The organism is Bifidobacterium sp. CP2, assembly GCF_018555635.1.
GTDB classification, from domain to species: Bacteria; Actinomycetota; Actinomycetes; order Actinomycetales; family Bifidobacteriaceae; genus Bifidobacterium; species Bifidobacterium saguinibicoloris.
Genome location: NZ_JAFEJX010000004.1, coordinates 57,193 through 225,786, shown reverse-complemented (window position 1 = coordinate 225,786; position 168,594 = coordinate 57,193). Strand labels below are relative to the sequence as shown.

General features: G+C 64.2%; 178 protein-coding genes, 2 tRNA genes and 2 pseudogenes (1 of these 182 only partly in view). 101 read left to right on the top strand and 81 right to left on the bottom strand.

Translation table 11 applies throughout. From position 1 onward, the window contains the following. Positions 1-174: 174 nt before the first annotated feature. Positions 175-555, bottom strand: coding sequence for a hypothetical protein (locus JS531_RS04975; protein WP_214313549.1), 381 nt, complete (start codon positions 553-555; stop codon positions 175-177). Between the two features lie 164 nt (positions 556-719). Between JS531_RS04975 and JS531_RS04970 the strand changes: the two genes are divergently transcribed. Both JS531_RS04970 and JS531_RS04965 read left to right on the top strand, forming a co-directional pair. Further along, positions 720-989 carry a DUF1778 domain-containing protein gene (locus tag JS531_RS04970; RefSeq protein ID WP_214313547.1) on the top strand — a complete coding sequence of 90 codons (270 nt, stop codon included), beginning with the start codon at positions 720-722 and terminating at the stop codon, positions 987-989. Continuing rightward, a complete protein-coding gene (locus JS531_RS04965; RefSeq protein WP_240542036.1) occupies positions 980-1,468 on the top strand; it encodes a GNAT family N-acetyltransferase in 489 nt (162 codons plus the stop codon). Before JS531_RS04970 ends, JS531_RS04965 begins: the two co-directional genes overlap by 10 nt. Before the next feature lie 159 nt (positions 1,469-1,627). Here JS531_RS04965 and JS531_RS04960 read toward each other — a convergent pair whose 3' ends face one another. From JS531_RS04960 to JS531_RS04950, 3 genes are read right to left on the bottom strand one after another with little or no spacing between them, the layout of a single operon-like run. Further along, positions 1,628-1,795: a hypothetical protein gene (locus tag JS531_RS04960; protein ID WP_214313545.1), complete on the bottom strand. Its 168-nt coding sequence runs from the start codon at positions 1,793-1,795 to the stop codon at positions 1,628-1,630. Beyond that, positions 1,782-1,928 carry a hypothetical protein gene (locus tag JS531_RS04955; RefSeq protein ID WP_214313543.1) on the bottom strand — a complete coding sequence of 49 codons (147 nt, stop codon included), beginning with the start codon at positions 1,926-1,928 and terminating at the stop codon, positions 1,782-1,784. The genes JS531_RS04960 and JS531_RS04955 overlap by 14 nt, the downstream gene beginning before the upstream one ends. A gap of 13 nt (positions 1,929-1,941) precedes the next feature. After that, on the bottom strand, positions 1,942-2,313 hold the full coding sequence (locus tag JS531_RS04950) for a hypothetical protein (protein ID WP_214313541.1): 372 nt from the start codon (positions 2,311-2,313) through the stop codon (positions 1,942-1,944). A 196-nt stretch (positions 2,314-2,509) separates the two neighbouring features. Between JS531_RS04950 and JS531_RS04945 the strand changes: the two genes are divergently transcribed. Together JS531_RS04945 and JS531_RS04940 are read left to right on the top strand one after the other, a co-directional pair. Next, positions 2,510-2,968 carry an ASCH domain-containing protein gene (locus JS531_RS04945; protein ID WP_240542035.1) on the top strand — a complete coding sequence of 153 codons (459 nt, stop codon included), beginning with the start codon at positions 2,510-2,512 and terminating at the stop codon, positions 2,966-2,968. 254 nt (positions 2,969-3,222) lie between these two features. Next, complete coding sequence (locus JS531_RS04940) at positions 3,223-3,852, top strand: Abi family protein (protein ID WP_214313537.1); 630 nt, start codon at positions 3,223-3,225, stop codon at positions 3,850-3,852. A gap of 226 nt (positions 3,853-4,078) precedes the next feature. Here JS531_RS04940 and JS531_RS04935 read toward each other — a convergent pair whose 3' ends face one another. The 3 genes from JS531_RS04935 to JS531_RS04925 all read right to left on the bottom strand — a co-directional run bounded on the left by JS531_RS04935 (position 4,079) and on the right by JS531_RS04925 (position 6,788). Continuing rightward, positions 4,079-4,657, bottom strand: coding sequence for an RNA 2'-phosphotransferase (locus JS531_RS04935; protein WP_214313535.1), 579 nt, complete (start codon positions 4,655-4,657; stop codon positions 4,079-4,081). A gap of 98 nt (positions 4,658-4,755) precedes the next feature. Further along, positions 4,756-6,114: a nucleobase:cation symporter-2 family protein gene (locus JS531_RS04930; protein ID WP_214313577.1), complete on the bottom strand. Its 1,359-nt coding sequence runs from the start codon at positions 6,112-6,114 to the stop codon at positions 4,756-4,758. A 92-nt stretch (positions 6,115-6,206) separates the two neighbouring features. Then, positions 6,207-6,788 (bottom strand): xanthine phosphoribosyltransferase, encoded by a 582-nt coding sequence (locus JS531_RS04925; protein WP_214313533.1) that lies wholly within the window; start codon positions 6,786-6,788, stop codon positions 6,207-6,209. Positions 6,789-7,005: 217 nt separating this feature from the next. Here JS531_RS04925 and JS531_RS04920 point away from each other — a divergent pair, with 217 nt between their 5' ends. The 11 genes from JS531_RS04920 (at position 7,006) to mltG (ending at position 18,965) form a co-directional block, all read left to right on the top strand. After that, complete coding sequence (locus JS531_RS04920) at positions 7,006-9,669, top strand: UvrD-helicase domain-containing protein (RefSeq protein WP_214313531.1); 2,664 nt, start codon at positions 7,006-7,008, stop codon at positions 9,667-9,669. 129 nt (positions 9,670-9,798) lie between these two features. Next, positions 9,799-10,200 (top strand): DUF4418 family protein, encoded by a 402-nt coding sequence (locus tag JS531_RS04915; RefSeq protein WP_214313529.1) that lies wholly within the window; start codon positions 9,799-9,801, stop codon positions 10,198-10,200. A gap of 20 nt (positions 10,201-10,220) precedes the next feature. Further along, positions 10,221-11,441, top strand: coding sequence for an FtsX-like permease family protein (locus tag JS531_RS04910; protein ID WP_214313522.1), 1,221 nt, complete (start codon positions 10,221-10,223; stop codon positions 11,439-11,441). A gap of 1 nt (position 11,442) precedes the next feature. After that, a complete protein-coding gene (locus JS531_RS04905) occupies positions 11,443-12,168 on the top strand; it encodes an ABC transporter ATP-binding protein (protein ID WP_214313520.1) in 726 nt (241 codons plus the stop codon). Positions 12,169-12,407: 239 nt separating this feature from the next. Then, entirely contained in the window at positions 12,408-13,034 is a 627-nt protein-coding gene (gene rpsD / locus JS531_RS04900; RefSeq protein ID WP_034528049.1) for a 30S ribosomal protein S4, read from the top strand. 117 nt (positions 13,035-13,151) lie between these two features. Then, on the top strand, positions 13,152-13,826 hold the full coding sequence (locus JS531_RS04895) for a phosphoglycerate mutase family protein (protein ID WP_214313518.1): 675 nt from the start codon (positions 13,152-13,154) through the stop codon (positions 13,824-13,826). Positions 13,827-13,865: 39 nt separating this feature from the next. Continuing rightward, a complete protein-coding gene (locus tag JS531_RS04890; protein ID WP_214313516.1) occupies positions 13,866-14,255 on the top strand; it encodes a DUF948 domain-containing protein in 390 nt (129 codons plus the stop codon). After that, a complete protein-coding gene (locus JS531_RS04885; protein WP_214313514.1) occupies positions 14,255-14,491 on the top strand; it encodes a hypothetical protein in 237 nt (78 codons plus the stop codon). Before JS531_RS04890 ends, JS531_RS04885 begins: the two co-directional genes overlap by 1 nt. Before the next feature lie 130 nt (positions 14,492-14,621). Next, the gene (alaS, locus tag JS531_RS04880) at positions 14,622-17,312 is read left to right on the top strand and encodes an alanine--tRNA ligase (RefSeq protein WP_214313512.1); all 2,691 of its coding nucleotides are present in this window, start codon (positions 14,622-14,624) and stop codon (positions 17,310-17,312) included. 5 nt (positions 17,313-17,317) lie between these two features. Continuing rightward, positions 17,318-17,770 (top strand): Holliday junction resolvase RuvX, encoded by a 453-nt coding sequence (ruvX, locus tag JS531_RS04875; RefSeq protein WP_214313510.1) that lies wholly within the window; start codon positions 17,318-17,320, stop codon positions 17,768-17,770. 13 nt (positions 17,771-17,783) lie between these two features. Further along, on the top strand, positions 17,784-18,965 hold the full coding sequence (mltG, locus tag JS531_RS04870) for an endolytic transglycosylase MltG (protein WP_214313508.1): 1,182 nt from the start codon (positions 17,784-17,786) through the stop codon (positions 18,963-18,965). Between the two features lie 122 nt (positions 18,966-19,087). Here the strand turns inward: mltG and JS531_RS04865 are convergent, their stop codons facing one another. Further along, entirely contained in the window at positions 19,088-19,546 is a 459-nt protein-coding gene (locus tag JS531_RS04865; RefSeq protein ID WP_214313499.1) for a prepilin peptidase, read from the bottom strand. An 87-nt stretch (positions 19,547-19,633) separates the two neighbouring features. On the opposite strand from JS531_RS04865, the gene aroC reads away from it, so the two are divergent. The 10 genes from aroC to JS531_RS04815 all read left to right on the top strand — a co-directional run bounded on the left by aroC (position 19,634) and on the right by JS531_RS04815 (position 31,144). Next, positions 19,634-20,827 (top strand): chorismate synthase, encoded by a 1,194-nt coding sequence (gene aroC, locus JS531_RS04860; RefSeq protein ID WP_214313497.1) that lies wholly within the window; start codon positions 19,634-19,636, stop codon positions 20,825-20,827. Positions 20,828-20,856: 29 nt separating this feature from the next. Further along, complete coding sequence (locus tag JS531_RS04855; RefSeq protein WP_214313495.1) at positions 20,857-22,482, top strand: bifunctional shikimate kinase/3-dehydroquinate synthase; 1,626 nt, start codon at positions 20,857-20,859, stop codon at positions 22,480-22,482. 93 nt (positions 22,483-22,575) lie between these two features. After that, positions 22,576-23,025 carry a type II 3-dehydroquinate dehydratase gene (aroQ, locus tag JS531_RS04850; RefSeq protein ID WP_214313493.1) on the top strand — a complete coding sequence of 150 codons (450 nt, stop codon included), beginning with the start codon at positions 22,576-22,578 and terminating at the stop codon, positions 23,023-23,025. 57 nt (positions 23,026-23,082) lie between these two features. Continuing rightward, positions 23,083-24,744 (top strand): CTP synthase, encoded by a 1,662-nt coding sequence (locus JS531_RS04845; RefSeq protein ID WP_214313491.1) that lies wholly within the window; start codon positions 23,083-23,085, stop codon positions 24,742-24,744. A gap of 221 nt (positions 24,745-24,965) precedes the next feature. Continuing rightward, positions 24,966-26,486 carry a Fe-S cluster assembly protein SufB gene (gene sufB, locus JS531_RS04840; RefSeq protein WP_276313160.1) on the top strand — a complete coding sequence of 507 codons (1,521 nt, stop codon included), beginning with the start codon at positions 24,966-24,968 and terminating at the stop codon, positions 26,484-26,486. Between the two features lie 5 nt (positions 26,487-26,491). After that, a complete protein-coding gene (gene sufD / locus JS531_RS04835; protein ID WP_214313489.1) occupies positions 26,492-27,721 on the top strand; it encodes a Fe-S cluster assembly protein SufD in 1,230 nt (409 codons plus the stop codon). A gap of 48 nt (positions 27,722-27,769) precedes the next feature. Continuing rightward, positions 27,770-28,549 (top strand): Fe-S cluster assembly ATPase SufC, encoded by a 780-nt coding sequence (gene sufC, locus JS531_RS04830; RefSeq protein ID WP_214313487.1) that lies wholly within the window; start codon positions 27,770-27,772, stop codon positions 28,547-28,549. A gap of 35 nt (positions 28,550-28,584) precedes the next feature. Further along, entirely contained in the window at positions 28,585-29,856 is a 1,272-nt protein-coding gene (locus JS531_RS04825; protein ID WP_214313485.1) for a cysteine desulfurase, read from the top strand. 65 nt (positions 29,857-29,921) lie between these two features. Continuing rightward, complete coding sequence (gene sufU, locus JS531_RS04820) at positions 29,922-30,476, top strand: Fe-S cluster assembly sulfur transfer protein SufU (protein WP_214313484.1); 555 nt, start codon at positions 29,922-29,924, stop codon at positions 30,474-30,476. Positions 30,477-30,547: 71 nt separating this feature from the next. After that, the gene (locus JS531_RS04815) at positions 30,548-31,144 is read left to right on the top strand and encodes a metal-sulfur cluster assembly factor (protein WP_214313482.1); all 597 of its coding nucleotides are present in this window, start codon (positions 30,548-30,550) and stop codon (positions 31,142-31,144) included. Positions 31,145-31,244: 100 nt separating this feature from the next. Here JS531_RS04815 and glgC read toward each other — a convergent pair whose 3' ends face one another. The 3 genes from glgC to JS531_RS04800 all read right to left on the bottom strand — a co-directional run bounded on the left by glgC (position 31,245) and on the right by JS531_RS04800 (position 33,803). Beyond that, complete coding sequence (glgC, locus tag JS531_RS04810) at positions 31,245-32,492, bottom strand: glucose-1-phosphate adenylyltransferase (protein ID WP_214313480.1); 1,248 nt, start codon at positions 32,490-32,492, stop codon at positions 31,245-31,247. Between the two features lie 273 nt (positions 32,493-32,765). After that, positions 32,766-33,638, bottom strand: a complete 873-nt coding sequence (locus tag JS531_RS04805; protein WP_214313478.1) for an RNA methyltransferase — start codon at positions 33,636-33,638, stop codon at positions 32,766-32,768. Positions 33,639-33,714: 76 nt separating this feature from the next. Then, a tRNA-Leu gene (locus JS531_RS04800) sits at positions 33,715-33,803 on the bottom strand. A gap of 95 nt (positions 33,804-33,898) precedes the next feature. Here JS531_RS04800 and JS531_RS04795 point away from each other — a divergent pair. The 6 genes from JS531_RS04795 to era all read left to right on the top strand — a co-directional run bounded on the left by JS531_RS04795 (position 33,899) and on the right by era (position 39,390). Beyond that, complete coding sequence (locus JS531_RS04795; RefSeq protein WP_214313476.1) at positions 33,899-34,696, top strand: 16S rRNA (uracil(1498)-N(3))-methyltransferase; 798 nt, start codon at positions 33,899-33,901, stop codon at positions 34,694-34,696. 78 nt (positions 34,697-34,774) lie between these two features. Beyond that, positions 34,775-35,113: a histidine triad nucleotide-binding protein gene (locus JS531_RS04790; protein ID WP_214313473.1), complete on the top strand. Its 339-nt coding sequence runs from the start codon at positions 34,775-34,777 to the stop codon at positions 35,111-35,113. Between the two features lie 30 nt (positions 35,114-35,143). Then, positions 35,144-36,355, top strand: a complete 1,212-nt coding sequence (locus JS531_RS04785) for a PhoH family protein (RefSeq protein ID WP_214313466.1) — start codon at positions 35,144-35,146, stop codon at positions 36,353-36,355. Further along, a complete protein-coding gene (gene ybeY, locus JS531_RS04780) occupies positions 36,345-36,890 on the top strand; it encodes an rRNA maturation RNase YbeY (protein ID WP_214313464.1) in 546 nt (181 codons plus the stop codon). Before JS531_RS04785 ends, ybeY begins: the two co-directional genes overlap by 11 nt. Positions 36,891-36,956: 66 nt before the next feature. Beyond that, on the top strand, positions 36,957-38,393 hold the full coding sequence (locus tag JS531_RS04775) for a hemolysin family protein (RefSeq protein WP_214313456.1): 1,437 nt from the start codon (positions 36,957-36,959) through the stop codon (positions 38,391-38,393). 1 nt (position 38,394) lies between these two features. Next, positions 38,395-39,390 carry a GTPase Era gene (era, locus tag JS531_RS04770; RefSeq protein ID WP_214313454.1) on the top strand — a complete coding sequence of 332 codons (996 nt, stop codon included), beginning with the start codon at positions 38,395-38,397 and terminating at the stop codon, positions 39,388-39,390. Positions 39,391-39,534: 144 nt separating this feature from the next. Here the strand turns inward: era and JS531_RS04765 are convergent, their stop codons facing one another. Both JS531_RS04765 and JS531_RS04760 read right to left on the bottom strand, forming a co-directional pair. Beyond that, positions 39,535-41,079 (bottom strand): hypothetical protein, encoded by a 1,545-nt coding sequence (locus JS531_RS04765; RefSeq protein WP_214313447.1) that lies wholly within the window; start codon positions 41,077-41,079, stop codon positions 39,535-39,537. A 172-nt stretch (positions 41,080-41,251) separates the two neighbouring features. Beyond that, positions 41,252-42,472, bottom strand: a complete 1,221-nt coding sequence (locus JS531_RS04760) for an NADP-dependent isocitrate dehydrogenase (protein WP_214313439.1) — start codon at positions 42,470-42,472, stop codon at positions 41,252-41,254. A gap of 139 nt (positions 42,473-42,611) precedes the next feature. Here JS531_RS04760 and JS531_RS04755 point away from each other — a divergent pair, with 139 nt between their 5' ends. The 14 genes from JS531_RS04755 to trpE all read left to right on the top strand — a co-directional run bounded on the left by JS531_RS04755 (position 42,612) and on the right by trpE (position 56,949). Next, complete coding sequence (locus JS531_RS04755; RefSeq protein WP_214313437.1) at positions 42,612-43,739, top strand: GuaB3 family IMP dehydrogenase-related protein; 1,128 nt, start codon at positions 42,612-42,614, stop codon at positions 43,737-43,739. Between the two features lie 124 nt (positions 43,740-43,863). After that, entirely contained in the window at positions 43,864-44,364 is a 501-nt protein-coding gene (locus JS531_RS04750) for a hypothetical protein (RefSeq protein ID WP_214313436.1), read from the top strand. 64 nt (positions 44,365-44,428) lie between these two features. Further along, entirely contained in the window at positions 44,429-46,528 is a 2,100-nt protein-coding gene (locus tag JS531_RS04745) for an AMP-dependent synthetase/ligase (RefSeq protein ID WP_214313434.1), read from the top strand. A 4-nt stretch (positions 46,529-46,532) separates the two neighbouring features. Beyond that, complete coding sequence (def, locus tag JS531_RS04740) at positions 46,533-47,021, top strand: peptide deformylase (protein ID WP_214313432.1); 489 nt, start codon at positions 46,533-46,535, stop codon at positions 47,019-47,021. 290 nt (positions 47,022-47,311) lie between these two features. After that, positions 47,312-48,124, top strand: coding sequence for a 30S ribosomal protein S2 (gene rpsB / locus JS531_RS04735; protein WP_214313430.1), 813 nt, complete (start codon positions 47,312-47,314; stop codon positions 48,122-48,124). 102 nt (positions 48,125-48,226) lie between these two features. Then, on the top strand, positions 48,227-49,078 hold the full coding sequence (gene tsf, locus JS531_RS04730; RefSeq protein WP_214313428.1) for a translation elongation factor Ts: 852 nt from the start codon (positions 48,227-48,229) through the stop codon (positions 49,076-49,078). Positions 49,079-49,230: 152 nt separating this feature from the next. Further along, positions 49,231-50,169 carry an aromatic amino acid DMT transporter YddG gene (gene yddG, locus JS531_RS04725; RefSeq protein WP_214313426.1) on the top strand — a complete coding sequence of 313 codons (939 nt, stop codon included), beginning with the start codon at positions 49,231-49,233 and terminating at the stop codon, positions 50,167-50,169. A gap of 109 nt (positions 50,170-50,278) precedes the next feature. Then, positions 50,279-51,028, top strand: a complete 750-nt coding sequence (gene pyrH / locus JS531_RS04720; RefSeq protein WP_214313424.1) for a UMP kinase — start codon at positions 50,279-50,281, stop codon at positions 51,026-51,028. A gap of 73 nt (positions 51,029-51,101) precedes the next feature. After that, positions 51,102-51,656, top strand: coding sequence for a ribosome recycling factor (gene frr / locus JS531_RS04715; protein WP_214313415.1), 555 nt, complete (start codon positions 51,102-51,104; stop codon positions 51,654-51,656). 20 nt (positions 51,657-51,676) lie between these two features. Then, on the top strand, positions 51,677-52,663 hold the full coding sequence (locus JS531_RS04710; RefSeq protein ID WP_214313413.1) for a phosphatidate cytidylyltransferase: 987 nt from the start codon (positions 51,677-51,679) through the stop codon (positions 52,661-52,663). 132 nt (positions 52,664-52,795) lie between these two features. Then, positions 52,796-53,983 carry a 23S rRNA (adenine(2503)-C(2))-methyltransferase RlmN gene (gene rlmN, locus JS531_RS04705; RefSeq protein WP_214313411.1) on the top strand — a complete coding sequence of 396 codons (1,188 nt, stop codon included), beginning with the start codon at positions 52,796-52,798 and terminating at the stop codon, positions 53,981-53,983. 102 nt (positions 53,984-54,085) lie between these two features. Then, positions 54,086-54,856 carry an imidazole glycerol phosphate synthase subunit HisF gene (gene hisF, locus JS531_RS04700; protein ID WP_214313409.1) on the top strand — a complete coding sequence of 257 codons (771 nt, stop codon included), beginning with the start codon at positions 54,086-54,088 and terminating at the stop codon, positions 54,854-54,856. A gap of 96 nt (positions 54,857-54,952) precedes the next feature. Beyond that, entirely contained in the window at positions 54,953-55,360 is a 408-nt protein-coding gene (gene hisI, locus JS531_RS04695) for a phosphoribosyl-AMP cyclohydrolase (RefSeq protein WP_214313399.1), read from the top strand. After that, positions 55,357-56,949: an anthranilate synthase component I gene (trpE, locus tag JS531_RS04690; RefSeq protein ID WP_214313397.1), complete on the top strand. Its 1,593-nt coding sequence runs from the start codon at positions 55,357-55,359 to the stop codon at positions 56,947-56,949. The genes hisI and trpE overlap by 4 nt, the downstream gene beginning before the upstream one ends. 129 nt (positions 56,950-57,078) lie before the next feature. On the opposite strand, the gene JS531_RS04685 is transcribed toward trpE, so the two are convergent. The 4 genes from JS531_RS04685 to JS531_RS04670 form a co-directional block, all read right to left on the bottom strand. Then, the gene (locus JS531_RS04685) at positions 57,079-58,422 is read right to left on the bottom strand and encodes a sugar ABC transporter substrate-binding protein (protein ID WP_214313395.1); all 1,344 of its coding nucleotides are present in this window, start codon (positions 58,420-58,422) and stop codon (positions 57,079-57,081) included. Between the two features lie 246 nt (positions 58,423-58,668). After that, positions 58,669-60,315, bottom strand: a complete 1,647-nt coding sequence (locus JS531_RS04680) for a helicase-related protein (protein ID WP_214313393.1) — start codon at positions 60,313-60,315, stop codon at positions 58,669-58,671. A gap of 156 nt (positions 60,316-60,471) precedes the next feature. After that, positions 60,472-61,329: a cobalt transporter gene (locus tag JS531_RS04675; protein ID WP_240542034.1), complete on the bottom strand. Its 858-nt coding sequence runs from the start codon at positions 61,327-61,329 to the stop codon at positions 60,472-60,474. A 233-nt stretch (positions 61,330-61,562) separates the two neighbouring features. Further along, positions 61,563-62,180 (bottom strand): isochorismatase family protein, encoded by a 618-nt coding sequence (locus JS531_RS04670; RefSeq protein WP_214313389.1) that lies wholly within the window; start codon positions 62,178-62,180, stop codon positions 61,563-61,565. Between the two features lie 162 nt (positions 62,181-62,342). Between JS531_RS04670 and JS531_RS04665 the strand changes: the two genes are divergently transcribed. Continuing rightward, complete coding sequence (locus JS531_RS04665) at positions 62,343-63,605, top strand: MFS transporter (RefSeq protein ID WP_214313387.1); 1,263 nt, start codon at positions 62,343-62,345, stop codon at positions 63,603-63,605. Positions 63,606-63,681: 76 nt separating this feature from the next. On the opposite strand, the gene mscL is transcribed toward JS531_RS04665, so the two are convergent. The 3 genes from mscL to JS531_RS04650 all read right to left on the bottom strand — a co-directional run bounded on the left by mscL (position 63,682) and on the right by JS531_RS04650 (position 67,021). Further along, entirely contained in the window at positions 63,682-64,155 is a 474-nt protein-coding gene (gene mscL / locus JS531_RS04660; protein WP_214313385.1) for a large conductance mechanosensitive channel protein MscL, read from the bottom strand. Between the two features lie 55 nt (positions 64,156-64,210). Further along, positions 64,211-65,809 (bottom strand): carboxypeptidase, encoded by a 1,599-nt coding sequence (locus JS531_RS04655; protein WP_214313383.1) that lies wholly within the window; start codon positions 65,807-65,809, stop codon positions 64,211-64,213. Positions 65,810-66,001: 192 nt separating this feature from the next. Beyond that, positions 66,002-67,021: a VanZ family protein gene (locus JS531_RS04650; RefSeq protein WP_214313381.1), complete on the bottom strand. Its 1,020-nt coding sequence runs from the start codon at positions 67,019-67,021 to the stop codon at positions 66,002-66,004. Positions 67,022-67,353: 332 nt separating this feature from the next. On the opposite strand from JS531_RS04650, the gene JS531_RS04645 reads away from it, so the two are divergent. The 3 genes from JS531_RS04645 (at position 67,354) to JS531_RS04635 (ending at position 69,363) form a co-directional block, all read left to right on the top strand. After that, positions 67,354-67,803, top strand: coding sequence for a hypothetical protein (locus JS531_RS04645; RefSeq protein ID WP_214313374.1), 450 nt, complete (start codon positions 67,354-67,356; stop codon positions 67,801-67,803). Between the two features lie 74 nt (positions 67,804-67,877). Continuing rightward, positions 67,878-68,543: a pyridoxamine 5'-phosphate oxidase family protein gene (locus JS531_RS04640; RefSeq protein WP_214313372.1), complete on the top strand. Its 666-nt coding sequence runs from the start codon at positions 67,878-67,880 to the stop codon at positions 68,541-68,543. A 7-nt stretch (positions 68,544-68,550) separates the two neighbouring features. Further along, positions 68,551-69,363, top strand: a complete 813-nt coding sequence (locus JS531_RS04635; RefSeq protein ID WP_240542033.1) for a DUF1287 domain-containing protein — start codon at positions 68,551-68,553, stop codon at positions 69,361-69,363. Here the strand turns inward: JS531_RS04635 and JS531_RS04630 are convergent. After that, on the bottom strand, positions 69,347-70,678 hold the full coding sequence (locus JS531_RS04630; RefSeq protein WP_346427756.1) for an MATE family efflux transporter: 1,332 nt from the start codon (positions 70,676-70,678) through the stop codon (positions 69,347-69,349). The two genes, JS531_RS04635 and JS531_RS04630, sit on opposite strands and share 17 nt — an antisense overlap. A gap of 282 nt (positions 70,679-70,960) precedes the next feature. Between JS531_RS04630 and JS531_RS04625 the strand changes: the two genes are divergently transcribed. The 3 genes from JS531_RS04625 (at position 70,961) to JS531_RS04615 (ending at position 72,609) form a co-directional block, all read left to right on the top strand. After that, positions 70,961-71,260, top strand: a complete 300-nt coding sequence (locus JS531_RS04625) for a DUF2316 family protein (RefSeq protein WP_214313368.1) — start codon at positions 70,961-70,963, stop codon at positions 71,258-71,260. Positions 71,261-71,457: 197 nt separating this feature from the next. Then, entirely contained in the window at positions 71,458-71,889 is a 432-nt protein-coding gene (locus JS531_RS04620; RefSeq protein WP_214313366.1) for a DUF3592 domain-containing protein, read from the top strand. Between the two features lie 252 nt (positions 71,890-72,141). Further along, entirely contained in the window at positions 72,142-72,609 is a 468-nt protein-coding gene (locus tag JS531_RS04615) for a hypothetical protein (RefSeq protein ID WP_214313359.1), read from the top strand. Between the two features lie 71 nt (positions 72,610-72,680). On the opposite strand, the gene JS531_RS04610 is transcribed toward JS531_RS04615, so the two are convergent. Beyond that, on the bottom strand, positions 72,681-73,115 hold the full coding sequence (locus JS531_RS04610) for a DUF3592 domain-containing protein (protein ID WP_214313350.1): 435 nt from the start codon (positions 73,113-73,115) through the stop codon (positions 72,681-72,683). 135 nt (positions 73,116-73,250) lie between these two features. Between JS531_RS04610 and JS531_RS04605 the strand changes: the two genes are divergently transcribed. Beyond that, positions 73,251-74,078 (top strand): aldo/keto reductase, encoded by an 828-nt coding sequence (locus JS531_RS04605; protein ID WP_214313348.1) that lies wholly within the window; start codon positions 73,251-73,253, stop codon positions 74,076-74,078. A gap of 65 nt (positions 74,079-74,143) precedes the next feature. Here JS531_RS04605 and JS531_RS04600 read toward each other — a convergent pair whose 3' ends face one another. The 3 genes from JS531_RS04600 to JS531_RS04590 form a co-directional block, all read right to left on the bottom strand. Next, positions 74,144-74,857, bottom strand: a complete 714-nt coding sequence (locus tag JS531_RS04600; protein WP_214313341.1) for a hypothetical protein — start codon at positions 74,855-74,857, stop codon at positions 74,144-74,146. A gap of 285 nt (positions 74,858-75,142) precedes the next feature. Further along, entirely contained in the window at positions 75,143-75,340 is a 198-nt protein-coding gene (locus tag JS531_RS11295; RefSeq protein WP_214313320.1) for a hypothetical protein, read from the bottom strand. Further along, positions 75,304-76,419: an MFS transporter gene (locus JS531_RS04590; RefSeq protein WP_214313318.1), complete on the bottom strand. Its 1,116-nt coding sequence runs from the start codon at positions 76,417-76,419 to the stop codon at positions 75,304-75,306. Before JS531_RS04590 ends, JS531_RS11295 begins: the two co-directional genes overlap by 37 nt. A 394-nt stretch (positions 76,420-76,813) precedes the next feature. Between JS531_RS04590 and JS531_RS04585 the strand changes: the two genes are divergently transcribed. Further along, positions 76,814-77,764 (top strand): deoxyribonuclease IV, encoded by a 951-nt coding sequence (locus JS531_RS04585; RefSeq protein ID WP_214313317.1) that lies wholly within the window; start codon positions 76,814-76,816, stop codon positions 77,762-77,764. A gap of 53 nt (positions 77,765-77,817) precedes the next feature. On the opposite strand, the gene JS531_RS04580 is transcribed toward JS531_RS04585, so the two are convergent. Both JS531_RS04580 and JS531_RS04575 read right to left on the bottom strand, forming a co-directional pair. Then, positions 77,818-78,183, bottom strand: a complete 366-nt coding sequence (locus JS531_RS04580) for a YccF domain-containing protein (RefSeq protein ID WP_214313315.1) — start codon at positions 78,181-78,183, stop codon at positions 77,818-77,820. A 132-nt stretch (positions 78,184-78,315) separates the two neighbouring features. After that, positions 78,316-79,014, bottom strand: a complete 699-nt coding sequence (locus JS531_RS04575; RefSeq protein WP_214313571.1) for an SOS response-associated peptidase — start codon at positions 79,012-79,014, stop codon at positions 78,316-78,318. Between the two features lie 133 nt (positions 79,015-79,147). On the opposite strand from JS531_RS04575, the gene JS531_RS04570 reads away from it, so the two are divergent. Next, on the top strand, positions 79,148-79,912 hold the full coding sequence (locus JS531_RS04570; protein ID WP_214313313.1) for a TetR/AcrR family transcriptional regulator: 765 nt from the start codon (positions 79,148-79,150) through the stop codon (positions 79,910-79,912). 322 nt (positions 79,913-80,234) lie between these two features. Here JS531_RS04570 and JS531_RS04565 read toward each other — a convergent pair whose 3' ends face one another. The 4 genes from JS531_RS04565 to JS531_RS04555 form a co-directional block, all read right to left on the bottom strand. Next, entirely contained in the window at positions 80,235-81,194 is a 960-nt protein-coding gene (locus JS531_RS04565; protein WP_214313311.1) for an aldo/keto reductase, read from the bottom strand. Positions 81,195-81,390: 196 nt separating this feature from the next. Beyond that, entirely contained in the window at positions 81,391-81,807 is a 417-nt protein-coding gene (locus tag JS531_RS04560; RefSeq protein ID WP_214313310.1) for a peptide deformylase, read from the bottom strand. A gap of 190 nt (positions 81,808-81,997) precedes the next feature. After that, a complete protein-coding gene (locus JS531_RS11005; protein WP_240542032.1) occupies positions 81,998-82,222 on the bottom strand; it encodes a hypothetical protein in 225 nt (74 codons plus the stop codon). Beyond that, a complete protein-coding gene (locus JS531_RS04555; RefSeq protein WP_240542031.1) occupies positions 82,223-82,861 on the bottom strand; it encodes an AAC(3) family N-acetyltransferase in 639 nt (212 codons plus the stop codon). Between the two features lie 380 nt (positions 82,862-83,241). Here JS531_RS04555 and JS531_RS04550 point away from each other — a divergent pair, with 380 nt between their 5' ends. Further along, on the top strand, positions 83,242-84,051 hold the full coding sequence (locus JS531_RS04550) for an Abi family protein (RefSeq protein ID WP_214313308.1): 810 nt from the start codon (positions 83,242-83,244) through the stop codon (positions 84,049-84,051). 58 nt (positions 84,052-84,109) lie between these two features. Here the strand turns inward: JS531_RS04550 and JS531_RS04545 are convergent, their stop codons facing one another. The 10 genes from JS531_RS04545 to JS531_RS04500 form a co-directional block, all read right to left on the bottom strand. Then, on the bottom strand, positions 84,110-84,508 hold the full coding sequence (locus JS531_RS04545; protein WP_214313305.1) for a superoxide dismutase: 399 nt from the start codon (positions 84,506-84,508) through the stop codon (positions 84,110-84,112). Positions 84,509-84,562: 54 nt separating this feature from the next. Then, positions 84,563-85,438, bottom strand: a complete 876-nt coding sequence (locus JS531_RS04540; protein ID WP_214313303.1) for an ABC transporter ATP-binding protein — start codon at positions 85,436-85,438, stop codon at positions 84,563-84,565. A gap of 53 nt (positions 85,439-85,491) precedes the next feature. Next, entirely contained in the window at positions 85,492-86,274 is a 783-nt protein-coding gene (locus JS531_RS04535) for a murein hydrolase transporter LrgB (RefSeq protein ID WP_214313301.1), read from the bottom strand. Then, positions 86,271-86,897 carry a hypothetical protein gene (locus JS531_RS04530; RefSeq protein ID WP_214313299.1) on the bottom strand — a complete coding sequence of 209 codons (627 nt, stop codon included), beginning with the start codon at positions 86,895-86,897 and terminating at the stop codon, positions 86,271-86,273. Before JS531_RS04530 ends, JS531_RS04535 begins: the two co-directional genes overlap by 4 nt. Before the next feature lie 132 nt (positions 86,898-87,029). Beyond that, a complete protein-coding gene (locus JS531_RS04525) occupies positions 87,030-87,857 on the bottom strand; it encodes a hypothetical protein (protein WP_214313297.1) in 828 nt (275 codons plus the stop codon). A gap of 6 nt (positions 87,858-87,863) precedes the next feature. Then, the gene (locus JS531_RS04520; RefSeq protein WP_214313295.1) at positions 87,864-88,442 is read right to left on the bottom strand and encodes a sigma-70 family RNA polymerase sigma factor; all 579 of its coding nucleotides are present in this window, start codon (positions 88,440-88,442) and stop codon (positions 87,864-87,866) included. Positions 88,443-88,578: 136 nt separating this feature from the next. Next, positions 88,579-88,902: a hypothetical protein gene (locus JS531_RS04515; protein WP_214313294.1), complete on the bottom strand. Its 324-nt coding sequence runs from the start codon at positions 88,900-88,902 to the stop codon at positions 88,579-88,581. A 191-nt stretch (positions 88,903-89,093) separates the two neighbouring features. Further along, on the bottom strand, positions 89,094-90,800 hold the full coding sequence (locus tag JS531_RS04510; protein ID WP_214313292.1) for a glycosyltransferase family 39 protein: 1,707 nt from the start codon (positions 90,798-90,800) through the stop codon (positions 89,094-89,096). Beyond that, positions 90,797-91,930: a glycosyltransferase family 2 protein gene (locus tag JS531_RS04505; RefSeq protein ID WP_240542040.1), complete on the bottom strand. Its 1,134-nt coding sequence runs from the start codon at positions 91,928-91,930 to the stop codon at positions 90,797-90,799. Before JS531_RS04505 ends, JS531_RS04510 begins: the two co-directional genes overlap by 4 nt. Positions 91,931-92,154: 224 nt before the next feature. Continuing rightward, positions 92,155-92,646, bottom strand: coding sequence for a GNAT family N-acetyltransferase (locus JS531_RS04500; RefSeq protein ID WP_214313289.1), 492 nt, complete (start codon positions 92,644-92,646; stop codon positions 92,155-92,157). A 327-nt stretch (positions 92,647-92,973) separates the two neighbouring features. Between JS531_RS04500 and JS531_RS04495 the strand changes: the two genes are divergently transcribed. Together JS531_RS04495 and JS531_RS04490 are read left to right on the top strand one after the other, a co-directional pair. Further along, positions 92,974-93,672 carry a response regulator transcription factor gene (locus JS531_RS04495; RefSeq protein WP_214313287.1) on the top strand — a complete coding sequence of 233 codons (699 nt, stop codon included), beginning with the start codon at positions 92,974-92,976 and terminating at the stop codon, positions 93,670-93,672. Further along, the gene (locus JS531_RS04490; protein WP_240542030.1) at positions 93,648-94,850 is read left to right on the top strand and encodes a histidine kinase; all 1,203 of its coding nucleotides are present in this window, start codon (positions 93,648-93,650) and stop codon (positions 94,848-94,850) included. Before JS531_RS04495 ends, JS531_RS04490 begins: the two co-directional genes overlap by 25 nt. Positions 94,851-94,878: 28 nt before the next feature. On the opposite strand, the gene JS531_RS11000 is transcribed toward JS531_RS04490, so the two are convergent. Together JS531_RS11000 and JS531_RS04485 are read right to left on the bottom strand one after the other, a co-directional pair. Next, positions 94,879-95,154 carry a hypothetical protein gene (locus JS531_RS11000; protein ID WP_236034309.1) on the bottom strand — a complete coding sequence of 92 codons (276 nt, stop codon included), beginning with the start codon at positions 95,152-95,154 and terminating at the stop codon, positions 94,879-94,881. 346 nt (positions 95,155-95,500) lie between these two features. Continuing rightward, positions 95,501-96,292, bottom strand: a complete 792-nt coding sequence (locus JS531_RS04485) for an aminotransferase class V-fold PLP-dependent enzyme (protein WP_240542029.1) — start codon at positions 96,290-96,292, stop codon at positions 95,501-95,503. Here JS531_RS04485 and JS531_RS04480 point away from each other — a divergent pair. Next, a pseudogene (locus JS531_RS04480) lies at positions 96,270-96,428 on the top strand (VOC family protein); the annotation flags it as partial. The gene JS531_RS04485 and the pseudogene JS531_RS04480 overlap by 23 nt on opposite strands. On the opposite strand, the gene JS531_RS04475 reads toward JS531_RS04480, so the two are convergent. Further along, a complete protein-coding gene (locus tag JS531_RS04475; RefSeq protein ID WP_214313285.1) occupies positions 96,409-96,705 on the bottom strand; it encodes a hypothetical protein in 297 nt (98 codons plus the stop codon). The pseudogene JS531_RS04480 and the gene JS531_RS04475 overlap by 20 nt on opposite strands. A gap of 359 nt (positions 96,706-97,064) precedes the next feature. On the opposite strand from JS531_RS04475, the pseudogene JS531_RS10995 reads away from it, so the two are divergent. The 3 genes and pseudogenes from JS531_RS10995 to JS531_RS04465 all read left to right on the top strand — a co-directional run. After that, positions 97,065-97,448: pseudogene (locus JS531_RS10995) on the top strand (VOC family protein); the annotation flags it as partial. 573 nt (positions 97,449-98,021) lie between these two features. Then, a complete protein-coding gene (locus JS531_RS10990) occupies positions 98,022-100,490 on the top strand; it encodes a DEAD/DEAH box helicase family protein (RefSeq protein WP_346427759.1) in 2,469 nt (822 codons plus the stop codon). A gap of 94 nt (positions 100,491-100,584) precedes the next feature. Further along, positions 100,585-101,199: an NAD(P)H-dependent oxidoreductase gene (locus JS531_RS04465; RefSeq protein ID WP_214313281.1), complete on the top strand. Its 615-nt coding sequence runs from the start codon at positions 100,585-100,587 to the stop codon at positions 101,197-101,199. Positions 101,200-101,401: 202 nt separating this feature from the next. On the opposite strand, the gene JS531_RS04460 is transcribed toward JS531_RS04465, so the two are convergent. Together JS531_RS04460 and JS531_RS04455 are read right to left on the bottom strand one after the other, a co-directional pair. After that, entirely contained in the window at positions 101,402-103,099 is a 1,698-nt protein-coding gene (locus JS531_RS04460) for a HAMP domain-containing sensor histidine kinase (RefSeq protein ID WP_240542028.1), read from the bottom strand. Further along, positions 103,096-103,767, bottom strand: a complete 672-nt coding sequence (locus JS531_RS04455; protein ID WP_214313279.1) for a response regulator transcription factor — start codon at positions 103,765-103,767, stop codon at positions 103,096-103,098. The genes JS531_RS04460 and JS531_RS04455 overlap by 4 nt, the downstream gene beginning before the upstream one ends. 182 nt (positions 103,768-103,949) lie before the next feature. Here JS531_RS04455 and JS531_RS04450 point away from each other — a divergent pair, with 182 nt between their 5' ends. From JS531_RS04450 to JS531_RS04365, 18 genes are all read left to right on the top strand, one after another. Beyond that, positions 103,950-104,744 (top strand): hypothetical protein, encoded by a 795-nt coding sequence (locus JS531_RS04450; protein WP_214313277.1) that lies wholly within the window; start codon positions 103,950-103,952, stop codon positions 104,742-104,744. Between the two features lie 99 nt (positions 104,745-104,843). Next, positions 104,844-105,647 (top strand): hypothetical protein, encoded by an 804-nt coding sequence (locus JS531_RS04445; protein WP_214313275.1) that lies wholly within the window; start codon positions 104,844-104,846, stop codon positions 105,645-105,647. A 58-nt stretch (positions 105,648-105,705) separates the two neighbouring features. Beyond that, positions 105,706-106,833 carry a peptidoglycan-binding protein gene (locus tag JS531_RS04440; RefSeq protein ID WP_214313273.1) on the top strand — a complete coding sequence of 376 codons (1,128 nt, stop codon included), beginning with the start codon at positions 105,706-105,708 and terminating at the stop codon, positions 106,831-106,833. 26 nt (positions 106,834-106,859) lie between these two features. Then, complete coding sequence (locus JS531_RS04435; protein ID WP_214313565.1) at positions 106,860-107,612, top strand: ABC transporter ATP-binding protein; 753 nt, start codon at positions 106,860-106,862, stop codon at positions 107,610-107,612. Continuing rightward, positions 107,609-108,883 (top strand): ABC transporter permease, encoded by a 1,275-nt coding sequence (locus JS531_RS04430; RefSeq protein WP_214313265.1) that lies wholly within the window; start codon positions 107,609-107,611, stop codon positions 108,881-108,883. Before JS531_RS04435 ends, JS531_RS04430 begins: the two co-directional genes overlap by 4 nt. 183 nt (positions 108,884-109,066) lie before the next feature. Then, complete coding sequence (locus JS531_RS04425; protein WP_214313263.1) at positions 109,067-111,154, top strand: bifunctional indole-3-glycerol phosphate synthase/tryptophan synthase subunit beta; 2,088 nt, start codon at positions 109,067-109,069, stop codon at positions 111,152-111,154. A gap of 24 nt (positions 111,155-111,178) precedes the next feature. Continuing rightward, entirely contained in the window at positions 111,179-112,060 is an 882-nt protein-coding gene (gene trpA / locus JS531_RS04420) for a tryptophan synthase subunit alpha (RefSeq protein WP_214313261.1), read from the top strand. A gap of 66 nt (positions 112,061-112,126) precedes the next feature. Further along, positions 112,127-113,053, top strand: coding sequence for a prolipoprotein diacylglyceryl transferase (lgt, locus tag JS531_RS04415; protein WP_214313259.1), 927 nt, complete (start codon positions 112,127-112,129; stop codon positions 113,051-113,053). Positions 113,054-113,117: 64 nt separating this feature from the next. Further along, complete coding sequence (gene rpe, locus JS531_RS04410; RefSeq protein ID WP_214313257.1) at positions 113,118-113,786, top strand: ribulose-phosphate 3-epimerase; 669 nt, start codon at positions 113,118-113,120, stop codon at positions 113,784-113,786. Positions 113,787-113,843: 57 nt separating this feature from the next. Next, the gene (locus JS531_RS04405; RefSeq protein ID WP_214313255.1) at positions 113,844-114,107 is read left to right on the top strand and encodes a phosphoribosyl-ATP diphosphatase; all 264 of its coding nucleotides are present in this window, start codon (positions 113,844-113,846) and stop codon (positions 114,105-114,107) included. 90 nt (positions 114,108-114,197) lie between these two features. Next, positions 114,198-115,049 carry an ATP phosphoribosyltransferase gene (gene hisG, locus JS531_RS04400; protein ID WP_214313253.1) on the top strand — a complete coding sequence of 284 codons (852 nt, stop codon included), beginning with the start codon at positions 114,198-114,200 and terminating at the stop codon, positions 115,047-115,049. A 13-nt stretch (positions 115,050-115,062) separates the two neighbouring features. After that, positions 115,063-115,686, top strand: coding sequence for a CDP-alcohol phosphatidyltransferase family protein (locus JS531_RS04395; RefSeq protein ID WP_214313251.1), 624 nt, complete (start codon positions 115,063-115,065; stop codon positions 115,684-115,686). Next, complete coding sequence (locus tag JS531_RS04390) at positions 115,683-116,672, top strand: DUF881 domain-containing protein (protein ID WP_214313249.1); 990 nt, start codon at positions 115,683-115,685, stop codon at positions 116,670-116,672. The genes JS531_RS04395 and JS531_RS04390 overlap by 4 nt, the downstream gene beginning before the upstream one ends. Further along, on the top strand, positions 116,673-117,005 hold the full coding sequence (locus JS531_RS04385; RefSeq protein ID WP_214313247.1) for a small basic family protein: 333 nt from the start codon (positions 116,673-116,675) through the stop codon (positions 117,003-117,005). It abuts the gene before it with no gap. A 3-nt stretch (positions 117,006-117,008) separates the two neighbouring features. After that, on the top strand, positions 117,009-117,857 hold the full coding sequence (locus JS531_RS04380; RefSeq protein WP_214313245.1) for a DUF881 domain-containing protein: 849 nt from the start codon (positions 117,009-117,011) through the stop codon (positions 117,855-117,857). Between the two features lie 18 nt (positions 117,858-117,875). Next, positions 117,876-118,313 (top strand): FHA domain-containing protein, encoded by a 438-nt coding sequence (locus JS531_RS04375; protein ID WP_214313243.1) that lies wholly within the window; start codon positions 117,876-117,878, stop codon positions 118,311-118,313. Positions 118,314-118,498: 185 nt separating this feature from the next. Beyond that, on the top strand, positions 118,499-119,128 hold the full coding sequence (locus JS531_RS04370; RefSeq protein ID WP_214313241.1) for a MerR family transcriptional regulator: 630 nt from the start codon (positions 118,499-118,501) through the stop codon (positions 119,126-119,128). A 99-nt stretch (positions 119,129-119,227) separates the two neighbouring features. After that, entirely contained in the window at positions 119,228-119,602 is a 375-nt protein-coding gene (locus JS531_RS04365) for a hypothetical protein (protein ID WP_214313239.1), read from the top strand. A 192-nt stretch (positions 119,603-119,794) separates the two neighbouring features. Here the strand turns inward: JS531_RS04365 and JS531_RS04360 are convergent, their stop codons facing one another. The 6 genes from JS531_RS04360 to JS531_RS04335 all read right to left on the bottom strand — a co-directional run bounded on the left by JS531_RS04360 (position 119,795) and on the right by JS531_RS04335 (position 127,570). Continuing rightward, positions 119,795-120,511, bottom strand: coding sequence for an HAD hydrolase-like protein (locus JS531_RS04360; RefSeq protein WP_214313238.1), 717 nt, complete (start codon positions 120,509-120,511; stop codon positions 119,795-119,797). Between the two features lie 169 nt (positions 120,512-120,680). Further along, complete coding sequence (locus JS531_RS04355; RefSeq protein ID WP_214313231.1) at positions 120,681-121,025, bottom strand: RNA polymerase-binding protein RbpA; 345 nt, start codon at positions 121,023-121,025, stop codon at positions 120,681-120,683. Between the two features lie 120 nt (positions 121,026-121,145). Further along, the gene (locus JS531_RS04350; RefSeq protein WP_214313229.1) at positions 121,146-123,722 is read right to left on the bottom strand and encodes a DEAD/DEAH box helicase; all 2,577 of its coding nucleotides are present in this window, start codon (positions 123,720-123,722) and stop codon (positions 121,146-121,148) included. A 5-nt stretch (positions 123,723-123,727) separates the two neighbouring features. After that, the gene (locus tag JS531_RS04345; protein WP_214313227.1) at positions 123,728-124,042 is read right to left on the bottom strand and encodes a hypothetical protein; all 315 of its coding nucleotides are present in this window, start codon (positions 124,040-124,042) and stop codon (positions 123,728-123,730) included. A 63-nt stretch (positions 124,043-124,105) separates the two neighbouring features. Continuing rightward, on the bottom strand, positions 124,106-126,019 hold the full coding sequence (locus JS531_RS04340; RefSeq protein ID WP_214313225.1) for a WYL domain-containing protein: 1,914 nt from the start codon (positions 126,017-126,019) through the stop codon (positions 124,106-124,108). Positions 126,020-126,142: 123 nt separating this feature from the next. Next, positions 126,143-127,570 (bottom strand): UTP--glucose-1-phosphate uridylyltransferase, encoded by a 1,428-nt coding sequence (locus JS531_RS04335; protein WP_214313216.1) that lies wholly within the window; start codon positions 127,568-127,570, stop codon positions 126,143-126,145. 221 nt (positions 127,571-127,791) lie between these two features. Here JS531_RS04335 and JS531_RS04330 point away from each other — a divergent pair, with 221 nt between their 5' ends. The 4 genes from JS531_RS04330 to JS531_RS04315 all read left to right on the top strand — a co-directional run bounded on the left by JS531_RS04330 (position 127,792) and on the right by JS531_RS04315 (position 130,208). Beyond that, positions 127,792-128,724, top strand: coding sequence for a class I SAM-dependent methyltransferase (locus JS531_RS04330; RefSeq protein ID WP_214313214.1), 933 nt, complete (start codon positions 127,792-127,794; stop codon positions 128,722-128,724). Positions 128,725-128,863: 139 nt separating this feature from the next. Next, positions 128,864-129,235: a DUF1304 domain-containing protein gene (locus JS531_RS04325; protein WP_346427755.1), complete on the top strand. Its 372-nt coding sequence runs from the start codon at positions 128,864-128,866 to the stop codon at positions 129,233-129,235. Between the two features lie 204 nt (positions 129,236-129,439). Continuing rightward, a tRNA-Pro gene (locus JS531_RS04320) sits at positions 129,440-129,516 on the top strand. A 275-nt stretch (positions 129,517-129,791) separates the two neighbouring features. Next, entirely contained in the window at positions 129,792-130,208 is a 417-nt protein-coding gene (locus JS531_RS04315; RefSeq protein WP_214313204.1) for a tautomerase family protein, read from the top strand. Between the two features lie 64 nt (positions 130,209-130,272). Here the strand turns inward: JS531_RS04315 and JS531_RS04310 are convergent, their stop codons facing one another. After that, positions 130,273-130,494, bottom strand: a complete 222-nt coding sequence (locus tag JS531_RS04310; RefSeq protein WP_214313202.1) for a hypothetical protein — start codon at positions 130,492-130,494, stop codon at positions 130,273-130,275. A gap of 62 nt (positions 130,495-130,556) precedes the next feature. Here JS531_RS04310 and JS531_RS04305 point away from each other — a divergent pair, with 62 nt between their 5' ends. The 5 genes from JS531_RS04305 (at position 130,557) to JS531_RS04285 (ending at position 135,987) form a co-directional block, all read left to right on the top strand. Beyond that, positions 130,557-131,621 carry a terminase gene (locus JS531_RS04305; protein ID WP_240542026.1) on the top strand — a complete coding sequence of 355 codons (1,065 nt, stop codon included), beginning with the start codon at positions 130,557-130,559 and terminating at the stop codon, positions 131,619-131,621. Further along, a complete protein-coding gene (locus JS531_RS04300) occupies positions 131,618-133,177 on the top strand; it encodes a phage portal protein (protein WP_214313200.1) in 1,560 nt (519 codons plus the stop codon). Before JS531_RS04305 ends, JS531_RS04300 begins: the two co-directional genes overlap by 4 nt. After that, the gene (locus JS531_RS04295) at positions 133,089-134,357 is read left to right on the top strand and encodes a hypothetical protein (protein WP_214313198.1); all 1,269 of its coding nucleotides are present in this window, start codon (positions 133,089-133,091) and stop codon (positions 134,355-134,357) included. The genes JS531_RS04300 and JS531_RS04295 overlap by 89 nt, the downstream gene beginning before the upstream one ends. A gap of 151 nt (positions 134,358-134,508) precedes the next feature. Continuing rightward, on the top strand, positions 134,509-135,039 hold the full coding sequence (locus JS531_RS04290; protein ID WP_214313196.1) for a hypothetical protein: 531 nt from the start codon (positions 134,509-134,511) through the stop codon (positions 135,037-135,039). A gap of 51 nt (positions 135,040-135,090) precedes the next feature. Continuing rightward, positions 135,091-135,987: a phage major capsid protein gene (locus JS531_RS04285; RefSeq protein ID WP_214313194.1), complete on the top strand. Its 897-nt coding sequence runs from the start codon at positions 135,091-135,093 to the stop codon at positions 135,985-135,987. Positions 135,988-136,108: 121 nt separating this feature from the next. On the opposite strand, the gene JS531_RS04280 is transcribed toward JS531_RS04285, so the two are convergent. Further along, positions 136,109-136,318 carry a hypothetical protein gene (locus JS531_RS04280; protein ID WP_214313186.1) on the bottom strand — a complete coding sequence of 70 codons (210 nt, stop codon included), beginning with the start codon at positions 136,316-136,318 and terminating at the stop codon, positions 136,109-136,111. Next, positions 136,308-136,514, bottom strand: a complete 207-nt coding sequence (locus JS531_RS04275; RefSeq protein WP_214313184.1) for a hypothetical protein — start codon at positions 136,512-136,514, stop codon at positions 136,308-136,310. Before JS531_RS04275 ends, JS531_RS04280 begins: the two co-directional genes overlap by 11 nt. A 64-nt stretch (positions 136,515-136,578) precedes the next feature. Between JS531_RS04275 and JS531_RS04270 the strand changes: the two genes are divergently transcribed. Both JS531_RS04270 and JS531_RS04265 read left to right on the top strand, forming a co-directional pair. Further along, the gene (locus JS531_RS04270; RefSeq protein WP_214313182.1) at positions 136,579-137,067 is read left to right on the top strand and encodes a hypothetical protein; all 489 of its coding nucleotides are present in this window, start codon (positions 136,579-136,581) and stop codon (positions 137,065-137,067) included. Next, complete coding sequence (locus tag JS531_RS04265) at positions 137,064-137,336, top strand: hypothetical protein (RefSeq protein WP_214313180.1); 273 nt, start codon at positions 137,064-137,066, stop codon at positions 137,334-137,336. The genes JS531_RS04270 and JS531_RS04265 overlap by 4 nt, the downstream gene beginning before the upstream one ends. 18 nt (positions 137,337-137,354) lie before the next feature. Here JS531_RS04265 and JS531_RS04260 read toward each other — a convergent pair whose 3' ends face one another. Continuing rightward, positions 137,355-138,020 carry an SIMPL domain-containing protein gene (locus JS531_RS04260; RefSeq protein WP_214313178.1) on the bottom strand — a complete coding sequence of 222 codons (666 nt, stop codon included), beginning with the start codon at positions 138,018-138,020 and terminating at the stop codon, positions 137,355-137,357. Between the two features lie 205 nt (positions 138,021-138,225). Here JS531_RS04260 and JS531_RS04255 point away from each other — a divergent pair, with 205 nt between their 5' ends. Further along, on the top strand, positions 138,226-138,693 hold the full coding sequence (locus tag JS531_RS04255) for a YbaK/EbsC family protein (RefSeq protein WP_214313176.1): 468 nt from the start codon (positions 138,226-138,228) through the stop codon (positions 138,691-138,693). Between the two features lie 87 nt (positions 138,694-138,780). Beyond that, entirely contained in the window at positions 138,781-139,443 is a 663-nt protein-coding gene (locus tag JS531_RS04250; protein WP_214313173.1) for a hypothetical protein, read from the top strand. 111 nt (positions 139,444-139,554) lie between these two features. Here the strand turns inward: JS531_RS04250 and JS531_RS04245 are convergent, their stop codons facing one another. From JS531_RS04245 to JS531_RS04235, 3 genes are all read right to left on the bottom strand, one after another. After that, on the bottom strand, positions 139,555-140,220 hold the full coding sequence (locus JS531_RS04245; protein WP_214313171.1) for a hypothetical protein: 666 nt from the start codon (positions 140,218-140,220) through the stop codon (positions 139,555-139,557). Between the two features lie 164 nt (positions 140,221-140,384). After that, complete coding sequence (gene der / locus JS531_RS04240; protein ID WP_214313169.1) at positions 140,385-142,514, bottom strand: bifunctional cytidylate kinase/GTPase Der; 2,130 nt, start codon at positions 142,512-142,514, stop codon at positions 140,385-140,387. After that, complete coding sequence (locus tag JS531_RS04235; RefSeq protein ID WP_214313167.1) at positions 142,511-143,284, bottom strand: pseudouridine synthase; 774 nt, start codon at positions 143,282-143,284, stop codon at positions 142,511-142,513. Before JS531_RS04235 ends, der begins: the two co-directional genes overlap by 4 nt. A 133-nt stretch (positions 143,285-143,417) precedes the next feature. On the opposite strand from JS531_RS04235, the gene JS531_RS04230 reads away from it, so the two are divergent. Continuing rightward, positions 143,418-144,380 (top strand): aquaporin, encoded by a 963-nt coding sequence (locus tag JS531_RS04230; protein ID WP_214313165.1) that lies wholly within the window; start codon positions 143,418-143,420, stop codon positions 144,378-144,380. Here the strand turns inward: JS531_RS04230 and JS531_RS04225 are convergent. The 20 genes from JS531_RS04225 to JS531_RS04130 all read right to left on the bottom strand — a co-directional run bounded on the left by JS531_RS04225 (position 144,297) and on the right by JS531_RS04130 (position 160,552). After that, positions 144,297-144,581 carry a DUF3017 domain-containing protein gene (locus JS531_RS04225; RefSeq protein ID WP_214313163.1) on the bottom strand — a complete coding sequence of 95 codons (285 nt, stop codon included), beginning with the start codon at positions 144,579-144,581 and terminating at the stop codon, positions 144,297-144,299. The two genes, JS531_RS04230 and JS531_RS04225, sit on opposite strands and share 84 nt — an antisense overlap. 25 nt (positions 144,582-144,606) lie before the next feature. Next, positions 144,607-146,238: a bifunctional phosphoribosylaminoimidazolecarboxamide formyltransferase/IMP cyclohydrolase gene (gene purH / locus JS531_RS04220; protein WP_214313161.1), complete on the bottom strand. Its 1,632-nt coding sequence runs from the start codon at positions 146,236-146,238 to the stop codon at positions 144,607-144,609. Next, positions 146,213-147,562, bottom strand: coding sequence for a DUF6350 family protein (locus JS531_RS04215; RefSeq protein WP_214313160.1), 1,350 nt, complete (start codon positions 147,560-147,562; stop codon positions 146,213-146,215). The genes purH and JS531_RS04215 overlap by 26 nt, the downstream gene beginning before the upstream one ends. A 62-nt stretch (positions 147,563-147,624) precedes the next feature. Further along, a complete protein-coding gene (sucD, locus tag JS531_RS04210) occupies positions 147,625-148,548 on the bottom strand; it encodes a succinate--CoA ligase subunit alpha (protein ID WP_214313158.1) in 924 nt (307 codons plus the stop codon). Then, entirely contained in the window at positions 148,548-149,750 is a 1,203-nt protein-coding gene (gene sucC / locus JS531_RS04205) for an ADP-forming succinate--CoA ligase subunit beta (protein ID WP_214313156.1), read from the bottom strand. Before sucC ends, sucD begins: the two co-directional genes overlap by 1 nt. A gap of 55 nt (positions 149,751-149,805) precedes the next feature. Beyond that, on the bottom strand, positions 149,806-150,387 hold the full coding sequence (locus tag JS531_RS04200; protein WP_214313155.1) for an adenine phosphoribosyltransferase: 582 nt from the start codon (positions 150,385-150,387) through the stop codon (positions 149,806-149,808). A 145-nt stretch (positions 150,388-150,532) separates the two neighbouring features. Beyond that, a complete protein-coding gene (locus tag JS531_RS04195) occupies positions 150,533-150,943 on the bottom strand; it encodes a preprotein translocase subunit YajC (RefSeq protein WP_214313153.1) in 411 nt (136 codons plus the stop codon). A gap of 52 nt (positions 150,944-150,995) precedes the next feature. Then, positions 150,996-152,078: a Holliday junction branch migration DNA helicase RuvB gene (gene ruvB / locus JS531_RS04190; RefSeq protein WP_214313151.1), complete on the bottom strand. Its 1,083-nt coding sequence runs from the start codon at positions 152,076-152,078 to the stop codon at positions 150,996-150,998. A gap of 46 nt (positions 152,079-152,124) precedes the next feature. Continuing rightward, positions 152,125-152,748 carry a Holliday junction branch migration protein RuvA gene (gene ruvA, locus JS531_RS04185; RefSeq protein ID WP_214313123.1) on the bottom strand — a complete coding sequence of 208 codons (624 nt, stop codon included), beginning with the start codon at positions 152,746-152,748 and terminating at the stop codon, positions 152,125-152,127. 50 nt (positions 152,749-152,798) lie between these two features. Then, a complete protein-coding gene (ruvC, locus tag JS531_RS04180) occupies positions 152,799-153,383 on the bottom strand; it encodes a crossover junction endodeoxyribonuclease RuvC (RefSeq protein WP_214313121.1) in 585 nt (194 codons plus the stop codon). Between the two features lie 6 nt (positions 153,384-153,389). Beyond that, complete coding sequence (locus tag JS531_RS04175) at positions 153,390-154,145, bottom strand: YebC/PmpR family DNA-binding transcriptional regulator (protein WP_214313119.1); 756 nt, start codon at positions 154,143-154,145, stop codon at positions 153,390-153,392. A 167-nt stretch (positions 154,146-154,312) separates the two neighbouring features. Beyond that, the gene (gene thrS / locus JS531_RS04170) at positions 154,313-156,346 is read right to left on the bottom strand and encodes a threonine--tRNA ligase (protein WP_214313117.1); all 2,034 of its coding nucleotides are present in this window, start codon (positions 156,344-156,346) and stop codon (positions 154,313-154,315) included. Between the two features lie 277 nt (positions 156,347-156,623). Then, on the bottom strand, positions 156,624-156,878 hold the full coding sequence (locus JS531_RS04165) for a hypothetical protein (RefSeq protein ID WP_214313115.1): 255 nt from the start codon (positions 156,876-156,878) through the stop codon (positions 156,624-156,626). Positions 156,879-157,069: 191 nt separating this feature from the next. Then, entirely contained in the window at positions 157,070-157,381 is a 312-nt protein-coding gene (locus JS531_RS04160) for a DUF2442 domain-containing protein (RefSeq protein WP_214313113.1), read from the bottom strand. 26 nt (positions 157,382-157,407) lie between these two features. Then, entirely contained in the window at positions 157,408-157,674 is a 267-nt protein-coding gene (locus JS531_RS04155; RefSeq protein ID WP_214313111.1) for a DUF4160 domain-containing protein, read from the bottom strand. A gap of 189 nt (positions 157,675-157,863) precedes the next feature. After that, positions 157,864-158,523 (bottom strand): GNAT family N-acetyltransferase, encoded by a 660-nt coding sequence (locus JS531_RS04150; protein WP_214313097.1) that lies wholly within the window; start codon positions 158,521-158,523, stop codon positions 157,864-157,866. Between the two features lie 162 nt (positions 158,524-158,685). Continuing rightward, the gene (locus JS531_RS04145; protein WP_214313089.1) at positions 158,686-158,976 is read right to left on the bottom strand and encodes a hypothetical protein; all 291 of its coding nucleotides are present in this window, start codon (positions 158,974-158,976) and stop codon (positions 158,686-158,688) included. 263 nt (positions 158,977-159,239) lie between these two features. Further along, positions 159,240-159,479, bottom strand: a complete 240-nt coding sequence (locus JS531_RS04140) for a hypothetical protein (RefSeq protein WP_214313087.1) — start codon at positions 159,477-159,479, stop codon at positions 159,240-159,242. Positions 159,480-159,481: 2 nt separating this feature from the next. Continuing rightward, positions 159,482-159,697 carry a hypothetical protein gene (locus JS531_RS04135; RefSeq protein ID WP_214313085.1) on the bottom strand — a complete coding sequence of 72 codons (216 nt, stop codon included), beginning with the start codon at positions 159,695-159,697 and terminating at the stop codon, positions 159,482-159,484. A gap of 381 nt (positions 159,698-160,078) precedes the next feature. After that, positions 160,079-160,552 (bottom strand): hypothetical protein, encoded by a 474-nt coding sequence (locus tag JS531_RS04130; protein WP_214313083.1) that lies wholly within the window; start codon positions 160,550-160,552, stop codon positions 160,079-160,081. 407 nt (positions 160,553-160,959) lie between these two features. Between JS531_RS04130 and JS531_RS04125 the strand changes: the two genes are divergently transcribed. The 4 genes from JS531_RS04125 to JS531_RS04115 all read left to right on the top strand — a co-directional run bounded on the left by JS531_RS04125 (position 160,960) and on the right by JS531_RS04115 (position 163,893). Further along, positions 160,960-161,118 (top strand): hypothetical protein, encoded by a 159-nt coding sequence (locus JS531_RS04125; RefSeq protein WP_214313081.1) that lies wholly within the window; start codon positions 160,960-160,962, stop codon positions 161,116-161,118. After that, a complete protein-coding gene (locus JS531_RS10985; RefSeq protein WP_338024086.1) occupies positions 161,111-161,314 on the top strand; it encodes a hypothetical protein in 204 nt (67 codons plus the stop codon). The genes JS531_RS04125 and JS531_RS10985 overlap by 8 nt, the downstream gene beginning before the upstream one ends. Before the next feature lie 493 nt (positions 161,315-161,807). Further along, on the top strand, positions 161,808-162,470 hold the full coding sequence (locus JS531_RS04120) for a TetR/AcrR family transcriptional regulator (protein ID WP_214313074.1): 663 nt from the start codon (positions 161,808-161,810) through the stop codon (positions 162,468-162,470). 151 nt (positions 162,471-162,621) lie between these two features. Further along, the gene (locus tag JS531_RS04115) at positions 162,622-163,893 is read left to right on the top strand and encodes an MFS transporter (protein ID WP_214313067.1); all 1,272 of its coding nucleotides are present in this window, start codon (positions 162,622-162,624) and stop codon (positions 163,891-163,893) included. A gap of 75 nt (positions 163,894-163,968) precedes the next feature. Here JS531_RS04115 and JS531_RS04110 read toward each other — a convergent pair whose 3' ends face one another. Continuing rightward, complete coding sequence (locus JS531_RS04110) at positions 163,969-165,231, bottom strand: HipA family kinase (RefSeq protein ID WP_214313065.1); 1,263 nt, start codon at positions 165,229-165,231, stop codon at positions 163,969-163,971. 145 nt (positions 165,232-165,376) lie between these two features. Beyond that, positions 165,377-166,471, bottom strand: coding sequence for a redox-regulated ATPase YchF (gene ychF / locus JS531_RS04105; RefSeq protein WP_214313058.1), 1,095 nt, complete (start codon positions 166,469-166,471; stop codon positions 165,377-165,379). Between the two features lie 571 nt (positions 166,472-167,042). On the opposite strand from ychF, the gene JS531_RS04100 reads away from it, so the two are divergent. The 3 genes in view from JS531_RS04100 to JS531_RS04090 are tightly spaced (each overlapping or abutting the next) and all read left to right on the top strand, a layout consistent with a single transcriptional unit that may run on beyond the window. Continuing rightward, on the top strand, positions 167,043-167,705 hold the full coding sequence (locus JS531_RS04100) for an amino acid ABC transporter permease (RefSeq protein ID WP_214313056.1): 663 nt from the start codon (positions 167,043-167,045) through the stop codon (positions 167,703-167,705). Continuing rightward, the gene (locus tag JS531_RS04095) at positions 167,698-168,408 is read left to right on the top strand and encodes an amino acid ABC transporter permease (protein WP_217625634.1); all 711 of its coding nucleotides are present in this window, start codon (positions 167,698-167,700) and stop codon (positions 168,406-168,408) included. The genes JS531_RS04100 and JS531_RS04095 overlap by 8 nt, the downstream gene beginning before the upstream one ends. Further along, positions 168,401-168,594, top strand: the 5' end (the start) of a protein-coding gene (locus JS531_RS04090) for an amino acid ABC transporter ATP-binding protein (RefSeq protein ID WP_276313140.1). 628 nt of this gene lie beyond the right edge of the window; the window shows 194 of its 822 coding nt (coding positions 1-194); its start codon is at positions 168,401-168,403; its stop codon lies off the right edge, out of view. Before JS531_RS04095 ends, JS531_RS04090 begins: the two co-directional genes overlap by 8 nt.

The window sequence follows — 168,594 nt, the reverse complement described above, 5'->3', positions numbered from 1 at the left end:
AGCGGTCATCGGATGCCCCCGCTCCCGGCGACAACACCCCCCGGATCATCAACGACAGGGCGAGACAGTCATACCGGAACCGGCGACCCGGCCCCGACCACCGGGACCTACCAAACATGGTAATGGGGTGATTGATTCCGGTCTCACCCGCCGCCCGTCCGTGATTTCCTCTTCCTAGAGTTCGATGTTCTGCGCCAGCATGGCGATGGCGTCGTCTTTGTGTTCGATCCACCATGCGGCGTCGTCGCGACGCAGCACCTGTTTGCGGAGTTCGGCGAACGCGTCGTGCTCGCCTGCGCGGGCGTGACGTGCGAGGGCGTCGACCTGGTTGAGGGTGCGACGTCGTATCGGTTCGGCCCGGTCGCAGTCGCGCTGCGTGCCCCACAGATCGCAGAAGCCCTTGAGCTCGTTGTCCCAACGATTGACGTGCCCGGCGCAGGAGTCGCACATGGACTGTTCGGCCTTGCGGATGCGCTGCTCGACCACCACATAGGGGCCGTCGGCGCTGATGCGTTCCTGATGCCCGCAGACATGGGTGATGATCCTCCAGAACATGATGCACCTCGAATCCCTGCACTACAGTCGAACAAATATTCGAATAATGGTATCGAACATATGTTCTAACCTAGGCTGGACGTCGGACGGTGACCGGTCGCGGCGTCGCGTCGTGGGCTACTCGTCGCCACATCATGTACGTATTTTTGACGTACAATTGGGGCATGGCGACAATCATACAGAAATCATCACGTTTGGATATCCGTCTCACCGAAGAGCAGCGGGCGCTTATCGAGCGGGCCGCTGCGTTGACCGGCTCGACAATCACCCAATGGACGGCGCGTCACCTCATCGAAGCCGCACGCCGCGATATCGACGAGGAAACGACCTTGCGACTGGACGATGCCTCATTCGACGCTTTCCTGGCTGCGTTGGAGGCTCCCGTACCTGACGCGGCCAAGGAATTGATGGCGAGGGACCCGCAATGGGCTTGACGCGTTCCTTCCTGAAGCCGCGACGTTTGGAGGAAAACGACGATATGCAGGATTTCTCCTGCGGCGTTGCGCTTATCGACGATTGGGCTCACGGGCGAGCCTTGAGCGCCGTAAAACACGGTACCGCGGTGCCCTATATATCGACCACCGCCGAAGGGGAGATCGCCGGCTTCTACACCCTCAGCGCCTATTCGGTGAACAGGGACAGCGTATTGGGCGGTTGGCTGCGCCGCAATACGCCCGATCGGATCCCCGCGATCCTCATCGGCATGCTCGGCGTCGACAAGCGCTTCCAAGGGGATGGACTTGGCTGGAAACTGCTGCAGGATGCCATCATGCGAGCTCGCGCCATAAGCCGGCAACTCGGCTCGCGTGCCGTAATCGTCGACCCCTATGATGACAGTGCCCGATCGTTCTATGAGCATTTCGGGTTCAAGCCGATCCCCGGCAGTGACGGCATGTATCTCAGATTGGTGTGATTCATCGATTGATTCGGCATCCAAAACGTGGGCGCCACCTCAGATTTCCCCGTAGAAGTCTTCGGTGCTGTATTCCTTCCACTTGAGGTACATCTCCCGATAGTTCTTCTTGATGAATTTCCGGATGGTAGCGACTTCCTTCGTGGTGAGTCTGCCCTGTCACTCGAGTGTGGTGTCGCCGTTGGCCTTGACGAAGAATTTCGCGGATCCTGATTCGGTGAGTTTGGTGTCGCTGGCGTGGACGTGCATGCACTCGATGACGCAGAACGACGTGAAGTACAGGAAGTATCCGGCGACCATGAACTGGAAGTACTTAGGCATGGTCATCCTCCAGAAACTCCCTGTTGTTCCGGTAGTAGTCCTGCACGATGCCGGCCTCCATATCGTCCATGCTGGTTTCCAGCACGTCGCCCGCACGGTCGAGCACTACGGCCGAATCGGGGTCGTTGAGATTCAACACCCGGATGTGTCCGTCATTGGTGCTGGTGAACGCATACCCGTTGACGATCATCTTCGCGGCGTTGGCGATTGCTTCGATGCCAGGCATGGGCTATCTCCACTTTCTTGATCGGCTTCAGGAACCGGTCGGCGTCGATGTACAGATCCTTGAGTATAGGGGCCAAGTCGGTGTATTCCTCTTCGGGCGCGGTGTCGTGCCTGTATTTCGCATCCACGACGAGGTAGCCGTTTCCGTCCCATTGCTTGACCGCGGTGTACCGTTCCAGCGAATAGGGTGCCCTGAACCGGATGCGGGTCGATCCATGCTTGAACACGGTGAAACCGTTCTCGGTACCGAGGTATGCAGTGTCGTCGTCCGGTTTCCGGACATTGGGGAGTGTGGGCATGAGCTGTTCTCCTTCGGATACCATCGTGGATGATCGGCCCCTGTGCTTCGATTATAGGTGCGGAAAGCCCTGGCGTCTCAGACATTTGCGGTGTGATGCTTTGACGTTGCTCTGATGTGCCTGGTTGTTGTTCCGCCTCTGCTATGACACGGAACAAAAACCAGACCACATCCTTGCGCTCGTTAGTATGGGCTTCATGATTATTACGGACCTGCCGAAGGCCGAGTTCATGATGCCGGGACCGGAACGCGACCGGTTGGTCGGGCTCATTCTCGACGGCACGAAGACCGCCACCGCGACATTGCTCATCGACTATGTCGAATGCGACGAAGCATTGCCGAAGATTGGGAACCGGTCCGTGCTGGTGGATTCCGATGACCACGGCGTGGCGGTGTTGACCACCACCGACGTCAGCGTCGTGCGGCTGGCCGACGTCACCGACCGGCAGGCGATCGACGAAGGCGAAGGCGATGCGACCGCGGCGCAATGGCGGCGCACGCACGAAGCGTTCTGGAACTCCGACGAATACCGTGCCGGGTTCTCCGATCCGACGTTCCCGTTGGACGACGACACCCTCGTGGTGCTGGAGCACTTCGCGGTGACGGAAACGGAAACACCCGGGCCGGAAACGGACACGTCCAAGTTCAACCGATAATCGCGGCCGGATGGCTCGAATCATGGGCACGACACAGTGCCAGATTTCCGCCGCACCCCCAGCCTCCAAATAATCAACTTCCACACCCGCGTCGAATGACCATCAAGCCTATAATCACAAAAAAATCCCCGGGGTTTCATGATATTTCGCATGAGTGACGTTCCGGGGCATTCGCCAGCAGTATAGCCAGCATGAGTCCCGAAAGTCAACCTGTTACGCTCGCCGATTTGCAACGATGGTTCTCCGTCGAACGCATGGACACCTATGTGCGTTCCGCACAGGCCACCGGATGCGACGTGGTTGGCTTGTACGTATGGAACGGGCGCGTCTCCAAAGCTCTGCTCGAAGACATCGCACACGTGGAGGTGCTGCTGCGCAACTTCATGTCCGTTCGCCTCGCCAAGGCCTGCGGACACGATGACTGGTACCGGGACGACGCGCGATTCCGGTTCAACTCGTCGAAAGCGAGACGGTTTGAGAACTCAATCGACGAAATCGAACGTCAGATACGGTACTCTGGCAAACCGGTCACGCCGGGGCGTGTGATTGCCGACATGTCACTCGGATCATGGTGCTTTCTGCTCTCGTCCAGATTGGAGCGGACCGTGTGGAGGGCGCTTCGCGACCCGGCGAACTGCGGCATGCCGAACTATCCGTCTCGCAAGCGTGCCATGTTCGAGAGCCATGTCAAGACGATGCGCGACCTGCGTAACCGTCTGTCGCATCAGGAGCACATCGTGCTTGACAGCCTTGCCGACGAACAACACTATCTGGATGAGCAGTGCGTCAATCTAGACTGGATTGCCCGCGCCATCGACCCGAAGGCCGCCGACTGGATACGCGGCCAATCACGAGTGGCGACATTGCGTGCGAGGCGTCCCTAATTCCGACTTCTCAGTATGTTTCGCGTGAGTGACATCCGCGGGGCCATACGCTCGTTAGTATGGGCTTCATGATTGTTGCGGACTTGCCGAAGGCCGAGTTCATGATGCCGGGGCCGGAACGCGACCGGTTGGTCGGGCTCATCCTCGACGGCGCGAAGACCGGGCGTGAGCCAGATACGGCCGGGAATCGCGGATGGCTGAGCGCTGACGTTGTTCTCCGCCCGGCTTACTCCAGACGATGCAGGTACGGCGCGGGAACCGTCTTGGTCAGCCATACGCCGTTGACGGAACGGTAGAAGACGTGGCCGTCACGGCGCATCCGCGCGGCGTCGACCAGATAGACCGCAGGCTTTCCGTGCCGGCTGCCCACCTTCTGCGCCGTCTGCGCATCAGGGGAGAGGTGGACGTACAGACGGCTCTCGGGCAACAGCCCGTTCGCGTCGATGGAGGCGGTGAACCGTTGGGCGGTGCCGTGATACAGCGTTTGGGGTGGCTCGGTTTCAGGTAGTTCCACGTCCACCGGGATGGAATGGCCCTGGTTCGCCCGGATCTTCGTCCCGTCCTCGTTGAAGGAATACCGCTGCTTGTCGTCGGTGCGTACGATCTCCTCCAGCATGGCCCGGTCGAACTCTGGGTGTTCCCTGCCGATGCCGGCGATCAGCGCGTCCACGTCGGCCCAGCCGTGCCGGTCCAGCGTGATGCCGATGGCCTCCGGCTTGTGACGCAGGATCAGACTTATGAATCTGCTGATTCGCGTCAGATCGGCCGCCGCGTCCTGTCCGTCGTGTTGCGTGTCACGTCGCATGGCATGCCTTCTTCCGTGTCCGTGGGATTCGATTATACGAGATGGGGCTCAGCGGCCGAAGCCGCTGAGCCCCATCTCGTGGTGGACCGTGTTGCGGGTCAGTCCTCCTGCGTCTCCTTCGGAGCGGAGAGGAAGTGCTCCTCGCTCGGCAGGACGGCGTTGAGGATCACGGCCACGACGAACGCGACGGCGATGCAGTTCGAGGCGAAGATCTGCTGGAACAGGGCCGGGAACTGGTCGAAGATGTCGCTCACCTGCGTGAAGCCGATGCCGATGGTGAGCGAGAGCGCGGCGATGGTGATGTTGCGCTGCGTGAAGCCCGCCTCGGCGATCATCTGGAAGCCGGAGAGGATGATGTTGCCGAACATCATGATCGTGCAGCCGCCGAGCACCGCCTGCGGCAGCGAGTTGAACACCTCGGCGATGGCCGGCACGAAGCTCGCCACCACGAGGATGAGGCCGCCGGAGAGGATGACCTTGCGGTTGACGACCTTCGTCATCGCCACCAGGCCGATGTTCTGCGCGAACGAGGTGAGCGGCAGGCAGCCGAACAGGCCGGACACGGAGGAGATGAGGCCGTCGCCGGCGATGGCGCCCGCGGTCTCCTTCTCCGTGGGGAGCCTGTTCAGACCCACCTTGGTGAGGGCCGCGGTGTCGCCGAGCACCTCCACGGAGGAGACGACGTACAGCAGGCCGAGGGAGATGATCGCACCCCAGTCGAACACCGGCTTGAACGGCATGAACTGCGGCACGGACACGATGGCGAGATTCTGGAAGCCGGAGAAATCGACCTTGCCCATGCAGATGGCCGCCACATAGCCGACCACCAGGCCGAACAGCACGGACAGCTGCTTGGCGGTGCCCTTCATGAGCAGCTGGAACGCGAGGCACGCCACCAGCGAGATGAGACCCAGCGTGAGGTTCTGCCAGGAACCGAAGTCCTTCGCGCCCGAACCGCCGCCGAACGAGGTGGCGCCCACGTTGAGCAGCGAGAAGCCGATCGACGTGACCACGATGGCGGAGACGATCGGCGGGACGAACCGGCGCCAGTACTTCGCCGTCAGACCCAGCACCAGCTCCAGCAGACCGCCCACCAGCACGGCGCCGACGACCGCGCCGTAGCCCTTGTCCGCGCAGATCGCCACGGCAGCCGCCACGTACGTGAACGAGATGCCCGTGACCATCGGCAGCTTCGAGCCGATGCGCCACGCGCCGTACAGCTGCAGGCAGGTGCCGAGGCCCGCCACCAGCAGACCGGCCTGGATGACGGCGGCGGACTGTTCGGCGCTCATCTTCGCCGCGGAGGCGACGATGAAGATCGGGGCGAGGTTCGCGACGAACATCGCCATGACGTGCTGCAGACCGAAGGGGATGCCCTTCCAGAAGGAGACCGGCGCGTCGAGGGAGGTCAGCGCCTCCATCGAGATGCCGGAGGATTTCGTGTTCTTCTCCATGATTCCTCTCTTGGGTTTCGTTATCTCTCTATCTCATGAAAACGGCTCCCTTGCGGAAGGGAGCCATGCGTGAAGTCACGCGGAAAACCGGATGGTCAGGCGCGGAACTCGATGTCGCCGGTCTCGGCGTCCATCGATTCGACGACGGCGAGCGAGTCGACGTCGTAGCCTTCGGCGCGCAGCGCGTCACCGCCGCCCTGGAAGCCCTTCTCCACCGCGATGCCGATGCCCTCGACGACCGCTCCGGCCGCCTCGCACAGGGCGATGAGGCCGCGCAGCGCCTTGCCGTTGGCGAGGAAGTCGTCGATGAGCAGCACATGGTCGCCGGCGTTGAGGTACTTCTTCGCGACGATCACCGGGAACTCCTTCTGCTTGGTGAAGGAGTAGACGGTGGTGGTGTACTGGTCGCCGTCCAGGTTGATGGACTGCGCCTTCTTCGCGAACACCACCGGCACGCCGCCGAAATGCTGCGCCGCGACGCAGGCGATGCCGATGCCGGACGCCTCGATGGTGAGGATCTTCGTGATGGTCTTGCCGGCGAAATGCTCCGCCCAGGCCGCGCCCATATGATCGAACAGCGTCACATCGCACTGGTGGTTCAGGAAGGCGTCCACCTTCAGCACGTTGCCGGGCTTGACGGTGCCCTCCTTGCGGATGCGCTCCTCGAGTTCCTTCATACAACCCCTTTGACGAATTACGGGTAACGGATGGATGAACAGCCAGTCTACGCCGTATCGGTGACCATGCCGAAAGCCTTCGCAGGGCGCGACGGACGCCGACGCGCCGGGACGCATCGAAACCGGAGCATATCGCCCGCCCGACGACGGCATGTGGTAGACATGGATGGCCGAAAACCACGGCATGGACATGGCACGGACACGAAAGGGGAGCGGCATGCAGCAGGATCCGGACGTCATCGTGAGGGGAGCCGACGAACTCGTCGGCGACCTCAACCCGCAGCAGTCCCAGGCGGTGCAGTACCGCGGCCAAGCGCTGCTCATCGGCGCGGGCGCCGGCTCGGGCAAGACGCGCGTACTCACCCGGCGCATCGCATGGATCCTCAGCCAGTTCGGCGCATGGCCCAGCCAGATCCTCGCCATCACCTTCACCAACAAGGCAGCCGCCGAGATGCGCGAACGTCTCGAAACGCTCATAGGCCCGGTGGCCCAGCGCATGTGGGTGTCCACCTTCCACTCCGCCTGCGTGAGGATTCTGCGCCGCGACGGCAAGGAGATCGGCCTCAAGAACGGCTTCTCCATCTACGACTCCGCCGATTCCGAACGGCTCGTCAAGATCATCGCCACCGAATTCAACATCGACGTGAAGCGGTACACGCCGCGTTCCATCCTCGGCCGCATCTCCGACTACAAGAACCAGCTCATCGGCTGGAAGACCCAGCTCGCCACGTACGCGCCGGACTTCAAACCCGGGCAGCGCGGCTACAAGATCGGCACCGTCGGCGACGTCGAGGCGCTGTACGCCGTCGTCTACGCCGAATACGAGCATCGGCTCGCCCTCGCCAACGCCGTCGACTTCGACGACCTCATCGTACGCACCGTAGAGCTGCTGCGCGACCACCCGGACGTGGCCGCCTACTACCACCACAAGTTCCGCTACATTCTCGTCGACGAGTACCAGGACACCAACCACGCGCAGTACGTGCTTGTGCGCGAACTTGCCGGCGTGGACTCGGGGGAGCGGGGGCAAGGCCCCACCGCCGGGCGCGAGGGCCCCGCATGGATCACCGTGGTGGGCGATTCCGACCAGTCCATCTACGCGTTCCGCGGCGCCGACATCCGCAACATCCAGGACTTCGAGCAGGACTTCCCCAACGCGAGGACCATCATGCTCGAACAGAACTACCGGTCCACGCAGACCATCCTCGACGCGGCCAACGCGGTGATTTCCCACAACGAGGGCCGCAAGCCCAAGAAGCTGTGGACCGCGCTCGGCAAAGGCGAGCCGATCGTCGGCTACGCGGCGGACAACGCGCAACAGGAGGCCCAGTGGGTGGCCGGCGAGATCGCCCGCCTCCACGCCGAGGACGGCACCGCCTACTCGGACATGGCCGTCATGTACCGCGCAAACGCGCAGTCCCGCTCCCTCGAGGAGGCGCTCATCAACGCAGGGCTCCCGTACCAGCTGGTCGGCGGCACCAAGTTCTACGAGCGTCGCGAGATCAAGGACGCGCTGGCCTACCTGCAGGCCATCGTCAACCCGGATGACGACGTGAACCTGCGCCGCATCCTCAACGTGCCCAAACGCGGGCTCGGCGCACGCGCCGAAGGCATCATCCTCGAGTACGCGCGCGCCCACGGCGCCAGCTTCTTCTCCGGCCTCATGCGCATGGATGAGATCGAAGGCATCCCCACCCGCACGTTGAACCAGCTGCACGCGTTCCGCGACCTCATGGCCGGCCTCTCCTCGTTCGCCCGCGCGAACGTCACGAAGCCGAGCGAGATCGTGGCCGAGGTGCTTGACAAGTCCGGCCTGCTCGCCGAGCTGCGCAAATCCACCGACCCGCAGGACGAGTCCCGCGTGGAGAACCTCTCCCAGCTGCAGTCCACCGCCGCCGAATTCGAGCAGAAGACGCCGGACGCCACGCTCGCCGGATTCCTCGAGACCACGGCCCTCGTGGCCGATTCCGACCAGCTGCCCGGCGAGAACGAGGACTCCGGCAAGGTCACGCTCATGACCCTCCACACCGCGAAGGGCCTCGAATACCCGGTGGTGTTCCTCACCGGCATGGAACAGGGCACGTTCCCGCATTCGCGTTCCATGGAGGACACGAGCGAGCTGCAGGAGGAGCGCCGCCTCGCCTACGTGGGCATCACGCGCGCCAAGCGGCGCCTGTACGTCACGCGCGCCGCCGTGCGCGCCCAATGGGGACAGGCCGCGGACATGATGCCCAGCCAGTTCCTTGACGAGATCCCCGAGAACCTCATCGAATGGAAACGCCGCGAGGCCGGCGTGGAACGCATGCGCTCCTCGTGGGACGGCGACGACGAGTTCGGCGGCTGGGACGACGACTTCCCCTCCTCCGGCGCCACGTTCGGCGGGTCCGGCTCGTCGTACGGTTCGTATGGTTCCTCGTCGTATGGTTCCTCGTCCTATGGGTCCGGTTCGCGCCGTTCCTCCTACGGTTCCGGCTCGTCCTACGGATCGGGTTCGCGGTCGTCGTACGACTCCGGTTCGGGCCGTTCCTCCCGCGGAGGCGGGCGATACGGTTCCGGCTCCTCGTACGGTTCGTCGTCATACGGCTCCTCCTCGTACGGTTCCGGATCGTCGCGCTCCGGCTCCCGCTCCGGCAAGGTCACGACCCGACGCGTCGCGCCGAAGACGAACGCCAAGGCCGCGCCCGCATCCTCGCTCGCGCAGGACAACGGGCTGAACATCGCGGACTTCGCCGTCGGCGACCGCATCACCCACGACCGCTACGGCCTCGGCAAGGTCGTCGACGTGCAGGACAAGGGCCGCAACTCGGTCATCACCGTCGACTTCGGATCCGACGGCGTCAAGCGCCTCATGCTCCGCGTGGCGCCGATAGAGAAGCTCTGACCCCCCGTAGCAGAAAACCCAAGGAAGTCAAGACTTGTTTTTCCTCGGTGCATCTGCTCATAATGCGTGACGTTCTTTCGCCGGCCGCATCGGCCGCGCGACCCACGCAGTAGAGAGACAGAGAAACCCATGAAGAACAAGCTGTTCGCGTCCCTGCCATCCATCGTGCTCGGAGCCCTGATCGCCGTCGCGCCGCAGACCTTCGCGCACGCATGCCAGGGCCACGGCGCGCCCGGCGCATGCCACTACTCGCAGCAGGCCGCCACCGGCATCGGCGTGGCCATCCTTGCGCTCGGCGTCATCGCGCTGTTCGTCGAACCCAAGGTCCGCGTCGGCCTCAACATCGCGGTGATCGTCGACGCCGTGCTGCTGTTCGCCGTGCCCACCGTGCTCGTCGGCATCTGCAAGGGTGCGATGATGCACTGCCGCATGGTCATGCTGCCCACGCTCATCGTGCTCGGCGTGCTGCTCGTCATCTTCGCGGCCATCGCCATCCGGCTCGACTCCCGGGCCGGAACCGCGCGCCGCTGACCGGAACAGGCCGCACGCCCATGGCATCCATCATCATCACCCCGGGGAGCCTGCCCCTGGAGAATCTGAAACGTCGGCCGCTGCGCACCGCGGCCCTGCTCGTCGTCGTCACCGTGCTCGCCGCGGCGTTCTTCGGCGGGTCGATGCTCGGCATCAACCTCGGCAACGGCATGCGCAGCATGGAACGGCGCCTGGGCGCCGACCTCATGGTCGTGCCGCAGAACACCGAATCCAAGGCCGAGGCGCTGCTCACCGACGGTACCCCCAGCACCTTTTACCTCACCAAGGACGTCGCGCGAGCCGTCGAACGGGCCGACGGCATCGAACAGGCAAGCGAACAGACCTACATCGCCTCGCTCGCCGCCGCATGCTGCGCCGAAAAGCTTCAGATCATCGGCTATGACCCGGCCACCGACTTCGTCATCGAACCGTGGGTCGCCTCCCAATTCGACGGCGAGCTGGAGGACGGGCAGATGGTCGCCGGCGCGAACGTCAACGTCTCCACCGACGGCACCATCGAACTCTATGGCCGCAAATGGCCGGTCGTCGCCCAGCTGGCCAACACCGGCACCAGCCTCGACAACTCCGTGTTCATCAACCAGGACACCGTGCCCGACATGGTGGAGGCCTCGGCCGCCGCCTCCAGGCGCGCCATGCCCGCCGAATACGCCGGCAAGGCCGTCTCCGCCGTGATGATCAAAGTGAAGGACGGCTATGAGCCGCAGCAGGTCGCCGCATCGATCAAAGGACTGGACACGGACTTCGAACGTCTCGGATACGTGTACCCCGGCGGCGTGACCGCGGCGGCCAAGTCCGCCCTCGGCACGCTCGTCGGCTACGTCGCCGTCTTCGTCGCCGCCCTGTGGGCGATGGGCGTCATCGTCCTCCTGGCCGTCTTCGCCGCATCCGCCAACGAACGCAAGCGCGAGTTCGCGTCCCTACGCATCATGGGCGCGACCCGGGGCATGCTCTACGGCGTCATCGCACGGGAATCGGCGATCATCGGCATCGCCGGAGGCGCGATCGGCGTCGCGGCGGCGTCGCTCGCCCTGTTCCCGTTCAGCGCGCTGATCGGCCAACGGCTGGAACTGCCGTATCTGCAGGCCGGGCCGATCGCCATCGCCGCGGTGGCCACGGCGACGCTCGCCTTCGCGACACTCGCCGGCACGGGCGCCTCCCTGGTGTCGATGCGCCGGCTCGCACGGCCCGAGGCGTACCTGACCTTGAGGGAAGGGGAGTGAGATGACGGTTCCGGTTCCCCACCTCCTGCACGTCGAGGACCTCACCAAACGCTTCACGCGGCGCGGCGAGCCGTTCGACGCCGTATCCCACGTCTCGCTCGTCGTCGACGAGGGGGAGTTCGTCGCCATCGTCGGCAGGTCCGGCAACGGCAAAAGCACGCTCATCAACATGATCGCCGGACTCGTGCGGCCCACGTCCGGCTTCGCCGCGATCGACGGACGCGACGTCTCGAAGCTGCGCGACCGCGAACTGTCCGTCCTGCGCAACCGGACGCTCGGATTCGTCACGCAGGGCCAGACGCTGCTGCCCAACCTCACGGTGCTCGACAACGTCGTCCTCCCCGCCACGATGTTCCCGGACGAGGCGACGGGCCGGAGCGGGGGACGTGACGACGAGGACGCCGTCGTCGGCCGCGCGCTCGGCCTGCTGCGTCGCCTCGGCGTCGAGGACCTCGCCGGATGCCGTCCGCGCGAACTGTCCGGAGGGGAGGCGCGCCGCGTGTCCATCGCACGTGCCCTGATGAACGGGCCGCGACTGCTCATCGCCGACGAACCCACCGGCGACCTCGACCAGGAGAGCACCGGCATCGTCATGGGACTGCTGCGCGAATCCGCGGACCACGGCACGGCCATCCTCATGGTCACCCACGACCCCGACGCGTTGAAGGCGGTCGACCGCATCCACCGCATGGACGCCGGCCGACTGTCCGAGGCCCTGCCCGCATGACGCCGACGCGCTGTCCGCGGGGACGGTCCAGACCCCGGGTGTATATTGGACGATTGGTGTCTGCCGCAAGGCGACGCCGTCTGGAGTCTTAGCCCGTCAACGGGTCGGCAGCCGGGAGCACAAACGGTTCCGGCCGCTCGTGAGCGATCACGACGAAGCGTTGGAGAGGCCCGACTCAGCGCGGCTTGCCACAAGTCCGCGTTCCGTTCAGATAACGACAGAAAGATAAAGGAACAACAATGACGAACGTTCAGCGTTCCCGCCGTCAGGTGCGCCTGTCCCGCGCCCTCGGCATCGCCCTGACCCCGAAGGCCCAGCGCATCTTCGAGAAGCGCCCGTACGCCCCGGGTGAGCACGGCCGCACCCGTCGCCGCACCGAGTCCGATTACGCGGTGCGTCTGCGCGAGAAGCAGCGTCTGCGCGCCCAGTACGGCGTGTCCGAGAAGCAGCTCCGCGCCGCCTACGAGAAGGCCACCCGCACCGCCGGCCAGACCGGTAACGCCATGCTGCAGGATCTCGAGGTCCGCCTCGACAACCTCGTGCTGCGCGCCGGCATCGCCCGCACCACCGCCCAGGCCCGTCAGTTCGTGACCCACCGCCACATCCTCGTGGACGGCAACATCGTGAACCGCCCGTCCTACCGCGTCAAGCCCGGCCAGACCATCCAGGTCAAGCCGAAGAGCCAGACCATGGTCCCGTTCCAGATCGCCGCCGAAGGCGTGCACCGTGACGTGCTGCCCGCGGTCCCCGGCTACCTCGACGTGAACCTGGCCTCCCTCAAGGCCACCCTGACCCGCAAGCCGGAGGCCGAGGAGGTCCCGGTGCAGGTCAACATCCAGTACGTGGTCGAATTCTACGCCCGCTGATCCGGGCCCACTTCTGTATCCATATACAGTCAAGGACATACCGTTCGAACCCCGCGTCCCGGTTGGGCGCGGGGTTCGCGCGTTCCGGGACGCGATGCGGGGATGTAGAGTGGAACCATGATTCTCCACCTGCATCTGGTCCGCCACGGGCAGACCACGTTCAACAAGTACAACAGGCTCCAGGGATGGTGCAACGCGCCGCTCACCGCCTCCGGCCTCGCCGACGCGGACAAGGCCGGCCGCAAGCTCGAAGGCTACGAGTTCGCCGCCGCGTACTGCTCGGACACCTCCCGTGCACAGATCACCGCCGCCAGGATCCTCGACATCAACGAGGCCGCGGGACACCGGCGTCCCGAACTCGTCTCCGACATGCATTTCCGCGAACAGTGCTACGGCTACTTCGAAGGACAGGACATGTCCCTCGCATGGACCGCCGCGGGCGGTCCCCACGGCGCCGGAAGCTACAACGCGATCGTCGAGAAATACGGACTCGCCGCCACGCGCGACTTCCTCAAGGAGGCCGATCCGTTCCACGACGCCGAATCGGACGCCGAATACTGGACGCGCGTCGAGGGGGCGTTCGCGCTCATCGCCGCCAACCCCGCGCTCAAGGACGGGGACGACGTGCTGCAGATCTCCCACGGCAACACGCTGCTCAGCCTCGGACACCGCTTCGGCGGCGACGACCTCGACCTGAGCGCACGGCCCGCCAACGGCTCCGTCACCGACATCGATTTCGACACCGCCAAGCCGTTCTCCGAAGCCCTCACCATCGTGTCGTACGGCAAGTGATACTCTTGTGCGAGTAATTCTTCACAACAGGGAGGCACAATGGGAGTAGGAGAGATCGCCGGCCTGGTGGCGGCGATTGCGTTCGCCGTGCTCGCCGGGTTCATGATCTATCCGCTGATCCGCCTTGGCAAGATGTTCGACCAGATCGCACAGACCGTCAAGGACAGCGGCGACCACGCCATCCCCGCGCTTGACGAGAGCGTCACCACGGTCAAGCAGGTCAACAAGTCCCTCGAGGACGTGAACAAGATCTCCGCCGCCGCATCCACCACGGCGAACAACGTGGGCGCGCTCACCGACCTGTACGGGTCCTTCCTCGGCAAGCCCGTCATCAAGGTGGCGTCCGCCATGTACGCGGTCAAGTCCACCGCCCAGTCCTTCCTCGCCAAGAAGACCGCCGTCCAGGGTTCGGAAGGCAAGGGGGAGTGATGTTCAAACGACTCTTCTGGGTGGGACTCGGCTTCGGGCTCGGCGTCATCGCCGTCACCAAGGCCCAGGCCTACGTCAAGGCGAACACCCCGGACGCGGCGCGCCAGTTCCTCCTCGGTCCCGACCAGGACCATGTCGGCATGAAGACGCTCGAAGGGCTGGTCAACGAGTTCAACGCCACGCGCCGAGCCCGCGAGGCTGAACTCACCAGGCAATACATCGCCGAGCGCGGCTGATACGCGCGTCGGCCATCGCCAAAATCCGCCGCGGACAACACGCACACACGTATCGCATCAAACCAATACGGTCCGTGAGGGTGCGCTCATGCCCTCACGCCCAACCAACAACAAGGAGCACCATCCACCCATGCGCACTTCAGAAATCGCGAAGCGCTACCTCGACTATTTCGCGGCCCACGACCACATGGTGGTCCCCTCGGCCTCGCTGATCTCCCCGAACCCCACCACGCTGTTCACCATCGCCGGCATGGTCCCGTTCATCCCGTACCTCATGGGTGAGCAGACCCCGCCCCACAAGCGCATGGCCTCCAACCAGAAGTGCGTGCGTACGCTCGACATCGACGAGGTCGGCAAGACCACCCGCCACGGCACGTTCTTCCAGATGATCGGCAACTTCTCCTTCGGCGACTACTTCAAGGAGGAGGCCATCCACTATGCGTGGGAGCTGCTCACCTCCCCGCAGGACAAGGGCGGATACGGCTTCGACCCCGAGAAGCTGTGGATGACCACGTTCACCGACGACGAGGAGGCCCGCTCCATGTGGGTCAACGAGGGCGTCGACCCCGAGCACATCCAGAAGATGGGCATGGAGGACAACTTCTGGACCACCGGCGGCCCCGGCCCCGGCGGCCCCTGCTCCGAGATCTACGTGGACCGCGGCCCCGCCTTCGGCAAGGAGGGCGGCCCGATCGCCGACGAGAACCGCTACATCGAGATCTGGGACCTCGTGTTCGAGAACTACGAGGTCGACAACGTCAAGTCCAAGACCGACCTGCACATCGTGGGCGAGCTGGAGAACAAGAACATCGACACCGGCGCGGGCCTGGAGCGCCTCGCCTACCTGCTGCAGGGCAAGAACAACATCTACGAGACCGACGAGGTCTTCCCCGTCATCGAGGCCGCCGAGCGTCTGTCCGGCCGCAAGTACGGCGAGGACGAGGCGATGGACGTCAAGTTCCGCGTCGTGGCCGACCACGTGCGCTCCGCGCTCATGATCATGTCCGACGGCGTGCGCCCGTCCAACAACGGCCGCGGCTACGTGCTGCGCCGCCTGCTGCGCCGCACCATCGAGGCGATGCGCGTGCTCGGCGTCGAGGACGCCGTGCTGCCCACCCTGTTCCCGACCTCCAAGGCCGCCATGGAGCCCAGCTACCCGGAGCTCGACAAGACCTTCCACGAGGTCAGCGAATCCGCGTACGGCGAGGAGGATGCCTTCCGCCGCACCCTCACCTCCGGCATCGAGATCCTCGACGTCGCCGTGAAGAAGGCGAAGAAGGACTCCGAGTCCGGCGCCGAGGCCGTCGTCTCCGGCGACGACGCGTTCAAGCTCCACGACACCTACGGCTTCCCGATCGAGCTCACGCTCGAGATGGCCGCCGACCAGGGCGTCAAGGTGGACGAGGCCAAGTTCCGCGAACTCATGGCCGAGCAGAAGGGCCGCGCCCGTGCCGACGCGCTCAAGAAGCGCCACAACGTGGACCTGTCCGTCTACGACGACTTCAAGAAGACGCTCGCCAAGCCAATCGACTTCCTCGGCTACACCGACATGTCCGCCCGCGCCACCGTGCTCGGCATCATGCAGGAAGGCAAGGGCTCCGTGCCCGCCGTCACCGGTCCGGCCACCGTCGAGGTCGTGCTCGACCGCACCCCGTTCTACGCGGAGGCCGGCGGTCAGCTCGCCGATCAGGGCGAGATCCTGTCCGACGACGGCGCCGTGCTCGAGGTCGACGACGTGCAGAAGCCCATCAAGGATCTCATCGTCCACCAGTGCCGTCTGACCGAAGGCACGCTGGTCGTCGGCACGCAGGTCAACGCCAGCATCGACCTGGCCCGCCGCGGCGCCATCGCCCGCTCCCACACCGCCACGCACATGGTGCACAAGGCGCTGCGCGAGGAGCTCGGCCCGCAGGCCACCCAGCGCGGCTCCGAGGACGCCCCGAACCGTCTGCGCTTCGACTTCCAGTGGTCCAAGGCACCGACCAAGCAGGTCATGAGCGCCGTCGAGGAGCGCGTCAACGACCGTCTGCGCGACAACCTCGCCGTCACCACCAAGGAGATGAAGTTCGACGACGCCATCGCCCTGGGCGCCATGCACCTGTTCGGCGAGAAGTACGGCGACATCGTGCGCGTCGTGTCCATCGGCGAGGACGGCTGGAGCCGCGAGCTGTGCGGCGGCACCCACGTGGACCACGTCGGCAAGATCGGCGCCATCAACATCATGTCCGAATCCTCCATCGGCTCCGGCGTGCGTCGCGTCGACGCCGTGGTGGGCGCCGGCGCCTACGAGTTCAACGCGCGCGAGCACGCCCTCGTCTCCCAGCTGAGCGACAAGCTCAACGCCCGCCCGGACGAGCTGGCCGAACGCGTCAACGCGCTGCTCGCCAAGCTCAAGGAATCCGACCGTCGCCTGGCCGCCATGTACGAGAGTCAACTGGCCGCGGCCGTGCCCGAGCTCGTCAGGAACGCGCAGGCCTCGAACGCGACCGTCAAGGTCGCCGCGAAGAACGTGGGCCACTTCGGCTCCTTCGACGCACTGCGCAAGACCGTGCTCGACGTGCGCTCCCGCCTCGGCGAGGAATCCCCGGTGGTCGTGGCGCTGGCCGGCGTCAGCGCCGAGGACAAGCCCATGGTGGCCGTGGCCACCAACGAGGCCGCGCGCAAGCTCGGCATCAAGGCCGGCGACCTCGTGCGCGGCGCCTCCAAGATCCTCGGCGGCGGTGGCGGCGGCAAGCCGGACTTCGCCCAGGGCGGCGGCGCCGACGCGTCCAAGCTCGACGAGGCGGTCTCCGCTCTCGAACGCGAGGCGCTGAAGGGCTGAGCCGTTTGACCTGGCTTGGCATTGATCTGGGTGACGCACGGGTCGGACTCGCATTGTCCGACCCGGAGCTCACCTTCGCACATCCGATCGGCAACATCCCCGCATATGGGGATTCGTTCCGCGCATTGGACGACGTGATCTACGTGATCGAAGACGAGCACGTGGACCACGTCGTCGTCGGCCTGCCGTTGCTGCTCAACGGCGATGAAGGCAAAAGCGCGAAGAAGGCGCGGCGTTGGGCCGCGAACCTCACCACCCGCATCAACCGTCTGATAGAGGACGGCGAAACCGTTCTGCAATCCGCGCCCGTCGTAGAATTGGTCGATGAGCGCCTCACCACGGTCAGCGCGCATCACCAGTTGAGCGAAGCGAACATCTCCAGCAGGAGACACCGTCCCATGGTCGACCAGCAGTCCGCCGTGGTGATACTGCAATCCGCGTTGGATCGCAAAGCGTGACAGGAGAGAAGTGATGTCCGAAAGCTTCAACGACTACTTCGAGGAGAACACCCAGTGGGTGGCCGGCAACTCCGCCGCTGCCCCCACGGCCGAACCGCCACGCCCCCCGAAATCTCGCAAGGAGATGCGCAAACGCCGCAAGAAGGGCAAGCGCAAGCGCCTCGTCATCATCATCTCGACGCTGGTGATCGTCGCGCTCGTGGCCACCGGCTGCTTCTTCGGCTACCGTCGCCTCGCCGCATGGCGCGCCTACAACGACAACCAGCAGGCCATCTCCCAGGACTACCCGGGCCCCGGCACCGGCACGGTGTGGTTCACCGTGGACCAGGGGGACGACGCCGTGGCCATCGCCAAGAAGCTGGTCAAGGCGGACGTGGTGAAATCCCAGGCCGCGTTCACCGCCGTCGCCATGGCGAACTCGTCCACGCTGTACCCTGGCACCTACGAGCTCAAGCGCCACATGGCCGCGGCCGACGTGATCGCCATCCTCTCCGACCAGACGAAGGCCACCGGCTTCCTCGACGTCAAGTCCGGTGAACGCGTCTCCGCCGTCATCAAGGAGGCCGCGCAGCTGTCCGGCATCGACGAAAGCGAATTCCAGTCGGTCGTCGACGGCGGCGGATCCGGCATCCTGCCCGCCGAGGCAAACGGCAAGTTCGAGGGGTGGCTGGAACCCGGCCAGTACGATGTGAAATCCAAGAAGAGCGCCTCGGACATCCTCAAGATGATGGTCGACAAGCGCATCGCCAAGCTCGACTCGCTCGGCGTGCCCACCGGCTCCGACCGCGAACGGATCCTCAACATCGCATCCATCGCGGAGGCCGAGGTGAACTCGAAGGAATACTACGGCAAGGTGACCCGCGTCATCCTCAACCGACTGGACAAGAACATGACCCTCGGCATGGACTCCACCGTCGCCTACGGCAATGACGTGGAACCCGCCAAGATCACCCAGGCCATGCTCGACGACGCGTCCAACCCGTACAACACGCGCATCAACAAGGGGCTGCCGCCCACACCGATCTCTAACCCGGGAGACAACGCCATCAAGGCGGCCCTCGCGCCCGAGGACGGGAACTGGCTGTACTTCGTCACCACGAACCTCGAGACCGGCGAGACCAAGTTCACCGACAACGAGACCGAATTCAACCAGTTCGTGCAGGAGTACAAGAACAACAACAAGAACGCGAACTGACCGCGGCACGCCGCGCATGACAGCAAACGGATCCCCGCGACGTCGGACGACGGACGCGGGGATCCGCGTATTCATACGGAGTCACGCGCAGATGAAGGCGCAGCGGATGGAACGAGGGCCCGTCACACCAGCACGGCGACGACCGCGGAGACCACGATCACGGGCACGAACGGCACCTTGCCGGCGTACGCGCCATGACGCTGCGGATCGAACCGCGTCCACAGCGCGACGAACAGGAACCCCAGCAGCCCCAGGCACACCCACCACGTCACCACATGGAACAGGCCGTACGCGCCCACGGCGAGACCCAGCGGCAGCATCGCCGTCACATCGCCCAACCCCACGGCCCCGGGCCTCGCCAACGCGAGCAGCAGCTGCACGCCGGCGCACAGCACGGCGAACAGCATCGCCTGCAACACCACGAAGAAGTCGTTCGCCATCACCGCCCACGCCACGTCCGCGGCCAATTGGACAAGGCATCCCGCCGCCACCCACGTCCGAGGCACGCGCCGACGGCGTACATCCTCCGCGGCGAGGGCCAGACCGCAAATGAGACCGGGCAGACAATACAGGTACGGCATGCCCTAACATTAACCCCTAGTCACGTACGCGAACAACCGTTTCCGGCGACAGGCGGGAAACGGCCAGAACAGTGGAGGAGAACGGATATGTTGCGTTGGCAGACGGCGGGGGAGTCCCACGGCGAGGCGCTGGTGGCCATGATCGAAGGGCTGCCCGCCGGGGTCGAGGTCACCAGCCAGGACGTGGTGGACGCGCTGGCGCGACGCCGTCTCGGCTACGGCCGCGGAGCCCGCATGAAGTTCGAACAGGACAAGGTGCGTCTGCTCACCGGCGTGCGCCACGGCTCCACGCTCGGCGGCCCCATCGCCGTGGAGATCGCCAACACCGAATGGCCGAAGTGGACCGAGGTCATGAGCGCCGACCCGCTCGACCACGACATCCCGCGTGAAGGCCGCAACGCCCCGCTGAGCCGCCCGCGCCCGGGTCATGCCGACTTGACCGGCATGCGCAAGTACGGGTTCGACGACGCCCGCCCCGTGCTCGAACGCTCCAGCGCGCGCGAGACCGCGTCCCGCGTGGCGTTGGGCTCCATCGCCGCGAAGTTCCTCGAACAGGCGTACGGCATCCGCACCGTCGCACACGTCATCTCCATCGGCGGCGCCGGCGTGGAGGATGCCGACCACACGCCGCTGCCCACGCCGGACGACGTCGCCGCGCTCGATGCCTCCCCGGTGCGCACGCTCGACAAGGCCGCCGAGGAGCGCATGATCAAGCGCATCGACGAAATCAAGGCCAACGCGGACACCGTCGGCGGCGTCATCGAGGTCATCGCCTACGGCGTGCCCGCCGGCATCGGCACATACGTGGAGTCCGACCGTCGTCTCGACGCGGCCCTCGCCTCCGCCGTCATGGGCATCCAGGCCATCAAGGGCGTGGAGATCGGCGACGGCTTCCTCGAGGCCGTGCGTCCCGGCTCCGCCGCGCACGACGAGATGGTGCCTGGCGAGGACGGCCACATCACCAGGCTCACCAACCGCGCCGGCGGCATCGAGGGCGGCATGTCCAACGGGCAGCCGATCCGCGTGCGCGCCGCCATGAAGCCGATCCCCTCCATCCCGAAGGCCCTGAGGACCGTGGACGTCGCCAACGGCGAGGCCGCGCAGGCCATCAACCAGCGTTCCGACTCCACCGCCGTGCCGGCCGCGGCCGTCGTGGCCGAGGCGATGGTCCGTCTCACCCTCGCCAAGTACGCGTTGGAGAAGTTCGGCGGCGACAGCCTCGAGGAGACCCGCCGCAACTGCGAGAACTACCTCGCCTCCTGGCCGGAGCACATGCGCTGAGCGGATTCGCTTCCGGAGGTACCAGACACATGAGCATGCAACCGAAGGCCGTCATCATCGGCATGATGGGGGCCGGCAAGACGCGCGTCGGCAAGGAGGTGGCCCACATGATGGGGCTGCCGTTCGCCGACGCGGACATCGAGATCGAACGCGAGGCGGGCATGAAGATTCCCGCCTACTTCGAACGGTACGGCGAACCCGCGTTCCGCGAGCTGGAGGCGGACCTCATCGCCGACTTCCTCGAGGACTTTGACGGGATCTTCTCCCTCGGCGGAGGAGCGCCGATGACGCCCTCCACACAGCGTGAGCTGGCCGCGTACATCGCACGCGGCGGCCGCGTCGTCTATCTGGACGCGGACCCGCACGAGGCCATGGAACGCGCCAACAGGGGAGGCGGACGCCCCATGCTCTCCGGCGACGCGAACGCGCGTTGGCGCAAACTGTACAAGCAGCGGGACCCCGTGTTCCGCGAAGTCGCCAACGTGCATGTGCACACGCGCAGGCAGACGCCGCAGCAGGCGGCGAGGAAGGTGATGAACATGATCTCCGAACGCACGGTGCACGTCACCGGAACCGGCATCGAACCCTACGACGTGGTCATCGGCGAAGGCGCGCTGAACCATCTCGCCGACGTGCTGGGCGAGGGCGTCGCCAAGGTGGCGCTCATCCACACGCGCCCGGTGCAGCGTCACTCCGACAGGGCGCGCACGCTGCTGCGTCAGGCCGGGTACGACGTGACCGACATCGTGGTGCCCGACGCCGAGGCCGGCAAAACCGTCGACGTCGCCAACGGCGTGTGGAGGCGTCTCGGCGACGAGGGCTTCACCCGTTCGGATGCGATCGTCGGCGTGGGCGGGGGAGCGGCCACCGACCTCGCCGGCTTCATCGCCGCCACCTGGATGCGCGGCATCCGCTACGTGAATTGCCCCACCTCCCTGCTCGCCATGGTGGACGCCTCCACCGGTGGCAAGACCGGCATCAACACCGAGGCGGGTAAGAACCTCGTCGGCTCGTTCTACACGCCCGCCGGCGTGCTCGCCGACCTCACCACCCTCTCCTCGCTGCCAAACGACATCTTCATCGAAGGCCTGGGCGAAGTGGCGAAATCCGGCTTCCTCGAGGACACGGAGATCCTGCATATCCTCGAACGGCACGCCGACGAGCTGCGCGCGTTCGACGGCGCCACGTTCCTCGGCTCCCCGCTGGAGGACGTGACCGCCGAGCTCATCGAACGCACGGTCACCGTGAAGATGCACCACGTGTCCGCCGACCTCAAGGAGAAAGGCAAGCGTGAGTTCCTCAACTACGGGCACACGCTCGCCCACGCCATCGAGAAGCTCGAGCACTTCCGCTGGCGTCACGGCAACGCGGTGGCCGTGGGCTGCGTGTACGCCGCCGAACTGGCCCATCTGCTCGGCCACATCGACCAGGACCTCGTCGACTACCACCGTTCGCTGCTCGGCTCGCTCGGCCTGCCGACCTCCTGGGACGGTGGCTCGTTCGAGGACGTGCTCGCCCTCATGCACAAGGACAAGAAGGCCCGCGGCAACATGCTGCGCTTCGTCATCCTCGACGGCGGCCCCGGGCACATGATGCACCTGGAGGATCCGCCGGCGGACGCCGTCCGCGAGGCGTTCGAACGCATCCGGCACTGAACCCCGGTGACGGATCCGTCCGGCGGTCCGTCCCAAACGACCCGTCCCCAAGCGATTCGTCCCCAAGCGATTCGTCCCAAGAAGGAGAGAACCATGCCAACGAAAGTCATCGTCGTCAACGGACCGAACCTTGGACGTCTCGGCGTGCGCCAGCCCGACGTGTACGGCCGCCAGGACCTCGAGGAGCTGCGCCGTCTATGCACCGCGTGGGGCGCCGAGCTCGGTCTCGAGGTCGAAGTGCGTCAGACCGACGACGAATCCGAGATGGTGCACTGGATGCATCAGGCGGCCGACGAGAAGACGCCCGTCGTGATGAACCCGGCCGCGTTCACCCACTACAGCTATGCGCTGGCCGACGCCGCGCACATGGTGGGCGACGCCGGTTTGCCGCTTATGGAGGTGCACATCTCCAACCCGTCCGCGCGCGACGAGTTCCGCAAGCGTTCGGTCATCTCGCCGGTCGCCACCGGCACCATCACCGGCATGGGCTTCTACGGATACAAGCTCGCGCTGGACGCCGTGGCCCATCTGGTCAATGGCTGACACGGACCCGGGGAGGGGAACACGCCGCGTCACGCACGGGTGATAGAGTGAAATTCCATGGTTAGAAGAACACATGGCAATTCGCAAGAGCACGTCACCAAGCATATCTTCGTCACCGGCGGCGTGGTCTCCTCCCTCGGCAAAGGCCTGACCGCCTCCTCCCTCGGCCGTCTCCTGCGCTCCCGCGGCCTGCATGTGCTGCAGCAGAAGCTCGACCCGTACATCAACGTCGACCCGGGCACCATGAACCCGTTCCAGCACGGTGAAGTGTACGTCACCGAGGACGGTGCCGAGACCGATCTCGACATCGGCCACTACGAGCGTTTCCTCGACGTCTTCCTCTCCCAGAAGGCCAACGTCACCACCGGCCAGATCTACCAGGAGGTGCTGCGCAAGGAGCGCGCCGGCGAATACCTCGGCCAGTGCGTGCAGGTCATCCCGCACATCACCAACGAGATCAAGTCCCGCATGCGCGCCCAGGCGAGCGACGACGTGGACGTCATCATCACCGAGATCGGCGGCACCGTCGGCGACATCGAATCCCAGCCGTTCCTCGAGGCGGCCCGCGAGGTGCGCCGCGACCTCGGCTCCGACAACTGCATGTTCGTGCACGTCTCCCTCGTGCCGTACATCTCCGCCGCCCACGAGCTCAAGACCAAGCCCACCCAGCACTCCGTCATGATGCTGCGCCAGCTCGGCATCTCCCCGGACGCGCTCGTGCTGCGCTCCGACCGTCCGCTCAACCAGTCCATCAAGGACAAGATCAGCCTCATGTGCGACGTGGACGCCGAGGGCGTGGTCAACTGCGTGGACGCCAACAGCATCTACGACGTGCCGAAGATCCTGTTCGACGAGGGCCTCGACGCGTACGTGGTGCGCGAGCTCGGCCTGCCGTTCCACGACGTCGACTGGGACGAGTGGGAGGACCTGCTCGAGCGTGTCCACCACCCGAAGCACGAGGTCAACGTCGCCATTGTCGGCAAGTACATCGACCTGCCGGACGCCTACCTGTCCGTCACCGAGGCCATCAAGGCCGGCGGTTTTGCCAACTGGGCCAAGGTCAACGTCAAGTGGGTCGCGGCCGACCGCTGCGAGACCGAGGAGGGCGCGGCCGCCGCGCTCGACAACATCGACGGCATCGTCATCCCCGGCGGCTTCGGCATCCGTGGCATCGAAGGCAAGATCGGCGCTCTGAAGTTCGCGCGTGAGAACAAGCTGCCGGCCCTCGGCCTGTGCCTGGGCCTGCAGTCCATGGTCATCGAGTACGCGCGCCACGTGCTCGGCATCGAGGACGCCAACTCCACCGAGTTCGAGCCGGACTGCGCCAACCCGGTCATCGCCACCATGGAGGAGCAGAAGGACATCGTCGCCGGCAAGGGCGACATGGGCCACACCATGCGCCTCGGCTCCTACCCGGCCGAGCTCGAGGAGGGTTCGCTGGTCGCCGAACTGTACGGCACCACGCACGTCACCGAGCGTCACCGTCACCGCTACGAGGTCAACGTCGCGTACAAGGACCGTCTGCGCGAAGGCGGCCTGCGCATCTCCGGTCAGAGCCCGGACGGCGAGCTCACCGAGTTCGTCGAACTGCCGCAGGACGTGCACCCGTTCTACGTGGCCACCCAGGCGCACCCGGAGTTCAAGTCCCGCCCGACCAAGCCGCACCCGCTGTTCGCGGGCCTCGTCAAGGCCGCGCTCGACCACCAGCGTGAGCGCTGACCTCTCGTTCTCCTCTAGGGGAGCGGAACGGGACCGCCGATAGGGCGTCGGCCATGACCTTCATCGAGGTCGTGGCCGACGCCCTTTCGCGTACGATGCGCAGGCGACGACGGCCCGCCGCCGGTTCCGTTCCGTAACCAAGCTCACGTTGCGCGTACAGCCGACATACGGTGTCGGTATGGAGTTGCGACGTACCTTCTGCTAGGTTTGCGTAGGAACTTATGAACGATTGGAGGCAGTGTACGGTGAGTGACACCCAGGCACCCAACGCCGCAGCTGACGTGGAGATGAGCCAGTACGTGGCCGACAGGTCCCGCGTCAACGAGGAGAAGATCAGACAGGACGACGAGATCATCCAGCAGTTCGGCGACTACAGCTACGGCTGGCATGACTCCGACGCGGCCGGCGAGGCCGCCAAGAGAGGCATCGACGAGAACGTCGTCCGCGGCATCAGCGCCGACAAGGGCGAGCCGCAATGGATGCTCGACATGCGTCTGCGCGGCTACAAGGCGTTCCTCGAGAAGCCGATGCCGGAATGGGGCGTCGACCTGACCGGCTTCAACGCCGACGACTTCAAGTACTACGTCAAGCCGATCGACAAGCAGGCCAAGACCTGGGACGAGCTGCCCGACGACATCCGCAACACGTACGACCGCCTCGGCATCCCGGAGGCGGAGAAGAACCGCCTGGTCTCCGGCGTGGCCGCCCAGTACGAGTCCGAGGTCATCTACAACTCCATCCAGGAGGACCTGAAGAAGCAGGGCGTGATCTTCGTCGACACCGACACCGCCGTGCGCGAATACCCCGACCTCGTGCGCAAGTATTTCGGCACCGTCGTGCCCCCGGAGGACAACAAGTTCGGCGCCCTCAACACCGCGGCGTGGTCCGGCGGCTCATTCGTGTACGTGCCCAAGGGCGTCCACGTGGACATCCCGCTGCAGGCGTACTTCCGCATCAACACCCCGGCCATGGGCCAGTTCGAACGCACCCTGATCATCGCCGATGAAGGCTCCTACGTGCACTACGTCGAAGGCTGCACCGCCCCGATCTGGTCCGAGGACTCCCTGCACGCCGCCATCGTCGAGATCATCGTCGAGAAGCACGCCCGCGTGCGCTACACCACCGTGCAGAACTGGTCGAACAACGTGTACAACCTCGTCACCCAGCGTGCCTACGTGCGCGAGGGCGGCACGATGGAATGGGTCGACGGCAACATCGGCTCCAAGGCCACGATGAAGTACCCGGCCTGCATCCTCGCCGAACCGTACGCGAAGGCCAGCACCATGTCGCTCGGCTTCGCCGGCAAGGGCCAGTACCAGGACACCGGCGCGAAGATGATCCACCTCGCCCCGCACACCTCGTCCACGATCGTCGCCAAGTCGATCTCCCGCGGCGGCGGCCGTTCCGCGTACCGCGGCCTCGTCAAGATCGTCAAGGGCGCGGAAGGCTCCTCCAACTCCACCGTGTGCGACGCGCTGCTCGTCGACGACTTCAGCCGTTCCGACACGTACCCGCACGTGGACGTGCGCGAGGACGATGTCTCGATGGCGCATGAGGCCACCGTCTCCAAGATCTCCGAGGACCAGCTCTTCTACCTGATGAGCCGCGGCCTGTCCGAAGAGGAGGCGCAGGGCATGATCGTGCGCGGCTTCGTCGAGCCGATCAGCCGCGAGCTGCCGATGGAATACGCGCTCGAACTCAACAGACTCGTCGAATTGCAGATGGAAGGATCGGTGGGCTGATTCCCATGGCGGACAACAACGCAGCAGAACTCAACATCCCCGTCGCGGATCCGAACGACCCGTACAAGGTGCCGGCGGCCATGCCGTCCAGCGCGGACCGTGCGCCCCGCTCGTTCGAGGTCGACGCATTCCCGGTGCCGGACCGCAAGCAGGAGGATTGGCGCTACACGCCTGTCGAACGCATCGCCGAATTCTTCGAGCCGTTCACGCCGTCCGGCGAGACACAGATCGAAGTCGGCATGATCGACGGCTCGCCGCTCGCCGCGGGCGTCACCGTCGAGCAGGTCAAGCTCGGCGAGAAGGAGTCCGGCACGGTCTCCAAACCGAACGACCGCGTCTCCGCCGTCGAATGGAACTCCGGTGCCACCGCCACCATCATCCGGCTCGAAGGCGAGATTGCCCGGCCCGTGCTCGTCAAGGTGCACGGCGCCGGCGAGGACCTCGACGCGTTCCACCTCGTCATCGCCGCCGCCGACAGGGCGCACGCGGACGTCGTCGTCGAACACGACGGCGACGCGAAGCTCGCCGAAGGCGTCGAAATCGTCACCGGCAAGGACTCGCACGTCTCCACCACCTTCATCCAGGAATGGGACCGCACCGCCAAGCACGTCGGCAACCACCGCATCCACGTGGGCGAAGGCGCGTCCCTGCGCCACGCCGTCGTCACGCTGGGCGGCGACGTCGTGCGCATCCGCATGGACCAGGACTTCGGCGGCGAACAGGGCGACCTCAACATGCTTGGCATCTACTTCGTCGACCCGGGCGAACACATCGAGCACCGCACGATGGTCGTCCACAACCACCCCGACTGCAAGAGCCGCGTCGTCTACAAGGGCGCGCTCGACGGCAAGGGCGCGCACTCCACGTGGGTGGGCAACGCGCTGATCGCCCCGACGGCCCCCGGCACCGACTCCTACGAGCTCAACCGCAACCTCGTCCTCACCCCGGGGGCGATCGCCGATTCCGAGCCGAACCTCGAGATCGAGAATGGCAACATCATCGGCGCCGGCCATGCGAGCTCCGTCGGCCGTTTCGACGACGAGGAGCTGTTCTACCTCGAATCCCGAGGCATCCCGGAGGCCGAGGCGCGCAAGCTCGTCGTGCGCGGCTTCTTCGGCGAACTCGTCGAGGAGATCGGCATCCCGGCCGTCTCCGACCACCTCATGGACGTCATCGACCGGCGACTGGCCCGCGGCGAAAGCGCGGCCATGGCGCAGGTGCTCGAAGACAAGTAACGCCCCGCAGCAAGCAACAACACGCATTTTCAGGTTTTAGGAGATTCAATGTCCACTCTCGAAATCAAGGACCTCCACGTCCACGTCGAAACCAAGGAAGGCACGAAGCAGATCCTCAAGGGCGCCTCGCTCACCGTCCACTCCGGCGAGACCCACGCGATCATGGGCCCCAACGGCTCCGGCAAATCCACTCTCGCCTACACGCTGGCCGGCCACCCCAAGTACGTGGTCGACTCCGGCGAAGCGCTCCTCGACGGACAGGACATCCTCAAGATGACCCCGGACGAGCGCGCCAAGGCGGGTCTCTTCCTCGCCATGCAGTACCCGGTCGAGGTGCCGGGCGTCTCGATGACCAACTTCCTGCGCACCGCGAAGACCGAGATCGACGGCGAGGCGCCGTCCGTGCGCACCTGGGCGCGCGAGCTGTCCCAGGCGATGAAGCGTCTCAAGATGGACCCGAAGTTCGCGTCCCGTTCCGTCAACGAAGGCTTCTCCGGCGGTGAGAAGAAGCGCGCCGAAGTGCTCCAGCTCGAACTGCTCAAGCCGAAGTTCGCCATCCTCGACGAGACCGACTCCGGCCTCGACGTCGACGCGCTGCGCATCGTGTCCGAAGGCGTCAACCGCGCCAAGGAGGCCAACCAGTTCGGCATCCTCATGGTCACGCACTACACGCGCATCCTCAAGTACATCAAGCCGGACATCGTGCACGTGTTTGCCGACGGCCACTTCGTCAAGACCGGCGGCCCCGAGCTGGCCGACGAGCTCGAGGAGAACGGCTACGACGCGTACCTGCCGGAAGGTGCGGACTCCGAGTCCGCTCTGGCCTGAGCGCCGGAGGAGAAACCCGGCGGAAGGGGAGACACATGGTTGATTTCGCAGCGATCCGGGACGAGTTCCCGATTCTGAAGCAGGAGATCCACGGGCACCCGCTCGTGTACCTCGACTCGGCGGCCACCTCGCAGAAGCCGCAGTGCGTCATCGATGCGGAGAGCGAGTTCTACCGTACGATCAACGCCGGCGTGCACCGCGGCGCCCACGAGCTCGCGGCCCGCAGCACCATGGCGTTCGAGGAGGCGCGCGCCAAGGTCGCGAAGCTGGTCGGCGCCAACGCCGAGGAAGGCGAGGAGGAGATCGTCGTCACCGGCGGCGCCACCGCCGGCCTGAACCTGCTCGCCACCGCGTTCGGCAACGCGTCGCTCGGCCGCGGGGGGGCAGCCGCGAAGCGCTTCGCCCTGAAGCCCGGCGACGAGATCGTCGTCTCCAAGGCCGAACACCACTCCGTGCTGCTGCCGTTCCAGGAGCTCGCCTACCGCACCGGCGCCACGTTCAAGTGGCTCGACCTGACCGAGGACGGGCGAGTCCGCACCGACGACCTCGACGAGGTCATCACCGACCGCACCAAGGTCGTGGCCGTCACGCATGTGGGCAACACCACCGGCGCCATCACCGACATCGCCCCCATCGTCAAGCGCGCGCACGAGGTCGGCGCCGTCTTCATCCTCGATGCATGCCAGTCTGTGCCGCACCTCAAGGTCGACTTCCACGCGCTCGACGTCGACTTCGCCGCATGGAGCGCGCACAAGATGTACGGCCCCACCGGCGTCGGCTTCCTCTACGGCCGCCGCGAACTGCTCGAGGCCCTGCCGCCGGCGAACTTCGGCGGCTCGATGGTGGAGCTCGCATGGATGGACCAGCCGGCCCAATACATGGAGCCCCCGGCCCGGTTCGAAGCCGGCACCCAGCCGGTTGCGCAGGTCGTCGCCGCGGGCGTCGCCGCCGAATGGATGATGAACATCGGACTCGAGAACATCGAGGCCCACGAAAAGACCATCGCCGCCGAACTGCTCAAGCTCGGCGACATCGACGGCATCCGCATCCTCGGCCCCCGTGAGAACGTGGACCGCATCGGCACCGTCGCATTCGACGTGAAGGGCGTCCACCCGCACGACGTCGGCCAATACATCGACGCGCAGGGCATCGCCATCCGCGTGGGCCACCACTGCGCCCAGCCGGTCCACCGGCACTTCGGGCTGTACGCCTCCAACCGCGCCTCCTCCGGCGTGTACAACACCGTGGAGGACGCGCAGGCCCTGGTCGAGGCCGCGAAGGGCATCCGGAAGTTCTTCGGCGCCTGACCGCACGCGACATACGATTCCGCCCTCCCCACCGGTCATGGGGAGGGCGCTATATTGAGGTGATTATGAACGATTACGGCATGAGCGGCGACGACCTCGAACAGATGTACCAGGAGGTCATCCTCGAGGCCGCGAAGAACCCGCATGGCAAGGAGCATTTCGCGGCGGACCTGACGAAGGAGGGTGCGGGGGAGTCCACGGGCGACACCGTCGTCCGCGCCACCCACGAATACTGCACGCCGGGCGAATCCCACCAGTTCAACCCCACCTGCGGCGACGAGGCGACCGTCCACGTGGAGGTCTCCGACGAGGAGCCCTACACCATCCGACGTGTCGTATGGGACGGTCAGGGCTGCTCCATTTCGCAGGCCAGCCTGTCCGTCATGGTCGACCTCGTGGACGGCAAGACCGTGGACGAGGCCATGGAGCTCGAGCATACCTTCCACAAGCTCATGGAATCCCGTGGCAAGGGGTTGGACGACGAGACCGCCGAGGAGAGCCTCGGTGACGGCATCGTGTTCCAGGGCGTGTCGAAGTACCCGATGCGCATCAAATGCGCGCTGCTCGCCTGGGAGGGTCTCAAGGACTCCATCGCCAAGGCGTTGGCCGCCAAGCAGTGAGCGAAGACGGGTGACAACAGGATTGCGCCCGCGTAGAGTAGACCACACAACCCTTTAGGTATGGAGTGACAATGAGCGATAACCTGGTGCCCGAACCGCAGCCCACCGTGTTCGACGCGGTCAACGGCGTCCTGCAGGATGAAGAGGCCGCGCGCCGTGTGATGGCCAACCCCGCCCTGGCCAAGGGCTTCCCGAACGGCCGTCCCGCCGAGGCGGGGGCCGGCGCCGCCGGAGACGACATGTGCGCCTGCGGCCGGCACAAGAAGAGCGAATGCGGCCACGACGAGCCCGACCACGGGGATGACGCCGACATCCCGCTGAAGTTCGTCGACGACATCGGCCGCGCCACCGCCGAGGACGTGCGCGAGGCGCTTCATCAGGTCATCGACCCGGAGCTCGGCATCGACGTCATCGACCTGGGCCTCGTCTACGGCATCGAGATCGACGACCTGGGCCGCGCCATCATCACGATGACGCTGACCACACCGGCATGCCCGCTGACCGACCTCATCGAGGACGAATGCGCGAGTACGCTCGCCGGTCTCGTCGAGGAGTTCCGCATCGATTGGACGTGGCAGCCACGCTGGACGATGGACAAGATCACTCCGGAGGGTCGCGACCAGCTCGCGGCGCTCGGCTTCAACTTCGACAATCTGCCCAAGTACTGATTCGACCGATTCGACCGATCCGATTCAATCCGATCGGTGGACGGATACGCGAAGGCCCCGAACCGTTCCGGTTCGGGGCCTTCAGACGTTTTCAGGACCGTCAGTCGTCGACGACGGTGCCCTTCGGGACCACGGTGATGCCTTCCGGAGTGACCGTGAAGCCACGGGCGAGATCATGCTCGGTGTCGATGCCGACCGTGGAGTTCTCCGTGAGCACGACGTTCTTGTCGAGGATCGCCTTGTACACGCGAGCGCGACGGTTGACGATCACGCCGTCGAACAGAACGGAGTCCACGACCTGCGCCCACGAGTGGATGCGCACGTTCGGAGAGAGCATGGAGTGGTGCACCTCGCCGCCGGAGACGATGACGCCGGGGGAGACGATCGAATCGGTCGCGTGGCCGAGACGGTCACGGCCGGCATGCACGAACTTGGCCGGCGGCAGCGTGCCGGAGTTCGTGTAGATCGGCCACGCCTGGTTGTACAGGTTGAACTCGGGCACGTAGGCGATGAGGTCCATGTGCGCGTCGTAGAACTGCTTGATCGTACCGACGTCGCGCCAGTAGGCGTGGTCGGTCGGCGTGGCGCCGGGAATCTCGTTCGTGTTGAAGTCGTACACGCCGGCCTCGCCGCGGGCGGCGAAGTACGGGGCGATGTCGCCGCCCATGTCGTGCTTCGTGTTCTCGTTCTTCTCGTCCTTGGCCAGCGCGTCGAACAGGGCGTCCGTGTTGGCCACGTAGTTGCCCATCGAAGCGAGGAAGGAACCCGGATCGTCCGGCAGACCCGCGCAGGTGTCGGGCTTCTCGAGGAAGCTCTTGATCTGGTTCGGGTGCTCCGGATCCACGTCGATGACGCCGAACTGCTTCGACTGCTCGATCGGCTGGCGGATGCCGGCCACGGTGAACTCCGCGCCGGATTCGATGTGCTGCTGGACCATCTGTCCGAAGTCCATGCGGTAGACGTGGTCGGCGCCGACGATCACGACGATGTCAGGCTGCACGTCCTCGATGATGTTGATGGTCTGGTAGATGGCGTCGGCGGAACCGAGATACCAATGCTTGCCGAGGCGCTGCTGCGCCGGGACGGGGGAGACGTAGTTGCCCAGCAGGGAGGAGAAGCGCCACATCTGGGAGATGTGACGGTCCAAGGAGTGGGACTTGTACTGGGTGAGCACGACGATGTGGCGGTAGTCGGAGTTCACCAGGTTGGACAGCGGGAAGTCGATGAGACGGAACACGCCGCCGAACGGCACCGCGGGCTTCGCGCGGTCGCGGGTCAGCGGCATGAGGCGAGTGCCCTCGCCGCCAGCGAGCACGATCGATAGAATCTTCTGCTTGTTTTTCGCCATTGTCTTACGTTGCTCCTCTCAACAACTGCCAGCGCCTTTCCACGCCGCTCGGGTCCGTAAGCCGAGCATCCTTGCCCCGGCTTCACACTGACAATGATTGCACAAAAACCGCGACACGCAAGCAATGGACGCGTCGCGCGTCCGGCGTGTCCATCGCTCGACGATGTGACATGGCTCACAGATTCCGCTTCACATCGGATGTCCGCGACGTACCGACATGCACACGGCGCATGTTCGTTTGCCGGCGTGCGTGCGGGGCGATGCGCCGGCCGATTACCGCCGATGCGGGCGCGTGGCGTAGAAGGCGACCGCGCTGGACGCGGCCACGTTGAGGGAGTCGACGCCGTGGGCCATCGGAATCCTCACCGTGAGGTCGGCGCGCGCGATGGTGTGCCGGGACAGTCCGTCGCCTTCGGTGCCGAAGATGAGCGCCAGCTTGTCGATGTGGTCGGCCTCGGACGGGTCGTTGTCGAGGCGGCGGGTGAGCTCGTCGAGGCTGATCGAATCGTCCTCCAACGCCATGGCGACGGTGGTGAAGCCGAGGGACCTGAGCTCGTCGACGCCCTTGAACGGCCAGTAGCGTCTGTCGTCCCCGCCGATGCGCGTCCAGGGAATCTGGAACACGGTGCCCATCGAGACACGCGCCGCGCGGCGGTAGAGCGGGTCACCGCAGGAGGGGGTGACCAGCACCGCATCGACGTCAAGCGCCGCGGCGGAACGCATCAGCGCCCCCACATTCGTGTGGTCGACGATGTTCTCCATCACCGCCACACGCGTCGCGCCGGCGCAGACCTCCTCCACCGTGGGCAGCGCCCAGCGGCGCATGGCGGACAACGCGCCCCGGTGCAGCCGATAGCCGGTCAGCCGGCGCAGCTGTTCGGGCGACGCCACGTACACGGGGACGTCCGGTCCCCAATGCTCGTCGATGAAGGAGAATTCGTCGCCCATGCCCGCGATCCACTGCTCCTCGACCAGCAGGGAGATGGGTTCGCGTCCGGCCGCCAACGCGCGGTCGATGACCTTCGGCGATTCGGCGATGAACAGACCCTTCTCCGGCTCCAGCCTGTTGCGCAGCTGAATCTCAGTGAGGTTGACGTATGCGGACACGCGCTCGTCGTCGATGGACTCAAGATGGACGAAGCGCATGGGTGCTCCTTAGGGGAATGGATGGGAAATGTCATCGGATACGAGAAAACCCCTTGTCTCCAAGGGGTTTCGTCTGTGCCCGAGACGGGACTTGAACCCGTACGCCTGTTAAAAAATAGGCACTAGCACCTCAAGCTAGCGCGTCTACCATTCCGCCACCCGGGCAGGTGTCGCTGTTTGGCAACGAAAAGATAGATTAGCATTGATTCGCAGGCATGCAATCATCGGCGTGTCGTGTCGGTGTTGATAGCCTTGGAGGCATGACGAACGCACTGTTTCTTCTGGACCCCGACCATGACGACGTGCCGGTGAACTCCGACGAGCTCAACGCCGGATGGAAGATCACGCTGCCCGCCGCGGTCCGCCGCCATGCCGTGCAGGCCATGCGGCTCCGGCGCGGTGACGGCCTGCAGCTCTCCGACGGCCGCGGACTGCGCATCGAGGCGGTCATGGACGACCCCGACGCCGGGCTGGTCGAGGTCCACGCCTTCACGCGAGAGCCGGCGCCGGTGACGCGCCTGTCCCTGGTGCAGGCGCTGGCGAAGACCGGACACGACGAGCAGGCGATCGACGTCGCCACCCAGATCGGCGTCGACGAGGTCGTCCCATGGCAGGCGGACCGCTCCATCGCCAAATGGAAGGCCGGACGCACGGACCGCAAGTGGGGGAGCGTGCTCGACGCCGCCACCGAGCAGTCCCGACGCGCATGGCGCCCGGAGCTTGCGCCGTGCGTGACCAGCCGGCAGATCGTCTCGATGTGCCTCAGGGCGAACGTGCACGGCGACTTGGTCATCGTGCTCCATCAGGACGCCACCGACACCTGGAGCTCCATCGAGGGACTGGCAGGGGAGCTGTCCGAACGCTGCCTGGCGGACGGACGGCCGCGCACCATCCATGTGGTCGTCGGCCCCGAAGGCGGCATCAGCGAGGACGAGGTGAAGGAGTTCGTCGACTCCGGCGCGCACAGCGTGCGCCTCGGGACGAACATCCTGCGCGCGTCCGCCGCAGGTCCGGTGGCCCTTTCGCTGCTGAGCCGCGCGTTGGGACGGTACGCGTGACCGACGGGCCGCGCGCGTAACGGGCACGCGGTAAGCTGGCATACGGAAACCGAACGAGGACGAATGCAAGGAGCGACCATGAGCGAATCGGACGACTGCCTGTTCTGCAAGATCATCGCGGGGGAGATTCCCAGCGAGAAGGTCTACGAGGACGACACCACCTACGCCTTCAAGGACATCAACCCCAAGGCCAAGGTGCACGTGCTGGTCGTGCCGAAGAAGCACTACGCCAACGCGGCCGAGCTGGCCGCCGCGGACCCGGAGCAGCTCGCCCACATGGTCGAAGTGGCCCAGCACATCGCCGATGACGCCTTCCACGGCGCCTACCGTCTGGTGTTCAACACGGGGTTGGACGCGGGACAGACGGTCTTCCACGTGCATGCGCACGTGCTCACCGGCGAAGTGCTCGACGAGTAGAACGGCGCCCAGGCGAACAGGAAGGATTCCGTGGCGACCACAACACGAACCATCACCATCCCCTCCCAACTCGACCCGGTCGCCGTTCTGGGCCCCGTCGACGAAGTCATCAGGGAAGTCGAACGGGCGTTCCCCGACCTGACGATCATTGTGCGCGGCAACCGCGTGGCCATCGTCTCCCATTCTCGGCAGACCGAAGGCGACGCATCCAAGGCGGAGGACCTCGTCAACACCATCATCGAAGCCGCGCACACCGCGCCGATGGATGCGGACACCGTCCGCCGGCTCATCGACCAGGATGTGCTCGACAACCGCACGCGGACGGCCCACCCGGGGCATGGGCGCGCCGTCGAGGCGCTGCAGCGCATGGAGACGAACCGCGCCCGGCATGACGGCGAGGACCGCCGCCGACCCACCGTGCCCGGCGTCATCACGTACGCCGCAGGCAACCCGGTGCGGGCGAAGACGGCCGGACAGGCGGCGTACGTGGCCGCCATCGAATCACACATCATCACCTTCGGCATCGGACCGGCCGGCACCGGCAAGACCTACCTCGCGGTGGCCAAGGCGGTGCGGGCCTTCCAGGACAGACAGGTGCGCCGCATCATCCTCACCCGGCCCGCCGTCGAGGCGGGGGAGAGCCTCGGCTTCCTCCCCGGCACGTTGAACGACAAGGTCGATCCGTACCTGAGGCCGCTCTACGACGCCCTCGGCGACATGCTCGGCGCCGATCAGATGAAACGGCTGATGGACGACGGCACCATCGAGGTGGCGCCGCTCGCCTACATGCGTGGACGCACCCTCAACGACGCCTACGTGATTCTCGACGAGGCCCAGAACACCACCGAGCAGCAGATGAAGATGTTCCTCACCAGACTCGGATTCAATACGAAGATGGTGATCACCGGCGACATCACGCAGGTGGACCTCGCCGTGCCCAGGTCCGGACTGGCCACCATCGAGCGCATCCTCGGCGGCATCGAGGACATCGCCTTCGTGCATCTGAGCCCCGAGGACGTGGTCCGGCATCATCTCGTCGGACTCATCGTCGAGGCGTACAACCGCAACGAAGGATTGGACGGCGACCACCGCGCCATGTCCCGTGCCGGACGACGCCGCGAAGGCCGGCGTGGACGCGGGGACGGGACGACGGACCCCTCCGCCGGGAAGACGGATGCGACCGACCGGGAACGCGCCCGGGACCCACAGAATCAGGACCGAAAGGACAACGATGAGCGTTGACGTGTCCAACGAGACCGTATGGACGATCGACCCCAAACTCTTCTCCGACCTCGGAGTATGGGTGCTCGACCAGATGAAGGTGAGCACCCAGTCCGACCTCACCATCCTGTTCGTCGATCCGGAGCCCATCGCGCAGATGCACGAGCATTGGATGAACCTCGAGGGCCCCACCGACGTGATGAGCTTCCCCATGGACGAACTGCGTCCCGGGGACGGCAAGACCGTCATGGAGGGAGTGCTCGGCGACATCGTCATCTGTCCATGGGTGGCCGCGCAGCAGGCCGCCGCCGCCGGCCACGGCATCCTCCAGGAGATGATGCTCCTGACCATCCACGGCATCCTGCATCTGCTCGGATACGACCACGTCAATCCGGAGCAGGAACGCCAGATGTTCGGGCTGCAACGCCAGCTGCTGCTCACCTTCATCGCGGTGAGACACGACCTCGGCGCTCCGGTGGAGCTTCCCGCGGGCAGCGTGGACGCCCTCGCCGCGTACGACGCCGAGCATGGCGCCGGACGTCAGATCACGCGCTGACCGCGGCCGCGTCGGACCGCGTCGGACCGCATCAGAAGGACACATCGAAGGAAGAACGAACCCGATATGGAGTATTCCCAACCGACACTGATCGCCGTCAGCGCCGCGCTGACCGTCGTCGCCGCGCTGCTGGTATGGCTGTCGCTGTCCCTGGCCGCCGCCGAAGGGGCCGTGGGACGCGTGACCAGGGCGAGTCTGAACAACCTCATCCTCGAGGTGCAGACGGACGGCGACCTCACCCAATTCGCACGCATGAAGAAGATCGCGCGCATCCACCGGGTGCAGCGCCTCATCGCCAACCGCTACGCCGTGGCCGGTGCCTGCGCGTTCTTCCGCATCACCTGCAACGTGCTCGTCGGCGTGCTCGTCGCGATCGTCGCCTCCGTGTGGGGACTCGCCGTGTGGATCCAGATCGTCGCGGGCGTGGTCGTGGCGCTGGCCGTCGGCGTGGTCAGCGTGGCCGTGCGCCCGCGCGAGACCGGCGCCATCAAACCGGTCGACATCATGATCGAGCATTCGCGATTGGTCTCCGCCGCCACCCGGATCGCGCCGTTCACCCGCATCGGCGCCGCCCCCGACGGGCGCCGCCGCTCGCAGGACCTCTCCGACGAGGAGGAGCTGGAGAAGATCCAGCAGGAGCAGGGGCGCGCCACCATCGACCGGCTCGTCGAATCGAACGACTTCGACCCCGAAGTGTCCGAGATGCTGCGCAACGTGCTCACCCTGTCGGACACGCTCACCCGCGAGATCATGGTGCCGCGCACCGACATGATTTGCATCGAGAAGAACGCGACGCTCGAGGACATGCTCAAGCTGTGCTCCCGATCCGGATTCTCCCGCATCCCCGTGATCGGAGACGACGTGGACGACCTCATCGGCGTCGCCTATCTCAAGGATGCGGTGCGCGCCACCGCGTTCAACCCCGCCGCGACGACGCGTGAGGTGTCGTCCATCGTGCGGGACCCCATGCTCGTGCCGGAATCCAAGCCCGTGGACGACCTGTTCCACCAGATGCAGCGCTCCCGCCAGCATGTGGCCATCGTGGTCGACGAATACGGCGGCATCGCCGGGCTCGTCACCATCGAGGACGCCATCGAGCAGATCGTCGGCGAACTCGAGGACGAGCACGACCGCACGCAGCGCGAGGAGCCCGAGAGGATCGGCGACCGGAAATGGCGCATGCCCGCGCGTACGCCCATCGCGGACCTCGAGGAGTTGTTCGAGATCGACATCGACGAGGACGACGTCGACACCGTCTACGGCCTGCTCACCAAGCTGCTCGGACGCGTGCCCATCGTCGGAGCGTCCGCCGTGACGCGCGGGCTGCGGCTCACCGCCGTCGATTCCGCCGGACGTCGCAAGAAGGTCTCCACCATCGTCGTGGAGCCGGCCCACGTCGAGGGGCATGGGGAAGATGACAAGACGGACGAGAACGCGTCCGCCGGCGATGACGACGCCGCGCGCGACGGCCAGCACGGCGACCATGACAGCCACGAGGAGTGACATGACCGAACACGAGACCAATCCCAGCACCGACGCCCCCACCCCCGAGACCGGACGACCCTACCGTTCCGGATTCGTCGCGGTCGTGGGCAGGCCGAACGTCGGCAAATCCACGCTGATCAACGCGTTGATCGGCACGCAGATCGCCATCGCATCCTCCCGGCCCGAAACCACGCGCAAGGCCATCAGGGGCATCCTCACCACGCCCGATGCGCAGCTCGTGCTGGTCGACACCCCCGGCATCCACCGTCCCCGCACCCTGCTCGGACAGCGGCTCAACGACATCGTCGACGAAAGCCTCTCCGAAGTGGACGAGGTGGCGTTCCTGCTGCCCGCCGACCAGGAGATCGGTCCCGGCGACAGGCGCATCCTGTCCCGTCTGCGCTCCGATTTCGCCGTCAAGAAGGACGACGGCTCATGGTCCTGGAGGATTCCGCTGGTCGCCATCGTCACCAAGATCGACGAGCTGTCCCGCGAGCAGCTGGTCTCGAAGCTCATCGAGATCAACGAATTCGCCGACTTCTCCGACATCGTGCCGGTGAGCGCCCTCGCGCATGACAACCTCGACGAGGTGCGCAAGGTGCTCATCGAGCACACGCCCGAAGGACCGCAGATGTATCCGGAGGAGCAGATCACCGAGGAACGCCCCGAGGAGACCATCGCCGAACTCATCCGCGGCGCGTTCCTCGAACAGCTGGACGACGAGCTGCCGCATTCGCTCGCCGTCGTCGTGGACTCCATCGAATACCCGCAGGACAACGAATCCGGAGAGGCGTACGCGGGCAAGGCGGACGTGCACGTTTCCATCTATGTGGAACGCGATTCGCAGAAGCCGATCATCATCGGTCGTGGAGCATCGAATCTGACCGCCGTGAAGAAGAAGCTGCGCACGCCGGTGAACCGCATCGTCGGCCAGAAGGCCCGTCTCGACCTCCACGTCAAGGTCGCCAAGGGCTGGCAGTCGGATCCGAAGAAGCTCGAGCGCCTCGGCTTCTGACCGTTTTCCGCGGAGCCGCCGCAACCGGTTCGCGTCCGATGCGTTGCGCCCCCTGACCCGGCCGGGTCAGGGGGCGCAACGCATTCCGAAGGGGACTCGTGAGGGAATCCGCGATCCCGGAAGGAAGACCGCGGACCGTACTGGTCACAGGCCGGCGTCCGCGAGGGAGATGTAGCCGGGATTGATGAGCGCGGTCTTGAGGTTGGAGGCGCTCACCGCGAGCAGGTCGACGGAGACGGTGGGCGTGTTCTTCCCGTTCACCTTCGTGGTCGTCAGGAACTTCAGCCCCTTCCTCCAGCCGTTGCCGTCCACGGTGTTGAGCCTGAGGCACGTCTGCGCGGTATCCTCGGCCAACGTGGCGCGGTCCTCCAACGCGGTCATCCACTGCTGTCCAGCGACGATGCGGGGCATCGCATCGACGTAGGCGCCGTAGCCGGTCACGATGGGCCATTTTGCATCGTCGCCGGCGTCCTTCGAGCCGTCCGAAGCCGATGGTGCCTTGACGGGATCGGGCACCTTGCCGCGCACCAGATCCTTCCGGCCGGTGATGTTCTCCACGATTCCCGAGATGGTGATCTGCGGGTTGATGTCCGCGGCCGAACCGGTGTAGCCCAAGTCGGAGAGCTCGTCCACCACGCCCGAGGCGGTGTAGTCGTTCATCGCGATGATGCCGTCGATGCGGGTGGTCCCGGCTTTGGCGTCCGCGTCGTCCAATCCAAGCCGGCCGCGCAGTTCGGCGCGCACCGTGTCCTCCTTGCCGGACACGAACGCCACATCGCGCCAATCGTCGGCGGTGGTGTCGGAAGTGAGCGTGGAGGAGAGGCTGACCGCCTGTCCGGAGGCGAAGTAGGGGCCGAGCACGGACCAGACACCCTTGAACGCGGCCGCGGCGAACGCTTCGCCGCCGGTGACGGATCCGTCCGTCGCCGAGGTGTCGTCCGCTTCTCCGGACGTATCCGGCGAATAGGGGAGCAACACTTCGACGTATTTGGGGTTGTCCTTGCTGACCTTGTCCAATGCGAGCTTGTCGACGAGCTTGGTGGCCTGCACCTTGCCGATCGCCTCCGCGGTGGACATGCGCACGTAGGCGTCGGGGACGACTCCGGGAACCGTGTCCGACAGCATGACAACGTGCATGCCGTTCTCCTTGGCGAGCGACAGCGCGGACGTGAGACGGTCCGCCGCGGTTTCGTCGTCCGCGTCGTCCGTCGTCGCGTCCGATGCGCCGTCATGGCTGACGACGTCCCCGTACTGGCGTGTCGTGTCGTCCGGGTCCGTGACCGGGGCGACGACGATGGTCGTGTCGGAGGACGACGAGCCCGTCTTCGACGAGATGCGGTCGACCACATAGTCCTGGACGTCGCGGCTCTGCTCGTCCAGACTGTCCGCCGTGGAGGATGAGATGCTCTTCTTCGGGAAGGAGCGGTTCCGCAGCGCCTTCGTGAGTTCGGGGACGAAGGCCGTCCACTTGTTCAACGGCGTGTTGCCTGAGATGGTCACGCCGTCGGAAGGCGTGAAGATGGCGACCGAACCGGGGTCCGTCGTGGCGGTTCCGGTGCCTGCGCCCGTGGCGTCAGTGCCGCCGGCGGACGATGTGGAGGATGAGCATGCGCCGAGCGCGCACGTCATGGCGATGCATACCGCCGTGGCCGTCAGTCTACGGACGAGTGGTCCGCCGTGTGAAGTCATAGCCGTCCCTCCGATGCTGCAGGTGATGTCTGCTGACCGATTCTAATCGTTCCTTCCGGTCCGTCGAGACGGAAGGGCCGTCGTCATGTGGAATCCCCACACGGCGACGGCCCTCCCCTCCGGGTACCTCCAGGTACCTCCGGGACGTCAATCGGTCACGGGTCGTCCGGCGTCAGTCGTGCAGCGCCTTCGACAGGTTCTCATCCAGCGCGTCCATGAAGCCTTCGGTGTCGAGCCACGGCTGGTCGGGGCCGATGAGCATGGCCAGATCCTTGGTCATCTGCCCGCCCTCCACGGTGTCGACGATGACCTTCTCCAAGGTCTCGGCGAAATGACGCACCTCGGGCGTGCCGTCAAGGTCGGCGCGGTGCTTGAGACCGCCGGTCCATGCGAAGATCGAGGCGATCGGGTTGGTGGAGGTCTTCTCGCCCTTGAGCCAGCGGCGGTAGTGGCGGGTCACGGTGCCGTGGGCGGCTTCGGCCTCGACGGTCTGCCCGTCGGGGGTCATGAGCACGGAGGTCATCAGGCCCAGCGAGCCGAAGCCCTGCGCCACGGAATCGGACTGCACGTCGCCGTCGTAGTTCTTGCAGGCCCAGATGTAGCCGCCATGCCACTTGAGGGAGCTGGCGACCATGTCGTCGATGAGGCGGTGCTCGTAGGTCAGGCCCTCGGCCTCGAAGCGCTCCTTGTATTCGGTCTCATACACCTCGGCGAAGATGTCCTTGAACTGGCCGTCATACGCCTTGAGGATGGTGTTCTTGGTGGACAGGTACACGGGGTAGTGGCGCTTGAGGCCGTAGTTGAAGCATGCGCGCGCGAATCCGCGGATGGAGTCGTTGACGTTGTACTGCACCTGGGCCACGCCGCCGTCCTCGCCGTAGTCGTAGACCACATGCTCGATGGGCTCGGATCCGTCGGCGGGGGTGAAGGTGACCGTCAGACGTCCGGCTCCCGGCACCTTGAAGTCGGTGGCCTTGTACTGGTCGCCGAAGGCGTGGCGTGCCACGACGATCGGCTTGGTCCAGCCGGGGACCAGGCGCGGCACGTTGCTCATCACGATCGGCTCGCGGAAGATGGTGCCGCCGAGGATGTTGCGGATCGTGCCATTGGGGGACTTCCACATCCTCTTGAGGCCGAACTCCTTGACGCGGGCCTCGTCGGGGGTGATGGTGGCGCACTTGACGCCCACATGCTCACGCTTGATGGCGTTGGCCGCGTCGATGGTGACCTGGTCGTCGGTGGCGTCACGGTTCTCGATGCCCAAATCGTAGTAGTCGAGATTCACGTCGAGGTACGGCAGGATGAGACGGTCCTTGATATCCTTCCAGATGACGCGCGTCATCTCGTCGCCGTCGAGTTCGACGACGGTGCCTTCGACCTTGATTTTGGCCATGTTTCCTCCTGACGGATGCTGTTGGAACGTGACCATTGTTAGCGCATGAATGTAACGCCGGACCCACGGGGTCGATTATGTGAGACGCGGCGCCTCCCGTGCGCCCGTCCTGTCATATCCGGGCATTAGTCTCGAAACCATGTCTCAGGAAATTGAAATCGGTTTGGGCAAGAAGGGCCGTCTGGCCTACTCGCTGGACGATGTCTCCATCGTCCCCTCCCGCAGGACGCGCGACCCCCAGGACGTCTCCACCTCCTGGCAGGTGGACGCCTATGAGTTCGACGTGCCGGTCATCGGCGCCCCGATGGATTCGGTGACGAGCCCCGCCACCGCCATTGCCATGGGCCGGCTCGGCGCGCTCGGCGTGCTCGATCTGGAGGGTCTGTGGACCCGCTACGACGACCCGACTCCGCTGTTGGAGGAGATCGCCGAGCTTCCCGAGGACCGCGCCACCGCCCGCATCCAGGAGATCTACGCCGAGCCGATCAAGCCGGAGCTCATCACGAAGCGCCTGCATGAGATCCGCGACGCCGGCGTCACCGTCGCCGGCGCGCTTTCGCCGCAGCGTACGCAGCAGTTCTACTCCACCGTGGTGGAGGCCGGTGTGGACCTGTTCGTGATCCGCGGCACCGTCGTCTCCGCCGAACATGTCTCCCAGGACCATGAACCGCTGAACCTCAAGCAGTTCATCTACGACCTCGACGTGCCCGTCATCGTGGGCGGCGCGGCCAACTACACCGCGGCCCTGCACCTGATGCGCACCGGCGCGGCCGGCGTGCTCGTCGGCTTCGGCGGCGGCGCGGTCTCCGCCACCCGCCGCACCATCGGCGTCGAGGCGCCGATGGCCACCGCCATCGCCGACGTGGCCGAGGCCCGTCGCGACTACATGGACGAGTCCGGCGGACGATACGTCCAGGTCATCGCCGACGGCGGCATGGGCGATTCCGGCAGCTTCGTCAAGGCCCTGGCGCTCGGCGCGGACGCCGTCATGCTCGGAGCCCCGCTCGCCCGCGCGGAGGAGGCCCCCGGCAAGGGCAAGCATTGGGGCGCCGAGGCGCGACACCAGACGCTGCCGCGCGGCTTCCGCACGGACGTCGGCACCGTGGCCCCGCTCAAGCAGATCCTGTTCGGACCGAGCCACACCGCTGACGGCACCACCAACTTCATCGGCGCGCTGCGCCGCGCCATGGCGTCCACCGGCTACGTGGACGTGAAGAACTTCCAGCGCTGCGGCGTGGTCGTCACGCCGTACGGTGGACAGCGCTGAGGGTTATCCACAGGCCCATCCACATCCATGCACCATGCGCCCCGCGGCATTGACGCGGGGCGCATCCGTATGGTGTGCTGGTCCTCTACCGGCCTCGACGGCGAGGCCCGGACAAGGAGGACATATGAGAGGTTGCGGGGAGACGATCGAAGGGACCGTCCGAGAGTCATGCCGGCAGCCGAACTCGCGCGACGGGTTCATCCAGGTGGAGCTGTCCGCCGAGCCGGTGCCATACCATATCATCACCACGTTCGACGAATGCCCCGACGAGGGCGAATGCCATGCGCTGGCGCTCTCCTCGTGCCGGGTGGCGTGCCTGTCGCTGGATGTCGTCCGTGGGCAGATCGCCTCGTCGACGCTGCGGAAGGCGTTGACCGCGCCCTGCCTCAGACGGCTCGAGACCTTCTCATACCTCATGCGTACGAGGATGGAGCGCGACGAGGAGCTGCGGATGATGCTCAAGTACCTGCCGTCCATACCCCACTCGGTCACCGGCATGCTGGTGGGGCCAACCACGTTCGAAGTGGCCGTGCACCTGACGGTGGGGCGCACCACGTTCTGGACGAACCTCAAGCTCGTCTACATCGGATGCCGGTGGATGTGCTCGGTGGCGGACCTCGGGTGAGCCCCTCCGCACGGGACGCGACGCGGGATGACGGCGGACAGGGCAGTGGGTATAGTCTGGGACTATGTTGCGTGAATTTGTTTCCGAACCCGAATACGTGACCACCGACGACGACACGATATTCTCGCTGCTCGCCGACCGCGCCTCAAGCGCTCCCGACGACGAGATCGCAGAATACCAGGACGCCGGCCGCGTCTGGCACACGGTCACCGCATCGGCCATGCTCGCCCGGGTGCGTGAGGTCGCCAAGGGGCTGCTCGGCCTGGGCGTGCGCCCGGGCACGATGGTCGCCATCTACTCCGCCACCTGCTACGAGTGGGGCGTCACGGACTTCGCATGCGCCGCCATCGGCGCGGTGAGCGTGCCCATCTACGAGACGGACTCGGCCAGGCAGGCGACGTCGATCATCGCGGACACCTCGCCCCTCATCGCGTTCGCCGGCGACCACCTGCACGCGCAGACGCTCGAACAGGTGCGTGCGTCGGTGAAGGGGCTCGAATACGTGTTCAACTTCAAGGCGGACGGGCTCGACGCCGTCGCCGATTTCGGCGCCCACGTGACCGACGAGGAGCTCGACGCCGCCATCAAGCGGGTGAAGGCGGACGACATGACCACCATCGTCTACACCTCCGGCTCCACCGGCAAGCCGAAGGGCGCGATGCTGTCCAACCGCAACTTCACGCATATCGTGAAGAACGGCTACATCATCCTCGAGGACATGCTGTACACGTCGAACCGGCTGCTGCTGTTCCTGCCGCTGGCGCACTGTTTCGCCCGGTACATCCAATACGTGGCGATCGGCGGGCACGGCGTCGTCGGCTACATCCCGGGTGCGAAGCATCTGCTCGCGGACATCCGCTCGTTCAAGCCGACGTATCTGCTCGGCGTGCCCCGCGTGTTCGAGAAGGTCTACAACGCCGCATCCCAGAAGGCCGGCAACGGCATCGCCGGCCGCATCTTCGCCGCGGCGTACAGGCATTTCGTGCAGTGGTCCCGCGACGAACAAGACGGGAAGCGCCATTCGCCGGCCGCACGCATCCAGCACGCGTTCTTCATGAGCACGGTCGGCAAGTCGGTCCGTTCCGCGCTCGGCCCGAATCTGGCATGGCTGGCATGCGGCGGCGCGCCGCTCAACCCGGACCTCGCCCACTTCTTCAACGGCATGGACGGCATCACGTTCATCCAGGGCTACGGCATGACCGAGACCGCCGCCCCCATGCTCGTCAACTGGCAGGACGACAACAAGGTCGGCTCCGTCGGCAAGCCCGGTCCCGGCATGGGCGTGAAGCAGGGGGAGGACGGCGAACTGCTGCTCACCGGACCGAACGTGTTCCTCGGATACTACCGGCAGCCGGAGCTCACCGCCGAGACCAAGACGGCGGACGGCTGGATCCACACCGGGGATCTCGGCACCATCGACGACGACGGTTTCGTCACCATCACCGGGCGCAAGAAGGACATCATCATCACCGCGGGCGGCAAGAACGTCAGCCCCGCGCCGATGGAGGAGACCATCGCCACCTGCCCCATCGTGGCGCACGCCGTGGTGGTCGGCGACGGCAAGCCGTTCATCGCCGCGCTCATCGAACTCGATCCGGAGATGACGCGCACCTGGCTCGCCTCGCAGGGGCTCGACCCCGACGCCCCCATGGACGAGGTGTCGAGGAACGACGCCGTGCGCGCATTCATCCAGCAGTACGTCGACCAGGCGAACGCTAACGTCTCCAGGGCCGAATCGGTGCGCAAGTTCGTGGTGCTGGACGAGGAGTTCAGCCAGGACGCCGGCACGCTCACGCCGAGCCTCAAGGTGGTGCGTCCGAAGGTGCTCGCGCGGTACGCGGACATCATCGACAACGACATCTACACGCCCAAGGGACCGTCGAAGCCGCTGCCCGCCACCGTGCGCATCCTCGACAGGACCACGGAATCGGTCAAGCGCACGGCCGAGACCGTCAAGCAGGCCTCCGAGAGCGTCAACCCCAAAGCGTTGAGGTCCGCCTACGAGCAGGCCCGGGAGAACGTGTCGGATTCCATTGCTAGCGTATCCGAGAAGATCAAACGGCAGGAGGAACAGGGGGACGCCGCCGAGGCCGGCCGCGGACAGGCGGACGACGCACGGGATGACGGCGCCCACGCTCCGAACGCCGACGACAAGGAGGAGTGAGACCGTGGCCATCCGTGAGATTCGCATCGTTCCCGACCCCGTGCTGCGCACGCCGTGCGACGAGATCCGGGAGATCACGCCCGCGGTCCGCCGCTTGGTGGACGACCTGCTCGAGACCGTCAACGACCCCGGAAGGGCGGGCCTGTCCGCCAACCAGATCGGAGTGAGCCTCAGGGCGTTCTCCTACAACATCGACGGAAAGATCGGCTACATCCTCAACCCCATGTTGGAGGAGACCCGCGGCGAGCAGTACGGCGACGAGGGATGCCTGTCCGTGCCGGGACTGTGGTACAAGACGCGCCGCGCCGACTACGCCCGCGTGCGCGGCATCGACCTGGACGGCAAGGAGATCGTGCTCGAAGGCGACGGCCTGATGGGCCGCATGCTCCAGCACGAGACCGACCATCTCGACGGCCATGTCTATCTGGACCGTCTCGAGAAGGCGGAACGCCGGGCCGCGCTGAAGTACATGCGGGAGCATCAGCCCGCCTGAACCATGCGGCCGTGAATCCGGCCTTTCCGATTCGCAGGCGTCGGTTCCCCGGGAAGGGGAGCCGACGCCTTTTCCATAGGCCGTGATAGCCTGACTGTTTGTGCGCCAACCGGCGTGGGACGGAGTCGCAGCCGTTCCGGGCCACCCAATATCGTCAACCGGCGTGCAACGAATTCGCGTCATGTCCGCGACGGCCCGTGTCGGTCGGCCCGAACCTGTGGCGACACAGGCGAAGGCTGCACTCGGGTGCGCATGACCAGGCAATAACCGACAGAAAGGTAAGTATTACCATGGCTCAGATCACGATGAGCGAAATGCTGAAGGCCGGCCTGCACTTCGGCCACCAGACCCGCCGCTGGAACCCGAAGATGAAGCAGTACATCCTCACCCAGCGCAACGGCATCCACATCATCAACCTGTTCAAGTCGCTCGAGCTGATCGACAAGGCGTACGACTTCATCAAGACCACCGTGGCCCACAACGGCACCGTGCTCTTCGTCGGCACCAAGAAGCAGGCCCAGGAGGCCGTCTCCGCCCAGGCCACCCGCGTGAACATGCCGTACGTCTCCGAGCGTTGGCTCGGCGGCATGCTGACCAACTTCCAGACCGTCTCCAAGCGCGTCAGCCGCCTCAAGGAGCTCGAGGAGATGGACTTCTCCGACGTGCACGGCTCCGGCCTGACCAAGAAGGAGCTGCTGCTCCTCGAGCGCGAGAAGGACAAGCTGGAGAAGCAGCTCGGCGGCATCCGCAACATGGGCCGCACCCCGTCCGCGATGTTCGTGGTCGACATCAACAAGGAGGCGCTGGCCGTCGAGGAAGCCCACAAGCTGGGCATCCCGGTCGTCGCCATCGTCGACACCAACACCGACCCGGAGTCCGTCGACTACCCGATTCCGGCCAACGATGACGCCATCCGCGGCATCGAGCTGCTGACCACCCTCATGGCCGACGCCGTCGCCGATGGCCTCATCGAGCGTTCCGGCAAGGCCGCCAAGGAGGAGGGTGCCTCCGAGCAGCCGATGGCCGCTTGGGAGAAGGACCTCCTGGAGAATCAGGAAGCCGCTCCGGCCGAATCCGCCGAAGGCGAAGCCAAGGCCGAGTGACCCGCTAGGGTCCACCTGACGCTAGGATTGGAGGTGCAGCAAGGATTGCACCTCCTTTCCTAGGGGACAACAATCGAGTTTCATCTCAAGGAGACAAGTTTCATGGCAGCTATTACCGCCGCTCTGATCAAGCAGGTCCGCGAGGACACCGGCGCCGGCATGCTCGACGTCAAGAAGGCCCTGACCGAGGCCGAAGGCGACGTCGCCCGCGCCAAGGAGATCATCCGCGCCAAGGGCATCGCCGCCGCCGGCAAGCGCGAGGGCCGCAAGGCCCAGGAAGGCACCATCGCCTCCAAGGTCGTCGAAGGCGCCAACGGCGAGACCGGCTACGCGGTCGAGCTGAACTCCGAGACCGACTTCGTGGCCAAGACCCCGAAGTTCGTCGAATTCGCCGACACCATCCTCGGCTACGCCGTCGCCGCCGACGCGAACAACGCCGACGAGCTGCTGGCCGCCAAGGCCGGTGACGAGACCGTCAAGGAGGCCATCGAGGAGGCCGCCGCCCTGTTCGGCGAGCACGTCAAGGTCGGCCAGTTCGCGAAGATCTCCGGCGAGCACGTCGAGATCTACGCCCACAAGAAGTCCGCCGAGATGCCGCCGAGCATCGTCGCGATGATCGCCACCGACAAGGCCGGCGCCGCCGTCGCCCACGAGGCCGCGCTGCAGATTTCCGCGATGAGCGCCAAGTGGCTCACCCGCGAGGACGTCCCGGCCGAGGTCGTCGAGTCCGAGCGTCGCGTCGCCACCGAGAAGTCCCTCGCCGAGGGCAAGCCGGAGAAGATCGTCCCGAAGATCGTCGAAGGCCGTCTGAACGCCTTCTTCAAGGAGGTCGTCCTGCTCGAGCAGCCGTTCGTCAAGGATCCGTCCAAGACCGTCGGCAAGCTGTTCGAAGAGGTCGGCGGCAAGGCCCTGGCCTTCGCCCGCGTCGAGGTCGGCAAGGGCGACGAGGACTGATTCCCCTCTAAGCCAGCCGTCCGGTGAATGACGGTTGTCGATGGCCGTGCACCCCTGTCAATCGACCGGGGTGCACGGCCATCGTCGTTGCTGCGAAGGTATGGGGGACGTATGGGACACATGGAACGGAGCCGACGGAGGGGAAGACGAACATGAACGGACCGATGAACGACGGGGGAGCGCGTCCGAAACACGTTCCCGCCACGCGCGCCACGGCGGTGGGACTCGCCGCGATTCTGCTGTGGAGCATGATGACCGCGCTCGTGCGCATCGTCGCCGAGGCGTTCGGCGCCACACTGGGATCCGCTCTGATCTATACCACCGGCGTCGTGCTGCTGCTCGTGTTCCACAGGCCTGCGCCGCTCAGGTCATATCCGAAGAGATACCTCATGATCGGCGGCATACTGTTCGTCTTCTACGAGTCCTCGATCTCCCTGTCCATCGGGCTCGCGTCCGACGCCGCGCAATCGGTGGAGGTGAGCCTCGTCAACTATCTGTGGCCGACGATGATGGTGCTGCTCGCCGCCGGCTTCGCTCGACCCAGCGCCAAAGGCGCCGTATGGCGGGCCCTGCCCGGGGCCGTCGTCGCCACGTTCGGCGTCGCCTTGGCGGTCGGCGGCAACAGCGGACTTGACCCGTCCGCGACCGTCGGGCACATTGCGGCCAACCCGCTGCCGTACCTGCTGGCGTTCCTCGGCGCGTTCGCATGGTCCGTGTACGCGGTCGCCACCCCGTCCATGTCCGGAGGACTCGACGGCACATCGGTGTTTTTCCCGGGCGTCGCCGTCGCGTTGTGGATCATCCATTTCGTCTCCGGCGAAGGCATGCCCGCAGCCATGCCGGGAATCGTCGATTGGCTCGCCGTCCTCGGCTGCGCGGCCGTCATCGCCGGCGGCTACGCATGTTGGGGATACGGCATCCTGCATGGCAGCCTCAACACGCTCGCCGTCGCCTCCTACGCCACACCCGTGCTCTCGGTGGCGGCCAGCGCGCTGATGCTGGGACTTTCGCTGTCCCTGCCGTTCTGGTGCGGCACGCTGCTCGTCGTGGCGGGATCGGTGCTCAACTGGTGGGCGTCGCATCGCCGGTGACGGCTCGCGGAACGTCTGTCGCGAATCCCGGATAACCTGTTAGACGGTAATTTTCGTGGGACACCCCGGCCATGGACGCCGAGGGGCCCTAGGACGAAAGGCGAAACGTATGACTGGCAACGAGGCAAAGGACAAACCGCGCAGGGTGCTGCTCAAGCTTTCCGGCGAGGCGTTCGGGGGTGGCAAGGTCGGTATCGACCCGCACGTGGTGCGTCGCATCGCCGAGGAGATCGTCCCCGCGGTCGAGCAGGGCGTGCAGGTCGCCATCGTCACCGGCGGCGGCAACTTCTTCCGCGGCGCCGAACTCCAGCAGGCCGGCATCGACCGTTCCCGCGGCGACTACATGGGCATGCTCGGCACCGTGATGAACTGCCTCGCGCTGCAGGACTTCCTCGAGCAGGAAGGCCAGGCCACCCGCGTGCAGACCGCCATCACGATGGGTCAGGTGGCCGAGCCGTACATCCCGCTCAAGGCCATCCGCCATCTCGAGAAGGGCCGCGTGGTCATCTTCGGCGCCGGCGCCGGCATGCCGTACTTCTCCACCGACACCGTGTCCATCCAGCGCTCCCTGGAGATCCACTGCGACGAGGTCGTCATGGGCAAGAACGGCGTCGACGGCGTGTACACCGCCGACCCGCGCAAGGACCCGAACGCCAAGCGCTTCGAGACCCTGAGCTACAACCGCGCCCTCGTCGACAACCTCGCCGTGATGGACGCCTCCGCCCTGTCCATGGCGCGCGACAACAAGAAGCGCATCCGCGTCTTCGGACTCGAGGAGCCGGGCAACGTCACCCGCGCCCTGCTCGGCGAGGAGATCGGCACGCTCGTGTCCACCGCCGAATCGCGCGTGGCGGACTGAGCCGACCCGATCCGCACCATCTACAATCGAAACCGAAACCGTTCACGGACGAACCACCAAAGGAGAACCAACAATGGCAAACGTCATCGATCAGGCCAAGGAACAGATGGCCAAGACGGTGGAGAACACCAAGGAGAACTTCGCGGGCATCCGCACCGGCCGCGCCAACCCGGCGCTGCTCAACGGCATCGTGGTGGACTACTACGGCGCTCCCACCCCCATCAAGGCCGTCGCCTCCATCGGCGTCCCGGAGCCGCGCACCCTGTCCGTCACCCCGTTCGACGCCTCCCAGGCCGCCGCCGTCGAGAAGGCCATCCGCAACTCCGATCTGGGCGTCAGCCCGAACCGCGACGGCAACGTCATCCGCCTGACCATGCCGGAGCTGACCGAGGAACGCCGCAAGGAGTACGTCAAGCTCGCCAAGGGCAAGGCCGAGGACGGCAAGGTCGCGGTGCGCAACATCCGCCGCAAGACCAAGGAAGGCATCGACAAGGCCGTCAAGGACGGCGACATGGGCGAGGACGAGGGCGACCGCCTGCTCAAGGACCTCGACAAGGTCACCAAGTCCGTCACCGACGAAATCGACGCCCTGCTCGAGACCAAGCAGAAGGAGATCATGGAGGTCTGACCGACCCTCCTCGAACGACTATGGAACGCAACGAACAACTCCACGAAGAGGCCGAGGTCGCTCTCGACGAGATCAACAAGAAGACCGGCCGCAACATGCCCCAGGCGATCGGCACGGCCGTTCTGCTCATCGCGGTCATTCTCGCCGCATTGCTCATCGACATCGACCTCTTCGTGGCGTTGGTCGTCGTGTTCATGCTGCTGGCCCTGTGGGAGCTGCGCGTGGACTTCGCCACGGTGGGGCTGCACATCCCCGTGGTCATGCTGTGGCTGTGCTCGACGGCGACGCTGTTCGCCACGTACTACGCGCCGCTGCACGTGGTCGCCATGGCGTTGTGCGTGATGGCGTCCATCATGCTCGTCGCCGTCACCGCCACCGCGAAGATGAGCTTCGGCAACCGTCTGTCGCTCGCCGTCGCCGCCAAGCTCTCCAGCACCGAGGCCGGCGCCCGTCTCGAATCCTCGTTCAACCACGACGGGGGAGAGCAGCATCACTCCCGGCTGAGCCACGTCGCCGTGTCCGTGCTCACCGTGCTGTACATCCCGCTGCTCGCCTGCTGCATCATCATCCCGTTGACCTTCCACGGACACCCGGTGGCTCATGCGATCATGCTCGTGTTCCTGCCCGCCCTGTCCGACACCGGCGGTCTGTTCGCCGGTGCATGGCTCGGCAGGCACAAGCTTTCGCCGCGCATCTCCCCGAAGAAGAGCTGGGAGGGGCTGGCGGGATCCGTCCTCTTCGCGATGGCCGGCGCCTTCGCCGTCATGTTCAGCACGTACACGTCCGACGTGTGGGCCTCCAAGTGGTGGGTCCCGGTCCTCTCCGGCGTGCTCGTCGGCGTGGTGGGCACCTTCGGCGACCTGTGCGCCTCGATGATCAAACGAGATCTCGGCATCAAGGACATGGGACATCTGCTCAAGGGGCACGGTGGCGTCATGGACCGCGTCGACTCCATCCTCATGGCGGCGCCGTTCACCTGCATCCTCATGTGGTTCACCGGACTGTGACGACGATCCCATGAACACCGCATCGCACGGGCCGGGCCGATTGCACCATGCATCGCCCGGCCTTCGCGATGGAAGGGCCGTGCGGTCCCATACCGCACCAGACAACGACATGACATCGAAGGAAAGCCGCAGATGGTCGACCAGCATCAGGACATCCCGGAAACCGGCATCACCCCCGGAGGCACCACAGGCGCGTTCCGTGACGTGCTCTCCAAGGACCACGCCCGTCGCGGCAAGCCACCGCTGCACTTCGCCGACATGACGGACGAGGAGCGCGTCGCGAAGGCGAAGGAGCTCGGCATGCCGAAGTTCCGCGTCAAGCAGCTCGCCAACCACTACTACGGCCACTTCGACGTCAACGCCGCCGAATTCACCGACTTCCCCGCCGCCAAGCGCGACGAGGCCGCCGCCGCGTTCTTCCCCGAGCTCATCCACGAGGTCACCCGTCAGGTCGCCGACGAAGGCACCACCATCAAGACCCTGTGGCGGCTGTTCGACGGCTCCCACATCGAATCCGTGCTCATGCGCTACCCGACCCGCACCACTCTGTGCATCTCCAGCCAGGTCGGTTGCGGCATGGGATGCCCGTTCTGCGCCACCGGCAAGCTGGGACTGACGCGCAACATGTCCGCCGGCGAGATTCTCGAACAGGTGCGTGTCGCCGCCCGTATGATGCGCGACGGCGAGGTCGCAGGCGGCCCCGGCAGGCTCAGCAACATCGTGTTCATGGGCATGGGTGAGCCGATGGGCAACTACCGATCCGTGCTGTCCGCCGTACGCCAGATCTCCGCGATGCCGCCGGAGGGCTTCGGCATCTCCGCGCGCAACATCACCGTGTCCACCGTCGGCGTCGTCCCCGGCATCAGGAAACTCGCCGCCGAAGGCATCCCCGTCCGTCTCGCCGTCTCCCTGCACGCGCCGAGCGACGAGCTGCGCGACGAGCTCGTGCCGATGAACAAGCGTTTCGACACCACGCAGGTGCTCGATGCCGCTCACGACTACTTCCTCGCCTCCAAGCGCCGCGTCAGCATCGAATACGCGCTGATGCGCGGCATCAACGACCAGGCCGAGCACGCACGCCTGCTCGCCAAACGCATCAACCATTACGGCGACAACTGGGCGCACGTCAACCCGATTCCGCTCAACCCGATCGAAGGCTCCCGCTGGACCGCCTCCAAGCCGGAGGACGAGGCCCGGTTCCTGGAGATCCTGCACGCCGCCGGCATCACCGCCACGTTGCGTGACACCCGCGGCCAGGACATCGACGGCGCCTGCGGACAGCTCGCCGCCAAGACCCGGGAGGCGTTCGGCAAGGCGTGACGGCCGCCTCCCGGAGAAATGAGACGGCGGACGTCCGTGCGACATGCCGTCGGTACTCTGGAACGCGGAACAACGAAAGCCTAGAACAGGGGAGTGCAAGTTATGTCGTTGGCGGTTCGAGTCATCCCGTGCCTGGACGTCGATGCCGGACGAGTGGTCAAGGGCGTCCATTTCGAGAACCTGAAGGACGCCGGCGATCCCGTCGAGCTTGCCGCCGAATACTACCGTCAGGGCGCCGACGAGCTCACCTTCCTTGACGTGACCGCCTCCAGTTCACACCGCGGTACGATGGTCGACGTGGTCAGCCGCACAGCCGAACAGGTCTTCATCCCGATGACCGTCGGCGGCGGCGTGCGCACCCCCGAGGACGTCGACTCGCTGCTGCGCTGCGGCGCCGACAAGGTCGGCGTCAACACCGCCGCCATCAACGACCCCACGCTCATCAGCCGCGTCGCCGAACGCTTCGGCAACCAGGTGCTGGTCCTCTCCGTCGACGCCCGTCGCGAGAAGGGCGAGCAGCACACGCAGTCCGGTTTCGAAGTCACCACGATGGGCGGACGCAAGTCCACCGGCATCGACGCGATCTGGTGGGTCAAGCGCGCCGAACAGCTCGGCGCCGGCGAGATCCTTCTCAACTCGATGGACGCCGACGGCACCAAACAGGGCTTCGACTTGGAGATGATCCGTGCCGTGCGCAAGGAGGTCAAGATCCCGATCATCGCCTCCGGCGGCGCCGGCAAGGTCGAGGACTTCCCACCCGCCATCGAGGCCGGCGCCAACGCGGTGCTCGCCGCGTCCGTCTTCCACTACGGGCTCATGACCATCGCCGACGTCAAGGCCGAACTCAAACGTCACGGCTACACCGTGCGCTGACATCGGACACAACAGACACCAGCAATCGGAAGGTGACACGGGCGACCCGCGGCAAAACCGTTCCGACTGCAGCATGCAGAAAAGCGCAGAGAGAACATGACAGACATCGCATACGACAACACCACCGAACTCGACCCGCGCATCGCGCGGCGTCTCAAGCATGACGCCAAAGGCCTCGTCGCCGTAGTCATCCAGCAGTACGACACGCACGAGGTGCTCATGGTCGGCTACATGAACGACGAGGCGCTGCGCCGCACCCTCACCACCGGACGCGTGACCTTCTGGTCCCGGTCCCGTCAGGAGTACTGGCGCAAGGGCGACACCTCAGGGCACGTGCAGTACGTCAAATCCGTCGCGCTCGACTGCGACGGCGACGCGCTGCTCGTCGAGGTCGACCAGGTCGGTGCCGCATGCCACACCGGCAAGCGCAGCTGCTTCCTCGAAGGCGGTCCGCTGCCGGTCGTCGTTGGGCATCGCACGAAGGAACAGGAGGAGGAACGATGAGCGAGCGCACGAACGCCGCGGACGGCGCCGCACATGCCAACAGCGTCAGGGACCTGAACTGGGGCGACACCTGGCCCTCCCGCCAGGAGTTCCATAGGCTCGCCGACGAAGGCTATCGCGTCATCCCGATCGTGCGGAGGCTCCTCGCCGACTCGCTCACCCCGGTCGGCTTCTACGAGCGCCTCGCCAACGGCCGAAGCGGCACGTTCATCCTTGAATCCGCCGAATACGGCGGCACGTGGAGCCGCTACAGCTTCATCGGCGTGAATTCCATGGCCCAGCTGCGCGCCGACAAGGACGGCAACGCGAGCTGGCTCGGCACCGTGCCCGCGGGAGTTCCCACCGAGGGCGACGTCGTCGAGGTCGCGCACGCCGCGCTGAAGACGCTGAAGGCGCCGCACGTCGAGGGACTGCCGAACCTCACCTCCGGTCTCGTCGGCACCGTCGGCTGGGATGCGATCCGCCACTGGGAGCCGACCCTGCGCGCCGAGGCCCCGGACGAGACCGGCCAGCCGCAGATGGTGCTCGCCCTCGCCACCGACATCGCCGTCGTCGACCACGTCTCCGGATCCGTGTGGCTCATCGCCAACGCGGTCAACGTGGATGACAAGCCCACGCGCGCCGACATCGCCTACGATCAGGCCGTGGCGCGGCTCGAGCGGATGCAGCGTAACGCGGCGACGCCCACCCCGGGAGAGGCGCGCGTCAACGCGCTCGACCCGTCGAAGGCACAGCCGCAGCTGCGCTTCCGTACGGAGAAGAGCCGGTACGAGCAGGCCGTCGAGGCCGCCAAGAAGCACATCGTGGACGGTGACGTGTTCCAGGTCGTCATCTCCCAGCGTCTCGACATCGATTCGCCGGCCGACCCGTTCGACGTGTACCGTGTGCTGCGCACCCTGAACCCGAGCCCGTACATGTATTTCATGGCGCTCACCGACGCCGAGGGCCGCGATTTCAACGTCATCGGTTCCAGCCCCGAGACGCTCATCAAGGTCGACAACGGCCACGCGATGACCTTCCCGATCGCCGGCTCCCGTCCGCGTGGCGCCACCCCCGAGGAGGATGCGAAGCTCGCCAAGGAGCTGCTCGCCGATCCGAAGGAGCGCAGCGAGCACATCATGCTCGTCGACTTGGCACGCAACGATCTGAGCAAGGTGTGCGTTCCGCAGTCCGTCGAAGTCGTCTCCCTGATGGACATCAAGCGGTTCAGCCACATCATGCACATCTGCTCGACGGTCACCGGCCGCGTCGACCCGTCGCTGACCGCGTTCGACGTGTTCAAGTCCGCGTTCCCGGCCGGCACGCTCTCCGGCGCGCCCAAGCCGCGTGCGGTCGAGATCATCGACGAGCTGGAGGTCGCTGACCGCGGCATCTACGGCGGCACCGTCGGCTACTTCGACTTCTCCGGCAACCTCGATATGGCCATCGCCATCCGCACCGCGTTTCTGCGCGACCATGAGGCGAGCGTGCAGGCCGGAGCGGGCATCGTGCTCGACTCCGTGCCCGCGACCGAATGGCAGGAGACACGCAACAAGGCCGAGGCCAGCGTCGAGGCCGTGCAGATCGCCGCACAGCTCAAGACGCTGTGATAGGCGTGCGTGTCATCGACGATAACGCGATGGTAACGCGACGATAACGCGTTGATACGCGGGGAGGGCCGCCACGTGGAATACGTGGCGGCCCTCCCCGCGTATCAACGGAATCGACCGGTCATCCGACTATTCCTTGACGGTGAATCCCTGTTGGTCCGCATAGTCGACGAGCTTCTGCTGCCAGGTGCCCACAGCGTCGTCGAGCTTGCCGGAGCCCTGGAAGACCGAGCCGAAGGAGTCGCCGAACGCGGTCATCGCGTAGCCCCAGAACGGCGGGAAGACGAACGCCTCCTTCACGTCGAGCGCGGACTGGGCGAGGACCTTGTTGTATTCCTGCCCGCCGAAGTACGCGGACAGCTCCTCGGAGCCCTTGAGGAACTCCTCGTCCTGGAGCCGGTCCTTGCTGGGCGGGAAGCCGCCGGCGTCCGTGTACGCGGCGATGCCCTCCTTGTCGTGCGTGACGTACTCGAGCCACTTCCATGCGGCCTTCTTGTTCTTCGACGAGGAGACCAACGCGAGCGTGGAACCGCCGTTCGAACTGTTGATCGTGTCGGAATCGCTCCAGACCGGAGTCGGGGCGACGCGCCAATCACCGGATGCGGCGGCGGAGCTGCCGGCCAGGTTCGCGGGCATCCATCCGCCGGTGACGATCGCCGCGTTCGTGCCGTCGGCGAAGCTGCGGAACCATTCGTCCGACCAGCTCGGGATGTTCTTCGCGATCAGTCCCTCGTCGATCATGCGCTGCCAGTAGTCGTTGACCTTCTTGATGGTCGCGTCGTTCTTCAGCGAGATTGTGAGGTTCTCGCCGTCCATGGAGAACGGCTTGGCCCCGGCCTGCGCCCAGAACGCGACGATGCTGTTGGAGTCGTTCGTGTCGCCCGCGTACGAGCTGATGTAGTAGTCGTCGCCGAGCGCATGGATCTTCTTCGCGTCCTCGTAGAACTCGTCCCACGTCTTCGGCGGCTCGCTGATGCCGGCCTTGTCGAAGGTGGCCTTGTTGTAGAACAGCGCCATCGGTCCGGAATCCATCGGCACGCCGTAGATGCCGCCGTTTACGTTCACGGAACTCCACGGGCCGGACGTGTAGAAGTCCTTCCAGCCGGAGATCGGGTAGGTGGAGAGGTCCTCCAGCGCACCTTCCGAACCGTACACGATCTGGGGCAGCGTCGAGTACTCGAACTGGACGACGTCGGGCATGCCTGAGCCGGCGGCGAACGCGTTGGTGAACGCCGAGGTCGTCTTGGGAGCGGTGCCCACGTTCGTGAGCTTGATCTTGATGTTCGGGTACTTCTTCTCGAACTTCTTGACCAGCGGCTTGAGCGCGGGCTCCCATGCCCACACGGTCACGGTGCCGCTCGCTTCGCCTTCCGTGTCGGCCGGCTGCTGCTGGGACGCGCCGCATCCGGACAGCAGGACCAACGCCGAGGCCGCCAGCAAGGCGGTCGCTTTGACGGTCGTCTTCGTCTTCATTGGTAACTCCTTCACTTCTTCGTGAACCAGACCTCCTTGAAGGGAGATCCGTTTCGGAACCGCGATGGACTGCGTCGTCCCGTGTCCCGATAGTCGTCAATTCTACAACCGGCGAAAGCCGACACTGGGAAAACCGTCGGAAAACCATATGGCGTGTTTCGCGCGATCAGGACCGTGGATGCGTGCGGAGACGGCCCTGCTCCTCCATGGACGTGGGGGAGCAGGGCGCGTTTTCGGACCGCCCTTTCAGAACCGCCATGCGCCGTTCGTATACGGGTCCTCATCGTCGTCCCAATCGTCCCATTCGGCGCGGCCGTACATGCGCGAACCCAGCAGGGACGCCTTCGGTCCGGCCACCTTGTCGATCACGGCCCGGTCCCAACGTTCACGGGTCACGGCGAATATTCCGTCCATCGCCTCGTCCATGAGTCCGAGCGCGTCGGCGAATGCGTAGCGCAGCGTCAGAATCCGGATGTCCCGTTCGAGCGTCCCAAGACGGTCGGGCTCGGCGGCGAACCGTTCCCGCCATTCGGCGCCGCCCGGCAGCATCGGATGGCGCGACTGGACCAGTCCCCTGAACAGGGAGACGAGCTCATCCATGTCACGGACCTCATCCGCGGGGAGGAACGACATGGTCAGGATGGTGTGCCGGTCGTAGGGGAAGTCCCTGCGCGTGCCGGCGATTGTCTCCAACCGTGTCGCGATGGCGCGTTGCCGGTGCAGGCGTTCTCGTTCAAGCGTGTCGAATCGGATGGGGGCGTTCGCCCACACCTTGAGGATCGTGGTCAGCGGCACGGAGTCGTCCAGTCCGAGTCCGAGAGGGAACGGAACCCTCGCCTTGCTGATCGGTGCCACCGTGCCGGTCAGGCAATCCTCCAGCCATGCGTTCGACCGTGCGTCCGAAGTGACCAGTCCCTTGTCGAACATGCCGAGACGTCCCGCACGTCCGGCGATCTGTCTGACCTCCACCGCGTCGAGCATCCGTTTCCGCATGCCGTCGAATTTACGGTTCGCGCTGAACACGATGCGGCGTATCGGCAGGTTCATGCCCATGCCGATCGCATCGGTCGCGACCAGCACCTTCGCCTCGCCGGAAGCGAAGCGTCGGGCCTCGGCGCGTCGCGCCGCCCACGGCAGCGCCCCGTACACGATCGCGGTCGGAATGCCGTCCTCCTCGATTGCGGAGGCGGTCCTCAACACGTCGTGACGGGAGAATTCGATGATCGCGTCGCCTTCCCGCGGGGTACCGTCCCATGGCTTCGCCTCCACCAGAAGCGGAGTGGAACGATCGTGACGTACCACGTCCGCCCGGTCTCCGCACATGGCGATCAGCGATTCGACGATGGCCAGCGCCTCGGGTGCGCAGCAGACATGGATGTCCGGGCAGTTCACGCCGAGGATCGCCCTCGTCCACGCGCCGCCATGGGCGGGATCCGCGATCATCTGCGCCTCGTCGATCACCACGCATGCGTATTCGCGGTCCAGGCGCAGGGTCCCGATGGTCTGCGAGACGAAGCGTCCGTCCCCGTCCAAAGACCGTTCCTCACCCGTGATGATGTCCGTCGGCAGTCCTTCGCCGCGAAGGCGTTCCCCGGTCTCCAACGCAAGCAGCCTCAGCGGAGCCAGATACGCGCCGGAGCCTGCGGACTTCAACGCCTCCAGCGCGTCGTGCGTCTTGCCGCTGTTCGTCGGTCCCACGTGGATCGTGAAGCGGCGGCTTCCGTGACGATACGACGAGTAGAAGGTGAACGGGTCAGTCGCCGCCGTGGATACGGCCACCAAATCGCGGGCCGCCGCCTCGTTCGCGGTCCGCTCCCGCTTGAGACGATCCTTCGCGTCCTTCCTGTGCTTCGCCTTCTCCCGACGATTCCATGAACCCCGTGAAACGGTCATGTCGAACCTCCGATTCCATGAGGATTGCCGTATTGCGGACCCACGATAACCGCGACTCCGGGGATGCTGGAGAAAAACGGCGGATAATCGTACCCACGGCGTGTCGCGGTCCGACTCCGCTGAGGGGAAGCGTGTTCTTTGCGGGGAGCGGAGTACCTATCGCAGCGTCACGGTGACCGTCCGCTCCATGCTTTCGGCCCCGGTCCACCTGCCTGAGGTCCGGGCCCAACCCATGCCGTTCGCATGCACGGTGTCCACGCCGTATTCGTGCGCGTGCGCGACCAGCCACGTCGCGGCCTGCCATCCTTGGCGCCCCGGATCCGATCCGGACGATTCCTCCGGCAATGTAATAGTCAGCGCCGTGGGGGAGGCGGCCGAGCCGTCGTCCGTCGTGGACTGGCCCGCGATCGTCGCCGAGGGGAACATGTCCCGGAATGCCGTGACGAGACCGTCCGGATCGTGGGAGACCTTCGTATGGATCGAACAGGTGACGCCGGCCGCGGTCTCGCCGGTGAACGCGGCCGCCCATGCGCGGGCCATGCCGTCCCATTGCGCGTACAGGTCGGGGTAGCCGGAACGCTGCACCGCCTGTGCGGCGTCCTCCACCGGAATCGTCTGCCAGTCGGCGACCTTCACCAGTTCGTCGTAGAAGGCATTCGTCGCATACGATTCGTCCGTCAGCTGCTCCACTGTGCCCCACCCCTGGCTCGGCCGCTGCTGGAACAATCCCACCGAATCAAGGTCGCCATGGTCGAGGTTGACGAGCTTCGATTCCTGCATCGCCGTCGCGATCGCCACCGTGGCAGCATGGTCGGGGAGCCCTCGTCGGACGGCGATTGCGGCGATGAGCGACGCGTTGCGCGTCTGCGTGGGGCTCAACGGGTACCCGCCGTCCGCGGTCGTCACCGTGCAGTGATCGGCTGGCTGCGATACGGTCCGTCCGGCCGTGCCGGAACGGGCCCATAGGAACACGACGACGAACGCGACCACGATGAGGCACGCCCCGGTCGTCATGAGGACCGCGATCGGGACGGCCGTCCTTTTCGGACCATGCGTTCCGTCGTTCCATGTCATACCGTCACGTCCTCCCTGCGGTTCATGCGCCGGTCACGGGCCATGGCCGGCGCGTCGCGCCTCCGGCCGCGAATCAATCCCAGCATCGCACCGGGAATCCGAACGGGCAATCGGGGACATGCCTGAATCGCCCCTGATGTTCGGGCATCCGACCGTCGGCCGGCCGGCACGGTTCAGCGGGATTCGGTGAGCGTGACGCCGGCCTCCGCCATCTCCTTGCGTGCGGCGACTCCCAGTTCCTCGCTGACCGGCACGGTCAGGTCCTCGAACACGGTGGTCGGATAACCGAGCTTCACCGCGTCGAGCGCGGTCTCCTTGACGCAATGCGATTCGGCGATGCCGACGACATCGACCTCGGTCACGTCCGCGGCCTTCAGCGCGTTGGCGAGCGTGCGACCGGCGGCGAGCGCCGCGTCGACCTCCTCGCGGCTCTGGATCGTGTCGGTGTCGTCCTCGATGCCTTCGAATCCGGAGTAGGCGGCCGCGTACTGGCCTTTCTTGAAGTGGTGTGCGATGCCCAGCGTCTTGATTGCCGGGTGCAGGTCGGCGTTCGGTGTGCCGGCCTTGCCGTGCACGGGCCAGGTGTCCACGAAGTCGGGCGTCTCGGACCAGTGGGAGCCGGGCTCGATGTGCCAGTCCTGCGTGGTGGCGATGTACGCGTAGTCGCCGCGATGCGACTTCACGTACGTCGCGATGCGTTCGGCGATTGCGTTGCCTCCTTCCACGCCGAGTTCGCCGCCTTCGCAGAACGTCGGTTGCACATCCACTACGATCAACGCCTTCCGGGTCATGATGTCTCCTTGTCTTGTCTTTCGGTGGTCCGCTGTCCGAGGCCCACTCTAACGTCCGGACGCCGGTTCCGGCAACGGGTGGATACGCATGGCGGTCCATGCGGGCCGTGTACGAGCGTGCCCATAGGATGGTGCCCCATGTGTGGAAGGACGAATGAGAGGATGGGCCGTCGCGTCGTCTTCGGTCTGCCGTTGCTGTTCTGGGGCCTGTGGCTCGCCCTGCTTATCCTGTGGATGGGCCGGTTCGTCATCTCGTTCATGTCCATGTATCTTGTCAAGGATCTGCATGTGGATGCGGGGCTTGCCGGCACCATCGTCTCCATGTACGGATTCGGCGGCATCTTCGGCTGCCTGTTCGGCGGCTCCCTGTCCGACAGGTTCGGCAGGCCGGCCATGATCATAGCCGGCGAGCTCGGCGCCGCGGCGATGCTCGTGCTGCTCTCTTTCATCGACGATCCCATGGTCATGGGCGCGATGCTGCTTGTCTACGGCGCCATCTCGTCCATCCCCACGCCGGCCATCGCCGCGTACATCGCCGACGTGGTGCCGATGCGCGACCAGAAGCGCGCTTATACGCTGCAGACGTGGGCGGTGAACTTCGGGTTCGCCATCGGGCCGATCATCGCGAACCAGCTCGTCAAGATCTCGTACACGCTCATGTTCTATGCTGAGGCGCTCATCCTCGTGGTCGCCACCGGATTGCTCGCGTTCTTCTTCCACGAGGCTCGCGTGCATGCGGCGCGAACCGTCGGTGGAACCGTCGTGAAGACGCGCCCCGCCGATGCCGTGGGGCGGCGGAACGTGTCGATGCTGGCGAACTACCGTCGCGCGCTCACCGACTGGCCGTTCCTGTCGATGGTGGTGCTCATGTTCGGCTACACGATTGCGTACTTCCAGATGACCAGCGGATTGCCGATCGCGATGACCGGGCTTGGCATGGGCACGGACCAGTATTCGGTGCTGCTCACCATCAACGGCGGCATGCTGTGTCTGCTGCAGATTCCCGCCATCGCCGTGTTCAACCGGATGAGCAACACGCGCGTGCTTGTGCTCGGCATGCTGATGACGGCGTTCGGCTACATGTTCCAGATCGGCGCGACCACATGGCATGGATTCGCGGTCGCCACCGTGCTGTGGACGCTCGGCGAGCTCGGCACGTTCCCGATCGCCGCGACGACCGTCGCGAACCTTGCGCCGGCTGAGACCCGCGGCACCTACCAGGGCTTGTACAACCTGGTCTGGGCGCTCTCGAACGGCGCGGCGCCGCTGGTCGGCGGATGGGTCATCAGCGGGTTCGGCGGCCGTGTGCTGTGGATTTGCTGCACGGCGATGTTTCTGTTCGTCGCAGCGGGACTCTATGCCACGAAGGGCGCCCGCGAACGTGCCATCACCCGCAACCTGCGCGCCGCGGACCTCGAGGGGTAGCGGGCACCACCATCCACTGTCATCCGTTCGTCATGGCCGATGCGGTTGCGTCGTCATCGTCGACGGAACCGGCGGTTCAATCGGCCCTGCTGTCCGTCGTATCCTTCCTCGCCACGGAATCCTGGTCCGCGGCGGCCAGCTGGTCGCGGATCTCGGTGAGCAGCTCGACGGTGCGTTCCTCGGGCGTGACCTCGGGCTCCTTCGCCTTCTCGTCCGCCTCCTGCTTGAGCTTCGCCTTGATGAGCATCGCGTCGGTCATGTCACGGAACTTGTTGATCGGCACGAGGACGCAGAAGTACACGGCCGCGGCGATGACGAGGAAGTTGAGCAGCGCCCCCAGCACCGCGCCGAACGAGACGGTAGCGCCGTTGAACGTGAACGCGAGCAGGCCGCTCATGTCCGGTTTGCCGAACACCATCGCGATGAGCGGGTTGATGAGGCTGTCCACGATCGCGTTCACCACGGAGGTGACCGCGCTGCCCATGACCACGCCGACGGCCATGTCGATCATGTTGCCTCGTGCGATGAATTTCTTGAAACCATCGAGCATTGTCGTTTCCTTTCCTGTGATGCGGCTCCTGTGGTGAGGCTTCCGACGGACGTTCCTACAGCCGGATGTCCGGCGCGGGCACGGCGGGACGCTCGTCGATCGCGCGAAGACCGGGAACATCCGCGGCGTAGAAGCGTTTCAGGTCGTCGGAGAATTTCGCGAGGCTCGGTTCGGACGAGTACAGCATGTGCCCGGCCGGATAGTACGTGAACGCGACGTTGCCGCGTAGCGGCTTCGGCAGGCCCAGATGGTCGATGTCGTATTCGGTCTGGCCGAACGGGGTGCACAGGTCGTACACGCCGTTGCCGATCAGCACCTTCAGCGTGGGCTGGTGCGCGATCGCGGCGGCGAGGTCAGGTACGACGTTCGGGAACGGGATGTTCCGGCCCCAGGAGGACTTGGTCATCTCCGGCTGCCTATGCCACCAGGTCCAGCCCTTGCCGGCTTCGGTGGCGTCCCAGTCGAAGTCGGCGAACCCGCGGCGTTCAGGAGTCCTGTCCCAGCCGAGCTCGTCCCTCAGATACGCGTTGGCGAGGCTCGAGTACGCGGGGTCGAGGTAGGCGTCGTCGATGACGAACGTCTCCTCGTCGTTCATCCGGTCGAGGTCATATCCGGCGACCCGCCCGTCGTAGCGGCCGACGATTCTCTCCTCGTCGCGCAGCAGCTCTTTGCGGAACCGCATGTCCACGACGCGCAGGTCGGAGTCGTAGACGTATTTCGCGTCCAGTCCGGTCAGTTCGGCGTAGCGTTCCGCCACGCGGTGTTTGACGTCGTCATCCAGCGAGGCTCCGGCGGCGAGTGCGAGACGCAGCGGTCCGTTCGCGAATGCGCGCGCGGCCTTGAGATGTTCGGCGGGCTCCACTCCCTTGCCGGCGCGGCCATGGTATTGGGCGACGGACGCGTAGGTCGGGAAGTAGCCGACGTAGAACTGGTCGGATGTGTCGAGCGTGTACGCGTAGTCGAGGATGTTCGAGATGAGCGTGAGCCCGTTCAGCGCGACGCCATCCTGCTGGAGACGGTAGGCGAGGGTCGCCCCGCGCGTGGTGCCGTACGATTCGCCGAGCACGTACTTGGGGGAGTTCCAACGGTGGTACTTGCTCGAGTAGGCGCGGATGAACGCGCTGAATCCGGCGACGTCGCCGTCCACCGACCACAGTTCCGGCTTCGCCTTGTCGGCGATCTCGGAGAAACCGGCGCCGGGAGCGTCGATGAACACCAGGTCGGAGATCGGCAGCAGCGTGTACGGGTTATCTTCAAGACGGTATGGAGCGGCGGGCACGGGGGCGGCGTCCGGCACCTCGATGCGTTTCGGTGCGATGGACCCCATGAGCAGGAACGTGGTGGACGATCCGGGTCCGCCGTTGAAGACGTAGGTGACCGGGCGGGTCGTATCCGTCTTGCCGTCGTCGTCCAGCAGTGCGAACGCGGTGAAGAAGACGCTCGCGGCCGGCTTCACCTTGGGGGTGTCGATGAGGATGGTTCCGACGGTGGCCGAGTAGTGGAGCGCGCGTCCGTCGATGTCGATGGTGTGGCGCGTGGCCTTCTCGTACGGTTCGGGCAGTTTCGCCGCGTCCGGTTTCGTCTGGCTTGCCGTCGCCGTTCCCGTCGTGCCCGGCTTGGTCGTCCCGTTTCCTTGGTTGTTCTCATCTGCCATGATGATCAGTCCTTCTACTGTTTCGTCCGCGTCGTTTCCGCTGTCGCCCGATGTCTGTCGCCATCCAGCGTGACGCATCCACTATAAGCTTGCGGGGCGCGACTTGCGTATGGCGGGATTCTCCGGTGTGGGATGGGTTGCGGTTTCCATGTGGGGATGCGTTCGATCGGGTGGGAGAGATGGAGCCGTCCGTCAGATGAGATCGTAGGGCATCCGCTTCCTGATCATCCAGAAGACGAGCGTCGCGAACAGGACCAGACCCGCATGCGGGATGTAGTCCGGGAACCTGACGCAGCAGATCACGGCGAACCGTGCGGCATAGAATGCGATGCGGCGCACACCCTCACGCGGCCTCGTCTCGCAGGTCATGTGCGTATAGCCGCCGCCGAGCGTGCGGCCCTGTCTCATCCACGGGATAACGACTTCGAAGACCGCGAGTGTGAGCAGCATCATGATGGAGGACATGTCGAGCGGATCGCTGCTGTCCGTGTTCGTTATCACGCCGAGTCCGCGGCCCGAGACGAACGAGTACAGCGCGTCGCCCGCGACGGTCAGCGGCAGCGCGCACAGGGTGGCGAGGCCGAAATCGATGATGAACGCGACGAGCCGACGCACGAACCCGGGGTTCGTGACGGTCGTGGTGTCCGCCTCGCGCACCGGCAGGACGCGGTCGAGCAGCATCGCGCAGCCGTAGCCGGCGACCGCCCCGGCCGTGTTCCAGACGAGGTCGTCCACATCGAACAGACGGTACGAGCAGGGGAACAGGCCGAGCACTCCGGTCAGCTGCAGCGTCTCCACCAGGAGCGAGACGAGGAACCCGGCGACGGCCGCGGCGGCGAACGGCAAACGGAATACGCGCTTGGCGATGAAGCCAAGCGGCAGGAAGAACACCCCGTTCATCGCGATCTGCATGATCGCGGTCAGGCCGTCCGAGCGGATGTCGCCGATGAACTGGAACGGGTTCAACTGTGGGGCCAGATGGTGGGTCGCGCAGTACGCGCCTGGATCGGACGGCATCGGATACAGCGTGAAGCACAGCAGCCCCAGCGCGTACAGCACCGTGCCGTACGCGGACAGCGCGGCGGTGAAGCCGATACGGTTGTCGCGGTGGTAGAGCATCGCCAGCACCGGCACCGTGAGCATGAACGACGCGACCGGCCACATGGCGACCGCCAGCAGGAACGGCGCCGAGAAATTCGCCAGAAACCCCATGATTCCCTCTCCTTCTCCTTCGGAACGCCATCCACGATAGGGGCATCCGCCGTGAGTGGTCATCGTCCATCGGATCGAGATTCTCCGGGATATGCGGGGAGGAGAGGAACCGGGTCATCCCCGGGAACGATGCGGTGGTGTGCGACGGAGCATGGCGGTCGACGTTATCCAGACGACATGATGTTGATATTGCTTTCCGATACGTTATATGAACACCATGTCGTCCGGATAAAGCCGCCGTTCAGCTGGTCAATCCCCGCACCGGCTGGATGCGGGTAGTGCTGCGTGCAGGTATGACCGAGGCGAGGATCCCCGCGACGAGGATGATGGGGATGAGAACGCCGATCTGCCCCCACGGCAGTTGTGCGGTGAATCGGTCGGTCATACTGCCGATCTGGGCTCTGGCTCCGGCGATGCTCACCTGGGCCATGGGTCGGGTGCCGGCCGGCCGGTCCGGCGCGGGATCGGGTCTGCTGACCGTGTTCCGCCAGTTCGGTTCCATCATCGGCGTGGGCATCTTCGGCAGTGTGCAGAGCGGACTGTACGTTTCACGGTTCCGTGACGCCGCGCGGGTCACGGGGCTTGGGGAACGCGTCTCCGCCGGCTCGGTGACGCTGGATTTTCAACAGACCGTCCATCTCGGGAAGGCGTCCGGCGACATGCTGCGTCAGGCGGCCTCCCGCGCCTATGAGTCCGCCATGTTCGGCAGCTTCGCCGTGGCCACGGTCATCATCGTCGCGACCACCGTGATCGTCGCGGGGATCTCCCGTCGTTCCCGGTGACGGATGCGACCGTCCGGAACCGCCATACCTTGTATCATGGGGCTCACAGCGGAAAGCCGTGAAAGGGGCCGAGGATGAGCGTGGAATACGCCCATGAGACGCATGGGCCGGAGCAGGGCCGGGAGCGGCGTCCGCGACGCCGTGACGACGAGCGCACGGTGGCGGGCGGACGCCGCATGATGCGACGCGCGGACCGCGAAGTCGCCGATCCCGACGCAATCGCGGCGATCATCGCCGGCTGCGATATCGTCGACGTCGCATATGCGGATGCGGAAGGACTGACGGTGGTGCCGCTCAACTTCGGATACGAATACGACCGGGGGAGCGGCCGGCTCACCTTGTGGATGCACTCGGCCTCCCGCGGCCGCAAGCTCGACGCGATACGCGCCGCCGACAACCGTTTGCCGGTCGCGTTCTCGATGCACACGGACTGTGAGGTCGTCGCGGGACGCACGGCGTGCGCCTGGGGTGAATCGTTCAAATCCATCGTCGGCAGCGGCGTCGCCTCCATCGTCGACGACCTCGATGAACGCCGTCATGGACTGCAGCTGCTGATGGCGCATCAGGCGCATATGCCGCACGTGACGTTCACCGACGCGCAAGTGCGGAGCGTCACGGTGTGGAGGATCGACTCGGACTATCCCACCGCCAAGTCGAGGCCCAAACCGGCCTCGGCGCATGGACCGCATGGCGGACATGACGCCACCGCTCCCGTCTCTGCCGCGGCTGATACGGTCTGAATGCGATATGGCTCGTCTTGAAGGGAACAATTCGATGCGGCAAGGTGCGAGACGTACGGTCTGCGCGGTGCTGGCGGTTGTGTTGGCCGTCGCGCTCGTCGCCGGCGGCGTGTTCTCCATTCGGCGACTGTCCGGGTTGCCGTGGGAGGCGATGGGCAGGTCCGTCGCCTCGACCGCCACGAAAGGCGGCGATTCATCGGATGGCACGGTGATGCCGCGGTCCGAAGCCTCGAAGGAGTATCCGAAGGCCGTGAGCCCCGTCGACTTCAATGGCAACGGCACGGACGACTACGCCGACATCGTCGCGGGCGCGCGTGCCGACGCCGAGGCCCGTCCCGCCTACGACGACGGCTACTATCAGGGCGGCTACCCGCCGTCCGACCGCGGCGCATGCACCGACCTCGTCTGGCGCGCCTTCCGCGCCGCCGGCTACGACCTCAAAGCGATGGTCGACGCGGACATCGCCGCCGATTCCGCAAGCTACCGGGCCGTCGCGCCCAAACCGGACCCGAACATCGACTTCCGCCGCACCGGCGTGCTCGACGTGTTCTTCGCCAAATACGGACAGTCGCTTACCCTCGACCCGTCCGACCGCGAGGCGTGGCAGGGCGGTGACATCGTCGTCTTTCAACACGTCAAACACATCGGCGTCGTCTCCGATAAACGTGACAAGGACGGCGTCGCCTACATCCTGCACAACATGGGGCAGAAGCAGCGTGAGAACGACTACCTTACGTTCCGCACGCACATGACCGTCACCGGCCATTACCGCTTCGACGCCTCCAAGGTGCCGGCGTCCGTCCTCAAAGCGTGGCGTTGACGTCCGCCCGGGCCGTTTCCCTCGGCGGCAGCAGCCTTCGCGCAACCCATGCGAACAGGAGTCCGGCCACAATCGCCGACGTCATGTCCGAAACCGGTTCGGCGACGAACACGCCCGTCGTACCCAACCCGAACCGGGGAAGCAGCAATGCCAACGGCACCAGCAGGATGAGCTTGCGGAAGACCGCGAGGAACAGTGACGGTTTCGCCTGCCCCATGCCCACGAACGCGCATTGGACGACGTTCTGGACGCCGAAGATGCCCATGCCGCACACGAAGTACGGCAGCGTACGCGACACCACGTCGATGATCGCCGCATCCGACGTGAACAGGGAGGCGACGAATCCGGGGAAGAGCGCGAGCAGCGTCGTCATCGTGCAGTTGATGGCGACCTGCACGACCATCGTGCCCGAATACGCACGCCACACGCGGTCGTACAGCCCCGCGCCGTAGTTGTAGCCGATGATCGGCTGCACGCCCTGCGAAATGCCCTGCGAGAACACGAAGATCAGCTGCATGAGGCTCGTCATGATCGTCATCGCGCCCACATAGACGTCGCCGCCATAACGTTGCAGCGAGGCGTTGAACACCACCTGGATCACCGATTCGGTGATCTGCATGATGAACGGCGAGACGCCGAGGAACAGCACCGGGCCGAGCAGACGCGTGAGACGGACGTCGCGCATGCGCAGCCGTATCGCGCTGTCCTGCGAGGCGAGGAAACGGACCACCCACGCGGCGGACAAGCCCTGCGCGATCACGTTCGCCAACGCGGCGCCGCGCACGCCCATGCCGAGCGCGAAGATGAACAGCGGGTCGAGCGCCAACGAACTCAACGCGCCGATAAGCACCGAACCCATCGCCACGAGCGCCCGCCCCTGCGCGGTGATGAACGTGTTGAGCCCCAACGCCAGCTGCACGAACAGCGTGCCGCACAAATAGACGGTGAGGAAGTCGACCGCATACGGCAGCGTCGCATCGCTCGCACCGAACAGCACGAGAATCGGCGTCTTGCACAGCTGGAGCAGCGCCGACAGCACAATCGCTATCGCGACGATCGCAGCCACCGACGTGCCGAGATAGCGTTCCGCCCTGTCCCGGTCGCCGCGTCCCAGCTCGATCGAGGCGAGCGGGCCTCCGCCCATGCCGATGAGCATCGCGAACGCGGACACGGCCAGCGTGATCGGGAAGCATACGCCCACGCCGGTCATCGCGAGATCGCCCACGCCGGGGATGTGCGCGAGAAACAGCCGGTCGACGATCGTGTACAGCGCGTTGCACGCCTGCGCCACCACCGCCGGGACCGCCAGCGACACCGCCAACCGTCCGATCGGCCTCGTGCCGAGGCCGGACTTGTCCGTCGGCCGTTTGTCCGCTGGTGCCGTCCGCGACGTTGTCCGTGCCGTCGCCCGTCCACTTGTCTCTCGTTGCGTCACGAGGGGACATTGTATCTCCCAATAGGGGAGCGTCCCACCTGGTACCGGCGGCGCGAAGCGGCGGCATGCCGTCGGTCGCCGGATGCGGCAGCCCTATCGCATATGCGTGAAGTACGATTGGGCATGACCGGGAATTCCAACGATAGGGGTAGAGGGGCAGATATGTCATTGACCACTGCGCAACGTGAGGCGACCATCCGCGAGTTCCATGAGAACCTACGTCGACTGAACCTGACCGCCGGCGAGGTCGCCGAACACTTCGGCGTCGACGCCTCACGCATCGAGACCATCATCGACTTGGAATCCGGCGTCCTCGAATATCCGTGGATCGTGCGTGGCTACCTCCTCGACGAGGCCGCCGCCCGCGGCGTCACACTGACTCCGTTCACCGCGCTGCGGGGCGACCCGCACGACTACTGGTTCCTCGACGGGACGATGATCGACAGGGGTGTCATCAGCTGAAGACGTTTTCCATTCACTACTCCGAATCCGATGGTCCATCAGTGATTATGGGACGTTGGCAGGGAGGCGGGAACGGTTCGGTGGACGGCGCCTCGCGGATCGGTCTGACACTGAAACGGCTCCGGTGCGTCATAGGAGTCGAAGGAGGACGGGTCATGGGATGATGGGGTTGTCGGGACCGCGAAGGGGAAGTCGATATGGACGATATGAAATTCAAGCTGCTGATGTTCGCGTTGCCGTTCGCCGGAGTGGGGCTCATTTGCATGCTCATCGGCATCGGGTTCGCCCGTAGGGACAGAAGACGGGCCGAGCGCTGCGTCGCCTCCATCACAGGCGTCGTGTCCCGTGTCGTCAGGGTCCATGATGAGGGCAATGAGTACGACTACCATCCACTGGTCTCGTACACGGTCGACGGCGCCACGTACGAGGTTGCGCCGGACGGGAGCAGCCGGACGCCGAAATGGCGTGTGGGCGATCCGATGACCGTCGCCTACGATCCGACCGACCCCAAGTACGCCTACCTGCCGTCCGAAAACAGTTCGACGCCGACCGCGGGCGTGGGCGTCGCCGCCGGCATCCTCGCCCTGCTCATCGGCGCAACCGCGATCACCTGTGCACTGCTCATGTAGCGGCGCCGTCTCGCGCTCCGTCATCGGAACATTGTGGACTATCCACGGTAAGGCGATACGGCCATCGACAGGGAAGAGACGGACTAGGCTCAATCCACGGAAGGAAGGGCGTCCGTGTCGCGTTCACTTTCGTGTGGTGGAATCCGTGATATGGAGCATGACGCATGGATCGAGGGTAACGGACGGTTGGCTCGACGAATCTGGTTGCGGCGGGCGAGGGGTTGGCCTCTCGCATTGTTTCTGTCGTTGGCGTTGGGCGTCGCCGTGGTGGGCTTGTTGCCGTTGGACGCCTGGTTCGGTTGGACGGGGGAGACGCCGACGGTCGTGATCGTCGTCGTGTCCGCTGTGGCCGGGCCGTGCTTGTACTGGTGGCGGCGTCTCCGCTGCCTGCCCAAAGGGGTTCTGGCGGTCCGTCGCGCATGGCCTGTCCGTCTGGTCGCCTTCCCGGACACGACCGATGTCGACGGCAATCCGTGGCTGGGTGACGTCGAATGGATCCTGTTCACGCCCGGCGTGGACCGGACGCTCGTGCTGCCGGTGATGGACGGGTCCGCGACGCGTTCCGCGGCGCTTACGATCAGGTCCGGACGTCTCCGGTTCGACGGGCTGCGCGCCGAGGCGCCGGTGCCGGTGGATCCGAGGCTGCCCGAGAGTCTGCGATGGTTGGAACCCGGCGTCGCCTACGATCACGAGACGAGAACGCTCCTCGTCACGGTTTAGGGGACAGGCCGGACATTGCATTCGTCGTCTACCGCATGCCAGCCATCGAACCGCAGAAACGTCGAATCCCGTCACATGATCAAGGCCCAGCCGATCGCGCCCGCAGCGATCAACACACAGAGCGCGCCGATGGCAATCACTTCGTCTCCTCCCGATGTGGCCGGATCCTCGGACGGCAGGTAGGCGAAGGCGGGGTCGGACGGATCGTAGTCGACGATCATCGGCTCGCCCATGCTCCATTTCGCGCTGCCGCGCGGCGCGTCCGTCGTCACCTCGTACGTGACGCCGTCGACGACGTACGAGACCATCGGCCGGTAGTAGTGATGGCCATCCTCCTCGTCGTAGACCGAGACGATACGGTCCACGACGCCCGTGGCGGAGACGACGCACTTCGTGGTCCGTCGACGCATGCTGCGCGATACGGCGATGCCGGCGAGCACGAGCACCAAGCCCACGATGGCGAACGGCAGAGCGAACATCATCAGGTTGAAATCGGTCCCGTCCATGACGGCCTCCCTCCGGAACGCTACGTGACCATCATCTCACGGGACGAGCCCATCCCGATGGGCGGGGAGGGGAAGGCGCCGACCGTACCCATATACAATGCGTGAGGAAGCATATCCGACGGAAACGGAGGCATCATGGCGATTCAATCGACGATTACGCTGAACAACGGCACGGTCATTCCGCAGGTGGGACTGGGCGTGTTCCAGACCCCGGACGGCGAGACCACGGTGAACGCGGTCACGGCCGCGCTCGAAGCGGGATACCGCCATATCGACACGGCGATGATCTACGGCAATGAGGCGTCTGTGGGCGAGGGGCTGCGCCGATCCGGCGTGCCGCGCGACGACGTGTTCGTGACGACCAAGCTGTGGAACGACGACATCCGCGCCCGCCGCGGCAGGGACGCCTTCGAGGAGAGCCTCGATCGTCTGGGCCTCGACTACGTGAACCTGTACCTCATCCACTGGCCGGCGGACGGCTGGAACCAGGCATGGGACGACCTGCAGGCGATCTACGCGACCGGACGCGCGAAGGCGATCGGCGTGAGCAACTTCGAACGGCATCATCTGGAGGAGCTGCTCGCCCACACCGATGTGAGGCCGGCGGTCGACCAGATCGAGTCCTCGCCGCAGTTCGCGAACCGGGAGCTCATCGACTTCGCGCACGCGCAGGGCATCGACGTGGAGGCGTGGAGCCCGCTCGGCGGCACCGGCGGCGGCCTGCTCGCCGATCCGCGTCTCAAGGAGATCGGTGAGCGGTACGGCAAGTCGGCCGCGCAGGTCGTGATCCGCTGGCACATCCAGCGCGGCGTCGTGGTGCTGCCGAAGTCCACGCACGCCGAACGCATCCGCCAGAACATCGACGTGTTCGACTTCACCCTGACCGACGCCGACATGGCCGCGATCGACGCGATCGACACGGGCAAGCGCAACGGCGCCGACCCGGATCACTTCGACTTCTGACGGGGATGTCCCGGCGCATCGGCGGTTCGGCCCCGAAGCAGTGCAGCGACACGTCCCGTCGTCGACTACCGATGCCGCGGGAACGTGTCGGTGAGGATGGCGACGCCGTCGATGCGCGGCCCGATGTTCGGATCCTGCGCGCCGGTCTCCAGTTCGGGCACGTTCGACGGTAGGACAATCCTTGCCCGGTCCCCGTACACCTGCAGCGTGCACGGCCGCATGCGCGGGTCGACGCCCCGGTCTCGGGCCAGCTTTCTCATGAGCCGTTGCGACAGCTGCAGCGCTCGGGGTGTGGGCTTCGCATAGTCGCCCATACGGTATCGGCCGGGCAGCTTGTCCGTCCAGTCGACATCGTGGTCGCTCCAGTACAGCAGGTACGAGCGGACGCGGTCGGTCGGGGCGAACCTCAGGACGAGCACGTCGTTGGTACAGACCCGGTAGTGGGTGAAATAGCCGAGATCGCCGCCGCTGAACGGGTCATGGCTGATGATCGGCGTGGACAGCGCGAGCCGACGCAGAGGCAACCGGTCCGCATACGCCCGCCCGATCATGGCGCCGGTGATCATAAGCCCCGGTTCGGTGGGAAGACGACGCTGCCGCAGGTCCTCGTACACGTCCTCCAGCATGATGATGACCACGGTGACCAGCGCCACACCCAGCAGCACGTACACCGGCTGCGGCACGAACGAGCCCAGCAATGCGGCCAGCGCGAACAGCACGACGGCCAACGCGATGCCGGCGACGATGCCGATGACCACGGCGCGGTCGTGCCTACGCACGGCCGGTTGCGGATCGTACGGCAGGGCGGCTATCGGCCAATCCTCGTTCCGGGAAAGGCGCGCACTGCGCGATGCGCGGGGGATCGGCGACGGATTCATAGGACACCTCGTTCGACGGGCTCACGGTCCATACCGACCCGCGGGCGGATTCTCCGGATTTCCGGCGCGACGGCCGTTCCGTTTCCCATGCTATTCCGATAATGGGAGTCCAGGCCCGTCACCGAAAGACGGCATGGCGGGAGAGGCTGGCTCCTCTCAGAGAAAGGCGCCAGCCTGCTTCAATGTTCACAACTCCGTCCGCTCCCAGTGCTCGGGGCGCGGGATGCGGCGGGTCGGGGTGCCGCAGGCGAGGACGAGTCCGACGGCCGCGCAGCCGACGACCAGCACCATGACCGCACGGAAACCCAGTCCCGGCGTTCCGAGCAGCCAGCCGACCAAGGCAGGTGTCAACGCGCCCGGCACACCGATCGTCGTCTCGAACACGGTCGAGACCCGTCCTGCATGTCGTCGGGCGTGCGCCCGAAGATGAACCCGAGCTCGCCCGCGTTCAACGCGGGAAACAGCAGCGACGTGGCTGCCATGCACGCGACGACCACCCCGTACGAGTCGGTGAGCAGGAGCGGGAGCATCGCGGCGGTAAACACCGCGAACGTGAGGATGATGAGCCGTCCGGTCGGGATATGGTCGACCAGCCATCCGGCGATGAGCGAGCCGATCAATGCCGAGACGCCCGTCGCGGTGCCGACCAGTCCGATGAGCGCCGCGTCCGTGCCGCGTTCGGCCAGCATGATCTGCACGCCGATGATGCTCCCGTAGCAGGCGACGTTCACGACGGCGCCCTGCGCAATCGCCGCGAGGATGGTCCCGCGCGTCAGCGTCCACCGCCATCCCTCGACGAACTGCGCGAGGAACGACAGGGCGCATTCGGGCGCGTGTTCCGATCCGTGGGCCGCCGCGCACCGGGGCAGTCTTGCCGCCGTGACGGCGGCGATCAGGTACAGCACGGCGGACACGAGGAACGGGAACCATCCCGCGACGCGGTACAGCAGTCCGCCGATGGCCCCGCCGGACAGCTCCACACAGGATTCGCGCGCCTCGCGGATGGCCTGCGCCTTGGCGAACCGGTCCATCGGCACCAATGATTTCAGCATCGCGTCGTTGGACGGTCCAAGCAGCCCGTTCATGACGGCGAACAGTGCGACCGTGATCGCGAACAGGCCCGTGCCCATCGTCCCGGTCGCGAGCAGGACGGTCGCCGCGGCCGACAGTGTCCCGCCGACCAGGCCGAGCAGAATCATCATGCGACGACGGTCATGCCGGTCGGCGAGTGCCCCGCCGATGGACATGAGCGTGAGTCCGATCGTCGATTCGACGGTGACGAGCAGGCCCGCGACGAACGGCGAGCCGGACAAGGCGAGTCCGATCAACGGGATGGCGAACGTGCGCAGGCTGACCGCGAACACGTCGGCGGTGTCCGCGACGAACCAATTGCGGTAGGCGGGCAGGTGCCACAACGAATGCGGTCGGCGCGTGGAAGAAGATGAGGATGTGATGGTGTTCATGGCAAGGTCTCGTTTCATGGGCGTCCCATGATGCCGGGTGCGTGGAGGTACGTCCGAATCTCGGCGGTGCCGGACCGTGCGTGGCGCGGAGACCGGAATACCGGGGCCTCCCGCACGGCTCATGGGAGTATGTTCTGGAATTTCGCATGGAAAGACATCGCGACTGCGTGCGGCGGTCGCGACCGAAGTGGTCGGCGGCGGGGAATCGCGCGGCGACTAGTCGTATGCGAAGGAGACCAGAACCTGGTACATGATGAAGCGTCCTTGACTGATTGTGGTTGCGGCCCGCCATCGTCGGCGGGACATAGGGATACGTTCAGTCTAGCAGTGCGACGGGCGGATCGTCGTGCGACTCCCGCGCCATCGTCGGGGACGCATATGCTTGTGCCTTGTGATGGAAGATTCGACAACGACACCGCAGACCACCGATCAGCAGACCACCGGCCAAACCGACGCCGGCGACGCCCGCCCGACGCTCCTCATCGGTTCGCATCTGTCCACCGCGGGCGGATGGAAGGCGCTCATCAAACGCTCGCACGAGGAGGACGGGACCGCGTTCGCGTTCTTCCCGCGCTCGCCGTACGGCAAACGCTCCAAGGCGCTCGACCCGGCCGGCGCCGTGGAGTTCGGTCGCGCGCTCAAGACGGAAGGGTACGGCCCGTTGGTCGTCCACGCGCCGTACGTATACAACCTCGCCGGTAAGGATTCGGCCAAGCGCGGGTTCGCGATCAATGCGCTCGTCGAGGACCTGACACTGCTCGGCGCCATCCGTGCGGGCGGGCAGGAGACGTATCTCAACATCCATCCCGGCGCGCACGTGGGGCAGGGCGCCGAGACCGGTTGCCGGCTCATCGCCGACGGGCTGGACCGCGTGTTCGGGACCTTGGACGGCACGGTGGATGGGGACGGCGGCGTCATGATCCTGCTGGAGACGATGGCGGGCAAGGGCACCGAATGCGGCCGGACCTTCGAGGAGCTGCGCTCGATCATCGAGGGGGTCGACGACGCCTTCCGCAGCCGTATCGGCGTCACGTTCGACACCTGCCACGTGTTCGACGCCGGCTATGATCTCCTCGGCGACTACGAAGGCGTGATGCGCTCGCTCGACGACGTCATCGGGCTCGAGAACGTCAAAGCCATCCACGCGAACGATTCGATGTTCGGGCTCGGCTCGCACAAGGACCGTCACGCCAATATCGGCGAGGGGAAGCTGGGGCTGCCGTTCTTCGAGCGGCTCGTCAACGATCCGTGCATGGCGCGGCTGCCGATGATCCTCGAGACCAAGGAGCTCACCGAGTCCACGCATCGCGAGGAGATCGCCCTGCTGCGCGGGCTGAGGCATTAGCGTTGTTCGTGGGGACGATGGTGATGCCTTCCGGCATGTCCGCCAGGTGCCTCTTACAGATCGTAGATCTGCGCGCCGAACGGCCAGAGGGCGAGCTTCGCCATCTTGAACGACTGGATGCCGAACGGGATGCCGATGATGGTCACGCAGTTGGCGAGACCGGCGGCGACATAGCCGAGCGCCATCCAGACTCCGGCGAGCACCACCCAGATGATGTTCGCGAGCGTGGAGCCGAGGCCGCCGCCGTAGCGTACGGTCTTGCCGAACGGGGTGAGTGTGAGCCCGGCCATCTTGAACGCCTGCAGCCCCAACGGGATGCCGACGATCGTGACGCACAGCACCAGGCCGATGACCGCCCATCCGAACGCGATGGCGAGTCCGCCGAGCACCAGCCACAGGATATTGCCGATCAGACGCATGTTCTCTTCGCTCCTTCGAATGCATGGATTCCATGTGCCGTAATCGTCCCATTATCGCATCGCCTGGCATGGCCCTCCATCAGGGGATTCCCTGATTCCTCCCTGAACGCTGAACGTCCCTCCGTCCGACGTTCAGAACAGCGCGATCGGCTCGATGTGTTCGACCGGCATGGTGAGCCGGCGTCCGTCCCCGTTTGCGGGCAGCGGAGCGACCTCGTGGAACCGCAGCCGTCGCGACAGCTCCGTGCCTTGTTCGCGCAAGGGGCTGGTCAGCTTCGCGCCGTCGAGCGAAGGGTCCAGCCATGCGGCGGCCATGCCGTCCGGCACGAGCAGCGGCATGCGGTCATGCACGCTTTTCGGTCCGTCCACGGCCGGACATGTGACGATCGTGGCGGTCAGCAGCCATGGCGCGGCCGTGGAGGCCCGCCACCATGAGTACAGTCCCGCCATCGCCAACGGCCTGTCGCCGTCCACGTGGAAGTAGAACGGGCGCCTGCCCTTCCACTCGTAGTAGCCGCTTGCGGGGATGATGCAGCGCATGGACCGTGTGGAGTCGACGAACGTTGGCTTGGCGTGGATGGATTCGATGCGCGCATTGTACGTGGGGTAGGGGAGCGTCCTGCTCTGGCTCCAGCGCGGCACGAGCGTCCAGTACGCGCCGGTCAGGTGCCGGCGGCCCTCCCTGCCCTGCGCGACGACGCCGATGGTCTGCGTGGGCGCGATGTTGTACGAGGGGCGCGGCAGCCGGTCGCGGCGGACGTCGCCGTCGTCGACGCCAAGCCATGCGGCGACCGCATCCCAATCCAGATCGAGCGCGAACCTTCTGCACATGCGGCCCAGTGTACGCGTGATGCGGGTGTCCTGTCCGTCGCCGTCGTCCGCCGGGCCGTGGAACGGGCCGCGCGCGGGTACGATGGAGGATGCCGGGCCGGCGACGATGTACGGAAGATGCGAGGAGCTCGAAATGCCCATTGACGTGATGGAACCTGACGGGACGACGCCGGACCGTGGCCTTGACGTCGCCGCATCGGACGCTGCGCCCGCACAATCGGCGTCGGATGCCGTTTCCCGTCCGGCGAACCGTCGCGGCGTCTCGGTGAAGGCGACCGTGGCGCGCGCCCGTTGGCAGCGTCGTAAGAAGGCCGCCACGCGTCGGACGATTCGTGACGTGGCGTTGCGTCTGTTCGCCGAGCAGGGCTACGGCAACGTCACCACGCAACGCATCGCCGACGAGGCGGGGGTGTCCTCGATCACCCTGTTCCGGTATTTCCCGTCGAAGGAAGATCTTGTGCTCGGGGTCCCGACGGACGGTGGGCCGTTCGCCGACCTGCGCCGGGAAATCGCCGAACGGAAGGGCGGTTCCCCGATCGGGTTCGTCCGCCACATGGTCCCGCAGGTGCTTGGGTCGCTTGAGGCGGTTCAGCTGGAGGAGTTGGGGCGCCGGCTGCGTATCGTGCGTTCCGACGACGGTTTGCGTGTGGCGCTGTACGCGCGCATACCGCAGTGGACGGACGCCGTCGCGGCATTGTGGGGGAGCGGTGACGCCGTCGCCGACGGCGATGCGCGAGCCGCCTTCCCCGTGCGTCTGTCCGTTTCGATCATCATCGACTGCATCGTCGAATCCCTGCTGGAATGGTCGCGTCGTTGCGACGGCGGCGTCGACGGTGATGCCGCCGTCGACATGCTCGTCGAGGTCGTGTCCGAGGCGATGGAGACGTTGTCCGTCTGAATAACCCCGGGGTGCCCGAGCTACGGGAAGCGTTGCCACCGTATGCAGTGTGCTGTCGTGCGTCATTCTATATGAAAGCGGCTTTCATATGGTTGAAAATGTTGAAATTACAAGGTTTTGATGCCTATAAGACAAGTGGTGCGGTTGTCGGTTTTAATTCATAAGTAATTGGCTATCATTTGAAACTGGTGCGATGCGAATCTCATATGAAAGCCATGTACATATGAATAACGGTGGGCCGCTCCCTGGTCGTCTCATGACGGACGACGGGGAGCGACCCACCGTATGGTTGCTTCGTCTTATCGCGTGTGTCGCGATTGTATTACTTCGTGAACGGTTCGGATGCCTTGTCGAGCGTGGCGGTCTCGTCGACCGCGAGGTCGAGGTCCACGGACGCGAGGAGCGCGGGCAGCTGTTCGGGCGTGCGCGCCGAGGCGATCGGACCGGCGACCTGCGGACGGTGGCGCAGCCAGGCGAGCGCGACCGTGGCGATCGCGACGCCGTGCGCCTTGGCGACCTCGTCCAACGCGTCGACCAGCGCGAAGCCGTCGTCGGTGAGGTAGTCGGCGACCATGCCCTGACGCGCCTTGCCCTCCGCGTCGGCGGCGGAACGGTACTTGCCGGTGAGGAACCCGGCGGCCAGCGAGAAGTATGGGAACACGGCGAGGTTCTCGCGTACGGCGACGGGGGCGAGCGTGCGCTCGTAGTTGCCGCGCGTGACGAGGTTGTAGTGCGGTTCCAAGGCGACCGGCAGCGCGTAGCCGTGTTCGCGGGCGATGCGGAACCATTCCTCGATGCGGTCCGCCGTGTAGTTGGACAGGCCGATCGCGCGGATCTTGCCCGCCTGGACGAGCTCGTCGAACGCGGCGGCCGTCTCCTCGAGCGGGGTCGTCTTGTCGTCGAAGTGCGCGTAGTAGAGGTCGATTGTTTCGACGCCGAGACGCAGCAGCGACTCGTCGGCCGCGGCGAGCACGTTGTCATGCGACAGGCCCTTGTACTGCGGGTGCTCGCTGACCTTCGTGGCGATGACCACCTGGTCCCGGTTGGCGCGCACGGCGAGCCAACGGCCGAGGATGATTTCGGATTCGCCGCCCGCATTGCCCGGCGCCCACGCCGAATACACGTCGGCTGTGTCGATGAAGTTGCCGCCGGCCTCCACGTACGCGTCGAGCACCCTGCGGCTGGTCACCTCGTCGCTCGTCCAGCCGAACGTGTTTCCGCCCAACACGAGCGGAAACACCTCCAGGTCGCTGTTTCCCACCTTCACACGCTTGTCCGTCATGGCCCAGACCATCCTTTTCGTATCATCGCCGCGGTCCCTTCGCCGCCGGCGTCCCCATCATTATGACGCCGCGCCGCACGCGCCGGACCGGGGCGGTCATAGCCGTCGTTTATGGCGGAACGGATCCTCCGCCGATAGCCGATGGGAACCGTACGGGACCTGTGCGGAGGGACGGGTACGGCACGGACGCCGTCCGTCAGATGAGGACGCCGTCGCAGTGGTCAATCTCGTGCTGGATGATCTCGGCGGTGAACCCGTCGAATGTGGCGGTCGCCTCGCGCCAGCGCCGCGTGCGGTAGGTCACGGTGATGCGCTCGTAGCGGACCGTCGGACGCACACCCTTGAGTGACAGGCATCCCTCCTCGGTCTCGTAGCGGCCCGACTTCGCCGTGACGACCGGGTTGAACATCGTCATGTTCCGGCCGGTCGTCTCGTCATGGAAGACGATGATCCGCTTGGCGACGCCGATCATGTTCGCGGCCAGCCCCACGCACGCGTCGGCGTGCGCGGCGAGCGTGTCCAGAAGATCGCGGGCGATGCCCGCGTCGGCCTCGGTCGCGGGCTCGGACGGGACGGCGAGGAACGCCTCGTCGGTGATGATCGTCCGCTGCATGGGATTCCTTTCGTCTACACGGATGATGTGGACCATCGTAGCGGTTCGCCCCGCGTGCTCCAATCAGGCGCAGCATGGAGATGTCCCGCGTGCGCTGCGCAATCAACGTCCGGTAGGTGCTGGAAACCATATCGGTCAATTCCCCATGCCAACCGCTTTTTGGCATCGCTCCGCATAGAGCAAAGCTCTGCTACGCATGCTGATTGTCGTCATCTCCGTCCTTGCCGCTATGACGCAAATCGAGTCGCGCATAATACCTACGAGCGGCATCCACCAGATCGCGGACGGGGAAAGCGAGGATTCTCGCTTCGTTCAACGTCACGGCACGTACGGAGTCGGCATGCTCGGCGAGGAATCGCCCACCGAAGGACTCGAAATCGTCGTAACGGTCGAGTTCCACCGTGTCGAATGTCACTCATTCGGTCGTGCGTTCGCCGGTTACGGCATCGACGTGGCCGACCGGTGCGGTCTCGTGGATATGCGGCCGGCCGATTGTGGATTCGGCATAGTGAATCGCGGTGCAGGTGCCGAAGTCGGTGCCGAGAAAGAGCACTTTGCCATCGATTTCGTAGAGACGCGAGAGCGGACTATGTTCGCCGAACGGAATGTCGTAATCGCGACCGTTCTCGCCTCCGCATGAGCCGCACAGCCAGTCCGCGTGGCGTCCCCATGCGCTCATCGAGTACAGCGGGTGATTGCTGCGTCGTGTGCCGGGCAATGCGCGGAAGTACTCCGGTGTGCGTCCGATGCCATGCGCCGGAGTCGTCGCCGGATCGAACGCCGGCAGTGCGGCATTCACGGTTTCGATTAGTTCGGGACTGACCGGCGGCGCTCCCCAACACTGCGAATCGGACAGATCCGTGGTCTGCGCGGACATCATGACGTCGCCGTCGTATAGCACGCCTTTGAGTACATCGACCACGGTCTGCTCACCGCCGGGAACGAAACCGAACGCACTGAGCCGCGTATGCACGATGCATGAATCCGTCGGCTTCAGTCCCACGGCGAGCAGCGCATCACGAAGTTGCGTTCCGGCGGTGACCGTCGTGATCATTCGCTCATTCCACGTCATGTAACCGTTCTCCTCTTTTCCAAGCACGACAACGGAAACTCGAGTCCGCCATAGAGCCAATGATGGCATGGTCTCATCGTGACAGCCAATCGGAGGGATACTCGTCAACCAAAGGCGACATGATGCTTTGACCGTCCACGCGGATGCGGACACCGGTGGCGTCAAACGCGCGCTCCGGGGTCCGCCAGCCAGGTCTCGATTAGTCGCCTAACCGTCTCCCTTGCTCTCTTATCACGATCCTAGGGTGACAGATCCCACCGATGGCGCTCCCGGATAAAAGAGAACCCCCAGTGCATCACGGCTGAGTCGATGACCGTCCGGAGAGGCCCTTTGGGGGAATTCATGGAATATGATAATGGGTTATGAGTCGACAGTCAAACCCAGCGCCCGATTTCCTCTCACAGCCTCCTCGCAAGGGCAGTCCGCAGGAGAGGGCGCTGCGAGGAGGCATCACCGACGAGCGGCTCGCATCCTATGATTCCGAGGCGCGGCGGCGTTCATGCCCGGCGCTGCAGTTGTATCTGTGGGACCATGACATGGCCAGCGCTTGTATGGGTGATATCGCCATTCTTGAGGTCGCTTTGCGCAACCACATGGACCGTCAGTTGTCCCTCATGGCTTTGGAACAGTCAGATACCGAGGACTGGTGCATGGCGGGGCTCAGCTTCGACGACCGTACCCAATACCAGATTCGCGAGGCATGGAACCATCTCACCCCGCAACAGCGCAGAATTCATACGCACGGTCATCTCGTTGCTTCATTGACGTTCGGCTTCTGGCGCAACCTTCTGGAGGACGGCGGCACGATTCATACGAAGTGGCCGGACCAGAGGCGCGCCAACTACGAGAACAATCTGTGGCGCAAGGGACTTGACAAGACGTTCTCCAATGGGCGCCAGTATGCGCGTGCGATGGGAGAACGTTGGACAAGACGCTTTGCGCTGGACATCGTCAAGACGGTGCACGCCCTGCGCAACCGGGTCGCCCATCACGAGCCGCTCGTCAACGGCGTCCCGCTTCCCGGCGAGAACCGGCGCATCACGTTGGCGGACGCAGTGCAGGCGTGCTTCGATCTGGCGATGATCCTGGATCGGGACCTGTATTCGTGGCTGATGGGCAACAGCAAGATGAAACTCGTGCTCGAACACGAGCCTCGGGAAACCGGACTATAAGACTATAGGATCATTCGGGAAGAAGTCCTGCGGTCTTTCGTCGATGATTCCGACATTGTCATTTCACGTCGCAGACGGTGAAGGCGAAGCTGGTGAGGGTACCGGTGGATTTGCCGTTGGCGAGGAGCTGGTCGATGTCGGGCAGGTCCTTGTTGTCGCTGGTCTGGTTGAGGGCGTATCGGGTGCCGTCGGGTGCGGTGAAGCGCATGACGGGGTCGCCTTTGGTGTCGTGCGTGCAGCTGACGGTGCCGTGGTCGACGGTGAGGGGCCAGGTGTGGCCGAGTTGGTCGGCGCTGATGTCCTGCGGGTTGCTGGTCGCGGTGATTGTCTTGGCTCCGTCAGTCGGATAGTTTTCGGGATGCTTGATGCCGTCCATGCAGGCGGTCAGGCTCAGGGCCATGATGGCGGCGAGACCAATGGCTGTGATGGTTTGGGTGGCGGGTGTCATATTGGTCATGCTGGTTTCCTTTGCGTTGTGTTTCCGATGATTGAACTGCCTGTCCGCCGGCCGTCAGTGGTGGTCGGGGTGTTCCTCGATGAGGGCCATGTAGCCGTCCTCCAATGTGGGTTCCATGGGTTGCGCGTCGGCGGGCGGGGTGTCGGTGATGACGCGGTAGCGTATGCCTCGTGCGGTGGTGACGGCGTTGGCGACGATCATGCCTGCGGGTGGCGGGGTGTTGGCCGGCTGGGTGAGCCAGACGCGGCCTGCGGCGTGTCCGGTGAGTTGTTCGGTCGGCCCGTCGTAGCGGATACGGCCCTGGCGCAGGACGAACACGTATGGGCAGGTCTGTGCGATGTCGTCGAGGATGTGGGTGGATAGGATCACGGTGCGGTCGCCGCCGAGGCCGGCGAGCAGCGTGCGGAAGCGCATGCGTTCCTCGGGGTCGAGTCCGGCGGTGGGTTCGTCCACGATGATGAGCCGGGGGTCCGCCATGAGGGCCTGGGCGATGCCGACGCGGCGGCGCATGCCGCCGGAGAATCCGCCGATGCGTCGGTCGGCCACGTCCGTGAGCCCGACCCGGTCGCTGAGTTCGCGTGCCTGGCGCATGCGCTCCCGGGTGTCGTCGATGCCTTTGAGGACGCCCACGTAGTCGAGGAATTCGAGCGGGGTGAGCTGCGGGTAGGGTTCGATGTCCTGTGGCAGGTAGCCGAGCGTGCGTTTGAGCGCGCGGCGGGTCCTCGCGTCCTTCAAATCGTGGCCGTCCATGAGCACCTGGCCCGACGTGGGGCGGATGATGCCGGCGAGGATGCGCATGAGCGTGGTCTTGCCGGCGCCGTTCGGCCCGATCAGGCCGACCATGCCGTGCGGCAGGTCGCAGGTCACGTCGTCCAGCGCGCGGGGCTTCCTCGGGAAGTCCTTGGTCAGATGGCTGATGGAGATGAACATGATGCTTTTCCTTCCCGTGTCGATGTTTCCGATGAGGGTTCCGCCGATGTCGTTCATCGCACCGTGCGCGGGCGTGCCGAGCACCATCCGCCCAACGCCATGAGCAGTATGGCGGCGGCGAGCTGCGCGATCAGGGACATGGCCGCGTTGGTGGGCGTGCCGGTGACCGCGAGGACGCCTCCCACGGCCGGGTAGACGGGCTTGAGTCCGAACCATCCGGCGCCGACGGCGTCGCCGATCACGTTGAGGATGGTGCCGTTGACGGTCGGCACGGGCAGCATCGGCGAGGAGAACACGAGCGCGAACCATGCGAGCACGCCGGCGATGCGCGCGACGATCATGGGCAGGATCGAGCCGAGCAGCGAGGACAGGCTCATCGCGGTCAGCACGGCCGGCCCGGTGATCGCGAGTCCGGCGGCCAACGCCTGCGGGACGGCCCACCACGAGCCGTGCAGGGTCCGCACGACGCCGGCGCAGGCCAGCAGCAGGAGCGACGGGGCGATGAGGATCAGGAACGCGCCGAGCGTGCGTGCCGCGGCCAGCGCGGGCGCGGGTGTGGGCGTGGAGTCCTCCAACTGGCCGATGCCGAGCCGGTCGTGGCGCGTGTGGAAGTCGGTGAACGCGGCCATGTAGGCAATCGGCATGAACATGGCCATCGTTTTGGCCATGAACGCCAGATCGCCAGCGCCGTGGTCGTGCGGGCCGGCCGGAGAGATCACGCCCAGCAGGAGCGCGAACAGGGCCAATGGGACGGCCGCGACCCATAGGGAGCGTTGCCGCCACACGATGAGCATGTGGACGCGGACCAATCGCGGGAAACCGATGCGCATGCTCATATGCTCCTCCTCGCAAGCGTCACGTTGCGTTCCTCGTCGCCCAGCAGCCGCCACGCGACCCCGATGGCGATCACGGCAGCGGCGAGCGGTATGCCGCGCTGCGCGACCGGGTCGAGCACGTACGGATCCCACAGGAGGGCGAGGAACATCCATACCGCGACCACAGCCATGACCGTGGCCTGCGTGGACATGGACCATGCGGCGGCCACGAACCCGGCCGCACCCACGACCAGCACCGCGCCCGTCGGCGCGATCAGGCTTACCCATCCCAGGTCCTGCGGCCACAAGCCCAGTACGTGCAACGGCATGAACATGAACACGGCGCCGACCAGACCGGACACGGCCGTCAGGACGAACCGCGTGGCCTCAACGCGCCTCCAGCCCACGGGCGTGGACTCGCTCGCCTCGACCAGCGGGTCACCGGTCAGCGCGACCGCCACGCACACGCCCGAGCCAATCACCATCAGCTGGGCGAGCCAGTTCACCACCGTCAACGTCTGCGTACGCGACCACACGCCGGACACCATGATGCCGGCGACCGCAACAGCAATCCCGCAGACCGCGGGCGCCGCCAGCAATCCCACGCCGATGCGCCTGGCCTGCGCGCGAATCATTCCCGACATGCCGTCCCTCCCTGAAGTCCGAAAATCGACGGCCGTCCCTTAACGTCCGTCACCAGATAGGTAGCGGACGCCGACCGCATGGTTCACACGACACGCCGAACGACCACCGGCGACTCATCGACCTCGATCCGTTCAGACGGCCGCGGCCGTCATGCGCGCCTCGGACAATCGTCCGGCGCACGCCACCGCCGCCGCGCACGCCGCCACGCCCGTGACGGCCAGCAACAGCGGTCCGATTGTTCGGGTCATGTCGATCCAGCCCGCGGCCGGCAGGCCCATGAGCCCGAGCAGGTCCGTACGGATCACGGCGACCAGCAGCAGGCCGACGCCGAAGCCGACGCCCGTGGAGAACCGGATCGCGAGCATCGCGCCCACGCCGGCGACCAGCAGCAAAGGCGACAGCCATCCGACCAGCAGCACGCCGAACTCCCCATAACCCTGCACGCCCATCACAACGGTCACCAACAATCCGAACACGACGTCGCAGGTGAGCACGAACACCAGCCGGACCAGCGTGACCGCCCCCGGACCCAACGGTGTGGCCGACGAGATCATGTCCATGCGGGAATTCCCGAACGCCATCGTCACGCTCAACAACACGCCGGCCAGCACCATCGAGCAGAACGCGCGGGACACGACCGTCGCACCCCAGCCGACCGCGAAGAACCGCGCCCCCAATCCGGCGAACGCCATCAACGTCAGCGTGGCCGGCACCACCTGCCACGGCACCACCTTCATCTGCCGGCCCAGCAGCAGCATGAACAACCGCAGACTGCGTGTCCACGACCATGCGGGCCCGTCCAGCGGGGACCGCGATGCGCGGATGCGCGCCATCACCGCCGTAGCGGGAGGCGTTTCTCCCGAACGGGATCGTTCCACGGCGGCCAATGCCGCGAGCAGACGCTCGTCGGCCGCATCGTCCGTCAAGCGGCCGGTCGTTTCGTCAAGATGATCGGTCATCGGGGTTCACCGTTCCTTTCCATCCGCATCATCCTTGTGATCGAGTTGTGTGCGCAGCAGACGGCGCGCACGCGAGACACGGGATTTGACCGTGCCCTCCGGCACGTCCAGCAGGCGGGCGATCTGCCGGTACGGCAGGCCGTGCAGCCACGCCAACGTCGCCGTCTCCACCAGTTCGACGGGCAGACGGCGCAGCAACGCCATCAGATCATCCATGCCCGCTTCGGACAGCACGGCCGTCTCCGGGCTCGGGCCATCGTCACGCGGTTCGGGCGCGTCATCCAACGCGGTCACGTCCGGGCGCCCGCGCCGCACACGCATGGTGATCTGCCGTTTCGCGATGCCCAGCAGCCATGACAGCACCCTCGCGTCGCCGCGGAACGCCCTCGCCGACCGCCAGCAGCCCAACCACACGTCGGCGCACACCTCCTCGGCCGTGCCGGCATCCGACACGCGCGCACGTACGAACGCCCGCACGGCCGCAGCGTACCGTCCATACAGGGCCTCGAAGGCACGCTCGTCCCCGGAAGCGACCCTCGCGAGCAGATCCTCGTCGCGCATCGCCTCCCCACCGGGCGAGGTCATGTCATCCTGCGTATGCGGCTCCTTCCACGGCACATCCCGCAAACCTCACTGAATACGTAGCAGGGAACACGCCAATGGTTCACGGTCTCACCACACCGCCCGCGCAAAATCAGCACCGCCCGGCATGACAAAACGATCATCGCCGTATGGCCCTTATGCCATACCCGACCTGCACTAGAAACAGCACCAAGAGAACACCCAGCGAAGCCGGCCGGTACATGACGTAGAAGTCCGACATATCAGGCTGCGACGCCGGCGTCGCCATGGCATACACCAATGCGGCAAACAGAGCGCAGATCCAGGAGACAACCAACGTCGCGGCCGTGACGAATCGCAACCGGCGCCGGTCCAGAGACGTTTTGCGCAGACTATGAAGCAATGCAAAGACGCACACTGAAACCAATACATAGAACAGCAGCCCATACGTGGGCAGCATGTCGATGATAAGCAGATAGCCCATAATGCCTCCCTGGATCAAGCGACAAACCGATACGGCCATTAGAGACACTCCACCTCATCGCCCGCAACATCATGTCAAGCAATCGCATGACATCAAATCTCGGTTGGCAAGCTTCCGGTCTCTCCGTCGTCCACGTTCCCGCAGTACCCGGGAAAGGCGCTCCATAGGATTCCCCGTTCCGGGGGCGCCGATTATCGGCGGTAGGTGATGGCCGCGTTCGCACCGTGTTTGATGACGCCGGTTTGCGTCCATTGGCCAGCCGCGTCGCCGAGGAACTTGTCGTAGTTGCGGGTCGTCGCCCATGACAGCAGGGTGAATCGAGCCGCATCGAGATCGTCGATAGTTCTCAGTTGCGCGGTGGAGCCGTGCAGCGGCGCGTATCCGCCGCGCGTGGGAACGTCGTCGACGTCGAGGAAGTAGTAATATGGGCAGTCGCGGTAGTACCAGTATGCGTCGATGTACGTGTACTCGTCCTGCGCGACGACCGGTTGCGCTGCCGAACAGGTGACCTGTCGACTGAGTGCGGCCGATCCGGGCGTATCGTTGCGGTCGAAACTATGGTTGCCGCGCACGCCGTACGTGATCGTCCCGGCAACCAGTATCGCAAGCACAACGACGTAGACGAACACCGTACGACGGCCGCGTGACCGGTACGTGGCAACGCACGCCAACATCAACGTGGCGTAGAAGAATGGTGCGACCACGCTCAGGTAGCGCACGGAGAACATGCCGTATCCACCGCAGGACAGTTCCTTGACGGCGGACCAGATCATCAGGAGCGCGGCCGGCACGGCGAACAGCATGACGATCAGCCCCGCGGCCTCAGCGGACGGTCGCGATGCCGATGCGCGGATTGAACGCCGCCGCACGAGCAGGTGTTGAGCGATGAGTATGCCGATGATTAGGATCATCGTGGCCGCGACCAGCAGTGAGATAATCGACGGCAGTTCCGTTTCCGTCATGCCGAGCAGCATGATGTCGAATGCGTTGGCCACGCCGGACATGTTTGCGCGTCGACGGACCGGAGGCAAGACGGAGCTTCCGCCGAGCTGACCTAGCAGCGCCGGCATCCACGGCAGGAACAGTATGATCGACGCGGCATAGGCGAGCAACCAACGCCACGCGGACAGGCGACGCGCGCACCACGAGCGCGCGGTGAGCCAGATCGCATGCGTCAGCCATACGAATGCGGTCAGATACAACGTCAGCATGCCGAGCGCGACGGTCACGGCGTACGCGCACCACCATGCGATACGGCGACGGTGGCTGCTCGACCGGCAACGGTCACCTTGTCGATCATGCCCGTCGGTCTCACCTGTATTCGTAGCGCGATGCCGTCGGTCGCGCGGCTCGATCACTCCGGTCGCACGCATTAGCATCGCCGTGCCGGCCACGGTCAGCAACATCGCCGGCGAGTACATGCGCAGCTCGTAGCCGTATCTCAGCATGAATCCGCCACACACCAGCAGCGGCATGCACGCCGTCGCGATACGTTCGTCGAACAGGTCGCGCATCAGCATAATCAGCACGAACACGGCAAGGCCGAGACATACGCAGTTCGGCAACCGCAGCAGCGCGACGTTGTCGCCGACGACGAGCATCCATGCCTTGAGCAGCAGATAGTACAGCGGCGGGTGCGCGTCGACAGCGGTAAGCGTGATCAGTTCCCGTATGGGTCGACTCGCCAATATCAGCGAATACTGTTCGTCAAACCACAATGATTGGCTGCGGCCCATCAGCCAGCTGAGCACGGTCGTCACGAGCGCGCAGCAGATGGCCAACACGGGAACGGGAACCAAGTGACGGATGGCAACGGTGGCGGAACCGGCATTGCTGTCGTCGGCACGTCCGCCGGCGTGTTCGACGTATGGATTGGCGGTTTCGTGGCTCGTGATCATGACAGCATCTCCCTGTCATGTGCCGGATGGTCGCAACGGGCATTGCCGGCATTGTGGACGTTGATGTTGCCGTCGCGCACGATGTAGTTTGGGCGGCGTTTGGATTCGAGGTACGTGTTCGCCAGATACCGGCCGATGATGCCCAGGCACATCAGCTGCAGTCCGCCGATGAACGTGATGATGCACGCGAGCGACGGCCATCCGGCCACCGGGTCACCGAACATGGCCGCGCGCACCGCGATAAAACAGGTTGCGCCGAACGCGGCCGCACACAACAGCAACCCGATATACGAGGCCGCGGCCAGCGGCACCGTGGAGCATGAGATTAGTCCCTCTATTGCATAGCGGACCAACGCGAAGAAGTTCCAGTTTGACTTGCCCGCGGCCCGGCGTGTATTCGGATAGTCGATCCACGCCGTGCGGAATCCCACCCATGCGTACAGTCCCTTGGAGAACCGGTTGCGTTCGGTCAGCGACGTCAGTGCGTCGACGACCCGACGGCGCATCATACGGAAATCACGCGCTCCATCGGGTACGGCGACCGGTGACATGGCGTTCATCAGCCGGTAGAACAGGTGCGCGCACATGGAACGGATTGGCGGCTCGCCCGCACGCGTGGTGCGCCGCGTCGCCACGCAGTCCAGCGTCGGGTCCTCAGCCAGCATCGCGAACATGCGCGGCAGCAGCGACGGCGGGTCCTGCAGATCCGCGTCCATCACCGCCACGACATCGCCTCGCGCGGCCTCCAACCCGGCGAGCAGCGCGGCCTCCTTGCCGAAATTGTGCGACAGTGACAACCAACGAACCGAGAACGGAAAGGCAGCGTGCCCGTCGTCGTCTTCGGCCGCGCGTCGCAGCAGCGTCGCCGTGCCGTCCGTGGAACCGTCGTCGACCAGCACCAGTTCGGCCACCACACCCGGATACACTGCCGTGATCTCGTCGATGGCCTGTGCAACGGACGACAGGAACAGCGGCAGGCATTCCTCCTCGTTATGACAGGGCACGACGATGGACAGCGTGACCCCGCGGTCAGGATGTACGTCAACCGCGAAATCCACCGCGGCGCGGGGCCTGCGCTTCGCCGGAAAGCACATGGCGTGGCGATGCCTTGAATACCGTCGATTGACCATGATCACGCCTTCCTTCCCATCGTCGGCCGCCGCCTCGCGACCCGTCGTATGGCCTTGCTGTTGATACGATTCCAGTGTGCGTTCGCCCCACGCGGAACATGCCTGTAGTATCCCTGACTCAGAGGTTCGCCACCCTGATTGTCATTTCAGGGTATGGCGGGGGACGTGGAGGATTCCAAGCAAATGCTGATATCCAGGAAAACTTCCGTCAATGGATGACATCACTATCGGTAGTTGGTCATTTCAAATTCCGGCCCCATGTCTTCGGTTTGGGTAAGGCCGGTCTCGTGGAATCCGATATGCCTGTAGAAGCCTTGCGCGTTGTCGTTGAACCCGGCGACCCAGAGCACGAGCCGGTCATTGCCGATGGCATGTTTGCCGGCTTCGACCAGCTTGCGTCCGACACCCTGCCGATGCCGGTCGGCCAGCACGTACAGCGAAGCCAGTTCCGCCGTCTCGGGACGATCGATTGGTGGGCGAGGCGTACGCAGTAGTTCCGTGAACCCGATCACATGATCGTCATCGAGCGCCACCAGCACGACCTGATCGGGGTCCTTGGCGTGGGCTTCGGTGAGTTTCAATGCGAGCTGCGGGGTGATGGCATCCACGATCTCCTGCGGGATATGCCCCTGATTGAGCTCCCGCCACGTTTGCGACTGCACCTGCGCCTTCTCCTCGAACCACCGCGGTTCGATTGGAACGATACGAATCGTCATGCCTGTCCTTTCCCTCCGAATATCTTCATGTGTTCGATTTTGATTTTGATGGTCTCTTCCCGACATTTTGACGAATTAACACGGATTAGGAGGCCTCCGCAAAAGGTGGGCTGAGGACTTCTTTCGGTCATCCGCAGCGGGCCCCATTCCAGCTGAGGCCTTCCGCTGATTCATGACCGTCCTCCTTTTGCAGTCATCGGATAATGGTGATACCGACTCAGTCAATCCATTAGCAGCCACAAACGCAACGTCATGTCAAGCAATCGCATGACAGCGGCGCCGTTTCATGCCGGAAAACCAATGGTCGTCGGCGGTACAGTGGGTGTCATGGGACTTGGAAGCGAGCCGGACGCGGCGAGTGTGATCCGTATCGGTGTGTTGGATAATGATCCGTTCGCGTTGGATGCGATGTGCGCGATGATCTCGGCCATGTCCCGGGATTTCCACGTCGTGTGGGGCACGGGGTCGCCGGCGGCGGCGATCGAGCACTGCCACAACGCGCATACGCGGCCGGACGTGCTCGTGCTGGACATGGCGTTGGGCGGCATCACGGGCGCGGACGTGTGCCGGCGCATCCGTCGCAGAACGAACAAGGTGGGCGTCATCTGCGTCACCTCGTATTCAACGGACGTCTACCGGGATGAAGCGATCAAAGCGGGCGCGCAGGGACTGCTCGCCAAGGAACGGCTCGGGGCCGACATCGCCGACACGGTGCGGCGGGCGGCCATCGGGAAACCGACCGTGAAGCAGGCCGCCTTGGGCTTCCATGACACGGCATCGGCACATGAGCTGCTGTCCGGTACGGTGCCGGCGAGGATGTCCGAGGACATGAAGGACTCGTTGTCCTCACGCGAGAAGGACATCCTGCGCCTGTACGCGAAGCGCCTCACCACTGACGAGATCGCGCAACGGTTGGGTATCGCCAAGGGCAGTGTGTTCACGTACGTGCACCGGGCGTCCGACAAACTCGGCGTGACCAGCCGCAGGGAGGTGCTGGAGGCATGCGCCCGATACGATCTGCTGTAAACCGGCTTATCAGGCAACTTGGCCCGGGCAACGACCATCCGGTCATCATGGTGGCATGCGTGCTGCTAGCTGCGGCTCTCATCGCGGAATACCTGACCAAGGTTACGACGGATGTCTCCGCAACGGTGAGCGTACGGCATCTTGCATTGGCTCTGGTGACGTTCGTCGGTCTGATCGGTGGCATGTTCCGTCCGCGATGGTTTCTGTGGGCGGCGCTTGTGGCCGGTGAGGTATTACTGATGAGGACGCTCATGATCACTCCGCTAGTGATCAGTATTGTCTGTACGGGATTCCTTGCCTACCTCAATACATGGTCTGGCACAATCGCCACCGGACTGTTGCTCATGTTATTGTTCGCTCCCGCACCACCCAGTAGCAACCGTCTGTTGGTGGCTACGTTGATGCATGTCGCGCTCTATTGTTTCCCGCTATTGACCGGCCTGTTGCTGCATATGATGCGTCAACGTGATCATGACTCGTATCTGCTGCGTCGCCAGCAGGAACATGAGGATACGGCCCGCGACCTGCATGACACCATCAGTAACGATCTCGCCTATCTCATCCTGCGCATCGATCATGCTGAGGCCAGCGGCATGCCCGCTGTCGAGCATGAATACCGGCAGCAGCTCCGGGAACTACGCGACGCGGCCAATCGTGCCATGACCCACACGCACGCGGTCATCGACTCACTGGAGACGTGGCCGGAGCGACAGTCACAATCACAACCGTCGGAATCGCGCAGCACGACAGCTCTTCCGCTGGTACCGGCCGCAGATCACGTCGCCATGCAGCAAGGAGAGCTGCAATCTCTGATCGACGACGAGGAGGCGAAACTCGAATCGCTCGGCTTCACCGGTGACAACCTGCTCGGCGAACTCCGCCATCCGCTTTCACCTGGCATGATGCGACTGCTCACGGGATTGCTGGCCGAACTCTACGCGAACACCGCCAAGCACGCCGACCCGGCCGAATGGTACGCGGTCTCCATCAGTTTCGATATGAACGACGATGTCCGCGTCTCCGTCAGCGACACCGTCGCTGAGCATGACGGGAAACTTGGGCTGCGCAGCGGCCTCGACCGCTACCGCACCATCATCGAAACGGCCGGTGGAAGCTTCGCCATCCAGATGGAACAGCGGCACTGGCAATTGGACATCCGTATCCCGAGCAAGCTATGAAAACCATCGGCGGGTTCAGCGGCTTGGGTTACAGGAGCGCGATTACCGGAGCGATAGCCGTCAAACCAACGGCCATGCCAAAACCTACGGCAAGGAAGAAGTAGGATCTAGCGCCGCCTTTCAAAGCTACAAGCAGAGCCATGGCCAGCAGCAACACTCCAACGGCTCGGCAGAGCAGGCTCAGAATGTCGCCCGGAATCGCAAATGCGAGAGCCTGCAATGCTATGGATGCGCACAGCAGTATCACAACCAATCGTCTGGTGCCGCCATTTTGCACCGAAGTGTTATGAGTGAACCTGCCCATTGCAATCACTCCCTTCCTCGGGACTCGGTTTCATCACTATATCCATTCAATCCAAGAACGGCCGACGGCACAACATCACGTCAAGCAATCGCATGACATCACTCCCGATTGCGGGGCGGTCCGGCCGGGCGCCATTCATGCAGCGGGATGCCGGATGCGTCCGGGATATTCCTGTGCTGTCATAAAAGCCAATGACGGCACATGGCAGGAGTCGGGCGAGGCCGTCTCACCGTTCGGACACGACTCCGACCCGGGAAACGATCCGCGTTGCGGATGGTCGGCGTCACTCTACCCATGCAGCCATCCGATGATGCGCGGCACGCAACGCTCGGCGAAACGGTCCACGTCATCGGCCGTGACATACGCATGCGCGGTCAGACGCAGGTAGAGTCCGCCGCCGAACTCGGTGACCGAGACCTCGGCACCCAGCTCGTTGAGGATACGTGAACGGAATTCGGCGCACAACGCGGCGAGTTCCGTCGTCGCGTACCCCATGACCGAAGAGAGGCAGACGCACCAGACGCATGGCGGGGGAGGGGAGTCGGACCGGAGACGAACAGTCCTCTCTGGAGATCTCGCTCGCCGATTGCGCCACATGCCGTTCGGCGTAGTCGGCGAGCGCCGTCATGTACGAACGCACCGCATCCCATCCCCATAGCCGGTCGATCTCATGCCAGGCGTCGGGTGCGGCGATCGGACCGCACAGGTCCTGCGTGCCCTGCTCGTCGAAGCGTTCCGGGAACGGACGGCCGTATCCCCACGAATCGATGAGCGGCCACAGGTCCTGTCCGTCCCGGCCTCCGGCGGGCGGCAGGACCAGCAGGGCGGTGCCGCGCGGCGCGCATGGGAACTTGTGGAAATTACCGATCCACCAATCCGATTCGAGTCCGCCGATCGGGTCGGCGAGTTGGCCCGGGGCGTGCGCGCCGTCGATGAGGATGCGGATGCCGCGCCTGTGCGCCTCGGCCGCGATGCGGTGCGCGGGGAACAGCATCGCCGTGGCGGAGGTGATCTGGTCGAGCACGATGAACGAGGTGCGGTCCGTCATCGCGGCGGTCACGACGTCGACGACCGTATCCCCGTCCGCGTCGATCAGCACGTGGATGGTTCTCAGGGTCGCGCCGTCGCGACGTGCCATGCGGGCGGCGATCGCCGCGGGCGGACGCGACAATGGGGCGCCCGGTCCACGCCCCTATCATCCCGGGTATTATTCCGCGTTCGTGCTCGACCCGGACGGCAACGACATCGAAGCCGTCACCGGTCGGACCGACTGATCCGGCCGGATCGGCGCAGACCGTCGGTGAAGTCCAGAGCCCAACGCTCCGCCTCATCAAGCTTCCGGAACGAACGATGGTGGACCATGGCGCCTCCGACGATCAACGCCCCGATAGAGGTCTCCTTCTCCGCAGGGAGCATGCCCTCCGGCACGGTGACGGCGACATCGTAATCCAGATGGGGCGTCAATCGGGTGATACGGACGCGCACGCCCTCCGGAACGCCCTGCGCGCGCGAATCATGGTCGAAGGTCGAATCGATGGTGATGAACTCCATATGACATCTCTTTCCTGTTGAATGATCCTGCCGAACAACGAACGATCGACTCCGGCGGCCGTCCTTCCCCCGGCGTCGGAGCACGGCATCGCCATCGCGCATGTGCCATGCGATGGGAAACCGAAAGGACATATCGCATGATGCGGATTCGGCCGGTGAATGCAATCCAATCAATTGTGCCGGTATCCGTGGTTCGGATGATTCCTGATGCTTCAAGCGGCTGCCGTAGCCGCGGCCTACAATCCAGTAATGGTACACTCCCGAGACCACGGAAGTCAACCACCGTCCACGCCGGACCCGGTGCGGCCAAGGAATCGGCGTCCGACACGGCGCGTCCGACACGGCGCGACAATGGAGACATGCTCGACCACTTGACGCTTAAGGTACGCGACATCGACCGCAGCATCGCCTTTTACATGCGGGCGCTCGCCCCGCTCGACTACATCGTCAAAGCTCATCACGAGCCCACGCTCGGATTCGGCGTCGACGACGGTACTCCGCACTCCGATTTCTACCTGTCGCCCGCCGACGAACCAGATACGGCGCGGCAGCCGCGTCCAGTCACCCATATCGCGTTTCTCGCGCAGGACAAAGCCGCCGTGTGCGCCTTCTACACGAGTGCACTCGCCGCCGGAGGCCGTGACAACGGGGCGCCCGGGCCGCGCCCCTATCATCCCGGATACTATTCCGCGTTCGTGCTCGACCCGGACGGCAACAACATCGAAGCCGTCACCGACTGGTCCGGCTGGTACGGGCGCCTGAACCCACAGGAACATGAGAATCCGGAAGACAGAGGCCTGGATTCGAAAAGCACACCCATCTCCGACACGGTGAAGGTCACGGAACCCGATTGCGGTGGCGACGGCCCTGTCACGGCCCACAGTCAATCCGAGCGGAAGATCAGGCTGTTCCGTTCCTTGTTCCGTGGGCGCGATGACGTGTACGCGCATGGATTCATATCCAAGAAGACCGGCAAAACCGGATATGCGCCGGCGGCATGGAACGAATGGACCACCTTGGCGGACGGCAAACGTGTTCCCACGTCGCCGGGACAGAGACGATACAAACCCTTGACCGACCGGGTGCTGCTCGACCATTTCACCAAACGGGACGACCGACTCGTTAATGTCGTCGGGCTCTACCCTCTGTCCCAAGAATCGAAGGTCTGGTTCCTCGCCATCGATTTCGATGACGACGGCTGGCAGGATGAAATCAAGGCGGTCCGAGACGTTTGCGAACGGCACGGCATAATACCGTCAATAGAACGTTCACGGTCCGGGAACGGTGGACATTTGTGGTTGTTTCTCGCCGAGCAGATGGATGCGGCGCAAGTACGTCGCATGGGAGATGCTTTGCTGAACGAAGCGTCCGATCTGACCCACATCGAGTTTCGATCCTACGACCGCATGTTCCCCAATCAGGATGTTCTGCCTGCAGGAGGATTCGGCAACCTAATCGCGCTCCCACTGCAGCGCATGGCGCGAGACAACGGCAACAGCATATTCGTCGACAAACGATTTGTGCCATACCAGGATCAGTGGGCATATCTCTCCTCAATCAAACGCATCACGCCAGAACGGGTACACGCCATCGCTGCCCTAACGAAAGCAGTGAGCGATACACCGGGGAGTCCCTCCGTTTCCAAGGATTCTCCATCCCAGTCCTCTGACATGCCGGCGAAGAATGATTGTCAGCCGTCGAAAACCGGGGTGCATTCCCTGTCCGCAACGGATATGCCGCGAACCGTCACCGTCATCGAACGGGGTATGCTCTCCGTTCCCAAAGACGGCATGACTGCAGCCGCGCTTAATGCTATACGCCGCCTTGCCGCGTTCTCCAACCCTGACTTCTACCGGGCCCAAGCCATGCGACAGCCCATCTACAACAAACCGCGTATCATCTATCGTGGCGAGGAGACCGACAAAGCCATTCTTCTGCCAAGAGGGTGCAAGGAATCCCTGGACTCGCTGTTGGACCGCATCGGAACCACCGCGGATTATCGCAACGAGCGCAACCCGGGCAAGCGGATTCAAGTGGAATTCGCGGGAACGCTTCACGAACGTCAAAACGCCGCGGCGCAGAACCTGCTGGCACATGATGACGGCATTCTCATCGCTCCGACGGGGTTCGGCAAAACCGTGATCGCGGCGTACCTCATCGCCGAGCGAAAAACTAATACGCTGATTGTCCTGAGATCCTCCGCACTGCTCGAACAATGGAGGGAACGGCTCGGACAGTTCCTCGACATCACTGCTACATTGCCTCCCCTATTGACCGCAACCGGACGAGTCAGCCGGAGGAAACGACACGTAATCGGGCAGATAGGAGCCGGACGCAACGAACCAAGCGGCATCATCGACATCGCATTGGCGCAATCACTGTTTGACAAAGGTGACGTCCCCGGAGACAAGCATGTCAAGGACCTTATCGGACATTACGGCATGATTATCTTCGACGAATGCCATCATGTCGCCTCCGTCGACACCGAAGCGATCGCCCGCGCATCCGACGCCAAATACGTCTACGGTTTCACCGGGACCCTAAAACGGGACGACGGCATGCATCCCATCGTCACCATGCGATGCGGCCCAGTCCGCGACACCGTCGACGTCAACGAACACATGGAGACGCAGCGATTCTCCAGACGATACATACCGCGATTCACCTCAGTCAACCTTGACCTCATCGAGCCATACACCTATCACGATTATCTTCAAGCCGCGTGTGAAGACAAGAGCCGCAACGACATGATTGTCGATGACACCATGACGGTCATCAACGGGAATGGAACTCCGCTGTTACTCACCAAACGCATCGAACACGCGAAAACACTCGCCAATGCCCTCCGGGAACGGGGTTGCGACCACGTGATTCTCCTCTACGGTGCCGAAGCGAAGAAGACCCGATTCAGTAAACTCGAACAACTCAAGCATATTCCCGTGGAGGAACGCCTCGCCATCGTGGCGATAGGAAGCTACATCGGCGAAGGATTCGACTGCAAACGGCTCGATACGCTCATGCTCGCAGCGCCGGTATCCGTCGAAACGGCGGTTATCCAGTACCTCGGACGATTGCACCGAGACAACGACGGGAAACGGGAGGTGCGTGTCTACGATTACATCGACGTCACCATTCCCATGGCCTCCAGCATGTACCGCAAACGCCTGAAGACATACGCGGCGCAGGGTTACACGCCGATGATGCCGGTCGGCAACGCCGATCCGATACGACAGGCCAAGATGAAAGCCCTGCTGGCACGCGAAAGCGCTGTCGCCGAAGATGTTGCACCGATTGAACACCGTGAAGAAGATGAGCCCATTCCTCTAATCAATGCGGATGAATTCCATACAGTGTTCCGTAACGACATCATGCGATGCCGACGGCGGATAATCATATGCGCCGGATACCTTACACGTCATGCCATCGATCAATTGAGCGACGTGATTCTCGAAACAGCCGGCAGGGGAGTGACGATCGCCGTCAACGTACGTGTCTCACCCAACGCGACAGAAGCGTCACGCACACGGACGGCGCACAACATGGATAGGCTTCGCGCATTGGGGTGCACGGTGCAAGCCATGGAAGCTTGCAACGAGTTCGCCGTATTCGACGATGAACTCATCTGGTTCGGCAGCATTGATTTATTGGGAACGTCCAGACCTGACGACTGCTCGCTAAGATTCACCGATGTGAAAATCGCGGGGATGCTCATCGCGAGCACCGGCAGGAACGAAGGAAACAATCGGACGCAGGGAGGCGATCCAGACATAATCCATCAACCATGAACATGGATGGCCAATGAAACGGGTTCGAGTTCAGTATCAGGAATCGAATCCACGGATGCGTGCATTCCGTCCGGCACGGCGCGACAATGGAGACATGAGCACAGACAACGCACGCACAGCACTGGTCATCACCTCCAACCCCGAACACGACAGCCTCACCAACGCCGTCGGCAAGGCGTTCGCCGGCGGATTCCGCGAACAAGGAGGCGCAGCCGACGTCCTCGACCTGTACGAGGCCGGCTTCGATCCCGTCTATACATCCACCGACCGCGCCCACTACTTGGGACTCGGACCGCTGCCCAAGGACGTCGCCTCCATCCAGGACCGACTCGCCCAAGCCGACGTCATCGTCCTCACGTTCCCCGTCTACTGGTACACGATGCCCGCCATGGTCAAGGGCCTGTTCGACCGCGTCATCTGCCGCGGCTTCGCCTACCACGCCGATGGCACGCCCGGCGCGCTCGCCGGCAAGACGGTGCGCGTGATCTTGCTGACCGGCGGCACCGAGGCTTGGTATGAGTCCGATGGCATCGGTGAGGCGCTCGACAACCAGATCCGCCGCCAGACGTTCATGAAGTACTGCGGCGTGGAGGACGTTGAGCTCGTCTACGTCGACGGCTTGTCCATGGGCGATGACGACCCGGCCAAGCGCGAGGCCGCCGCCCGCCATCTCGACCGCATCAGGGAACTGGGCGCCTCGCTCGCCTGAGCCAAGAATTCCGAATCGCATGATGCCATGGCGGACAGCCCGTTCCGTCATGGCATCGTCCTTATCAGGGGTGCTTTTCGTCCCCTGCGGACTTCCAACTCGTCTATGAGGGGTGCCCGGTCCGGAAAAGCGGAGATGAGAACGGCGTTATCTCGGTATTCAGAGGCGTCGATACCCGTGATCGTCGATACGCTTGTACCCCTCACACCGTGGTTGGATGTCGGAGACCGGTGGAATGTACCCCTGATAGCGCGGATAATCCATCCACCGTGGCTGTGAAGACAGTCCGGCATCCTTCTGACGTACGGGACGACAGACGCAGGTGCGCGCCCATCGCGTCGCAGGCCGCATCGGCGATGGAAAGCCCCAACCCCACTCCGGAGACGGCGCTGATGCGGGAGTTCACGCCACGGTGGAACGGCTGGACGAGTTCGTCCAGGTCGTCGGGCAGCTGTTCGTCGGTGGTGTTTCCGACCGTCAGGCGTATGCGATCGTCCCCGTGCATGGGGGAGTCGTCGTCCCGTGCGATCGTCACCGTGATCGATCCTCCGTCAGCCGTGTTGTGCACGACGGCGTTGCGGATGAGGTTGCCGACGGCAAGCCGCAGCAGCGCCGGATTCGCTTTGACGACGACCGGGGGAAGGCCGGTGGCTTCCGGTACCGGCCCGACGGTTGCGTCGTCATTCGCCGTGACGGCGTCGTTCACGTCGAACGCGACCACGATGTTCCGTGCGTCGGTTTCCCCATCGACGTCCGCCAGTGCGTCCCTCACGCAGGCGGCGAGATCCGTCGACCCCATGCCGGTGCGATTCGCCGCGTCTCTCGCACCGTCGCCGAGCTTGCCGTAGGCGCCGCTTTGGATGCGTGAGAGGGTCAGGAGCGCGCCGACCAGTTCGGCGCCGCGCCGGTTGGCGGCGAGGGCCCGGCGTACGGACGGCTCCACGTCCGCGGGGAAGCGTCCCTGTGCGAGCGGCGCGTCGAGGTTCGTCTCGACGGCGGCGATGGGCGTGCGCAGTTCGTGCGACGCGTTGGACACGAACCGTCGTTCCGCCTCGGAGGCGGCTTGGATGCGGTCGAGCATGCCGTTGATGGAGTCGCCGAGTCTGGTGACTTCGTCGTCGCGCCTGTCCCGTTTCGACGGCTTCCGCCGTCTGTTCCACCAGCGGCGGCGTTTCACCGTCCGGCCTCCCGTCACGTCGATGCGCGTGCCGAGGTCGGACGGGTCGAGCGCGGCGGTCTGGTCGCTGATGGATTGCAGGCGTTTGGACATGCGCGAGGTGACGGTCCAGATGACGAGGATGCTGGTCGCTCCGAAGAACACGAAGATGATGGCGGCGCTGATGCGCAGCCCGTTGGCGACGGTGTCCTGGTTCCATACGGAGATGCCGTATGGCGTGGTGATGGTGAACGATCCGTCGCCGCCCCAGTCGACGCGGTAGGATTTCCCGTCGGTCCGGCCGCTGACGCTGCCGCTTCCCTCATGCCTGCCGTTGCCGCCGCTCATGCTGCCGAGAAGATCCGGCGTGTTCGCGCCCGCATGTGCTTCGAGCCAGGTTCCGGGATCGGGGTCCACGCTCCATCCCTGTGAGGACATGTAGTCGCCGTCGGATGATGACGGTCCGTTCGCGTCCGGCTCCTTCCCATCCTGTCCGTTCTCGTAGGTGATGGTCATCGCGTAGGAGAACATGCCGTTGACGACGAGCGTCTGCACGAGGGTGGCGGAGCCGAGCGCGATGAGGAACACGAGGCTGATGGCGAGCGTGAGCTTCGCGCGGAACGTTCTGGGACGGATTTTGTCGGACGTCCGTGCGAACCATGCGATGACGCGCCGCCACGCGCGGCGTGGGGGACGGTCCGCCACGCGTGCCGTGACGTCGTCCGTGTCGTTCCCGTCGGTCATGCGAGTCGGTATCCTTCCCCTCGGGTGGAGATGATCAGGTCGCGCCCGCCGAGTTTGCGCCGCAGCGAGTACATGGTGGTCTTGATCGCGTCGGAGGGGTCTCCCAGGCCGTCGCCGTCCCACACGTTCCGGTAGAGTTCGTCGACGCCGACGTAGCCTCCGTCGGCGCGCATGAGTTCCAGCAGCACGCCGTACTCCTTGGGGGTGAGTTTGACGAGCGTGCGCCCGTGGTCGCGGAATACGAGCCGGCGCGTCGAGTCGAGGGTGAGGTCGCCGCGCGTCAGTACCGCCTGGGTGGCGGCGCCCTTGCCGGCGCGGCGCTGCAGGGCGCGAATGCGGGCGAGCAGCTCAGGGTAGGCGAACGGTTTGGTCAGGTAGTCGTCGGCGCCGAGGTCGAGTCCGCTGACCCGGTCGCTCACCTCGGCGGCCGCGGTGAGCATGATGACGGCGACGGGGATCCTGTTCGCGGCGATTGTGGCCATGACCGCGTCGCCGGAGAGGACCGGCAGGTCGCGGTCGAGCAGGACGATGTCGACGTCCGTGTCGGCGAGCGCCTGCAGCGCCTCGACGCCGGTGGAGGCCACGTCGGTCGTGTACCCCTCGTACCTGAGGGCGTCGTCCAATGCGGCGGCCAGCTCACGGTCGTCCTCGACGATCAGGATGCGCATGTCGTGCCTCTTTCCCGTGTCCTCTCCCCGTTCCGATGATACCTGCCTATCCTCCGACCGGTCCGGTAATGCGAAGGTAACGGATTCCGCCACCGTCACGCCACCGTCCCGGAGATGTCATGGATTCAGGATGTTCCCGCCGTCCGTGACCGACGGCGGGCACGTACGGGAGAGAGCTTGTTATGGAAGCGAATCGTATGATTGCGGGCGTGGCCGCATGCCTGATGGTGCCGGGACTGCTGGGCGGCTGTTCGGCGCCGTTCACGCATGATGCCCGATCGTCGGCCGGTTCCACGTCGGATGGCGCCATGCAGGCGGGTGCGGACGAGGCCAGGGAGACATACCCCGCGTCCACACTCACCAAACAGTTCGCCGCATGCCTCGTCGCCGAAGGCTTCGACGCACGCATCACAGGGGAGCGCAACAACCAGGTGGCCCTGCTGGAGATCGATGCGGCCGGCAACCCGGTGCAGCCGAAGGTCACCGTCGGGGATGACGGCGTGACCAACCGGGATTGGACCGGAGACCCGAACCTGTATCCGAACATCACGTCGTCCGGCGTCAATTCGAACACCGTCACCGGGGATGATTTCCCGTACATCATCGCGCAGAACTCCGGACAGTTGGCCGGTTCACCATACGCCTTCAAACAAGCCGACTATGCGGCATGCGAAGCCCGGTATTCGTCCTTCTCGCAAGGCGTGACGACATACACGGCCGACGACGCCGACGCGAGCGCCGAGGACAAGGCCGCCGTGCTGGAATTCGCGCGCGACGCCCGCGCCAAAGGCTTTGACTGGGTCGCCGACCCCGTCGGCGACGAACCCCTGCACATCGTCATCCCCAACACCGTGCCGGAATCCGACGTGCGCCGCTTCTTCGAGGAATGCCCCACCGACGACGTTCCCGTCATCTTCAGCTGGATCGGCGACTACCCATACGACATCAACGCGGTCCAGCAGTCGACGGTCCGATGACCAGGTAAGACGAAGGTAATGCGGAATCCCACCGACACGTGACGGGCCGCACGGTTGGATGGAAACATACGAAACCCGGCAATCGACAAGGAGCCGATCATGACCACCACATCCCGATTCGGCAACGGACGCCGAACCCTGGCCGCCATCGCATCCGGCCTGTGCATCATGGCGCTCGTCGCCTGCTCCGCACCGTTCACCCGGAATGGCGCGAATGATGCGACGGACGGGAGCACGGCCGGCGGCGCCTCGATGACGCGCGTCGACGAGACGGCGCGCAAGTTCGCCGCATGCCTGACGTCCAAAGGCATCGAAGCGCAGACGACCATCGCACCCGGAGTCAAACCGAACGACACATCCGCCATCAGGAACGCGGTCGAAGTGCGCATGATCGACAAGACCGGCCAGCCGATCGCCGCCGACGATTCGGGCATGACCGTCACCGCCGACGACGACACCCAAAAGATGTATGCGAACATCATGTACACGTCGATCGACTACGGCAAGGTCTGGGTCATGTTCAAGGACTCCACCGCGCTCACCGGCTCGCCCTACGAGTCGAAACGACAGGCCTGGGCGGACTGCGAAACCGCCAACCCGTCCTTCGCGCAGCCCGCGCAAACCACCGACCCGGGCGACGCCTTCTCCGAAGAGGACAAGCAGGCCGCGCTGCGATACGCGAAGGACGCGCGCGCCAAAGGATTCGACTGGGTGGCCGATCCGCTCGGCGACGAGCCCACGACGATTATCATCCCCGCGACGGTCAGCGAAGCGGACTTCCGCCGCCTCCTCAAGGAATGTCCGACCGGCGACCTGCCCGTCACCTTCGGATTCGAAGGAACGCCGGAGGAATACGGCTACGACTACACGAAGGTGATGGACGAGGCATACGGCGTCAACTAGACGACCTGCCGCACGGATCACGACCCGGGCGGATGAATCGGACGAAGGAGGAAGCGACATGGCACGCAGACAGACGCGATTGGGCGACACGGCCCGCAGGATCATCATGACGATCGTCGCAATCGCCGTCATCACCGCATTGGCGGCCGCATGCATGATCGCAAAACCATGGACGCTCATCGGCGACGAGGCCGCGACCGGACGATCGGCGTCGACGAAACAGGTGGACGTCACCACACTGCGCACCCAACCGGTCGTCAAAGGCGTGCTCAACGCCGAGACAAGGCTCGGCGGCGCACTCCAATACGACGACGCCTCCGACTTCCAACCCGCCACCGGCATCATCACCCAACTGCCCACGCCCGGAACGGAAATCAACACGGGCCAGCAGGTGTACGAGATGGATGGCATGCCAGTGCCGCTCTTCCACGGTGCACGGCCGTTCTGGCGCACCTTGCAGACGGACGTGCCCGACGGACCGGACGTGACCCAACTGGAGGAGAACCTCCAGGAGCTCGGATACTTCCACGCCGCACCCGACAACCATTTCGACTGGCGTACCCGCGAGGCCGTACGCCAATGGCAGGCCAAGTCGCTGGGATTGAAGGGCGACCAGATCACCGGCGCATTCGATCCCGGCGCAGTGGCACTCGTCCCCACAGCACCGATCCGCATCAAAACCGTCACCGCCAAACTGGGAGAGAGGGACGTCAGCCCCGGCAGCTACACCGGCACCGCCCTGCACGTCGAGGCCACGCTGACCGCCACGCAAGCGGCCACGTTCAAAGCCGGCGACAAGGTGCAGGTCATCATGCCGAACAACACGACCATCGACACCACGCTCGCCGCCGTCGACCAAGGAGGACAGTCCACCGGCAAGGACGGACAGGTCACCTCGCCCTCGGCACGCGTCGATTTCCCCGACCAAACGCAGGTGGCGAGCTTCGGCGCCACCTCCATACAACTCGTCATCCCGAACAACACGGACGAAACCGCCGCCGCCGAATCGCTCATCGTGCCGGCGACCGCGATCATCGCCTCCGCCGGCAACACCTATGCGGTCGAAGTGGTCCGCGGCGACCAACTCAAACGCATCCCCGTCGAAATCGGACTCGTCGCGAACGCCCAAGTGCAATTGACGAAAGCCGACGGACTCAAGGAAGGCGACAAGGTGGTGGTGTCATGACGGACACGGAACAGACGGACCCCACCATGCCGGAACCGGCGACGCAACCGGCACGGACACCCCTCCTGGCATTGGACCACGCAACGAAAAGCTACCCGGGACGCGACGGCGGTCCGTTGGAGATCCTGCACGAGACCTCACTTGCCATCGACCGCGGCGAACGCATCGCAATCGTCGGCCCATCCGGTTCCGGCAAATCGACGCTCCTCTCCCTGCTCGGCACACTCGACATGCCCTCCACCGGCGCACTGCGCTACGACGGCGAAGACGTGGGCGCGATGGGCGAACGCCGACGCAGCATGCTGCGGGCCGCACGCATCGGCTTCGTCTTCCAACAGTTCCATCTCATCGCAACCGTATCCGCATTGGAGAACGTGATGACGGGACTCCAATACACGGCGACGCCCCGGCATTCCCGCAACAACCTCGCCACAGAGGCGCTGGAACGCGTAGGACTCGAGGAACGGCTGCACCACAGGCCGACGCATCTCTCCGGAGGCGAACAACAGCGCGTGGCCATCGCCCGGGCGCTCGCCAAGAATCCGGACATCATCTTCGCCGATGAGCCGACCGGCGCGCTCGACACCGCAACCGGCCACGCGATCATCGACCTGCTGCTCGATGCGGCGGACGATGGCGCAAGCCTCGTGATCGTCACGCACGACCCGGCCATCGCGGCAAGGTTCCCGCGGCGACTGCACATCCAGGACGGCGTCGTGACGGACCTGACGGCGGCCATGGACACGATGGAACCGGCCGAAGGGAGGGAACGGCCATGAGCAAAGGCGACACAATGAACCCGGACGGATCCCGCGTCGAGACGCGGCACGGAGCCAAGGCCGGAACGAGCGCCCGCAGGTCGATGGGTACACGCATCGCCGACCTCCTGCACACGGCGTGGGTCGGAGCCACCGGCCGCAGATCACGTACGGTGCTCGCGGCGCTGGGTATCACGCTCGGCGTCGCCGCGTATGTGGCGCTATCGGGCATCGCGGCATCGAACCAGGCGGCACTGCTCACACGACTCGACGCGCTCGGCGCCAACCTCCAGGTGGTCACTCCCGGCCAGGACGCCTCCCGACAGCCGATACCGCTGCCGGAATACGCACCGAAGACCCTCGCACGGCAACCACAGGTCGAACGGGTCGGCGTCTTCGGCACCGCACCGGAGCACGTGAAGATCTTCAAGAACGAGTTCGTGCCCGGCTCCAACGGCAACGCATTGGCGCTGTCGGTCATGAGACCGGGCGCGCTCGCCGCCGTCGGAGCCTCCTTCGCTCAGGGCCATGGCATCGACGCGGCCAACGAGGACCTTCCCGTCACGGTACTTGGATCCGAGGCCGCCTATCGGCTCGGCGTGACCGGCGTCGGCGACCGCATCCTCATCGACGACGCATGGTATGGCGTCATCGGCATCCTCGATCCGTTACCGCAGGCGCAGGGCTTCGACTCGTCCGCGATCATCGGCTTGTGGTATGCGAAGACGCATTATCCCGATCAGGCGGCGAGCATCGGACGGATCAGCGCCATCTACGTGCGCACGAAGCCCGGCGACGCGGAATCGCTGCGGCGTCTGCTCGCCCATGCGGCGAACCTCACCGGATCGGGAGTGTCGGTCAACGCATCCGCCGACCTGTCCGAGGCGCGCAATACCACCGACGGCTCGCTGACCATGCTGGGGCTCATGATCGGCGTGATTGCATTGGCCGTGGGAGGCATGAGCATCGCCAACATGATGATCGTCACCGTGATGGAACGTCGCGGAGAAATAGGCCTGCGGCGCGCGCTCGGCGCCACGCCCGGAGCCATCCGCATGCAGTTCGTCACCGAGGCGGCCATGCTCTCCGCATTCGGAGGATTCGCCGGCGTCATGATCGGGGCCGGGGCGGCCGCAGGCGTCGCCATGTGGGCCCGTCAGCCGTTTGCGCTGGATTGGGAGTCGCTGCCGCTGGCCTGGTGCGCGGCCGTGCTCGTCGGCGTCCTCGCCGGCATCCACCCGGCCTCACGCGCCGCACGGCTCACGCCCACGGAGGCGCTGCGCGGCGAATGAGCGCAGACGTCGCATGGCCGACGACACGGAATCCCGGATGTGCGCGGGACGTCATCGGCGTGCGGCGTGGCGCATGTGGGAATGGCGTGACATGTGCCCGGAACGTGGGACGACGCGGACGGTTCCGCGCGGACGTGGCCTATGGTGGCGCATGGTCAGACTTCAAGAACCAAGGGGAGGACCATGTCGGTACTGGACGAATTGGTGGCGGGCGCACTGGAGGACCAGCAGGCCCGCGAGCAGGTCACGTCGTTGGAGGAGATCAGGAAGGCCGCGCTGGCGGCACCGGCCCCGATCGACGCGGTCCGATGGCTCAAGCGCGCCGACGGCATCCCCGTGATCGCCGAGATCAAGCGCGCCTCCCCGTCCAAAGGCCATCTGAGCGACATCCCGGATCCGGCCGCGCTGGCCCGCGAATACGAGAAGGGCGGTGCGAGCGCGATTTCCGTGCTCACCGAAGGCCGCCGGTTCCTCGGATCCCTCGACGACCTCGACAAGGTCCGCGCCGCCGTGCACATCCCGGTGCTGCGCAAGGACTTCATCGTCACCGACTACCAGATCCTCGAGGCGCGCGCCCACGGTGCCGACCTGGTGCTGCTCATCGTCGCCGCGCTGGACGACGCGAAGCTGAAGCACCTGCTCGACCTCGCGCATGAGCTGAGGATGACGGTGCTCGTCGAGACGCATACGCGTGAGGAGATCGAGCGTGCGATTGCCGTCGGCGCGAAGGTCATCGGCATCAACGCCCGCAACCTGAAGAACCTGAAGGTGGACGTCAACAAGTACGACGAGCTCGCGGCGAACCTGCCGGACGATGTCGTCAAGGTGGCGGAATCCGGCGTCTTCGGCGCGGTCGAGGTCGAGGACTACGGACGTGCCGGCGCGGACGCCGTGCTGGTCGGCGAGGGTGTCGCCACCGCCGACGACCATGAACTTGCAGTGGAACGACTAGTGAAGGCAGGAGCAAGAGTGAAAGCATCCGAAACCACCCCGTTGAGCGAACACCACGGACCGTACTGGGGGCAGTTCGGCGGACGCTACGTGCCCGAGGCGCTGATCACCGCGCTTGACGAGCTCGAACGCGTCTACGACGAGGCCAAGGCCGACCCCGAGTTCCACAAGGAGTTCATGACGCTGCAGCAGCGCTACGTGGGCCGCCCGAGCCCGCTGACCGAAGCGCCGCGTTTCTCCAAACTGGTCTCCGAGAAGACCGGTCTTGATGCGAGGATCTTCCTCAAGCGCGAGGACCTCAACCACACCGGCGCCCACAAGATCAACAACGCGCTCGGCCAGGCCCTGCTCGTCAAGCGTATGGGCAAGACCCGTGTGATCGCCGAGACCGGCGCCGGCCAGCACGGCGTCGCCACCGCCACCGTGTGCGCGATGCTGGGCCTGAAGTGCCGCATCTACATGGGTCAGATCGACGCCCGCCGCCAGGCCCTCAACGTGGCCCGCATGCGCATGCTCGGCGCCGAGGTCGTCGAGGTCACGCTGGGCGACCGCATCCTCAAGGACGCCATCAACGAGGCGCTGCGCGACTGGGTCACCAACGTCAAGGACACCCACTATCTGCTCGGCACCGTCGCGGGCCCGCATCCGTTCCCGGAGATGGTGCGTGACTTCCAGAAGATCATCGGCGAGGAGGCCAAGCAGCAGCTCAAGGACTGGTATGGCATCGACCATCCGGACGCGATCTGCGCCTGCGTGGGCGGCGGTTCCAACGCCATCGGCGTGATGAACGCGTTCCTCGACGACGAACGCGTGAACCTGTACGGCTACGAGGCCGGCGGCAAGGGGCCGGAGACCGGACACCACGCCGTCCGCTTCGCCCCCGGCACCGGCCAGCTCGGCATGTTCCAAGGCGCCAAGAGCTACCTGCTGGAGACCGATGAGGGCCAGACGCTCGACACCTACTCGATCTCCGCCGGCCTCGACTACGCGTCCGTCGGCCCCGAACACGCGTGGCTCAAGGACATCGGCCGCGTCAACTATTCGTGGGCCACCGACGAGGAGGCCATGAACGCCTTCCGCGACCTGAGCCAGACCGAGGGCATCATCCCCGCCATCGAGAGCTCGCACGCGGTCGCCGGTGCGTACAAGGCCGCCGCGGATCTCAAGGCCAAGGGCTACGACAAGGCCGTGATGATCGTCAACATCTCCGGTCGAGGCGACAAGGACATGGCCACCGCCGGCAAGTGGTTCGGATACCTGACCGACGATCAGGCCAAGGCGCTCGAAGTCACCGGCGCCCACGGCAACACCGTCGCCTGAGAGGGAAGAGGAGAAACGAATATCATGACGAACACCGAAACCACACCGACCACGCCGTCCGGACAGCCGCTTGGCATCAGCCACAAGCCCAGCCGCACCGAGGCCATGTTCGACAAGTTCAAGGTCGAGAACAAGCCCGCCTTCATCGGATACCTGCCCTACGGCTTCCCTGATCCGGACACCTCGCTCGACGCGTTCAGAACGATGGTCGAGCACGGCGTCGACGCCGTCGAGATCGGTCTGCCGTACTCCGATCCGGTGATGGACGGCCCTGTCATCCAGGCGGCGTCCTCCATCGCCCTCAACAACGGCGAGACCATCAGGCGCGTCTTCGAGGCCGTCGAGACCGTAGCCAACGCCGGCGGCGTGCCGCTGGTCATGAGCTACTGGAACCTCATCTACCATTACGGCGTCGAGCGTTTCGCCACCGACTTCGAGAACGCCGGCGGTGCGGGCCTCATCACCCCGGACCTCATCCCGGACGAGGCAGGGGAGTGGATCGAGGCCTCCGACCGCCACGGACTCGACCGCATCTTCCTGGTCTCCCCGGATTCGGCAGACGAGCGTCTCGCGACCGTCGCGAGGAACGCCCGCGGCTTCGTGTACGCGGCCGCCCGCATGGGCGTCACCGGCGAACGCGCGAGCCTCGACGCCTCCCCGGAGGTGCTCGTCGAACGCACCCGCAAGGCCGGAGCCAGGAACGTGTGCGTCGGCATCGGCGTGTCCACCGCGGAGCAGGGCGCGAAGGTCGGCTCCTACGCGGACGGTGTGATCGTCGGCTCCGCGCTCGTACACACGCTGCTCGCCGATGACAACCGGACCGCACGCGACAAGGCCGAAGGCCTGAAGCTGCTCGCCGCCAAGAGCGAGGAGCTCGCCGCGGGCATCCACGGGGCGCGCGCCTGACGGCGCCATCGTCCCGGCCGTGTCCAAGAGAGACGGCCGGGACGGCCTTCCGCATAGGATGAAGATATGAATCTCGCATATATCCCCTCACCATCGTTCTCCAAATTCCAGATCGGCCCCGTCACCATCCGCATGTACGCGGTCTGCATCCTCATCGGCGTCTGCTTCGCCGTCTGGATCCTCACCCGCAGATGGAGGCGCGTGGGAGGGACCTTCGACCAGGTGCTCGACACCACGCTCGTCGCCGTGCCGTGCGGACTGGTCGGCGCCCGACTGTACCATGTGCTCACCACGCCGGACATGTACTTCCCTCCGAACGGCGACCCCGCCGACATCGTCAAGGTCTGGGAGGGCGGCATGGCCATCTTCGGCGGCATCGGCGTGGGAGCGCTGGCCGCGTTCCTCTGGTGCCGCCACCGCCGTTATCCGTTCGCGCTGCTCGCCGACTGCCTGGCGCCGGGTCTGCTCGTAGCGCAGGCCATCGGACGACTCGGCAACTGGTTCAACCAGGAGTTGTACGGCTGGCCCACCACCCTTCCGTGGGGGCTTAAGCTCAACGGATCCTCGGACGCCATCGGCAGCACCGAGGTCTGCTATCAAGGTGCCGCATGCCCCACCGGCACGCTGTTCCACCCCACGTTCCTGTACGAGATGATCTGGAACCTCATCGGCGCCGCGCTCATCGTATGGGCCGGACACAAGCTCGCCGACCGCCTCAAGGCCGGCCAGCAGTTCGCCATGTACATGATGTGGTACGGGCTGGGCCGCAGCTGGATTGAGAACGTCCGCATCAACTACTCCAGCGTGATTCTGGGCGTCCGCACCAACGTGTGGACCGCCATCCTCGTGTTCATCGCAGGTTGCATCCTGTTCGTGACGCTCCACCGCGTCGGGCAGGATACGGCGTCCCTGGCCGAACGGCTCTCCGCCGTCACAGCAGACGAACTCGAACGTCAGCATCTCGAAGAGGAACGCCGGAGGAACAACGGCTGAACGGCGCATCGCCGCGACGCCCGGACCTCCCCATAGTCCCAATTCACCATTAAGGTAGGAAACCATGAAGAAGATTGAAATCGCCCCCAGCATCCTGTCCGCCGACTTCTGCAACCTCGAGCGCGACCTCAAGGCCATCGCCAACGCCGACCTCGTCCACGTCGACGTGATGGATCATCACTTCGTGCCGAACCTGACGCTCGGCGAGCCCATCGTCAAGCGCATCTGCGAAGTCACCGACCTGCCGGTCGACGTGCACCTCATGATCGAGGACCCGGACCGTTGGGCCCCGGAGTACGCCCGTCTCGGCGCCTCCTCCGTGTCCTTCCACATGGGCGCCACCCACGCGCCGGTCCGTCTCGCCCGCCAGCTGCGCGACATGGGCTGCAAGGCCTGCTTCGCCGTGCGCCCCGTCGAACCGGTCGAGCCGATCTTCGACATCCTCGACGAGTTCGACATGATTCTCATCATGACCGTGGAGCCCGGCTTCGGCGGCCAGAAGTTCCTCGACAACCAGATGTCCAAGGTCCGCCGTCTACGTGACGAGATCACCCGTCGCGGCCTCGACACCAAGATCCAGGTGGACGGCGGCGTGAGCCCGAAGACCGCGCACATCGTGGCCGAGGCCGGAGCCGACGTGCTCGTGGCCGGCTCCGCCGTGTACGGCGCGGACGACCGTGCGGCCGCCATCGATTCCATCCGTGAGAAGGCCGCCGCGGCGTATCGCGACTGACCCGTCGCCACGGCAGACAACCATCATCGAACCAAAGAAAGCATCATCCGCAGAATCATGAAGACGTTTGAATCGCTGTTCGCCGAACTGAGCGAGAAGGCCAAGTCCCGTCCGGAAGGATCCCTGACCGTCGAGGAGCTCGACAAGGGCACCCACTTCATCGGCAAGAAGATCGTCGAGGAGGCTTCCGAGACATGGATCGCCGCCGAATACGAGGGTGCGGACCGCACCGCCGAGGAGATGAGCCAGCTGCTCTACCACGTGCAGGTCATGATGATCAAGCACGGTCTCACGCTCGAGGACGTCTACAAGCACCTGTGAGGGGATGGGTGGTGCGATGCACGGGCATGCGTCCACGCATCGCACCACCCATCATTATGCGGATCTTCGCAAACAACTAAGGGGAAAACCATGCTGAGAATCGCCGTGCCCAACAAGGGCATGCTGTCAGAGCCCGCCTGGAACATGCTGTCCGAGGCCGGGTACCGTCTGCGCACCAACTCGCGCCAGCTTGTCGTGGAGGACCCCGACAACGGCATCGAGCTGTTCTATCTGCGCCCGCTGGACATCGCCGTATACGTCGGACGCGGCACCATCGACTGCGGCATCACCGGCGAGGATCTGCTGAAGAACTCCGGCACCGAGGCCCTCGAGCATATGCCGCTCGGCTTCGGAGCCTCGACGTTCCGCTTCGCCGCGCCGAACGAATCCTCCTTCAGCAAGCTGGAGGACATCGACGGCAAGCGCGTCGCCACTTCGTTCGACAAGCTGGTCCACGACTATCTGACCGACCACGGCATCAACGCCGAAACCATCCACCTGGACGGTGCGGTCGAATCCTCGGTGCAGCTCGGCGTGGCCGACCTCATCGCCGACGTGGTGTCCACCGGCACCACGCTGCGCAATGCGGGCCTGCGCATCTTCGCCGATCCGATCATGCATTCCGAGGCGTGCCTGATCCGTTCCCCGAGGCTCGATCCGAAGGACGAACGGCTCACCGTGCTGAGCCGACGTCTCGAGGGTGTGCTCACCGCGCAGCGCTATGTGCTCATGGACTATGACATCCCTGTCTCCAAGGTGGCCGCCGCCGTCGATGCGGCGCCCGGATTCGAAAGCCCCACCATCTCGCCGCTGCATGACAAGCAGTGGAACGCGGTGCGCGTCATGGTGCCGAAGGCTCAGGTCAACCAGATCATGGACAAACTGTACGAGGTGGGAGCACGCGGCATTATCGTCACCGCGCTGCAGGCCTCCCGCATGTAGACTGAACCGAAGCATGACCACCGCACACGATAGCAACTCCAAGTACAGTCCGGAGGCGAGGGACATCTATCTGACGGTCCCCAACCTCATCAGTCTGCTGCGCATCATCTCCATACCGTTCATCGCATGGCTGATGGCTCAGCACCGGATGGTCCCCGCGCTCATCGTGCTCGCCATCTCCTCTGCATCGGACGGAGTGGACGGCATCCTCGCCAGAAAACTCAACCAGGTCAGCAAGATCGGCCAGATTCTCGACCCTCTGGCCGATCGGCTGCTCATCTTCTGCTCGATTCTCGCTCTCGGCGTCGCAGGCATCATCCCCTGGTGGATGCTGATCGTGGTCGGGCTGCGTGACCTCGTAATGGCCGTGCAGGTGCTATGGCTGGCGCAATACGGTTACGGGCCGCTGCCGGTGCATTTCATCGGCAAAACGGGTACAGCCCTGCTGCTGATGGCCATCGTGGGACTGACCGTCGCCGATCTGGGGGACGGCTCACTGTTCCACTTGCTGCATCTCGCCGCCGTCGCAGCCAGCATATGGGGCGTGGCCATGTATTGGCTTGCGGGATACATCTACTTCCGCCAGGGCATCACCGTGCTGCGGCAGGAGTTCCATCCCATCAAGGACCGGCGATGAGTCCATTCGAGCCGTCGCCGGCGTCATATCCGTCAAGCGTAGGCGGGACCGCCTCCCGCCGGCGCAGGGCCGCGTTCTCCCGGTCATACCGCGGGCTGTTGTCCCAACACGCCGGGAGTCCGGATTCCTCCTCCATGACGAGCGAGCGTGAGCGTCGCACCCGCATCAGGCAGGATGATTCGCTTCGGCTCATCGACGATCTGACGAACCGTCCGATGGATCCCATATATCTTGATGCGAACCTCGGCACGCATCGGCAGTCCTCGTTGTCCAGATGGCTGACCCGCATCATCTGCTTCGTCGTGTGCATAGGCGTCGGCTTCCTCGGCTGCCTGTTCGTCCAGCAGCTGCATACCGATCCGAGACGTCAGGTCCGTGAGAGCCTGGCTTCGGAACTCGAGACATCGCAGGCCAACGTATCCACGCTCACCGATCAGGTGAGCAAGCTGCGCGGAAGCATCGAACGCCAATCGAAACGTCTCGACGTCACCGAATCAAGCGAGACCGTGCTCAACGACGAAATGGCCAGCGGCCAGGTCGCGGTGAAGGGGGTGGGAATCGTCCTCACCGTCGCCAATCCTCTGGCCGCCGCCAATGACGGATCCACCGGCTCCCTGCCGCGCGAGACCGCCGGAGACCACATGCGCGTCGTCACCGACCTCGACCTTCAGCAGCTCGTCTCCCTGCTGTGGCAGGCCGGGGCCGAAGCCATAGCGGTGAACGGACACCGTCTCGGCGTGCAGACCTCGATCCGCACCGCGGGAGGCACCATCCTCATCGGTCTGGATGCAACGGAAAGCCCCTACAGAATCGAAGCGATCGGCAACAGGGCGAGACTTGCGGCGTCCGTCGGGGAACGACGGCTCGGCAGTCTTTACGATGCCTACAAAGACGCGGGCATCACATTACAGGTCAGACAATCGAAGGAGCTTACACTGGAGGCGGCCGTGATCGGCGATCTCAACTATGCGAGGAAGGCGGAATAGATGGCGGCAGTGCTGGGTCTGATCATCGGTGTGGTGGTCGGCATATTCGTCCAACCTGATATCCCCATCTGGGTGCAGCCGTATCTGCCGATCATGGTGGTGGCGGCGCTCGACGCATTGCTCGGCGCGGCGCGTGCCTATTTCGAGCGGCGGTTCTCGGATCGCGTCTTCATCATCTCCTTCTTCGCCAACGTGGTCACCGCCACGTTGCTCGTCCTGCTCGGCAACCAGCTCGGCGTGGGGTCCCAGCTGCAGACCGCGGTCATCGTCGTGCTCGGCATCCGCATCTTCTCGAACGTGTCGGCCATCCGCCGATTCATCTTCCGAGGCTGACCCATGGAACGAAGGCAGCACGGCAGGCATGACCAGGCGACGGGCGGCAACACCGTCCAGCGCATGAGGGAACGCGCCGAAACGGACGAACGCAACGACCGCATGGAGACGGGGTCGTTCCCCAAGGTGTCCAAACGCAGGGAAGGCAAGCGGGATCTCAACGGCAACGGTCTACGCGCGCGGCTGATGTCCTCCGTCCTCGTCGCGGCCATGTGTGCGCTGCTTGGCTTCGGCTACATGACGCAGATCAACAACACGCAGTCGACCTACGAGACGATGAGCGAGGACGAACTCGTCCGCCTCATCAACGAGACCAGCACACAGGCACAGAACCTCGAACAGCGCAAGAACGAGCTGTCCAGCCAGCTGACCAGCCTCAAAGCGGCAGCGGACAAGCGCGAACAAGCGGAGAAGATCGCCAAGCAGAACGAGCAGACCAGCGGCATCATCTCCGGACGTCTGCCGGCCCAAGGACAGGGCGTGGTCATCACCATCACCAAAGGCAGCAAGCAGGACATCGATGCGGCCACCCTGTTCACCCTCATCGAGGAGCTGCGCAACGCCGGCGCCGAAGTGATCTCCATCGGCAACGTGCGTGTCGTCACCTCCACGTCCATCGTCGAGCAGGACGGCGCTCTGGTGTGCGACGGCGTCACGCTCGACACCCCATACGTCGTGCGCGCCATCGGCAAGCCCGACGACCTGCAGAACGCGGTGAACATCGCAGGCGGCATCGGCTCCAGGCTGAAGGTCATGTATGGCTCACGCGTGACCGTCACCCAGTCCGACGACGTCGTCATCAAAGCCGTACGAGGCTCGACCACATACCAATACGCGAAGACCGTCGAATAGACGGTAGAATGAGGAGTTATGACTGAACCGATTCCAAGCGCGGGCGAAACGACCATCATCGGCCTGCCCGCCATCACCATTCCCGTAACCGCCACCGGAGACCGTCCGCTGACCACGGAGGACCTCGACACCATCGCGCGCCTTTCGGAAGGCACGGCGTTGCTCATCTCCACCAGAGGGGCTGTGAGCGGCTCCCGGTATCTGCTCGACGAGGACGAGGTGACCGTGGGACGAGACCCGCGCGCCGACATCCTGCTCGACGACTCCACCGTATCCCGCTCCCACGCCGTCTTCCGCAGGAACGGGGGAGTGTTCACCGTCGTCGACGCAGGGTCGCTCAACGGCACCTACGTGAACCGTCAGCGTGTGGACCAGGCAACGTTGAAGAACGGTGATGAGATCATGATCGGCAAATTCCGACTCGTGTTCTTCACCAAGTCGGCCGTGATCGCCTGAATCGACGGGACCGATGGAGGAAGGCCCGCGTATGGACATGACGAGGCGTCAAAGCTTGGTCCCGAATCCGTACGCGGGCCTGCGCATATCCATGCCGGTATGCGCATCCAAGGCCATGGTGGATGCGGCGGATGACGGACGGAGGCGGACAGGAGGGGATGATGGTAGGCGTTGATGACGGACGCATGCGTCCGAATCTGTCGCTGTGGGCGGATGACCAGCCGAGCACCTCGGAATCCGCGGTACAGGGGGAGTTGTTCGCCGTCGACGACGAGGATGAGACCTGCAGGGGATATCGTGGAACGGTCGCCTCGAAGGTGGCCGGCATCACCTACCGTCAGTTGGATTACTGGGCCCGCAAGCAGATTCTCGAGCCTTCGATCACGCCATCGCATGGTTCCGGTTCCCGCCGATTGTATTCGTTCAAGGATGTGCTCATCCTGGCCGTGTCGAAACGATTGCTGGACGCCGGCGTGAACCTGCAGAACGTCACGGCCGCCATCGGTTTTCTCAGCCGGCGTTCCACGCGACGGCTGGAGAACGTGACCATCATGTGTGACGGCCAGCACGTCCACGAATGCGTCACCAGCGACGAAATGGTCGAACTGCTGCGGACAGGCAAGGCCGTGTTCGCCATTTCCGTGGGGTCGTTGTGGCATCAAGTCCACGATACGCTGGAGGGGGAGGACTATGTCGACCTCAGGCTCCACCCCGCGCAGGCGTCCGCCGGTCGGCCCATCGACGACCTGACCGCGGAGCGGCTCCGCAGGAAGCTGCGTGTGCAGCAGGCGCGACGGGCCGAAGGGCGTGGCTGAGCATCGGCCCTTTTGGGGAGTCCGCGCCGGAAGGGGACGCCGATCCGGTAGGCGCGGTTTCGTAAGGCGTGGTTTCGTAAGGAAAGGTACGATTACGTTATGTTCGATTTGATGCCTGCGGCGTTGTGGTGCGTCGCGGTGGTTCTGTCGCTGAACATCGTCGGACTGTGCGTGGTTCGTGGACGGCTGGGCCGACCCTACACCGGTGAGGTTCGACGGGTGAGCTGGCCTGTCGTGTTCGCGCATGTGACGTCGTTGGTCGTTGGCGCGATGCCGTATATTCTGGTCGCCGCCTTCAGGGCGGACGCTCGGGCGTACTCGTCCGACATGATCGATTTCTACGATCGGTACGGATGGCCGTCGGCCGTCTTCCTGCTTGTCATGCTCGTCCTGCAATGGCTGTGTCTATACTGGCAGGCGTTCCGCGCGTGGAAGAGCGAGGAGTTGCGCGCCGCGCGCGGCAATGCGGAATGATGCGTTACGTACATCGTGCATGGGGAGTATGCATAGCGCATTATGTATGGCGTATGCATCGAGAGACGCGGCAGGCAGGGAGGATGCTGAGCGACTCCCACTAATCTGACATAACGTACCTTATCGGTCAAACGCGGAGAAAGTTGCGTCCATACTGAACATATGGACGCAACCCGCTGTCCGTCGACGCGGTCAGCGCTGGAAGTACTCGTTCACCGCGTCACGGAGCTCGGACACCTGCTCGATGATGCGGTAGCATCCGTGCTCTTCGAGTTCGCCGGGTTCGGCGTAGCCCCAGCCGCATCCGAGGCAATCGAGTCCACAGGCCTTCGCGCCGTCGGCGTCCGTCCAACGGTCACCGACCATGAGCGCCTTGTCTCCGGCCGTGGCGTCGAAGCCGATGTGCTCGAAGCAGTATCGAATCACCTGGTCCTTGTCGAGACGGGAATTATCCTTGCTCGCGCCGTAGATGCCGGACACCATGGGTGTGACGCCGAACCGTTTGCAGATCGGCTTGGCCTGGTATTCGGGCTTGCAGGTGGCCACGGCCAGATAGTATCCGTCGGCGCGCAGCCCGTCGAGTTGTTCGGCGATGCCGGCGAACACGCTGTTGACGTAGCGTCCGGCGACTTTCTCGCCGGGATGGTTCGGATCGTCGAACACGTTCCGGTTGGCGTAGTAGTCGCGGTAGATGTCGACGGCCTCGTCGAGGCGGTCGGCGGGAACGTGGTTGCGCTTGAGCGAGGTGATGATGGCGGGGCCGACGAACCGGTGGAGCTCCTCGTCGTCGGGCACGGGCATGCCCAGGTGTTTGAACGTCTCCGTCACGCTGAGGATGATGCCGGGTGCGGAATCGGTGAGGGTGCCGTCCAGATCGAGCAGGACCACCTTCTTGGGATGTTCGGCCATGTGTTTCGCTCTCCCCTTGTTGTTCGCGACGGTTCGGCGACCGTCGTTTGTGGGCTACGTTGTGTTTGCGGAAAACATTATGCCCGGTTGCAGTGACCGGGCATGTAGTTCAGGTGTCGTTCACCCGTACGTCCATCGGATGTTTCCGAAGGGACGGCACGTCGGACCGTCATTCGTAGTCCGGAATCCAGCCTTCGCGATGCATCTTGAGACGCTTGTCGAGCAGCTCCTTGAGCTCTTCTTCGCTGCGGCGTTCCAGCAGCATGTCCCAGTGGGTGCGGGTCGGCTTGGCGATTTCGTTCGCCGAGGCGTCCTCGCCTTCGCGATGGGCGGTGGAACCGCAACGGCACTCCCACTCGTCCGGGATCTCGGCACCTTCCGCGAACGGCAGGATGGTGCGATGGCCGTTCGGGCAGACATAGGCGACTTCCTCGCGTGCGGCGAAGTCGACGTTCGAATCGGATTCCAGCGACTTCGCACCGATGCTCATGCCTCGAAGACTGCGTTCTGCCATGATTCGTGTTCCTCCTTGTAAGACCACTCAACATTACGAAACAGCGCGGACGTGCGGCGTATTCCCGTCACCGCGTCCGAAGTGCCGCCGTCGACGTCCTTGACATACGTCTATGGTGTGTCAGTCGACACCCGAGTATGCGACGACGCCTCGGTTGACCATCTCGACGGCTTGTTTGGCCCGACGGGCGAGCGATTCGCCGTTCTTTCCGAGATACTCCCCCGCCACGGAGATCTGCTGCAGCATGTCCGCGAGCCGCTTGGCGTTGCGCACGAAGTCGCCGCCGGTCAGCTCGGTGCCATGCAGTACGCTTGCCAAATCGTCGCCGTCGGCCCACTCGTACATGATGTCGAGGATGCCGAAGTCCACGTCGGGTAGGGAATCAAGCCCATGGTCTTCGCACAGTGCGTTGACCTGCGCCCTGATCGCCTTGAGCTCGCCGGCTGCCACGGCGATGGGGCCATGGACGGTGCCGGGATAGTAGCGTGGTTCTCCCCCGCCGCCGCGCCGCGCCTCGTAGACCAGTCCGGACAGCACCGCGGCCAGACCTGCCGGGGGCAGCAGGTCCAGCGCGCCGGTGAGAATCGCCTGCGCGAGGACGACGTCCTGTTCGCTATAGAGACGTCGTAGCAGCTGGCCGTGCGCGGTGAGCGTGTAGTCCTTCTCTCCCGAACGTTCCAGGTATCCGAGAGTGTCCAGCACGTCGCAGATGCGGTCGAACTGGCGGGCCACGGATCCGGTGCGGGAGTCGTATCGGTCCTGCACGCGTCCCAGTTCACGCATTTCGCGGACCCACCGATGCCCCCATTTGAGATGCTGCTGCAGGTCGGGGCATTCGCGGCAGGGATGCTCGCGGTCCTTGGCGCGGAGTTCGCCGATGCGCCGATCGAGGTCGCGGAACGCGTCGGATCGTTCCTGGTCGGAACGGAAGACCGTATGCTTGAGCCGGTTGCGTTCGGTCTTCTCCAGATCACTCAGACGCATGCGCAGGCTCATGAAATCGCGGAAGTCGCCATGATCGCAGGCGAACGCCTTCTCATATCCTTCGATGGCCTGACGCAGGGTATCCATGCGGGATTCCAACTGCCATGCGGAGGCGTTGGCCTCCCATTGCGCGAAGGAATGGTCGAGCGTGACGCGTGACGTCTCGTAGTCGCTGGCGTTGAGCAGGTTCACCGCCATATTGAACGTGGCCCTGAAGCTGGAGTGCAGCGGATAGACGCGTTTGCTGGACAACGCCGCGGCGGTGGCGGGCACGAACCCATGGTGGTCCACCACGATGGCGTGTCCTATGGTGTCGATGCCGCGGCGGCCCGCACGTCCGGTCAGCTGGGTGAACTCCCCCGGCGTCAACGCCACATGACCGGTGCCATCGTATTTCTCCAGCTTTTCGACCACCACGCATCGGGCCGGCATGTTGATGCCGAGTGCGAGGGTCTCGGTGGCGAACACCATCTTCACGAGCCCCTCTTCGAACAACCGTTCGACGATTTGGCGGAACAAGGCGATCATGCCGGCGTGATGCGAGGCGAACCCTTTCTCGAGCGCGAAGCGGAACCGGGCGAATCCCAGCGCCTTGAGGTCCTCGGAGGACATCTGTCCTTCGACCATCTCGTCGACGATGTGCCGGATGCGCTTCACCTCCTGTTCGGTGGTGAGTTCGAGGCCTGCGTTGATGCATTGCTCGACTGCCTGGTCGCAGCCGTTGCGCGAGAAGATGAAGTAGATGCCGGGAAGCATGTCGAGGTAGTTGAGTTCGTCCACGACGGCCCAGCGACGCGGCGTGTACCGTTCCGGCTTCCGGTTCTGGTCGTTCCGTGCGGCGCGTCCCTTGCCCCCACGTTCACGGCCGCGTCCGCCGCCGTGTGGCTTGTCCGCGCCCCGACGCCGTGCGGCGAGACGGTCGAACTGATCCAGACGGTCGGCGAGCTGGGGGTTGAGTTTGGTGGTCTGGGCGCCGTCGCCGTCACGTCTGTACAGGTCGATGATTTCGGGTTCGGTGCGTTCGTCCTTCTGGACGATGACGTGCTGTTCCAGCGGGACCGGACGCCGTTCGGACACGACGAGCTCGGTCTCCCCGCGTACGGAGGAGATCCACTGGCTGAAATCCTCCACGTTGGATACGGTGGCGGACAGGGCCACGATGTGCACACGCCTCGGCAGGTGGATGATCACCTCCTCCCATACGGGGCCGCGGAACCGGTCCGCGAGGTAGTGGACCTCGTCGAGAATCACGTAGTGCAGCGCGTCGAGCGTGGTGGAACGCTCGTAGAGCATGTTGCGCAGCACCTCGGTGGTCATCACGACGATGTCTGCCTCCGAGTTGATGGAGGTGTCGCCGGTGAGCAGGCCTACCTTGTCGGGACCGTACAGGTCGACCAGATCATGGTATTTCTGATTGCTGAGCGCTTTGATGGGGGTGGTGTAGAACGCCTTGACGTTGCGTTCCTGCGCCAGATAGACGGCGAAATCGGCCACGACGGTCTTGCCGGCGCCGGTCGGGGCGGCGACGAGCACGTTCTTGCCGTCCTCGAGGGCCCTGTTGGCCTTGATCTGGAATTCGTCCAGGTCGAAGGGCAGCGTGCGCGCGAACCGTGCCGCCGCGCCGGCGTCCTGTCGTTGTCGTTGTCTGAACGCCGCGTAGCGTGCCGCGGGTGATGTGGTCTGTTGGTTCGTGGTGTCGTGTCGACGTGTCATGCCTGTTATAACGCGTTCCTCCAACGCTTCCATGCGCGCACATGCCGCTCGCGTTTGGCCTGTCGGCGTTCGATGACGGCGGTGTGCGCACGTTCGTATCGCGCCGCGGCTTCACGCAGCGGCAGCGTGAAGATGGGAGCTTCGGCCTCATCCTCCGTTTCGTCGATGTCGGACATGGCCGCGAACCGTTCGCCGATGGCGCTCCCCGTCTCCGACACCGTATGCAGCGCGGCGACGGCACGCCTGAACGCATAGACCAGTCCGAGAACGATCATGGCGATCATGAACAGGGTCAACAATAGCCAGATCCACCAAGGCATGAGGTTCTCTCCCCTTTCCCATTGCATCCCGTCGGCTCGTCCGTAGCGCCGGACGACCGCGGGTCAGTCCTCGTTCCGTCCCACGACGCTGAGCTCGCGTTGCGCGCGCGCGACGATCATGGTGCGTAGCGTCTCCGGTGCCACGGCCTTGATGTGCCGCGCATGAGCGATGCAGAAGGCAACGAACCAGGAGTCGGAGGAGACGATGAGATTGATCTTCTCCCCCTGACCGCAAGGTTCCACGCTGGCGCCGGGCAGGTTCTCAACGAAGGAGGTGCCCTTGGCGTCGGTGATGAACATCGCGGCGGTGCCGTTGTCGAAGCTCCATTTGCGCAGTTCGCTCAGCGGCATGTCCGGGATGTCGAGGCTGGTGGTGGGTTCGACGAGCTTCGCCTGTTCGATGCGCGCGATACGAAGCACCTGCCAGGTACGCGGTTTGCCGTTGGCTTTGTTGATGGCCGGGTTCTTCAGGACGATGTCCTGCTTGTCCTCGGGCGCGGCCGCCGCCACGTCGGTCCAGACGGCCACGTAGTACACGCCTTCGTCCACGTAGATCTTCACAGGGGCGACGAGACGACGACGGTTGTTGCCGGCACCGTCCGTATAGGTCATGTCAAGCAGGGAGTTGGACGTGATGGCCCTTTTGACGATGCCGAAGTTATGCGGTTCGAGCTCGTACCCGGTGAGGCTCAGCCATGGGGTCTGGCCCGGCTTGACGTGCTGGTGCAGACGATGGTACAGGTTTTCCGCACGCTCCCGCTGGGCGTCGGGCAGCAGCGGCGAATGGGCCAGATAGCTCACCGACGCGGTGAGCATGCTCAGATACTGGGGCGAAATGCCGGCGAGGCGTTCCAGTCCGAGCGAATTGGTGGCCGAGACGATGCCCTCTGCGTCGAGCAGGGACCAGTCGATGTCGAAGAACTGGCTTCCCGCCATCTCGCCGTCGTCGGACACGGTGGTGAGCGTGTTGATGTCCTTGTGGATCACGTTCACCGCCTTCTTCAGCTCCTCGGGGGTGCGGGTCTTGCCGATGAAGCGCACGGCGAGCTCCTCGAGGGAGAACTCCTCGCCGAGGTGGGCGGACAGGAAGAGCATGAGGCGCAGGCGACGGTCCACTTCGCTGCCGGTCTGGAACGACGACTTCTTGCCGTGCTGCTTACCTGATTCGGTCTCATCCGGGTCGGGAGCGTCCCCGACCGTCTGCCCGGCCGTCAACGCCGACGCCTGTTCGATGGTCGTCTTATCGGCCAAGGCGATGTTCTCCGCGGCGACAAGACGCCGGTGGAACGCATCGGCGGCTTCCTGCGGACTGACGATGGAGGCACCAGGATGTTCCAGCACGTACATGGCCAAATCATCGGAATCCGTGTAGGCCACATTGATGTGTTCGCCATCCACGTCGATGGTGGCGGCGAACCGGCGGGAATCGATGACCTTCACCAAGGCGTCCGGAATGGTCTGTGTTCCCAGACCGGGGGCGATGGAATCCAACCCCAAGCCCGGGATGGGCGTCTGGGGTACGCGGGGCGCCGTACGCGAGGCGTGACTGTTCGCGTCGTTCTGTTCACGTTCGCTCGACATGGACATGGAACGGGCGAGATAGTTCGCGGCGGCCAGGACGGACATGTCCTCCGGCTCGAAACGCAGACGCACGCGAGGTTCGTCGCCGAGCTGCAGACGGTAGGAGGCGAAGTCCTGTCCCTCGGACTTGGACGAGTATTCGGGTTGGCGCGATTCGATGGCGATACCCATCGCGGCCAGCTTGGCACGGTCGCGTTGGAACTGCTTGGCGAACGCGGCCTTGGCGGCCTGATCGGCCAATTCCCCGTAGGAGTCGGCGTATGCCTTCACCCGTTGTGCGATCTGACGGGAGGTGAGCCACTGCGGGAACGCGGATGACAGCACGGCCAGCACATCGAGCTCATGCTTGCCCCACTTGTCCGAAAACCGCCGCCTTCCGGTGCTACCTTCTGCCATTAGTCCTCACGTATCGTTAAGGTGTGTTACACGTGCGCCCTGAAGCGCATGCCTCCATCTATATTACGGTGTTTTTTCCGCAACGGGCGTCATTTTGCGAAAAATGAACGTCCGAGTGGCGTGTCAGATCCAATTATCGGGTTCGACGCCCTGCGGTCCCACGTATTCCCCGTTCGGCACATATCGCGGTTCGCCCTCGTCCTCGAGCTTCGCGTCGGAGAACATGACGACGTCGCGTCCGAATGTCCAGTCGCCGTTGATGGTCACGGAATTGGCGGCCGCGAGCGAGGGGACGCTGTAGGGGAAGCGTTCGTCGAAATCATGGATGTTCTTGTAGTACCGGGGGTCAAGGTCCACGTTCGGGAAGATGTAGTTGCCGTCCTCCATCTCATAGGTATCCGTCAGATGGAAGCGATCCGACCGCATGATGAACAGGTCGTCGGTGGTCTTGACCGGCAGGAACCGCATGCGGTCCACCTGCACGCAGATGGCCCCTTCGAACAGGGCGATCGCCGCGCCCATCGCGGTCTCCAGCTGCAGCACCGGCGTGGACTTCGGATCGGTGGGGTCCACGGTCTTGTGGTTGCGGATCACAGGCAACGGAAGCACGCCGTCATACTCGGCGAGCTTCGCCTTCAACGCGTCGACTCGCACCCAGATGGAGTTCGTGTTGAAATACGGGTGCTTGTCGATGTTCTGGGCATCGGCCTTGTCGTCGGGATGCACCTGGCTCATCTCACGCAGGATGAGACGGCCGCTCTTCGCGTCGCGCACGATGTGGCCGCCTTTGCGGTCGGCGTACGTACGCGTGGCGACCTCCACCATGAACGGGGCGCCTGTGTTCTCGAAATGCTGCGCCAGCGTGCGCGAGGGGCGTGCGCCGAGGTTGTCCGAGTTGGAGATGAACAGGTATTCGAAACCGTTCTCCTCTAGCTTGTCCAGCAGACCGGATTCCCAGATGGTGGAGAACAGGTCGCCGTGTCCGGGCGGGCACCATTCCAGATCGGGGTTCTCCGGGAAGGAGACCGGAGCTCCCGTGGCGAGGTTGATCTTCGGCTCCACGTGTTGGATGATCTCGGTGGGAATGGTCTCCTGATGGAACTTCCGGTTGTGGGCGAGCACCTTCATGGTGTCCTTCGAGGTGCGGAAGGAGTTCATCAATGTCAGCGGCAGGTCCACGCCGAGCCGTGTGCGCGCGGTGATGACCTGGCCGAGAATGATATCGATGAAGCGCATCTGCTTCGCCTTGTGACGTCGCACCGGGAGCAGCGACTTTGCGCAGTCGAGGCCCATGGACGTGCCGAGACCGCCGTTGAGCTTGAGGAACGCGGTCTTGGCGAACGCGTTCACGGCCTTGTCGTGGTCGATGGTCTTGTAGACATCATGGAAGCTCGGGACTCCGGTAAGCGGCTCCACATCGGATTCGCGGATCCAGCTGGAGGCCTCCTCGTTGCGCCACACGTCATACAGACGCCTGAACTGGCTGATGGCCACCTCGCTCATGCCATGGTCTCGCATCTTCGCGGCGGACTGGTCGAACACGTCGGACATACTGCTCCTTACATTCGGGACGGGCCGTTGCGGCGGCGTTCCTGCGTTGCGGACTGGTGCCAAGTCTAACGGATATTCCACGGACACCCCGCAACCGAGGTACATGCAGGGTGAAAAGTTGGTGAATGGCCCGTCGATGCCGCCCACTGACTCCACACGACTCGTTCAGGCATCGATGTTCACCGGCCGCCGATGCGTCCTCACGAAGAACGCCGATTCCGATGTCTCGAACGCTTGGCGCCTCCGCGAAGCCGTACGCCAGCGATGCTCAACATGGTGTTCATTCTGTATCGTTGAATCAAATCGACAACATGTCGAGCATTGTTGCTCCAGTTTTGGCATCTCTCGACTGTTTCATTGCGGGAACGACAGCCGGGATGCCTATGCTGGGGGCCATGGGGCATACGAGATTCCAAGGAAAGGCGCAGGCATACGCGGAAGGCAGGCCGGGGTATCCCGCCGAAGCAATCCGATACGTCGGGGAACTGATCCGCCATACGATCGAACCGGAGGCCGACGTCCCTTCCATCGCGGACATCGGTGCCGGCACGGGCAAACTCACCATCGCACTGGCCGGACTCGGCGTGCCCGTATACGCCGTCGAACCGGATGCCGACATGCGGCATGAACTGACCGCCCGCACACGCGGCCTCGCCGACGTGACGGTCGTCGCCGGCACGGCGGACGTCACCGGTCTGCTGGACGGAAGCGTGGACGTGGTCGTTGTCGCGCAAGCGCTTCACTGGTTCGATCCCGAAACCTTCGCCGCCGAATGTCGTCGCATCGCACGCGACGGACGATACCTGCTGGTCTCGCTGTACAACGTCACCTCCTTCGACTCGGCGATGCGGGCCGACCGACGCGACGGCCATGGTGACGTCATCACGGGAAGCATCCGTCATTTCGAAGACACGAAAGCGGCATTCTTCCGCCAACCCACGGTGCGCTCGTTCCTTAATCCCATCCGCTACACACGTGACACATGGCGTGCGTACATGGACTCGCACTCGCACAGTCCGCTGCCGGACGAGGAAGGATATGCCGCCTATCGGGCATGGGTGGATGAACTGTTCGACCGGCGGTCCGTCGACGGCATCCTGACCGACGACACCGTCTGCATGGTAGCCAGCGAACTCGTACGTCTCGCCGACTGATGCAGCCATTTAAGGCGCGGACTCCCCGATCCGCGGAAGACCGGCATGGACGCCGGAACCGACACCGGTGGTAGTCTCTCAACCGTACAGTGTCCATCCGCGCATCGAAGGGAAGATACGAATGCTTACGGCATCATGTGTGTTCGCGATTCTGGCGGGATTGCTTCATGTCCTGATATTCATTCTGGAATCGTTCCGTTGGACCGACCCGAACACGATGAAGACCTTCTCCATCCAATCGCCCCAGGAAGCCCAAGCCACAAAGGAGATGGCCTACAACCAAGGCTTCTACAACCTGTTCCTCGGGCTCATGGCATTGGGCGGTGCCATGCTCGTCTTCGCCGGACAACATGCAGTCGGCGCGACGCTGATGGCCGCGGGAACGGCATCCATGGCGCTTGCTGCTTTGGTGCTGTTCACCGGAAGTCCGGACAAACGCGGCGCCGCGATCAAACAGTTCCTGCTCCCGGCGATTACGTTGGTATGCCTGCTGGTCTCCGTCGTTCTTTGACGATGCCGGTACGCAGGGATGCCGCTCCATGTCTGCCGCCAATGTCGCGGTTGGCGGCAGACGAAAACCCGATGGACGACGACCTGTGCAGAAGCATGTGACACACTATCCGGAGCATGGGCAAGATGCGAAACACGCCGATTTGCGTTTCCCGATACATCTGGTAGATTATTCCACTGTTGCGCGTTGGGGCGCAGCGATCATCGGACCATAGCGCAGTTTGGTAGCGCACTTGACTGGGGGTCAAGGGGTCGCGGGTTCAAATCCCGCTGGTCCGACCAGAAAGCCCGGAATTTCAACGATTCCGGGCTTTTTTGTATCTTGCGACACGCCGTGTTCCTTCCCTTTTGGACACAACTACGGACACAATTCGGGACACACCCCTACCCCGACACGCCTCATATCGACGGCGTGTCGCTCCATGGCCGCGAGACCGGCTTTATCCGACGCGAAGTCTACTCCACGGTTTCTTCACGCGGTTTTTGTCGAGGGGTACCGTCGCGACCTGCTCCGTATAATCCACGGGGAACGATATCCCCTACCGAAGGAGACGGTCATGCCGTACATCAGGGCCCGCATCGCGGGCGACGAATCATCGCAGACGGCCGCACGGGTCGCGCAGCTGCTCACCGATTTGGCTGTAGGCACGCTCGGCAAGCAGCGCGACGTGGTGTCCGTGGACGTGGACTTCGCAAACCCCGCCCACTGGTTCGTCGGCGGCGAGTCCGCCGAACAATGGCATGAGGCCACGTTCTACGTGGAGATCAAGATCACCGAGGGCACCAACACGAAGAACGACAAGGCCCTGTTCGTCCAGTGCACGTTCGACGTCATGAAGGACATCCTCGGCGAAGTGTCCGAGGCCAGCTACGTCGTGGTGCAGGACGTACGACCCGACTCATGGGGCTTCGGCGGCCTCACGCAGGAATACCGGTACATCGCCGGCAAGATCAGCGCCGAGGTCGGCGACTGACCGACACGCGAAAAACGCCACGGCCCCGCTCTCCCATCGTGGAGAACGGGGCCGTCTCGTCGTTTCAGCCGGCTCTTCGACGCAGCAACGGCACGATGCCGTTGAGCGTGACATGGCCGTGTTGGTCGGGCGTGAGGCGTTTCTGGTGGATCCATATGCGGATGGTCGCGGCGGGCAAGCGGATGCCGGCCTTGGCGCATTCACGGCTCGGCTGCTTCGGGGTGCCCTTCTTCTCGGATTCGGCGAGCTTGTCGAGCAGCCGGTCGGCGACGTAGGCGCGGTTCACCTGCGCGCGAGACGTTCCAGACGATGTGCGGGTTCGCGCGCGACAAGCGGATGGCCCGGTACGTGAATCATATCCGTCGCGTGAACGGCCAGCAGGAGATCGCGTTCCGCAACGGCAGCCGCATCATGTTCGGTGCGCGCGAGCAGGGCTTCGGCCGTGGCTTCGACGCGGTCGACATGGAGATCTTCGACGAGGCGCAGATCCTGACGGTGAAGGCGTTGAACGACATGGTGCCCGTCATGAACGTGTCGCCGAACCCGCTGCTGGTGATGATGGGCACTCCCCCGCAGCCGGGCGACCCGTCCGAACAATTCGCCCAGAAGCGCGCCGACGGGCTCGCCAAGAGGGACGGCATGCTGTACGTGGAGTTCAGCGCCGACCGCGACGCCGACCCCGACGACCACGCCCAGTGGGCGAAGGCGAACCCCTCGTATCCGAAGCGCACCAGCGCGAAGGCCATCCAGCGCATGCGCCAGTCATTGGGCGGCGTGGACAACTTCCGCCGCGAGGCGTTGGGCATCTGGGACGAGGACACCACCCTGAGCGCCATCGACCCGAAGCAGTGGGCCGCCGGCGCCGTCGACGTCCCCGATTTGGAGGGGCGCGTCGCCTACGGGCTGGACATGCCGCCCGACCGGTCGGCCCTGGCCGTCGCCGCCGCCGTCAGGCACGGGGACGATACCGCGTTCGTGAACCTGCAGGAATACCGTGACGCGCGGCGCGAGGGCGTCGCATGGGCGGTCGACTGGCTCGCCGGACGCTGGGCGAAGACCTGCGCGGTCGTGGTGGACGCGCAGTCGCCGGCCATGAGCCTCGTCCCCGACCTCGAGAAACGGCACATCCGCGTCACGGTCACGCAGACGCGCGACCTTGGCGCCGCCACCGGAAGGACGCTCGACATGATCCACGCCGGAACCCTCCAACACCTGTCCGCCGACCGGCAGCCCCAGTTGAACACGGCCGCCCTGAACGCCACCCTCCGCCCCCTGGGCCCGAACGGCGCGATGGCATGGAACAAGAAGGGCGCGGACACCGACATCAGCCCGTTGCAGGCCGCCACGCTCGCCCTGCACGGCGCATACACCAGCAAACGAAGACCTGGTAGGAAACAGAAGGTGATGGTATGAGCACGACATCCACGACCGTCGCCCCGGACGGGATCCTGCTGCCGGGCGTGCCGGCCATCGCCGCGAAGGGAGGCAACAGCCCCTATCTCGACGTGTCCAGCGCCTTCCCCTCCACCATCGCGGGCGTGGACGACGCCGACATGCCCACCGTGCGCGAACTGCTCGAGGTATGGCGCGCGAAATACCCGCGCAACCTCATCCGCAGCCAATACGCGCTCGCCCACGAACAGCTGAAGGACTTCGGCATCAGCATCCCCCAGTCGATCCGCACCAAGGTGGAGGCGATGATCGGGTGGCCCGCGAAGGCGGTGCGCGCCCTCGCCGACCTGAGCGTCTTCGAGGGGTTCGTGTTCGACGGCGCCGATGACGTGTATGGGCTCAACGACATGTGCGACGCGAACGGCTTGGACGTGGTGGTGCCCCAGACCATCACGTCCTGCTACACGCATTCGTGCGCGTTCATGACCGCGAGCACCGACCCGTCGGACCCGCGGCGCGTGGTGTTCCAGCCGCGCAGCGCGGACTGGAGCGCCGCCCTGTGGGACCAGGAGCACCGATGCATCAGGGCCGCGCTGACCATCACGTCGGATGACGAATACGGGCGCATCACCGGCTTCAACGTGTGGCTTCCCGGCCACGTGTACGTGTGCCGCGGCGACATCCTCCCGTGGCGCGCGGACCGCGTCGATTCCGCCTATCAGGGCGTGGCCGTGGTCCCGTTCGTCTACGACCCGCAGCTCAACAGGCCGTTCGGACGCTCCCGCATCAGCCGTTCGCTCATGGCATTGACCGACATGGGGTTCCGCACGATGGTGCGCATGGAGGCGTCCGCCGAATTCTACTCGGTCCCGAAGCTCTGGTTCCTCGGCGCCGACCGGGACGCGTTCAGCGCCGACACGTGGAGCAGTCTCATCTCCTCGATCAACGCGATCAGCAAAGACGAGGATGACGACGTCCCCACGTTGCAGCAGATCACGCAGGCGTCGATGCAACCCCATTCCGACATGCTGAAGACCATCGCCCTGCTGGTCGCCTCCGAAACGAACCTCCCGGTCAACGACCTCGGCATCACGATGGACAACCCCGGCTCCGCGGAGGCGATGGCCGCCGCGGAACGCAAGCTCACACGCGAGGCGGACCGGCAAAACAAGCAGTTCGGACGCGCACTGCGCGACCTCATGGCGATCGGCGTCTGCCTCAGGGAGAATCTCGATTCGCCTCCCGACGACCTGCGCAAGGCACGGCCCGTGTGGGCCCCGACGCAGGAGATCAGCACCACGAGCCGGGCGGACGCGTTCAGCAAGATGGCGGGCGCGCAACCGGCGTTCGCGCAGACCGAGGCCGGGTGGCGCTACGCGGGCTTCAACCGGGCGGACGTCGCCCAGATACTGAGCGCCATCAACGCCCAGAAAGCCGGCAACGTGCTCGACCGGCTGATGGAACTGAACACCACGACTGGAGGCGGCGATGGAGGACAACAGCCCGACGCCCGACCGCAGCCAGGTGGACAGGCTCAGCCAAGGGCAGCGGGCGGCGGCCGCCGCGGCGCAGCGTGAGTTGTCGAGGACGTTCGAGACCATCCTCGCCATGCCCGGCGGCCCCGCCGACCAGCGGAACGCGCTGCTCGAGCTCGTGCCCGCCATCGCCCGCACATTCGGCAACGTCGATTCGAAGGCGGCGGCCGAATGGTATGACGAGATGCGCCGCAAATGGTTCAAGGAAGAGGACTACACGGCCAGCGTCGGATACGACGTGGACGAAGTCCCCATGCGCAAGACCATCCGCCGTCTCGCCCGCCACCTCTGGAAGGGTGAGGACGGCAGCCCGCCCGACACCGACGCGCTCCTGCGGGGGTTGCGGGCCAACCTCGACAGGTGGGTGATGGCAGGAGGCCGCGAGACCATCGGCAGGGCCGTGCGCGACGATCCCCGCGGCGCCCGCTACGCCCGCGTGCCCCAAGGACCATCATGCGGGTTCTGCATCATGCTCGCATCGCGCGGCTACGTGTACCTGTCCGCCGAAAACGCCGGAGCGGACACCCAGTGGCACAACGACTGCGACTGCGAGATCGCGGTCAGCTGGGACGGCGAGGAACCCAAAATCGAGGGCTACAACCACCAGGACATGTACCAACGGTACCTGACCTGCCGCAAGACCATAGAAAGCCGGCTGACCGAGGACCGCTACCAGACCACCTACGTCGACACGTTCGTCCCGAAAAACGAGAAGGACGAGCCCATCAAGTTCGAAGACTGGGTGGAACGGCAGGTCGCCGCCGAAATGGACTGGCGAGACCATCAATGGCTGTTCGACGGCACCGAACCAGAAATCACTTTCGAGACCGAAGCCCTTGAACAACAGATCCGCAAGGAACACGCGCAGGAGCTCGATACAGCTGAGCGGCTGCGTCGGCTCGGCATCCCTCCCCATTTCGTCGTGGACACGGAAACATACTTCGACGAGGAGAAAGGAATCGAACAGACCCGTGGGCTGGCCGACTGGGAGAACGGAATCGAGATCAAAACGCTGCTTGACACCGGCAGCAAGAACACCATCAACGCCCATCTCAAGGACACCAGCCGGAAACGGAACGCCACGCGCGTAATCTTCGACAACACGGATAACAAAGCCCTTACCGACGATGAGTTGAAGGAGATTCTGTCATCCAGCAGGCGGTTCAAGCAGGGGATGATTTACATGCTCTCCAAGGACCAACTCTTGATCCGGATACGATGAGCGCCTCAAATGTCACCAAAACGGGTGTCAATCGGGGCGCTCCTTAATTCTATCATGCTTCCCGTTTCGGCGGGCGTCCACGCGCTGCGTCATGCGCGGTCGAACCCTACGAAGGGTTTCAAACCATCGGCAACAACATAAGGAGTCAACCATGCTCATGACCGTCAACCCGCTCATCCGCACCATCGACGCGCCGGCCGAAACCGGCTCGTCCGACGGCGGCGACGCATCCGGGCAGACACCGGCGAAATCGTTCTCCCAGACCGAGGTCGACGCGATCGTGGAGAAGCGCATCGCCCGCGTGAAATCCCAGTACGCGGATTACGACGAGCTCAAGGCCAAGGCCGTGAAATACGACGAGGCCGAGGATGCCGGCAGGAGCGCCCTCGAAAAGGCGCAGGCGCAGGCCGCCAAATACAAGGCCCAGTTCGACCAGCTGACCACGCAACGCCAGCAGGAGCAGTGGAAGACGGCCGCGTCCGAACAGTACGGCGTGCCCGTGTCCCTGCTGCATGGCTCCACGCAGGAGGACATCGAAGCGAACGCGAAGGCTCTGAAGGAATGGCACGACCCGAAGCCGAAAGGCCTCTCCGTGCCGAACCCGGCGCAGCAGCCGGCCCGTCCAAGCAAGACGACCATCGCGCAGGACTTCGAGAACTCCTTCAACAAGATCGGCTTCTAGCCGACCCCTCCCATACAACCCGAATCATCCAAGCTCGAAAGGAGCATCATCATGGCAGATCCGACCATGACACGACAGTCCGGCGGCCTCGACCTGACCCCGGAGACCCAGAACACCATCTGGCAGAACGCGGTCTACCAGAGCGCGTTCATGCAGCTCGTCCCGCAGATCCCACTGCCCGGCAAGGGCGTGCGCGTCCCGATCATCACCGGCGACCCGGAGGCCGACTGGGTCGCCGAGGGAACCGAGAAGCCCAAGAGCGGCGTCGGCTTCGACAAGAAGGACATGGTGCCGTACACCATCGCCGTCATCCTGCCGTTCTCCAACCAGTTCCGCCGCGATTTCAACGCGATCACCCAGCAGGTCATCGCGAAGGGCCCGCAGGCCATCGCCCGCAAGATCGACCAGACCATCATGGGACTGGTGGCCGCTCCGGGCGCGGACTTCGACACGCTCGCCAACGCCCCGCAGGTCAGCCTCGGCAAGACCGTGTGGAAGAGCCTGAACGACGCGGACGACAAGGTCACCGACGCGGACGGCACCGTCGACGGCTGGGCCCTCTCCCCGCAGGGCCGCAGCATCCTGCGCCAGGCGACCGACAACAACGGCCGCCCCCTGTTCCTCGGCTCCACCGGCGAATCCGACGTGAGCACCGTACTCGGCAACCGCACCTACATCAGCAAGGGCGTGCACGTGCCCGCGCAGGCCGCCGGCACGGACAACAACCCGCCCGCACGCCCGGAGATCGTGGGCGTGGCCGGCGAGTTCGCGTCCGCCGCATGGGGCACGCCGCAGGGCTTGCAGACCAGCGTGTCCGACCAGGCCCCCATCACCATCGACGGCAAGCAGGTGAACCTGTGGGAGAAGAACATATTCGCCGTGCGCATCGAGATGGAGTTCGGCTTCCGCGTGCGCGACATCAACCGCTTCGTCCTGCTCACCAAGTGAGGCGATAAGACATGACGTTCCGGTTCCACATCATCCCCGCCGCGGCTAACTGCCCGGCTCGAAAACCGTCAAAGACGGCGCCCGTCGGCATGGGACATGTCGGCGAGCGCCGTTGTGGTTCCTAGTCTTCGTTCTTGTGCTTGCGAGGACGTCCGCCGCCGACTCCACGGCCGGGACGATTGCGGTTCCATTCGTCTATCGTTTCGATTGACCAGCCGCGGGTTTTACCGATTCTCACATCGGGTTCGGGTAGTTTGAGGTTGAGCAAGCCGCCGCTGGTGATGCCGAGGCGTTTGGTGCCCTGTTTGACGCCGAGGTATTCAGTTGTCATTGTGGCTTCCTTCCGGTAGGGCGAATATGACTCCGGCGAGGCCGAATACGCCTGCGGGGATTGCGTGTCCCGCGACGCCGAGAATCAGCGATGTTAAGCCGAGTATGAGTGCCAGTGTCTTGGTGTTCATGGTTTCATAGACTAGTCCGAAACGATGCGGCAAGGCCGGCGAGGGGATCCGCTCGTTCACGACCATGAAGCCGCGTACGTCCCTTAAGGAGGTCATCCACGACGAGGTGAATCCGCTATGGGACATGTAGGTGAAGAAGAAACTCGACAACGGGTGCAAACCGAACTTCTCGAAGGACCTGCCCGGCACTCGATTCTTCGTCGCCGGCCCGTGGAAGAACGGCGGCGCCCATATTTGGAACGCCGAAGTCATCGAGACTCCCGACGGCTGGAAATCCCTGCGCATGTACGATTACCAGTCCGGCGACTACCGGCAGTACGGGTATTCCAACGGCAAGATCCCCGACTACTATCCCGACGCCATCAAGGACGGCGAACTCCGGTTCCTGCGCGTGGACGACATACAGCCCACCGACTCGTTGCTGGAGGGTGGACGACCGAGCTTCAAGGATGCGCCCGCCTATGCGAAACCATGGGTCGCCGATCCCGACACCGTGCAACGCTGGAGCAAGTGGAAACTCCAACAAATCCATCGCGATGACACCGCATGGCGGCAGCACTCCAGCGAGTACGACAATTGGGTCGAACCCACGCCACCGAGTCAAGGAGGACAAACATGACCGATAAAGTCACCAGCTACCATCAGGCGAGACAGATTGTTGAACGGGCCAACGGCGGCACCCCCACCGCAGCGGAAGGCCGGGAGGATGCCGAGTACTACCACGTGCCCGCGGATCCCGACTTCGCGATGCTCGACGACTGCGACTGGTACGTGAACAAGAAGACCGGCAAGGCCGAACGGCTCTACAGCTCGCCGCTCATGCCTGCCGGTTCAGACAGCATGTACCACCGTGGCTTCAAGCCCGTCAGGGATGAAACTAACGGATAGACAAGTAAAGGAGCTTTTCTATTGCAACGTCCAAATGCAATTGACTTTGCAGGAGATACTAATAGGCTCAGGCGTGAACTCTGGAGCTTGGTCATCATCACCTAGGAAGTCCGGAGCATAGAGTGCCCCATCGTAATAGCCGCGTCTCCTGTTCTCGAAATCGTATTCGATTGAACTGATGGGTCCCAATTCCGCACCGGATGCTTTGGCCAGGATTCTGGCCTTCGCCTCTCCGGATTTCACCGCTCTGGCAAGCAGAGACTCCCTTGCCGCGTTTTCGTCCGCAAGATCAAAATCCATGTCGAATGTGACGGAATCGCCGCAGTCGGATAACGCGAGCCATATCGGTGTCGAAAGCTCTATGTCGGATGTTTTTGCAATCACCTTACCGGAATAGCTATATCCCTGAACTTCGGTTTTGGCGTAATAGTAATCGCCGTTGCCTTTCTTCTTGCGGTACAGCCGTTCCGTATGCGCGCTCAGGGAGAAATATCTTGTGGAGATGGCGGAATCCGGGACATTGGCTTGCCTGAGCTTGCTTCTCACTGCTGCAAGGTTCGTGTTATAGGCCGTGGCGCATTCTTCCTTGGTATTGCAAATCCCCGAGATAGTTATCGTTACAGTCAATTGATCTGCATCGAATAGATCTTCGATGCTTGAGCCGATCTTTACTGTCCTGTCCATAATCAACCTCCTTGTTCGATGGATATGCGTTCCTACGTGCAAGACTATCGCACCCCCTCGCGTGCAGACGTTGTTTCGCAGCGGGACGGAGACCTTACTGGATCAGGCGATGCGAATACCCGCCGCAACAAGCGTGCGCATGAAACGATGGATAATGGGAAAGCATCAACAAACCAGCGGCCCTCATTGACCGGAGGCACATGTCATGGCCAGTTATGAGCAGATCAGACGATTCGCCGAGGAACATCCCGATCAAGCCCGGATCATCGAACATGAGATCGCCATCGTCGATTTGGAATCGGGCGCGAAAGTGTTCGACATCGCCAAGGCGGCGGCCACCTATATCGTAGAAGCCAAGGAAGGCGTGTTCGCCGTCGTCGCTTCCGCCACGGGACATCTGAGATGGCGGCAGCTCGGTCGCACACTGGGATTACATCAGATTCATCTGGCCGCTCCGGAACTGGTCAAGGAGCGCACGGGCTATGATGTCGGCACGATCGGTCCGCTGTTCCTGAACGGCGTGCGCATGTTCTTCGACGACAGGCTGCTGGAACATGACATAGTGTATTGCGGCACGGAGGATGCGCACCACACGCTCGCCATCGCGCCGCAGCTCATCGCCGACACCAACGACATCGCCGGCTACTTCAACAGCGACGACTATCTGAAGTAGACGATTGCACCACATAGCCTCACCAGCCACACGGCTCCCCGCGGTGGTTCTGGATTAACGTATAAGGCGTGGGAATAGGAGGAAACCATGAGCAACGCCGACAGGCCACGATGGCAGGCGGCCATTCCGACCGGCATCGCTGCGACCGAACATCAGACCGATGAAGGCGACGGAACCGGCGTCCTCGGTGGAGACGCTCGCGTCATCGCGTTCACCGCAAAGCAGATCGACCGAACGATGATCACCCTTCACGATATCGCCAAGACGTCCGGACCACCGTGGATCTCATACGAAGAGACAGGTATGATCGCCGATCCGGCAGCGGCGCTGTCACTGGTTCGGCCGCGAATCGGCGAAGCGTTCGATTCGGATGAGCGTGATGGATTGTCCCTACTCGCCGATGCGTTGGACGATGCCGTCCGGCGTCGGGTCTCCCTCCTGTTTGACTTCGGCGCCGAGCCCATCATCACACGTCAGACCCCGATTCATCCGACCGGGGACAGAAACGTGCTGATCATCGGCACCGACGATGTGGACGGGATCTTCGACACCCCGGGAGCCTTATGGAACCTCACGCACGTTCTGATTCATCGCTATGACATGGTCGTGGTTCGTGACAGGATGGACGCCGGATTCCGTGCAACCCCATCAGGCGAAATGCTCCGGGCACGTATGGAGATGCTCGCTGAAACGATCATGGGTTATGGCCTGTGGTGCGTGGTCAACGGCGGAATTCCCCTGACGGACTAGACCAAGGCACAACGAGTTCCCCGTTCGTCTCCTCAACAAAACGTCGCCACTCCATCCGTACATCCTGCACGACCAGCCCAACCGTCGCAACCCCAGTCGATCGGGAGCCCATCAGAATCCCCAGTGCTCCTCGTGGTCGTTCACGCATACGTCGAATCGCAGAACCGGCTCTTCGGGAGGTGCGGCGATGAACCGTTCGATCCGGTCCATCTGGGCGTGGCTGATGCCGACATGTGATTCGGGCCCCACCGCGAGCACGGGCGCCTGCGGATCGTTGCCGGCGATGGCGAGTCCTGCATCATACGTGGTCTCCTCGTCGTCGATCCACACGATCGGACGACCATACCGCAGATGGTTCAGCACCGCCCGCCGCTTGCCCGTACGCCGCCCCTCCCCGGTGACCGGATTGTACCAACGAATCGTCTCCCAGTCGACGCCGAGATGCAGGTTCAGCAGGTCCGTGTACGGCTGCCACGTGCTCAGCCACAGGATGTCGGCGTCCAACGTCCTGAGCCGATCCACCAACTCGCTCGACCACAGGATGCGAAAGCGTCCCTGGAATCGTATGAATACGGTCTCCTTGCGGTCCGGCGTGAACCAGTTTTCCGGCGAGTACAAGGCGATACGCGGGTCTTCCGGCCGCATCCAATCCGTCGAATTCCGACGACGACGTACCTTCTCGTCCGGAAACTGGTTGATCACCCCGTCGAAATCGATGAGCACCAGCGGACGCACACGACTGTCGACGACGTCACCGACGTGTAGGAAGTCATCCATCGGCATCGTCCATCCTCTCTCCGCCAATGCAGGAACGTACGGCACGGCCTTTCCGTGTACGAGACGGGCATACAGACGATGTGGGCGGTACCGTCGTACAACGGTACCACCCACATCGCGTCAGCGTCGGCGACGGCGTCGATGCGAAACGCCCGACGACGACGCTACTTGCGCTTCTTCTTCTCGCGGATGTTCACCGAAATCTGAATCGGCGACCCCTCGAAACCGAACTCCTCACGCAGCGAACGCTCGATGTAGCGGCGGTAGCCGTGCTCGAGGAAGCCGGTCGCGAAGATCACGAACCTCGGCGGACGCGTCGACGCCTGCGTGGCGAACAGGATGCGCGGCTGCTTGCCGCCTCGCAACGGATGCGGATGGGCGGACTGCAGCTGTCCCAGGAACGCGTTGAGCTTGCCGGTCGGAATGCGCTTGTCCCAGGATTCCAGCGCCTCGCGCATGGCCTTGGCCAGACGGTTGGTGTGCCAGCCCGTCTTGGCGGACAGGTTGACGCGCTGAGCCCAAGTGACGCGATCGAACTCGGTGACCCACAGGCGTTCGAGACGCTGCTTGTCGAACTCGTCCATCGCATCCCACTTGTTGAACACGAGCACGATGGCGCGGCCCGCGTCCACGGCGGAGCTCATGACCTTGAGGTCCTGATCGGAGATCGGCACGGACGCGTCGAACAGGACGAGCGCGAGCTCGGAACGTTCGATGGCCGCCTGCGTGCGCAGCGACGAATAGTATTCCGCGCCCTGCAGCTTGTGCTGGCGGCGCTTGATGCCGGCCGTGTCGATGAACAGCCAATCCTCGCCGTCGATGTCGATGACCTCGTCGACGGGGTCGCGCGTGGTGCCGGCCAGATCGTTGACGACGGCGCGCTGCTCGCGTGCCAGCTGGTTGAGCAGGGACGACTTGCCCACGTTCGGACGGCCCACGAGCGCCACACGGCGCAGGCCGGAAGGCGTGAGGAATCCGGAGGTCTTCTCCGCCTTCCGCAGCGAGTCGAGCGCCTGGTCGAGCAGATCGCCCACTCCCCTGCCGTGCATGGCGGAGATGGCGTACGGCTCGCCGAGTCCGAGCTTCCAGAATTCGGCCGCGAGGTATTCGCTTTCACGGTCGTCGATCTTGTTGACGGCGAGGGTGACCGGCTTGCCGGAGGCGCGCAGCATCCTGACGATGCGCTCGTCCGTATCCGTCAGACCCACCTGTCCGTCGACAACGAGCACGACCGCGTCGGCGAGGTTCACGGCGACTTCGGCCTGCGACGCGATGGCGGAGTCGATGCCCTCGACGTCGACCTCCCAGCCGCCCGTGTCGACGAGCTTGAAGTCGGTGCCGGCCCATTCCGCGTCGTAGCTGACGCGGTCGCGCGTGACGCCCGGCGTGTCCTCGACGACGGCGACGCGCTTGCCGAGGATGCGGTTGACGAGCGACGACTTGCCCACGTTCGGACGGCCCACGATGGCGAGCACGCCGACCGGACGCGCCGCGGGACCGGAGCGGGACAGGTCTCCCCCACGGTCCTCGATCAGCGCCTCGTCGCCCTCGGCCAGTTCGTATCCTTCGAGGTTGGCGGCGTACCGCTCGTACTCCTGTTCCTCGATGGCGTCGTCGACCAGACCGACCAGCACGTCGAGCGTCTGCGCGAAATCCATGTCGGAGTTGTCGACGGTGGTCACGCCGTCCGCCGCGGTGGTGAAGTTCGTGACCTTGGAGTCCTGACGGTCGCGCGCGGCGACGTCCTCCGCGCCCACGCCGGATACGGCCTGTCCGGTACGCCTCGCCTGACGCACCTCCTCACGTGCGGTGAGCAGGACGCGCACTTCCGCGTCGGGGGCGACGACGGTGGTGATGTCACGGCCCTCCGCGACGACGCCGAGCCCACCGGAGAAGGAGTCGGCCGACTCCTCCCGCGCGATGTAGGCGCGCTGCGCTGCGATGAGCACGTTGCGTACGGGGATGACGTTCGAGACCTTCGACACGTGCGACGAGACCTCGGAGGAGCGAATCTCCTGGGAGATGTCCTCGCCGTCCGCGGTCACGAACGGATTGTCCGGGTCGACGCCGATATCGAAATGGTCACCGGTGAAGAACTCGCCCACGGTCTCCGTGACGAGACGCTCATCGACCTGATCCACGTCGAGGTCGATGCCCTGATGCAGGCACCACCACGTGCAGGCCCGGTACATGGCGCCCGTGTCCAGATAGGCGAAACCGTAGAACTTGGCCAGCGCCTTCGACGTCGAGGATTTGCCGACGCCGGCGGGCCCGTCGATGGCGACACGAATCACAGGCCGACCTCCTTGGACAGGGAACGCACCTCGGTCTGGCTGAGCACGCGGTAGGAGCCGGACTTCAGGTCGCCGAGCTTGATCGGACCGATCTGGGTGCGGACAAGACGCTTGACGGGGAAGCCGATGGCGCCGAAGATACGGCGTACGATGCGGTTCTTGCCGGAGTGGAGCACGACCTTGACGATGGTGGTGTCATGGTTCGCGTCGATGATGGCGCAGCGGTCGAGCTTGATCCAACCGTCGTCGAGCTGCACGCCGGTGGTGACCAGACGACGGCACACCGTGCCGGAGATGCGGCCTTCCAGCGTGGCGATGTAGGTCTTCTCCACCTCGTACTTGGGGTGCATGACGTGCTGGCTGAGCTCGCCATCGTTCGTCATGAGGATGAGGCCCTCCGAATCGTAGTCGAGACGGCCCATGTGGAAGATGCGCTCGTACTTGTCCCCCACGATGTCGCGCAGGGTGTAGCGGCCCTTCGGGTCCTCCATGGCGGACAGGACCTTCTTGGGCTTGTTGAGCGCAAGGGTGATGTGATTGTCGTTGATGCGCACGCGCGAACCGTCCACACGGATTTCGTGGTGCTTGGGATCGACGCGGGTGCCGAGTTCGGTGACGAGCGCACCGTCGACTTCGACGCGTCCTTCGGTGATCATGAGCTCGCATTTACGGCGGGATCCGAATCCAGCCTGGGCGAGCAGCTTCTGCAGGCGAATGCCTTCCTGAGCGGTGTCTTGCGCCTTTCTGGCGCGGGCATATGCGTTTGGCATCGTTCTCCCAACGTGGCCTAGGGTATTTCCAACCTTTTCATGATACCTTACCCGGTGGTCCGACTGCTAGACTGGCAGTCGTCCGGCGGGTTGCGGCCCGCCGGGGATCATCCGCATGATCAGAAGGATTGACATGACATCTCAGGACACCGCCACGGCTCAGCAGCAGCCGTGGCCCCTTCGCGTGGGCGCCGAACTGGTCGGCGCCTTCCTCATTTGCTTCGCCGTCTACACCGTCGCCTCGTTCGGCAACGTCATCTACACGCTGAATCTGGCGTATGCGGTTCTGGCGACCGGTCTCGTCTACGCCGCCGTGACCTATGCCCTCGGCAAGGTCTCCGGAGGACAGTTCAACCCGGCCGTCACCGTCGCCGCGATGATCGTGGGCCGTACGAAGCTCGTGGACGGCGTTCTCTACATCGTCGCCCAGGTGGTCGGCGCCACGCTCGCCGGCCTGCTCGTCCGGTTCCTGCTGCCCACTTCGGAGAACGTGACGCTCTCGCAGTGGCTGGTCGCCACGGTGAACGGCTTCGACAAGGGTTCCATCGCCTACTCCACGCTCAGTCAGTATGGCCTGTCGTTCTCCATCAACCAGGCCATCGTCGTCGAGGTCGTCGCCTCCCTGGTCATCGTCGGCGCCGCCATGGCCTCCTACGGCACGAAGCGCTACGCCGCCGTCACCGGCATCGCGTACGCGGCTGGCGCGGCCATCACGTTCCCGGTGACCGGCGCCGCGCTCAACCCCGCGCGCGCGACCGGCATCGCCGTCGCCGTGTACGCCCAGGGTCTCGACACCGAACCGGTGTCCCAGCTGTGGGTGTTCTGGATCTGCCCGGTGCTGGCCGCCGCGCTCGTCTCTCTGGCCATGGTGCTGCAGCAGATGATCGCCGCTCCGAAGACCAAGGGCGATGACCCGAAGACGCTGCATGAATACGATGAGGCCGCCGACCCCGCTGGGGAGCCGACGGCCGTTGCGTCCGAGTCCGCCTCTGACGCGGAACCGCAGGACGGTTCAGACGATCAGGTAGACGCTGAAGTAGGTGGCGAGGAGTCCGATCCCAAGGCTGATGCCGATGAAGGAGTCGAACGCCACTGAGCGCACCTTCCACGGGCTGCGTTCGCGCAGGACAAGCCGAAGCAGCCCGGTGATGATGGCCGTCACGGAGATCAACACCGTGGCGGCCTTCGTGTATCCGAGGACGGCAAGCACGCCCGACACGACCACCGCGAGGGCGACGCACCATTCGAACCACGGCTTGCCTTCATGGTCCTCGGAGACATAGGGATGATTCTTCATGACTGCTGCGGGAGCCTTCGGACGATCAGTGGAAGAAGTGGCGGGTGCCGGTCAGGTACATCGTCACGCCGGCCTTCTTGGCCGCTTCGATGACCTCCTCGTCGCGGATGGAGCCGCCGGGCTGCACGATGGCCTTGACGCCGGCGTTCATCAGCGTCTCGGCGCCGTCGGCGAACGGGAAGAACGCGTCGGACGCGGCGACGGAGCCTGTGGCGCGGTCCGCGCCGTCCGCCAGCGTGTTGGCGCGTTCGACGGCGAGATGGCAGGAGTCCACGCGGTTGACCTGGCCCATGCCGATGCCGACGGTCGCCTGGTCGTGCGCGAGCAGGATGGCGTTGGACTTGACGCAGCGGATGGCACGCCATGCGAACACGAGGTCCTTCAGCGTTTCGGCATCGGCCGGTTCGCCGGAGACGAGCTTCCAGGAGTCCGGATCGTCGCCGACGGCGTTGATGAGGTCCATGTCCTGCACGAGCAGGCCTCCGTCGATCTGACGGAACTGCGTGTGGCCCTTCGGCGGTTCGGCCACCTTGAGGATGCGCAGGTTCTTCTTCTTGGTCTTGAGCAGTTCGAGCGCCTCGGGCTCATAGGCCGGGGCGACGATGACCTCGGTGAAGATCGGACGCACGCTTTCCGCCATCTCCAAGGTGACCGTGCTGTTGCAGGCGATGACGCCGCCGTACGCGCTCACCGGATCGCAGGCATGGGCCTTCTTATGGGCCTCGGCCGCGGTCGCGCCGATGGCGAGACCGCAGGGGTTGTTGTGCTTGACGACGGCCACGGCGATGGCGGGGGCCATGTCCCACACGGCACGCCATGCGGCGTCCGCATCGACGTAGTTGTTGTAGCTCATCGGCTTGCCGCCGAGCTGTTCGGCGTGGGCGAAGCCGGTCTGGTCGAGCGGGTCGAGGTACAGAGCGGCCTGCTGGTGGGAGTTCTCGCCGTAGCGCAGCGTGTGCGCACGGTCCCAGGTGCGAGTGAACGCGGCCGGGAACTTCGCGTCGTTGACCGGATGATCCTCGTCGTCATGCTCGGTTTCGGCGATGGTGGCCGGCTTCGGCCAATGCTTGGAGGTCCACTCGTTGATCGTCGCGTCGTAGGCGGCGGTGTGGGCGAACGCCTTGCCGGCGAGCCAACGGCGCTCCTCGAGGGTGAAGCCCTCGCCGTTCTCGACGCGTTCCGCGACCAGCGCGTAATCGGTCGGATCGGTGACGATGGCGACGGTGGCGCTGTTCTTCGCGGCACCACGGACCATGGACGGACCGCCGATGTCGATCTTCTCGATCGTCGCGGCCTCGTCGGCGCCGGAACGCACGGTGTCAGCGAACGGGTAGAGGTTGACGACGACCAGATCGAACGGCTTGATGCCGAACTTCTCGAGCTGGGCGGCATGGTCGGGGTTGGTCATGTCGGCGAGGATGCCGGCGTGGATGTGCGGGTCGAGCGTCTTGACACGGCCGTCAAGGCATTCCGGGAAACCGGTGACCTCGCTCACCTCGATGACGGGGACGCCGAGCTCCGCCAGACGCTTCGCCGTCGAGCCGGTGGACACGACCTCGGTGCCGGCCTTGACGAACGCCTGTGCGAGCACTTCGATGCCTTCCTTGTGGAAGACGGAGACCAACGCCCTGTTAATCGGACGATTCGTTGCTGTCATCGATTTCCTCCTGTGCTGGTTGTTCGGACTTGGACAAATCAGTGTCGGACCGGATGGTTCGGGGGCGGCGCGGGCGGTCCGAAGGCCCGTCGTCGGCCGCAGTGCCACCGGCGACGCCGGTGCTGGCCGATGATGCGTCGCGGCTTAGACGCTGCCGTCCGACAATCCAGTGTATCCCGTAGACGGCTGCCAACACCACGGCGGCGACAAACCATGCCCCCGCGAATCCGAAGGCGAGCGATCGCCCCGTGGTCTGTGTGGAGACCATGACGTCGACGCCCACATCCTTGAGCCGGTGCTCTCCCAGCGAGCCGTCGGACAGCGCGTACCAGGCGCAGGATCCGGCGACGAGCAGGATGAGCGCCGCGCAGAGCGCACACGCATGACAGATCATGATTCGTACGACCGTACGGGTGCCTTCGCTATCGTCAGGCTTGGCGATACGAAGGCGCAAGGGCCCTGGCACCGCCATGAACACGAGTGCGACGACGGCCGCGGTCACGGGGATGAGGCATTGCAATACGATTCGCACGCGTTCATCCGGCACGGCATCGGGCAGAAGCCCGAAGACAGGCAACGGAGGAAGTCCCGCAGACTGGCCTCCCCACATCGTGAACACCCCAAGATCACCGATGTGGAATCCTGCACCCAGAATCCACGAGACCGCCCATCCCATGAGGTTCGGCAGCCACACGCAGGCGGCGATGGAGGTGAGGATACGCGATCCGTTCTCCATACCCGTCATCGTGAACAGCGTGGTCATGCCATGCCATCCGCGCACGATCCATACGACGGAGGTCACGAAGCCGGTCAGCACCAACGCGGATGCGAGCACCGCCGTGACGAAGCCCGTCAGACGAAGCGTATGACGCACCGTGGCGGGCATATGGCCAGCCAACGCCGTGATGACGCGCTTCGGCAACGGTGAGCGCATCATCACGGCGAACAGGTATCCGAGTGTCCATATGGTCGCGGTCTTGGCGGCCACTGCCGGTTGGGGATCATGAAGCTCCACGGTGGTGCCCCCCGCCCACAGCAGGTTGCACGCCACCCATGTCGCCAGACCGGACAGCCATGGCAACAGCCCGACACCGGCTTTAGAGGCGCATTGCGCAATCAGAGCCACCAACAGCAGGGTGAGCAGCAACGGCATGACGCCGATTACCACCGACCCTGCGGTGAATCCGACTCCTTGGCTGAGCAGCACCACCGCTTCGGTCAACGACATACTGGAGGCGGACAGGTTCTCCCCGCCTTCCTCCATGGAGACCACGAGAAGCATCAACGCGATGAAGCAGCCCAGCGAAATCGCGTACAACGCCATGGCGGCCAATGCCGCCAAGACGCCGCGGAATAGGGAGAGAAGTCGTCCTGAGTTCACTGGGTTCACTGGCCGAGACCTGCGAGCACCTCACGCATGATGTCGGCCGCCTGACCGGGAGTGCGTCCGACACGGATGCCGACGGCTTCGAGGGCTTCCTTCTTGTCCTTCGCGGTGCCTTTGCCACCGGAGACGATGGCGCCGGCATGACCCATTTGCTTGCCTTCGGGGGCGGTGAAACCGGCGATGTAGGCGACGACGGGCTTGGTCATATGTTCGGCGGCCCACTGGGCGGCGTCCTGTTCGGCGTTGCCGCCAATCTCGCCGATCATCATGACGGCCTTCGTGTTCGGATCCTCTTCGAACGCCTGCAGCGCCTCGAGCAGCGTCGTGCCGACGATCGGATCCCCACCCGCGCCGAGGCACGCGGTGAAGCCGATGTCGGAGAGCTCCCCCATCAGCTGGTAGGTGAGCGTGCCCGACTTGGAGACGAGACCGAGCGGGCCACGTCCCACGATGCCGTCGGGGATGATGCCGAGATTGACGCCGTGCGTCTTCTCGGACGAGGCGAGGGTCATGAGGCCCGGACAGTTCGGCCCGACGATGCGTACCCCATGACGCAGCGCGAGTTCCACGAAGTAGGCGGAATCGGCGACCGGGATGCCTTCGGTGATGACGACGATGAGCTTGATGCCGGCTTCGATCGCCTCGACCACCGCATCCTTGGCGAACCGCGGCGGGACGAACACGACGGACGCTTCCGCACCGGTCGCCTGACGCGCCTCGGCGCAGGAGCCATACACATGGACCGTGGTGTCCTCGCCGTTCCTCGCCTTGGGGAAGGTGACCTCAAGGCCGGCCTTGCGGGCATTGACACCGCCGACGATGTTGGTGCCGGCTTTGAGCATGCGCGCCGTGTGGGTCATGCCCTGATGGCCGGTCATGCCCTGTACGATAACGGGGGCGTCGTCTTCGATGAACAGCACCATCAGTTGGTCTCCTTGGTCTTCTGGGCGTCCGCAGCGATGCGTGCTGCTTCGCTCGCCGCCTCTTCCATGGTTTCGGCGACGTGGACGTTCGGGGTGTTCGATTCGGCGAGGATGGCGAGACCCTCGGCCGCCGCGTTGCCGTCGAAGCGCACGACGATCGGCTTGGTGCCGCCCAGCGTTTCGACCGCTTCGAGGATGCCCTTGGCGACCTGCTCGCAGGAGGTGATGCCGCCATACACGTTGATGAACACCGATTCGACCTGCGGGTCGGACAGCACGATTTCGAGGCTGGCGGCCATGACCTCGGCCGAAGCACCGCCGCCGATGTCGAGGAAGTTGGCGGGCTTGACGCCGGTGCCCTGTTCCTCGCCGGCTCCGGACACTGCATCGAGGGAGCTCATGACGAGGCCGGCACCGTTGCCGATGACACCGACCTGGCCCTTGAGATGGACGTAGTGCAGGCCATGGTCCTTGGCGCGCCGTTCGAATTCGTCATTGGCCAGTGGATCGGCGAAACGCTTCCAGCCGTCATGGCGGAACGCGGCGTTGTCATCGAGGGAGATCTTCGCGTCGAGCGCGCACAGGCTCTTCGAGGATTCGTCGTCCGGATCGCCGATCTTGGCGAGCGGATTGATCTCGACGAGCGTGGCGTCGTTCTCCTTGAAGCACTTCCACATCTTGAGCAGAATCTGGGCGGCCTGATCGACGTCAGCATGGTAAAACCCAATGCTTTCCGCCATCTTGGTCGCCGCCTCGAGATCGAAGTCATCGAGGGCCTCGATGTGCAGACGCTTCACCGATTCGGGATGCTCCTTGGCGATCTCTTCGACCTCGGTGCCGCCGTTGGCGGTGGCGAGCACATCGTAGTCACGGGACGTGCGGTCCACGGAGATGGAGACGTAGTACTCGTGAAGGATGTTCTTGCCTTCGGCCACGAGCACGCCGTTGACCTTATGCTTGTGGATGGTCATCGGCAGGATGGCCTCGGAGGCGAGGATGGCCTCGTCGCGGGTCTTGGCGAGCTTCACGCCGCCGGCCTGACCGCGGTGCCCGATCTTGACCTGCGCCTTGACGACGCACGGGTATCCGAGCTGTTCGGCCGCTTCGGCCACTTCATGGGAGTTCTGCGCGTAGATGGCCTTCGGGGTGGGGATGCCCTGCTCCTCGAGAAGCTCTCGTGCCTGGTATTCGTAAAGGTCCATAGCTTTTATCCGTTGTGTTGGATTGTTGTACCGATGTGTGTCTGGCCGGTTCGACTCAGGCAGGCATGGAGATGAGCGTGCTGGTGGGGACGTCGCCGAGCTTGGCGAGACCGTCCAGTCCGGTGAGGCCCATGACGAAGCTGAATCCGACGACCTTGCCGCCGGCCTTCTCGATGAGGTCCGCACCGGCCTTGGCCGTGCCTCCCGTGGCGATGAGATCGTCGACGATGAGCACACGCTTGCCGCCCTGCACGCAGTCGGATTCGATCTCCACTTTTTCGGTGCCGTATTCGAGGTCGTATTCCTCTCCGATGGTTTCGGGCGGCAACTTGCCGGCCTTGCGAATGGCGATGAAACCCTTGCCGAGGTGCGCGGCGAGTGCGGGGCCGAAGAGGAAGCCCCGGGCCTCCAGACCGGCGACCACGTCGAAGGAGTCGACGGGCACCGGCAACGTCTTCTCCAACGCCTTCATGAGGATACCCAACGCCTTGGCGTCGGCGAGCACGGGCATGAAGTCACGGAACTTGATTCCCTCCTTGGGGAATCCCGGAATCGTTCTGATCAGCGAGACCAGGTACTCGGCGTCTGCCTGACCGACCTTGCCGAGGTCTTCGATGGTGATATCGGACTGTGTCATCTTGTACCGCCTGTCGGTTCGACTGGTTTATACGTGTACGTATTTGAGGCGCGGCCGCGACCGACGCCCGATTGGTGTCACCGTGCGGGCGAGCGGCTCGGAACGAGACCCGCGATCATTCCCCGCACGGTGTTCGTATGGATTGTTACTCGGCGTCCGTCTCGGCGATGGCCGTGCCGGCGGCCGCAGCCGTGACCGCGCTTTCGACCGGAACCTGCGCCTGATCCTTGTCGGCGTCCTCGTCCTTGGGCAGCGGGTTGCCGTTCTCGTCCACCTCGTCATCGGAGACGTAGGCGGGACGCACGTATTCGCGGGAGATGCCGTTGAAGCCGAAACGCAGCAGGCTGCCCTCGGAATCGATGACGATCTCCTCGTACTGCTCGTCGACGGAGACGACCTTGCCGATGATCTGCCCGATGGTGATCACCTCAGTGCCCGGCTTCAGGTTGGCGCGGAAGTCCTTGACCTTCTTCTGCTGTTCCTTGGACTTCTTCGACTGCCACCACATCATGCCGCCCATGACGACGACGAGCAAGGCGATAAACACGATATCCATAAGCTGGGGATTCCTTCCGATCGGATTCGACTAGTAGTCCAAAACAGTAAGTTTAGAAAAGCTTGCTGACATCATCCGGCTCAGGCCGTATGCCGAGATGGCGCCACGCCTTGTCCGTGGCCACACGTCCCTTTGGCGTGCGGATGAGGAACCCCTCGCGCACGAGATACGGTTCGCACACGGTCTCCACGGTTTCCGATTCCTCGCCGACCATCGCGGCGAGAGTGTTGAGACCCACCGGACCGCCGTTGAAGTTCCTCACGATCGCATTGAGCACCGCGATGTCGAGCCGGTCGAGGCCTTCCGCGTCGATCTGGTACAACGCCAGCGCGTCCTTCACGTCCTGCGGTCCGACATGCTCGAGGTCATGGACGATGGCCCAGTCCCGCACACGACGCAGCAGACGGTTCGCAATGCGGGGCGTACCACGGGAGCGGAGCGCGAGCTGGTGGGCGGCCCCTTCATCGAGGGCCACGCCGAGCACGCCCGAGGATCGTTCCACGAGCTTCTCGAGCTCTTCGACCGGATAGAAGTCGAGGTGCGCGGTGAAGCCGAACCTCGCCCGCAGCGGGGACGGCAGCATGCCCTCACGGGTGGTGGCGCCGATCATGGTGAATCGCGGCAAAGTGAGCGGAATGGAGGAGGCGCCAGGCCCCTTGCCCACCATCACATCCACACGGAAATCCTCCATGGCGATGTACAAGAGCTCTTCGGCGGCACGCGGTAGACGATGCACCTCGTCGACGAACAGCACCTCCCCTGCGTCCAGGGAGCTGAGAATCGAGGCGAGGTCGCCGGCATGCTGGATGGCCGGCCCCGAGGTGATGCGAATCGGCACGCCCAGCTCGTTGGCGACGATCATCGCCAACGTGGTCTTGCCGAGGCCCGGAGGTCCTGCGAGCAGAATGTGGTCCGGGGGGACCTCGCGTTTGCGCGCGGCGTCTAGGAACAGCTGCAGCTGCGCCTTGAGCCTCGGCTGCCCTATGAACCCGTCGAGCACATGGGGACGCAGCTCCTCATCGCTCACCGGCTCGTTGCCGACCGGCTGCGAGGAGACCATGCGCAACGACTCCTCATTGGCGCCGATGTTCTCATTGCCCGTCTCGACGGTGCCGCTGATGTAGGGTTCGTTCATCCGTTCACCTCCGTTCCATGGTGGGTATTCGTCCTCATATCCGGCATCAGACGCCGCGGTCCAGCGACGCCAGGGCCAGTTTCAGCACAATCGGCACGTTCTCGGCGGATACCGGCGTGGCGATGCCGTTCGCCTCGCATGCGGCATGCACGGCCTGTTCGGCGTCCTGCTGACGCCATCCCAACGACATGAGTCCCTCGACCACCTGCAACGCCCCTTTATCTTCAGGCTGAGCTGTGGTGACGGCGGCACCAGACTCCTCCAAGGATTCCAAATCAATGGAGCCCTTCAGCTCGAGGATGATCTTCTGCGCGCCTTTCCTGCCGAGTCCCGGCGCCTTCGCAAGCGCGGCGGCGTCGTTGTCCGATACGGCTTTGGCGAGCTGCGACGGGTTCAGGGTGGACAGCAGGGACAACGCCACCTTCGGACCGATGCCGGAGACCTTGAGCAACTGCAGGAACGTGCGTTTCGCGGCGGGTTCGAGGAAACCGTACAGGGTGATGGCATCCTGCGAGACATTGAGATACGTGTAGACATGCGCTTCCGACCCGCCATGCAGACGCGACAGGTCCGCGGACGGCATGCGAACCTCGTACCCGACTCCCCCGACCTCGATCAACGCGGCCGCGGCGTCCACGGCACCGACGACACCTTTCAACGAACCGATCACGGCAAACTCCTTCGAACAACTGTTCGACAGTGTACACCATCGCCAGGCGGTCACATGCCGCGGTCGGCGTTGAAGCGACGCTTCGTGGCTTTCTTGGAGGCCTCCGCCCACTGGCGCTGCGCCGCGGTGAGATGCTCCTCGCGTTCGCCGCCCTGCAGGGCGCCGGCGGGTCTCAAGGCATGGCAGATGGCCAACGCCAGCGCGTCGGCGGCGTCAGCCGGGGTGGGCATCCGGTTGAGGTTCAGGATGCGCGTCACCATGCGTTCGACCTGGATCTTCTGCGCCTGTCCGTTGCCGGTGATGGCGAGTTTCGCCTCGGTGGGCGTGTGCAGCGCGACGGGGATGTTGCGTTGCGCCGCGGCGAGCATGGCGAGCCCCGCGGCCTGCGCGGTGCCGAGGACGGTGTTGCGGTTGGATTGGGCGAACACGCGTTCGATGGATACGGCGTCCGGCGCGTACGTCTCGATCTTCGCGACGAGCCCGTTGTAGATGGCGAGCAGTCGCAGATCCTGCGAGACATCCGGAGAGGAGCGCACGACGTCCACGTGGATAAACGAAAGCCGGCGGTGGACGCCGGCTTCGATCACGCCGACCCCGCAGCGCGTGAGCCCGGGGTCGACGCCTAGGATGATCACGGGGATTTACTCCTCGTCGAGCTGGGCCATGACCTCGTCGGAGGCGGTCCAGTTGGAGTAGATGTTCTGGACGTCGTCCAGGTCATCGAGGTTGTCGATGAGCTTGGAGACCTTGCGGGCGTCCTCGAGGGTGAGCTCGACCTCGTTCTTCGGAGCCATGACCAGATCGGCGGAATCGTATTCGAACCCGGCGTCGACCAAAGCCTGACGCACGGTGTGCACGTCGGACGGGTCGGTCATGACGGCGTACACGTCGCCGTTGTCCTGGACGTCCTCGGCACCGGCCTCGGCGGCGACCTCGAACAGCTTGTCGTAGTCCACGCCCTCGGACGGAACCTCGATCTGGCCCTTGCGCTCGAAGTTGAAGGACACGGAACCGGTGGTGGCGAGGGAGCCGTTGCCCTTGGTCAGCGTGGAACGCACGTCGGCGGCGGCACGGTTGCGGTTGTCGGTCAGGCACTCGATGATGAGGCCCACGCCGGCGGGGGCGTAGCCCTCGTAGACGATGTCCTCGTAGTTGGCGCCGCCGGCTTCCTCACCGGAGCCGCGCTTGACGGCGCGCTTGATGTTGTCGGCCGGCATCGAGGCCTTCTTGGCCTTGTAGATAGCGTCGTACAGCGACGGGTTGCCGTCGGGGTCGCCGCCTCCCATGCGGGCCGCGATCTCGATGTTCTTGATGAGCTTGGCGAAGAGCTTGCCGCGCTTGGCGTCGATGGCGGCCTTCTTGTGCTTGGTGGTCGCCCACTTGGAATGACCTGACATAATGCTCCTAGCAGGTTATAGGTAACGGATAACTGACAAACGAGACGATTTTAGGGCGGTTCGCCGACAACATGCGCCGATCGGCGCATGTTGTCGGCCGGTGGACCGCCCGGGGCGCGTCCCGCGGCGCCGTCGAAGGCCCGGGAATCACATCACGGGACCGTGTCTCACGCTTCGGTCGCGGCCTTGAAGTCGTCGACGGAGTTGACCTGGACACGCTTCTTGATGACCTCGAGGATCTTCGCGCGCGCCTCGTCGACCGGAACGCCGTTGAGCTGGCTGCCGTCGCGGAAGCGGAAGCTCACCGCGTTGTTGTTCATGTCCTCCTCACCGACGATGAGGATGAACGGCGTCTTGGACTTGGAGGCGTTGCGGATCTTCTTGCCGAAACGGTCATCCGAGTAGTCGATCTCGCAGCGGACCATCTCGTCCTCGAGGCTCTTGACAAAGCCCGCCAGATGCGGGGCGAACTCGTCGGCGACGGGGATGCCGAGCACCTGCACGGGGGCGAGCCACACCGGGAACGCGCCCGCGTAGTGCTCGAGCAGCACGGCGAAGAAGCGCTCGATGGAGCCGAACAGCGCGCGGTGGATCATGACCGGACGCTGATGGGTGCCGTCTGCCGCGATGTACTCGAGCTGGAAGCGCTCGGGCAGGTTGAAGTCAAGCTGGATGGTCGACACCTGCCAGGTGCGTCCGATCGCGTCGCGCGCCTGCACGGAGATCTTCGGGCCGTAGAAGGCGGCGCCGCCCGGATCAGCCACGAGATGCAGGCCGGAGTCCTCGGCGACCTCGCGCAGCGTGTTGGTCGCCTCCTCCCAGATCTCGTCGCTGCCGACGTACTTGTGCTCGTCCTTGGTGGACAGCTCCAGGTAGAAGTCGTCCAGGCCGAAGTCGCGCAGCACCTTGAGCACGAAGGTCAGCAGATTGGTCAGCTCGCCCTTCATCTGCTCGCGGGTGCAGTAGATGTGGGAATCGTCCTGCGTGAGGCCGCGCACACGCGTCAGGCCGTGGACCTCGCCGGACTTCTCGTAGCGGTACACGGTGCCGAACTCGAACAGTCGCAGCGGCAGCTCCTTGTAGGAGCGCTGACGGGACTTGAAGATGAGGTTGTGCATCGGGCAGTTCATCGGCTTGAGGTAGTAGTCGAAGCCCTGCTTGGTGATGTTACCGTCGGCGTCGCGCTCCTCGTCAAGGCGCATCGCCGGGTACATGGAATCCTTGTACCAGTGCAGGTGGCCGGAGGTCTCGTACAGGCCGCCCTTGGTGATGTGCGGGGTCTGCACGAAGCTGTAGTGGTACTTGCGGTGCATCTCGCGGGAGTAGTCCTCCATCGCGTTGATGACGGCAGCACCCTTCGGATGGAAGACGGCCAGGCCCGGTCCGATCTCCTCCGGGAAGGAGAACAGGTCCATCTCGGCGCCGAGCTTGCGGTGGTCGCGCTTGGCGGCCTCTTCGAGACGGGTCTGGTAGGCCTTGAGGTCCTCCTTGGTGGCCCATGCGGTGCCGTAGATGCGCTGCATGGTCGGGTTCTTCTCGCTGCCGCGCCAGTAGGCGGCGGCGGAACGTTCGATCTTGAACGCCTTGATGAAGCGGGTGTTCGGCAGGTGCGGACCGCGGCACAGATCCTTCCACACCACGTTGCCGTCACGGTCGACGTTGTCGTAGAAGCTGAGCTCCTTGCCGGAGATCTCGGTGGCGGTGGACGGATCGAGGTGCGCTTCCTTGTCCTGGATCAGCTCGATCTTGAACGGCTGGTCGGCCTCCTCCTTGAGCGCCTCCTCCTCGGTGGTTACGCGGCGGCGGAAGGACTGCGCGGACTTGATGATGCGCTGCATGTGCTTCTCGATGTTCTTGAGATCGTCCGGCGTGAAGGGCTGGTCGACCTGGAAGTCGTAGTAGAAGCCGTCCTTGATGATCGGGCCGACGCCGAGCTTGGCGTTCGGGAACAGCTCCTGCACAGCCTGGGCCATGACGTGCGTGGCGGAGTGGCGCATGATGCCGAGACCGTCTTCGGAGTCGAGCGCGACGGATTCGACCGTGTCACCGTCCGTGAGCGGCGTGTACAGGTCACGCAGTTCGCCGTTGAGACGCACCGCGATGATGTTCTTGTCATCCGCGAACAGTTCGACGCCGGTGGTGGTTGCTTCCACCTCCTTCGCTTCGCCGTTGACCGTTATGGAGATGGAGCTTTGCGCCATGATGTGTCCTTTGCTATCGGGGCCCGCGTTACCAATGGGCAGGCCTGGACGTGTAATCAACAGGTCACACGATAGGCACGCATGCCGACATGCGCAAGCGGCGTTCGCGTATCGAACGTGTGGGTGGATAGGATGTCGGCAATGACGGCGCGCGCGGAAACCGGCAAGGCGACGACTTCATCTCACGTCCATTAAGCCGCATGGGTTGGCATTTCTTTGTTTCGGGTATGGGAAAGACTCCCGTACGAGTAGTCATAAACAGGGAAACGATTATGGGCTAATCCCGGTTGGCGAGCGGGTATTCGTCACGTGATTTGCCGTAGAAAAGGCACCAGTCGACCCAGCGCTTCAGCTCATCGTCATTCACGTATGGGCCTTGTGCGCCGATTTGGAAGAATGGCTTGCCGAACATGTCGGCATAGCTGTCGAGCGAGGTTTCGACAGGCGCGGTGTCGTCGGCGACGAAGCTGTCGAAATCCCCGTCCCAGAAGTATCTCATCGGGACCTTGTTCATCGCGATTGTTGTGCTCATCGCGTCACCGCCTCCAATGCCGTTCAGTACGGCAAGTCGAAGGGGACGAGTCCTCGCCCGCTCCGAAGAGTTCCATATGACCGAAATAAACGTGGGCCTTGGAATCCGGGGTTCCAAGGCCACGCCCCTATGCGGCTAAGACAGCCATTACCTGGAAACGAACGTGAACTCGACGAAGCCGCTATACGACATCAAGCCGAAACCAGTTCGTCGTGAACGGCGTATTCATATGAGTGCTCGTATAGATACGTGGGAGAAATGTCAATAGCACCGTCGCACCAAGTCAGAATTCCGTGGTCGATATGGAAATTCTCAAACGTCTTCTCATCCCGCAACGGGGCGAAGGCGGGAACATCACCATACATTTCAGTGAAATCACACAGCCGCGTCTCGCCAGTGGAAAACGTCACCAGCATAACGTGGTCATCCGTGACGCGGGCCGACCGGATCTCCAACTCCCGAACAGGTTCATCCGCATACAGGATGCCGTTCACTTCGAACATGACGGGCTCCTTTCCCCTTACGAATCTCACGAAAGCGGCTTGATACGATCGAACGGGCGTCCGGACACAGCCGCGTTCCACGCCTTGTACAGTTCATCCTCATGCAAGACCAGCCATGCGGCTACCAGTTTGTATTGCTTGGCGGGAAGAGAACCGGCCAACAGTTCGCCATCGATGCCGATGGATGCTTTGAAGTCTCCGTAGTACACGTGGACGTGCGGCTTGTGATGCTCGTTCTCGTCCTGATACATCATACGAATAATGATTCCGAAGAACCGACTCAGCTCCGGCACGCCCGCCTCCATTCCGACGGCTCATATGAGAAAGACCCTATGTCGAGTATATTCCCGCAGCAAGGGCGTCACCGGCGATCAGCAACACAGTCCGGTCGCACGACGATACAATTCAAATCAACAGCAGCCTTCCATGCCTCCTTACAATGCGCAACCCGGAGGTACAGTGCACAACCCGGAGGGCTCTGTTTATTCCGCTTCTTCCGACATCTTCCGCGCAAGGCCGCTCGCATACTTGATGGCCTCATGTTTCGATTCCCGGTTGTCGGCGGTGATGATGCGGAAGACGTCGTCATGGTATTCGTCAATGAGCCCGAAGTAGTCGTGCCTTGATTCAAAGACCGTCTTCATGCCGCATTTGGCCATCACACGGCCGGATTGGGTGTTCTCTTTGTAATGTCCGCCCCACACGGCGTCCTTGTGCAACGTATCGAAAGCGTATCCGAGCACGGCGTTCAAGGCTTCGGGCATATAGCCCCTGCCCCAGAACGGGCGTCCGATCCAATAGCCAAGCTCCATCGCATTGTCACCGAGATACTTGCCATAGCGCTCCCCAAGTGCATCATCGGCCTCGACCGGGTCAATGGTGTAGTGGCTGACCGGCTTGAGCGCGATACTGCCGACCGGCTCGTTACCGTCGTATTTGATGGTGATGGCCCAGTTATTCTCCACTGCAAGAATGTTCCTGATGTCGTTCATGCTGCCTTCAGCATTCTTGTGCGGCGGCCATCCGCACAGCAATCCGATTTCAGGATCGGAAGCGTACCTGAACAATGACTCCGCTTCGGCTGCGTCATCAACCTTCCACGGGCGCAGCAACAGGCGTTCAGTCTCGAGGGTTTCACTCATGTAGTTCCTTTCACTGACCGGAATCAATAAGCCTGCATGCTAGCACCGTACCGCAGAAACAGAAGGGCCCCACTCCAATAATCAAGGATCGAGTCCTGTTCATGCCCATGTCAAACTAGGCGACGTAGCATGTACCAGACCTTGCGTATTCACGGTGTTTCGTCAGCGTTGTCGACAATCGCGGTCAGATTGCCCGTCGATGCGACCGAGATGGTGCCGTTCGTCGGCGCGGGGATGCCCGGCGTGACGGTCTTCTACTCCACGTAATCCTTGATGGCCTTCGCGTTCGCCTGCATCTCCTCCAGCGAGGAACCGGTGATGAGGTTCTCGGGGAAGCCCCGTCTCCCCGGCAACCTTTGAACGCCATTCGCCCGTCTGCTTCTCGACCTTCAGCTGGTCGAACTCCTTTTGAAGTCTGTTGGCTTTGGCCTCGGCCTTCTGCTGTTCGCTCATCTGGGATTCCTTGAGCTGTTTGCAGCTCGTCGGCGGCCGCCTTGTTGTCCTTGGCACGCTTCTCCCATTCACGCGAATGCGATACCGCTTCGCGATACTTGGCCTCCCAATCCGTCGGCGTGGCTTCGCCGTGCGGCTCCTGCACGTCCTGCGACTGGTCGGCGGTGTCAGCTTCCTCGGCCATGATTCCTCCTAATTGGTTGATAAGGGCCCGTTTCGGGCATAAAAAACCACCCGTGCGGGTGGTCATAAACAGAAAAAAATCAGTAGAGTGCCGGTGGGTCATCCGTAAAGGGAAGTTCCGGCAATGGTGTCTTTGTTGAGATGGCGGTTATTGCTCTATCTCGGAATTGCGGGTCACAGTCGATTCCTCCATATTTGAAGAACACGGGGAACGCGTCTGGAATGAAGGGATACCATGTTCCAAACGTGTCATAGTACAGGTCGGCCAACTGCTTGTCGGTGAGTGATGAGATGTCGATTCCCGAGTCGTTATCATCCATCGTCAGTGCATATCCTTGATCATTTCGGAAAACAGGTTCGCAGCGTTGGGGAAAAAGTGTTGGATCAATGTCCACGATTCCTCGTCGGCGATCTGGGCAGTCAGCATTTCGGCGAAGGCCTCCGAAACCTGAGCATAAGGCCTATTTCCCGAACCATAATATCCAGAGACGCGTCCTGCCTGAGAATACATCTTATACATGTCGCCAAGACCTGCCATGTAGTCATTGACCCCGGCTTGAATCATGTCATGCACTGCAAGGCTGTGTTCGCCGCCCGCAGCATACACATCGGCAGAGAAATCAGAAAGAGCTCCTGATGTCCGTCTAGATAGTCGCCTTCCTGTCTGTCGTCCATCTTCGATGCGAGAAGCCTGACCGCGCCCTCGGTCAAAACCTTCCCATACCTTACGTCATCATACGTTCCCGAATACGGGGCACCGTCTTTGCCGAGCAGGTAATCGATCGCGTGGGATCCTTCGTGAATGATTGCTCCATATTGGCCATGCCCTAGACGATTCACGCCTATCATTGATGAATTTATCGATATGAGTCCTGTTCCGGGGTTGAAATGAGCCACTCGACCAGACTGCAACGGCTGGTTATGACACTGGTTTGCCGTCGAATAGCCATTGACGGTCACGAGTGTCCATTTCGGCGACGATCTGCCGTATCGCCCACTTGTCGAAGCTGACCGGCTCGTCATCCTCGAATTCGGGGATGAACGTGTCCACATAGGTTTCCCTGTAGCGTTTCTCGGTCAGCATGTCCTCGATCGTGCCGCGGTACGCCAGGTAACGCCGTTCCAAATCCTCGTAGTCACAGCCTTCGATATGCGGTTTCCCGCCGTCCCAGCTGACCGAGACCTCGCAGTTGCAGCCGTTGTGCCATTCGGTGTCCGCGCCTGCGGCGGCTGCGGAAAGGTACACGTAGCCGCGGGATGCGAGCATGATGCAGAAGCCGCAGGTGGGTCCGTTGGGGATTCTGGCGTAACGGACGCCGTGCGGGTCGTTCCTTACGGCCTTGCCGATGGTTTCGCGGCCTCCGGCCCTCACCATTCTTTCCACGTTCGCCATAAGCCCGCGTTTCATGGCATCAGGGAACCGGCTGCGGTTGCAGTTGCTCTCCCTCATTGGTAGAGCTCGGCATGGAGCAAACCAACCAGCCCATAGGCCTATTTCCCGGAATCGCTGAAATATCCGGCGTGCCGCATGCTCCCGGCTCACATATCTATCGATACTCTGTTAGTATAGATATGCCGGCAGGGAAGACCGACGACAGCACCGGAAGGAAGGAGGAAGCGAGATGAGTAACGAATCAATGCTGGTGCTGGCGGTAATCATCGCCTCGACGGCGGAAACCGCAAAGCTGGTCTTCGAAGCGCGACGAACGCCACACGCGCGACAAGAAGAGGCACAAGTAGCAACGAGGTCCCTGATTCTCCAGCCATCCGGGGCCCGCCCCAATCATCTCGCAGAACACCATGAAAATCACAATTCAGGGACTGGGCGGACTGGCGTTCGCCCTCATAGCAGCCGGCTGTGCAATCGCCGAGGCCACGCCGTGGATCACCGCCCTGTTCGCCATCGCAACGGGAATCGACTGCCTCACGCTCTCGCTTTTCGGAGGCCATCGTGACTAGACACTATCTCAGTTTGACCGAAGTGGCCGAAAAGCTTGGAATCACCAAAGGCGCTCTAGCCCAGTACAAACTTCCCGAAGCGGACGTGACGGTAGGACGCGCACGCGGCTGGCTCCCCGAAACCATCGACGAATGGGACGCCGCACGCCCCGGCCGTGGAGTCGGCGGAGGCAGACCAAGGAAAAACAAGAACTGATATGCGAAAGCGCCCGCATCATGTCGTCGGCCGCCGTGGAGACGAACCTCGATGATGTAGGCGCTTCGCCATCCCCGTACCTCAGGTATGGAAATGACCACTAAGGACATATATACGACGACAGTATGCATTCACGCCACGTTAGTACCGTCAAACGGGAGGCGATATGAGACTTATCAAGTTCTATCGGTTTGTCGATAATAACGATTCGTATTTTTGCGTGCGGCATCGACGGACGCGCTCGTAGCTGCGATTCGGATGTACGTCTGCCATATGACCAGATGAGGTAGACGGTTGCATCGCCACCCTACTCCGCTGCCGGAATAACGCCTCCATACCCCTCGCACCGTTGAATTGAAGCTCGCTGTTTGTCGGTCTTTTTTCATCCTGCCGCGTTGTGGATATTCAAGCACAGCGCATGATAGTCTATTCGACCATTTGACAGACCGACCGACGGTCTGTATGCTCTGGGGAGAAAAGAAAGGAGGAGGTCATGGCGCACCATACGCACCAAGAGGACACTGAACGGCGAATCCTCGATTCCGCACGAAGGCTCTTCGCCGAGAAGGGCTACGAGAAGACATCCATCCAGGACATCCTGAACGATCTGGGTCTTTCCAAGGGCGGGCTCTATCACCATTTCAAATCGAAGGAGGCGATTCTCGACCAGCTGAACGCCGATGAGTGGGCCGTCACCTCGCGTCTCCTCGACGAACTCATCGAGCGTGATGACATGAGCGCGTTGGAGAAGTTGCGCGCACTCGTCATTTCCGCCGTGGACGCCCCCGATCACTTGGATCTCGTTCGATCCCAGCTCGCACTTCTCAAGGATCCCGCGTTCTTTACCGCGAATATGCGCTTCTGGTCAACGAGGCTGCCGGAGTCCTTCCGCTCGCTCATCGACATGGGTGTGCAGGACGGTTCGATTCCCACGGCATATCCCGAGGAGGCGGCGCAACTGCTCTCGCTCCTCGGCAACTATTGGCTCATGCCCTGCTTCTATCCCGCCGACCGTAACGACATGGAACGGCGTATCCGCTGCCTCGCCACGATGCTTGACGCCATCGGCGTACCGGTCTTCGACGAGACGCTCATCCTGCGAGCGGTCAAGGGCCTCATGGCCCTGATGCCAGAAGGGGAAGCGGCGTCCGCATAGACCGTCCCCGGGCATGCTGGTTTGCACATTATGGCGCCCAAGTGGAAGGACGTTTGTACGGCCTTTGCCGTGGCGCATTTTTTTATCACCATAACAGACCGACGGTCGGTCTGAATGGATATCCATGAATACCAAGGAAAGGAACTCGATAATGACGAACACGTCCGAATACACGACTCAACCGCAAAGCAGCCCAACCGCGAACCCTCTTCGCGTACGCGACTTCTATCTGCTTGTCGCAGGTCTCGGCATATCGCTCTTCGCCAACCTCATGTTGCGGTTCGCCATGTCCATGTGGGTGCTTGACGAGACCGGCTCGGCCGCGGCGTTCGCGTCCATCCTCACGGCGAGCATCCTGCCCACGATCCTGCTCTCACCCCTTGGCGGCGTGGTGGCGGACCGCACGAACCGCCGGACCGTCATGGTGGCGCTCGACACGCTCTCCGCTGCAACGGTGCTCGTCTGCGCCACCATCTTTTCGGTCATCGGTTTCAATTTGGCGGCGATTGCCGTGATGCAGGTGGTGCTCGCCGTGCTCGATGCCATGGAAACGCCCACGGTGCAGGCGGCGCTGCCGCAGATGTTCCGCTCCCACGGCGAGGACGTGATGCGTCGCGCCATGTCCGTGGTGAACGTGGTGAATCAGACGAGCACGCTCGTGCCGGCCGTGCTCGGCGGCGTGCTCTATGCGGCGGTGGGCGCCATGCCCATGATGGGCATCACCATCGTGGGGTTCGGCACGGCCGCTGTCGTGGAGTGCTTCATCCGGCTCGGTGCCCCCGAACGCGGTGACGATGGACGCACCTCGGCCCTCGATGACCTTGCGCGCGCCGGACGTTTCCTTACTCGTGAGCGTCCCCATGTACTGCATCTGGTGCTGCTCTGCGCTGCGCTCAACTTTCTGGTGACGGGCTATGCGGAGGTCGGTTTCCCCTACATGGTGCGGACCGTGCTGGGGTTCGACTCCACGGCGTACGGTCTTGCATATGGTCTCGTGGGAGCGTCCGGACTGTTTGGCGCGCTCGTCGGAGGACGGGCCGCGAAGTCGCTTTCCAGACGACGATTCCCGATGGCAATCGCCGCCTTCTCGCTCACCATCCTGCCCCAGGCGCTCGTCATGGCGCTTCCCGCCGGCGATGGAGTGCGCCTTGCGACGCTCACGGCGAGCACCTGCGGAACCATGGTCGCCATCACCCTCGCGAACCTCATCGCCGTGCCGGCGATCCAGATGAGCTGCCCCGAGGACATGACCGGCAAGGTGATGTCGCTCGCGCTCTCCACGAGTATGTGCGCCCAGCCTCTCGGGCAGATCGCATACGGCTGGGCGTACAGCGTTTATCCAGCGGGAGCGGTTCTGGCGATGACGTTCATGCTGGCCGTTGCCATGTTGCCATTGGTCGCACACGTAGCGCGGAGGTTCTAGGACCACTCCCCGTCCAAGCCCACGACACTACTCGGCAATCACTTCTTAGACGTTGGGGAGATTGAACTCGTCCGATTATCCCTTCTCAAGCAGTCTGTCGTTGAGAATCACGGGCGCGTTCTTGACCGCGGGCTGCAGTGCGTCGAGCTGCGCGGCGAGCTTCGCCTCGTCCACCACGGGGATGTCGAGCAGCGTGCGGGCCGTGGCGTGCAGATAGTCGTTCAATGCCTCGATGCGGCCGTCCTCAAGCGGATACGTCGGATCGTTCTCCAACGTGACGTCCAATGCCTTGCGCAGCATCTCATGCTGCGCGACTCCCATGATGGCCGCACACTGGTCTCGGAACGTCATGCGCGAATTCGACGGCTGACGTTCCTCCAGTACCTTCGGCGTCCACGCACCATGCTCCCAATCGGCACGCATGTCGTTCTTGAACAACGACATGTTGTGATCGAACAGGGGTGCCGGGCCGAGGATGCGTCCGGTATGGTTGTCACGTAGGAACCCGTGGTTGTTGGCATGACGATCCTGGTTGACGATGAGCGCATCGAAGACGAGCATCGTACGCATCGCCTCGAACGATGGTTCCGACACGGCACGGGCGGCCGCGAGAATCTCCGGGAACGATGCGAGCTGCGTGGCCGCGTAGAACGGCACGAACGACACGTCCTTTGTGTTCATCGACGGACACACCGACGCCAGCTTGCCCTTCCAGCGAGCAATGCGATATTCGACCGCGTTCACACCGAGCTTTCGCGCCAGCTGCGAGGCGAGATATTCGGAATACGGCTCCAAGCCTGCATTCGCGTAACCTTCGGAACCGGCTTTCCATAGTTCCAGCCCGTTGCCCGTGTGCCGCCATGCCTTCGGGAACTGCCCGTCCGTCGTCCACTCGCTCGACAAACCGATCGCATGCTTCTCGCTCGACGTGTAGCCTGTGTACGCCACGATGGCAAGCGTCTCATCCAACGGATTATCGTACAGATTGATGTCCGCGAACCTGAGATTCTCGTCGTCCCGTTCGACCCAGAACGAGTCATTGACCGACAGCCCCTTGCACAGGTCGATGATGCCGAGTGTATCCGCGATGTTCAGTCCGGCCTGTGCGAGGATCTGAGCCGCGAACTCACGGTTCTTTGGGATGGTGCGCCGCTCCAGCCAAGCGGTGAGCTTCACATCATCCGGCTCCGGAGCCAACGGGAACGGCAGCAGCACCCGCTTCGACTCGTCGAACCAGCGAATACGGGCCTCGACCTTGCCGGCCAACAGTCCCTCGCCATATGAGGCATCGAACTGGAGCAGCGGAACATCATACAGACGCAGCACATAACCGGTCATATCCCCGCTCCTCCGATCAGATGCCCAATGCACCGTGTCCATCACGATGACTCTATACGACAACAACTGAATACAGTATAGCCGAGGGCCTTGGAATCACTGGGATTCCAAGACCCTCGGCATTACGCGGCAATCGCGGGTGCGATCACTTGCTCACGTTAAATTTGAACTCGACGATGTCGCCGTCCTGCATCACGTAGTCACGGCCCTCCTGACGGAGCTTGCCTTCCTCCTTGATGGTGGTCATCGAGCCGTCGGCGGCGACGAAGTCGTCGTAGGAGACGATGTCGGCCTTGATGAAGCCCTTCTCGAAGTCGGTGTGGATGACGCCGGCGGCCTGCGGGGCGGTCCAACCCTTATGGATCTGCCAGGCGCGCACCTCCTTGACGCCCGCGGTGAGGAACGTCTGGAGGCCGAGGATGTCGAAGCCCACACGTGCCAGCTGGTCGAGACCGGACTCCTTGAGGCCCGCGTCCTCGAGCATCTCGCGGGCGTCGGCCTCGTCTAGCTCGGTCAGGTCGGCCTCGAACTGGGCGTTGAGGAACACGGCCGGGGCCGGGGCCACGGAGGCGGCGAGTTCCTTCTTCAGATCGTCGTTCTGCAGTTCGTTGTCGTCCACGTTGAACACGTAAATGAACGGCTTGGCGGTCATGAGGTGCAGGTCGTAGACGGAGTCCTTGTCGAAACGGCCCTCGCGCGCGGCCTTGTCGAGCGTCTCACCGTTCTCGAGGATCTTCTGCGCCTCCTTGACGGCGTCGAAGTACTCCTTCTCGATCTTCTTGCCACGCAGGTCCTTCTCGAGCTTCGGCAGCGCGTTCTCGATGGTCTGCATGTCGGCGAGGATGAGCTCTGTGTTGATGGTGTCGATGTCGTCGGCCGGGTCGATCTTGCCGTTTACGTGCACGATGTCGTCGTCCTTGAACGCGCGCACGACCTCGCAGATCGCGTCGGCCTCGCGGATGTTCGCCAGGAACTTGTTGCCGAGGCCCTCGCCTTCGGAGGCGCCCTTGACGATGCCGGCGATGTCGACGAACGTCACGGTGGCGGGCACGACCTTCTCGGTGTGCACCAGCTTGGCGAGCACCGGCAGGCGGTCGTCCGGCAGCGGCACGATGCCGGTGTTCGGTTCGATGGTGGCGAACGGGTAGTTCTCCGCCAGGACGTTGTTGCGGGTGAGCGCGTTGAACATGGTGGACTTGCCGACGTTCGGCAGTCCGACGATTCCGATAGTTAGAGACATGGCTTCCAGTCTAAGGGCGAAAGCGACAATCGGCCACACGGCGTCCCTACGTCATCCTCTCCGAGCCATCCGACCGGCGTCACCTCGGAAACCACCGACATGTCCATATCCGCCATGCCTTGTGCTTCGGACTATCCGATAGCAGGGTATAAGCGACGCTCATAACGTACGTACCGCACGGTCCCCCACCGTCGTACGTCATCGCCCTCGACGTGCCGTGCGGAACGCTTGCGCCAGTTGGGTTCCGACGCCCTACGACGTCCCGCATCCCTCTTCGTTTCCTCCGATGTCCGAGACCGTGACCGCCGTCGGATGCCCGTCCGCCGGTTCGCTGCCGACTCCGAGCCCTTCGTCCGAACGTTATCCTTGTGGCTAGCAAGGCAGATGCGCCGCGGGTCCGCGGCCGTCGCCGTCCCGGTCCGCGGCTCACGCGCGAGGGCCAGCAAGCCGGGACGCGGACCGGGAGAACGCCCAGGCCATGCCACCGGAGAACATCGCGCAAGGGAATCCGATAGAGAGAAACAACGATGATCATGTTCGCATCGACGCCCGTATGGAGAGGAGGGGTAAGGTGAGCTGGACCATCATCCAGTCGGCGCTGCCGTTGTTCGAAAAGGCGTTCGTCCTGACCCTGCGGCTGTCCGCCATCAGCGTCGCGCTGGCCACCATATTCGGTTTGGTTCTGGCGTTGCTGCGCGAGTACCGTGTGCCGGTGCTGCGTGAGGTCAGCACCGTCTTTCAGGAGCTGTTCCGCAACACCCCGCTGCTCATCCAGCTGTTCTTCCTGTACTACGGCCTGCCGTCCATCGGCGTGAAGTGGAGCGCCCAGACGTGCGCGATCGTGGGTATGGCCGTGTTCGGAGCCGCGTACATGTGCGGCGCGTTCGAAGGCGGCTTCAGCGGCATTCCTCGCGTGCAGAACGAATCGGCGCGCGCGCTGGGACTGTCGCCGCTGCAGATGATCCGCCATGTCACGCTGCCACAGGGCCTGACGCGCAGCGTCCCGGCGTTCGCCGCGAACGTGATCTTCATGGTCAAGGAGACGTCCGTGTTCACGGTCATCGCGGTGCCCGAGCTCACGAACACGGCCCGCGACCTCATCGGCATGTACTACCGCAGCGACGAATACCTGCTCATGCTGGTGGTCGCGTACGCGATCATCCTGATTCCGCTGTCCGTGCTGCTGACCTTGTTGGAAAGGAGGGTGCGTCGTGGTACTTTCGGCGATGACTGATCCCGCATCCGTCACGCTCGCCTCAGGCGCGAGCGTCATCGTCACCGGCGACAACCTCATGAGGTTGCTGTCCGGTCTGGGCACGTCCGTCACGGTGGCGGGCCTGGCCCTGCTGTTCGGCATCCCGCTGGGCGTCGTGCTCGGCGCGCTGCGCATCCTGCCGAACCCGGTGCTGCGCGCCGTGCTGCGTCTGTACCTCGAGTTCTTCCGCATCGTGCCCACGCTGGTGCTGCTGTTCCTCTCGTACTACATCCTGCCGCGCGAGCTCGGCGTCCAGGTGGACGGCGTGACCGTCGCGGTGGTCGCGTTCGGCCTGTGGGTGTCGGCCGAGATCAGCGACGTGGTGCGCGGCGCTCTGATCTCCGTCTCCGACCATCAAATCGACGCCGGCAAGGCGCTCGGCATGAGCGGCCTACAGGTCCTGTGGTACGTGCGCATCCCCCAATCGGTGAACCTCATGGTCCCCGCCGTCATCAATCTGGCGGCGCGCGTCATCATGACGACGTCCCTGCTGCTGCTCATCAGCGTCATCGACGTCGTCACCGTCGGCCAGCAAATCATGGAGGCGAACCGCATGACCCATCCGGACGCCGCGTTCTGGGTGTACGGGTTCATCTTCTTCCTGTATTTCATCATCTGCTGGCCTCTGGCGATGATCGCCAAGGCACTCGAACAACGAGCCAAGGAGCGTAACAATGGCTGAAACCATCGGATCCAGCGATACGGCCGCCGCCGTCACCGACCGTACAGACGCGGCACCGCACGACGGCGAGATCCTGCTGTCGGTCCGGCACCTGCGCAAATCCTACGGGGACCATGAGGTGCTCAAGGACGTGAGCTTCGATGTGAGGCGTGGGCAGGTGCTCGTCCTGCTCGGTCCCTCCGGCTC

Excerpts from the sequence above, each read along its gene's own strand:
- JS531_RS04975 (WP_214313549.1), bottom strand. The coding sequence starts at position 555 with ATGTTCTGGAGGATCATCACCCATGTCTGCGGGCATCAGGAACGCATC.
- JS531_RS04970 (WP_214313547.1), top strand. The coding sequence starts at position 720 with ATGGCGACAATCATACAGAAATCATCACGTTTGGATATCCGTCTCACC.
- JS531_RS04965 (WP_240542036.1), top strand. The coding sequence starts at position 980 with ATGGGCTTGACGCGTTCCTTCCTGAAGCCGCGACGTTTGGAGGAAAAC.
- JS531_RS04960 (WP_214313545.1), bottom strand. The coding sequence starts at position 1,795 with ATGACCATGCCTAAGTACTTCCAGTTCATGGTCGCCGGATACTTCCTG.
- JS531_RS04950 (WP_214313541.1), bottom strand. The coding sequence starts at position 2,313 with ATGCCCACACTCCCCAATGTCCGGAAACCGGACGACGACACTGCATAC.
- JS531_RS04945 (WP_240542035.1), top strand. The coding sequence starts at position 2,510 with ATGATTATTACGGACCTGCCGAAGGCCGAGTTCATGATGCCGGGACCG.
- JS531_RS04940 (WP_214313537.1), top strand. The coding sequence starts at position 3,223 with ATGGACACCTATGTGCGTTCCGCACAGGCCACCGGATGCGACGTGGTT.
- JS531_RS04935 (WP_214313535.1), bottom strand. The coding sequence starts at position 4,657 with ATGCGACGTGACACGCAACACGACGGACAGGACGCGGCGGCCGATCTG.
- JS531_RS04925 (WP_214313533.1), bottom strand. The coding sequence starts at position 6,788 with ATGAAGGAACTCGAGGAGCGCATCCGCAAGGAGGGCACCGTCAAGCCC.
- JS531_RS04920 (WP_214313531.1), top strand. The coding sequence starts at position 7,006 with ATGCAGCAGGATCCGGACGTCATCGTGAGGGGAGCCGACGAACTCGTC.
- JS531_RS04915 (WP_214313529.1), top strand. The coding sequence starts at position 9,799 with ATGAAGAACAAGCTGTTCGCGTCCCTGCCATCCATCGTGCTCGGAGCC.
- JS531_RS04910 (WP_214313522.1), top strand. The coding sequence starts at position 10,221 with ATGGCATCCATCATCATCACCCCGGGGAGCCTGCCCCTGGAGAATCTG.
- JS531_RS04905 (WP_214313520.1), top strand. The coding sequence starts at position 11,443 with ATGACGGTTCCGGTTCCCCACCTCCTGCACGTCGAGGACCTCACCAAA.
- rpsD (WP_034528049.1), top strand. The coding sequence starts at position 12,408 with ATGACGAACGTTCAGCGTTCCCGCCGTCAGGTGCGCCTGTCCCGCGCC.
- JS531_RS04895 (WP_214313518.1), top strand. The coding sequence starts at position 13,152 with ATGATTCTCCACCTGCATCTGGTCCGCCACGGGCAGACCACGTTCAAC.
- JS531_RS04890 (WP_214313516.1), top strand. The coding sequence starts at position 13,866 with ATGGGAGTAGGAGAGATCGCCGGCCTGGTGGCGGCGATTGCGTTCGCC.
- JS531_RS04885 (WP_214313514.1), top strand. The coding sequence starts at position 14,255 with ATGTTCAAACGACTCTTCTGGGTGGGACTCGGCTTCGGGCTCGGCGTC.
- alaS (WP_214313512.1), top strand. The coding sequence starts at position 14,622 with ATGCGCACTTCAGAAATCGCGAAGCGCTACCTCGACTATTTCGCGGCC.
- mltG (WP_214313508.1), top strand. The coding sequence starts at position 17,784 with ATGTCCGAAAGCTTCAACGACTACTTCGAGGAGAACACCCAGTGGGTG.
- JS531_RS04865 (WP_214313499.1), bottom strand. The coding sequence starts at position 19,546 with ATGCCGTACCTGTATTGTCTGCCCGGTCTCATTTGCGGTCTGGCCCTC.
- aroC (WP_214313497.1), top strand. The coding sequence starts at position 19,634 with ATGTTGCGTTGGCAGACGGCGGGGGAGTCCCACGGCGAGGCGCTGGTG.
- JS531_RS04855 (WP_214313495.1), top strand. The coding sequence starts at position 20,857 with ATGAGCATGCAACCGAAGGCCGTCATCATCGGCATGATGGGGGCCGGC.
- aroQ (WP_214313493.1), top strand. The coding sequence starts at position 22,576 with ATGCCAACGAAAGTCATCGTCGTCAACGGACCGAACCTTGGACGTCTC.
- JS531_RS04845 (WP_214313491.1), top strand. The coding sequence starts at position 23,083 with ATGGTTAGAAGAACACATGGCAATTCGCAAGAGCACGTCACCAAGCAT.
- sufB (WP_276313160.1), top strand. The coding sequence starts at position 24,966 with ATGAACGATTGGAGGCAGTGTACGGTGAGTGACACCCAGGCACCCAAC.
- sufD (WP_214313489.1), top strand. The coding sequence starts at position 26,492 with ATGGCGGACAACAACGCAGCAGAACTCAACATCCCCGTCGCGGATCCG.
- sufC (WP_214313487.1), top strand. The coding sequence starts at position 27,770 with ATGTCCACTCTCGAAATCAAGGACCTCCACGTCCACGTCGAAACCAAG.
- JS531_RS04825 (WP_214313485.1), top strand. The coding sequence starts at position 28,585 with ATGGTTGATTTCGCAGCGATCCGGGACGAGTTCCCGATTCTGAAGCAG.
- sufU (WP_214313484.1), top strand. The coding sequence starts at position 29,922 with ATGAACGATTACGGCATGAGCGGCGACGACCTCGAACAGATGTACCAG.
- JS531_RS04815 (WP_214313482.1), top strand. The coding sequence starts at position 30,548 with ATGAGCGATAACCTGGTGCCCGAACCGCAGCCCACCGTGTTCGACGCG.
- glgC (WP_214313480.1), bottom strand. The coding sequence starts at position 32,492 with ATGGCGAAAAACAAGCAGAAGATTCTATCGATCGTGCTCGCTGGCGGC.
- JS531_RS04805 (WP_214313478.1), bottom strand. The coding sequence starts at position 33,638 with ATGCGCTTCGTCCATCTTGAGTCCATCGACGACGAGCGCGTGTCCGCA.
- JS531_RS04795 (WP_214313476.1), top strand. The coding sequence starts at position 33,899 with ATGACGAACGCACTGTTTCTTCTGGACCCCGACCATGACGACGTGCCG.
- JS531_RS04790 (WP_214313473.1), top strand. The coding sequence starts at position 34,775 with ATGAGCGAATCGGACGACTGCCTGTTCTGCAAGATCATCGCGGGGGAG.
- ybeY (WP_214313464.1), top strand. The coding sequence starts at position 36,345 with ATGAGCGTTGACGTGTCCAACGAGACCGTATGGACGATCGACCCCAAA.
- JS531_RS04775 (WP_214313456.1), top strand. The coding sequence starts at position 36,957 with ATGGAGTATTCCCAACCGACACTGATCGCCGTCAGCGCCGCGCTGACC.
- era (WP_214313454.1), top strand. The coding sequence starts at position 38,395 with ATGACCGAACACGAGACCAATCCCAGCACCGACGCCCCCACCCCCGAG.
- JS531_RS04765 (WP_214313447.1), bottom strand. The coding sequence starts at position 41,079 with ATGACTTCACACGGCGGACCACTCGTCCGTAGACTGACGGCCACGGCG.
- JS531_RS04760 (WP_214313439.1), bottom strand. The coding sequence starts at position 42,472 with ATGGCCAAAATCAAGGTCGAAGGCACCGTCGTCGAACTCGACGGCGAC.
- JS531_RS04755 (WP_214313437.1), top strand. The coding sequence starts at position 42,612 with ATGTCTCAGGAAATTGAAATCGGTTTGGGCAAGAAGGGCCGTCTGGCC.
- JS531_RS04750 (WP_214313436.1), top strand. The coding sequence starts at position 43,864 with ATGAGAGGTTGCGGGGAGACGATCGAAGGGACCGTCCGAGAGTCATGC.
- JS531_RS04745 (WP_214313434.1), top strand. The coding sequence starts at position 44,429 with ATGTTGCGTGAATTTGTTTCCGAACCCGAATACGTGACCACCGACGAC.
- rpsB (WP_214313430.1), top strand. The coding sequence starts at position 47,312 with ATGGCTCAGATCACGATGAGCGAAATGCTGAAGGCCGGCCTGCACTTC.
- tsf (WP_214313428.1), top strand. The coding sequence starts at position 48,227 with ATGGCAGCTATTACCGCCGCTCTGATCAAGCAGGTCCGCGAGGACACC.
- yddG (WP_214313426.1), top strand. The coding sequence starts at position 49,231 with ATGAACGGACCGATGAACGACGGGGGAGCGCGTCCGAAACACGTTCCC.
- pyrH (WP_214313424.1), top strand. The coding sequence starts at position 50,279 with ATGACTGGCAACGAGGCAAAGGACAAACCGCGCAGGGTGCTGCTCAAG.
- frr (WP_214313415.1), top strand. The coding sequence starts at position 51,102 with ATGGCAAACGTCATCGATCAGGCCAAGGAACAGATGGCCAAGACGGTG.
- JS531_RS04710 (WP_214313413.1), top strand. The coding sequence starts at position 51,677 with ATGGAACGCAACGAACAACTCCACGAAGAGGCCGAGGTCGCTCTCGAC.
- rlmN (WP_214313411.1), top strand. The coding sequence starts at position 52,796 with ATGGTCGACCAGCATCAGGACATCCCGGAAACCGGCATCACCCCCGGA.
- hisF (WP_214313409.1), top strand. The coding sequence starts at position 54,086 with ATGTCGTTGGCGGTTCGAGTCATCCCGTGCCTGGACGTCGATGCCGGA.
- hisI (WP_214313399.1), top strand. The coding sequence starts at position 54,953 with ATGACAGACATCGCATACGACAACACCACCGAACTCGACCCGCGCATC.
- trpE (WP_214313397.1), top strand. The coding sequence starts at position 55,357 with ATGAGCGAGCGCACGAACGCCGCGGACGGCGCCGCACATGCCAACAGC.
- JS531_RS04685 (WP_214313395.1), bottom strand. The coding sequence starts at position 58,422 with ATGAAGACGAAGACGACCGTCAAAGCGACCGCCTTGCTGGCGGCCTCG.
- JS531_RS04680 (WP_214313393.1), bottom strand. The coding sequence starts at position 60,315 with ATGACCGTTTCACGGGGTTCATGGAATCGTCGGGAGAAGGCGAAGCAC.
- JS531_RS04675 (WP_240542034.1), bottom strand. The coding sequence starts at position 61,329 with ATGACGACCGGGGCGTGCCTCATCGTGGTCGCGTTCGTCGTCGTGTTC.
- JS531_RS04670 (WP_214313389.1), bottom strand. The coding sequence starts at position 62,180 with ATGACCCGGAAGGCGTTGATCGTAGTGGATGTGCAACCGACGTTCTGC.
- JS531_RS04665 (WP_214313387.1), top strand. The coding sequence starts at position 62,343 with ATGGGCCGTCGCGTCGTCTTCGGTCTGCCGTTGCTGTTCTGGGGCCTG.
- mscL (WP_214313385.1), bottom strand. The coding sequence starts at position 64,155 with ATGCTCGATGGTTTCAAGAAATTCATCGCACGAGGCAACATGATCGAC.
- JS531_RS04655 (WP_214313383.1), bottom strand. The coding sequence starts at position 65,809 with ATGGCAGATGAGAACAACCAAGGAAACGGGACGACCAAGCCGGGCACG.
- JS531_RS04650 (WP_214313381.1), bottom strand. The coding sequence starts at position 67,021 with ATGGGGTTTCTGGCGAATTTCTCGGCGCCGTTCCTGCTGGCGGTCGCC.
- JS531_RS04645 (WP_214313374.1), top strand. The coding sequence starts at position 67,354 with ATGAGAACGCCGATCTGCCCCCACGGCAGTTGTGCGGTGAATCGGTCG.
- JS531_RS04640 (WP_214313372.1), top strand. The coding sequence starts at position 67,878 with ATGAGCGTGGAATACGCCCATGAGACGCATGGGCCGGAGCAGGGCCGG.
- JS531_RS04635 (WP_240542033.1), top strand. The coding sequence starts at position 68,551 with ATGGCTCGTCTTGAAGGGAACAATTCGATGCGGCAAGGTGCGAGACGT.
- JS531_RS04625 (WP_214313368.1), top strand. The coding sequence starts at position 70,961 with ATGTCATTGACCACTGCGCAACGTGAGGCGACCATCCGCGAGTTCCAT.
- JS531_RS04620 (WP_214313366.1), top strand. The coding sequence starts at position 71,458 with ATGGACGATATGAAATTCAAGCTGCTGATGTTCGCGTTGCCGTTCGCC.
- JS531_RS04610 (WP_214313350.1), bottom strand. The coding sequence starts at position 73,115 with ATGGACGGGACCGATTTCAACCTGATGATGTTCGCTCTGCCGTTCGCC.
- JS531_RS04605 (WP_214313348.1), top strand. The coding sequence starts at position 73,251 with ATGGCGATTCAATCGACGATTACGCTGAACAACGGCACGGTCATTCCG.
- JS531_RS04590 (WP_214313318.1), bottom strand. The coding sequence starts at position 76,419 with ATGAACACCATCACATCCTCATCTTCTTCCACGCGCCGACCGCATTCG.
- JS531_RS04585 (WP_214313317.1), top strand. The coding sequence starts at position 76,814 with ATGGAAGATTCGACAACGACACCGCAGACCACCGATCAGCAGACCACC.
- JS531_RS04580 (WP_214313315.1), bottom strand. The coding sequence starts at position 78,183 with ATGCGTCTGATCGGCAATATCCTGTGGCTGGTGCTCGGCGGACTCGCC.
- JS531_RS04575 (WP_214313571.1), bottom strand. The coding sequence starts at position 79,014 with ATGTGCAGAAGGTTCGCGCTCGATCTGGATTGGGATGCGGTCGCCGCA.
- JS531_RS04570 (WP_214313313.1), top strand. The coding sequence starts at position 79,148 with ATGCCCATTGACGTGATGGAACCTGACGGGACGACGCCGGACCGTGGC.
- JS531_RS04565 (WP_214313311.1), bottom strand. The coding sequence starts at position 81,194 with ATGACGGACAAGCGTGTGAAGGTGGGAAACAGCGACCTGGAGGTGTTT.
- JS531_RS04560 (WP_214313310.1), bottom strand. The coding sequence starts at position 81,807 with ATGCAGCGGACGATCATCACCGACGAGGCGTTCCTCGCCGTCCCGTCC.
- JS531_RS04555 (WP_240542031.1), bottom strand. The coding sequence starts at position 82,861 with ATGATCACGACGGTCACCGCCGGAACGCAACTTCGTGATGCGCTGCTC.
- JS531_RS04550 (WP_214313308.1), top strand. The coding sequence starts at position 83,242 with ATGAGTCGACAGTCAAACCCAGCGCCCGATTTCCTCTCACAGCCTCCT.
- JS531_RS04545 (WP_214313305.1), bottom strand. The coding sequence starts at position 84,508 with ATGACCAATATGACACCCGCCACCCAAACCATCACAGCCATTGGTCTC.
- JS531_RS04540 (WP_214313303.1), bottom strand. The coding sequence starts at position 85,438 with ATGTTCATCTCCATCAGCCATCTGACCAAGGACTTCCCGAGGAAGCCC.
- JS531_RS04535 (WP_214313301.1), bottom strand. The coding sequence starts at position 86,274 with ATGAGCATGCGCATCGGTTTCCCGCGATTGGTCCGCGTCCACATGCTC.
- JS531_RS04530 (WP_214313299.1), bottom strand. The coding sequence starts at position 86,897 with ATGTCGGGAATGATTCGCGCGCAGGCCAGGCGCATCGGCGTGGGATTG.
- JS531_RS04525 (WP_214313297.1), bottom strand. The coding sequence starts at position 87,857 with ATGACCGATCATCTTGACGAAACGACCGGCCGCTTGACGGACGATGCG.
- JS531_RS04520 (WP_214313295.1), bottom strand. The coding sequence starts at position 88,442 with ATGACCTCGCCCGGTGGGGAGGCGATGCGCGACGAGGATCTGCTCGCG.
- JS531_RS04515 (WP_214313294.1), bottom strand. The coding sequence starts at position 88,902 with ATGGGCTATCTGCTTATCATCGACATGCTGCCCACGTATGGGCTGCTG.
- JS531_RS04510 (WP_214313292.1), bottom strand. The coding sequence starts at position 90,800 with ATGATCACGAGCCACGAAACCGCCAATCCATACGTCGAACACGCCGGC.
- JS531_RS04505 (WP_240542040.1), bottom strand. The coding sequence starts at position 91,930 with ATGGTCAATCGACGGTATTCAAGGCATCGCCACGCCATGTGCTTTCCG.
- JS531_RS04500 (WP_214313289.1), bottom strand. The coding sequence starts at position 92,646 with ATGACGATTCGTATCGTTCCAATCGAACCGCGGTGGTTCGAGGAGAAG.
- JS531_RS04495 (WP_214313287.1), top strand. The coding sequence starts at position 92,974 with ATGGGACTTGGAAGCGAGCCGGACGCGGCGAGTGTGATCCGTATCGGT.
- JS531_RS04490 (WP_240542030.1), top strand. The coding sequence starts at position 93,648 with ATGCGCCCGATACGATCTGCTGTAAACCGGCTTATCAGGCAACTTGGC.
- JS531_RS11000 (WP_236034309.1), bottom strand. The coding sequence starts at position 95,154 with ATGGGCAGGTTCACTCATAACACTTCGGTGCAAAATGGCGGCACCAGA.
- JS531_RS04485 (WP_240542029.1), bottom strand. The coding sequence starts at position 96,292 with ATGGCACGTCGCGACGGCGCGACCCTGAGAACCATCCACGTGCTGATC.
- JS531_RS04475 (WP_214313285.1), bottom strand. The coding sequence starts at position 96,705 with ATGGAGTTCATCACCATCGATTCGACCTTCGACCATGATTCGCGCGCG.
- JS531_RS10990 (WP_346427759.1), top strand. The coding sequence starts at position 98,022 with ATGGATGCGGCGCAAGTACGTCGCATGGGAGATGCTTTGCTGAACGAA.
- JS531_RS04465 (WP_214313281.1), top strand. The coding sequence starts at position 100,585 with ATGAGCACAGACAACGCACGCACAGCACTGGTCATCACCTCCAACCCC.
- JS531_RS04460 (WP_240542028.1), bottom strand. The coding sequence starts at position 103,099 with ATGACCGACGGGAACGACACGGACGACGTCACGGCACGCGTGGCGGAC.
- JS531_RS04455 (WP_214313279.1), bottom strand. The coding sequence starts at position 103,767 with ATGCGCATCCTGATCGTCGAGGACGACCGTGAGCTGGCCGCCGCATTG.
- JS531_RS04450 (WP_214313277.1), top strand. The coding sequence starts at position 103,950 with ATGGAAGCGAATCGTATGATTGCGGGCGTGGCCGCATGCCTGATGGTG.
- JS531_RS04445 (WP_214313275.1), top strand. The coding sequence starts at position 104,844 with ATGACCACCACATCCCGATTCGGCAACGGACGCCGAACCCTGGCCGCC.
- JS531_RS04440 (WP_214313273.1), top strand. The coding sequence starts at position 105,706 with ATGGCACGCAGACAGACGCGATTGGGCGACACGGCCCGCAGGATCATC.
- JS531_RS04435 (WP_214313565.1), top strand. The coding sequence starts at position 106,860 with ATGCCGGAACCGGCGACGCAACCGGCACGGACACCCCTCCTGGCATTG.
- JS531_RS04430 (WP_214313265.1), top strand. The coding sequence starts at position 107,609 with ATGAGCAAAGGCGACACAATGAACCCGGACGGATCCCGCGTCGAGACG.
- JS531_RS04425 (WP_214313263.1), top strand. The coding sequence starts at position 109,067 with ATGTCGGTACTGGACGAATTGGTGGCGGGCGCACTGGAGGACCAGCAG.
- trpA (WP_214313261.1), top strand. The coding sequence starts at position 111,179 with ATGACGAACACCGAAACCACACCGACCACGCCGTCCGGACAGCCGCTT.
- lgt (WP_214313259.1), top strand. The coding sequence starts at position 112,127 with ATGAATCTCGCATATATCCCCTCACCATCGTTCTCCAAATTCCAGATC.
- rpe (WP_214313257.1), top strand. The coding sequence starts at position 113,118 with ATGAAGAAGATTGAAATCGCCCCCAGCATCCTGTCCGCCGACTTCTGC.
- JS531_RS04405 (WP_214313255.1), top strand. The coding sequence starts at position 113,844 with ATGAAGACGTTTGAATCGCTGTTCGCCGAACTGAGCGAGAAGGCCAAG.
- hisG (WP_214313253.1), top strand. The coding sequence starts at position 114,198 with ATGCTGAGAATCGCCGTGCCCAACAAGGGCATGCTGTCAGAGCCCGCC.
- JS531_RS04395 (WP_214313251.1), top strand. The coding sequence starts at position 115,063 with ATGACCACCGCACACGATAGCAACTCCAAGTACAGTCCGGAGGCGAGG.
- JS531_RS04390 (WP_214313249.1), top strand. The coding sequence starts at position 115,683 with ATGAGTCCATTCGAGCCGTCGCCGGCGTCATATCCGTCAAGCGTAGGC.
- JS531_RS04385 (WP_214313247.1), top strand. The coding sequence starts at position 116,673 with ATGGCGGCAGTGCTGGGTCTGATCATCGGTGTGGTGGTCGGCATATTC.
- JS531_RS04380 (WP_214313245.1), top strand. The coding sequence starts at position 117,009 with ATGGAACGAAGGCAGCACGGCAGGCATGACCAGGCGACGGGCGGCAAC.
- JS531_RS04375 (WP_214313243.1), top strand. The coding sequence starts at position 117,876 with ATGACTGAACCGATTCCAAGCGCGGGCGAAACGACCATCATCGGCCTG.
- JS531_RS04370 (WP_214313241.1), top strand. The coding sequence starts at position 118,499 with ATGCGTCCGAATCTGTCGCTGTGGGCGGATGACCAGCCGAGCACCTCG.
- JS531_RS04365 (WP_214313239.1), top strand. The coding sequence starts at position 119,228 with ATGTTCGATTTGATGCCTGCGGCGTTGTGGTGCGTCGCGGTGGTTCTG.
- JS531_RS04360 (WP_214313238.1), bottom strand. The coding sequence starts at position 120,511 with ATGGCCGAACATCCCAAGAAGGTGGTCCTGCTCGATCTGGACGGCACC.
- JS531_RS04355 (WP_214313231.1), bottom strand. The coding sequence starts at position 121,025 with ATGGCAGAACGCAGTCTTCGAGGCATGAGCATCGGTGCGAAGTCGCTG.
- JS531_RS04350 (WP_214313229.1), bottom strand. The coding sequence starts at position 123,722 with ATGACACGTCGACACGACACCACGAACCAACAGACCACATCACCCGCG.
- JS531_RS04345 (WP_214313227.1), bottom strand. The coding sequence starts at position 124,042 with ATGCCTTGGTGGATCTGGCTATTGTTGACCCTGTTCATGATCGCCATG.
- JS531_RS04340 (WP_214313225.1), bottom strand. The coding sequence starts at position 126,019 with ATGGCAGAAGGTAGCACCGGAAGGCGGCGGTTTTCGGACAAGTGGGGC.
- JS531_RS04335 (WP_214313216.1), bottom strand. The coding sequence starts at position 127,570 with ATGTCCGACGTGTTCGACCAGTCCGCCGCGAAGATGCGAGACCATGGC.
- JS531_RS04330 (WP_214313214.1), top strand. The coding sequence starts at position 127,792 with ATGTCTCGAACGCTTGGCGCCTCCGCGAAGCCGTACGCCAGCGATGCT.
- JS531_RS04315 (WP_214313204.1), top strand. The coding sequence starts at position 129,792 with ATGCCGTACATCAGGGCCCGCATCGCGGGCGACGAATCATCGCAGACG.
- JS531_RS04300 (WP_214313200.1), top strand. The coding sequence starts at position 131,618 with ATGAGCACGACATCCACGACCGTCGCCCCGGACGGGATCCTGCTGCCG.
- JS531_RS04295 (WP_214313198.1), top strand. The coding sequence starts at position 133,089 with ATGGAGGACAACAGCCCGACGCCCGACCGCAGCCAGGTGGACAGGCTC.
- JS531_RS04290 (WP_214313196.1), top strand. The coding sequence starts at position 134,509 with ATGCTCATGACCGTCAACCCGCTCATCCGCACCATCGACGCGCCGGCC.
- JS531_RS04285 (WP_214313194.1), top strand. The coding sequence starts at position 135,091 with ATGGCAGATCCGACCATGACACGACAGTCCGGCGGCCTCGACCTGACC.
- JS531_RS04280 (WP_214313186.1), bottom strand. The coding sequence starts at position 136,318 with ATGACAACTGAATACCTCGGCGTCAAACAGGGCACCAAACGCCTCGGC.
- JS531_RS04275 (WP_214313184.1), bottom strand. The coding sequence starts at position 136,514 with ATGGTCGTGAACGAGCGGATCCCCTCGCCGGCCTTGCCGCATCGTTTC.
- JS531_RS04265 (WP_214313180.1), top strand. The coding sequence starts at position 137,064 with ATGACCGATAAAGTCACCAGCTACCATCAGGCGAGACAGATTGTTGAA.
- JS531_RS04260 (WP_214313178.1), bottom strand. The coding sequence starts at position 138,020 with ATGGACAGGACAGTAAAGATCGGCTCAAGCATCGAAGATCTATTCGAT.
- JS531_RS04255 (WP_214313176.1), top strand. The coding sequence starts at position 138,226 with ATGGCCAGTTATGAGCAGATCAGACGATTCGCCGAGGAACATCCCGAT.
- JS531_RS04250 (WP_214313173.1), top strand. The coding sequence starts at position 138,781 with ATGAGCAACGCCGACAGGCCACGATGGCAGGCGGCCATTCCGACCGGC.
- JS531_RS04245 (WP_214313171.1), bottom strand. The coding sequence starts at position 140,220 with ATGGATGACTTCCTACACGTCGGTGACGTCGTCGACAGTCGTGTGCGT.
- JS531_RS04235 (WP_214313167.1), bottom strand. The coding sequence starts at position 143,284 with ATGCCAAACGCATATGCCCGCGCCAGAAAGGCGCAAGACACCGCTCAG.
- JS531_RS04230 (WP_214313165.1), top strand. The coding sequence starts at position 143,418 with ATGACATCTCAGGACACCGCCACGGCTCAGCAGCAGCCGTGGCCCCTT.
- JS531_RS04225 (WP_214313163.1), bottom strand. The coding sequence starts at position 144,581 with ATGAAGAATCATCCCTATGTCTCCGAGGACCATGAAGGCAAGCCGTGG.
- purH (WP_214313161.1), bottom strand. The coding sequence starts at position 146,238 with ATGACAGCAACGAATCGTCCGATTAACAGGGCGTTGGTCTCCGTCTTC.
- JS531_RS04215 (WP_214313160.1), bottom strand. The coding sequence starts at position 147,562 with ATGGCGTTGTACGCGATTTCGCTGGGCTGCTTCATCGCGTTGATGCTT.
- sucD (WP_214313158.1), bottom strand. The coding sequence starts at position 148,548 with ATGGTGCTGTTCATCGAAGACGACGCCCCCGTTATCGTACAGGGCATG.
- sucC (WP_214313156.1), bottom strand. The coding sequence starts at position 149,750 with ATGGACCTTTACGAATACCAGGCACGAGAGCTTCTCGAGGAGCAGGGC.
- JS531_RS04200 (WP_214313155.1), bottom strand. The coding sequence starts at position 150,387 with ATGACACAGTCCGATATCACCATCGAAGACCTCGGCAAGGTCGGTCAG.
- JS531_RS04195 (WP_214313153.1), bottom strand. The coding sequence starts at position 150,943 with ATGGATATCGTGTTTATCGCCTTGCTCGTCGTCGTCATGGGCGGCATG.
- ruvB (WP_214313151.1), bottom strand. The coding sequence starts at position 152,078 with ATGAACGAACCCTACATCAGCGGCACCGTCGAGACGGGCAATGAGAAC.
- JS531_RS04175 (WP_214313119.1), bottom strand. The coding sequence starts at position 154,145 with ATGTCAGGTCATTCCAAGTGGGCGACCACCAAGCACAAGAAGGCCGCC.
- thrS (WP_214313117.1), bottom strand. The coding sequence starts at position 156,346 with ATGGCGCAAAGCTCCATCTCCATAACGGTCAACGGCGAAGCGAAGGAG.
- JS531_RS04165 (WP_214313115.1), bottom strand. The coding sequence starts at position 156,878 with ATGAGCACAACAATCGCGATGAACAAGGTCCCGATGAGATACTTCTGG.
- JS531_RS04160 (WP_214313113.1), bottom strand. The coding sequence starts at position 157,381 with ATGTTCGAAGTGAACGGCATCCTGTATGCGGATGAACCTGTTCGGGAG.
- JS531_RS04150 (WP_214313097.1), bottom strand. The coding sequence starts at position 158,523 with ATGAGTGAAACCCTCGAGACTGAACGCCTGTTGCTGCGCCCGTGGAAG.
- JS531_RS04145 (WP_214313089.1), bottom strand. The coding sequence starts at position 158,976 with ATGAGCGAACAGCAGAAGGCCGAGGCCAAAGCCAACAGACTTCAAAAG.
- JS531_RS04140 (WP_214313087.1), bottom strand. The coding sequence starts at position 159,479 with ATGGATGATAACGACTCGGGAATCGACATCTCATCACTCACCGACAAG.
- JS531_RS04135 (WP_214313085.1), bottom strand. The coding sequence starts at position 159,697 with ATGGCAGGTCTTGGCGACATGTATAAGATGTATTCTCAGGCAGGACGC.
- JS531_RS04130 (WP_214313083.1), bottom strand. The coding sequence starts at position 160,552 with ATGGCGAACGTGGAAAGAATGGTGAGGGCCGGAGGCCGCGAAACCATC.
- JS531_RS04125 (WP_214313081.1), top strand. The coding sequence starts at position 160,960 with ATGAAAATCACAATTCAGGGACTGGGCGGACTGGCGTTCGCCCTCATA.
- JS531_RS04120 (WP_214313074.1), top strand. The coding sequence starts at position 161,808 with ATGGCGCACCATACGCACCAAGAGGACACTGAACGGCGAATCCTCGAT.
- JS531_RS04115 (WP_214313067.1), top strand. The coding sequence starts at position 162,622 with ATGACGAACACGTCCGAATACACGACTCAACCGCAAAGCAGCCCAACC.
- JS531_RS04110 (WP_214313065.1), bottom strand. The coding sequence starts at position 165,231 with ATGACCGGTTATGTGCTGCGTCTGTATGATGTTCCGCTGCTCCAGTTC.
- ychF (WP_214313058.1), bottom strand. The coding sequence starts at position 166,471 with ATGTCTCTAACTATCGGAATCGTCGGACTGCCGAACGTCGGCAAGTCC.
- JS531_RS04095 (WP_217625634.1), top strand. The coding sequence starts at position 167,698 with ATGACTGATCCCGCATCCGTCACGCTCGCCTCAGGCGCGAGCGTCATC.